Raw genomic sequence first — 229,155 nt, 5'->3', positions numbered from 1 at the left:
GTATTGAGATCGTACGCGGCGCCACCGGATTGATGACCGGCGCGGGCAGCCCGTCAGCGTCGATCAACATGGTACGCAAACACGCCGACAGCAAAACCTTTACCGGTGCGGTCAGCGCCAGCTACGGTAGCTGGAACAAACAGCGTTATGTTGCGGATCTCTCAGCACCGCTAAACCAGGATGGCAGCCTGCGCGGACGCGTGGTAACCGGTTACAGCGATGAAGACAGCTGGCTTGATCGCTACCACAAAACCAAAAAATTCCTCTACGGCGTGATTGATGCCGACATCACTGAGCACACCACGCTGTCGCTGGGCTACAACTACGAAGATGCCAACACCGGCAATCCAACGTGGGGCGGCTTGCCGATGTTCTACAGCAACAACGCCACCACGCATTACGATCGCAGCCTCAACTCCGCCGCCAACTGGGCGCGCTACAACACTAATTCGCGCAAAATATTCGCCGACATCGATCATAACTTCGATAACGGCTGGAACATCCACGTCAACGGCACGCACGCCGAGAACACCTTCAACGATAAACTGCTGTATGTGATGGGCAGCGCCGATCAGGACAGCGGCGAAGGCACCACCGGCTATGGCAGCATGGATCGCGGTAAACGTCAGATGGATTCGTTCGACGGCTACGCCAGCGGTCCGTTTGAGCTGTTAGGTCGTCAGCATCAGTTAATGGCGGGCGTGAGCTACAGCCGCCAGCACAACGCCACTTACAGCCAGGATGGCGTTACCGATCTGGAAAACTACAACATCGCCTCAAACGATATGGGCATTTTCAATAACAGCTGGAACGGCAACATTGCCGAGCCGCAGTGGCAAGGTTGGTATCAGAATGCCGACGATATCATTCGCCAGAAATCGGCTTATACCGCCGCGCGCTTCTCGCTGGCCGATCCGCTGTCGCTGATTATTGGGGCGCGTTACACGCAGTGGAGCACCAACGGCAGCAGCGGTGATATGACGAACAATAACACCACGCCGTACGCTGGTTTGGTGTACGACATCAACGATACCTGGTCGGCGTACGGCAGCTATACCTCGATCTTCCTGCCGCAAACCGATCGTGACATCAACGGTAAATACCTGTCGCCGGTAACCGGCAAAAGCTATGAAACCGGTCTGAAGTCCGCCTGGTATGATGGTCGATTAACGGCGACGGTGGCGGTATTCCGTATTGAGCAGGACAACGTGGGTCAGGCGATTAATGGCGTCTACCTGAGCGGCAACGAACAGGCTTATGCGCCCGCCAAAGGTGCGGTCAGTAAAGGTGCGGAGTTTGAGCTGAATGGCGCGCTAACGGATAATCTGCAGCTGACGTTCGGTGCCACACGCTACGTGGCGCGGGATAAAGAGGGACGTTTCAACAGCTATCAGCCGCAGACTTCCTTTAAGCTGTTTACCCGTTATCAGCTGCCGATGTTGCCGGATCTCACGGTTGGCGGCGGCATCAACTGGCAGAACCGCGTGTTTGAAGATACCACCAATGCCAGCGGCGATAGCGTGCGTGTTTATCAGGGCAGTATTCCGCTGGCTTCGCTGTTTGCGCGCTATCAGGTGAGTAAGCAGGTGGCGGTGCAGGCGAACGTCGATAACCTGTTTGATCGCGAATATTACAGCTACATGAACAGCTACGTTTATGGCGCACCGCGCAGTGTTTCGATGAGCGTTTCGTATCAATTTTAAATAAAGGCTAAAGGTGCGCATTTATGCGCGCCTCTCATCAAACCTTGTTTTTATAATTGAAACTAATCTGCGAATTCTGTTCTTTCGGCAAGCGGCGCGCCTCTAAATAAACCGATTTCCAGTACGGATTATTTAGCGAAGAGCGCATCACGCCCTGACTCACCGACGCGTGCAGGAATTGATGATCGGTGTCATAAAAGCCGACGTGCAGCTCACGTTTAATGCGGAAGAACACTAAATCACCGGGTTGCAAATGCGCCTGATCCACCGGTTTGCCCATGGCAATTAACTCTTTGGTGGTGACGCGATCCATCGGAATATTGAAACGATCTTTCAGCGTGCGCCAGACAAATCCCGAGCAATCGACGCCGGTTAATTGTGTGCCGCCCCACTGATATTTGGTCCCTTCCCACGAATGCATTTGATCGTGCAGCGCGGCAATCACCGGGATTAAATCGGGCTGTTTGCCGTTGTCTGCCGAGGTATCAACGCTTTCCTCAGCAGGCGCATGCGAAGACTTCGAAGAACAACCTGCCAGAGTGAAAACAAACAGGCAGGCGATAACTTTGCTGGCGGCAGAATTGATCATGTGTTGGTGATTTCGCTGAGGGAGACAGTGGTCAGAGATTTATACCGTAAAAAAGTTGCAGAAATAAATAGGCGCGCAGTGAAATCTTTTATTTGTCGGTTGATTTTACCTAAGTTTACGCAACGGTAACATCTTGTATTTGAGTTAAAAATCTATTTTCCACGCTGGGCTTTTTCTGTGCAGGAGAATATTTGCGCTCCTGCACAGAACGACATCAATTTCGGCTTACAGCTGTAAGTTTAATACTTGCCGGAGAAATTGGCGCTAATACGCTGCGCCAGATAATCCTTCGCGGAAATAGGCGGGTATTTTTTCTCCGGTCCTTCAATAATCACATCTTCATTCGCCTGGCAGAAAAACGCCAGGCTGTAGCGTGCCGGCACCGATTCACCAAGCAGCGGATTGCTTACGCGATGGAAGTTCGACGGTAACTTGTCATCACTCCAGCGCATCAACATATCGCCGATATTACAGGTAATTAAGCCTTCCAGCGGCGGGATCGGCGTCCAGATTTGCTCTTCCATCTCTTTGCCCGGACACACCTGCAAACCACCCTGCCCATCACGCTGGAACAGCAAGGTCAGACAATCGAAATCGGTGTGTGCCCCGGCGCGCCACGGACCATCTGGCTCGCCGCTGATGGCAAAGTAGTGCAGCATCCGCAGCGTGCTTTGGTAGGTTTCGCGCGAAGGCTCATGCGCTTTGGCGAAGAAATCGTCGGGGAATCCCAACTTCAGGGCAAAACAGGAGAGCAAGCGCATCCCCACTTCCCAGCACTGACGCTCGAACTTCAGTACATCATGCTGAAAACCCGACAAGGTGGCCTCATCCGGCCACAAGCCTGCCATGCGCGGACGCGTCACCTGGTACGACTCTTTTTGGTCCGGTTTACCGGTAGATGGACGGATTTGCGCGCGGTATTCCCAGCCGGCATTGCGGCTGAGTGGATGACGCGCTTTGTCACTTTGCGGCAGCGAGAAAAAGCGCTCTGCGTTAGCAAAAGCCGCATTGATGTCGTCGAGTGGAATACCGTGGCCGGAAACCTGGAAAAACCCAATCTCGGTGGCGGCTTGCCACAGCTGATCGGCTATTTCGGCTTTACGTTGGTCGAAATCGGAGAGATCGATGATACGCACATCACGTGCAGCTTCTACGCCGCGCGCGCCCATACGCGATTCTTTCGCCAGTTCATGCATGTCATAAGTGGTCTTTTCCATTGGTGCACCTCGTTATTGAGCGATAACGGATGACCCGCCCGCAGCGTGGCAGTCATCCCCGCGCCTGCTGAATACCACAGGCGATCGAGCAATGACCCACCGGGTGAAACCACGGTTGACAGCTTCTACTCAGTTTCAGCCAAGCAAAGGCTGTGCCAGCACGCTGCGCCGCTTAAAATCAATACGTTAGGGAATCTGCCACATCCGGTCTGCACAATGGCGGTGCAAAACGCGCTGACTTGCCTCATCAATGAGCGGTCAATGAAGCAAAAGCCCGGCACCATCAATATCGACTATATTACTTTCAGTGGGTTGCACGAATGGCATGCGCTTTGCTAAATCCCCACTGAGTATAAGCGGTCAGCGTGACAACAGATGCACGCAGGACATTGCTCTACAGCATTAGCTGTACCTCGTCAGGGGACGATGCGCATACGCATCGTGAGCACGCCATGCGCCGCTACGCCCCTGATGACGACAACAAACTCAACGTTTATTGGGGGTTATATGACAATGTCGCGTTTCCGTTTCTCCTTATTCGCTGCTCTGCTGAGCAGCTCTGCACTGTCGCACGCCGCCGACAAACTGATATTGCAAACCACCTGGGTCGCGCAGGCTGAACAAGGCGGTTATTACCAGGCGCTCGCCACCGGCATCTATAAAAAATATGGGCTGGATGTTGAGGTGCGCTCCGGCGGGCCACAGCTGAATAACATGACGCTGCTGCTGGCGAATCGTGCTGATGTCATCGTCAGCTACGATCTGCAAGTGCTGCAGGGCATTGAGCGCAACTTTCCACTCAAAGCCATCGCCGCGCCGTTTCAGTTTGACCCGCAAGGCATTGTCACCCACGGCGATGTGAAGTCGCTGGATCAGCTGAAAGGTAAAACCGTGCTGGTTTCTGCCAGCGGACAAGCCAGCTGGTGGCCGTGGCTGAAAGGCAAATATCAGCTGCAGGATGGGCAGGCGCGCCCTTACACCTTCAACATGCAACCGTTTCTCGCCGACAAAAACACTGCGCAGCAGGCCTACGCCACCTCCGAAGTGCAGCAAATTAAAGAGGTGCAACCGGACAGCAAATTCTATCTGTTTGCCGATTATGGCTATCCGGCATACGGCGGCATTCTGGTGACGCGCGACGATTTGCTGCAAAAAGAGCCGGATGTCCTGAAGCGTTTTGTGGCGGCATCGATGGAAGGCTGGAAATCCTACCTTGCCAATCCGGCTGCCGGTAATGCGCTGATCAAAAAGGAGAACCCGCAGATGACTGACGCGGTTCTCGCCTTTGGCGTATCACAGATGAAAGCCCTGCACCTGATTGACGGCGGCGATGCCGCGCAGCAAGGTCTAGGCGTGATGACGGATAAGCGCTGGCAGGCAACGCGTGACTTTATGGTCAACGCCGGTTTACTCAAAGCGTCCACCGACTGGCAGAGCGCGTTTAGCACGCAGTTTGTCGCGGCGAAAGCGGAGTGAGGTGCTCATGAGCCAATTGCTAATTCAACACTGCGCCGCGATCCTGACCGGCGATAAACAGCAACCGCGCAGCAGCGCGCGCGATATTCGACTGCGCGATGGCCTGATTGTGGAGATGGGTGAACTCGATGCTGTCGCCGATGAAACCGTGATCGACGCCCGCGATTGCGTGGTTTATCCCGGCTGGGTTAATACGCATCATCATCTGTTTCAATCGCTGCTGAAAGGCGAACCCCAAGGTCTGAATCTAAGTCTGGGCGGCTGGCTGGCGGCGACGCCGTATCGCTTTCGTGGTGCCTTCGACGAACAGACATTTCGCATCGCCGCGCGGGTGGGTCTGGTCGAGCTGGTGCGTTCCGGCTGCACCACCATCGCTGACCATCACTATCTTTACTGGCCTGATATGCCGTTTGATGGCGCAGAAATCCTGTTCGATGAAGCCGACAAGCTAGGCGTGCGCTTCGTGCTGTGTCGCGGCGGTGCGACGCAAAGCCGTGGCTTAGAGAGCGACTTGCCCACCGCACTGCGCCCGGAAAGCTTTGACAGCATGATGACCGATGTTGATCGTCTGGTGGCGCGCTATCACCAACCGCAGGATAGCGCGATGCGCCGCATCGTGATGGCACCGACCACCACGCTGCACTCCACCACGCCGCAGGAGCTGCGCGAGAGCGCGCGCCTGGCGCGTCAGCTCGATATTCGCCTGCACAGCCATCTGTCGGAAACCGTTGATTATCTTGATGCCGCACGCGCGAAGTTCGGTATGACGCCGCTGCAGTTTTGCGCCGAACACGACTGGATTGGCGATGACGTGTGGTTTGCGCATCTGGTGAAACTGCTGCCGGAAGAGATCGCCATGCTGGGCGCGGCGGGCAGCGGTATCGCGCACTGCCCGCAAAGTAACGCGCGCCTCGGCAGCGGCATTGCCGATTTGGTGGCAATGGAACACGCAGGCGTGAAGATCTCGATTGGCGTTGATGGCGCGGCCTCAAATGAAGCGGCGGATATGCAAAGCGAAGCCCACGCCGCCTGGCAGCTCCAGCGCGCACGCAAAGGCATGCTGGCGCAGCCGCGTTATGCCGGTGGAACCTTTGAAGGCGGTGGCGACGCCGCCCGCATTGAAGATGTGGTGCGCTGGGGCACATCCGGTGGCGCGCAGGTTTTGGGCTTAAACACCGGCCGCCTTGCACCTGGCATGGCCGCCGATATGGCCATCTATCGGCTCGACGATCCGCGCTATTTTGGTTTGCACGATCCCGCCATTGGCCCGGTGGCCAGCGGCGGACGCGCCAGTTTAAAGGCGCTGATTTGTGCCGGAAAACTGCTGGTGCAGGATGATGTGATTGCCGGAGTGGATTTGGCGGAACTGGGCCGCGACGCTGCACAAGCGGTAAAAACCTTGCAACAACGCGCGGCGGTTTAACCGCGTTACGCCGCTGCGTCTTTCTTGCGCAGCGGTGATTCTGGCAGAAACAGCGACAGCACAAAGGCCAGCAGCATCACACCCGCCGCCATTTGAAAGGCTGAATGCACCGCATCGCCAAACACCTGCAAATAGGCTTGCTGCACATCATGCGGCAAACGGTGCACCGCATCAGGATCGAGCGTACGCGGCAATGCTTTGCCCTGCTCCACCAGCGTGGTCAAACCCGATTTCAGCACCTGGCTAAACACCGCGCCAAACAGCGCCACGCCAATCGAACCGCCAACCGAGCGGAACAACGTGACCGACGAGGTAGCGACACCGATGCGATCGGGCGTTACGGTGTTCTGTACCGCCAGCACCAGCACCTGCATCACCATGCCCATTCCCATCCCCAACACGCAGGCAAACAGGTAGATATGCCACAGCGGCGCATCAATGGTCAGCGTGGTCAGCAGCGCCATGCCGATAGTCGCCAGCAAGGTACCGCCAATCGGGAACAGGCGATATTTGCCGGTACGGCTAATAATGCGTCCGCTGACGATGGAAGTGATCAGCAATCCGCCCATCAGCGGCAGCAGCTGTAAACCGGCTTCGGTCGGCGTCGAGCCCTTCACCACCTGCAGATAGAGCGGTAAAAACGTCACGCTGCCAAACAGCGACATGCCAACGATAAACGCCATCAAACTGGCGAGCGAGAAGCTGCGATTGCGGAACAGTGACAGCGGAATAATCGGTTCCCAGGCGCGGCGCTCCTCATAAATAAAACCGAGCACACCAATTACACCAAACGCCAGAATGCACCACAGCAGCGGATCGGACCATTCACGTAACGTGCCGCCTTCGCTGGTAAACAGCGTGATACCCACCAGCGCCAGGCTGAGAAACACCGCGCCAGGATAGTCAATCTCATGCGGCTTGCGTTTGTTGTCGGTCTTAAACACCGCGTTGATGATCACCAGCGCAAACAAACCTAGCGGCAAATTGATGTAGAAAATCCAGCGCCATGAAGCGTGCTGTACGATAAAACCGCCCAGTAGCGGCCCAATCACCGTTGCCAGACCGAAAACGCCGCCAAACAGGCCCTGATATTTACCGCGCTCTTGCGGGGGAATCACATCGGCGACCGCCGCCATGCTCACCACCATCAAACCACCGCCGCCTAAGCCTTGCAGCGCACGAGTGAAAATCAGCTGCTCCATATTTTGCGCCAGACCGCACAGCGCCGAGCCGATCAGGAATAGAATCACCGAGATCTGCAGCACCGATTTGCGACCAAACAGGTCGCCGAATTTGCCGTATAGCGGCACCACAATCGTCGAAGCCAGCATATAAGCGGTGACGATCCACGACAGGCGATCGAGCCCACCCAGTTCGCCGACGATAGTCGGCAACGCGGTGGAGACGATGGTTTGATCCAGCGCCGCCAGCAGCATCACCAGTAATAAAGCGCTCATCAGTAAGCGAACAGAAGGAGGATTCTCCTGCCCGCTGCCCGACTGCGGCGCGAGTGTTTGGGGTTTCATAACAGACACCAATTGAAATTAATTAAATACACAATTAATATTGCCCGCAGTCTGGCATGAATTAAGTGAGCGAGTAAAGATGACCGCACGAAAAGTCCCTGCTGACGATATGGTCAACGCAGTCAAACCCCGCCGTCCCGGCCGTCCGCGCGGCGGCGCGATCAACGTGCAGCAGCGCGAATATCTGCTCGACATCACCTTAGCGCTGTATGCCGAAAACGGCATCGGCGAAACCTCGCTCAACGCGATTGCGCGCAAAGCGGGCGTGAGTCCAGCGATGCTGAATTACTATTTTCAGTCGCGCGAATCGCTGCTGGATATTGTGGTTGAGGAGCGTTTTTTGCCGTTACGCCAGCGCCTGGTGGCGCACTTTATAGATGACCCGCGCGATCCCGTCACCACGTTCAGCGCCTTTATCCGTGAAGTCGCGGACATCGTCACCACACACAACTGGTTCGCGCCGCTGTGGATGCAGGAAGTGATGCAAGGTGAAGGCGGTTTAGGTCAGCACATTAAAAAGCGCTTTGGTCACGGTGAACGTGATGAAGTGAAAAAACTGATTGAAGGCTGGCAGCAGCAAGGATTACTCAACCCCCATCTGGAGCCACAACTGCTGATCACTTCGATTCTCAGCCTGGTGCTGGTGCCCTTTACCCGCTTTGCCAGCGATCCCGCTTACTCGCGTGAAATCATTGTCCAGCACACTTTGAGTCTGTTTTGTCAGGGGATCCAACCTACAGTGTAGAGTCGCCATTCATGGCGACCTGGAGTTAAGCAAATTTATTTCCTTAAAGGGATAAATTATGAGAATGGTGCCTGGAAAAGAAAACCCGATTCGCCTGTCGATTCACGCAGTAGCTGTTCCCAATCACTCGGTGGATGTCCGGCATCCAACATCCTCTTAAATGTTTTGTACGCATCAGTCTTACTTTCGTAAGCGCGTAATATGCCAAAATCATTCACCCAGCCAAGAATGATGGTTTTACTCTGTTCGCTACAGCGGAAAAACAATCGAAACTGCTGCAAAAATTTCGCGCGAAACCAATATCGATTTTCATCCCCTAAAGTTCCCCCTTGTCGAAACTGAGGATTCAGCGGATCTCGCGCAATAACTTCTGTAACGACCTTATAAATTGCTGCCGGCAATTTCGTCTGTTTCTTTTTATGGTATTCATGCGGTTTTTCAACTCTAAGCTGCAACACTTCCTGCGCTAAAGACGTTACCTGAGCACTAAAACAAGCGTGGAAATAAAATTTCCATCCGTTGATTTCCATGTAATCCACACCCTTTCTCCCGCAGTTTAGTCATCCGTGAGCGGAGCATCTAAATCAACATCAATTCCAGCGACCAAATTTTCCAGACCTGACCACAATTCGACAGGAACTGAGTGAATATGCTGGGGATTACTCACCATATCTCGTTCGAGAAAAGTCAGAAAATGCAGTACAGCGGGATCATCCTGCTCATCATTTTGCTTAGAAATGATGACTTTACCGCCCGATAACAGGGAATATTCGATAATTTCACCCGGTTTAAGCTGTAGAGCATCGCGAATTGCCGCTGGAATAGTTGTTTGACTCCGTTCTGTCAGCCTCGACTCTGCACGGAGTGATACATCCACTAGATCAAATTTAAACACTTCTTCCTCCTCAGCCGCTCACAAAGCAACATCGCTTATAAAGCCGCCTATCCGCCAAGATGACCCACAGTAATGCATTTGCATTGTGCAATGCAAATGCATTACTGCACCTTTTTAAATTATTATTCCCAGCACCGAAACTTTCCTCCCTGCCCCAGCGAACTGAAATAGTGAGACATACAAATCGGAACTCCCATACATCGCAGGAGCAGAAAATGAAACGCATCAAATCCCTCGTTTGTACCCTGACCATGACAGCAGCGCTGGGTCTTTCCGCCTTTAACGCCGGTGCCGCATTGCCGGTGGGCGCGAAAGCGCCGAACTTCGAACTGCAGGGCGCCTTGGCCGGTAAGCCGTTGACCTTCTCTCTGCAGAAAGCGTTACAGAAAGGCCCGGTCGTGCTCTATTTCTTCCCGGCGGCGTTTAGCGCGGGCTGTACCATTGAAGCGCACGATTTTGCTGAAGCCACAGACAGCTTCAGCAAAATGGGTGCCACGGTAATTGGCGTGACCGCGGGCAATACCGATCAGGTCAGCGATTTCTCTAAACTCGAGTGCCGCGATAAATTCACCGTCGCCGCCGATCCGGGTGCAAAAGTGGCGGCGCAGTATCAAACCACCATGCAGATGAAAGGCAAAACCCTGTCTGATCGCACCTCTTACGTGATCGCGCCCGATGGCGATATTCTGCTGAGTTACACTGACAGAAACCCGGACACACATATCGAGAAAGCGCTTGCCGCCGTTAAGCAGTACGACGCTTCTCACCCGCAAACTCATTAAGTAAAGAGGCCAGCGATGTTAACCGCCATGCTGGCCGCCTTCATCGGCGGCATCATTCTGAACTTAATGCCCTGCGTGTTTCCGGTGATCTCGCTGAAAGCGCTCGGCCTGTTGCGCCATACCGATAACGCCGCCAGCGCGCGTCGCGAAGGCTTGGGCTTTTTACTCGGCGTTGTGGTGACCATGATGGCGCTGGCGGGCATCCTGCTGGCGGCACGCGCCGGTGGTGCGGCGGTCGGCTGGGGTTTCCAGCTGCAATCGCCGTTGGTGATCGCCTTGCTGTCGCTGGTGATCCTCGCCGCCGCGCTCAATTTGCTCGGCGTGTTTGAAGTGGGCTTATCCGTGCAGCGCGTCGGCTCGGTTGATGTTGGTCGCGGTGCCTTTACGCGTTCGGCGTTGACCGGTGCGCTGGCAATCGTCGTCGCCACGCCGTGCGCCGCACCCTTTATGGCGAGCGCCATTGGTTATGCGTTGGTGCAGCCGCCTGCCGTCGCCTTAGTGATCTTCTTTGCGCTGGCCATCGGCTTCGCCGCACCGTTCACGCTAGTTTCACTGTTCCCGGCGCTGGCGAAATTTCTGCCGCGTCCCGGTGCATGGATGGATGTATTGAAACGCGGTCTGGCGTTCCCGATGTTTGGCGCGTATGCCTGGCTGGTGTGGGTGCTGGCGCAGCAAGCGGGAAGCGCGGCGCTGGCCACCTTGCTGGCCGCTTCCGTGGTGGTAGCCTTCGCCGGCTGGTTGTACGGCATGGCGCAACATCGCCACTTTGCCGGTAAAAGTCACAAGGTGCTGTTTGCCGTTACGGCGCTGCTGATTATCGCGGTGATCGCCCCGCTGCCAACGCTGATCAAACCCGGTGCAGGCCTGGCGGGCGATCAGTTGACGGCGGAAGTGACCAAAGCCAAATGGACGCCGCAGGCGGTTGAAGCGCAGCGCGGTCACGGGAAAGCGATCTTTGTCGATTTCACCGCATCCTGGTGCATCACCTGTCAGGTGAACGAGAAAACCTCGCTCTCAACCCAGGCGGTGAAAGAGGCCATCGCCAAAACCGGCACGCTGTACATGGTGGCAGATTCCACTAAATTTAACCCGGACGTGGATGACACCATGAGTGAGTTTGGTCAGGGCGGATTACCGATGTATCTGGTCTATCCTGCCGACGGCGGACCGCCCAAAGTGCTGCCGCAGGTGCTGACACCGAGTATTGTGGTGAACGCACTCAACCAGGCGAGCAAGAAGGCGTAAGAACAACAAGGCGGATTATGCAAACAAGCGATAGCGCGCGTGAAGGTTGGCCCACGCTAATGGAACAGGCGCAGGCGGGCGATCAGCTCGCCTATACCCGACTGCTGAAAGCGCTGGTGCCGGTGATTCGTTCGCAAACACGCAAACAGATCGCCGATGATGCACTGGTAGAAGATGTGATTCAGGATGTGCTGCTAACGGTGCATCGGGTGCGTCACACCTATGATCCTGCCTACCCTTTTTTACCCTGGCTGATGGCGATTATCTCGGCGCGCGCGATTGATGCGCTGCGGCGACGTGGCCGCCATCAGCAGTGGGAAGTTAACAACGCTATCGTGCCGGAAGCCGCCAGTGCGCCAGACGCACCGCAGCAGGACTCGCAGGAAGAGCTGGCCGGATATCTGCGCCAGCTCCCTTCGCGTCAGCGCGAAATTGTCGAACATGTGCATCTGCGCGAAATGAGCCTGACGGAAGCGGCCGCGCATAACAATCTGAGTGTGGCCGCGGTGAAATCGCTGCTGCATCGCGCGCTGACCAATCTGCGCCGCTTTGGAGCCAATCATGACCGATCATGACCTGTTAATTGAAAAACTCGGGCGCGAGATGCGACCGGTTAAACCGCCGCGCTCCACTAGCTGGCGCGTTATCACCTGGCTACTGCTGGCATTGCCATGCGGCATTGCCGCCAGCTTCCTGGTGCAGCGCAGTGTCACAGACTGGGCGCAGCCGGGCGCACTGCAGGCCATCCTGCAGCTGGTGCTGGCCTTTGTACTCGGCACGCTGGCAATCCGCAGCGCCTTCAACATGAGCATCGCCGGACGCCGCAGTATCAGCTGGAAAGCGCTGCTGCCGATTGGCCTGCTGTGGCTCGGCATGAGCATCAGCCAGATTCCCGGTGAAGTGCCAATCGAACATGACAATGACAGCGCGCGCTGCTTTACCTTTCTGCTGGTGGTCAGCACACCGATGATGGTGCTGATGATCGCCAGCCTACGCCGCACCCGCGCATTGCATCCGGTGCGCAGCCTGGCAATGGCCGGTTTGGGCGTCTCCTGCATGGCGGTCACGCTGCTGGCATTTTGCCATCCGGTGCATCTGCATCCGCTGGATTTTGTCATGCATCTGGCGGCGATAGCGACCATTGTGGCGATGACGGTGCTGGTGGGGAAACGTTGGGTGACATTGAAGTGAGTCGAGTGAAAGAGTGCAATGGTTAAGTTAATTCGTTGGTGTGATATTTCCGCGAAAAAGATTAAAAAGCGGCTCACTCACATTGTAAATACGCTATTTCTAAACTATAGAATAATAGCAATATAATTACATTCTCATCAATTACCTCATCCAAGGATACGTATGAAAAAGTTAATTTTCGTATTATTAGCAAGCTCGGTATCTTTCAGCTCACTCGCCGCAGACCTGATGAGCAAAGTTGAGTTTGAAAAGGTAAAAGATCAATATGTAGAGGTAGGGAACATTTCCACCTCAGGTGAAACGGATCCCGCCAGCGCCAGAGAGGAACTGTCTAAATTGGCTGAAGAAAAAGGCGGCGATATCTTTGTCGTAACCTCCGCGAATACCAATAACAAAATACATGGTACCGCCATCGTTTATAAGAAAAAGTAAGTTTCCATTTTGCCTCAGTATAAGCTTAAAAACCTGGCTTATGCTGGGGCATTATTTTCAATAAATTAAATTGCCGATCAGGTTGCCTGACAATAAAGCGGATATTGAGTCGCTATATTTTAATGATGCAAAAGCGGCTCCTAGGAGCCGCCCTTTTCAATCAAAATTTACTGCGGAATCACTTTCTCCGCTTTCAGTCGATCAAATAACTGTGTAAATGAATCCAGCGTTGAACGATAACCTGTGAAGCCCGCTTTGCGGCTCTTGCTCATGTCGGTAAACGCTTCCATTGGGCGTCCCAAATCCGCGTCGGTATGCCACCATGATGCCAGTTTAGTGATGTCCGCTTCACGCAATTGATAACGTGCCGCCACCTCGCGCCACGTTTCAGCCGCATCCTGCATGCGTCCTTCCAGTGGCATCATCTGCGCCGGATACTCCGCCGCTTCCACGCCAAAGTAAGCCGCCAGACGTGGCCACAACCAGTTCCAGCGGAACACATCGCCGTTCACCGCGTTGAAATCCTGATTGGCCGCTTCTGCCGCAGTTGCGGCCCACAGCAGCTGTTCTGCCAGCAAACCCGCGTCGGTCACGTCGGACACACCGTTCCACTGCTCTGGCGAACCCGGGAAGATAAACGGCAAACCTTGCTCGCGGCACAGCGTGGCATACACCGCCAGCGTCTGGCCCATATTCATCGCGTTACCCAGCGCAAAGCCCACAATCGAGTGCGGACGATGTACGCTCCAGCGATAGCCATATTTGTCCGCACCGGCAAACACCTCGTCTTCCTGCGCGTAATAGAAGTTATCGACCGGCTGGCGTCCCTGCTCTTCGCGGAATGGCGTCACCGGCACAGCGCCTTTACCGTAGGCTTCGAACGGGCCGAGGTAATGCTTCAGGCCGGTCACCAGCGCCACATGCGATCCCTTCAGACGCTCGCCCAGCGCTTCAATAACGTTACGCACCATGCCGCCATTGACGCGGATATTCTCTTTCTCATTTTCCTGGCGCGACCAGACGCTAAAGAACAGCGCATCCGGCTGCTCTTCTGCCAGTGCAGCACGCACCGCATCAGCATCCGTCAGATCAGCGGTCAGGCTGCGGCAACCTTCCGGCACTGCGCCACGTCCGCGCGATAAACCGCTGACCTGCCAACCTTCGCGCTGCAATTTTTCCGCCAGCGCACGTCCAATCACACCGCTGATGCCTACAATCAATGCCTGCTTTTGCATTTCAATTCTCCTCAGTTTCAGTAATGATGAGTTTAATAGAGAATTTAATTCCCATCTCTGGCATTAATTCACAGCATTCACAACCTGAGTTCACGAATCCATGCACGATCAGCGCCTGAAAGATATCGTTCCGTTTGTTGCCAGCGTCGAGAGCGGCAGCTTTGCCGCCGCCGCTGAGCGCCTGCATCTCACCGGTTCAGCGGTAAGCAAAAGCGTGACGCGGCTGGAAACCCGCCTTGGTTCGCGGCTGCTGGAGCGCACCACCCGCAGCCTGAAACTCACCGACGCCGGTAACGCCTACTACCAAACCTGTTTGCGCATTATGGAGGAGCTGGCAGAGGCCGAAGCGGTGCTAGCGGCGCAGCGCACCATTCCTTCCGGGCGCTTGCGTTTAGCGGTGCCGAACACCTATGGACGCCTCGGTGTGATGCCGCTGCTGATACCGTTTTGCCGCCAGCATCCGGATGTGGAGCTTAATCTGACTTTTTCGGATCGCTTTATCGATCTGTTTGATGAAGGGATTGATGTTGCAGTGCGCATTGGTGGATCGCCGGATCTACCCGCCTCGCTTGGCTGTCGTCAGATGGGCCGCGAACGCATGGTGTTTTGCGCATCACCCGATTATCTGGCGCGCGTTGGGCGGCCCTCCAGTGAAGCCGAATTGTTGCAGCATCAGGCGATCATGTATGAACGCGTCGATGGCAGCACCAAACCGTGGCTGTTTACTACGGAAGATGGCTATCCGCACTGGCGCAACCTGCCGCACCGCATGGCGCTGGGTGATGTGGATGCGCAGATGCAGGCGCTGTGTGCCGGATTAGGCGTAGCGCAGATGCCATCGTGGCTGGTGCGTGAACCGCTGGCGCGCGGCGAGCTGGAGATCATTCTGCCCGAGCAGCAGCCGGACGGCCTGGCCTTGACGCTGATTTGGCCGCGCCGCAAGCAGCTGCTACCTAAAGTGGATGCGCTACTGGCGGCGTTAGAAGAATTACAGATCAGATAGAAACATAAGGTCAAAAGCGCGCGATGAATCGCGCCGCTACCAACCTGTACATACCGTAGCGGCGCAATTTATTGCGCTTTTCTTAATATCAACGGTGATTCAACCGGCGCGACAACCTGTCGCCAAAAAACTGCAGGACCGTCACCAGCGCCACCAGCACCACAATCACCGTCAGCATCACCTGCATATCAAAGCGTTGATAACCATAACGATACGCCAAATCGCCCAAGCCGCCCGCACCAATCGCGCCGGCCATCGCCGAGGCGTTAATCATCGTCACCAGCGTAATGGTAAAGCCGCTCACAATGCCGGGCCACGCTTCGGGCAATAAGACATGCCAGATAATATGCCAGCGATGAAAACCCATCGCCTGCGCCGCTTCGGTCAGCCCTTTATCCACTTCGCGCAGGCTCACTTCGGCGATACGCGCAAAGAACGGCGTCGCCGCCAGCGTCAGCGGCACCACCGCCGCCCACACGCCGTAGGTGGTGCCGACGATCCAGCGGGTAAAGGGAATCAGCGCCACCATCAGAATCAAAAACGGGATCGAGCGGAACAGGTTCACCACCCAGCCCAGCACGCGATTCAGCAGCGGGCTGGGAAACAGATCGCCGCGTCCGGTTACCACCAGAATCACCGCCATCGGCAAACCCAGCGCCAGCGCCAGCAGCGACGACACGCCCACCATCAGCAGCGTATCCAGCAGCCCAACCCATAAACGATCAATAGCCAGTGACATAACCCGGTATCTCCAGTTGATCCGCAATCGGGGTTAAACGCGTCCGCGCGGCGTCAGCGTCATGCTGCGCATCAAGCAGCAGCAACATTTGCCCGGTGGGTTTGCTGTCCACCCACTCCACCGCGCTATACATTAACGTCAGTTCCCCGCCAACCCGTGCGCTTAGCGCCGCCAAATCCGGCTGTGCGCCCTGTCCGGTGTAGCGCAACCGCACCAGCAGACGCGAATCGCCACGCTCGCGCGTCGGCGTCAGCAGCGGTTGAATCACTTCCGGCAGCGCGCTGAACTGCGGATTGAGCAGCTGTCGCGTGGTCTCTTGCTGCGGATTGCTATACACCTGCCACACCGGCCCACGCTCAATGATTTCGCCCTGATCGATTACCGCCACCTGATGACAGAGATCGTGCACCACGTCCATTTCATGGGTAATCAGCACAATGGTGATGTGACGCTGTTGATTGATCTTCTTCAGCAGCGCCAGAATCGAGCGCGTGGTTTCCGGATCGAGTCCCGAGGTGGCTTCATCACACAGCAGCAATTCGGGATCGTGCACCAGCGCGCGCGCAATGCCAACACGCTGCTTCTGCCCGCCGGACAATTGCGCTGGCCACGCGTGCTGGCGCTGCTCAAGGCCCACCAGCGCCAGCAGTTCATCCACTTTGCGCCGCCGCTCCGCCGCAGGCACGCCCGCCACTTTCATCGGCAGCTCGATGTTTTCGCGCACCGTTTTCGCCGACAGCAAATTGAAGTGCTGGAAAATCATGCCGGTACCGCGTCGCCAATCCACCAGCTGACGATCGCTCAGCGTGCTTAGGTCAATCCCGTCAATCACCACCTGACCGCGAGTAGGCTTTTCCAGCCGATTAAGGCAGCGGATCAGCGTCGATTTACCGGCCCCGCTACGGCCAATGATGCCGAAAATCTCGCCGCGCTTAACCTGCAGATCGACCTCTTTCAGCGCATCCTGAGTTTGGCCGGGATAGCGTTTACTCAAGCCACGAATCTGCACGTGGATTTTCCCTGCCGTCTCGGCCGTCGGTGACAGCAACGCATCGCGCTCGCCGGGTAGCGTCACGCTCACCATGCTTACTGGCTCCAGCCCGGCTGATACAGCTTGCCGTAAAAGTCATCCAGCTTGGCGCGCACCACCGGCGAATGCTGGTAGATATCAACGAACTTCGCCAGGCGCGGATCGTTCTGATGACCGTCGCGGATCACGAACTGAATTACGTATTCCGGATGTTCCAGGCCATCGAACAGCAGCGCGTTGTTCGGATCGATGGTCTTCGACAGGCGCAGATAGTGCGGATAACCCTGCGCTAAATCGACTTCATCCAGCGAACGCGACAGCTGCACCGCTTCCACTTCGATAATCTTCAGATGCTTAGGATTACTGACAATGTCATCCACGGTAGATTTGAGGCCCGCGCCCGGTTTTAAGCTAATCAGCCTGGCTTTTTGCAGCAGCAGCAGGCCGCGCGCGCCGTTGATCGGATCGTTGGCAATCGCCACCGTGCCGCCATCGGGGATCTGGTCAATCGCGGTATGTTTTTTCGAATAGAGGCCGATGTTGTTAATGATCGCCGGCGCGTACGGCACCAGATGGAATCCGCCCTGCTGATTGGCGTTTTCCAGGAACGGTTTGTGCTGGAACAGGTTTACATCGATATCGCCGTTTTCCACGCTGACGTTCGGCGCGGTCCAGTCGGTGAACTCCACCAGCTCAACGTTCAAACCCTGTTTTTTCGCCTCAGCCACCGCGGTTTCCAGCGGCGGCGCAAAGGCTGCTGTAGTACCGACTTTCAGCGGCCCGCTGTAGTTTTCGGCGGCGACGGCGCTAAACGCCAGCAGTGCGACGCTGGCAGCCAGCGCAAAATGACGTGCAATGTTCATATCAGATCCCTGAGGTTAAATTAACGAAGGTTAACGCCGTCGCGCCAGCGCGCCGCCGGATGGCGATCGGGCAAGCGGTCCTGCTGTTGAAAAATTTTCTGCCGCAATGAACCGGGCTGATACGCGGTCTTGAAGCGGCCGCGCTGCTGTAATTCCGGCACCACCAGATCGATAAAATCGCGGTAGCTCTGCGGATTAAGGATGCGCGTCAGGTTAAAGCCATCGATATCGCCTTCATCGATCCACTTAATCAGCGCATCCGCGACCTGGCTCGGATTGCCAACGATCAACGGATAGCGGCTGCCCATCGCGTGCTGCTCCAGCAAACGACGCCGCGTCCAGCCGCTGAAGGCTTTGCTCACCGATTCTATGGCGCGCGTGTCGCCGGTCTGAATCGGCTCATCGAGTTCGAATGCCGCCAGATCGAGGCCAATCGAACTGGAGAAGTGCGCGATGCCGGCTTCCGGGCTGGCGTAGGCGAGGTAGCTTTGATGCTTCTCCTGCGCTTCACGTTCGGTAGGCGCGACAATCACGCTAACGCCCATAAAGATGCGCAGATCGTCAGGATGGCGTACGGCCTGCACCGCCGCCTGGCGCAAGCGCGTCGATTGCTCGCGCATCGCTGCCGGTGATGCGGCATTCACAAAGCTGCACTCGGCGTGACGTCCGGCGAACTGCACGCCGCGCGCCGAGGAACCGGCCTGAAACAGCAGCGGCGTGCGCTGCGGCGACGGGCTGCTCAGGTGATAACCCTGCACCTGATAGAACTCGCCCTGATGATTGATTTGGCGGATTTTATTGGCATCGGCGTAGCGACGATTGGCTTTATCCTGCACCAGCGCATCATCCTGCCAGCTGCCTTCCCACAGCTTGTAGGTGACATCGAGAAACTCATCGGCCTGATCGTAGCGGCGATCGTGCGCCAGCAGCTGTTGCTGGCCCATGGCACGCGCGGCGCTATCGAGATAACCGGTGACGATGTTCCAGCCGAGGCGCCCTTTGGTCAGATGATCGAGCGTAGAAAGGCGGCGCGCGAACGGATATGGCGCTTCATAACTCAGGTTGGCGGTGACGCCAAAACCCAGATGCTGCGTTACGCTGGCCATGCCGGAAATCAGCATCAGCGGATCGTTCACCGGCAGCTGAATCGACTCTTTGGCGGTCAGGCCAATGCCTTGCTGATAGACGTCATACACGCCGAGAATATCGGCGATAAACAGCCCATCAAACAGCCCGCGCTCCAGCAAGCGCGCCAGATCCAGCCAGTAATCCAGTGAGTTGAAATCCACCGAACGATCCTGTGGATGCGTCCACATACCGTGATGAATGTGCCCAACGCAGTTCATATTGAAGGCGTTGAGCAGAATCTGTTTTTGACTCATATCGTCCCCCGACGCGGCGGCCAACACGCCATTCAGCAGGTAGTTGCCGATGGCCGGATATTTCCAGCGCACCGGATCGTGCAAGGTGTGGGTGCGAGCATTACGCCAGTGACGGTCGAAGTTGTGCTCACGCAGGCTGGAACGCGATCCGCCGAGTTCAAACAGCAGATTGCTGGCCTCCAGCGACACCTCCGTGGTCCAGGCGCGGGCTTTGGCGACGTCTACCGACGCCAGCGCCACGTTTTCGGCGCTGGGATCGCGCTGCGCCACGTCAACCGCATCACCCGCAATCGCCAGCAAAGCATCGCCGGCGCCTAAACGTGCGGCCAGACGACCGGTGCGATCAAGCGTCAGCGGATCGTCGCTCGCACGGTCGACGCCGCTGTCCTGCCACGGCCGCGCGCGCTGACGCAGGAAATCGAGCATGTCGTCAAACGCCGCCCGCGCGATGCCCTGATCGATAGCCGCATGCATAATCTGCGCAAAGGGCCCAACGGTGCTCGGACGCTCAAAAGCCGTCTGGAACGGCACCACATCTTCCGGCGCAATGGCTACGTCGCGGAACTGCACGCTGCCGCTGCCGGTGGTGCGCTGACCGAAGCCGCTCCAGTCATCAATCACGTTGACGCCATGCTGATGACGCGGCACAAACACCAGCTGCTCTTTGCCATCATCGGCAATCGCCAGCGTCGGAATGCGATCGGCATACAGCGCGCCGGTGCAGTAAAACTTATTGCCGTTGAGGCGCAATCCTTCCGCCTGCTGCGAAACTGCCGTAGAACGCTGATGCGCGGCGGGCGAAGTGAATTCCGCCAGCGCGTTGCCGTGATGCACGCCTGCCACCACTTCAGCATAGAGCCGCTGTTTCTGCGCCTCGCTGCCGTTGATGCGCAGCACTTCCAGCGCGTAAAAATGGTTCTGCGGCACCTGACCAATCGAACCGTCGGCGGCGCTCAAAAGCACGAAAATCTCTGCCAGTTCGGCGGTAGAAATCTCAATGCCGCCAAAGTCACGCGGTACGGTGATGGCACCGAGCCCGGATTGAAACAGCTGCTGTAATTCGGTGTGCGGCAGTTCACGTTCGCGGTCGCGCTGGGCAGAACCGGCACGAAAACATTCCGCCAGCTCCTGCGCGACCTGCAACGCCTGCTGGGCATTCTCAATGCGCGTCGCGCGCTGTTTAGGCGATACCTGCGTCATGGTTGCTCCTTAAATCCACGCATGACGCGCAGGCAGCGCATCATTGAGGTAATAGTTGCCGATGGCATGAGTTTTCCAGCGCACCGGATCGTGCAACGTGTGGGTACGCGCATTGCGCCAGTGACGATCGAGACCGTGGCGCAGCAAGGTGCCGCGACTGCCGCCCCATTCCAGCAGCTTCTCACTGGCACGCAGCGCCACTTCGGTGGTCAGCACTTTGGCTTCCGCTACCGCAATCGATGCGCGTGCGCAGTTTTCAGCCGTCAGCGCTTGTTGATCGATGCTATCGAGTATCCGGGCAGCACGAGCCAGCAGCGCGTTGGCGGCGCTCAGTTCAGTGCTGATGCGGCCCACGTCGGCGAGGATGTAGGGATCGTCAGCATTGCGGCTGACATTGGCATCCACCCAAGGTCGCGAGCTGCTGCGCACAAACTCCAGCGCCTCATCCAGCGCGCCTTGCGCAATGCCCGCATCAATCGCCGCCTGAATCAGCTGAGAAACTGCGCCGCGCAGCGTCGGTTTTTCAGCGGGAGGCAACGACATCAATAACTCGGGATCAACCACAACCTGATGCAACTTCACCGTGCCGCTGGCGGTAGTGCGCTGGCCAATACCGGACCAGTCATCCACAATTTCCACGCCCGGCGTCGGCAGCGGAATAAAGGCCATTTTCGGCTGCTGATCGTGCATCGCGGTGGTGACCAGAATGTCGGCGAACAGCGCGCCGGTAGAGTAGAACTTCTCGCCGGTGAGCTGCACGCCGTGTGACGTTGTCACTAGTTGCGCCTGTACGTCTTGCGTATGTTTGGTGTTTTTCTCCGGGGGGGTCCGCCGTTGCCCAGACGTTTGCCCTGCACCACCGCGCTCAGCAGCCGCTGCTGTTGCGCGGCAGAACCTTCGCCAAGGATGAACTGGATCAGACCAAAGTGGTTTTGCGGGATTTGCCCCAGCGACGGATCGCTGGCGGAGATCAGACGAAACACTTCGGCCATGGTCTGGTAAGACAAACCCGCACCACCCAATTCGCGCGGCACGCTGATGCTGCCAAGTCCCAACGCGCTGAACTGGTTGAGCAGCGCGATGGGGTAAATGCGCTGCTGGTCGCGCTCGACTGCGCCGCCTTTCGCCTGCCCGGCCAAATGGCGTGCGGCGGCGATGGCTTCTTCATCGCTGTTTAATACCGCTGCGCGGTTAATAATCTCGTCACTGTTTTGCGTCATAGCTGATTTCACTTTTACTGCACAGCGAAGTGTAAGCCTGCACTGAAAAACTCAGCAGGCCGTGGAATGAATAACGGATTGAAAGCGATGATAATCAGCGGGGTTAAAGCAAGTAAATAGCGCGGTTATGCTATATCCGGCAATGCGTTGCCATTATTAAGCTATGGATTTATTTAAGCACAACAACAGGCTAGCGGCGGCGCTGCGGGCAATTAGCGAGTATAGAAAAGCGGCGAGTAATTCTTAAGATCAAATAACGCTAAGAAAAGTTTAATTCCGCAAATAATGTAGCGGCGCGATTTATCGCGCGTTGATGTTTAACTTTCAAAAACGCGCGATAAATCGCGCCGCTACGGATGGTGCGGAATTTAAAAGCGGCGCGAAATATTAATTATTTAATTGCGCATCAAACTGCGCGGCAGTGAAACTGCGGGTGGATTCGCTTTTCACACTATGCGGAATCTGCACGCTATCGATCAACTTCGCCAGCTGATAGCTTTTCACCGTCTCATTTTGCGTTAGCTGCTGCGCATAATTCGCGGTCAAATCCCCTTTCTTATTCTGCGTCACCGAGGTCTGGCTGCGCTCTTCATCATCGATCAAATGATACTTATAGTTTTGCGACGACTTCTGTTCGGTCAGCTTCGCCGCTGAGACAGAATCCAGCGCGGTGTGGAAGCTGGCCTTGAGTTTAAACAGCGTTTTCTGGGTCAAATCCTGGGTATCACCATGCGTTTGCGTAGCGGTTTTTTGCGCCACATTCAGGGAGAAGGTGTCTTGCTCTTCCGGCTTATACGGATTACCGGAAACCGGCGTCTGCTGGTAGCTCGCCGAGAAGTCCGCCAGTCCGCTGATTGCGCCGTTCTTCGCCGCATTGGCATCAATCGACTTCACACGCTGCGTATTGATGCTTTCAGCCGCTTTGCCTTCGGTGGTATTGAGCGCGCGGAAGCTATCTTTAAACAGCGTCAGCATATCGCTATCGCCGTGACCGCGCGAAGCGGCCTGATCAAATTTGCTGCTCCACTGATCCAGCGCCGCTGCCTGCTGTGCCGCGCTGCCCGCCTGCGTCAGTTTCGAAACATCGGTATCGAGTTTGATGCTGACATCGCCGTTGTGGAAGCCGAGCCAGCGCGCCTGATCGTCGGCATGCAAATTCAGCGACTGCGTGACGTTATTGCCATTACGCAGATCGGTCTTCAAATCGACGCTTTTCAACACTGAAGTGTCGAACTTCATCAGATCGCTGATATCGAGTTTGGTAGTGCTGCCATCCAGGCCATCCAGCGCCTTCTGCAAACCGGCGGATAGCTGACCCATCGCCGCCGCTTCAACGTTGCTGAGCTGGCCGCCGCTGGTTTTCAGCTCCACCACCATGCCGCCCTGTTGACGCGTCATCTGCAAACTCACCTGCACACCAGATTGGGTAGTGATGGTCAGCGCCAGCGCACTTTGGCTGCTGCTCCGCGCACCGTTTACCGCTTCCGTCGCTGGCACGCTTAAGGTTACATCGCCGCGATGGCTGGCCAGATTACTCAATAAGGTGCTGCCGAGACCGTTCATGCCGACGCCGCTGGCATGCGCGGCACCGTTGAGCTGCGCCTGCAAGCTGCTGGTGACATTGACGGAACTCTTGACCTGCGCGGGCTCGATTTTGTAGATCGCGGCGATGGCATCACTCGCCTCGCTGAAGGTGACTTTGGTCGACGCTTCCGCCGTCAGGGCGTTTTGCGCGGATTTGTTGTTCACCGCCGGCGTCACCACCGCATTCGATGCGATTAAATTTCTCAGTACGCTGCTGCCAATCCCATTTAGCATGAAAATAATCCTCGTTGTGTACTATTCCTGAGAGTTATCGGCGAAATGTTCAGCGGCTTTAATGGTTTTTGCCCTCACCCTAACCCTCTCCCATAAACGGGAGAGGGAACCAATTGTGCACCGTCTGCTCTCTCTCCCGCCTGCAGAAGAGGGCTGGGGTGAGGGAAATGTATTGGCAGTTCTGACATAACATCTGTCCGCCTAAACACAGCCGTACTTTGCGCAGTGACTTAGGTTATTCATCAACACATCTCTCACTCACGAGGTAAGGTCACGATGAATAACCTGCATTACAAAAGCTTGCTGGAAATTGGCCGCTTGATTCAGTCGGGCGAAATCTCTTCGGTAGACGTCACGCAAACCCTGCTGACGCGCATTGATACGCTCGATCGCGACTTACACAGCTACTTCTACGTGATGCGCGACAGTGCACTGCAACAGGCGGCTGAAGCCGATGCTGAAATAGCCCAAGGCAAAATGCGCGGTCCACTGCACGGCGTGCCAATCGCACTGAAAGATCTGATCTGGACCAAAGACGCGCCCACCAGCCACGGCATGATCATCCACAAAGATCGTTACCCTTCAGAAGACTCCACCGTGGTGGAGCGCTTCCGCGCGGCGGGTGCGGTGATTCTCGGCAAGCTGACGCAAACCGAAAGCGCCTTCGCCGATCACCATCCCGACATTACCCGGCCCAATAATCCGTGGGGCAGCGCGCTGTGGACCGGCGTCTCCTCCAGCGGATCCGGCGTCGCCACCGCCGCAGGGTTATGCTTCGGCTCAATTGGCACCGATACCGGCGGATCGATTCGTTTTCCCTCCAACGCCAACGGCCTGACCGGCATTAAACCGACGTGGGGCCGCGTCACGCGTCACGGTGCCTGTGAACTGGCGGCATCACTGGATCATATCGGCCCGATGGCACGTAACGTCGCCGATGCCGCCGCCATGTTGCAGGCGATTGCCGGTCGCGATGATAAAGATTCCACCTCCAGCAGCGAGCCGGTGCCCGATTATCTGGCGCTGATGACGCGCGGCATCAGCAAGATGCGTATCGGTGTTGATAAAAGCTGGGCGCTGGAGAAAGTCGACGAGGAGACGCGTGCTGCGCTGCAATCGGCGATCGCCACCTTGAGTTCGCTCGGCGCGACGCTGGTAGATGTCACCTTGCCCGATACCGAAAAAGCCGCCGCCGAGTGGAGCGCACTTTGCGCCGTGGAAACCGCGCTGGCGCATGAAGAGACCTATCCGGCGCAGAAAGATCACTACGGTCCGGGCCTCGCTGGTCTGCTGGATCTCGGTCTTAGCATCACCGCGCTGGAGTATCAACGTTTGCTACTTAGCCGTGCGGCGCTGCGCGGCGATATCTCCGCGCTCTTTACCCAGGTTGATCTGATTCTGGCACCGGCTACCGCGTATGCCGGATTAACCTGGGACACCATGACCCGTTTTGGTACCGATCAGGCACTGTTTAACGGCGTGCTGCGCTATACCAGTGCATTCGATGCCAGCGGTCATCCCACCATCACCCTGCCGTGCGGCAAAACCGCAGGCGGCGCGCCGATTGGCTTCCAATTGGTGGCAGCACATTTCGCCGAAACCACCATGATTCAGGGCGCGTGGGCCTTCCAGCAGGTCACCGACTGGCATAATCAGCATCCTGCGTTATAAATCTGCGTTGTTTGCCGCCCCGATAGCTTCGGGGCGGTCATTTCACCCGCTCATGGCCTGAAACTTGCTTCAACTTCCTGACTTCCGCCCTTTTTCGCCATGTTTAGGGGATGCTGATATGAAAGAGCTTTTCACCACCGACGATCTCGATAACCGTCATCGCTTCGATGCCTGGCGTGATGCGGTGTGCTCGCGTCTGATCAACGCCCAAGCGCGACAGATGCATTCAGGCACTTTTTCCGGCAGCTTTGCCTATTCGACGCTCGGTCACATGGATATTGCCAATCACGTATCGCATACCGCGCTGATGTGGCAACGCACAGCAGAATGCATCCGCCGCCATCCTAATCACGATTTCTATCTGGGCTACGTCTGCGCCGGCAGCGGCACGCTGCGGCAGAATGGCCATCAATCACGCGTCAGCGCCGGCGATGTGGTGATTTACGATGCTGCCACGCCGTTTGATTTTGCGATGGAAAAGGTGGCGATCAATATCGTGCATCTGCCACGTCACATCATGGAGAAGGAAGCGCCTGCCACCGCCAAACTGGCAGGCAAAACGCTGGATCTCACGCGCCCCGGCATGGCATCGCTCAAGCTGCTGCTGCAGGAAGCGTTCGTGTTTAATCCCGACCGCGAGAACCCGTTTCTGGCAGAGCAGTTTGCCAACACGCTGCTGAATATGATTTCGGTGAGCGTCAATTTGCAGCACAGCGAAGAGGCGCTGAAGCCGGATCTTTACTCACGCGTAGTGAGTTTTCTGCGTCACAACCTGCAGGAGCCAGAGTTGTCGGTGGCGCAGATCGCCAATGCGCATCACGTCTCGCCGCGCACCATCAGCCGGGTGTTTGCCGCGCACGGCACCACGCCGATGAACTTTCTCTGGCAGGAGCGTTTACAGGCGTGTCATCGCATTCTCGCCGAAGGCAAAGCGCGCAATATCACCCAGGTGGCGTTGGATCACGGCTTTAGCGATATGTCGCACTTCAGCCTGGCGTTCCGCAAAACCTTTGGTTATACGCCCAGCAGCCTGTTACGGCAGCCGGACGCGCCGCTACTTTTGTAGCGTGGTGATCACGCGCTCGGCGGTGTATTCCATGCTGCTGCGCGTGTTCATCGCTTCACTGCGCATCAAGCGGTACGCCCCCGATTCATCCAGCCCGAAGGTTTGCATCAGCACGCTTTTGGCCTGCGCCAGTCGCTCACTACGCGCTTGACGCGCCTGCTGTACCGCACGCAACCGCTGCTGGTGACGCACGGTCTTTAGCGTGCCAATCATTTGCACAATCAAGGCAAACGGATTGAGTTCACGCGCAGCGATGGCATTCGGCTGGAGTTGCAGCAGTAGCGGAAACAGCCGCGCGTTGTAGCTATCCGCCAGCGCGATGATGGGAATATCCCTTTCGCGCGCGCTGATAAACAGCGAGGTTAACAGTGGCTGCTGATGCATATCGATCGCCACCAGCAGCAGCTGCGTATCCGTGGAGAGTGACGCGGCAGGCGGCCAGCTGTGCTGCGCGTGACAGCCCAGCTGCGTCAGCGAGACGCAAAACGCGCGCACGCTCTGTGAATCAGGATGGAAAATATGCAGCCGGACACCAGAAAGCGTTGCCAGTAATGATTGTTCAGTCATGGTTCACCCTATGCGCATCCCGAATGAGGAAAGCTCACAGTAAGCGAGCGGATGGGTTAACGCTGTGCTGATGCTGCCGGGTGCTGTGTCAGGGCGGACAAGGATGAGGAACGGTTTTGTAGGGTGCGCATTCATGCGCACCTTTTAAATGATGCTCAAACATGAAACCCCAAAAACGGCTCCGCCACGCTGGCGCTCGACTGGGTTTTCGGATCGATCCTCTGCACAATCTGCCCCTTTTCGATCACATGAATCTGGTCAGAGAGCGCGTATAGAAACTCGATATCCTGCTCCACCAGAATGATCGAAATATCCATCTCATGCCGCAGCCGTCGTAATGTCTCGATAATCTCCTCGCAGATATTCGGTTGAATCCCTTCCGTTGGCTCATCCAGCAGCACCAGCTGCGGCTGGCCGCACAGGCAGCGCGCCAGCGCCAATAGCTGCTGCTCGCCGCCTGATAGCGCACCGCCGGGCTGCGCCAGCAGGCGTTTCAGGCGCGGAAAATACGCCAGCATCTGCTCGATAATCTCTCCGGCGCGGGAAAAATGTTTCACGCAGCCCATGCGCAGATTTTCCTCAACCGTCAGCTGCGGGAAAATCTGTCGGCCTTGCGGCACAAAACCGATGCCCGCCACCGCCCGCTGGTGCGCCTGATAACGGGTAATATCGATGCCGTTCAACGCGATCTGGCCTTGCCAGGCCGGCAGTTCGCCCATAATGGTGCGCAGCAGCGTGGTTTTGCCCATGCCGTTGCGGCCCAGCACGCCGGTAAACGACTTCGCGCCGACAAACAGCTCGGATAAGTTCAGCACCGGAATCTTGTTGTAACCCGAGACCATCTCTTTAATTTCAAGCATGTTTTATCTCCAGATTGCCGAGATACGCCTCTTTCACCCGCGGATTTTGCGTCACCTCGCGGAAGCTGCCTTCCGCCAGCACCGCGCCCTGGTTAAACACCGTCACCTGCTGCGCAATCATGCTGATGAACTCCATGTCATGTTCCACCACCACCACCGTGCTCTGCTGATTAATCGCCTTGATCAGCTGCGCGGTTTTGCGCACTTCCTGATGCGTCATACCCGCCGCCGGTTCATCCAGCAGCACCAGCTGCGGTTTGGAGATCAGGATCATCCCCAGCTCCACCCACTGCCGCTGACCATGCGCCAGTTCCGAGAGCACCGCATGTTGCAGATCGACCAGACCGATATCCTCCAGCACCTGTTCTATCGCCGCCGACAGCGCCGCTTTCGCCAGCTTATTCGCCGCCGCCTGCCACAGATTTTCCCGCACGCTTAAGCCTTCGAACACGCTCGGCACCTGAGTTTTAATGCCAATCCCCAACCGCGCGATTTCCCATGGCCGTTTGCCGGAGATCACCTGTTCGCGATAGCGACACTCGCCGCGCGTCGGCGTGACCTGGCCGCTCAGCATCTTGAAGAAAGTGCTTTTGCCTGCGCCATTCGGGCCGATCAGGCAGCGCAACTCACCTTCACGTAGGGTGAAATCCACCTCTTTCACCGCATGCACGCCGCCAAAACTGACGCCCATTTTGCGGGTTTCCAGTAACACATTGGCCGTCATGGTTTCACCTCACTGACCTGCGCGCGGCTGGCAGGCGCGGCGGGACGCTTGCGCCGCCACAGACGCTGCAACGTTGGCAGAATGCCGCCCGGAATCAGCAACACAAACACCGCCAGAATCACGCCGAGCACTAAGTTGACATCCACGGTTTGCTGCGCGCCCAGCCGCGTCACCATCCACTGCAACAACACGCAGCTGATCACCGGACCCAGCAGCGTGCCGCGGCCACCGACAATCACCCAGATGATGATCTGCGCCGACTGGCTGATGCTAAACACGCCGGGACTGACAAAGGCGCCCCAGTTGACGTACAAACAGCCAGCCAGTCCGGCAATGGCCGCGCCGATGGCGAAGGTTGCCAATTTATGCGCCGGCACGTTGTAGCCGAGCAATCCGGCGCGCTGCTCGTTCTCACGGATCGCCACCACGGTTTTGCCAAAACGGCTCAGCAGCACGAACTTCAGCAAGGCGTAGCACAGCGCCAGACATCCGGCGGTGACCATAAAGATCGCCTCGGGCGATAAAATCGCATCCGGCTTGAACGGCAGGTTAAGCGTCGGCACCGAAGGAATGCCGTTAAAGCCGCCCAGCAACGCCTCGCCGATGTGGTATTCGCTGCCGGAGGTGGAATTGACCCAGTTAAACAGCACCAGACTCACCGCCAGCGTGATGGCGCCGAGATAGACATCGCTGACGCCGCCATAAAAAATCACATAGCCGAGCAACAGCGAGAACAACGTTGGCAGCAGCACCGCCATCACCACCGCCCAGGTCGAATCGCCCCAGTTGATAGCGCAAATCGCATAGGTGTAGGCCCCTAAACCGAAAAATGCCGCCTGACCAAAGCACAGGATGCCGCCGTAACCCCAGATGAACGCCAGGCTGAGCGACAACAAACCCATCACCAGAAACACCGTCAGCGACAGCAAGGTGTAGAGCTCAATCGCGCCTGACAGCCACAGCGCCACCAGCACCATCGCCAGTGAGGTGATGACAATCTGGATCTTTTCCGAGAACAGTTTCATTACAGCGATCTCCTGAAGAAGCGTCCGGTGATGCCCTGCGGCAGCAAGCGCAGCAGCACAATGGCGCTCAGCAATAGCGCTACGGCACCGAACACCGGCGTGGAGAAGTACGTCACCAGTTGCGAAATGGTGCCGAATAACGTCGAGGCGGAGAGCGTTCCGGCGATGATGGCGCTGCCACCGCCAATCACCGTGATAAAGGCTTTGGCGATAAAGCTGACGCCAATGGTCGGGATCACGCCGGTAATCGGCGCTAACAGCGCGCCGCCTAAACCCGACAGCGCTGCGCCCAGGCCAAACGTCAGGCTGTAGATTTTGCCCGGATTGCTGCCGAGCGCCGCCGCCATACGCGCATTCTGCATGGTGGCACGCGCGCACAAACCTAAAGTGGTGAAGCGCAACAGCAACCACAGCGCGCCGAGCAAGCCGATCGCAAACACAATCATGAACAGCGAATAACCGCTGGTGCTGTAGCTGCCGATGCTGACGCTGGGCAGCGGTGAACTGATGCCCAGCGTAGTATTGCCGAATAGCATGGTGGCGGCACCAATCAGTGCCAGACTCAGCCCCCATGTCGCCAGCATGGTGTCGATCATCCGCCCGTACAGATGACGGATAATTACGCGCTCGATTACCGCGCCAAACACCCCCACAGTGAGCGGCGCAATCACCAGCATCGAGATCCAGATCGGCACGCCCCACTGATTGGTGGCGAGAATGGCGCTGTAGCCGCCCAGCATCATGAATTCGCCGTGCGCCATATTGACGATTTTCATCATGCCGAACACCACCGCCAGCCCGACGCTCATGATCATCAGCACGGCGATGGCATTGAGCACTTCAATGGCGTAGATAATGAACAGATCCATAGCGGCTCCTGTCACAGCTCAATTTGATACTGTTTGGTATCGCGCGGGTTTTTCTTCAGATCGCACACCATCGCGGTATCCACCGGCGCTTGATCGGTGAAGGTTTGCAGAATTTTCATCTGATGGTTTTCCACTTCGGCGATATGCACATCCAGCGAACAGTGATGCGTCGCCGGATCGACGCTCAGCTTGCCGCTCGGCGAGGTCAGCGTGACGCCGGACTCCAGCGCCTCGATCACCTTCATGCGATCGATATCGCCCGCTTTGCGCACCCCTTCCGCCCAGATCAACATGCCCTGATAAGCGCCCATCGCCAGGTCGCTGATGTAGGGCGTATTGGCGCCGTAGCGCGCATGGAATCGCTCAACGAAAGCTTTGTTTTCCGGCGAAGGGATTTCCTGCATATAGTTGGCGGCAACCAGAATGCCGTTGCTCTCTTCCGGCGACAGAATGATATGTTCATTGCCGCCGCCAAACACCGTGGAGGCAATCGGGATCTTGCCGCTCATACCAGCCGCATGCCACTGGCGATAGAAGGAGATGTGCGCGCCACCGACCAGCGCTGACCACACCATGTCGGGTTTGGCGCTCTGGATTTTAGAGATCGCCGCACCAAAATCGGTAACATCCAGCGGGAAGAATTCAACCGTTACCACTTCACCGCCATTATCGTGCACCGACTTTTTCACCCACGCCGAGACGATTTGGCCGTAGTTATAATCCGCCGCCAGCACGTAGACTTTTTTGCCCCACTTCTTCACCGCGTAAGGCACCAGCTTTTCCACGGTTTGTGCCGGCGTAGAACCGGATGAGAAGTAATTGCGATCGCACACGCCGCCTTCATATTGCGCCGGATAAAAATAGAGTGAACGGAAACGATCCAATACCGGACGAATAACCTCACGCGAGGCCGAGGTAATACCGCCATGCACCACCGCCACTTTATCTTTCAGCGCCGCCTGCTGCGCATATTGCGCATAAAGCTGCATATTGGATTGCGCATCGTAATTAATCACCTGCAACGGTCGACCTAATAAACCACCCGCCGCGTTGATCTCTTCTGCCGCCAGATTAATGGCGTTCGACATCGGCTTACCGTAAATATCGAGCCCGCCGGATAAGTCGAGAATACTGGCGATTTTGATGGCGTCTTTGCTGTCGGCGGCGAAAGAGAATTGAGGCGCAACGCCTGCAGCCAAGCCTAATGCCGAAACGGCTGAACCTTGGATAAATGAACGACGACTAATAGCCATAGCAACCTCTTGAAAAGAGAAGGATCAAACAGGAGTGTTTCCGGGAGGCCGGAGAGAATAAAAGCGATCTACAGACGGCGCTGTCTGCATTGACAAGAGGGTTGCCACATCGTTGGGGCGTTATTTTGTATGAAGCAAGAAGTGGGCCAAATTAATTAGGCTCTGCACATTCACATAGCGGCGCGATTCATTGCGCGATAAATCGCGCCGCTACGACAACGTGCGCACTGTTAAATGGCAATTAGCACCAATTAGGTGCGAGGTCGCCATTCATGGCGACCTCAATAAAACTCAGTTAAAAAACTTAATATCCGTCGGCGTGGCAATCTTCGCCACTTCACCCGCGGCTTTCAGCACACCGCTCTGTTCATCGAAATGGAACAGGGTGATGTTATTGGTAAACACGTTCGCCACATAAAGGTATTTGCCGCTGGCATCAAAGGCGAAAGCGCGCGGTTCAATGCCATCCGCTTTATAGCGCACCGGCGATCCCAGTGAACCATCCTGCTCAATGCGGAACACCACTAAGCTGTTATCCGATCCGCGATTAGCGGCAATCACAAACTTGCCGTTCGCGCTGAGGATAATGCCGCCGCCGCTGCGGTACTCGGCGCTGCTGTTTTCCGTATTCAGTTTGACGCTGGATTGCTGCTGCAGACGATCGTTCTGCACCGCAAACACCACCACTTCACCGGCCATTTCGGTAATGACATAGGCGTGTTTACCATCTGGTGAAAACACCATGTGGCGCGGGCCAGAACCGGCCGGGAAGGCGACATCGCGCGAGGTATCCGCTTGCAGCGGCTGAGCATTGCCGGCGTGATAGGCATAAGCGTGCAGTTTATCGCCGCCGAGATCTGCAGCGTAAAGGTATTTGCCATCATGAGTGAAGGTGGTGGAGTGCGCATGCCCGCTATCCTGACGATCTTTCACTGCCCCGCTGCCGCTGGCGAACGGGAAATTCTGTACCTGCTCGCCGAGCGAACCGTCGTGATGAATCGGGAATACCGCCACGCTGGCACCGCCTTTAGCCACCGAGTAGTTGGCGACAAACAGGAATTTCCCGTCCGGGCTAATGGTGGCATGCGTCGGCTGCTGGCCGTGGCTATCCACCGCGTTAATCACGCGCACCTTGCCGCCGTGATCAATCGCCAGCGCAGTGACGGCACCGGCGTTTTCTTCGTTAGTGGTGTAGGCAAAACGTCCATCGTGCGATTTCACAATCCACGATGGGCTTTTCATTTTGATGAAATCGAGCGGCGTCAGCGTGCCGTCGCTATTGACCTTCAAACGGTATAAGCCTTCGCTGGGATGACCTGGATTTTGCACTAACGGCGCATCCGGGATGCTGGTCCATGTGCCCACTAAAGCCGTTTGGTTGTGATGTTCCGCTGCAGTTGCCATTGCACTTCCCGCTAATGTGAAAACAGCTAGCGATAATGCCACGCTTAGACGTGACGCCATACCGCCAGACACCGTTTTATTGTGATTTTTCATTGTGGTACCCACCATAATCGGAATGTTCTTTATAAAAATCGTTCGCAGAGTTGGATTTTTTATTGTGATTGCGGCCAATGCTGCAGGCCGCATAACGACTATAGTGGGATTGCTTTGATTCGCGGCGAACAGGCGTGATCGTGTTCACATTATCGGGGATTTATCCGCCGGCAGAGCACGATTACCTCCAAACGTGGCAGCCGGAATAGCACAAATGCGTAATTCTTATTATTACTGCGTTTTCCTGCATGCTTTAATACAGCCCTATTAACATGCCAGGGATGCTGACGTTGCTATGCTGCAGTTTTCAAATGGTTTTCTGCTGAGTTTGTCGTTATGCCTTGATATTGGTCTCGCCAATATCGCCATGATCACGCTGGCGATGCAGCGCGGCTATTTTCACGGTTTCTGGTTGGGGATTGGCACCTGCATTGGTGACTTAATCTATGCGGTGCTGGCGCTGGCGGGCATGGCGATTGTGTTGCAGTTCACCGCCGTGCGCTGGGTATTGTGGATTGGCGGCGGTGTGATGCTGCTGTGGTTTGCCGGGAAAATGCTGTATGCGGCGTTGCAAAAGCAGGCTGCACTGCCGGAAACCGAACAACAGCCCTATCGATCGCTGCTGCGCGAGTTCAGTCGTGGCGTGATGCTGGCGATGTCATCGCCGACCGCGATTTTGTGGTTTGCCAGCGTCGGCGGTGCGTTGATTTCCCGCATGGGACACGGCAGCGCGGCGGCAACCTCATCGTTTCTTGGCGGCTTCTTTATTGCGGGCGTAGTGTGGACCTGCGTGCTGTGCCTGGTGGGGAGCATGGGCGGCAAGCTGCTGGGGCAGCGTTTATTGAAGTATTCCTATCTTGCTTCGGCGTTAATTTTTGTTTATTTCGCCATCTATGTGATTTGGTCGGGTTACCGGGAATTTATTCTGGTTTGATAGAAGGTCGCCATTCAATGGCGACCGCAACCAACATCACAACCCGGCAATCCGCTTCAAATCCGCTTCCGCACCTGGCGCAACCGCCAATACCTGTGCGCCTTTCAACAATCGTTCACCTTCGGTGTTGAACGGGTGATACCAGCCGCCCGCTTCTTTCACCAGGCAATAACCGGCCAGGCAATCCCACGCATGCATATAGGGTTCGTAATAACCGACCACGCGCCCAGCCGCGACCCACGCCAGCATCAATGCGCCGGACCCAATGCGGATAAAATTCCCACCCGCCGCCAGCAGCGATGCGAGGATTTTTCCTACTTCATCCGGGCTGACGTGGCTGTTGGCACCAAAACCGGTGACGTGGTTTTGCAGCGTGCGCGACGCATCCACCTGCAAGCGCTTGCCGTTGAGCGTGGCACCCTGACCAAGAGCGGCAACGTAACACTCCTGATAAGTGGGCGCGAAAATCACGCCAATCACCGGCACGCCGTCATGCAGCACCGCCACGGACACGCACCAGTTCGGCATGCCGTTAAGGAACGGGCTGGTGCCGTCGATCGGATCGACCACCCACGTATAACCCGATGAACCTTCCTGCAATCCGTACTCTTCGCCGAGGAAACCGTCGTCGGCAAACTGCGCGCGAATTTGCTGGTCGATCATCTGCTCCACTTCGCGGTCAGCGCGCGACACCACATCCTGCAAATCGTATTTGGTCTCCACCACCAAGGTTTCACGCTGATGGAAATACTCCAGCGCCTTCGCGCCGCCGGCGCGTGCCACCTTCTCCGCCAGAATCAGGCGCGATAACAGCGGGTCATTGTCTAATTCACTCATCATCCATCCTTACATTAACCGGCAATCAGGGCCAAACCCTGAGGTTTAAAATCAATCGCGACGTTTGAGGCCAGCGGCAACTGCTGCTCCATCTCGGCATCGACAATAAACAGTGAACCCAATTCGGTGGCGACTTCATATTCGATATGGTCGCCGAGCCACGTGCTGTGCGTCACTTCGCCGCGCAGTGCACCTGCGCCTTCTCCGCGCAGAGTGATGAATTGCGGTCGCACCGACAGCTGTGCTGCGCCGGTTTTCAGGCCGTTGCCGCGCACGCGATAGCGCTGGCTGCCGAGTCGCACCAGCGCTTCGCTGCCATCAAGCTGCTCCACTTCGCATGGCAGAATGTTAGCTTCGCCCATAAAGTCGGCGATAAACACCGAGTTCGGCGCGTGATAAAGACTTTCCGGCGCGCCCTGCTGTGCAATATCCCCCTCTTTCATGACAATAATCTTATCGGAGACCGCCAGCGCCTCTTCCTGATCGTGCGTGACGTACACCGCGGTGAAGCCGAGTCGCTGTTGCAGATCGCGGATATCGGTGCGCACCCGGCGACGCAAACGCTCATCGAGATTCGAGAGCGGTTCATCCAGCAGCAGCACCTGCGGCTCCAGCACCAGAGCGCGCGCCACGGCAATGCGCTGTTGCTGCCCGCCGGAGAGCTCAGATGGCAATCGCTGGCCCTGATGTTCGAGGCCCACCAGCTTCAACCCTTCGCGCGCGCGGTCCTGCGCTTCACGCTTATTCATGCCCGACGACTGCAAGCCATACATGATGTTGTCGAGCGCGCTCATGTGCGGGAACAGTGCGTAAGACTGAAACACCATCGCCACGTCGCGCTCGTTGGCGGGCAAGTTGGTGACATCTTTGCCGCCAATCAAAATGCGCCCGGCGCTGGGATGCTCGAGCCCGGCCAGCAGGCGCAGCGTGGTGGTTTTGCCGCAGCCGGATGGACCCAGCAGCGTTACCAGCGTGCCGGGCTCCACCGTCAGCGAGAGATCGGGAATGGCATCAAATCCGGCAAAGCGTTTCGAGACGTGTTCAAACACCACAGATCCAGCGGTTACGCGTGTCATACGGCTCTCTCCTGCGTTAATGAGGTTGTTGCGGGCGGCACCGCAATATCGACCGGACGGGCCACGCGGCGCAGACGCCGTTCGCCCACCAGCCACTGGAACATGCCGATGATCAGCAGCATCACCACAATCAAGACGGTTGAGTAAGCAATCGCCACACCGTATTCGCCGTTTTCCACCAGCCCGACGATGTAAGAGGTTGCCATGTTGTATTGCGCGCTCACGAGGAAGATCACCGCACTGATTGAGGTAATGGCACGCACGAAGGCGTAGACCAGCGCGGCGCTGATGGCGGGTTTAAGCAGCGGCAGTACCACTTTGCGCAGCGTGCGGAAGCTGTTGGCCCCGAGCGTTAATGACGCTTCATCCAGACTTTTATCCAGCTGGCTCATCGCCGCGATGCCGCCGCGCACGCCGACCGGCATGTTGCGGAACACAAAGCAGGCTACAAGGATCATCGCGGTACCGGTGATCTCCAGCGGCGGCAGGTTATAGGCCATCACATAACTCACGCCGATCACCGTGCCGGGAATGGCGAAGCTCAGCATCAGCAGGAACTCGAAGGTCTGACGACCGGCAAACTTCTGTCGCACAATTAGCCATGCGGTGAGCAGGCCGACAATCGCCGTCAGCGGCGCGGCAATTAGCGCGATCTCCAGCGTGGTCCAGAACGAGTTCCACGCCACGCCGCTCCACAGCAGATGCCCGTCGCTGAAGCTGACGCCGAAGGCACGCACGTAATGCTCGATGGTCAGCGCATCATTCAATCCCCACGACTGCACAAAGCCGCCGACCACAATCATGCCGTAGATCACCAGCGTGAACAGGCCCCAGGGAATCACCATGCCGTACACGCCAAAGCGCAGCACGCGCGGCAGCTGCACATGTTTGCCGCCGTCGCCTTTGCCGGTGACGGTGGCGAAGTTTTTACCGCCAAGCCACCAGCGCTGCAGCACAAAGGCCGTCAGCGTGAAGCACAGCAGAATCATCGCCAGCACCGCCGCACGACTTGGATCGTTCTGCGCGCCAACTACCGAGAAGAAGATCTCCGTGGAGAGCACGCCGTGACTGCCGCCAAGCACCATCGGATTACCGAAATCGGCCATGCTTTCAATAAAGCTAATCAGGAAAGCGTTGGCTAAACCCGGCGCCATCAGCGGCAGCGAAACGCGCGTAAAGGTGCGCCAGCGATTGGCACGCAGCGTCTGTGATGCCTCTTCCAGCGACGGACTAACACCTTCCACCACGCCAATCAGCACCAAAAATGCGATCGGCGTAAATGACAGCACCTGCGCGATCCAGATGCCGGTTAAGCCATACAGCCAGCGGCCCGGTTCGATGCCAAACAGCGCCGCCAGATGTTCGGTTACCACGCCGGAGCGACCAAACAGCAGGATCAGCGCCAGACCAATGACAAACGGCGGCGTGATGATCGGCAGAATGGTCAGCATGCGCAGCGCTTTCTTACACGGCAGCGGCGTGCGCGTGGCGGCTAAGGCAAACGCCAAACCGAGCAGCGTTGATCCGGCGGCAGTCATCAGCGCCAGCCACAACGTGCGCCATGCGGTGCCGCAGGTGCCGCCCGACAAACAGGACAAGCTCCAGATCGACGGATCCTGAATGTTGCTGATCAAGCCATCCGGTTTGAAGCTGCCGTCTACGTCCTGCACCGACACCACAAACATGCTCAGCACCGGATAGAGCACAAAGATGCTCACCAGCGCGGTGAGCAGCACCAGCGACGCCATCACAAAGGCGTCGCCTTTCATCACGCCGCGTTCAGCCAGCGCGAAGGAGAACAGCAGCAGGAAAGTGGTCAGCAACAGCAGCGCACCTGCGCCCATCGCCGGCTGGCCCGATGCGAGCGTGCCGAAGCGGTTTTCCAGCCACAGCCAGCTCCAGCCGCTGTAGCCAATTGCGTGACCTTCGATGATGAGGAACAGCACGCCAAGTGCGCTGAACAGCAGCAGCAAACGGCTGCGCGCCGCGCCCGGCAGGAGGCCGCAGCCAGCGCACAGCACAAACAGCGCGATGGCGATGATGAGCCACGGATGTTCGCCCACTTGCCACAACGCAGGCGCGTTGGCGCTATCGCTCCACAGGCTGGTTAACCAGCCGCGGCTGAAGAAACCGGCTTCCAGGCTGAACCACGGCAGCAGCAGTAACGCCACTGCGCCGATGAGCAGCGCGCCTGTCAGACGACGATTATTTGCATTCATCCAATCCCCCAAAACGTCATTGCGTGCACGTATGCGTAGCGGCGCGATTTCTCGCGCGTTTTTGCTTTTCAACATTCGAACCGCATGCACCGACGAACAACGCGCAATAAATTGCGCCGCTACGGTGTGCGCAAATTCTTACTGCGCGCTGGCACCGATCTCTTTATCCCAACGTCCCAGTAACGCTTTACGTTTGGCCGAATCGCCGTAGGTCTTGAAGTCGTAATCGATCAATTTGATGTTCTCAAAGCGCGGCGCGTACTCTGAAATCTCCGCGTTGCGGTTCGACGGCAGCTGGAAGGATTTGGCCTCTTTCATATGCGATTGCGCTTCGGCGCTCAGCGCCCAGTCGTACCAGACTTTGGCGTTAGCGAGATTGCGCGCTCCTTTAACAATCGACATTGAGCCAATCTCATAGCCGGTGCCTTCGCAGGGCGCCACGGTCTTAATTGGGAAACCGTCGACTTCCATCGCCACCGCATCATGCATAAACACAATGCCCACGGTGGTTTCGCCACGCGCCGCCGATTTCACCGGCGCCGAGCCGGATTTGGTGTACTGCGAAATATTGGCGTTGAGTTTTTTCAGGTAATCAAAGGCCTGATCTTCACCCATGATCTGCACCAGCGTCGCCAGCGTGTTGTACGCCGTGCCCGACGAGTTCGGGTTGGCGATCTGAATTTCTCCTTTGAAGCTTGGGTCCAGCAAATCGGCCCAGCATTTCGGCTCTTTCAGCTTTTTCGACGCCAGTAATTTGGTGTTGTAACCCCAACCGAGCGCGCCGGCGTAGATGCCCACCGTGCGGTAATGGGAGTTTTCCGCCTGCTTCTGCGCCCAATCCTGCTGCTGATCGAGCAGCGGCGATTTGTACGGCTGCGTCAGCCCCTCTTCCGCCGCCTGCATATGCGGATCGCCGGTGCCCGCCCACCAGATATCAGTGCGCGGATTGCGTGCTTCGCTGCGCAGGCGTGCATAAGCTTCGCCCGCCGAGAGGCGCACCATGCTGACTTTGATATCCGGATGTGCCTTGCTGAAGATGTTGGTCATGTGCTCGCACACCACCACATCGGCGGAGCAGACCATGTTCAGATTGCCCGCCGCCGAAGCGGCAAAAGGTATGGCAGTGCAACAGAGGGATAGCGCGATGGCCATTGAGGTGACTCGCATAGTGTTCTCCTGGATTGTAGGGTTGGTGCTTCATTGGCACCTTTTCTTGCACGTGTGTGCAAAGTAGTAATGAACAAGAAATGTCCTGTCAAACACCACGCTGCGCAATTGTTAGGCGATGTCACAAAAATGCAACAAATGAGATCTTAAGCAGTTTGCACAGCTTTGCAATCTGAGGCAGACTCAGTTGCAGCCAGATTGTGAAGAGGTGTTGAACATGCAGCATGAGAAAGCGGTGGTGAGCGCGCAGGATGTCGCTGAACGCGCGGGTGTATCGCGCTCAGCGGTGTCGCGCGCGTTTACGCCGGGCGCCAGCGTGTCACCGGCAACGCGAGAACGGGTGATGAAGGCGGCGGAAGAGTTGGGGTATCACGTCAATCATCTGGCGCGCGGTCTGGTGCGCAATCGCAGCAGCATTGTCTGCCTGATCGTCTCGGAAATCGCCACGCCCTATCGCGCCAGTCTGGTACGCTGGCTGACGCAGTTTTTGCAGGAAGCAGGCAAAGTGGCGATGCTGATCAACACCGACCGCTCGGATAACAGCGTTTCGGCGGCGCTGCAGCAGGCGATTAATTTCCGCGCCGATGCCTCAATCATTCTCTCCGGCATGCCGGATCGCACCATCACGCGCCAGTGTTACAAGCACGGCCAGCGCATCATTTTGATCAACCGCGATGAAGCGTTGCCTGGCTCGCTGAGCATCAATCTCGATGCCGAAAGCGCCGCGCAAACGGCGGTGATGGCGTTTCAGCGCGCCGGTTGTCAGCATCTGGCATTTGCCAATTCGCTGGCGGGCACGCCGAGCCTGAAAAAGCGCGAAGACACCTTTGTGCTGGCGGCCGAACGGGCGGGATTAACCGTGACCATCGAACGTTTTGGTACCACCTCTTACGAGAGTGGGCAGATTCTGGCGCACCGCTTGCTAACGCGTCATCAGCGACCGGACGGCGTGTTTTGCGTCACCGATTTGGTGGCCTGCGGCTTTATGGATGAAGCGCGCCACCGCTTTGCGCTGCGCGTGCCGGAAGATCTCTGTATGATCGGTTACGACAACATCGCGCAGGCCGGCTGGTCCTCCTACAATCTCACCACGTTTTCCCAGCCGGTTGAGCAGTTCGCGCAGGACGCGGTGAAATGGTTAATACAAACCGAGCAGGAGGAAACCGGCTTCACGCCGCAAGTTGAACAGCAGCACGACAGCCTGCTGTATCAGGCCGATGTAGTGTGGCGTGGTTCGGTGCGCGGCGGCTGACAAACCTTTTTTACCACGCCGCGTAACCAATGATGCGCCGCGTCATTTTCCAGTCGCGGATGCCACAGTTGTGACACTGTCATTTCTGGCGTGGCGAACGGCAGTTCAAACATCGCTAAGTGGGTGCTGTTTTTGATCAACGGATGATGCAGAAACAGCGAACGCGGCACCAAAGCGATGTGATCCGATTCCTGCGCCAGCGCCACCGCGCTGGAGAATGCCGCTACCACCGCCGCCACCTTGCGGGTTAACCCAGCCTGCTGCAGCGCATCGTGAATCGGCCCGCCAAGCTCACCGCGCCGTGACGCCACGATATGACCAAAGGCGGCAAACTGGGTGATATCCCGCTGCTGCGTGAGCGGATGCCCGGCGCGCACCACGCCAACGAAGCTATCGCGGAACAGCGCCTGCAGGCGAATCTCCGGGCCCATATTGCCCAGCACGCCAATCTCCAGATCGATGTTGCCTTCGCGCAAATCGCGCGCGCTTTTCTCCGGCTTGGGCACAAAACTGAGCCACGCGTGCGGCGCTTGTTGCGCCACGGCAGCGATGAGCGCGCTGCCAAACGCTTCGACGAACCCTTCATTGGTGCGCAGGGTGAAGCAGCGATCTAGCTGATGCAGATCCAGCGACTGCGCCGTTGGGCTTAACATCGCACGCGCCTCGCGTACCGTGTGATGCGTGCGCTCGCGGATCGCTTCGGCATAAGGTGTCAGTACCATGTTGCGTCCGGCGCGCACTAATAGCGCATCGCCGGTGGTGGCGCGTAAACGTCCCAGCGTGCGGCTCATCGCCGATTCGCTCAAGCCCAAGCGACGCGCAGCGCCAATCACGCTGCCTTCAATCAGCAGCGCATCCAAGGCAATTAACAGATTCAGGTCGGCATCATTCATGCGGTTTATCCTCGCCGATTCAGCGCAGTGAGACAAGGCGTTTGGTGCAGGTTAATACTGCGAGTGCTGCGCATTCCGCCTGCCCTCGCCCGGCGCTACACTCTTCTTATCGCAAACACCGAGGAGAACAACATGAAGATATTACTGATTGGCGCATCGCGTGGCCTGGGTTTGGCACTGGTGGAAACCATGCTGCAGCGCGGTTATCAGGTGGTCGCCACCGGACGTGAAAACTCGACAGGGAATTTACAACAACTGGCCGATCGCTTCCCCGCACAGTTGACGGTGGAAAGCGTGGATATCAATGAACCGGAACAGGTCGCAGCGCTGCATACGCGGCTGGCGGATTGGCAGTTCGATATGCTGTTCGTCAACGCGGGGGTGAAAAATGATGACCGAGAAACCATCGCCGATGTCACAACCAGTGAGTTCACCCGCGTGATGGTGACTAACGCGCTAAGCCCGTTGCGGGTGATTGAAACCTTTAAAGATCGTGTTACGCCCAGCGGCACTCTTGCGGTGATGTCATCTGGCCAGGGCAGTTTGACCAACAACACCAACGGTAATTACGAGGTGTATCGCGGCAGCAAAGCGGCGCTAAATATGTTTATGCGCAGCTTCGCCGCACGTAGCGGCGGCGAGCGCACGTTATTGTTGATGGCACCCGGCTGGGTGCGCACCGATATGGGCGGCCCTGAAGCGCGTTTGACCATTGAGGAGAGCATTCCGAACTTGCTGAACACCATGGAAAGCTACGCTGGGCGACGCGGAATTCATTATCTGGATTATTTAGGGCGTGTGGTGCCTTGGTAAACGTGCAGGTCGCCATTTATGGCGACCTCATCATTATCGATACCGGCAACGGCCGCAATCGCGATAACAAGCCATTATTTCACCAGCTGAACACGCCGTATGCCGCAAACCTCGCGCAGGCGGGCGTTGATCCGGCGGAAGTGACGCTGGTGCTGATGACGCACATTCATACCGATCACGTTGGCTGGAATACGCATCAGCGTGATGGCGAATGGCTGCCGATGTTCCCGAATGCGCGCTATATCTGCTCGGCGCGGGAACTGGCGCACTGTCAACAGAATCCGGCGGCGCAGGAGCTCTATCGCGACAGTATTCTGCCGCTGATCGGGAGCGGCCAGCTTGAGACTATCAACGTGCAGGATTCACCTTTGTTTGCTGGCGTGCTGCGCTATCTCTCCACGCCCGGTCACAGCGTTGATCATGCATCGATTGTGCTGGAAAGCGCCGGTGAATCGGCGATCTTTGCCGGCGACGTGATGCATAATGCCATTCAGTTTCAGTATCCGTACTGGAACTCACTGTTTTGCGAGGATAAAGCGCTGGCGGTCACTTCACGGCAACGGGTGGTGGACTGGTGCGCACAACATCAGGCAATCTGGTTCAGCACCCACTTTAATGGCAGCGCGTGCGGACGCGTCACGCGCGACGGACAATGGATTCCGCTGGAGAATTAACCTAATGCAATACGCTGATTATCTCACCGCTTCGATTAACGATTTACATCAGGCGCTGACCCAGCGCACGGTGAGCGCGCGCCAGTTAGCTACCTTCGCGCTGCAGCGCATTGGCGAGGTGGATCAACCGCGCTACAACGCCATCACCTGGCTGTTTGCCGAACAAGCCCTAGCGGCAGCGGACGCCAGCGATGCGCGTCGTCAGCGCGGCGAGGTGGCGGGACCGCTGGAAGGGATTCCGGTGCTGATTAAAGACAATATCGAAGTGAAGGGCTGGCCAACCAGCGCCGGTTCGGTGCTGCTGCGTGAGGTTATCGCCAGCGACGATGCGCCGCTGGTTACCCGACTGAAAAAGGCAGGTGCGATTCTGATCGGCAAAACCGCCATGCACGAGCTGGCGGCGGGCATTACCGGCGCGTCGTCGTTAAGCGGATTTACCCACAATGCGTGGGTTGAAGGCCGCTCGCCGGGCGGATCGAGCAGCGGTTCCGCCGTGGCGGTCGCAGCCGGTTACGTGCCGCTGGCGATCGGCAGCGATACCGCCGGATCGGTGCGCATTCCGGCAGCGTTTAACCATCTTTTTGGCCTGCGCATGACGCGCGGTGCAATCAGCACCGACGGCATTGTGCCGCTGTCGCCAACTCAGGATATTCCCGGCCCGCTGGCGCGGTCGGCGGCGGATTTACGTTTAGCATCTGAAATTCTCAGCGGACAACAGTTTGCGGAGAGCGATGAGCCGCTGCGCATCGGCATCTGGCTGGAAGGGTTTGCAGCCGATGAAGACGAGATTAATCAGGCGGTTCGCGCGGCGCTGGCGGATTTCGCGCCGCGTGAGGTGAGTTATCCGCAGCTGGAGACGTTGGCCGCCGACGCCAATATCATCGGCTACGAATTTGCCGCTGCGCTGGCGGCGTATCTGGCGGATAAATCGCAGGCGCAGGTCCGCACGCTGGCGGAAGTGGTGGCGTCCGGGCGCTATCATCCTCAGTTGGAAACGGTGTTTACCACGCGGGCCCAGCATCCGGGCGTTGAGAGTGAAGGTTACCGGCGGGTGCAGCAGCGTCAGCGCGATCTGTATTTGCAGCTGGCTGAATTTTTCGCCGCGCAGCAGATCAATCTGTTGGCTTATCCGGTGGTGCGCCGTGCGCCGGTTAAGCACGGTGAGATGCAGGATGGCAGCAACGCGCTGATTTCAGCGGTGACCGGCGCACCGGCGATCAGCATTCCAGCGGGATTCAGCGCCGCAGGTTTGCCGATTGGGCTGGAGCTGCTGGCGCTGCGTGGGCGGGAAGATTTGTTGCTGAGCGCGGCGGATAAGTTTGTTTAATAGCGCCCTCACCCTGGCCCTCTCCCGCCCGCGGGAGAGGGTTAGTGTGAGGGAAAACGTGCTTTACCCGTGCAACGCCAATCCCTTAATCGCCTTATCCACCGCCTTCTTCGGGCCGCGCAGCGCAATGCCGACCAGATTCAAATGATCAGCATCCTCCGCCATAAACACTTCGCGGTTCGCCGCGTCGTGGCCGGTAGAAAACATCGCTTCCACGTAAGGAATAATGGTTAACTCGCGCTCCAGTCCCTGACGGTGCGCACGCTGCAAACCGGCTAAATCCCCGGCAAACACCAGCATCGGCTGGCCCGCCATGTTGCCGTACTGTCGCGCTTTGGCATCAATATAAGGTTCGCCCATCATCTCGGGGGCGGCGGACGCCACGCCGGTAGCGAGGAACGCCACCACATTCAGGCGCTGCCAGGTGGCTAAATCATCACGTACGATCAGGGCGATTTTGGTATCAAACATCTGCAACAACTCTCCAATGACAACGAAAACCTCATCATCTAAGAGCAGGCGGGGAAGCGTATAGAACGTTTGTGCACTGACGTTGATAAGCGGCGGGCGTCATGCGATAGGCGCGCTGGAACCAACGGCCCAAATGACTTTGATCGGCAAATCCTACCTGCGCCGCCACCTGCACCGGCTCAATGCCCTGCGCCAGCAACGTGCGCGCGCTGCGCAAACGCAAACGTACCAGATAGGCATGCGGCGATTGGCCGAACGCCTGTTTGAACTGGCGCGTCAGGCGAAATCGATCAATGCCGGAAAGGCGCGACAGCTCATCCAGACCAATATCCTGCGCCATAAAATCGTGCAGATAGTCGCGCAGCAGCTGCATCTGACGCATCGCTTCGCTGTGCTGCAGGCTGGGTTTGGTATCCAGATGGCGTGACAGCAGGGTGAGCAAATGATCGAGGCTTTGATCGCGCGCCAACCGCCCTTCGCCCTGATGTACGGCAAACCAGGCTTGCTGAATGGCGCTGGCTAACAGCGCATCGTCAGTCAACGTGTGGCGGAAAGCGCCTTCGATATTCGATACATCGCCCAAGCCGCGACGCTGCATCATCTCCGCCACCCAGCTCTGCGGCAGATAGAGCATCACGTAAGTGAAACCCTCGGCGTCCGGCGCATGGCCATCGTGGACCGCACCCGGTTCAATCATAATCGCCCGGCCCGGCGTGCTGGTGTGCAGCGAACGGTGGCAGTTGAAGCGCTGTAAACCTTGCTGCGTCACGCCCACCAGCAGTTCGTCGTGATCGTGCGGATCGTAAGCGTGTCCGCGAAAGTGCGCGTTGACGCTTTCAATTCCGGTCTCATCATCACGACGAAAATCAACCCAATCATTATTGGCTGGCATAGGCAATCTCTGGCAAAGACATCAGGCATAGCCTAGCAGCCGAAACCACAGATAATCCAGCGGTAACAGCAACACCGCGCTAAGCAGAAAAATCAGTGCGCACAGCTGTAAACCGGCCTTCGCCGGAACGTTGCCGAGTCCCATCGCCACCACCACCGGCGATGCCTGATACGGCAGCAGCGGCGTAGCGTAGGCAAACACCTGCAACATGATCACGGTGAGCAGCGGAAAGCCAGACGCGTTCGCCAGTTCTTGCGCCATCGGCGTCACCATCGCCGGTACGCCGTTGGCGGTGAGCACGAAATTCAGTAGCGACACCAGCGCATTGAGCACCGCGAAATTGCTGAAAGATGGGTGTTCGTGCAGCGGCAACACGTTAAGCAACGCATTGGCGATCATCCGTCCCAGGCCTGAATCCACCACCAATGTGGCGACGCCAAGGAATCCGGCAATGTAAATGCAGGTGCGGAAATTTACCCCGCTGGCAAAGTCCTCGCTGGAGATAAAACCTACGCGCGGCAATAAACAGATACAGGCTGCCGCCAATCCCACCCACGCAGCCGGTAAGCCGTGCACGCTGTCGGTCATCCACAGCAGCAAAGTGATCGCCAGCAGACCAATCAAGCGCCACTCGCTGCGGCTAAGCGCGGTTAAGCTGTCGCGCTGGTGGACCGCTTTGGGCTGCGCGCGAAACAGAAACAGCAGGCAACCTATCAACAACAAGCCCTTAACGACGCCCACCACCGGCATATGCAGCAACCACCACGGCAACCATTGCAGATGCAGCTGATACGCGCTCTCCGCCGCACCGCTCAGCACCAGATTCGGCACGTTGGCGGGCAAAATACTGGCGGAGAGCTGGAAGGTGCCAAATCCCACTGCCAGCGCCAGGCCAATACTGCCGCGGCTGCCCGCTTTGATTCCTGCGCGTTCGCCCATCGCCAGCACCACCGGCATCAGCAGCGCGATGCGTCCCATATTTGAGGGCATAACAAACGCCAGCAGATAAGTCAGCAGCACGGTTCCCGCAATCATACGCGGCCAGCTTTGGCTAAGCGGCACCACCAGCCAGTTCGCCCAGCGCTGCGCCAGACCAACTTTGCGGATCGCCGCGCCCAGCACAAACCCGCTGAGTACCAGCCAAAACGCCGACGAGGCAAAACCGCTGAATATGCTGCTGGCAGGAGCCAACTTTAGCAACATCGCCGCCGTGAAAAACAGCAGCGCGGTGACGTATTCCGGCAAACGCGCGCTGGCCCATAGCAAAATGGTGGTGCCCACCACCAGCGCGGTGAGCCAGAAGTTGAGATCTGCGGTCATTGATGAACTCCCTTTCTTTTCCAGGTCGCCATAAAGGGCGATGCTACGAATGGGTATATTATCCCGCCAGCTGCGTGAGCCAGTGGATTAGCGCAGTGCTGCCCGGCTGGCTGAGCGAGCGCTGCGGCCAGGCAAGGAAATAGGGTTTGCTGAGCGGCAAGCTAAGCGGATCGACAACCACCAGCTCGCCGCGCGCCAGCTCGTTGGCAATCAAACGCCGCTGACCGAGCAGCAAGCCCGCGCCTGCCACGGCGGCATCAATCGCCAGCGAGGTAAGATTGAAACTGAACGACGGCTGCGGTGGCGCATCGTCAATGCCTTTAGCCTGAACCAGCTGCGCCAGTCAGGTAAGAAACGCCCTTCGTTGCCCCAGTCGAGGTGAATCAGCGGCGCATGCTGCAACACCTCCATACCGGCAAAACGATGCAGTAGCGCCAGGCTCGCCACCGGCAACACCTCATCGAGAAACAGCAGCTGCTTATCCAGCTGGGGATAGCGATCTTCGCCGAAACAGATGACGAAATCGGCCGGCGTGGCATTGAAATCCACCTGCGTATGGGTGCCGTGCAGCGATAAATCGATTTCCGGACAGTGCGCGCGCCACTGCGCAATATTCGGCAGCAGCCATTTTGAGGCCAGCGCCGGCAGCGAATAGAGCGTTAATCGTGGTGCCGACGCCGCATGGCGCAGGTTTTGCTGGCCGAGGTGCAGAATGTCGAACGCCTCAGTGACATAACGCAGATACTCTTTGCCCATCTCCGTCAGCATCACGCCGCTTTGTGTACGCACAAACAGCGTGCTGCCCAACTGCTCTTCCAGCTGGCGAATTTGCTGGCTCACGGCGGCGGGCGTTAACGCCAGCTGCGCAGCCGCTTTCGCCAGGCTGCCCAGTTCCGCCGCCACTTTGAAGGATTGAATGACGCTGATTTTGGGCAAACGCGGTGATGGCGCGGGCATTAAGGTTTCCTTAGCAAGGTGTTAAATTTTTATCGTTACGTATTAACATATCAGCGAGTTACAGTCTTTACACACCTGTAACACATGAGAAGTAAAACTATGTCTGCCTTGATTCGTTTCGATCTGCATCCGCTGGCCGATGCCGACTGGCGTCGCACCTGCCGTGAGCAACTTAATCAGCACGGCGCTTTAGTTTTGCGTCAGTTCCTACAGCCCGCTGCGCTGCAGGCCATCATTGCCGAAGGCGATGCGCAGCGCCATCTGGCGTATCACACCGCCAGCAAACACAACGTTTATCTGATGAAAAAAGATGAGGCTTTCAGCGCCGATCATCCGCGTAATCGCGATGTCATTAGCACCAAAGGCTGCATCACCGATGATGTGATTGCCGCCGATTCGCCGCTGCGCCAGCTCTACAACGATGAACTGTTCAAAAGCTTCCTGTGCGATGTGCTGGGTGAAGAGGCGCTCTATCCGTATGCCGATCCGCTTTCGTCGATCAATCTGCACTACGCGCCCGACGGCCAGGAACTTGGCTGGCACTTTGATAACTCGTCGTTCGCCATCACGCTGCTGGTGCAGAAACCGCGCGCCGGCGCCGTGTTCCAGTATGTGAAAGATCTGCGCGATGCCGATGCCGGTGAGATGAATTTCGACGGTGTGGCGGCGGTGCTGGATCAGCGCCAGCCGGTGGAAGCGCTGGCGATTGATGCCGGGGATTTGGTGCTGTTCCGTGGGCGCAATTCGCTGCATCGCGTTACGCCAACCGAAGGCGATATCACCCGCATGCTGGCGGTGCTGGCGTATAACACCGAGCCAGGCATTGCCCTGTCGGAAACCGCCCGCATGACGTTTTACGGACGCTTATAAATCGATCAACGCCCGCCAGCCACGCACAAAAATCTGCTGGGTGCGAAAAGCCACCAGCGCGCGCCAGTCAGCGTCGGCGGGCCAGAATCCTTCCACCAGCTCCTGCTTAATCGCCCGCCCGCTTTCACTGGCTGGATCGCCTTGCAGATGCAGCCAGTGATCGTCGCGCACGCGGCGATGCATCTCCTCGCCAGGATAGGTGCCGCACTCCACCACCAGCGGCAAAATCTGCGTCTTCGGTAGCGACGTCAGCAGAAATTGCGACACATAGCCGGTAGCCGTCGCGGTCACGCCGGTTTCGCTGTCGCGCCCTGTTCCGGTGAATAGCAGCGTTAACCATTCTCCATAAATCTCCTTGCCCCAGTCATGTGCGGCAAAACGCTGCTCGGCAATCGACAGCAGCATCGGATGTCCCCATGCGCCCGCGCCGGTGTGCAGATCGAAGCTGATGATGGTTTTGGCCTGCGACAAGTGATCGGCGATGATGGTTTGCAGCGTGCGATACGACCAGCCTGGCTGCTGGCCGCCGTAAAAGAATCCGTCCGCCGCGCCATATTGCCCCGCTTCCACCACGCGTTTTATTGCCGGCCAACCGACGCTGTTGAGCGCGTCAGCTAACAGCTTATCGGCGCGGGCGCGATCGCCGTGGTAAATGCCATGCCACGCGGCGTAATCGGGATTGGCGGGTGTGGGCTGTGAAAAATCGATAAAGTGGCGATTGAGGTCGATGTTGTCTTCATTGACGCGGCGTAAATGCGCCGCGCCCCACGGATTGAGCAAATGCAGCATCACGATAGCGGTATCCGCGGGCAGCGCCGTGAGGTTGAAGGTATCCAGCCAGGCGATCTGGCAATCGGAGCCGTAATAGCCTTCTACGCCGTGCGTGCCGGAGATCACCAGCATCAGCCGTGATGCGTTGGCATCGCCGATTACCGCTACGTCAGTGAAAAGTTCCTCGCCCTGCGGGCCGGGTAACGGATGCGCGTAGGACGTTAATGCGCCGTTTTGCCGTTTGACGGCGGCGAGAAAGCGGGCGCGTTGAGTTGGGTAGTGCGGTAAGTTCGTCATGATTTTTGAGTGAGTGTGGGTGCGGTTGGTGGGCAAGGTCGTCATCAATGGCGACCTTGCGTGCAGATGAATTTTACGGATAGACCTTGAATTTGAAGTACTTCTTCGCCAGTTGATCGTAAGTGCCGTTGCTGTGCAGTTCGGCCAGCGCGCTGTTGATCAACTTCAGATTGGCCGCATCGTCTTTACGCAATCCAATGCCCACGCCATTGCCCAATACCTCTTTATCCACCAGCGTGGCGCTGATGACGTAGTCTTTGCCGGCTGGCGTGTTAAGAAAACCTTGTTCTGCCGAAACCGCATTGGCCAGGCTGGCGTCGAGCCGTCCCGCCACCAAGTCAGGATAGATCTCCATCTGATTAGGGTAAGAAACCACACTCACGCCCTTGGTTGCCCACTGCGCTTTGGCGTAGGTTTCCTGAATGGTGCCCTGCGCGACGCCGATTCTTTTGCCGCGCAGCGCGTTAATGTCTCCCGTTAGCGGCGCTTTCGCGGGTGTGAGCAATGCGCTCGGCGTGACGTAAAGCATGTCGCTGAAGGCGACCTGCTCGCGGCGTTTCTCCGTCATCGACATCGCCGAAAGAATCGCATCAAACTTTCTCGCCTGCAGCGCCGGAATGCTGCCATCAAAACCAATCTGCACCCATTGGCACGTCACTTTGGCCTGGGCGCAGATCGCGTTGCCGAGGTCGATATCAAAGCCCTGCAAAGAACCGTCGCTGGCTTTGGATTCAAACGGCGGGAACGTCGGATCAACGCCGAAGCGCAAGGTTTGCTGGGCAAATGAAGCGTGGCTGAACGCGCTCAGTGAAAGCAGTAAGGCAAAGGACAAACTTTTCTTCATTGTATCTCCGGCAGGTAGCTAAATTCACAACGTCATACAGAGTTAATAACATGGTGGACATGATCTCACTACAGAAATTACGGATTTAATGCAGAGGGAATACTTATTAAACAGAAGGGGTTAAGAAATTTTATCTTCGGCAGTAAGAGAATCTTAATGCCGAAGATGAACGTTATGCGGAAACAAACTTAGTTTGGATACACTTTATAACTTTGGTCACTGAAATAGTGTCACGCGCAAGCGTATTCATTCCATGTATCGCGGTAAATAATATTTCCTTCCGTGTACTTCCAGGTGATCGCCTCATAACGCAACTCTAATGTTTCAACATGAGTGTTGCTCTGACCATTTGGGGCAAGGTAAGGCGAAACCGTGGTGATTTTAACGTTATCCAAAATGATATTGAAATATTCGGACTCAATGCCTGATTCAAGAATCCGATACATCTTGATCGTAGCTTTTTTAAGTGTGCGCCCTTCACATACAGCGCGATAAAGAATTGGTGTTATCTTGTCGAACTCTTTTACTATCACGATAGGTTGATGGACTCGCGTTGCGGTCAATTTTCCCCTATTTGGATCTACTGGGATGGTTATGCCGTGTGAAAATGATTTTAATTCGATAGAACCTAACCTCAGTGGGATTAAACAACTTCCAACAATAGGCGAGCAATTTTCATCTTCTAGCCATAAATGTGCGGGCGTCGACATACAATATCCTTATCTGTTAACAGTTTTTTAAACTTCATCATTTTATGTAACGAGCCACGATGACCAGCGCGAATATAAAGAAAACCGCAATAGGCCAAACTGGACTTCCTGGAAAAAAATGAGCCTGAAGTAATGCAAAGACAATGGTCAATATTGCCGGTCCGTATATCCATACTAACGATCTAACTAATGAACACATTGAGTCTTTTATAAATTTAATCATAGCTACCTAATCAACCGGGTAATGATATCTGCAATATTTTCTTCAGTTGCCCACTGAGCATCCAGGGCACTCGCGCGTTGCATTACGGGTTCAATTAGGAAATACATCATTTCCAGATTCTGTAAATAGAGCGCTGAATAATAGACGGGATATTGAGTTTGAAGGCGGTGCGCACTATCTGCTGCCCTCTGAACAATACCATACAAAGCTGCTGCTCCCACTACACCACCGGCTATTCGCCCTGTCAGCGCGCTGATCTCCATACTCAGGTTTAATCCCATGCGAACGGCACTGGCTGCCGCCATAGCAAAACCTGCGTTAGTCAGTGAACTTGCAGCAATATGAACATTAACCGTCATAAGCTTTTTCTTTATGTATTCTAATTGCTGTGCAGTTTTATATTTTAGCAGTTCTTCAAAATATACTTTAAGCATCTCAAAGCCAATATCTCCATGCCTGAGAAGTCGGTAAACCCCATCCCGAAAACGGATATCTTCATTTTTTTGCCGCAGGCATATATCGTTATATTCATCAGTGAAACAGGACGTGTAAAACAACGCTCGGGTAGCACCAGCACCGATTGATTTGACCTGTTCCGCCACCTGTTTTCCGACGGCATCAACGGCATTGTCAAGTTTCATTGCGAGAATTTTATTTGCTTGAAGATAACTGATGACTTCACTGTTGTTAAACATAACTTTTGCATCCTATATCCTTATAGTAACTGTGGTCTACGATACTGATTATCAAATTTTAGATCCACCTATTACGTTAGGTCATTTCTATATAACAAGTGCGCATGTCATTCTTTTGTCATAACTCGCTCACGCTGATGTCAGAGCCGATAGCATATCCTGATGGCCTACCTTCAAATCAGGAGTATTAAGATGAAATCGAACAAACTCACCCTTGCAGCGGGCATGCTGCTGGCTATCGCAGGCGGATGCGATTGACGTGCGCCTTTTGTCGCAGCGAATGCCTGAACAGGCGATAGCGGAACTGCAGCCGCTGGTGGCGGCTTTCAATTAGATGCTGGGGCGCCTTGAACGGGGTTATCAACAGTTGAGCCAGGTTTATGTTGATAAGGCGCACGATCTGCGCACGCCGATCCGCAACTGCTGCAACGCGCGCTGGCGAATCTGATGGCAAACGCCTTGTGCTAGGGCGAACGAGATTCCACCGTGCGCATTTTCAATCGGGGCAGCGCTTTGATGGTGGAGAATCAGGGCCCGGCAATGAGCGCGGAACAGCAGGCTCACATCTTTGATCGCTTCTGGCGCGCCGATGCGTCACATCATCAGGGCAGCAGCGGCTTGGGATTGTCGATTGTGCGCAGCATTATGCATTTACATCAGGGAAGTTGTGAGATGCATAGCGAGCAGGGTGTGAACCGTTTTACGTTGCGGTTTCCGTATTGATCTTGCGCGATAAATCGCGCCGCTACAGAAACGTGCGTCCATCCGTAGCGGCGCAATTTATTGCGCGAAATATTTAAATAAAGGTAAAAATCTCGTCACGCGGCAAACGTGATTTCGGCAGCGCGGCGTTGAAATCCGCATCGCTGCGATAGCCCAGCGACACCAGCACCACGCTGGTAAAGCCTTTTTCACGCAGGCCCAGCGCCTGATCCAGCGCACGCTGGTCAAAACCTTCCATCGGTGTGGCATCAATGCCCAACATCGCTGCGCCCAGCAACAATCCACCCAGCGCCAGATAAACCTGCTTTTCCATCCACTGCGGCACATCGCGTGATTCATAGCGATGCATATCGACATAGCTGCGACGCACCACGTCATTGTTCGCTTTGCTTTCCGGCCTGGCGTAACGGCCATCAGCATCTTCCTGATCGAGCACGTTCTGCAAATGCGCTTCATCCAGATCGGTGCGCATGCACAGCGCGATAACGTGCGAGGCATTGCGCACTTTCGGGCTGTTATAGGCAAAGGCGCCATCAGTGGATGCGGCGATTTGCTCGCGACCCGCTTCGGTAGACGCCACCACAAAATGCCAAGGCTGGGAGTTCACGGATGACGGGCTGTTGCGCAGCACGTTCAGCAGGGTTTCGATTTCATCCTGCGGCAGGCTTTTACCTTGTTCAAAGGCTTTTACAGTGTGACGACGAGCGACTGCATCATTGAGTGTCATGGCCTATTCCTTTTTCTTTGTAGCGCGATAAATCGCGCCGCTACAGAAGCTTGCGGATATCCGTAGCGGCGCAATTTATTGCGCGTGGTTTGCATGATTTATTGCGTTAATTTGGTTAAAACCCGCTCAATACGATCTTACCGCGTGCACGACCGCTTTCGATCAGCGCATGCGCCTTGCGCAAATTGGCGGCATTAATAATGCCGTGATGTTCGCCGGCGGTGGTTTGCAGCGTTTGGTCATCAATCAGGTGGCTCACGCGCTGCAGAATCTCATGTTGGCGCTGCATATCGGCGGTATGGAACAGCGAGCGCGTAAACATCAATTCCCAGTGCAGTGAAATCGCTTTGCGCTTCAGCGGCACCGCATCCAGTGTCTCGGGATCGTCGATCAACGCCAGCTTGCCCTGCGGCGCGAGCGCATCAATCAGCTGATCGTAATAGCTGTCGGTATGCGTCAGCGAGGCGACATAGCGCACCTCTTTATGTCCAATCGCCGCCAGCTGTTCGCCCAGCGGTTGAGAATGATCAATCACATGGTGCGCACCGAGTGAACGCACCCAATCCGCCGTTTCCGGGCGGGAAGCGGTGCCGATCACCGTCAATTTGGTTAGCTTGCTGGCGAGTTGCGTCAATATGGAACCGACGCCGCCACCTGCGCCAATAATCAGCAGCGCGGCGTTGTCATCGGCTTGTACCTCAAGACGATCAAACAGCAGTTCCCACGCAGTCAGCGAGGTCAGCGGCAGCGCGGCGGCATCGGCGTCATTCAGTGAACGCGGTTTGTGCCCGGCGAGGCGTTCATCCACCAGGCCATATTCGGCATAGCTGCCGGCGCGCGTGATATCACCAGCATAAAACACCTCGTCGCCCGGCTGGAACAGCGTGACGTCTGCGCCCACTGCTTCCACCACGCCTACCGCATCCCAACCGAGAATGCGCGGCTGATCGGTTGGCGCACCGGCGCGCACTTTGGTGTCCACCGGATTCACCGCAATGGCGTGAATTTTTACCAGCAGATCGCGCGCGCCCGGCGTTGGCTTATCAACCTCAAGCTCATACAGCGCATTTTCATCGGAAATCGGTAAACCGTTTTGGCTATAAACAATGGCTTTCATCAGGCAGATCCTTATTCATCAGCAGGTTTGGTGAAGTAAATTCAGCATAGCGGTCCGCAGCGCAATGAAAAATGCCAGTTGCAGGTGAACACTTTCACTCTTAGAGTGAAAATCCCTGCTGACTACCATGATGAATAAGAAGATGATCCGACTGGAAGATGTCACTCTGTTTGTGCGTTCAGCCGCACTCGGCAGCTTTTCACGCGCGGCGCGCGAGGTGAATTTACTGCCCGGACAGGTCAGCGCGGCAATTCAGCGGCTGGAGCGGGAATTGGATCGCCGCTTGTTCGCCCGTTCTACCCGCAGCCTGCGCTTAACCGCCGAAGGGGAAAAGTATCTGCCCTTTGCGCAGGAGATGCTGGCGCTGATGCATGCCGGTGCCGAAAGCTTGCAGAGCGATGAAGATGCGCTGAGCGGCGAGCTAAAAATCGCGCTGCCGTCGGATATTGGTCGCAATATTTTGCTGCCGTTGATCACTGACTTTTGCCGCGCGCATCCGGCGCTGGCGGTGCGGCTCTCCTTTTCCGACCAGATCAGCGATGTGTTTCGCGATCCGGTGGATATCGCCATTCGCTACGGCAAGCTGGAAGACAGCAGCTACGTGGCGTTGCCGCTGGCGGAGGATAATCGCCGCGTGATGGTGGCGTCGCCGGATTATCTTGATCGTCACGGTCGCCCGCAACAGCTGGAGGATATCGGCCAGCACCATCATGGCCTGCTGTTTATGATGGGCGGCCACGTGTACGACAAATGGACCTTCCCGCAGGATGGCATGCGCCGCCAGATCACGGTGAAAAGCCGCATGCTGTGTGATGACGCCGAAGTGGCGCGCCGCTGGGCCATCGCCGGTATGGGCATCGCTTATAAATCGTGGATTGATGTGTGTGACGATGTGCTGGCCGGCAGGCTGGAGCGCGTACTGCCGGAGATGCCGGGCGAAAGCACGCCGCTGCACCTTATCTGCCCGCATCGCAAACAGTTCTCTCCAGCGATCCGCGCGTTGCATGAGGTATTGCGCACGCCGCTGCGTGCGTTAACCGCGAAGCTCACCCAGCATGAGTAGCGTCGCGATTTATCGTGCAGCTTAGTCATTGAACTTTGCGCGCTGCGTTGTAATTACTGTCACACAGGGGCCCGCATTTAGGTCGTTATGCTCGTCAGTTAAGACGTGAAAATCCTTAGTTACCGAGAGCTCACATTGTAGCGGCGCAATGCATTGCGCGATAAATCGCGCCGCTACGGAAGAAGCGGTGATTTGATACGGCGCTTAACTGAGCGGCATTACGCCATGAATGGCGACCTCATCACATCAACTTACCCTGGAATATCGGCACGGATTCGAACAGATAGCCATCAAAGTCAGGCGCGTCGGCATCCGATAACTCCAACAACGTGTTCTTGACGTTTTCCAGGTGCTGCCACATTGCCTGCCAGGAACCCATCACATCCCGGCGTCGCAGCGCGGCCAGAATGGTTTGATGATCGCCCAGCCACTTCAGGCGATAGGCGCGGGTTTCATACTGCGGTCGCAGTTGCTGCCAGAGCGGGCTGGCTTCGTGATGACGCCAGACGCTGGTCACCGTATCGAGCAACATCTGATTTTGCGTCGCGCCTGCCAGTAGCAGATGAAATAACTTGTCGTTATCCTGGCTGCTGTCGTTGAGTGCAATGGCGCGCTGCTCCTGCTCCAGCGTGCGGCGCAGGTTTTCAATATCGGCTTTGGTGGCCATTTTGGCGGCGAAGGCCGCGATGTTGCTCTCCAGCAGCTGACGCGCCTGCAACATCTCGAACGGGCCGACATCGCTGCGGAAAAAGGCCTCTTCCGCATCCTCGCTTTCCGAAGGAATACGCATCACGTAAACGCCAGAACTTTGACGAATATCCACCGTGCCTTCCAGCTCCAGCATTAGCAACGCTTCACGCACAATGGTGCGGCTCACGCCCCAGGTTTCGGCCAACTGCCGCTCTGGCGGCAGTCGTGATCCAACCGGATAATGACCATCAAGGATTTGCTGACGCAGATGCTGACCAATTTCCTGATACTGCTTTTTCTCTTGTGGCGCTTCGGCTTTTTCCACGCTCTCACCCTTTTGCATCATGGTGCATTCGGCCCGGCCGCGTCCTGTGCGAGCCGGAGCCTGACTGCTATCTGGGCGCTAGTGTACCAAAGCCAGTGCCTGATCGAGTACCTTTGCACCATTCAACGTGCCGTAAGCCACGGTATCGATCACCGCAATCGGCAGCTGATAGCTGTCGGTCAGCTTTTTATTCTCCTCCAGCTTAAAGCGCACCTGCGGTCCCAACAGCACCACCACCACGTCCTGACCGTAGTTTTGTAACTCTTCACGCAGGTTCTGTTCCGGAATGGCGTAGATCTGGTACTCAAGACCGCGTGCTACCGCCTCTTTCTCAATGCGGGTGACTAACATCGAAGTCGACATGCCTGCCGCGCAGGCCAGAATAATGCGTTTCATTGGTGGTCCTTATTTGGCTTCATCGTCAATGTTGAGGGTCAATTGCTGGGTATCGCGCAATTGACGGAACCAGTGCGCGGATTTCTTCATCCGCCGCTGCCGCTGGTTGTCGAGGTCGATCTCGATCAGTCCGTAGCGGTTTTTGAAGGCGTTCATTGGTGAAACGTTGTCGGTGAACGCCCACAGCATGTAGCCCTGACAGTTGCTGCCCGCCTCACGCGCACGCACCGCCTGGTAGAGATGTTCAGCAATAAAGTTGATGCGGTAGTCGTCCTGAATTTCGCCCTGCGCATCCTTAAACTGCGCTTCGTTCTCAATGCCCATGCCGCTCTCAGCCACAAACCACGGCAGATTGCCGTATTCCTCTTTCATGCGCTGCGCCATGTCGAAAACAATGCGTGGCTGAATCTCCCAACCGCGCGAGCTGTTCATGCGGCGGCCCGGCAGCTCAAAATGCTCGTAGTAAAAAGAGGGATGGAATGGCGTCTCTGGGTGCCAGGCGCGTGAAGGCGCTTTAACACGATGCGGATAGTAAAGATTCAGCCCCACTTCATCGACGGTGTTGGCGGCGATGATGGCCAGCTCTTCCTCGGTGACATCCCACTGCACCTCATGTTTATCCAGCAGTTGCAGCAGTTCCGCTGGATAGACGCCTTTGATCGCCGGATCGAGAAACACCCGGTTGTAAAACAGATCGTAGATTTTTGCGGCTTTAACATCGTGCGCCGCCGAAGAGCGCGGATAGGTCACTTCCGGATTGAGAATGGTGCCCACCGTGCCGGCATAACCCTGCTGGCGGAACAGCTTGACCACCTTCGCCGTGGCGAGATTTTTATGGTGATTCCACTGCATCCACTTATGGGTGTTCTGTTCATACGGCCAGCGCAGCGCATCAAGATAGACGCGCGTCTGCACCACAATCGGCTCATTGAAAACAAACCAGCGCGTCACTTTTCCGGCGTAGCGGGCAAACACCTTCTCGGCATAGCGAGTAAAAAGCTCAACCACATGTTTTGATTGCCAGCCGCCGTACTCCTCCAGCAACTGCAGCGGCAGTTCGTAATGTTCGAGACACAACATCAGTTCAATGCCCTGTCGCTGCATCTCATCAATCAACTGGTCGTAGTAGGCCGCGTACTCCTCATCAACCACAGCGTTTTCATAATCGGTGAGAAAACGCGACCAGTTGATCGAGGTGCGATAGTGCGTCAGCCCCGCCGCTTTCATCAGCGCCACGTCTTCGCGGAAGCGGTTGATAAAATCCGTTGCTACCGCCGGTCCATAGCCGTTATGCCAGACGTGGCGATCCTGCTGATACCAGGCATCCAGATACGAATCCTGCCCGGCTTTTTTGCCGCTCCAGCCTTCGGTTTGCCAGGCCGATGCCGCCGCGCCGAGAATAAAGCCCTGCGGTAGCGCAATGGTGTGCTTACTCATAGATTCTCCTTAATTTTGTGCCAGTTCGGCCTGCAGATTTTTTGCTTCCGCCGCTTCGGCGCGACGCGCGGCCACCTTGACAAAAGGCAGATAAATCAACACCGAAACTACGATGCAGATGATCTGCGTCACCACCGCGCCCATCGAACCGGCGGTAGAAAGCCACGCATTGATGATCGGCGGCGTAGTCCAGGGAACCATCACCACCGCTTTACCGGCAAAGCCCATCACCGTGGCGAAATAGCCAATCGAACCGGTGACCAGCGGCGTAATGATGAAGGGAATGGCGAGAATGGGATTGAGCATGATCGGCATACCAAAAATCACCGGCTCATTGATGTTGAATAAGCCAGGTCCAAACGACAGTTTGGCGATTTCACGCATCTCTTTGCGTTTGGTGGCAATCATCACGGCGGTTAACAGCCCGATAGTCAGGCCGGAACCGCCGATGCTCATGTACACGTCCCAGAATGGCATGGTGATGATGTTTGGCGCTTCCTTGCCCTGCTCGAAGGCGTTCATGTTGACCAGAATCGCCCCCAGCAGCAGCGGCTCACGAATCGGTTTCACCATCTGGTTGCCATGAATACCAATCACCCAGAACAGCTGGGCAACAAACATCAGCAGCAGAATGCCCCACAAGCTCTGCACCACCGATTCCAGCGGCTGCTGCACCACTTTGTACACTGCGTCGTACAGGTACATGCCGGTGATCTGATGGAAGATAAAGCCAAAGGTGGCGACCAGCGTGACGGTGATGATCGACGGAATCAGCGCAGAAAATGACGCGGCAACGTTCGGCGGCACGGTATCCGGCATTTTGATCTTCAGCCGTTCAACCTGCTCCAGCCGGCAGTAAATCTCCACCGACAGAATGGCGATAAACATGCCGAGGAACAGACTTTTGGTATCGGAGAACTGTTTCGCCAGCACATCGGTTACCACCTGCATCTGGCCATCCACCAGCATTTGCAGCGTGGTGGGCGTCACCGAGATGAAGCAGATGATCGCCAGCAGGCCGGGAAACAGCGTTTTAATGCCGTTGATGCGGCCCAGTTCGATACCAATCAGAAACACCGCGCCGATATTCAGAAAGCTCAGCGTGGCGTAGTTAATGCTGCTGGTGATCGGTTTCAGATCGGCGAGAAACGACAGCGCAGAGAAACTGGCGAGGCCATTTTTCGGATCCAGCACCATGTTGGAAATCAGCACCGAAAACGCGCCGACGATGATCACCGGCATCAGCGTAATAAACGAGGCTTTGATCGCCATAATGTAGCGGTAGCTGTTGAATCGCGTGGCAAAGCTACCCAGTGAATCGATAAGACGTTCCTGTAGAGACATTGGTCAACCCTCAGCGGTTTTAGGTGTTATGCATCAGCTTGATGGTTCGTGGCATACCAAAATGGCGATAATCGCCGTTAATTTCTGTGATCATGCTCGCGGAACTCATTTTTGGTATTCCGGTAGCATCGTTACTACCAATTTGGCATACCAATAAGTGAGGCGGATATGGATTTTGAACAAACGATGATGGAGTTGCTGATTAATGCCGGTGAGGCGCGATCGCAAGCCATGATGGCGATCCAGCAGGCGCGTAAAGCTGACTGGCAAGGGGCGGACGAGGCTTTAGCGGCATCCGACGAGGCCGCGAAAGCCGCGCATAAAATCCAGACCGCGTTGATTGGCGCCGATGAAGGCAGCGGCAAAGTACCGGTCACGCTGATTTTGGTGCATGCGCAGGATCATCTGATGACGGCGATGCTGTGCCGCGATTTGGCAGGCGAGTTGGTGCTGTTGCGGAAGGAGTTGCACGGGAAGTAAGCGTGCAGCAAGGTAAATTTAACCGACATCAAATGCTATACGGCTATTATCCGTACGCGTTGACTTATCAAAGCGATCAGGTTTACATTATCCGTATACGGTTATTAGCCGAACCAAGCTAACTGAAATGAAAGACTTCACTCACATTGCAACGCTGCATAAGTTTAAGGACTGACGTCAACAGGAGGCGTTTTTACTCAACGAGGCTCTCGCTATGCCAAAAGTATCCGCACTTTCCACCGATACGCGCGCCGTTAAAGATGCGCGCGTAGAGTTAAAAACCAGTTCGAATCTCAAAGAAGTCTTAAAGGAAGCAGCAACCGCTGCAGGGTTAGATTTGAGTGCCTTTATCTTAAATGCGGCGCTTGAGCGTGCAGAAACCGTTTTGGATAATCAGCGACGTCGTCAGCTTTCAGAAGAGAGTTGGCAGCAAGTGAATCAGCTCATGTCTGAACCTGCAGCTCCGACGCTGGCGTTACAAGCGTTGATGCGAAGGAAAAGAGCAGATGGAAAATTCACGGAATAACAGCGCTGACGTTATGGTGTGCGCTTATCAGGCTGATATCACCTATCCCGATAATAAGCACTTCGATTGCGGCAACGCAATTATCAACTCCTTCGTGCGCAACCCGCTTAAAAAAAGCGTAAAAGAGGGAAACTGTGCAGCGAAGGCGCTGATTGACGCTAATACCGGCGAACTGCTGGGAATCTGTACCTTCAGCGCCTACTCCCTGTTGAGACAAAAGCTCACAGGCGTGGTGTCCGGTTCAATGCCAGCCGAAGTCGGCGTGGTGCGCCTGGTTATGCTGGGAGTCGCCGTCAAAGAACAAAACAAGGGTTATGGACAGGATTTGTTAGGCGAATTCTTCGAACACGTCAAAATAATCCATGACGCATTACCTGTAAAAGGCGTTTATCTTGACGCTGAACCCCAAGCCGTGAATTTTTACACCCGCCTGGGATTTGTGGCATTGCATGAGCCGCCCAATGTATTTGGCGCAATCCCGATGTTTCTGGCGATTCAGCACATACTCGCGGCGTAATCCATCATGATTAACCGAGGAACCTATGGCGCTGTCACATGAAATGATTCTGATCTACACCACCTATTTCGTCGCTACCGCCAGTCCCGGCCCGAGCAATATGGCGATTATGGGCACGGCGATGAAACAGGGACGCGGCGCGGCACTGGCATTAGCGAGCGGCGTGATTGGCGGTTCAATGATGTGGGCGCTTCTGGCGGCTTGCGGGGTTCTCACCGTGCTGGCCACCTTTGCGCAACTGCTGATTGTGCTGAAGATTGGCGGCGGACTGTATCTGCTGTGGCTGGCGTTCAAGGCGGGGAAATCGGCGCTGCGTCGGCCAGATGCCAGTGAATTCGCACCGGTCAGCGAAAAAGCGCGCTTCGGCAGAATGTTTCGTCAGGGCATTTTGATGCACGTCGGCAATCCTAAAGCGATTTTGACGTGGGTGGCGATCATGTCGGTGGCGTTAAAACCGGGTGCGGCGGCATCAACCTTGCCGATGATTATTGCAGGCTGCGCGGCAATTTGTGTGCTGGTGTTTGGCGGTTACGCGCTGCTGTTTTCCACCGCGGTGATGGCGGCTTTCTATCGCCGCATCCGTCGTGGGCTGGATGCGCTGCTGGCTTGCTGCTTCACAGTTGCGGGATTGAAGCTGGTGTTTAGCCGGAGTTGATGTTGGGAGGTCGCCATCAATGGCGACCTGAAAAAACCATACTGGTGCGCATTTATGCGCACCCATACATCAGGAATTATTCGGCGGCGTGGCGTCGGTTTCGCTGAACGCGGGCTTCTGGCGCGTTACAGAATAGACCACGTTTTTCGGGCTGTTCGGATCGGTGGTGACATCCACGGATGCGATGGTCACTTTGCCAAAACCAAACAGCGTCTGCACGTAACCACCAATCTGGTGTTTACCTGGCGCAACACGAATTTCTCGTTTTTCACCCTTCTTCAGCAGCCCCGCATCCTGACCATCTACCGTCACATAGACAGAAGAACCGTCATCGGTACGCGTCACCAGGTGCGAAACGTTAATCACCGTTGGGCCGGTCTCGAATGGAGAAGGCGAATCATTATTGTCGATTGGCGCGCCGGTTGCAGGCTGAGCGGCGGACGCGTCCGCAGTCGCAGTGCTGTCATGAGATGTACCAGTAACGGCGGCAAGGCGGGCGCAGCCGGTGAGCATGATTGTTGCCATCAAAGTGGCTAAAGTGAAGCGCGATAACATCGTGACGAAAAACCCCTGCTAAATGAGAAGCGCGTATTTTAACGTGACTTGCAGAGTGATGACAGTCACACAAATACAGTATTTTCCGAAAACCGCTTAATAAATACCTGGCTGAAAAGCGCGTCGCACGGAATGCGAAACGAAACGGCGGCCACGCAGGCCGCCGGAGGGAATTACCAGCTGTAGCTGACGGAAGCCACAATGGTGCGACCGCTGCCGTAGAAGCAGGCGCTTTCATTACTGCATGACGCCACGTAGTGCTTATCCGCGAGATTATTGACGTTGAGCTGCAGCGTGGTGCCACGCAGCGATTTCGCCGCTTCGCCCAGCTCATACTTCGCCATCGCATCATACAACGTGTAGTGCGGTACTTTGTCGACGCCAATTTCATCCGCTGGCGCGGTGCCGGTATAACGTACGCCGCTGCCCAGCGTTAAGCCGCTCAGCACGCCATCAAGGAAGGTATAGCTGCCCCACGCCGACGCCGCATGACGCGGAATGCTCGACGGTGAATGGCCGATGCGCTGCGTGATGCTGCTCTCTTTGGTCACCGCATCAGTGTAGGTATAGGCCGCTAACAGTTTGATCTCTGGCGTGATCTGCGCATGCGCTTCGGTTTCGATGCCTTTCGAACGCACTTTACCAATCTGCTCGTTATAACCGGTCACGCTGTTATAAGCGGTGATGTTTTTCTGCGTGATATCAAACGCTGACACGGTAAACACCGCATCCCAACCTACCGGCTGATACTTCACGCCCACTTCGGTCTGTTCGCCGGTGGTCGGTTTAAAAGGATCGGTGCCTGGCGCGCCGCTGTTGAGGTTTGGCTCGAACGAGGTGCTGTAGCTGACGTACGGTGAAATGCCGTTATCGAATGCATAAAGCAGACCCGCGCGGCCAGTGAACTTGTTGTCATTCTGCTGGGTTTGGCTGTCGTCGGTGCGATCCTGCGTGCGCACTTCGCTCCAGTCGTGACGTCCGGAGAGCAGCAGGTTCCACTGATTCCACTCCAGCTGATCCTGCAGATAAACACCCACCTGATCGAGCTTCTTGCGCGTGCTGGTAGTGAGTGTCAAATCGCTCTCGTTGATGCTGATGCGCGTCGGATTCGCCCAGTCGAGGATGTACTGATCGCCGCTGTCGCGCCACAGTTTGTTATCGACGTCGCTCCACTTGTAATCGAGCCCGCCGAGCACGGTGTGCGCGATGTTGCCGGTTTCAAAGGTGGCTTTCAGCTGGTTATCAAGACCCAACTCTTTCGACTTGATCTTGTCATGCTGTGGACGACGATTGATGGAGTGATCGTTATCGGCATCAAAGGTATACACCAGATATTTGTACGATTCGTCCATGTTGCTGTAGCGCAGATTCTGCGTGAAGCTGATGTTATCGCTTAAATTGTGCTCGAAGATATAGCCGATCGAAGTCTGTTCGCGCTTGGCTTCGTTGAAGCTCGGATCGCTGACGTTGAAATCGTAAGGGATAAACCCAGCGCTGCTCTCTTTCAACGTACCGCTGGCCGGCAGGAAGTTACGGTATCCCGCTTTCGGCTCGTTCTGATACATCGTCAGCAGCGTAAAGCTGGTGTCCGCGTTTGGCAGCCAGGTTATCGCTGGCGCAATCGCCATGCGCTGCTGTTTATTGTCCTTAACGAACTCATGTTTGGTGCTGGCAATACCGTTCAGGCGGTAAAACAGCGTGTTGTCATCATTCAGCTTGCCGCCAAAATCAAACGCCGCTTCACCCAAATGCTGATTGCCGGTGCTGAGCTGTACTTTGTGAATGCTCTGCGCGGTCGGGCGCTTGCTGGTCATGGCCACGATACCGCCCGGATTCACCTGGCCGTACAGCACAGAAGCTGGGCCGTGGATCATCTCTACGCGCTCCAGCAACCAGGGATCGATCTGCCCCGCTGCGCCCGCCTGGCCGGATAAACCGTAGCTCAGGCCATCAAGGAATTTTGGCGCGTAGCGGAAACCGCGCGCGATGATCTCATCATTACGGTTGGAGTTACCGCGATAGTTGGTCAACACGCCGCTGCTGTAGCTCAGCGCATCCGCAACGGAGGCCGCAGCCTGATCGTCCATCTGCTCGCGGGTAATCACCGAAATGGATTGTGGGGTTTTGCGCAGCGGCGTCGCGGTTTTGGTGCCTGCCGCGCTCTCTTTCGCCACGTAGCCCTGCAGCGGCGAAGTCACGCTTTCACGCGTGTCGGCGTTGACGGTAAGGGTCTCTTCGGCGGCCACGCTGAAGGCGGCCGGAGCCACTAACAGAATTGAGGCCAGAGAAAGGTACAGAGGATTGAATCTGAACTGCCGTGCCACAGCAGGTATTGCTGAATTTTTAGCGTTAACGGACATAGTTGCCATCTCTATTTCAAACTGCCTTGTAAATGAAATAATCCGTTCAGTCGCCCTCGCCTAACGACAATGGCCGTAACGGATTGAAATATTAATCTCTTGCGTTATTGACGGTCCTAATTTCCCTGCGTGACGTCCTTCACAAAATAATCCACTGAAATTACGAAGGTTTATCAGGAACGAAAAATCATATTGCAAATGTAAATCGTTATCAATAGCATTTGCATTAGCTTTGGTTAAATAAAGACAGTGAACAAAATGTGGAGATGGGTTGCAGGATGTTTCAAACAAGCGCAGAAAATACAACGCAGACGTGGTTGCCCGCCGGGACAGTTGCGCAATGGTTGCAGCAGGCCGAAGTAGGAAGCGAAAGCTGGTGGCAGCGGCTTTACGCGGTCGGTACGCCGCTGGTGGAGCGAGACGAAAGCGGCCAAACGACCATGCACTTCTTCTGGCGCGATCCCGAAGGACATTCCGCACGTTCTTCCACTAAACGGGTTTATGTCGATATTAATGGCGTCACCGATCACCACAGCGAAGCGCCAGAAAGTCTGGTGCGCGTCGGCGACAGCAACGTCTGGCATTGGTCGACTGCCATTGAATCTGACTGGCGCGGCAGTTATAGCCTGATCCCCGCCACCGCGCAGCAGTTACCGCCGCTGTTTTGTGGCGATGATGCCGACTGCCGCGCGCTGCAGCGTAAGTGGTGGATCTCGCTGATACCGCTGGCGATCCCCTACAAATTCAATCCCACGCCGCCGTTTCTCAGCAGCCGCCGTTTTGCGCTGAGCAACGCGCACATGCCGGATGCGCCGGATCAATCGGCCTGGCGCGCGCTGGATGCCGGCATGGCGGAAACCTGGCCGGATACGCTGCAAACCCTGCAGTGGCACAGCGCGTTGCTCAACGTCACGCGCAATGTCTGGCTTTATAACACCGGAACAGCCGCTCATCCCGAACAGCGTCCGCTGGCAATCCTGCTCGATGGACAAAACTGGGTGTACGGTCAACCGATTTTCAGCGCGCTGGATCAGGTCACCGCCGATGGCGCCCTGCCGCCCGCCTGCTGGCTATTTATCGATGTTATCGACAGCCAGCACCGCGAAGCCGAATTGCCGTGCAATGAAACCTTCTGGCAGGCGGTGCAGCAGGAACTGTTGCCGCTGGCACGCCAGCACGCGGCCTTTAGTAGCGACGCTGACCGCACGCTGGTGGCCGGGCAAAGCTATGGCGGACTCGCCGCGCTCTATGCCGGATTGCACTGGCCGCAGCGTTTTGGCCGCATTCTTACGCAATCCGGCTCCTTCTGGTGGCCGCATCTGCAATACATCCGCGACTACGCCAATCGCGAGCAGCACGCACCCGGCTTGCTACTCGAGCGGCTGCAACAGGGCGATTTACCGCCGGGCAAGCTGAAGATTTTCCAGGAAGTGGGCGATCGCGAGGCGGACATGGTGTACGTCAACCAGCAGATCGTCCCGGCGCTGCAAGCCGCAGGCCATGAATTACATTTTCGCCGCTTCGCCGGAGGGCACGATGCGTTGTGCTGGCGTGGCGGTTTGATCGACGGCTGCCGCTGGCTGCTGGCCGATTTTCTCTCCCCTACATCAACCTCTGAAGGTAACCACCATGTCTGAACAACAGAATCCGTTTGATAACGACGCGCTCGATTTTTTTGTGCTGCTTAACGCGCGCCAGCAATACAGCCTGTGGCCCGCTTTTGCCCCGGTTCCGGCAGGTTGGCACAACGTGGCGGGACCGCTGACGCGCAGCGCCGCCATTGAGTTTATCGAAGCAAACTGGCACGACATGCGGCCAGCGACGCAACAGACGTCGTCTACCGCGCATTAAATTTTTTTAACTTTCTCTTTTTTAAATTGTTTTTCTCGACAGGAATTGTCCTTTGGCATCGCTAAACAACTATTCTCCAGCCTATCCACTCGTCGCGGCGCAGCCCGGCATCTGGATCGCTGACAGCATTGCGCAGCAGCGCAATCAATTTACCGTGGCGCACTACAGCGTGCTGCACGGCGACATCAATCGCGCGGCGCTGGACAGCGCCATTCAGCAGGCAATGGCGGAAGCCGATACCGTGCAGGCGCGCTTCGGCCTGGATGAGCAGGGCAATCCGGCGCAGTGGTTTGGTGCACAAGCGCCGGTCGCGCCGGAATGGCACGATTTCAGCCAGCGCGGCGATGCCAGCAGCCAGGCGCACAAACTGATGCAGGCAGATCTCGCTGCCGATCTGCCCGCCGACGGCGACAAACCGCTCTATCGTCACGCGCTGATGCGCATCGGCGACGGCAGCTGGCTGTGGTATCAGCGCTATCACCATTTGCTGGTGGATGGCTTCAGCTTTGAAGCGACGACTCAACGCGTCGCAGCGATCTACGCCGCCCTTTGCGCCGGCGAAGCGCCCGCGCCCTCGCCGTTTACCCCGTTCACCACGGTGATTGAAGAGATTCAGCAGTGGCAGGATTCGCCGGCTTTTGCCCGCTCCGCCAGCCACTGGCAAAATTACGCAGCGGATTTGCCGGAAACCCTGACGCTTGCCAGTGAAAACGTCAGCGATCCCGGCGATCGCCCGATCAGCTGTCAGGTAACGCTGCCGCAACTGACCACGCTGCGTCAGCAGCATCCACTCGCCGACAGCAGCGAAGGCGATATCGTCAGCGCGCTGTTGGTGGCCTATCTGGCACGCTTCAGCAACAGCCAACGTTTGTCGATTGGCTTCCCGTTTATGCGCCGCATGGGTTCGGCGGCAATTTCTACCCTCGGCCCGGTGGTCAACGTGTTGCCGCTGATTTTCAGCGTCAGCGATGAGATGACCTTGCCGATGCTGGTGCAGCAGGTGCAAGGCGAAATCCGCAAAGCGCGCCGTCATCAGCGTTATGAAGCTGAACAGCTGCGCCGCGATCTAGGTCTGGTCGGCAGCAGCCAGGCGCTGTATGGCCCGGTGATTAACGTCAAGGTTTACCACGACGATCTGCAGTTCGATGGCCATGCAGCTCCAACGCACACGCTGGCGATGGGCCCGGTCGACGATCTCGAGTTTGAAGTCGGCTTCCGCGCTGGCGCATTGCAGCTGACGCTGGTGGCAAACCCGCGCCGCTACGAGGCAAAAACGCTACAACGTCACGCCGAGCGCATCAGCCACGTGCTCACGCAATTTGCGGCGGATGCCAACACGCAAATCGGCGCGCTGTCACTGCTGGCGCCCCAGGAACTGATCGATCTGCAACGCTGGTCGACCGGGCCAACCATCGTGCCGCCCGTCAATACCCACACCATCGTCGATATCCTGCTGCAAGCCGCTGAGCAATACGGCGAGCAAACTGCGGTGGTGTGCGGCGCGCGCAGCCTGAGCTATCGCCAGTTAGCCGATCGCGCGATGCAACTGGCGCATCTGCTGATTGCGCGCGGTTTACAAGCAGACGACGTGGTGGCGATTGGCATTCCGCGCTCGGTGGATTCGCTGGTAGCGATGTTCGGCGTGCTGGCGAGCGGCGCGGCCTATATGCCGCTCGATCTCGACTATCCGCGCGAACGCCTGGCGCTGATGTGCGATGACGCGCTGCCGAAGCTGCTGCTGACGCACTCCAGTACGCTGGCGCACATGCCGGAGCTGCCAAATCTGCTGATTGATCAGATTGCGTTGAGCACCCTTTCCACCGCACGACCCGATACCCAACTGTGCGGCGACGATCTGGCCTACATGATCTACACCTCAGGATCGACCGGCCGCCCGAAAGGCGTGATGAGCACTCATCAAGGTTTGCTCAATCTGTTCCTGTCGCACCGCGAGCATCTGTTTGGCCCGGCGATTGCGCGCTTCAGCGCCAGCAGCCCGCGCCGCATGCGCGCTGGTCACACCGCTTCCTTCTCGTTCGATTCCTCATGGGAACCGCTGTTCTGTATGCTGATGGGCTGCGAGCTGAATATCTTCGACGAAGAGCTGCGCCGCGATGCCTGGGGCCTGATTCAGCAGATGAACGCGGTGCCGGTCGATTTACTGGATATCACGCCGTCATTCTTCTCGCAGATGATCGACAGCGGCCTGCTGGAAGCCGATAACCATCGTCCCACTTTCGTGATGATTGGCGGTGAAGCGGCCACGCCAACGCTGTGGAAGCTGATGCAGCAACAGCAGCAGATGGAGATCCACAACTATTACGGCCCATCGGAATACACCATCGATACGCTCGGTGCCAGCGTCATGGCGTCACCGCAGCCGGTGATTGGTCGTCCGGTGGGCAACAGCGAAGTCTATTTGCTGGATAACCAGTTGCGTCAGGTGCCGATTAGTTCTGCTGGCGAGCTGTATATCGCCGGAACCGGCATCGCGCGCGGTTATCTGCGCCGTCCCGATCTCACCTGCGGACGCTTTGTCGCTAACCCCTTCCGCGACGGCGATGTGATGTATCGCAGCGGCGACCTGATGCGCTGGCGTCAGGATGGACAGCTGGCGTTTATTGGCCGTACCGATCACCAGATTAAAGTGCGCGGTTTCCGCGTCGAACTTGGTGAAGTGGAAAATGCGCTGGTGGCGCTGCCGGAAGTCAGCACCGCCGTGGTGATCGCCGAAGTAATGGGCGCCACGCATCGCCTGATTGGTTACTGCTCAGTGCAGGATGATGCGCTGCGCGCCGATGCCGATCTCAACGCCCGTTTGCTGGCGCAGCTCGCCACGCAGCTGCCGGATTACATGGTGCCTGCGGTGCTGATGGTGATGGACGAATTGCCGCTCAACGTTAACGGCAAGATTGATCGTCAGGCGTTGCCGAAGCCGCAACAGGCGCAGCAAAGTCAAAGTCGCGCCGCCAGCACGCCGCAGGAGCAGCTGATTTGCCACGCGATTGGCAGCCTGCTGGGGCTGGAGAGCGTTGGCGCGGAAGATGATTTCTTCGCGCTCGGCGGCGACAGCATCTCAGCGATGGGGCTCAGCACCGCCGCCCGTCGCGCTGGCTATCTGTTGCGTCCACGCGAAATCTTTGCCGAACGTACCGCTGCACGCATGGCGCGGGGTTTGCAGCCGCTGGCACAACACCACACCGGCGCGCGCGTCGCGCAACAGGGCGCGATTGGCGGCTTGCCGATTCTGCACTGGTTCAACGCCCAGGCGGGCATCAATGCGCGCTTTGCTCACGGCGTGCTGCTGTCGGTGCCGCCGCAGTTGCAGCTCGTTCAGTTGGAACAACTGATCGATCAGCTGGCGGAGGCGCATCCGGCGCTCAACGCCTTTACGCGCGGCGATCAGCTGATTGTCGGCGAAGCGCTGACGACGCGCCCTGCCCGCGTGCGTGCGCTGGAGGTGCAGGACCGCGACCGCGCAGCGGAACGGGCGTTTAGCGAAGATGCTGAGGCGCTCGACCCGACTAAAGGCGCGCTGCTGCACGCCACGCTGCTGCAGCAAGATGGCGCCAGCTGTGGGCTGGTGTTAACGCTGCATCATCTGATTGTCGATGGCGTCTCGTGGCGCGTATTGCTGGAAGAACTGCAACAGGCCGGTGACGCGCTGCTCAATGACACGCCGCTGGTGATCCCCGCCGAGGAAACCTCACTGCACGACTGGTCTGCCGCGCTGCTGGCGAACCTTGCGGCGCGCGCCAGCGAGTTACCGTTCTGGCAACAGATGCTGGCGGAACCGCTGCCGCTTGTCGGTCAACGGGCGATTCAGTCCGGCGATCGCCAACAGCATCAACGCACGCTGCTGGATGCATCAACCACGCACGCGCTGCTCAACACGTTGCCGCAGCACTATCGCGCCACCAGCGAAGAGCTGCTGCTGACCTTGTTGACCCTCGCTCTGCGCCAGCTCAACGGCAGCGCACAGCAGCGCGTCACGCTGGAATCGCATGGCCGTGCTGAACTGCATGCGCAGCAGGATCTGGCGCGCACCGTCGGCTGGCTGACGTCCGAATTCCCGCTGCTGCTGCCGTTGCCAGAAAATCCACATGCGCCGCTCAATGAGTGCGTACGCGCGGTGAAAGCGGTACTGCGTGCGGTGCCGGATCGCGGTATTGGCTACGGGCAGCTGCGCTGGCTCGATGCACATCGCGGCGTGACGCTGGAAAAACTGGCGGCACAACACGCGCCGCAGGTGCTGTTTAACTACCTCGGGCGCTTCACACAACGCAGCGGTGACTGGACGCCACAGCGCACCGCGCAACAGTTCCGTGACACTTTCGCGGTATTGCAGGATGACGCGCTGCCGCTGCAGCACGCGTTGGAACTCAACGTCTTCGTTGAGGAGCAGCCACATGCGGCGCAGCTGGCGCTGAACTGGAGCTGGGCGGACGGCGTGCTCAACGCCGAAGCGATTGCCGATTTACATCAGGCAATGGCGGCTGCCGCGCAGGCGCTGATCGCGCTGGCTCAACAGCAACCGCAGCACGCCGCCCACACGCTGGTGGCCGCCGAGGTGGCGCTGGAAGGCGTCGATGACGCGCTGCTGCAACAGCTGCATGCGCGTCACGGTGCGTTTAGCCATGCGCTGCCGCTGTTGCCGCTGCAGAAAGGTTTGCTGTTCCACGCGCAAACCACCGCGCAGCAAGGCAGCTATAACTCGTTAACCCGCCTGACGCTGAGCGGCGATATCAGCCCCGCAGCGGTACAAACCGCGCTCGACGCGGTGTTACAGCGTCATCCACAGCTGGCAGCGCGCTTCGACGCCGAACTCAGCCTGCAACCGCTGCAGCTGATACCGGAAGGGGAATTGCATTGGCCGCTGACGCTGCTTCAGTTGGGCGAGGAAGAGGACATTCAGGCGTTGGAACATCAGGCGCTGGCGCAGGATCTGTTTAGCCAGCCGATCATGCTGCACGCCTCGCTGATCGCCCATCGCGATGGCGCACGCTGGACGCTGCTGCTCAACGCGCATCACTTGGTGGTAGATGGTTGGTCAACGCCGGTGATCCTCAACGATCTGCTTAGCGCGCTGCGCCAGCAAACCTTGCCCGCGCACAGCAGCAGCTACGCCGACATCGTGCGCCAGCTCAGCCAGCGCGACAGCCATGAAGCGCGTCAGCAGTGGCAAGCTTGCCTGAAAGACGTGCGTCCGACGCTGCTTTATCCGCAGGCCGCCGACAGCGCGGTTAAGGAAAAGCGCATTACGCTGGATGCCACGCTGGAGCGGGAACTCTATGCGCTGTGCCGGGCGCGCGGTTTAACCCTGAACACTGTGATGCAGGGATTGTGGGGCTTGCTGCTGTCGGTCGCCAGCGGCCAGCAAGACGTGGTGTTTGGTGCGCCGGTTTCTGGCCGTTTTGGTCAGATTGACGGCATCGATCGGCACGTTGGCCTGTTCAGCAACACGCTGCCGGTGCGCGTACGCTTCGATCATCAACGTTCGTTACTGGCGCAGCTCGCCGATCATCAGGCGCAGCAAATCCAGCTGATTGAGCAGGATTGCCTCGGCCTCGCCGAGATTCAGCAATGTGTCGGCGCCGGTACGCTGTTCGATACCTTGCTGGTGGTGGAGAACTATCCGGACAACCAAACGCTGCTGGATGCCAACGCCACCGTGCGCTGCGAAGCGATCCATAATCGCGGTTACACGCACTATCCGCTGACGCTGTTGGTGCTGCCGGGCGAACAGCTGACGCTGCTGATGGAGTATCGCGACTGCGTTAGCGAGCCGGAACGTCTGGCCGAGCGGCTGTTATTGCTGCTGCAACAGCTGGTCAGCACGCCGGATCTGCCGCTGACGCAGTGGAAATTGCAAACGCTGGCCGAGCAATCGCTGCTCGCCTGGGTGAATAACACCGGCGTGCAGCTGGAGAATGAAACCCTGCAGCAGGCGATTGCCCAGCAGGCGGCGCGCACGCCGGACGCGCTGGCGCTAATGGATGTCGACCACCGTCTGAGCTACGGCGACATGCAGCGTCAGGCCGCGCTGCTGGCGGATCGCCTGATTGAAGCGGGCGTGATGCCGGGCGATATCGTCGCCGTGGCGCTGCCGCGCTCGGTGCGTCTCAGCATCGCGCTCACTGCCATCCTGCAGGCGGGCGCGGCGTATTTGCCGCTGGATATCGGTTATCCCGATGAACGTCTGGCTTACATGGTGGAAGACGCGCGGCCGTGGGTGCTGATCACCGAATCCGCACTCGAAACCCGCTTCGCCACGTTTGGCACGCTGATGATGTTTGATGGCTTAGCCGGTGAACACATTCAGCCGCGTCACCCTTTGCCGCAGGCGGATGCCAATCGCCCGGCTTACGTGCTTTATACCTCGGGCTCGACCGGAAAACCGAAAGGCGTGGTGGTGAACCAACGCGCCATCGTCAACCGCCTGCGCTGGATGCAGGCCAGCTACCCGCTACGCGCCGACGACGTGGTATTGCAGAAGACGCCGTGCAGCTTTGATGTATCGGTGTGGGAGTTTTTCTGGCCGCTGATGACCGGTGCGCAGCTGATGATGGCACCGCCGGAAGCGCATCGCGATCCGCAGGCGCTGTGGCAGCTGATCGAGGATTATCGCGTGACCACCCTGCACTTCGTGCCCTCGATGTTAGCGGCCTTTGTCGGCCATCTCGCCGCGCAAACCGATCAAGCTTGCCCAACGCTGCGCCGCGTATTCTGCAGCGGTGAAGCGCTGGCGTGCGACCTGGCGCGCAGCTATCAGGAAGCGATCGCGGCGCCGCTGCACAATCTGTATGGCCCAACCGAAGCCGCCGTCGATGTCACCTGGCAACCGGCCAGCGGCAGCGCGCTGGATGGCCTCAACGGACCGGGCGTGCCGATTGGCCGTCCGGTGTGGAACACGCAGCTGCACATTCTCGATAGCCTGCTGCGACCGGTGCCGGTTGGCGTGCCGGGCGATCTCTATCTCAGCGGCGTGCAGTTGGCCGATGGCTATTTGCATCGCGCTGATCTCACGTCACAGCGCTTTGTCGCCGCGCCGTTTGCCGAAGGCGAGCGCATGTATCGCACCGGCGATATCGCCAGCTGGCGCGCCGACGGCGCGGTGGAGTATCTCGGCCGCAGCGACGATCAGCTAAAAATGCGTGGACAGCGTATCGAGCCGGGCGAAATCGAACAGGCGTTAGTGGCGCTGCCGGGCGTGGCGCAGGCGGTGGTCGCAGCGCGTGCGCTGACGCAGCACGCCACGCCGGGCGTCGATAACCGTCAGCTGCTCGGCTGGCTGGTGGCCGAAACGGGCGTGGTGCTGGATATCGACGCGGTGAAGCAGCAGCTGGGCGAACGTCTGCCGGCGCATATGCAGCCGGTCAGCTATCTGCTGCTCGACCATCTGCCGCTCAGCGCCAACGGCAAGCTGGATCGTAAAGCGCTGCCGATGCCGCAGCTCAGCGCGCGCAGCGGCCGCCTGCCGCACAGCGCCAACGAGCGTTTGCTGGCGGATCTGTTCCAGCAGCTGCTTGGTTGCGACAGCGTGTTTGCCGATGACGACTTCTTCGCGCTCGGTGGTCATTCGCTGCTGGCGATGCGTCTGGCGGCGGAACTGCGCCGTCGTGAGGTGCCGCCGCTCAGCGTCGGACAGATCATCGCCGCGCGCAGCGTGGAGAAGCTGGCGGCGCTGCTCGACGGCGGTGCCAACAGTGAAAGCGGTGGCAACGGCGAACTGCTGCCTTTGCGCGCTGGTCACGGCCCGACGCTGTTCTGCATCCATCCGGCATCCGGCTTCGCCTGGCAGTACAGCGCCCTGCTGCACTATCTCGACGGCGACTTCCCGATTGTCGGCCTGCAATCGCCGCGGCCAAACGGCGTGATTGCTGCCTGTCACAGCGTGGAGGCGATGTGCGAACGTCATCTGCAGGCGATTCGCCAGCAGCAGCCGAGCGGTCCGTATTTCCTGCTCGGCTATTCACTCGGCGGCACGCTGGCGCAAGGCATTGCCGCACGTTTGCAGGCGCAGGGTGAAACGGTGTCATTTCTTGGCCTGCTGGATACCTATCCGGCAGAAGGTCAGGACTGGCGCACGCCGGATGCCGATGAAGCGGAACAGGAAGTGGCGCGTGAGCAGGCCGAGTTTATGGCTGCGACCGAAGATGAGCGCGATCCGCTACTGCGTGAAGAGAAGGCGGCGATGTTTAGCACCATCGTCGCGAACTACAAAGACGCCGTCGCACGCCTGGCTGAAGCGCGTACGCCGCGTTATTCCGGCCACGCCACGCTGTTTATGGCCGAGAAAACGCTGCCGCCGGAGATGGATGTGCGCGCCAGTTGGGCACCGTTCGTTGATGAATTGACGATCTTCCCGCTGGATTGCGAACACGCCGATATTCTTTCAGCAGATTCGTTGCAGGTGCTGGGACCGTTGATAAACCGTTTATTAGCTCGGCGTTAATTAAGGCACATACCGTAGCGACGCGATTCATCGTGTTCTGTCAAAAAACGCGCAATAAATTGCGCCGCTACGGGTGATGCAAATGTGATTCACCGTTGGAGATTTATGGCTAAGCCCTCGATATTCTTAGATTTCAGTTTACTCAAAAACAACGCCTCCTTCCGCGCGATATTCTGCGCGCGCATGCTCTCGGTATTCGCCCTTGGCATGCTGGCGGTTGGCGTGCCGGTGCAAATTCAGGCGATGACCGGCTCCACGTTGCAGGTTGGCGTGGCGGTAATGCTCGATGGCATCGGCATGTTTATCGGTCTGCTGCTCGGCGGCGTGCTGGCCGATCGCTACGATCGCCGCAAATTAATCCTGTTCGCGCGCGGCACTTGTGGCATCGGTTTTGTGCTGCTCAGCCTCAACGCCTTCAGCCCAGCACCTTCGTTGCTGGCGCTCTACTTCCTCGCCTTCTGGGATGGCTTCTTTGGCGCGCTCGGCATGACCGCGCTAATGGCTGTGATTCCGCTGATCGTCGGACGTGAACATCTGGCGGAAGCCGGTGCGCTCAGCATGCTAACGGTGCGCCTCGGCGCGATTTTGTCGCCCGCGCTCGGCGGCATGATCATCGTTGCGGCGGGTGTCGGTTGGGCGTTTGCGGTCGCCGCGATTGGTACGCTAGCAACGCTGATTCCGCTGGTGCGTTTACCGTCGATGAAGCCCGAACAACAGGAGCCGGAGCATCCGCTGCGCGCGCTGGCGAGCGGCATTCAGTTTGTCTGCCAGCATAAAGTGGTCGGCGCGGTGGTGCTGGTTGGCTTGCTGCTCAGCATGGTTGGCGCGGTGCGTATTCTGTTCCCGGCGCTGGCGATCACCTATCACGCCGATGCATCCGCATTAGGATTGATGTACTCGGCGGTGCCGCTGGGTGCGATGATCGGTGCCTTTACCAGCGGCTGGGTGCGGCAGTTAACGCGCCCGGGATGGGTGCTGATGGGTTGTGCGCTACTGGCATTTGCCTGTATCGCCTCACTCGGTCTTTACAGTCATCTGATGCCCGCGCTGCTGGCGCTGGTGTGTTACGGCTACAGCAACGCCATCGCCTCGCTATTGCAGTTTATGCTGACGCAGCACCACACGCCGGATGCGCTGCTGGGACGCGTCAACAGCCTCGGCACCGCGCAGGATGTGACCGGCGATTCGGTCGGTGCATTGGGTTTAGGCGCGCTGGCACGTGTGCTGGCACCGTTGAGCTGCGTGCTGTGGTTTGGCGGATTGGCGGCGGGATTGCTGGTGCTGTTGTCGCTGGCGGCGCGCGGCCTGCGCTCGGCGCGCCTCAGTGAACAACCGGACGCGCCGCAGCCCGCCACCGCAGAGGCTTAACGGGTAAACTGCCGCTCGATGCTGCTGAGCATATTGCTGGCGCTGTAGTAATCGAGACGAAAAGTATCGTTACCTACGGCAAAGATGTCGTGCTGCTGTACCGCCGGCAGATGGGCGAGGAATGGATTCTTCGCCACCTGCGGCACGGTTTTCTCATCAGCGGCGAACAGCAATAGCGTGTTGCCGGTGATGCCATCGGCCATGTTTTCGCCATTCAGCTGAATAATGTCATTGCGCTTACCCATGCTGGTGCTGCCCTGAAAACTGGCAGGCGGCGCGGCCAGCGTAAAGCCCAAATCCTGTAATAGCGCGCCCTGCGCCGATGCTGGCGTCCACAAGTTCATTCCGCGTCCATCTTCGTAATAGACCAGCGCAGAGGTCGGCTGCGGCGGCAGCGTAATCTTGTGACGCACTGCTTCGACTCGTTGGTCGAATGCTGCGATCACCTCATTGGCATCAGCTTCATGGCCGGTAATCTCGCCCAGCTGCAGGGTCAATGCCTGCCAGCTCTTATCGCCATAGTCGATCACTAACACCGGCGCGATGGTTTGCAGCTGATCGTAGAGGCTCAGCGCCGAATCGCCGCCGGTGGCGGCAATCACGATCAAATCCGGCGCTTCGGCGGCAATCGCTTCGGCATTCGGCTGTGAAATATAGAGCGGTTTAACCTGACGCGCTTTGGCCACCGCGCTCCATTGCGTAAAAAAGCCCTGCGCATCCGATACGCTGCTATTGCGACTGGTGGCACCGGAGCCAATCAGCGGCGCGTTAATTGCCAGCAAAGTGCCACTCAGCGTAACGCTGGTAGAAACAATGCGCTGCGGCGGCTGTTGCAGTGTGAAGGGGCCTTTCGGTGTAGCGATAGTGCGCGGCCAGGTTACGTTGGCGTGAACATGGGTGCAGATGAAAAACAGGCTAAGCAGCAGAGAAAGAGCGGGGAAACGCATCAGGTTGTCCATCACTTGATAGTTGAGAATAAATATCATTATCAAAAATAAGTGCGGGTGCAAGGGAAATTGTGCGTGGTTTCCCCTCACCCTAACCCTCTCCCGCAAGCGTGAGAGGGAATAATTAGGTGGGCGCGGCCGGCTCCTTCTCCCGCGCGCGTGAGAAGGCTGGGGTGAGGGGCAAACCTCACCAACTTACAACGAATATCGCCCCATCGGCGCCACAGCCTTAATCACGCCATTAGCTTGCATATATTCACCAAACGCCTGATAGCGCGCCTGATCAAACGCCGCACTGTGCGCGGCGAAATATGGCAGCGTGGCCTGCCACGCCTCGTGATTGAGCGGCGTATTCAGCTCGGGATATTTTTCGATAAACGCCTGCCACGCTTCCTGCGGGTGAGCGCGTAGCCACGCCACGCCGGCATCCATAGCACGTAAAAACGCCGGAATGCGTTTGTCCTGCGCGGCAGTTTTCTGGTTTGCAAGGATGATCAACTCATCATAAGCAGGCACGCCGTAATCTTCCGGCTTGAACACCGTTGGCTGCGCGCCTTTGTCTTTCAGATCCAGCAGCTCATAGTTGCGAAAGATGGTCATCGCGCCATCAATCTTGTGCGTTAGCAACGCGGAGGTGCCATCCATATTCAGGTTGATAAGCTTCACCGAGTCGGCATCAACGCCCTGCGCTTTTAGCATATTGCGGATCGCCACGTCTTCGGTGCCCGGCACCGCGTAGCCGATGGTTTTGCCAGCGAAATCCTTCAGCGAGTGAATATCGTCTGACACCGTGGTCAGCGTATTCAGCGGCTGATTAATCAACGTGCCGACGCGAATCACCGGCACCTCTTTATCCACCAGCGTGTAGAGCTGCGGCTGGTAGCTGACGGCGAGATCGACTTTGCCCGCCGCCAGCAGCAGCGGCACGGACGCCGAATCGGCGGGCGCGATCATCTCGACATCCAGCCCCTCTTTCTTAAACGCGCCGCTGTGCTGGGCAGCAAAAATCGCCGCGTGATTGGGGTTGATAAACCAGTCAAGCAGCAGGCGAACTTTCTCCGCCGCCTGCACGTTAGCGGTCGCCAGCAGCAGCAACGCGGTCAATGCCATTCGTAGGGTTTTCACGGTATTTCCTTATGTAGATTGCCAGAGGATTTTCTTGCGCATCAACGCCACGCTGCCCGAAAGCAGCAGCGCCAGAATCAGTAACAGCAGCAGCGCCGCGAAGCTGGTGGCGGTTTCCAGTCGCGCGTTGGATTGCATCATCAGATAGCCGAGCCCTTCGCTGGCGCCGACCCATTCGCCAATCACCACGCCAATCGGGGCCAACACCACCGCCATCTGCAGGCCGGAGAAAAACTGCGGTAACGCGGCGGGCCAGCGCACGCGCCAGAAGATGCAGAAACGCGATGAAGTGGAGGTTTGCGCCAGCTCCAGCCAGCCGACCGGCGTACGGCACAGCCCATCAAACAGTGACAAGCACAGCGGGAAGAACAGGATCAAAGCCGCTACCACCACTTTTGAGGCGATGCCAAAGCCGAGCCACAGCACCAGCAGCGGCGCGAGGGCAAACACCGGGATTGCCTGGCTGGCGGTGACCAGCGGAAACAGCACGCGACGCAGCAGCGAACTGGCGGCCATCAGCACCGCCAGCGTCACGCCCGCGCCGACGCCCAACAGCAGCGCCAGCACAATTTCCGCCAGCGTATAGAGCGCGTGATGCCACAGCAGTTGACGATGCAGCCACAGCGCCTCCAGCACCGCCTGTGGCGCGGGCAGCAGGAAACTCGGCACGCCGCTGTGACGCGCCAGCAGCCAGCCGCACAGCAGCACCACGATCAGGTAGATCGCGCTAAACACTGTTTTCATGGGTATTCAGTCGGGAGAAGAGTTGCGCCTGCGCCTGCAGGACGTCGGGATGATCAAACGGACGCGGCGCGTCACCGCCAGCAACCGGCCAGCTTTCGATAGCCAGCGGCTGGCCTTGCAGCAGCAGAATGTCATCGGCCATGCGGCACGCTTCCAGCGGATCGTGCGTCACCAGCAGCACAGTTTTGCCCCGCAGTAATCGGGCGGTCAGCGTTTGCAAACTGAGTTTGGTCATCACATCCAGCGTGGCGAAGGGTTCATCCATCAGCACCACGTCGCGCTGCGCATAAAGCGTGCGTGCCAGCGCCACGCGTTGCCGCATGCCGCCGGAGAGTTGATGCGGGGGTGCATGCGTAACGTCGCTGAGTTTTACCTGCTCGAGCAGCGCCAGCGCACGCGGGCGATCCGGCTTGTCGCCGCTGAGCCGCGCCGACAGCATCACGTTGTCGAGCACCGTCAGCCACGGATACAGCAGATCCTGCTGGCCCATCCACGCCACGTTGCCGCTCAAGCCCTGCACCGCGCCCTGCTGCGGCTGGAGTAAACCGGCCACCAACCGCAGCAACGTACTTTTGCCGATGCCGCTGCGTCCCAGCATTACCGTGGTTTTGCCACCGCGCAGGTGCAGATTCAGCCGCTGACATAGCGGTTTATCGCCCCAGCTAAAGCTCACATCGTTGAAGAGAATGTCGTGATTCATGGGCGATTGGCCGCCAGAATCGCCAGCTGATGAAATCCGCGCTGCGCCAGGGCGCTGGCGGCTTGCGCGGCACGGATGCCGCTGGCGCACACCAGCACGATGCGCTGCTGGGCGGGCGGCTGCCACGCGGCGATCGCCTGCGGCAAGATGCGCTCAACGCCATCCGCCACGCTGACCGGCGCTTCTTCACAGCTGCGCAGTTCGACAATACAGTCATCGGCGGCCAGCATTTGCAGGTCGATAAACGGCACCGCATATTCCGGCTCTTCAGCATCATCAAAGCGGAACTGGCGGAAGTGCCAGTTCACAAAATCGCAGTTCACCAGACAACCGAGCGGTGAAGGCTGTAATTCCAGCAGTACGCTGAGCGCCATCTGCGCCTGCATCGCGCCGAGCGTTGCCACCGCCGGGCCCATCACGCCTGCGGTGTTGCAGTTCGCGGCCGATGACGGCAAGCGCGGGAACAGCGCGCGATAGCTCGGCGCGCCGCCACAGAATCCGCCGACGTAACCTTGCCGCCCCAGCACCGAGGCGCTGATCAGCGGCATGCCCGCCTGCATGCAAGCATCGGAAAGTTGGTAGGTGACGGCAAAGTTATCGGCGGCGTCGATCACCAGATCGCATCCCGCCAGCGCCTGCTGCAGATTGCTGGCGCTCAGCGACTGCTGCAGCGCCTCGATTTGCACCTGCGGATTGCGCTGCTGCAAGGCGTGCTGCGCGCGCAGCACTTTGGGCTGGTCGATATCCTGCTGCGTAAACAGCGTTTGCCGATGCAGGTTATGCAGCGCCACCACATCGTCGTCATACAGCCGAATATGGCCGACGCCCGCGCCCACCAGCTGCGGCAGGAGCGTGGCGCCTAGTCCGCCCGCGCCCGCCACCAGCACGCGCGCGTTAAGTAGCTTTTGCTGCCCGGCTTCGCCGATTTCCGCCAGCATCATCTGGCGTTGATAACGTTGCATAGTTGCCGTCCTTAACTCAGATTTGCCAGGCCGAAGATCGGCGTGGACGCGGCTGCCATATCGCGCTTCTCCATCAGTCCGGCAGCGCGCGCGGCTTGTCCGGCTTCAATCGCCAGCCGGAAAGCGTTGGCCATGCCGATTGGATCGCCGGCTTTGGCGACGGCGGTGTTGAGCAAAATGCCATCGAAGCCCATTTCCATCGCCTGCGCCGCCTGCGACGGCGCGCCAATGCCCGCATCAATGATCAGCGGGATGTCGCTGAACCACGCACGCATGGCGCGCAGGCCGTCGATGTTACGCAAACCCTGGCCGGAACCAATCGGCGCGCCCCACGGCATCAACAGTTCGCAGCCCGCCGCCAGCAGCTTTTCGCCGACGATCAGATCTTCGGTGGTGTACGGAAATACCTGAAAACCCTCTGCGCTGAGGATGCGCGCGGCTTCCACCAGTGCGAAAGGATCGGGTTGCAGCGTGTCGGCATGACCAATCACTTCCAGTTTGATCCACGCGGTGTTGAACAGTTCGCGCGCCATGTGCGCGGTGGTGACGGCCTCTTTTACCGTGTGACAACCGGCGGTATTCGGTAACACGCGGATATTGAGGCTGGTCAGCAGTTCGCGGAATGCCGCGCCTGCCGCGCCTTCGCGCCGCAAACTGACGGTGATGATGTCGGTGCCAGCGGTGGCAATCGCCTGCTGCAAAATAGCGGGTGAAGGATAGCCAGCGGTGCCGAGCAGGAAGCGTGATTGCGGTTCAAAATCGTAAAACATCGCTTAACCTCCCTGCATCGGTGACAGCACTTCAAGCTGGCAACCTTCATCCAGCCGCTGCGTGTCGTACTGACTTTTTGGCACAAACGCACCGTTATAGGCGGTGGCGACGCAGGCCACATCAATTTGCTGCTCGATCAGCAATTCGCTCAGGCTTGTTGCCTGCGTGTTGATGAGGCGGCCGTTAAGCTGAATATTCATAGTTGAGCTCCCCAGAAATGCGTTGCATCAGCTGCTCTGCCAGCATTGGCGCCAGTAGAAAACCGTGGCGATACATGCCGTTGAGATAAAAGGTGTGATTGTGATAGTGGATTTCCGGCAGATTCGCCGGATAAGCCGGACGCAGCCCGCTGCCGCTCTCAATCACGCGCGCTTCGGCTAATGCGGGATGGATGGCATAGGCGGCGCTGAGTAACTCCATCATGGCGCGCGCGCTGATGGCGCTGGCATCGTCGCTCTCAATCATGGTGGCGCCGAGCATAAAATGGCCGCCGCGACGCGGCACCAGATAGCAGGGAAAACGCGGATGCAGCAGACGAATCGGGCGGGAAAACTGCACTTCATCGCTGTGCAAAATCAGCATCTCGCCGCGCACCGCGCGCAGGCGCGGCAGTTGCGGCGCAGCGTGGATGCCGCGACAATCGATAATTTGGCCGCTCGGCGCGTGATTGCTGAATGACACGCCGCGCGCGATCAGCGCGTCACGCATCTCCTGCAACGCCAGACGCGGATCGAGATGCGCTTCACCGGCGAAAAACAGACCGCGCGTAAAGCGCCCTTCCAGCGCCGGTTCAATGTTGGCGGGATCGACCCATTGATGCTGCTCGGTCATGCGGGCGAAACGGTTGAGTTCCTGGCTATCGCGCGGCGGCGCAACCACCAACGTGCCCTGATGCTCGACGCTGCTGACGCGCTGTTGCCACCACGCGGCGGCGTGTTGCCCAAGAGTGATAACATCGCGCGGCGCGCTCTCGGCTTCACACCAGGGCGCCAGCATGCCGCCAGCAAACCACGATGCCGGGCGGCGCGCGTCATCGCCCATCACCTCAACGTCTTCACCGCGTTCCGCTAGTAAAGTGGCTACGCATAGGCCCGCCACGCCGCAGCCAAGCACGCTCCAGCGGCTCACAGCGCCGGTTCCAGGATGTTCAAACAGGGGGAATTCACATCGGCCTCTCAGTGTTAGCTGAGACCCGCAGATACAGGAGAAGGGAAATGGCGCATACATCGAGCTGGTTTGAGCGCCAGACAGCCCAATGATAAAGACTGTCAGTCTTCCTACGCCAGTATCAACTGGGTCAGGTTCAAAGGGTCGCTAAACCGCGCAGTGCGCTATTAGCCTCTCAGTCTCTTTGGCGAGACTCCCCCGACGCGTCTATTTGTATTGCAGGCGATGGTCGCCGTCAAGCGCGGAATAACCGGATGCTTTACGTGGCATTTAGCATCACGGCATTTATCGCTACTTAGGCTTTGTGGATCACAAACGTAACATATGGTATACAAACACATTATTTTATGCGCAAGAAAACATTACAGGTGATGTCGGAATAACCATGAACAATATTAAAATTGCATTTATTAAAGCCGGCTGGCACAAAGAAATTGTCCATAATGCCTTGGTGGGTTTTGAAAAAGAATTAGCCGATCAATCCGTAGAAGCGGAATTAAAAGTGCTGGAAGTGCCTGGCGCATTTGAAATGCCGCTGCTGGCTAAGCGTTTGGCCGAAACCGGCAAATACGATGCGATTGTCTGCGCTGCGCTGGTGGTTGACGGCGGTATCTATCGCCATGATTTCGTTGCCGCTGCGGTGGTTGATGGCTTGATGAATGTGCAGCTGACCACCAACGTACCGGTATTTTCCGTTTCTTTAACGCCACATAATTTCCAGCCGGTTGATGTGATTGAAAACTTCTATACCGAGCATTTCATTAAGAAAGGCAAAGAAGCGGCGCGCGCAGTGTTAGCGATCCATAATTTGTCGATTGATTGATGCATTAAAAAGGGAGCACCTCTTCAGGCGCTCCCTTTTTATTTATGATGACCTTCAACGGCTCATTTTCAGAATAGTGCCAGTCATCTCGTAAAATAGTCTAACGAACAAAGTACTTGCTATTCGTCATTAACGCTGTGGATGATTCACTTCCAGCGGACGCAGATCAAACACCAGCACTTCCGCATCATCACCGTTAGCAAACTGCAGCGCGCTTTCGTTGCGAACGCGTGCACCGTCGCCCTCTTTGAACTTCACGCCGTTCACTTCGATGCTGCCGCGAGCCACGTGAATATAGGCGTAACGATCGGCATCCAACGCGAAGGTTTGCTGCTCGACACCGTCGAACAGTCCGGCATAAACGCGAATATCCTGACGCACGCTGAGTGAACCGTTATCCCCTGCCGGCGAAATAATCAGGCGCAGCTGACCGCGTTTGTCACGTTCCGCCACTGAAATCTGCTGATAACCGGGAGGCGAATTACGTTCGCCAGGCACAATCCAGATCTGCAGGAAGTGCACGTTGTCCGTTTTCGAGTGGTTAAACTCGCTGTGCGTGACGCCGCTGCCGGCGCTCATTAGCTGCACATCACCCGGCACAATCACCGAACCGGTGCCCATGGAATCTTTATGCTCCAGCGCGCCTTCCAGCACGTAGGAGATGATCTCCATGTTGTTGTGCGGATGCGCACCAAAACCGCGACCCGGTGCAACGCGGTCATCATTGATCACCAGCAAATCTGAGAAGCCGGTTTGTTTTGGATCCCAGTAACTGGCAAAAGAGAACGTATGATGCGAGTTCAACCAACCGTGGTCACCCACTCCGCGTTGTTCTGACAGGCGTTGTTCAATCATGGTCTGCTCCTCAAATTTGCTGTTGGGAGGCGATTGCCCTTCCCGTTGCAAACAAGTATACGTAAACTGATTTGCCTAACAATGCGTCAAAATGACAATGACTGTCACCGAAAAGTGGACAATATGCAGATTGAAGATCTCCGTATTTATGTAGCCGTCATCAAAGCTGGCAACTTCACCGCTGCCGCCGAACAGCTGATGCTGTCGAAGCAGTATGTCAGCCGCCGCATCGCCGCGCTGGAGGAGTCGCTTGGCGCGCGGCTGCTGAATCGCAACACGCGGAAGTTATCGGTAACCGATAACGGCCAGCTGTTTGCGCAGCACGCGCAGCGCATTCTCGATGATGTGCAGGAAGCCGAGCTGGCGGTATCGGGGCGTCGTCAGGTGCTGCAGGGCAGCTTCCGCCTGAGCGTGCCGATGTCGTTTGGTATCAGCCATTTGTCGCCGTTTATTGCCGAGTTTCTCAGCCAGCATCCGGGGTTGCAGTTTCAGGTTGAACTGGCGGATCGGCATGTCGATATGGTGGGTGAAGGATTTGATATGGCGATTCGCATCGGTACGCTGCCAGATTCGAGTTTGATCGCCAGGCGACTGGGCGAGTTCCGCCGCGTGATCTGCGGCAGCCCGTCCTACCTGCAGGGCGCAGGCGCACCGCGAACGCCGGAGGAGCTGAGCGAGCATTTGTGTCTGCGCTACGGGCGCGAAAGCCAGACCGGCTGGGAACTGTTTAACGGCGACCAGCGCAAAGTGATTAGCGTGCATGGGCCGATGGTGAGTAATAACGGGGAAATGCTGCGCGACGCAGCAGTGGCCGGATTGGGTCTGATTATGCTGCCAGAGTTTATTGTGGCGCCAGCGCTGGCGAGCGGTGAGCTGGTGAAGGTGCTGGAAGAGTGGCAGCCGACCTCGCTCCATCTCAATGCGCTCTATCCGCAGCACCGTCAGCGCAGTGAGATCAATCGGGTGTTTATGACATTTTTGCAGCAGAAGTTGGCGTAAAAATTAAGTCCCCGTTGCGGCGCGATCTAATGCGCATATCAAGGGCGGCAATGTGCCCATCCCGGCAATACGTAATATATCGCGCCGCTACGGTAGGTAGGGTGTTAATGACTTTCGTGTGCAAAGGTAATCGATTTACGGCGCGCATCGCGCATCGCCACCGCATGGATCAGCAGACCCAACACCGCCAGAATCGCGCCTACCCAACCGGTGGATTGCCATCCCAGACCAGCTGAAATGGTCACGCCGCCCAGCCATGCACCGAGCGCGTTAGCGAGGTTAAACGCCGAATGGTTCATTGCCGCCGCCATGGTTTGCGCATCACCGGCAACATCCATCAAACGGATCTGCAACACCGCCGCCAGCGCTACCATGGTGCCCACCAGCATGACGTTGATGGCACCTGCCAGCGCATAATGCGCGGCAAACACGAAGGCGCTGAGCACCAAAAATGACCAGATCAGCAAAATGCGGATGGTCTTTTCAATGCCGCGATCGGCCAGACGACCGCCAGCGATGTTACCGATGATCATGCCTAAACCAAACAACGCCAGCACCGCCGGGATCCAGCTCACCGGCATCTGCGCCAGTTCGGTCATGGTCGGCTTCACGTAGCTAAACACCGAAAACAAACCGCCGCTGCCCACCGCGCCAATCGCCAGCGTCAGCAGTACCTGTTTGCGCGTCAGCGCCGACAATTCGCGCAGCGGGCTGGCATTTTTGTCGCCCGCTACGTTTGGCACCCACAGCCAGATCAGCAGCAAGGTCACCAGCGCCAGACCGCCGACAATGGCAAAGGCATCGCGCCAACCAAACCATTGGCCGATAGCGGTGACGGCGGGCACGCCGAGTAAGTTGGCGATGGTCAGGCCGAACAGCACCATCGAGACCGCTTGCGCGCGTTTGCGCCGTTCAACCAAACCGGCTGCGACCAGCGCCGCCACGCCGAAGAAGGTGCCATGTGGGAAACCGGCGAGGAAACGCGCCAGCAGCATCGAGTAGTATCCCGGCGCTATGGCGCTCAGCAGGTTGCCGGCGGCAAACAGGCCCATTAGCGTCATCAGGAAATTACGACGTGAAGCGCGCGCGCCCAGCACCGCCAGCAGCGGCGCACCAATCACCACGCCCAGCGCATAGATGCTGATGAGATGCCCGGCCGAGGGGATCGATACGTTGAGACCTTTGGCTGCATCGGGCAGCAGTCCCATGATGACGAATTCGCCGGTACCAATGGCAAAGCCGCCGGTGCCGAGCGCGAACAAAGCTTTTAGCACGCTCTGACGCGGCAGCGATGCCTCATCCGGCAGCTGAGTAAGTTGGGGTTGTACTGATGACATGAGTTTTCCGAACCGCAAGTGAAGAACTCAGTCAGGATCGTGATTGCCTGAAACAATCATCGTCAGGACTGAGCAGAGTGAGCGGCTTATGATAGCGCAAAATCCCGCTTCCGTAGCGGCGCAATTCATTGCGCGATAAATCGCGCCGCTAAGGAGTATGCGTATTCTGCAGCGCCAACAGCGCTGCGCCCATCATGCCGCCGTGATGCGCGAACTCACCTGGCACCACCAGACGATGTGCGGTGCGGCGTAATACGTAACCCTGCACCACCTCATTTAACGCCGCGATCAGCGGAGCCACCGATGCCAATCCGCCTCCCACCGCCACGCGCGACGCGCCGGTGATATTGATGGTGTATGCCAGCGGCTGACCGACAATTTGCAGCCATGCCTGAACGGTTTGCTGCGCCAGCGCATCCTGCTGCTGCCAGCATTCGATAATCTCAACGCTGCTCGCCGTGCGGTCATGTAACGTCTGATGCAGATTTTCCAGCCCGCGCGCACCGCCGTAGCTGTCGAGACAGCCCTTTTGCCCGCATGGACACGCCTTACGCGGCAGTCGCCGCGTGACGCCACCAATCTCCACTTCGGTTAACGTGATCGGCCCATGTCCCCATTCGCCGGTCAATCCGTTTTGCCCGGTAATGATGCGGCCATCTGCCACCAATCCGCCGCCAACGCCCGAACCCAGAATCGCGCCAAACACCACTTTGTGACCTTTTCCCGCGCCCGCCAGCGCTTCCGCCAGCGTGAAGCAGTCGGCATCGTTATGCACAATCACCCGGCGTTGCAGCAGCGCGCCCAGCTCGTTCGCCAAACTGTGCTGGTGAAACGCGGGGATATTGCTGGCAAATATCTCGCCAGTTTCGGGTGCCACAATGCCCGCGGTGGAGATCGCGACCGCACTGCTGGCGGTAAACTGCAGGTGATGCTGGGCTATCATGCGACGTACCAGCGCGGTGAAATCGTCCCAGCTGGTAGCCGGAATTTTATGCTGATCGAGCAGGATTAATTGATCCTGCGCATTCATCACGCCTAGCTTGATAAAAGAGCCGCCCAGATCGAGGCAAATCACCGCAGATTGTCTTCTCATAAACGTTTATCCATCACATCACGCAAACCGTCGCCCAGCACATTGAAGCCCAGCACGGTAATCAAAATCGCCAATCCAGGGAAGAGTGACACATAAATATTCAGGCCGAGGAAGTTGCGCCCATCGCTCATCATGGTGCCCCACTCCGGCATCGGCGGCTGCACGCCTAAACCGAGGAAGGACAAACTGGCGGCGGACAGCACCACCGCGCCCGCCGTCAGCGTGGATTGCACAATCAGCGGTCCAATTGAGTTGCGCAGAATGTAGTGCGTAATGATGCGCGGATAGCGCACCCCGAGCATATGCGCCGCTTCGATGTACTCCATGTTCTTCAGGCCCAGCGTCAGGTTGCGGCTCAGACGCGCATACACCGGAATCGAAAACAGCGAAATGGCGATCAGCATATTGGTCAGTCCTTCGCCGAGCACGCTAACGATCAAAATCGCCAGCACGATGCCGGGAAAGGCGAAGATGATATCCATTACCCACATGATCAGCGCATCCATCTTGCGTCCCGCTAAGCCGGAAATGATGCCGAGCGGAATACCGATCACCATGGAGATCGCGACGCTGAGGCTCACTTCAAACAGCGTGATACGCGCGCCGTAAATCACGCGCGAAAAAATATCGCGGCCATAATCGTCGGTGCCAAACCAGTGCGCGGCCGACGGCGCTTGCAAGGTGTTGAGCAGATCCTGCTCCACCGGATCCCAATGGGTAATCAGCGGGGCCAGCGCGGCGGCGAGCACCACCAGCAGCACTAACGCACCGCCGATGGCAATGGACGGATTTGCCAGTAAAGTGCTGATCAGGTGTCGGCTGCGCGAACGCGGCGGCAGCACGGAAGTATCAATGCTGTTCATCAGTCGAACCTTATTTTTGGATTGAGCAAGCCAATCAGGATTTCGCCCACCAGATTCATCAGTACCACGCCAGTCACGGCCACCAGCGTCACGCCCTGAATCACCGGATAATCGCGGTAGCGCACCGAATCCACCAGCAAGCGGCCAATGCCCGGCCAATTGAACACCGATTCAGTGACCACCGCGCCGCCAATCAGGCTGCCGAAGTTGAGCGCCACAATGGTGACAATCGGGATCAGTGCATTTCGCAGCGCATGCTTCCAGTTAATGCTGGCGGAGGATAATCCCTTGGCTTTGGCGGTACGGATGTAATCCTGACTCAGCACATCCAGCATGCTGGAACGCGTCATGCGGGCGATCATCGCCATCGGTAGGATTGCCAGCGTAACCGTGGGCATGATGTAGTTTTTCCACGAATCGGCGCCCAGCAGCGGTAACCAGCCCAACTCGACCGCGAAGTAATTCATCGCCAGTAGCGCCAGCCAGAAGTTGGCAATCGACGCACCGGCAATGGTCAACACCATCACGATTTGATCCGGAATCCGCTGGCGATAAATGGCGCCAGTCATGCCCGCCGGAACACCTATCGCAATCGCCAGCAGATACGCCAGCGCCGCCAGCGATAAGGTGTACGGCAAACGCTCGCTGATCTCCGTCATCACCGGACGCTGCGACTGCAACGACAAGCCAAGGTTGCCGTGCAGCGCTTCCGCCGCGAACTTGACATATTGCAGCGGCAGCGGCTGATCGAGCCCCAGCCGCACGCGCATACTGTCCACCGCTTCCTGCGGCGCTTCCGGTCCCGCCATTAGCCGCGCCGGATCGCCCGGCAGCGCGCGGATGGCGATAAACACGATAATCGACACGCCGAAAATGATTAACGGCAGCGAAAGCACCTTTTTTGCGACGTACGCTTTCATATCACATCAGCCATGAGGTTATTGCTTCACTGCGTCGCGCACGACGATTTGTCCGCCCGGTTGCATAACCACGCCGCTGATATTTTTACGTGCGGCATAGAGATCGTCCTGATAGAACAGCAGCACCTGCGGCGCTAATCCGCTGATCTGTTTTTGCGCCTGGAAGTAGAGATCTTTGCGTTTGGCATCGTCGAGTGTGGATGCGGCGGTATCGATCAGATCATCGGTTTGCTTGTCGCTGAAGAAGCCCAGATTGGCCCCGCCCGGCGCAAAGCTGCTGGTGTGATACAGCGGACGCAGCTGCAGATCTGAGCCATATAAACCGGAAGACCAGGACGCGAGCACCGCATCGGTGCCCTGCGCGGCTTTCTCTTTGCCATCAGCAAATGCCGCTTTGGTCCACACGCCGCTCTCCATCTGGCGCACGTTAAGTTTCACGCCGATTTTGCTCCACATGCCCTGCAGCACTTGTGCGGTACGCGCATCCGGCGCCTGCACCGCAATCGACATCGGGAAACCGTCGGCGTAGCCCGCCGCTTTCAGCAAATCTTTGGCTTTTTGCAGATCGTACGGATAGTCATGCAAGCTTTTGTCATAGTTGGGATCGACCGGTGCCAACGCGGAGTTTGCCGGTTGCGCATAACCAAACATGATGGCTTTCACCAGCGCCTGCTGGTCGGTGGCGAAATTCAGCGCCTGACGCACGCGCACATCGCTCAGCGCTTTGCTTTGGGTATTGAGATCGACCCAGAACACCGCCGCGCCCGGCGACTGTTTAAGATTTACGTTGGCGTTGTTTTTTAACATGCCGGCAAACTGCGGCGGCACCGGGTTAATAATATCAACCTGACCCGATTGCAGCGCCATATTCATCACCGAAGGCTCGCTGCTCCACGTCCATTTAATTTCATCCGGCCCGGAAGATTTTCCCCAATAGTCGGGATTCTTTTGTTCAAGTACATATTCACCGGATTTGTACTGCACCAGTTTATAAGGCCCGGTGCCGTCGGCTTTATTGTTAATACTGCCCGCCTTGTCCGCTTTTGGGCTCACCATTAATCCTGGGCCGGAGGCTAAAACAGTTAAAAAAGCCGGATTGATTTTTTTCAGCTGAAACGTGACGGTAAGATCGTCTTTTTTCTTCACGTCCTGAATAAAGGTGCGAATTTTCCCACTACCCGCTAAACCGCGCTGCGTATTCAAATGACGCTGGAAGTTTTCCACTACCGCATCGGCATTAAAGGGCGTGCCGTCGTGGAATTTCACATTGGGTCGCAGGGTAAAGGTCCAGTTAAGTCCGCTGTCATCGGATGTCCAGGATAATGCCAATGCCGGAATGATTTTGCCGTCATCACCGAGACGCGTCAGGCCTTCGTACATTGGGTCCAGCACCGTGCCGGTAAAGGTCGCGGTTTGGTTGCCAGGATCCATGCTGCGCGGTGGTTCGTTCTGCATGATCACCAGCTGGCTGGCAAAAACGGAGGCGCTCGCCATCGACGCCAGTAAACAGCCGGCCAGCGTCAGTACCTTGAAATGCTTATTTTTGCTTTCCATGAAGGCCCTCAATGAATCATTGAAATGATCGGTGAATGAACGCTCGTCATTTTCACCACGCACATTCGGTAGCGGCGCAATTTATTGCGCAATGAATTGCGCCGCTACGGAATGTACGCGAATCGATAATGTCATCCATCGTATTTGACAAGCTTGCCGCTATATAAGCCACACTCACCAAACAAAAGCCAATAGGTTGGTTCATATAATTTACTTATAATCAGATCTACATTCAGAAATTTAACTAAATAGCGTTGTATTTGTTTTCTGTCCTTATTATTGTCAGCGCATAGTGCTAACGCTGTGAGAACTTCAATGCTCAATGCCCACCAGCAACAAATTCTGCGCTTACTTATTGCGTCGCATGGCATGAGCCGCACCGTGCTTGCGGAAAAAATGAAATTAAGCAAAGCCGCAATTAGCACGCTGGTGAAAGAGATGCTGCAGGCCGGATTGCTGGAAGAGAGTATTCCGGAATCCAGCGGCCAGGGTCGCCCATCGGTGTTATTAAAAATGCGTGCCGACAGCGCCTATTTTCTCGGTGCCTCGCTGCTGGACGAACGCGTGGTATTAGTGCTGATTGATATGCACGGCCGCACGCTGGCCGCCACCCAGATGCCGTTGAATCTCGATCCACCGCAGCTGGCAAAAACCATTGCAGCGGCGATCCCGAACCTGATTGCGCAGAAATCAATTACGCAGGATCAGCTGATTGGCCTGGGCGTGACGCTTTCCGGCTTTGTCGATGAACATCAGGCGATTTGCGTGCAGTCGGCGCTGCTGGGCTGGAAGAACGTGCCGCTGGCGGAACTGCTAAAACAGCAAACCGGGCTGGAAGTGTCGTTAGAAAACGATGCCAAAGCGCTGGCGGTGAGCGAGAAGATTTTCGGCGTGGCAAAAAAGACGCGCAACTTCACCCTGATCTCGCACGGTGACGGCATTGGGTCGGCGCATTTCTTTCAGGGCCAACTGCATCGGGGCGCGCACGGCGCTGCCGGTGAAATCGCCCACTGCACCATCGAGCCCGGCGGACGTCCCTGCCGCTGCGGCAAACGCGGCTGCCTCGATACGCTGGCCTCGTTAACCGCCATCCGCGAAAGCGTGCGTGATAAAGCGCTAGAGTGTGAATCGATTACCGAACTGGAAGCGCTGGCGGTGAAAGGTAACAGCGCGGCGATTGCCATTTTGCATCAGGCCGGTCATGCGCTGGGCTTATCCATCGCCAATATTATCCAGATGAACGATCCCGAGTTGATTGTGATTGCGCATCAGCCCAATGCGTTTGATGGATTGCTTAAAACCGTGGTGATGCAGGCCATCGACAGCCATGTGCTGCCGTCGATTATCGGCAAAACCCCGATCGCCAGCATGGTGATCAACGAAGAGAGCTGGGCCAGAGCCGCAGCCAGTGTGGCGGCGTATCGTTTTATCATTCATTTACCCGACTAGCGGAGGCTGCTATGCGCATTGCTTTTGGTGGCATTCATACTGAGTGCAGTACTTATAATCCGGTGCTGAATTATGCCGACGACTTCCGCATCGTGCGCGGGGATGAACTGACCACCAATCCTTATTTCGCCTTTTTGCAGGATTATGATGCCGAGTTTCTGCCGACCTTCCACGCGCGCGCCATCGCCGGTGGTCCGGTGGCGCGCGTCACCTACGACGATTTTAAGCAGGATTTTCTGACGCGCCTCGCGGCACATTTGCCGGTGGATGGCGTTTATCTCGCGATGCACGGTGCGGTTTATGTTGAAGGCATGGAAGATGCCGAAGGCGACTGGATCAGCGCCACGCGCGAGTTAGTCGGCGCGGAGTGCCCGATCACCGTCAGCTACGATCTGCACGGCAACGTTACGCAACGCATCATTGATGCCATCGATATGTTCTCGACCTATCGCACTGCGCCGCACATCGATGTCGAAGAGACCATGCGCCGCTCGGTATCGATGCTGGTGAAAAGCCTGCAAACCGGCGTCAAACCCGGCGTGGTGTGGGCGCCGATTCCGGTGGTGTTACCCGGTGAACGCACCAGCACCGAAGATGAACCCGCCAAAAGTTTGTATGCCCGTTTGCCCGCGATAAACCAGCTGGAGCACGTCTGGGATGCGTCGCTGATGGTCGGTTACGTCTGGGCCGATGAACCGCGCGCCACCGCCGCCGCGATCATGACCGGCACCGATGCCGATGTGCTGGCGGAACAGGCGGCTAAACTGGCGCTGGCTTACTGGCAGGCGCGCGATGAATTTAGTTTTGGCTGCGTCACCGGCAGCATTGAAGAGTGCGTCAGCATGGCCATCGCCAGCGAAACCGCGCCGGTGATTCTGGCTGATTCTGGGGATAATCCCACCGGCGGCGGCGTCGGCGATCGCGCGGATGTGTTGGCGGAACTGATTCGCCAGGATGCGCAGCAGGTGATCGTGGCTGGTATCACCGATAAACCGGCCACTGACGCGGCCTTTGCTGCTGGCGTTGGCGCAAGCTTAACGCTGACCGTTGGCGCATCACTCGATCCGGCCGGCGGCAAAGTGCAGGCCGAATTTGTGGTGAAACATCTCAGCGATGATGCGCGTTCGCTGGCGAAACAGGCGCTGCTGCAAACCGACGGCATCACGCTGGTGGTCGCCGACCGTCGCCGTCCCTATCACAACTTGGCGGATTTCGCCCTGCTCGGCCTCAATCCTGCAGCGGCTAAAATCGTGGTAGTGAAGTCCGGTTATTTGTCGCCGGAGCTGGCCCCGCTGGCCAATCCCAACCTGATGGCGCTGTCGGAAGGCGTAGTCGATCAATATGTGGAACGCTTAACTCGCCAGCGCAAATTGCAGCCCGCCTATCCGTTCGATACCGATTTCACTTATCTGCCGGTTAGCCACTTATCGGCACGCTTTATGGCAGCGAAATGAACGCGCCCGCTTCAGCAGTCGAACCGGTGCTGCGCATCGAAAATCTGACCGTCGCCTTTCGCGTTGAGGATCACTGGCGCGAGGTGGTAAAGAACCTGTCGCTCACCGTTAATGCCGGTGAAACGCTGGCGATTGTCGGTGAATCCGGTTCGGGGAAAAGCGTCACCTCGATGGCGATCATGCGCTTACTCAACATGCGCCACGCGCGGGTCAGCGGCAAAGTGCTGCTGAACGGCGTCGATCTGCTGACGCTGAGTGAATCCACCATGCGTGACATTCGCGGCAATGCGGTGGCGATGATTTTTCAGGAGCCGATGACCAGCCTGAATCCGTCGTTCACCATCGGCAATCAAATTGCTGAGGCGCTGATCAATCACCGCAAAATCAGTAAACGCGTCGCGCGTGAAGAGACCATTCGGCTGCTGGAGAAAGTGCGTATTCCCAACGCGGCGAAACGCTTCAATGATTATCCGCACCACTTTTCCGGCGGCATGCGCCAGCGCGTGATGATTGCGATGGCGCTGGCGCTGCGGCCAAAACTGCTGATTGCCGATGAACCGACCACCGCGCTGGACGTCACCATTCAGGGGCAGATTCTTGACCTGATCAAGACGTTGCAGGAAGAGGAAGGCACGGCGGTGCTGTTTATCACCCACGATATGGGCGTGGTGGCAGAAGTGTCGGATCGCACGCTGGTGATGTATCAAGGCGATGTGATGGAAACCGGCACCACCCCCGCGATTTTTTCCGCGCCCGCTGCCGATTACACCCGCACGCTGATTGCGACCGTGCCGCAGCTTGGTGCAATGCGCGGCATTGCTGGGCCGCGTAAGTTTTCCTTTGACCCGCGCGACGCATCTGAGACCAACCCTGTATCGACATCGCAGCAGCCGCTGCTGTCGGTGAAAAATCTCAGCACCCGCTTCAGCATCCACGAAGGCGTATTCAGCCGCAAAACCGGCGCGGTACATGCGGTGGAGAACATCTCGTTTGATCTAATGCCGGGCGAAACCTTGTCGCTGGTTGGTGAATCGGGCTGTGGAAAATCCACCACCGGACGTTCACTGACGCGCCTCGTCACACCCGACGCGGGTGAAGTGGCCTTTGATGGTTACGACGTACTGAATCTTTCTGTTCATGAGCTGCGCACTTTGCGCCGCGCCATGCAGATGATTTTTCAGGATCCATTTGCCAGCCTCAATCCGCGCATGTCGGTGCTGGAAGCGCTTACCGAGCCTTTTCTGCAACATCGTTTAGGCAGCAAAACCGAGGCGCGCACGAAAGCCGCCTCGCTGATGGAGCGCGTCGGGTTATCCGCTGACATGATGAAACGCTATCCGCACGAATTTTCCGGCGGCCAGCGCCAGCGTATCTGCATTGCTCGCGCATTGATGCTTGATCCAAAAATGATCATCGCCGATGAATCGGTGTCGGCGCTGGATGTCACGGTGAAAGCGCAAATCATCAATCTGCTGCTCGACCTGCAACAGAGCCTCGGCTTGTCGTATCTGTTTATTTCCCACGATATGGCGGTGGTTGAGCGCATCAGTCATCGCGTGGCGGTGATGCTGCTGGGTGAAATCGTCGAGATCGGCCCGCGCGCGGCAATATTTGAAAATCCGCAGCATGATTACACGCGCAAATTACTGTCGTCGGTGCCGGTGCCCGATCCGGCGCGACGTCATGTGAAGCGCCAGATTGACATCAGCGAGCTGAAAAGCCCGGTGCGTGCATTGGGATTTGTGCCCGAAGCGCGACGTTATCGTGAGGTGAGTGAGGGGCATTGGGTAATGGAATGACTGCTTTTTACAAAGCGTACACGCTGTAGCGGCGCGATTTATTACGCATGAAGTTTATGCACCAATGCGCGATATATCGCGCCGCTACGATTTGTGCGGCTCTAAACTATCATCCCCAAATCCAACATCTTCCCGCCGCTAAAACTCCAGTCTTCGGGCTGGGTTTGCTGGATGATGATCATTAAATCATTGGGATCGAGATTGAGCCGCTGTTGCAGCCGTTCACTCAACACCCGATAGGTTCTCCGCTTCTGTTCCGCGCTGCGCGGTTTGCCTGCCACGATGTTCAGCAAAACATAGCGATCGCTACGACCACCGCTGAGATAATGGCGATCGTAGATAAAGCGCGGCGCCGCCAGCGATTCAATCACCTGAATGCGTTGCTGCCCGCGGCGGGAAATATGGGCATCGCACTGTGTCAGCACAATGCAGCAGATGGTGCGCAGCAGATGCTGGCGCAGCTTACGCGGCGTGCGGTGGCAGGCTATATTCATCACAGTGAGGTTGGAACGGCTTAGATGCGTTGTGCTAGCGGGTAAAACATCCATTGCTGGCCAGTTTCTTTCCTGCTCGTTAAAGTTAAATACAACCTTCTGCCGCTATTTTTCAGGCAGAAGGTTTTTCACACATTATTCTTTCATGCATAACAAGCAAAATACCGCTCGGCTGTTGGGATAATGCGTGTGGAAATATTGCCAGGCATGGTCAGGAGAATAAAATGATCCCATGAACACACGATTATCATAGGCAGGAGCCAGGCGGCAACTATCGCGGTGTAGATTGCAGCACCCTTCTGTATCTGCCTGACTAAAGACATAAAAATCCGTGATGCTTAAGTTCATCCGCTACTCCTCATGGGCAGAGATAAATACTAATTAATAAAAATCTTTAAAATCGCCCGTTGCGGATACTATTTGTACACTTTTTAGTAATCAGCCCAAAGTGAGCCATAAAATAATTATAGTCTGCGTGGAGTCGGCTGTCTTTAATTAAAAATAAACTTATTTAAGCCGAACGTAATAAAAGAGTAATTTAATAACTATTATTTAACCCTTTTTGTCGCTGCGCTTAATAGGGCCAGTATTTACTGTTAACGGCGGTCATCACTTATAAATTCGCGCTAAGATTTATCTTAAAAAAATGAAATTCATTTCTTGTCAATTAAACTTAAGTAAACTTAAATTAAGCCACCGGAGATAATATCATGCTCAGTTATACTATCCGTATCGAATTGAAAGAACCCACCGCTGGCGCGCAAATTGAATTGCTCTATGCGATGCTTGAGAATGGTTTCGCGCGTAGCTTGGTGTGCGAGAAAGGCTACACTTATGTGTTACCCACCAATGAATACGTTTATGTAGGCAGCGAGAATATAAGGAGTTTAACCGACCGGGTGGTCACTTTGGTGAGCGAGTTCAGTGAGGATCCTTCGGTGATGATTACTCAATCCGCCGCAAGGTGCTGGTCAGGTTTACGCGGCGTAAACCTCGCTTAATAGCGAAGATAAACGCCCTCTGCCCACTACGAAGGCGTTTATCCTTTAATTTAAATAAACTTAAAATATAATTAATTAGCCCGGATAAATACCGCGATCTTTACGTGCCAGTAAAATACGTTCGCAGGCAACGATATAAGCGGCAGTGCGCAGCGAGCAGCGCTTTTCGGCGGCCTTGTCCCAAACGTGAACCATGGCTTCGGTCATGATGCGGTCCATACGCTGGTTAATCTCATCTTCGCTCCAGAAGAAACTCGCCATATCCTGCACCCATTCGAAGTAACTCACCGTTACCCCGCCAGCGTTACAGATTACGTCTGGCACCACCTGCACGCCGCGACTCGCGAGCATATCATCTGCATCCGGATAAGTTGGGCCGTTTGCCCCTTCCAGTACCAGTTTGGCACTAATAACTTCTGCGCGCTCGCGGGTAATTTGTCCTTCCAGCGCCGCCGGGATCAGAATATCCATGGCGGTGGTCCAGAACTGCTCTCTGTCGATCTCTCGCGCGCCAGGGAAGCCAGCAATCTGTTTATGTTCGATCTGCCATGCAGTCAACGCGGCTAAGTCAATACCGCCTTCGTTGAGTAAGGTTGCGGTGTGATCCTGAATCACCACCACACGCGCACCGGCTTCGGCGAACAGACGCGCGGCTTCGCTACCGACATTACCAAAGCCCTGCAGCGCCACGCGTGCGCCTTCAATGGTGATATTGGAGCGTTGTGCCACTTCCCGACCGGTAATAAATACGCCACGCCCCGTCGCTTTCTCACGCCCTAACGAGCCGCCAAGATGGATCGGTTTACCGGTGACCACACCGGTAATGGTGGTGCCGTGATTCATGGAGTAGGTATCCATCATCCACGCCATCACTTTGCCATTGGTGCCGACATCGGGTGCGGGAATATCTTTCTGCGGGCCAATAATCAGGCCGATTTCACTGGTGTAGCGGCGGGTTAATCGCTCCAGTTCACCTTCAGACAGCGAGTGCGGATCGACACGGATGCCGCCTTTGGCGCCGCCATAAGGCAGGTTAACCGCCGCACACTTGATGGTCATCCAGGCGGATAGCGCCATCACTTCATTCAAATCGACAGCAGGATGGTAACGCACGCCCCCTTTGCCCGGCCCGCGTGAGAGATTGTGCTGTACGCGATAGCCTTCGAAGTGGCGAATCGAGCCGTCATCCATCTGCACCGGGATGTCGACAATCAGTGCTCTTTTGGGGTGACGCAGGGTTTCTATCCAGCGAGACAATTCACCAAGATGAGGCGCAACACGGTCAATTTGGCTCAGGTAGGTAGTCCAGGGAGATGTACTGCTTTCAGAAGCGTAAGATAACTTTTCCATGAGAAGCCTGTAGGTTCAGAGTTATTTATATTGAAAAGACGTGGAAAGGTAATGCATTGCACTAGACGGAAAGTAATTTAACACCTTTTCAGACAAGCGGGTCAGGCCAAATAAGAGGGGTTTAACTTTTTCGACACAAAAATGCCTGAATAAATGAATAACTAAGCATTAAAAAAGAGCCACATACGGCGCATATCCATGCATTAATTATGCACTTAATTGCATAAATTTTGATTTTATCCCTATTTTTCAGTTCTTTGATGGTCATCAAAAAGTGAATAAACTGTTATTTTTCCGCATTGACTTTGTTAACACTCGCCACCACGATGAGTAAAACCCAGCTGGAAACCTCCATCATGAATTAGCGTTTTATTAATTTCGTTTTTCTTTCATCTATTTAAACGTGCCTCTTTAAGGTTCAACCCATATTTGCCATTGATGCTTGCGGGCAGGCATCGTCATGCGTCTTTTCGCCAGACTGAAGGAATCATTGTGTCTAACAAACCTACACAAGGGCAGATTCAGCCTGCTCGGGCTCACGACGCCCCGCAAAAACTGCAGCGAGGGCTGAGCGAACGCCATATTCAGATGATCGCGCTGGGCGGATCGATCGGTACCGGGCTGTTTATGGGCGCGGGACGCAATATTGCGGTAGCCGGAACCTCGATATTAATCATCTACCTATTGGTGGGTTTTTTTAGCTATATGGTGATGCGGGCAATGGGGGAAGTGCTGCTTAGTCGGCTCGACTATCGCTCGTTTGCCGATTTTGTCAGTGATTATCTCGGCCCCAAAGCCAGCTTCTTTCTCGGTTGGTCGTACTGGCTAAGTTGGGTGGTAACCTGCATCGCCGATGTGGTGGTATGCGGCGCGTATATGCAGTATTGGTTCCCGGAAATGTCGGCGTGGATACCCGCGTTATTTACCCTCGGTATTTTGTGTCTGTTTAACATGTTGTCGGTGAAGGCTTTTGGTGAAGCTGAATTCTGGTTTGCGCTGATCAAAGTGATCACCATCATCGCGCTGATCATCACCGGCGGATGGATGGTATTTACCGGCTGGACCTCGCCGGATGGCGTTAAAGCCTCGGTGCACAACCTCACCGATCCTGCGGTGTTCATGCCGCATGGCATCACCGGTTTTCTGGCTGGTTTTCAGATCGCGATTTTCTCTTACACCGGCATTGAGCTGCTCGGCACCATGACGGCAGAAACGCGCGATCCCGAGAAAATTTTGCCGCGCGCGATCAACTCTCTGCCGCTGCGGATTGTGATTTTCTACTTGCTCTCGATGATGGTGATCATCGCGGTGACGTCCTGGCAAGGGGTATCGCCGGATACCAGCCCGTTCGTGACGCTGTTTGCCAAAGCCGGCTTGCCTGCGGCGGCAGCGATCATTAATTTCGTCGCACTCACCTCGGCGATGTCTTCCGCCAATAGCGGCGTCTACTCCAGCACCCGCATGTTATACGGCTTATCGATCGAGAAGCATGCGCACTGGCAGTTTCGTATTCTTTCACGCACCACGCGTATCCCGCTGCGCAGCCTGCTGTTCTCCTGCTTCTGCATGCTGAGCGGCACCTTGCTGCTGTTCCTGGTGCCGAATGTGACAACACTGTTCACCATCGTTTCGACGCTGGCCGCCATTCTGGTGATCTATTGCTGGGGTATGATTCTGGTCTCTTATCTGGTGTACCGCCGGCAGCGTCCGGATCTGCATCAAAAATCCAAATTTAAGATGCCCGGCGGCAGGATGATGGCGTGGGCGACGCTGATGTTCTTCCTGTTTTCGGTAGTGATCATGATATTTGATTCCGACACGCTCGCCGCGCTAGCCGCTTCGCCGGTGTGGTTCATTGCGCTGTGGCTTTGCTGGAAGATGAAGGAGAAGCGGAAAACGGCAGTGAAGGTAGCGGCATGATTAGGCCGCTACTTCATCAACACGTTAAACTGTGGATTGAACTCGTCGAAAATCGGCAGCGCGGCGGCACCCAGCGCGGCGGTATCGCTGCCGGTCATACCGATCTTTACGCGTGTTCCGGTGAGGTAGCGACCGCGCACTGACTGATAGAGCGGCGGCAGTCGACGCATGATTTTATCCAGCAGCACCGCAGGCATCATGCCGCCGATTATCACGCTTTCGGCATCGAAGATGCATTCCAGCAGGTTAATCGCCTGACGCAGCGGCGTTAACACGCTATCGATCCATTTATCGAACAGCGCCGGATCGACTTCCAGCAAATCTTCCGGCAAAGCGGTCATCGGATCGAGCCCGCAAAACTCGTACGCCGCCTGCAGTGAAACATAGCGTTCTAAACAGCCGTGGTTGCCGCAGTAACATTCGCGTCCGCCCGGCTCCACCACCACATGCCCGACTTCGCCGGCGTTATGCGCATGGCCGCTATAGACGTGCCCATCCATGATGATGCCAGCGCCCAAACCGGTGCCGATGTAGAGATAGACAAACGAATTGAGCTGACGCGCGACGCCATGAAAGCGCTCACCAATTGCTGCCACCGTGGCATCGTTTTCCAACGTCACCGGCACGCCGCTCATCGCGGCGAGTTTGGCTTCGATATTCACCTGTTCCCAGCCGTGCAGCGTGGTCGGCCCCATTGACGAGATGCCCTCAACACCAAACGGACCGGGCATCACCACGCCAATGCCCAGCACTTTCTGCCAGCGATCGCCCAGCTGCGTTTTAATTTCGCTGAGCACGTCGGCGATGCGCGCTAATGTGGCATCCGGCTGGGGCTTTTGTACCAGAATCAGGCGGCGAAAATGAATTTCGCCGGTGAGATCCACCAGCACAATCAGCAGCGTTTGGTGATCAAGATGGATGCCGATCGAAAAGGCGCTGGCGGGATTAAGCGTCACCGGAATTGCCGGTTGCCCGCGTCCTTGTTTGCGCGGCGCTCGGCTGGTGAGCAGTTCGGCCTGCTCCAGCTCCGCCACAATATTCGACACGGTTTGCGGCGTCAGGGCGGTGAGACGAGCCAGCTCGGCGCGGGTCAATTCGCCGTGCAGGCGAATGGCTTCAATGATCACGCGGCGATTGTGCGCCCGTGCGTGTTCCAGATTGGTTCCCGACGTTTTCACCTTGCTCCCTTCCCTTTCGTCACCTGCGCTGCGAATAGCCGCATCAATATCTCTGATCGCACACACATTTTACAACCCTTTCGGGCAGGTGAATGGTTGAGGCAGGGATGTCGATAATTTTAACTCTTGGTGACCATCCCAACGGTTATTTGATAAAAAGCCAACCTGCCACGGCTACCAGGCCGGTTAACAACGATGCGAAAACCGCGCCTGTTACGAATGAATGAGTTGTCGTCTGAAATAAATGATGAACGGGCATGGCTCTGCATTTGTATTTGGTTAGCCCCAGCAGTGGATGTTGCTAGTAGAGCTTTTTCCCGTTTTATAGCCCACTTCATAATTTAAACATATTCATCCGGGGGGCTTGCAGGAGACAGAGTTGAAGCAAAACGCTTCTGCCGCCCCTAAGTCTTGACCGCTCCACCCTTGCAGTTCAGGGCCGTCACGCTAAATTAATGTTTTATCAGCATGTCAGTATGTTTCTATGGATAAAATCGTCGATATCTTCCTTCGCCTGCTCTACTAAGCCTTTAGATGGCAGGGTTAAAATCTGCTCACTATAACCAAACAGCATTGCATCCAACTGGCGCGCTACGCGGTGCACATCAACAATTCGGAACGACTGCTCGTCCATGCCTGTCTGTATAATGTTTGCCAGCACCTCATGCCACTCATCCAGAAAGGTTTGCATCAGACTCGCGTAAGCTTCGTCATGAGTAGAGAGTAACCATAAGGAACCATATAATTTACGGGTCGGGTCGGGGGCATCGGTAATCATCCCGTTAATAAATTCCTGCAATTTTTGCCTGGCGGATAAAGGCTGAATGATGAAACGAAATTCCTTAATTTCTGCATTGATAAAACTTGTTACTGCCGCGAGACTCAGCGACTGCCAGTCTTTAAAATAATGGTAAATATGGCTTCGTGATAGGCCCAGATACTCTGTTACATCTCGCGTTTTAACCTTATCAATACCCTTCTCTGTAAATAACTCAATAACCGCATTAAGAATTTTCTCTTTCATTAGCTCAGATTTAGCGTTCATCTCTTACCTCAGTTGACTTTGAGCGGTTGCTCAAATAACATATACCATTATTGAGCACTTGCTCTATTTTAACAGAAGTACCACTCATGAACACTGAAAATATAAAGGCTATCTCCCCGACCACAAGCGCCTCCGGCACGCTGAAATCACTGGCTAACCGCTACCGCAAAAAGCTTTTCTTTACTTTTTTATTGGTCGTTGCCGAAAACTTCACTTATCTGTTGTATCCGATTCTGGCTGGCGTCTCCATTAACGCCATCATGTCCGGGCAGACGATAAATGCGATGCTCTATGGCGTATTGATCTTATTTATCTGGTGTCTGGGTGCAGCGCGCAGAAGCGTTGATACCCGCACTTTTGCCAGGATTTATGCGGCCCTGGCGGTATCCGTGATTAAGACTCAACGTAAAAATAACTTTAATCATTCAACCGTTGCAGCACGGGTTGTGTTGTCGAGAGAGTTTGTTGATTTTTTTGAACTGCACTTTCCTATGCTCATCACTTCGCTGTTTTCGATGATGGGTGCCGCAGTAATGTTGCTGATTATCGAATTCTGGGCGGGTATTGCCTGTTTGGTCATCCTGGCTTTACTGGCCTGTTTCCTGCCTGGTTTTGCCCGTAAAAATGAAGTGCTCTATAACAAACTCAATAATCGGCTGGAAAAAGAGGTTGATTTTGTTAGCAGGGCGACATCGTTATCTTTACAGCGACATTACTCCACGCTCGCCAGATTACGCATACGCCTCTCCGATCGCGAAGCAATGGGATATCTGTCAATCGGCGTGCTTGTCGCCATGCTATTTAGTCTGACCATTATCTGGATGACGCAGACAACGGGGATCAGTGCCGGGCACATTTATTCGGTCATGACCTATATGTGGATGTTCGCTACCAGCCTGGATAATGGCCCTCAACTGCTGGAGAAATACTCCCAGCTGAGTGATATCGGCCGCCGCGTCCATACGGAACAAATCTGATCCTAACGCACACTGCAAATTTTACTGCTTATTCCCGGATATTCCGATGCCGCAATTTTTTATTGAAAGGCCTGTTTTTGCATGGGTTATCGCCCTGTTTATTGTACTGGCAGGCATAATTGCCATTCCGCAGTTGCCCGTGGCGCAGTACCCCGCTGTGGCTCCTCCGAGCGTCAGCATTACGGTGACCTATCCCGGCGCCACGCCAGAAACGATGAATGAGTCGGTCATCTCGTTGATCGAGAGAGAAATCTCCAGCGTTGACGACATCCTCTACTTCGAGTCTTCAAGTGATACGTCAGGCACTGCCAGCATTACAGTGACCTTTAACCCCGGAACGGACATCAAGCTCGCTCAGGTTGATGTGCAGAACAAAATCAAGGTGGTTGAATCCCGGCTGCCTCAGACCGTACGTCAGAACGGTCTGAACGTGGAGGCGGCCAACGCGGGATTTCTGATGATCGTCGGGTTGCGCTCGCCCTCGGGTCGATTCAGCGAACAGGACCTAAGCGACTATTTTGCGCGTAACGTTTCTGAGGAACTACGTCGCGTGCCAGGCGTTGGCAAAGTACAGCTGTTCGGCGCTGAGAAAGCAATGCGCGTATGGCTGGACCCGGTCAAACTATTTAACTATAAGCTCTCGGTCAGCGACGTTACCACCGCGCTGAGCCAGCAGAACGCCCAGGTCTCGCCGGGCAGAATCGGCGATGAACCGGCGCAGCCCGGACAAGCGGTGACCTACCCGCTTAACGTACGCGGGCAGCTCAGTTCTGAGGAAGAGTTCCGCAACATTACGCTTAAGGCGCTAAGTAACGGTTCGCGCGTCCGGCTGGCTGACGTGGCGCGCGTGGAACAGGGTCTGCAGAGCTACGCGTACGCGATTCGTGAAAACGGCCATCCGGCTACTGCCGCAGCGATCCAGCTGATGCCGGGTGCCAATGCCGTCAGCACGGCAGAGGGCGTGCGTTCTCGGCTAAATGAACTCTCAACGGTGCTGCCGCAGGGCATGGCGTTCTCGGTGCCGTTTGATACCGCGCCGTTTGTGAAGCTGTCGATTGAGAAAGTCATCCACACTTTTATTGAAGCCATGGTGCTGGTATTCCTGGTGATGCTGCTATTTCTGCAGAATCTGCGCTATACCTTTATTCCGGCAATTGTCGCGCCGGTGGCGCTGCTCGGCACTTTTACTGTAATGCTGATGAGCGGGTTTTCCATTAATGTGCTGACCATGTTTGGCATGGTGCTGGCTATCGGCATCATTGTTGACGATGCGATTGTGGTAGTGGAGAGCGTTGAGCGCCTGATGGCTGAAAAAGGCCTGTCGCCAAAAGAAGCAACACGTAAGTCAATGCGCGAGATTACGCCAGCGATTATCGGTATTACGCTGGTGCTTACCGCCCGTATTTATTCCCATGGGATTCGCCACCGGCTCGGTTGGCGTCATCTATCGGCAGTTCACACTTTCGATGGCTGTTTCCATTTTGGTCTCGGCTTTTCTTGCGCTGACGATGACCCCTGCACTGTGTGCTTCCCTGCTGAAGCCGATTGCGCAGCACGGCGTAGAAAAGAAAGGCTTTGCAGGCGTGTTTAACCGCCGCTTCAGTGCCCTAACGACAAGCTATGAGCGGGCATTGCACGTCACGCTGCGCCGTGGTGGCCGCGTCATGCTGATTTATGCCATGCTGAGTGCGGTGATTTTTGCTGCCTATCTGGCGCTGCCTTCATCCTTTATCCCTGAAGACGATCAGGGCTACTTTATGACGTCGATCCAGTTGCCGTCAGATGCCACACAAGAGAGAACCCGTCATGTGGTTGATCGGCTTGAAAAAGCGATCATGGAAAGGCCCGGCATTGCCAGTAATATCTCCATTTTTGGCTTTGGTTTTTCCGGATCCGGTCCGAACACCGCGATGGCCTTTACCACCCTGAAAGAATGGGGCGAACGGCAAGGCGCGACCGCTGATGGTGAAGCAAAATTTGTCCAGACGAAGATGAATGACGATCCCGCCGCCACGGTAATGAGCCTGATGCCGCCCGCGATTTCTGATATGGGGACTTCATCGGGTTTTGACCTCTACCTCGAAGATCGTGCCGGCCGCGGTTTTACAGCATTGTTGCAGACAGCCTCAGAGCTAACGGAGAAAGCCAATAACAGTGGCGTGGTCAGTGATGTCTACATTGAGGGTTTACCTGCGGGTGTAAGTGCCACTCTTGAGGTAGATAGAGAAAAAGCGCAGGCAATGGGCGTCAGCTTTGACGACATTAATCAGATGCTGTCAGTCGCGATTGGCTCAAACTACGTCAATGACTACGTAGATAACGGGCGAGTACAACAGGTTATTGTGCAGGCGGACTCCCGTTACCGTATGCAGCTGGCAGATTTACTCAAGCTTTACGTTAGGAATGCCTCGGGTGAGATGGTGCCGCTGTCGGCCTTTATCTCGACGGACTGGACCCAGTCGCCGCAGCAGCTCAGTCGTTATCAGGGCTATCCGGCGATTAAAATCACTGGCAGCGCCGCTGCTGGTTACTCCAGCGGGGCAGCGATGGCTGAAATGGACCGACTTGCCGCTTCTCTTCCAGCAGGCTATTACACTGAGTGGACTGGCACCTCGCTGCAGGAACGTAGCTCAGCGGCTCAAATGCCGCTGTTGATCGCCTTATCCGTTCTTATTGTTTTCCTGGTGCTTGCCGCGCTGTATGAGAGCTGGACAGTACCGCTTTCAGTAATACTTGTCGTTCCGCTGGGTATGGCTGGCGCTCTACTGGCGGTATTTCTCGCAGGTATGTCTAACGATGTTTTTTTCAAAGTCGGTATGATCACACTAATCGGACTTTCAACCAAAAACGCCATCCTCATTGTAGAGTTTGCGCGACAACTTTATGCGCAGGGTGAGCCGCTGCTTGAGGCAACGAAGCAAGCAGCCCGACTACGCCTGCGGCCAATTATCATGACGTCACTGGCTTTTACTCTTGGTGTGGTTCCCCTGATGATGGCAAACGGTGCCAGTAAGAGCACCCAGAATGCGATTGGCACAGGCGTGTTCGGCGGGATGCTTAGCGGTACGCTGCTGGCCATCTTCTTTGTGCCCGTATTTTTTGTGATTATCACATCGGCTGTGCAAAAGCTTAGCGGCTTGCTGAAAAGGGTAAATAAAGGCTGAATGCTAAGCCCAGGCAATCCTGAGTTGATTGCATTGCCATCCATCGACAATGTTAATAAACCCTGCTTTAAACGCGAAGACCCACTTTTCGCTCATAGGGGACGCTGTCATGCACAGCGTCCACTATGGCAGGAGCGGACATTGTTGGCATCGTGTTTATTGTTAACTGAGCAGTTCATATTGCGGTAATACCCGGCCATCGTCACTGACGAGGTATTTAGCGCCATCTCAGCGACCCATCCTTAACAGGAAGAGCCACAGAGTAAGCTTGCCTGAGGCTGTTTTCACACGGAGTCGAACGAAAAGAAATCAAACAATGCGGGGCCCAGATTAAAGAAGAGCCCCAATGTAAATGAAAATATTAAACCTGGAACGCTTCAACCATGCCTCGCAACGCATGTGCCTGAGCAGAAAGCTCTTGCGACGCAGAGGAGGACTCTTCAACCAATGCAGCATTGTTCTGCGTTACGCCATCCATTTGGCTGACGGCAATGCTGACCTGTGAAATTCCCTGCATTTGTTCAGAAGAAGCCAGAGATATCTCGTCCATCGCATCCGCAAGCTCACCTACCATGCTGACTATTTTCATGATGCTCTGCCCGGTTCCTGTCGCCACGTTCACACCACTTTCCACCTGCCCTACGGCCTGCTCAATGAGTTGTTTGATATCCCGTGCAGCAGTCGCACTTCGTTGTGCTAACGTTCTGACTTCACCGGCAACCACGGCAAATCCCCTTCCTTCTTCACCGGCGCGAGCAGCTTCAACGGCGGCATTGAGTGCAAGAATATTGGTCTGGAAGGCAATGCTTTCAATGACGGAAGTAATATCCCTCACTTTTGTCGCGCTGAGAGAAATCTCGTTCATCGTATCCGACATTTTCTGCACATCCGCCTCACCAGCTCGCGCCAGCTCTGCTGTCCCACGTGCAACTTGTGCCGTCTGCTGTGCACCTGCAGTATTACTTTTCACCGTTGCCGTGAGTTGCTCCATACTCGCGGCCGTTTCCTGAAGCGCAGCGGCCTGCTGTTCAGTACGGGATGAAAGTTCAGTGTTGCCTTTTGATATCTCATCCGCGGCTAAAGCAACGGATCCAGCCGAGTCTTTAATTTGTGATACCAGTCCACGTAGACTCTCCTGCATACGATCTAACGATGCCAGTAGGCTGTGCTTATCGTTACGGCGCAAGGTTATTGAGGTTGTCAGATTCCCCGCGGCGATGGCTGCCGCAAGTGCCTGTGCCTGGGCGGGCTCGCCGCCTAGCTGACGCATCAGTACACGTACGATTAAATAACCGGTCACCACAGAAATAATCACCGAGAGCGCCGCCATTATTAATAAAATAAACGCTGTACGTGTCGTGGATGCACTATTCTCAGCCATCGTATCCTTGCTGAGTGTCATTTCGATGTTTGTTAGCGCATCCAGCGATCCCATTAATGCCTGTTGCGCCGGTCGCGCCGTTTTCATGAGGTAAACCGTTGCTTCTTGCTGACGGTTATCGAGTCCCATCTGCCCTGCGATCATTAACGTCTCCATCGCGGCGCTCTCAGAGGCAACGACTTTTTCAAGAGCCTCCTTCCCGTGAGAGGAAACATTGAACCTCATGCTATCTACCAGCTCACGGCGCTTCTCAATATAATTTTTCTGCTGCGAGATTAATCTTTGCCATTCAGGCTGCATTTCTACGGGATCGCTCAGTAAAGCCAGGTTGCGCACGGCAATGGCCATATCTCGAGCAATTCCCCGCATATCCTGAACCAGCGTAAAGCGCTTCATCTTGTTATTGACCGTATCTTCCATCCCATCCCGCGCCTGCCATAATGCGTTCAGAGCAATCCCCGTGCACAATACGAAAAGAATAATGAGCAGACTGAAACCCGCAGCCAGACGTGTAGATATTTTCATTTATAATTCTCTTAAAGTTCAAGATGCTTTGCCGAAGAAGAGGAATTATAGACAGTGAAATTAACCCTGCCTGCGCGACAAATTAATAAGGGCTTCACTCAAATTCATCACGCACGGAAAATATAAGAACTGCTTGAGTTATCACGGATTACTTAAGTTAAATTTGGCATTTTTAAATGCTTTGGATTAATTTAACCCCGTAAATAACTCAATTTAAATTAACCTTTATTTTAGGGAAAATATTTTATATTTTTTTAGTTACATTATTTTAAAAACGAAGCGTGTTTTAAAAACACGCTTACTTCGAGAAAATTTAACTTATGTTACGCTCTTACCATTACTCAGATTGGATTGAAAAGGAAACGACAGCTTCCTGTAATACCAGAAAACGCCATAATCATACTGAAAGTCTGTCCTATTTTGTCCTCACCGTGGTAACGGCGACCGGCATGCCCTCCTCTGGCCAACTTCATCACATACTTGAAGATCATGCTAAATGGAAAAGAAGTTGAGCGCCGGAGAGAGCATGTGAAACGGGCTGGCTTAATCTCACATTGGCAGCGTATCAGGTTGGAAAAATTGATATGACCCATCACGTCGTGCTTTAGCCTGATACATCGCTGTATCGGCATTTTCAAATAACGTATTTACCGTTTTTGTCCCAAATCGTGCCAGGCTGATGCCAATCGATGCGCCGATCTTTACTTCTACGCCATTGATAGCAAAAGGACCCTTCAGGCCGTCTATGAGGCGCAGTGCAATAGCGGCTGCAGCATCATGACTACTGCACTTTGCTGCCACGACAAACTCGTCTCCTCCCTGACGTGCTAACGAGTCGCCCTGGCGCATGCAACTTTGTAGCCGTTCGCTTACCTGCTGCAGCAACATATCCCCTATTGCGTGCCCCATCGAATCGTTAACTGCTTTGAATCCATTCAGATCGATAAACAGGACAGTCGTATACGCAGGATCTTCTACGTGCGTAAGCATGGATTGCACTTTGTCGTTGATCCAGGCTCGGTTTGGCAGTCCGGTTAAGGTGTCGCGGGTCGCGAGCAGCTCAAGCATCAACATCTTTTCTTTATCACGGGTGATGTCACGCGAAACCAGCACTGCTCCGATATTTTTACCTGTAGAGGGATCGCTTACGCCGCAGGCCTTAGTGCCAAGTGTAATGTAGTGACCGTTACGATGCCTTTTACGCACCTCGACGACGTCTGGTAACTCAGCACCGTTGAAGATATTTGCCAGAACTGCCGCAGCAGGCTTTTGATCGTCGATATGCAGGAAGTCCACCACCAGCTGGCCCACTATTTCATCGGCTGACCAGCCTATCATTTCGCTATACGAAGGAGAGATCGAAACGTACCGACCATCCGCATCACAGTGGGCGATCAGATCAGTACTGTTTTCAATCAACAAACGATATTCTGTCGCCGTGCGCAGCGCGTCCTGAAGGGCTTTGCGCTGTCCGGTAACATCTAAAACGAAGCCGCTAAACTGTGTATGAGAATCACCTGGTTGGCATGCCGGCAGACCTGAAACAATCACATGGCGCATCGTTCCATCCAGACACTTGATCGGCACCTCTATATTAAATGGCGTCTTAAACTCTAATGCCGCTGTCAGCTGCATCGCGATTTTTGCATCTTCCTCTACCAGCGCAAGGCTAAGCCACTCACAAAGCGTTATGCCTTTAAGTAGGGGCAATAAGCCTTCAGGGCTTTCCTGGCTGGCAATGCAAATGCCCCGTGCATCCGTCGACCAAACGGCAGAAAGTGTGGGTTTGATCGCGATATTCATGCTGGTGATTCCGTTGTTTGCCGATGATGCTGAACACATTTATTTCTGCTGCTAAAACCCATCAGGTGCTGAAAAAGTGCCTGATTATGATAACGTCATGCTTTCCATCGCAGCACTGCCAGAGCCTGTTATGAGGCATCTTAGGGCCGCAAAAGCTGATCTCTATTTATCGGCTGATGAGTTCAGGATCTTTAGTGACCCGCATTAAACATTGCCGATCTCGACACGGCGTTTCGCTTCGTGCTTTTTATCGAGCAGGTATTATCCAGCGACATCTGATGCTCATGCCATACGCGTGGGCGCGACTGAAAATGCATAGGCAATATTCACCGCTCCGTCTTCAGTCGGGCAATTATAGGTGAGTATTGAGTCATCATACTTTGCTTTCTTCTCAACGCTCTCAGAGCTGTAAACACATGACCTGCTTCGTGGTTAAAGTGGATCGTGCAGTGTGCATGTCGGCTTCTCGCCAACAGCGGACATAACAGCATGCCGCTATTAAGTCACTTGAAGGGGCAAAATTTGATTCTGGCCTCGATTTTTACCTATCAAAAAATTAGGTTGCCTATCGATGCACCGCCATCAACATATAAGGTTTGTCCTGTTATAAAGGCCGCATCCTCCGACATCAGAAAGGCAATTGTTGCAGCGATCTCAACCGGTTGCCCAAACCGTTTCATAGGTACACCCGCAAGATAGCGCGCCTCACCCTCACTTCCTGGCGGATTGTTTGCCCTGAAAAGTTCGGTTTCAGTAGGACCGGGCGCCACGGCGTTCACGGTAATTCCGGTCTGAGCGAGTTCCAGAGCCCAGTTACGGGTGAAACTAATCAAGGCCGCTTTAGCTGCGGCATACGCGGTCCGCTCAACGCTGCCCAGCACGGTAAGACTGGAAATATTGACGATCCTTCCCCAGCCCCGATCCTTCATTCCAGCCAGAATAGCCTGAGTTCCCTGTATCGCCGGGAAGAGATTGACGCGCATCACATCGTCAAACTGGGTTAAATCGATTTCACCAAGGCGCTGTGGCTTTACCAGCCCGACGTTGTTTACTATCCCGTCAAAGACGAATTGCTGACTCAAGGATTCAAAGGTCTGGCGGGTTTGCTCAACGTCTGCCAGATCTGCGTTGATTAAGGTACCGGGAAAGTGTGGGTTAGCGCCTCGCGCCAGTCCAACCACCTGATGCCCCGCACCGGCAAGCCGATGGGACAGTGCCAGCCCGATGCCCTTACTGGCACCGGTAATCAGAAATGTTTTCTTCATCATTTACTCCAGTTATTGATCTCAGGGACAGAGCGCCGGAACAGGGTTAAAAACCATCTCTCAGATATTCTAAAGTGCAGCGCCTCAAACTGAGGCGAGCGCGTTAACGCGTTCAATCGCGCGCTTGACGGCAGGGCGTGCCGCCATCTGTTCAAACCATAGTGTAACATTCGGTGCGTTTTCAAGGCTTACGCCAGCAAACTCGCGACGCCACAACCAGCCAAAGTGCGCGATATCGGCAATCGAAAATGCCTCTCCAGCGACAAACTCATGATCGGCAAGGATGCTATCCAGCACTTTTACTGTACGGTCGGCTTCTGATGAAAAACGTTGCATTGCCAGCGGTTGCGGCCCAGCTGCCTGACGTAGAAAGAATCCGGCCTGACCAAAAGCAGGCCCCAGTCCAGAAGCATGAAAAAATAACTGCTCAAATACGCGCGCTCTTTCCAGGCCAGCGGCAGGCAAAAGTATTCCGTTCTTTTCGGCAAGATAAACCAGATTAGCGGCGGATTCGGTCAGCACCCGCTTCCCGAAACCGGCATCCGTATCGACAAGCACCGGGACTTTGCCGTGAGGATTAAGGGTGATGAATTCAGCCGATTTCTGCTCTCCTTTACGCACATTCACAGCGTGTAAAATATAATCAAGACCGAGTTCTTCCAGCGCAATCGGCACTTTGATGCTGTTAGGCGTAGCAAATGCATAGATATCTATCATGATCCTTTCCTGGTTAAAATTACCGCCGGGCCATTCCCGAGGTGCTGTGCAAGATATTGGCTGGCACGTCACGGGAATAGTAGTTATCCTGCCGGGATAACAACTATTCTTCAGGGGAATGAGATGGATCGCTTTCAGGCTATGGCCACGTTTATTCGCGTAGTGGATACAGGGTCTTTTTCAGCTGCGGCCAGACAGCTCAACATCGGTCAACCTGCCGTATCGAAAATTGTGGCTCAGCTAGAAGCCCGCTTACACACCAGTTTGTTGACCCGTTCAACCCATGGCCTGACACCAACCGAGGCAGGCCAGCGATTTTACGAGCGGGCGCGTCTCGCCTTGCAGGAAGCAGACGAGGCTGAACTGGCCGCCAGAGGCGCGGGAAAAGGGCTGTCCGGAAAATTACGCATTTCAGCAGCCACCACGTTTGCGAGGCTGCATGTCATTCCTCAGCTTCCACGTTTTCTTGAGGAACACCCCGAATTGGATGTGGACGTCATTCTTGATGACCGGGTGATTGACCTGATTGCCGAAGGTGTTGACGTGTCGTTAAGGATGGGAAACCTGCCCGACTCTACTGCCGTAGCCCGTAAACTGGCGACAAGTCCACGATCCGTTATCGCCACGCCAGACTATCTTGCCAGCAAAGGGGAGCCCAGCACGCCAGCCGAACTGGCAGAACATGATGCCGTTCTTTATAACCCTCAGCCAAGCCTGTGGTCATTTACCCGCGAGGACGCGGTTATTCCCATTTCTTTGAGAGGGCGCATTCGAGTCAGTGCCGCCGAAGGTCAGCGCGCTGCCGTGCTCAGTCATATGGGATTGTGCATTGCTTCTGACTGGATGTTTGCAGGGGAACTTAAAAGCGGCGCGGTCAGAAAAGTGCTAACGGCATGGCAGCTGCCATCCATCGATTTGTGGGCCGTGTTCCCTAATGGCCGTCTGGCAAGCGCCAAAGCACGACAGTTCGCCGGCTTTGTTGAAACCATCATGGCGGAAAAATAGCTACAGCTATTCCTTATGGGAATAGCTGTTATCTAATCATGAGGCGATCCCTTTTTAATGGGAATGGAATAGTGTTGTTTCACGGCCAGCCACTCCGGGCTGGAAACAACAAGGATCGCCTCCATGACAACGTTTGACTCTTATCGTAATGCCTTTGCCAATGCCCGCCTGACGCGCAAACCCAATGGCGTACTGGAAGTCCAGTTCCACACAGCCGGTGAAAAGCTGGTTTTTGATGGCCACACCCACGAACAGTTTGTTTCCCTTTTTCACGCCATCGGCGAAGACCGTGAAAACCGCGCTGTGATCCTAACCGGCTCAGGTGATGCCTTTATGGACGCCATCAGCCCGGAAGGGTTCGATTTCTTCAGTCCGCTCGGTTTCGACAAAATCCTGCGTGAAGGCAAAAAGGTGCTCAGCAACATTCTGGATATCGAAGTCCCGATGATCACCGCGTTAAATGGCCCGGTGCTGCTTCACAGCGAATATGCCTTGCTGACCGATATCGTACTGGCAACTCCAGAGACGGTTTTCCAGGATAAACCCCATTTCGAATTCGGTATTGTTCCCGGCGATGGCGTTCACATTTTGTGGCCAGAAGTCATCGGCTCAATCCGCGGTCGTTACTTCCTGCTTACCCGTCAGGTGCTTGATGCGCAGACGGCGAAAGAGTGGGGGGTAGTGAACGAAATTGTTCCCGCAGATAACCTCCTTGCTCGTGCACATGAAATTGCTGATGGTATTGCCGCCCTTCCGCCGCTGACCTCGCGTTATACCCGTATTGCACTGACTCAACGCCTGAAACGACTGTTAGAAGAAGGCATTGGTTATGGTCTGGCCCTTGAGGGAATAAGCGCGGCCCAGGTTGTACACACCATGGCTCAGCAACAGGCCTGATGGCTAGCCACCACCGATAAAGTAAACCACTGAACTTGATAATGACCATAACGAGGAACTCCCTGTGAACAGGAGCTCTTCCTCATTGCGAGGGGAATATTATGAAGACGTTACTGTTACCTGTTTCTGCTGGAAAATTACAGCTGAGTCACCGCGTGGTGATGGCGCCCACCACGCGCATGCGAACCGTAAAGGGCGGTATCCCGGGCGAATTAATGATTGAATACTATCGCCAGCGTGCAAGTCAGGGAGGACTACTTATCGCTGAAGCAACAGCTGTGTCTCCCTTTGCTAACGCTTATGAAGATGCTCCGGGTATTTTTACTGATGAACAACAGTCGGGCTGGCAACGATTAGTCGAGGCGGTACATGCTCGTGGCAGTCAAATCGTACTTCAGCTTTGGCATCCGGGCCGCCAGTCGCTGCCTGAATTGTCAGCAGGCCGCCAACCCATCGCCCCTTCTGCGCTGATCGCCAGAGATACCTATGGCGTGGTTAAAAATCCCCAGGGCGCGTATGAGGGCAAACTTTTTCCTGAGCCCCGTGCATTAGAAACGAGTGAGATAAAAGGTCTTATGGATGAGCTGCGACAGGCCGCCCTTCGAGCCAAAGCCGCTGGATTTGATGGTGTCGAGTTGCATGCAGCCAATGGCTATTTACCTGAACAGTTTCTGCTGGATGGCAGCAATCAGCGCACTGATAACTACGGTGGCAGCCTTGAAAACCGTGCGCGTTTTTTGCTGGAGTCAGTGGAAACACTCAATGCTGTGTGGGGGCCGGGACGCGTTGCCTTACGTATTTCTCCGAGCGGTATCTATGGCGATATGCATGACAGTAATCCCACGGCGACTTTCCGCTATCTGGTCGAGCAATTGAACCCGTTAGAGCTGGCCTATTTGCACATTATTGAACCCCGTATCGTCGGTCCAGATGACAGGGAGTCAGGACATTATTCCGAACCGGTCGCAAGCCGAGATTTGCGTGCTTTTTATCAGGGAACCATTATTGCGGCAGGCGGTTTCAAGCCGGATGATGCAGAAAGTATGCTGCAACAGGGTGACGCTGATCTAATCGCCTTTGGTCGCCTTTTCACTTCAAACCCCGACTTGCCAGAGCGTATTCGCCATGCATTCCCATTGACCGCATTTAACCGCGACACCTTCTTTGGCGGGGACGCGCGAGGTTATACCGATTTTCCTGCTTATTCCCCTTTACCGCTGTAAAGGGTGGTTTGATTGCATCGACCACATGTGCTTTAGAACCATAGAAAATTTAGTCATTATTGATGATCCGGTACGCCAAACTAATACCGGATCATTTGTAATTTAAAATCGACATCAACTTTTTAAAGCTGAGACGTCCGCTTTTCGCTCATAACGGACGTTGTGCAGGCCCATGTCCGCTATGAGCGAAAAGCAGACTTCAGTGCTTTGGACAAACCCATAATGCAACTAAGGATCATTTATGTTAAAAAAATGTTTCTTGGTAGTTATGTCTGAAACCTAATGGAACAGAAATGAGAACGCAGAAGCGATGCATGGGATATGTGGCCATAGTCGTTGATGACTATGATCGGGCAATTGAGTATTACACGGAAACGCTGGGGTTTACTCTCGTTGAAGATACACCTCAGCAGGGTAAACGTTGGGTCGTAATCACACCTAACCCGGAAAGCGATTGCAATCTTCTACTGGCACGCGCTTCAAATGAGAGGCAGGAAGATTTTATAGGCAATCAATGTGGTGGAAGGGTATTCCTTTTTCTGCAAACTGATGACTTTTGGCGCGACTACAACTCCATGAAATTAAAAGGCGTTACATTCTCCCAAGAGCCTCGCGAAGAGGAGTACGGAACAGTAGTTGTATTTGAGGACCTGTACGGCAACCGCTGGGATCTTTACCAGAACAAGCAAAATTAAAACTCCCTAACGGTTGAGTCATTACGACGTTTCCGCCCCCAAAATAATGTCCGCTTTTCGCTCATAGCGGACCTTGTCTAAGACGCACTTCTGCTTCGTGCCTGAAGCGGACTTTAAGCACCTTAGCCGCCCTGAGGGCGGCTCTCAGTCTCAACTCATTTCTCAGAGTGAAAGGCCCAGTCAGCTGCTGTCGCGAGCGACACAAACGGGCCAGCTAGTGTGACGTTGTGGTGGCTGATGATTTCATTTGCGGAAAGGTAATTGTTATCCATTGTCGTGTGCGCATCTGAAATCAGCACGGTCCTGAATCCCTGTTCCGGTGCTGCGCGGCAGGTAGTGTCCACACAGAATTCTGTTTTCATCCCGGCGATAACCAGTTCCTTAACACCTCGCTGGCTAAGCTGACGCTGCAGGTTCGTATCCCGGAAACAGTTGGGGTGCTTTTTGATAAACACGACATCGTGCTCGGCGTTCACATTCATTTCGGGTATCAGTTGTGTCAACGGACTTTGCTCAGAGAAGTGAGAATCATCAGGTCCGGTGTGGCGGGCAAAAAATACGGGCACCTTAGCCTACCTCGCTTTTTCAATCAGCAAGCAGATGTTAGACAGAACCGAGTCGGCAAAATACGGTGAGGCGGGGCCACGGAAAAGTCCCTGCTGCATATCGATAACTAAAAGCGCATTTTCAGATGAAATCATGATGTATCTCCATTCAGTGAGTCATGAACGGAGAAATTTTCTTCCCCGTCCGGTTTGGCGGGGAGTCAGAGTCTGTTTTGTCAGGAGCCAGTCACAGATACGCCCACGCCGCCGAAAGTTCCGGTGGTGGTAACGGTTGTAACTGGATGAACTGACTTAATCATTTTCTGACTTTCTCTTATGGGTTGGGTATCAGGAACAGGAAACACAACGAATCCAAAAAAATTGCTCTTTTCTTTTAGCACTGAGATTTACCGGATTCAACAAATATGTTTCCTCAATATTGCCGAGCTTTGTTGGCACCCCCTGCCCCGCAAAGGAAAGCAATTTGGCTTCCGCTTCTCGCTAATATGGGACATTGGCCTGACGTCATTACACTTTTGGCAAAAGCAGATATTATCTGAGTTATGCAGTTTCACCTGGCTTAGCTCGTCTATTTATCTCATTGCATCTTATAACAGGTTAATGCTGTTTATCAGATAGCAACGGCTTCATGAAACTGCGTTCGTGGCTAAGGATGAACTTTTTGTGGTTAGTTTCATCGAAAAGTTTGACACATTCAGCCTTACTTAAAGTGGCTACTCTGTATTCTTCATACTGCACAGGGGGCAGTAGCGGCCAGGATCAAAATGGCTCACCTGCGAAATGGCGACTATCTATTCCAGTCTCGCGTTGGCTCATAACGCCACATCTCAACCCGGCAATATAACCGTATTTTTCACGGATGGATTGAGAAGCTCGGTCTCGACGATTCGCTTTACAGCACGCATTCTATGCGCAGGACTAAACCTTATCTAATCTACAAAAAACAAAAAATCTGAGGGTAATCCAGCTTCTGTTGGGCCATAAAAAACTCGAAAGCACAGTTCGTTACCTGGGCATTAAAGTCGATGATGCCCTGGAGATATCTGAATCGATTGAAGTCTAACTAGCGAGGGTTGCAACAGCAGCCCTGTGCCAGAAGCGGACGTTGGTGATTTATTTATATGCACTGCTGAAAACAAGTCCCCTTAGCCCAACACATTCAATCCTCACTGGCTTCATGATTAACAAGACGCGCACGGCAGACATCCAGAATTTCATCAGCCAGAGCGGAATTATCTGGGCAGGCACGAGACAACACCAGTGCACCCACAAGATGGGCGATGGTATCTATCAGGTCAGCGCGCGTGCCATTTTCAATTCCTAAAACGGCGAGTTGGCGTTCAATTCCAGCGGCAAATGTCGCCTTAATTGATTCAGACTGACGGGATGTATCGGTGCCCAGTGCTGACATCACGCACCCTTTTCCCATATCATCGCGATGTTGTCGGGAGAGGTAGTATGCAATAAATTTTTCCCGGTCCACACCTGCCGTGCTTTCTGCAGTACGCGTAAATCCGCAGCTCATCGCTTCCGCCATCAAGTCTGCCTTTGAACCAAAGTGCTTGTAAAACCCGCCATGGGTTAAGCCTGCCGCTGACATCAGTTCCGCCACGCCCACGCCATCGTAACCGCGTTCGCGAAAGAGTTCTGAGGCCGTTTCAACAATGCGTGTCCGGTTTTCCCGAACCTGCTCTTTCGACACTTTCATGCTTTCCTGCCCCCTCTTAAAAATTGAGTTTAAGTATACATTGATGATGACCGTAATCAAACGGGTTGACTTTATAGATTATGATCATCATCATTACATTGACACCTCAACCCACCATTAACGGGCGAATAAGCATGACGAATCAGACATTATTTCAACCCTATGAACTTGGCTCACTAACACTGGCCAACCACATCGTGATGGCACCGCTGACACGTAACCGGGCCGGAGCGGGGCTGGTACCGGGCGAACTGGCGGCGACCTACTACGCCCAGCGTGCCACAGCAGGATTGCTGATCACTGAAGCCACGCAGATCTCCGCACAGGCGCAGGGCTATCAGGATACGCCGGGGATCTACACGCAGGCTCAGATCGATGGCTGGCGTAAAGTGACTGACGCGGTGCATGCCAAAGGTGGGCGCATATTTGTACAGTTATGGCACGTAGGACGAATTTCGCATGTCGATTTACAGCCGGGTGGCGCTGCACCGGTCGCGCCGTCAGCCATTCGCGCCGAGACAAAAACCTTTGTGAACAATGGCTTTGCTGATGTTTCTGAGCCACGTGCGCTGGAGTTGCAGGAAATACCGGGGATTATCGACGATTTCAGAACGGCATCGGCCAATGCCATTGCCGCCGGCTTTGACGGCGTAGAGATTCACGGCGCGAATGGTTATCTACTGGAACAGTTCCTCAAAGATGGCGCAAATCAGCGTACTGATGAATACGGCGGCTCTGTTGAGAATCGTGCGCGCCTGTTGCTGGAAGTCACGGCGGCTGTAAAAGATGAGATTGGTGCTGACCGCACCGGCGTACGTATTTCACCGGTTTCTCCTGCTAATGCGATTTCGTGCAGTGATCCGCAGCAGCAATATGATTACGTCGCTGACCAACTCAGCGCATTAGGCATCGTGTACCTCCATGTAGTTGAAGGTGCGACGGGCGGCCCGCGTGATGTATCCCCGTTCAATTACGACTCCCTGCGCCAGCGTTTTAAAAACACCTACATTGGCAACAATGGCTATGACCTGGAACTGGCGTCCGCTCAGCTTGCGCAGGGTAAAGCCGATCTGTTCGCGTTTGGTCGCCCGTTCATCTCCAACCCCGATCTGGTCGAAAGGCTGAAGACGGGCGCACCTCTGGCCTCAATCAATCCTGAAACACTTTATGGCGGTGGCGCAGCGGGATATACCGATTACCCGTCGCTGACTGAGACCAGTAAGTAAAGCACCGGTGTGACGGTTCTTCATACATCGCACATGGCGAATTATGTTTACACTTTGATAAAGAAGATCAAATTATGACTAAAGCTTCAGTTCTCATTACAGGCGCATCCACGGGTATTGGTGCGGTTTACGCTGAACGGTTCGCCCGCCGGGGCCACGACCTGGTTTTGGTTGCGCGCGACAAAACGAAGTTAGAAATACTGGCCGATCGTCTGCGACAGGAAAATGGCATTTCTGTCGATGTTTTGCCTGCTGACCTTACGCAAACGAGCGATTTAGCTGTGGTCGAAGCTCGCCTGCGTGAAGACGCGCAGATTGGCATTCTTATCAATAACGCGGGTGTTGCACAGTCCGGCAGTTTTGCAGAGCAGACACCTGATTCAATAGAAAGCCTTATCGCGCTTAATGTTACTGCGCTGACGAGACTTGCCAGTGCCGTGGCACCACGCTTTGTGCAAGCGGGCGAGGGATCGATCGTCAACATCAGTTCCATCGTCGGCCTCGCCCCAGAATTTGCCATGACGGTTTACGGCGCCACCAAAGCCTTCGTGCTTTTCCTGTCTCAGGGAATGAATGTCGAGCTGTCATCTAAAGGCATTTATATCCAGGCGGTGCTCCCTGCCGGCACTTACACGGAAATCTGGGACCGTGCGGGTATCGACATCACTAACTCGGCAAAATTCATGGAAGTGGGCGAATTAGTGGATGCCGCACTGGTAGGTTTTGACCGCCGTGAACGGGTCACCATTCCGCCTTTACATAATGCTGCCCGCTGGGACACCCTGGATGCTTCGCGTCAGGCTCTGCTTTCGGACATCAAACAAGATGAATCCGCAGAACGATATAAATCACTGTAATCAATGAGGTGTCCTGTGCAGAACGGTCTTCCGGCTGTTCTGCACAGCGGTAAATCCGACATAAATCCATTACAGCCTGTCGTCTCATCAGCGATGAGAAACCTGAAACATCTCATGAAGGTCTTATTCAGCATGGCAAAAAAACGTGTTGCACTGGTTACCGGCGCGTCCTCGGGTATCGGCGAAGCGTCTGGTCACAAACTTTTAGCCGCAGGATTTACGGTATATGGTACGAGCCGGCGTGGCGCTCAGGCGGGAAAGCATCCATTTCCTTTACTGGCGCTGGATGTGACGGACGACGCTTCTGTCGAGGCCGCCATTGAGGAGTTGCTGCGTCTGGAGGGGCGAATCGATGTTCTGGTTAATAATGCGGGCTTTGGGGTTGCTCCAGCGGCGGCGGAAGAGAGTTCTGTCGAACAGGCCAAACACATTTTCGACACCAACTTTTTGGGCATCGTCAGGTTGAGCCGCGCAGTGATCCCTCATATGCGCCGTCAGGGCAGCGGGCGCATCATCAATATCGGTTCGATACTCGGCATCGTTCCGTTGCCGTATGTGGCACTTTATGCTGCCAGTAAGCATGCGGTCGAAGGGTATACCGGAGCACTGGATCATGAACTGCGCACACAGGGCATCAGAGTGTCTGTCATCGAACCTGCCTACATGAAAACACAGTTTGAAGCCAATAATATCGAGGCGGATGCAAAGCTTCAGGAGTATGACCAGATCCGGGCTAAGCTGACGAAAGTGGTGAGCAAAGCAATGGCTGAGGCGGAAAGTCCGGAGGTGGTGGCTGACGTGGTGGTTAAAGCTGCTCAGACTTTACGCCCAAAGGTGCGCTACACGGCGGGAAGGCTGGCAGGTCAATTGAATTTTATTCTCAGATTCGCTCCTGCGTCATTCCTGGATAATGTGGTGCGCAAAAGTCTTCAGCTTGATGCGAAAAAAATAAATGAAGAATAAGACGATAAAAGCACTTACGTTTAAACGCTATGGTAAATCCCCTGAGCTGGGATTCGATAATATCGATTGCCCTTCCCCCAATGATAATGAAATTCTGGTAAAAGTTTTCGCTGTGGGTCTGAACCCGATTGATAACATGATCCCAACCGGAATATTCAAACCGGTTTTGCATTTTAAACTCCCCGCCACTTTGGGAAGCGACTTAGCCGGGGTTGTCATCGCCGTGGGGAGTCGAGTGATGCGGTTCAAGCCTGGTGACGAAATTTTCGCCAGCACTTTCGACACGGGAATAGGTTCTCTTGCGGAGTTTGCAGTGGTGCCAGAGAGCGCTGCAGCCATAAAACCCACGAACCTGGATTTCGTGCAGGCGGCTTCGCTCCCGATGGTGAGCCTCACATGCTGGCAGGCGCTGACAGAGCGAGCCGGGTTGCAGCCTGGTCAGAAGGTCTTCATCCCGGCAGGTTCCGGGGGGATTGGCAGTTTTGCCATCCAACTGGCGAAGCACCTTGGCGCACAGGTGGCCACGACAACCAGCACAGACAACGCCGGGTGGGTGAGTCATCTTGGCGCAGACGAAGTGATTGATTATAAAAAGCAGGAATTTGAAAACGAGCTGAGCGGCTACGATGTGGTTCTCGGCACTATCAGAGGCGATTCAATTGAAAAATCCACCCAAATTCTCAAGCCGGGTGGAAAGATTGTTTCTCTCATCGGTCCATTAGATGCTGCGTTCGCCCGGTCGCGGAGACTAAACGTCCTGCTGCGTTTAGTTTTCGGGCTGATGAGCCGCAAGATCATACGTCTTACAAAAAATCGAGGCCTCACTTATTCATTTCTTTTTGTCCGTCCTGATGGCGATCAGCTCGCCCAAATCGGCAAACTCATTGAGGCAGAACAAATCAGGCCGGTGATCGACAAGGTATTCCCTTTTATAGAAGCAAAGGAAGCTCTTGCCTATTTGGATCAGGGGCACGCGAAGGGCAAAGTAGTCGTTAAGATGCAGGAGTCATAACTAATGAAATTTGAATCTGTTTAAAGAATATCGAAAGAAAAACTCCACTAATTTGACGATATATCAAGGGCATGTTGTCAGCTAAATTGATGGCCGTGAATGTCCGCTATTCGCTCATAGCGAGCCTGACGCGCGCGTCCGTTTCCTGCCATTAGCGGATGCGACGGCTCTGAATGAGAAATTAATAGTTGAAGGTATAAGATCTCTGGCTGACGGTGATTTTAAAAATGAGCGAAAAGATCATCGGCTCAGTATCTTGTACACGAATGTCAAATCGGTTGAAACAAATACTGATTTCTAAACCGGCTTTAGCTGACTTATTGCTTTTGAATGAAATCACACTAACTGAACTCTGCATCAGAAGACCATGCCACGCATGACAGGTACGGCTTTGATATGTGGCCTGCCCGACCTCTGTCGCCAGAACACTCACGGCAGAACATCGGGCAATTGCGCGCTATCCCTGCCCGTTACGTAGCATAAAGTCAGACGCAGAGCCGTCCTCAGGGTTCACAAAAATGATATCATCAGGTTCCCGACGGGGACTGTCGATGGACAGGAAAACGACAGGCTCTTCAATGAGCGTTGGCAGCGCATGAATCACGTTACGCTCAAAAAATAACAGGTGACCCGGAGCAAACTCGGCCTCGGTGCTTTCATCTTCCATCCAGAACGTCCCTCTGCCAGATACAACATATAAATACTCATCACACTGTTGATGGAAATGCGGGGGAACACCTTTGTAGGCTCGGAAGACCCTACAACTGGCTTGAGGCCTGTCCGTCAGATATTCATCCGCCAGCATGCTTTCAGAGGTCTCAGGGAGTTTCTTAGCTATTTCAGCAGGAATGAATCGCTCGGATTTCTTTTGGCTTTTAGTTTCCATATTTAATCCCTTTTAAAGTTAACGAAATTTCAGATGCGTACTTTATGAGATAAATAAAGCAGATATTTTATGAACCCAACCATCTGATTAATACCTCACTACTCAAGCGCACCTGCCCCTTAAAACTATAGGCATACATTTTCATTCTTAATATACTGAGTTTTTTCTCATGCACTCATGAATTAAAAGCCCATTGGATAATTAGTGCTTAATATAAATAACTGGTGTGACAAAATACTTACATCGTGATAACAATTTGCGCGCTTTATTTAGTTTAATTATTCATACAGGCAAGGTCATAATCGTGAATCAACCTTCAAACCTCAAGAACCGTCCAGGATGGGTCGGTAAACTGCTTGCAGCAATACTGTTGCTGTTGGGAATCTACATGCTTGCCGGCGGTGTCTGGCTTATCTCGCTGGGAGGTAACTGGTATTACGCCATTGCAGGCGTCCTCAGCATTCTGTCTGGGGTGGCCCTTTTCAGGGGGAAAGCTATTGCGGTTCTCTGGTTCAGCCTGCTGTTCTTCGGCACGCTGTTCTGGACGATATCTGAATCCGGTACGGATTACTGGCGCTGGGTGCCTCGTTTCGCACTGATACTGCTGCTGGCGATCGCGTTCTCCTTCCACCTGTCAACGCTGCTTCCACGCCTGCAGCGTAAGCACAGCGGGGCTGTGACGGGAGTACTGGTTCTCACCTTTATTGGCGCGGGCGGTCTGGCATTTCTTCCTCATAACACGACCGAAGCCAATGGTTTTCCGGCACCTGACGGTAAAAACTTTTCCGCTGACACCGGTACCGGAACCACTTCACAGGAGGTCAAAAATGACTGGCCTGCCTATGGTGGAAATTTGTCTGCAGCACGTTATTCTTCAACGTCACAGATTACGCCTGCAAACGTCAGTAAATTGAAGGTTGCCTGGCAGACTCATGCGGGAGATTTGCCACCAGGCGCTCGCTGGGGAACGGAGAACACACCAATCAAAGTGGGTGATTTCCTTTATGTCTGTACAGCTGCAAACAACATAGTCGCCTTAGACCCTACTACGGGAAAACAAAAATGGCGCTTTGACCCTAAAATTAACCGGGATGCGCTGCCTTACACTCCTGCATGCCGCTCTCTGGCCTATTTTGACGGTACTCAGAAACCCTCTCAACAACCTTCGCAGCCCGCTCCTGCCACCGCCAGCGTGTATCAGCACTGCGATCGCAGGATCATTCTGGGCACGCTGGATGCCCGTGTATTCGAGGTGGATGCGCAGGACGGAACCCGTTGCACTGATTTCGGCAATAACGGCGAGGTATCGATCCTAAAGGATATGGGTGAAACCTACACCGGCTACGTTTCGATTACCTCCGGAGCGGTAGTGATCAGGGATACGATTGTTGTTGGCCATCAGGTCATTGACGGCCAGCGTGTCTTTGGCCCGCCAGGCGTTACTAAAGCCTACGACGTTCGAACCGGCAAGCTAAAGTGGGCATGGGATGCTGCTAATCCTGAGGACGCCACGCCTAAGCACGGCAATGACGCTTACAAGCGCGGAAGTCCTAACGTTTGGACCTCGTTTACCGGTGATGAAAAACTGGGGCTGGTGTATCTTCCTGTCGCTAACCCTTCCGGTGACTACTGGAGCGCGCCGCGTACCCCTGCTGAGCTGAAGTACGGCGATTCGCTGGTAGCACTTGATATCAACACCGGGCTCCCGCGCTGGAACTTCCAGACGACCCATCATGACATCTGGGATTTCGATCTGGGCTCACCACCTACCCTCGTTGACTATCCTCAGGCCGATGGCAGTAAAATTCCCGCCATCATTCTGCCGACCAAAAACGCTGAGCTTTACGTCCTTAATCGTGAAAACGGCAAGCCGCTGTTTGATGTGATTGAAAAGCCAGCGCCACAGGGAGGAACCGACCCGGATAAGCGTTCGCCGACCCAGCCATATTCCACTTTCAATAGCATGCGCAAACCGGATCTGACGCCTGCCAGCACCTGGGGGCTAACGCCATTGGACCAGCTGTACTGCCGGATTAAATTCCAGCAGGCTGACTACAGAGGCGCCTATACACCGGGCTCAATCGGAAGACCGTTTATTTCCTATCCGGGCTACAACGGCGGAAGTGACTGGGGTGGCGTTTCGGTTGACCCTGTGAATGGTCTTGTCATTGCCAACTATAACAACACCGTTAACTATACCGAGTTTGTGGCAAGGAGCGTTGCGGATAAGCTTCACGTCCATCCTTCGGATAAAATTGGCTATAACCTTGACACCCATGCCAGTCCGCTGACACCACAGAGCGGCGCGCCGTTTGCGCTGAACATCAATCCGGGCTGGCAGAACGGCTTTACCGGCATGCTCTGCAACGAGCCCGCGTACGGTGGCATTCGTGCAATTGATTTGCGTACCGGGCACACCGTCTGGGATCGCCCGCTGGGGACGGCCAGGAAAAACGGTCCATTTGGCATTCCAACCGGTATGCCGATCAACATCGGAACGCCTAACAATGGGGGTTCTGCCGTAACCAAAGGCGGGCTGGTCTTCATTGCAGCAGCGACGGATGACCTTATCCGTGCCATTGATATTAGAACCGGTAAAACGGTCTGGTCAGCGCCGCTGCCGGCAGGTGGCCAGGCAAACCCAATGGTTTATGAACAGAACGGTAAAGAGTATGTGGTGATCGAAGCAACCGGACATCATTTCATGAGAACAGGTAAAGGCGATTACGTCATCGCCTACGCGTTACCGGACACAATCTGATAGCCATCACGGCACCTGCGGGTGCCGTTTTTGCGGCTGCTACACTCAGCGATAGTTAAATTTAAGGAGAGTGTATGAAGGATGAACACGCTAAAAAAAACCGCAGCAGGTTTACCTGCAGCATGAACTCCTGCTACAGAGCGACAAAGCATGGAGTGGGCAGCCTTATTAGCACTATCCTTCGGGCAGGCCACAGCTTTCCGTCATGCGTATGCCCCTCCCACCCCACACGGAATTACCCCGGCATACCCACCCATGCCGATGCAGCCTAAGTGCTGTCAGGCAAGTTAACCATTCAGTAAAAAGAGACGGGGTAATGCTATACCCTTTATGCGAGTGAGACGCTTAACGAGACTACAGACAGCACGCAGCGGGGATTTACCCTCGATGACGCGGTAGGAATGGTTAAATTTTATGCAGGCGTGGAGGTGCAGGCTCTATCAGAGTCATTACAAGGACAGATGTCTGAGTTTAAGTTTTTTGCCGCCACTTTTTCGATTAAGGGTGTAAAACCCGACTCAATGCCCTATGCCCTTACACAGCACACGCGCACAGCCCATTGCCAGCTCTTCCAAAGTCATTTCATCCCGGGCAACTCTGGCAGCCTGATCGATCATCCCGACGAAGCATCGCGCGACCGTCAGCGCATCGACGTCCTTGCTGAATACCCCCAGCTCCTGCTCCTGTGCAATATTGTCCGCGATCCATATGGCGAGCGAGGCTTTAGTTTCCGTGCAGCCCGGCGGCTGGAACAGACCAATTTCTGTCAGATCCGGATCTTCTGCGAGAAAACTCAGGAAACTGATAAAGCTGAACTGGAGACTTTTGACCAAGGCTTCTCCGCCGATGGGCTTTTGGATCAGCAAATCTTTCGTGATGATCCTGAGTCTGCGGCGAAACTCATGAACGAGCTCCTCATATGCGGCTTCTTTGCTGTCAAAATAGATGTAAAACGTGGGTTGGCTCAGCCCGCTGGCTTTGACGATATTGCTCACTTTAGTGCTGTGAAATCCCAGTCTGGCGAATTCGCGGCAGGCATGCTCCAGCAGGCGCTGGCGGGTTACTTCGCCTCTGGTAGGCTGCGGACTGTTCTGAGGCTGGGTAACGCGATGTGACAAAGCAGGGCTCCGATAAATAAACTGGATCAGCAACGCATCTAGTGTAATCACTCTCTAACAGCTAAGTAAAATAAAGGATTATGTGTGGACACCAAGATTACTCACAAGTAACATTACTCAATAGTAATGTTACTTGTGAGTAATCTAAAATCTACAAGGAGGTTGCTTGATGAAATTACATATTTACGAGCATTGTCCATTCTACGTGCGGGCCCGCATGATTTTTGGGATAAAGAAAATTCCTTTTGAACTGCGCGCAATGCCTGAAGCTGAAACGCCCACCAGCATGGTTGGTAAAAAGATTGCTCCCATCCTTGAGAAGGACGACGGCACCTTCATGGCTGAAAGTATGGATATCGTTCACTACGTTGATGGGCAGTATGGCGGGAGATTCCTGAAAGGCAAAGGGAATGCCAGCTCGGTGAACTCGAGACTCTCCTGGAGTACCGGGAAGAGATCAATGAATCGGACTTCAGGCTTTATCCATTATTGCGCTCTCTCACGATTGTCAATGACATCCGATTCGGTGCAAAGACGCGCATCTATCTTGATTTCATGTCTGCCCTGAGCGGCGTGAATAACCTGTTTGATCAGGCTCAATAAACCAATTGTTACTATTCAGGAGGCACTATGACTGTACCGGTCGTCGCATTATTTACCGTTAAGGAAGGCTTTGAAGATAAGGTTCATGAAATGTTTTGCAGCGTCATTGCGAGAACTCTGAGTGAAGAAGGCTGCATTACTTATCAACTTAACCAGGACGCAAAGAATCCCCGTCGTTTTGTCTGGACCGAAGAATGGTCTTCTCTTGACCTACTGCAAAAGCATCTGAATGCTGACCATATCGTTAAACTCTTCAGCGAACTCCCGCCGTATATTGAGCATTCAGAAGTCGTGGCACTGAAAAAAATAGCGGGCGGAAACGCCTGAAACCATCTAACCGGCAGGTAATGGTCTGATTTCATTACCTGCGGGGAGAACAGGTAACTTTTGCTCAGAATGCTGTTCTGTCCCCGCCCGGCACGCCTCTTATGTTGTCATCCCCTGATGCAGGCGTTAGGATATTCGGTAACCCACCCGCCCTCTGTAATCATCTTATGTGATAAACATGACCGGAATCCCCGAAGAAAGTCAGTCCCTGATCAAACGGATACTCGCGACTGCTGCAATTGATAAAAATGGCATATACAGACTGCCTTCTGAACGGGTCCTGGCGGAAAAAATGGGGGTTCAGCGATCCATTATCCGAAATGCCCTTTCCTCTTTGGAATTTTTTGGTTTTATTGAGCGTAATCAGGGAAGCGGAACGTTTCTCAGAATGCCTCGCCTGTCATTTGCCAACCTCTATTTTGATATTGCCTCACAGTTAGGCTACATCTCGCTCGATACCATCGAAGACGCCCGGGAAATGTTCGAGAAAATGCTGGCCGAGGAAGCGGCCACGCATGCATCTGATCAAGAAATTGCCGAGCTCGAACGCCTGAGCGATCTGATGGTGACGGTTGAAGGTTTTGATGAAAAGGTTGAGGCAGACTATCAGTTTCACCTAATACTGGCTGGCATGTCCCACAATCCTGTCATCATGCTTTTTTATCAGAGCATCGCTTCTTTCATTGCCGATTTGCTGAGAAAACGACGCAGTATCATGAAAGGTCTGAACGAATCGGAAACCCGCATTAACAGCAATCACAAAGATATTGTTAAGGCCATTGCGGCCCGCGATCCCGATGCCGCCAAGGCAGCCATGGAGGCACATTTCGCCCACTGGGAGCGGGAAAATATGCTGATGAATCTGCTTATGCAGTGATCATGCAACCGGCTGCATGCCGCCGGTTACATTGGCTGTTTGTCACTCCAGTTCAGCACCTGCAGGCAGAGGTTCACGAATGGTAAAGACCACCACAAGACACAGCGCCGCGGCGATACCTAGCGTGATGAATACCGCATTCCAGCTATAGTTATCCAGTAACACTCCGACGATCAAAGGCATACACACCGCTCCCAGCTGCCCGCCCATGTTAATAATGGCGTAAGCGACCGGATAGGTTTCCCTGGACGCCCGGGCCATGGCATACACTGAGTAAGCTGAGTACCCCAGCGCTATCAGAAAGCCAAGGCAGAACAGCAGCAGGCCCAGCAGGTAGGGGTTCTGTGGCGCTACAGTCATCAAGCCTGTCATCACAATCGTGCAGACTGCACTGAACATCATTAGCGGCTTGCGGCGCTTGGCCAGCAGATTATCCGAAATCCAACCGCCGCAAAGATTCCCTATCACGTTTCCGGCGAACGGCGTGGCAGCAAGCGCCGCGGAAGCCACGATGGACAGCTTGTGTTCCTGCAGAAGATATTTTGGCAGCCAGGACATAATCACGCCGTCAACAATCCCCACCATGCACATGTAACCGATTGCTGCACCGTAAATATCCCATGACCGGAAAATTGACCGGGATGAGTCGAGTGGGGTGAGCTTTGTCGTTCTGATCATGCGGTCAATGAAGCCATATCGGAACGCCCGGCTTTTGAAACGTCGCTTGCTCCCTTCTTCATCACGGCTGACTTCCGCGATGTAATCCGCCTCCTGTTGATTCACAAAGCGGCTTTCTGCCGGGGTATTCCTGACCAGGACATACCACACCAAAGCCAGAATGACTCCCGGTATTGAAAAGAACAGAAAGATATGGCGCCAGTCATAATTAATCAGAATCCAGGCACAGATGGGAGGAACCAGCAACGGGCCGAATTTTGAACCGGCCAGAAAAATGCCCGTGGCCGTCCCCTTCTCTTTCGTTGGAAACCAGTTGTTGATGGTGGCTGTTGAGCTGATCACGACGGGAGCTTCGCTGACGCCCACCAGCGCGCGCAGAATTTTAAGGTGCCAGACAGAATCAACTTTGCCCATCATAAACGTGAAGAGGGATGTCAACAGCATACCGGCGGCATAGGAAAACCGGATCCCTTTACGTTTAACAAAAAAGCCCGCCGGGATCTGGCACAGTCCGTAGCCGGCAAAAAACAGGCTGATGATGAGACCTATCTCTGAGTTGGTCAGGTCATATTCTTTCTGGATAAAAGGAATAGCGAAGCCGATGTTTGCCCGGTCTGCCTGTGCAACCATAAAGAGTATAAAAATGAGTGCTATCACAAACCATCTGTACTGACTCTTCCTTTTTAATTTATCAATCATGATAAGCCCTTTATCTTTCGGATATTTTCAATGGCAAGGCTTTAAAACAGAGTTGCACACACCCCTACACACGCAGAGGCGTGTGGATGACATGCTTTATTGTTTAATCCAGGATGCAATGTTGGAGGCAAGTGAACGTGCGGATATCTCATAGCGGTCATGAAGTGTTGGCAGCGCGCCAGCATCCAGGAATCTATCCGGCAGCCCGACCTGCCTGAATGGCCGGAATATTCCGTTTCGCATCAGCGCGGAGGCTACGGCTTCGCCCAGTCCGCCAATCACCGTGTGGTTTTCTGCAGTTATCACCAGACAGTTACGTTTTTCCGCCTCACGGCAAATGGTTGCTTCATCCAGGGGTTTGATGGTTGGCGAGTGCAGTATCGCGACGCTGATACCCTCTTTTTCCAGCAGGTCACGGGCCTGAATGGCGCGCATGGTCATCAGGCCAGTCGAAATAATCAGCGCCTGGTGGCCGTCTGCCAGCAGCTTCGCTTTTCCGACCTCAAACCTGTAGTCAGGGAACCGATCCAGAATGACCGGCACTTTTCCTCGCAGCAGGCGCATATAGACAGGACCTTCATGTTCATATATGGCCGGAATAGCCTGCTGAATATCAATGGCATCGGATGGATCGATGATGGTCATGTTCGGCATGCCGCGAAAAATAGCAATGTCCTCTGTTGCCTGATGGCTGGGGCCATATCCCGTTGTGAGCCCCGGCAATGCACAGATGATTTTGACGTTAAGCTTTTCCTCTGCGATAGCCATACAGATGAAATCATAGGCTCGTCGTGCGGCGAACACGGCATAGGTGGTGACAAAAGGCGTAGCCCCCTCGCGGGCCAGCCCTGCAGCGGCGCTCATCAGCAGCTGCTCAGCCATACCCATCTGATAAAATCGTTCCGGGAACTCGCGCGAGAAAATGTGCAAATCGGTATAGGCCGCCAGGTCTGCCGACATGCCGACGATATCATTGTGTTTTTTTGCGAGCTCGACCAGGGCATGGCCAAAGGGAGCCGGAATGGTTGCCTGCCCCTCTTCAGCAATTGAAGCAATCATGGCAGATGTGGTCAGTTTTTTAGTGGTCATAGTGGCCTCATTGAGTCGGAAGTGATTTTCAGATATGGCGTTTCAGGACATCAAGTGCCTGCTGCCACTCGGCATCAGCTACGCGAATGAAGTGATTTTTGTCTCTCTCTTCCAGGAAAGGCACTCCCTTGCCCATCAGCGTATCGAGAATGATCACGCGTGGCTGATCGCCCGCGTGATGCCGGGCCGCATCGAATGCACTGACAAGTGCCTGCAAATCGTGCCCGTTCACGCGCTGAGCAAACCAGCCAAACGCCTCAAACTTTTTATCGACCGGCTCGGTGGCCAGAACTTCCTGACTGTCTCCGTCCGCCTGTTGGCGGTTAACATCTACCAGCGCGATCAGGTTGTTGAGCTTCCAGTGGCTGGCGGAAAGCGCGGCCTCCCACGTCGACCCTTCATTCAGCTCACCGTCCGACAGCAGGTTATACACCGCCGCATTGTTCCCTTTTCTCTTAAGGCCCAGCGCCATGCCAACAGCAATACCCAAACCATGCCCTAGCGAGCCGCCGGTAATTTCCATCCCCGGGGTATAGGCCGCCATGCCGGACATCGGCAGAATGCTGTTGTCGCTACCGTAATTCTCGATCTCATGCTCAGGAATGATTTTTGCCTCGATGAGAGCGGCGTACAGGCCAATTGCGTAATGACCGATTGAAAGCAGAAAGCGGTCACGACCTTCCCATTCAGGATCTTCCGCCCGGAAGGACATGGCATGGAAATAGGCCACCGTGAGCGCATCGGCAATGCCCAGTGCCTGCCCTATGTAGCCCTGTCCCTGCACGGCGCCCATACGCAGGGCATGCCGCCGAATCGAATAAGCATGTTCAGAAAGGCCGTGAAGGTTGTGATTCAGTTCTGTCATCAGAAGTTCCCTTGAGTGGTATTGTCTTAATGGTTTACCACTTAACAATAAACCCCATTCATATGTCCATTTACGCTTGCTGTGTAAATACAGAACTGTGAGAGCGATCTCGACAAATGGTTAACCACTTAGTGAGGATTGACTGTGACCGCCTTTTTGAAGCTGATAAAATAGGGTCAGTCTGGTGTTACAAGGTTTGAAAAATGAGAAATTATGCGGAGATCCCTTCACTGAAGTGTCTCCAGGTTTTTGAGCATATTGCTCGGGCGGGAAACGTGGTTCGTGCGGCTGAAGCGTTGGGTATTTCCGCGTCAGCCGCGAGCCATCAGCTAGCCACGCTGGAAAAGAGCCTGGAGTGCCAGCTGTTCGAACGTCACGCTGCCGGCGTGAAACTGACCGCCAGGGGAGAAGCTTACCTGGAGATCATTGGCGTGCATCTACAGGGGCTGATTCAGGCAACCGCGGAGATGAAGGCCGCAGGCCGCGTGAAGAAAATCCATATTCACAGCTCACCCACCTTCGGCTACCTGTGGCTTTTACCGCGCATTCAGTCATTTCAGCAGCAGTACCCCGGCACCGAAGTTACGCTGGCATGCTCGTATGAGGACGTGGATTTCGGACGCGGCGAAGTGGATATCGCTATCCGACATGGTCTTCCGTCATGGGAAGGTTTCGATATCAGGTCCGTGAGAAATGAACGCATTCTGCCCATGGCATCACCGGAGTACCTTGCGCACGCACCCGTTAGTGCGCCAGAGGATTTGATCTCACGCAGGCTTATCTATTCGGAAAATACATTACTACGCTGGCCTGAGTGGTTCCGGGCACATAACATCGCCCAGCCCGCCCAGCCCTGGCTTTTCAGGTTTGATCGCTCATATATGAGCCTGGAAGCCGCCGCGATGGGGCACGGTGTGGTGCTTGAAAGCGAGCTTCTGGCAGAGAAATTCCTGCGTCAGGGCACGTTGGTCAGGATCCTTCCTGAGCAGTTCAGCCATACCATCAGCGCACATCATCTCGTCATGCCGCTGGGCTACCGGAGCAGGCCAAAGCTGCAGAATTTTCTGGGTTGGTTTGAAGAGAATTTAGCCTCTGCCGGGACTATAAATTCACCTGTACTTACCGGCTCGTCCGGCAGTCAGACAACATCCGTATCTCCATCATAATCCGGGTGCATAAGATGCTCTTTAGCCCTATAGCTTTAGGCTGAAGACTTCCTTTTCACTTGATGAAAGAGAGGAAATATCCAGAGGGCTGATAGCAAAAGTCAGCATCATGAACTGACGCTTCTTACTCATAGCGGGTATACGTTCCCTGCATCGAGGCTCTGGCTTCATGATAAAGACATAACAGGCGCTTCAACGCATCTGGCTTTTGCTGCCAGTGAACGGGCCATAGTCGACGAATTCTGGCGTGCCGCTCTACAGGTAGGCGGTAGAGACAATGGCGAACCGGGAATTCGCCATCATTACAACTCTCACTATTACGCCGCTTATATCTTAGACCCTGACGGTAATAACATCGAAGTCGTCTGTCAGAAAGGATGAGTAAGATGGCCGGACGACACTTTGCGAAATTGAACCCCATCTGAATTACGGCCTGTTAGTTTCGCCTGGCTGCTACCCGCGAAGTGAAATATCGTGTGGTGAGTTATTGCTTTGTTACGGCAGCAAAATTTACTGCCGCATCAAACGTGGTGATTCAGCGGGCTTTCTGCACCATCAGCGTCGTACCTTAGACTTGCAACGTCTTTCAAAGGAGAGCGGCCAAAGAAACGGGCGTACTCGCGATTAAACTGAGGCACGCTGCGATAACCCACCTCCATGGCAACAGACGTGACGCTCTGCTGGCGCGCCAGTAATTTGGTTCTGGCATGGAGAAGACGGACGCGCTTCTGATACTGGACCGGACTCATGTTTGTCACGGACTTAAAATGACGATGAAAAGCCGATACGCTCATGGCTTCCTGTGCGGCCAGTGATTCAACCACAAATTCATCAGCAAAATTATGTCTTATCCAGCGAATCGCATTACCTATCCGCGCCAGCATGGTTCCCGGTGAAGCGATATCCCTCAGCATCCAGCCATGTGGGCCTTTCAAAACATAATATAGGATTTCACGTTCATATACCGGTGCGAGAGCCGGGATATCCTCAGGGCTCTTCATCAGGCGAAGCATTCTTACCCAGGCATTCAGCAGCTCGGGCGTGACGGCAGCAACGGAAAAAGCACTCGACTGTGGATCAGCCTTCACGGGAGGTAAATCAGCCAACAACGTCGCTATCCGCTCAGGTTTCAGGGTCAGACTAACCGCGAGATAAGGAGCACCGGTGGCCTCGGGAAGGACTTCGCCTACGGCTGGCAAATCTACTGACATGACAAAGTAAGAAGCAGGGTTGTAGTGGAATATCCGGTCACCTACCGTCATGGATTTACTTCCCCGCAGTATGAGATTAACCATCGGCTCATAGACCGCAGCCAGAGCATGCGCGGGAACGTCCCCCTGCACCATTGCCACACGCGGTATACCGGTTTCGGTTCGCCAGTTTCGGGCATGAGCGGCCAGAAGGCGCAGCTCGTCAAGCAGGGGTTCCAGTGCCAAGGTTAGCCTCCTCAGTATGATGATTAAAGCGAGCATAAAGCAGAAAAAGGCAAGAATCGAGCAGGAACGCAGAGGCTGAGCTGTCCCGGAGGTTTTATCCTTTTCCTATCGCAGACAGAAAGGATGAAACCTTGAAAATTGTACTGATTACCGGCGGCAGTGGCGGAATTGGCGCCAGCGTGGCGCAGCAGTGCGCGGCTAAAGGGATGGGGGTGATTGTGACTTATAACAGCCATCCTGAATCTGCCCTGAGGGTTGTGAAGGAGATTGAAGCGTCAGGCGGCCATGCCGTTGCGCTGCATCTGGATGTGGCTCGCACCGAAACCTTCGGCACTTTCCGCGATGCCTTACTTGAGATAGTCAGTATCACCTGGGAACGTGAGCACATTGACGTGCTGGTAAACAACGCCGGGTTTGGGCTCTTCAACCCGATTGAAACGGTGACGGAGAGTGAGTTCGACACTCTTTTTGCCGTGCACCTGAAGGACCCTTTTTTCCTGACCCAAAAGCTGCTGCCTCTGATTTGCGATGGAGGACACATCATCAACGTTACCAGCGCCACCACTCGCGTGGCCACGACAGGTGTTGCGCCCTACGCGGCCTTTAAAGGCGGCCTTGAAGTACTGACCCGTTATATGGCCAAAGAGTTCGGGTCGCGGCGCATCCGGGCAAACGCAGTCTCTCCGGGTGCAATCCGTACGTCGCTGGGCGGAGGACTGAACGAAGAATTTGAGAAACTGCTCGCCTCACAGACCGCGCTGGAACGCGTGGGGGAGCCGGATGATGTCGGCCGGGTAATCGCAGGCCTGGTCTCTGATGACAGCGTCTGGATCAACGCACAATCCATCGAGGTCGCCGGCGGCTACCAAATCTGAATCCTTCCGGAGGTTTTATGCTCGATCATCTGTTTTTAACGGTCAGCGATACAGACCGTTCTGTCCGTTTTTATACGGAAGCGCTTGCTCCTCTCGGCATCACGGTTCGTCATGATTATGACGGAAAAGAGGGGCCGCCAGGCCATCCGGATTTGAAAGGGTTCGGTGCTCAGGGCCGGATCTTTTTCTGGCTACGCGAAGGAACTGTTGCGCCAGCTGCTGTACATGTCGGGTTTGTCGCGCGAAATCAAACAATGGTGAATGAAGCCTATGCTTCAGCCATGCGTGCCGGCGCGTCTGACAATGGCGCACCTGGCGCCCGGCTTCACTACGATCCCCGCTACTACGCCGCCGGCGTTTTCGACCCCGATGGCTACAGCCTTGAATTTGTCTTTAAAGAATGGCAGCACCCTCAATCATGAAAACACTACTGATTTATGGCGCCACCGGATACACGGGACACATGACCGCCGCCCAGGCTAAAAGTGCCAGCCTGAATATTATCCTTGCCGGGCAGAAACAGGCAGCGGCTGGGAGTATTTGCCGGTGAACTTGACGTCAGTATGCGGGTTTTCGGCCTTGAGGACGCTGGTGGAATCGCGCACGCGCAGTTGCGGAAGTTACCGGGGCTGACGGGAAGAGCCACCGACTTATGGCGCTGAGTATAAAACCGCCAAGTTTTTATGCTGCATATGGCAGTAAGGTTGGACTGTATGAACGGAGCCTGAAGCGTTATTTTTCTCTCTTCACTCATTGCAGACCTCATTTCTAAACATGTCCCCTTTGTGCCAGAAATGGGCGCTGGAAGTCTTGCATTACATTAATAATTTCTGAGCAGGTCAGGTATATCCTGAACAATATTGAAACCATAAGTATCTAATCATAAATAGAAAGCAAATCAGCAGGATTGAGTAGGAAGCCTTTTTTTATTCATTTGAAACAATAAATTAGCATTCCTGGTTAGTCACCTCAGCCACGCAAACCATCACCTCCATAAATAATTATGTGGTACTATTTATACCTGACCAAAACAGGATAGCGTGATGAATTTCAAGATACATGACAAACTCATACATGAAGTTGAATCTCCTAAAGGACTTCTTTATAGGATGGTGATCACTTATACTTGCTTTATGGCAACCTTGATTATTGTTCTCTCTTTTGCTATTGGTGACACTTCAAAAATCAACTTTTATTTCTTCATTAATTCTTGCACTGTAGCAGTGATGGCATGGTTTATCAGGAAATCTTTTAATATCCATTCTACTGAGGTGAACTTGCTTGTTTTTAGAGTGAGTTTGTTTCTGCTTTTGAACTCATCCCTGGCTTCAATGGCAGGCGGACTTGGTTTAATAGAAAGAGATACAGCATCATTAATTGCTTCAATTATTTATATTCCAGCCATATTAATGATTATTTTTTTATTTGAAAAATTTATATCCTACGTGAACCATAATTATAAATCAGCGGTTAATCTTTCACTTACAGACGAATTAACAGGGTTGCCTAACAGAAGACATTTGAATGTTATATTGAGAGGATTGGAGAACCGGTCAGGAACTATCTGCATTGCTGATATTGACCACTTTAAAAAAATTAATGACACATATGGTCATGAGGCTGGAGACAGGGTGTTGAGAGATACCGGGCTGAGGCTAAGTAATCTTGTAAGCGAGAATGTTTTTATTGCAAGATCGGGTGGTGAAGAATTTGCCATCGTTATCTTTGATAATATCAATGCAGAAGATATCATCAGAAAAATTAAAACTTCGGTTTCAGATGCATGCAACGGAAGTTTCGGTATCACGCTAAGTATTGGTGTGGCAACCAAGCTTAAACATGACTCATCTTCTTCTGCTATCAATGCAGCTGATGATGCCCTGTACAGAGCTAAGAGAGCAGGCAGAGATTGTATTATCTACGACCAGTCGTTTAAAAATAATTAATTTTCCATAAAAGGGAGGAAGAAAGTTTAGGAGAATTTCCGCCCTCTTTTGTTTGATTAACTGAAAGCTAACGGTTTTTATGGAAAAGTCGGATGTCCGCTTCTCGCTCATAGCGGACCTGACATACCGGTCCGCTTAATGCCAGAAACCGACACAACTATTATTTTAGTGCCCACGCCTAAAACTATCTTTTGGCTACAATCCGCATTTCTACAAGGGCATTTTCAGGAATGAACTCTGACACGCCTATAGCTGACCAAGCTGGATAAGGCGCCTTTACATACTCATCTTTTACTCTGGAAAAAACGTCGATATGTTTTTTTAGGTCAATGTGAAAAGTGGTCATCTCAAGTATGTGTTCATAGTTTAAACCAGCGGCATTTAAATAAACGCCAAGCTTATAAAAGGCATCATGAAATTGTTCTTCAGGATGCTTACTTATAGGTTTATCCCTACGTGCTGCGGTAACACCGGAAAGATATACTGTGCCATCTGCTTCGATAACGGGGGAAAAGTGCCAATCATCGAAATAGTGTTGAAATTCTTCAGGGACGATAGATTTTTTCATAATTTCATCACAAGTTGATGAGTTAATAAATGTCAGCACTTTCAACATTAAATGCCCTCAGCGCTCAGGATGTTTAACCCATCCACCCATTGCTCATTGAGCATAGAAGATATTGCCATGCGCGCATGTCCTTATTGTGCCAGTAGCGGACGACTTTGATGTCACGATTTATTCATTAATACCGAATAAACCCCTGATACGATAAAACAAATAATCTGCCTGAAGTACGTGCAAAAAGAAGAATTATCGTTGTGCATATTAACTGCAGAAACTGAACAGCCTGTCAGGAAACTAAAAATAAAAAAGTTCTCAGCTTGCTGCCTAATTATATGGCGCTTACCGTCAGCTGAGAACTGTCGCGTTACCTTTGAGATAAGCCATCCGCAGTCATGGAGCGATCAAAGGAGCGCCGAATTAGCCTGATACTTAACCCTGCCCCTATAGCCAGACAGATAGCCATCGTCAGAAGCGCGACGATAAAAGCATGGGTAATGATTGCGACGCTGTTACCGTTCCCCAGCATGCTGTAAAAAATGCCGCCGATAACCGCGACACTTAGCGCTGTGCTAATTTGTAATGTCGAGCTGGTTACGCCAGCAATCATACCTGAAAACTGTGGCGCGACCCGGCCTGTCACCATCCGCACCAGAGTTGGCATCGCCAGCCCCTGCCCCAGCCCAGTCAGGAAAAGCAGCATGGCGAGCGGCAGCATCGCGGGAGAGTGACCGGGCATCGTCGTAGCGATCAATCCTGCCATACCTGCCAAACCTGCGGTTTCACATCCCATTCCGATGGCGCTAAGGTAATTCCCGGCATACTGCCTCAGGTACGGAGTCAGTAACGGACCAATGAGAAAGCCGACACCAAAGGGTAGAAAAAGCGTGCCTGAAACCAAGGCATTTAAATGTAAGGCACTCTGCAGATAGACAGAAAACAGAAGAAAGAACGCGCCGATTGAATAAAACAATAAAACAATCATAAGTCCCTGTCCCAGCCCTGGCGCACGTAATACGCTCGGGTTGAGCAGTGGCGATCCCCCTTTGCGACTGAGGTGGTGCTCATATCGCCATAACAGTGAGGCCAGCAGCGGGAAAGCAAAAAATAACAGCCACGTCCACCAGGGCCACCCCGCCTCACGCCCTTCTATTAGCGGCACAATCAGTGTACTCAGCGTTAATGTGGCCAGCAGTGTGCCAACGGGGTCAAGTCGCTGAGCTGCTCGCGGCCGTTTTTCTTGCAGCAGTGGCAGGCCAAAGAGAATCACCAGCAGCGTCACAGGCAGATTAACGAGAAAAATTGTCCGCCATCCAAGGTGGAAGAGATCGGCTGATATCAGAATGCCGCCCAGAACCTGTCCAATAACGGAGGCCAGACCAAACACGGCTCCATATATACTGAGCGCTAAGGGTCGCTCCGCTTCGGGGAAAATGGCCTGCACGGCGGCGAGCGCCTGAGGAGCCATAATGGCGGCCGTGGCGCCCTGTAATATGCGTCCAGCAATCAGTATCCAGGATGACCAGGCAAAACCACACAGCAATGATGCCGCGGTAAAACCTATCAGCCCAAGAAAGAACATTTTTCCCCGACCATAAATATCGCCCAAGCGACCTCCGGTGATTAATGTCACGGCATACACAGCGGCGTACGATGAAATGACCAGCTGTTCCGCTGAGGAAGATGTGCTCAATTCATTATGAATAGCAGGCAGTGCCACATTAACGATAAAAAAATCGAGCGGCGGCAAAAATGCACCTACCAATAAAATGACAAACATAGCCCAACGGCGTGGCTCGGCTTGCAGGATGCTATGTGCCGACATAGATCACTCCTTATGGAACGGTACGGTCCCTGTTAGGGATGTGTGGTCATCGCAGAATGCGCAGTTGACCAATCAGTGCAGGTGAGGCCGCCTCCGGGAAGCGCAACACCGCTCCGTTCAGCGCATGCCGCCGGAAGCCAAAATAATCTCCCCAGTGATCCATCTGGCCTCATCGGAGGCGAGAAATGAGACGATTGGGGCGATGTCCTCTACCTGACCTATACGGCCAAGCGGCGTTTGCTCTTCATTCCAGGTTTGGAAGTCCGAGCCTATTGCGCCTGCGCTATGGCTCCCTTCCGTTTCGATCAGGCCCGGGTTGACCGCATTCACGCGAATTCCCCGCGGACCGAGCTCAAGTGAAAGCACTCCGGTAATGGCATCAATCGCCCCCTTAGCACCGCTGTAGATGGCACTTTCAGCAATAAAGACACGGGTGACGAATGAACTGATATTGATGATGCTGCTGCCGTGGCCCAGGTGCGGTGCGGCCGCGGCGCTTACTAACAAGGGTCCAAGCACATTGATATCAAATTGCCTGCGGTACAGCGCTTCAGTGCTCTCTTCAATTTTGGCGAACTGGTAAACACCGGCGTTGTTCACCACGATGTCGAGCCGCCCGAAAAGAGCAATGCTGGTATTTATTAGTGCCTCGACCTCTTTCTGACTGGTGACATCCGCTGCGACTGCCACAGCCTCACCCTTGGTGGCTTTGATATCGACAACAACCTTTTCAGCAGCGTCTCTATCTGAGGCGTAATTGACGATAACCCTTGCACCATCAGCTGCCAGCTGACGGGCTATACCTGCTCCGATACCTTTTGAACCTCCGGTAACCAGAGCAACTTTGTCTTTTAATTTATGCATAATCTCAGCTTCCTGTTCGTGTCGCCTGAGGCGACGAATTTAAAGAAGCCATGGTGATGCCTACAAAGTTGTTTGAGAACTGACACTTTTGTATATTGGATGTTCATTTTTGAACGGCGGAATCGAAGCATGGATTGGGGGGATGTTCAGGTATTGCTTGCGGTCATGCGTAACGGCTCTTTCGGGAAAGCAGCCCTGAGTCTGGGCGTAAGTCATCCTACAGTAGGACGCCGTATCAAGGCGCTTGAGGATGAAGCGCAGCAGGCGCTGTTTCGCCGGACAACGGAGGGATTGGTGCTGACAGATGCCGGAGACGGGATCATGAAGCTGGCAGAAGCGATGGAAAATTCCGCGCTTGCCATGGAACGCCGTCTGGCAGGCAATCACGATCGCCTTGAAGGAATACTGAGAATATCATCAGCAGAATGGTTTACTAACTATGTGCTGGCCCCCGTGCTGAGTGAATTGACATGTCGTCATCCGGCGATTGTGCCGGAAATTATTGCAGGTTACCGCCTGCTCGATCTGTCGCGCCGTGATGCCGACATCGCGTTTCGCATCGTACCTTTTACCGATCCGAATATTGTTCAGCGCCGTTTGATGCGTGTGCCCTACGCACTTTATGGCACGCCACAGAATGCACAGGCACTGCTCACAGCCCCCTCTTCGGTGGGGCTGATCCTGATGAATACTGGGCAGTCACACTTTCCTGACGTCTCATGGCTTCTTGATCATTTCCCGCAGTCAAAACCTGCCTTTAAAAGCACAAGCCGTGCGGTTCAGGCGCAGATGTGTCTGCGGGGGATGGGCGTAGCCGTGCTGCCACGGCCTTTGGGTGATGCCACCACCGGGCTGCAGCGTATTGAAATGCCTGACATTCCGCCTTCAAGAGACATCTGGGTCGGCTACCATCAGGATCTTCGTCATATGGATCGCTTGCGCGCATTGCTGGATATCGCAGATAGTATGCTGGCTTCACAACAGGAATAGCCTGACGTGGCGGGGCATCCTGGTGAAACCAGCGTGCAAAAGCGCTTCAGGTATGTTTGTGCGTTTCCTCACGAACACTCATCTGAGCAAAGACATGGGCTAACTTACGACGAATTGATAATAATCAAAATGTCGACCAGATGGATTATCCTACATGCCGGGTTATCAAGTTCGCCCTAAGCCGCCCATTAAATACTAACAGTCGCACCATTTTTCTGAACACTCAGCAGGCAGCTTTGTCTTTACGCCCATTCTTAATGGTCAGCGTGATGGCTGAAATCAGGAAATAGAGAACACCAAAAGCGGCGTAGGGTGCAACCGTGGTGACATCCAGAGCAGCATTACTACTCGCCTGTTTAAACATAAACACACCCGCCAACGCAGATTGCGCTCCACTCAAGACCATAGCCCATTGTCCATTTGAATTTTTCCAGCGACGGATGGAAGCAGAAAGCTGCAGTACACCAGAAAAAATCGCCCATATTCCAAAGACTTTAATGGTTGTATTCATGCTGACAGAAAGAGCCCAGATAATAGCTGCTGCGACCACCAGACTAACAATAAAGTTGAATTTTTGGGGTGGGTTTAGTGCTAAGCCCCCTGACTGTCTTGCATCAAGATAATTGGCGAATGCGTCCCATGTAGGATACAAAACAAGCAGAATGCCACCAACTGTGGGATTATGTTTGCCAATGAATAGCGCAAGTGCAATCCAGATAATTGAACCCGCAGCACGGATGTAATAATAAGATTGAAGCCATTGATTTTGAATGTAGGTAGATGTAGCGAAATTGGATTTCATGATGATTCTCCGAAATAGGTTGGACTTCACAGAATATTCCAGACGAATGATGGCCGAATTAGAGTCGGCAATTATTCAGTCGCAGGATTAAGAAAATGTGTAAAACTTATAACAACCAACTTTTAAGGAAAAACAGAGCGTATAAAAATGGTTGTTCGATAAAAAAGACGACACTGTGTCAAAAAATTAATCTTAATTTTTTATACAGTCTTGGATTAACGATATAGGTTTAGGTCGCAAGCATTCTGGCGGTAACCTGTTCTGTCTAACCTACGCAGTCTGCGTATACGCAAGGGCTGCTTTATGTAACCTGACACAGAGATCTGGACTAAATCAGGAAAAACTCCGATAAAAAAGTAGGTTAAAGGCGCCATCACAGCAACCGGGATCGTTTGCTGACATTCATATTTGAAATCGGTATTTAGTGAATAATTGCAGGAATCCCTGCGTACTTCAGGATGTTTTTTGTTCATTATCACACACGAACCAGAAACGGATTCAGGAACATATTCCGTCTTAATGACGTCAGCTATCTCCCTGCAAAAACCGCCAGTTACGCTACGTTGTCTAAGGTGTTCACAATACTGTTTTCCTGAAAAAGAAACTGACCTGAATGGCTGTAATAACATCTTCCTGCTAGCGAGTAGTTGAGCAACCAGCGAGTCGATGTCTGCCAGGTGAGGTGGCATACTGATCGATTGCTTTAATACGGCTGGCTCATTCAATCCAGAATTCCCGGAAAGTTTGAGCTGAGTCTGTAAAAAGGGCTGAAAACCTGACGCAGTGGTAACAGAAGATCGGGAATTCATTCTTTCGATGTTTAATGCTGCCAGGCCCGGCATTGAATGCAAAGCACGGATAGTGTTCATTAATAATTTCTCCATCAAAGTAAAGTCACATTGAAATAGCCTCAATTAAAGTCCTCGCTGGCTATATCACTTCCTCCAAATCATGCTTACGTCGGTACGAACAAACACTGCGCCATAAACCTACTAGAAGGTAGGTTGAATTACTACAATGCCACGTGCAGTTATTCTTTCTATCACCCGGATATTTCATTCAACGTCACGAAATAGTCACGAATTCCAGTCAAATATCTAACCGACATAAAGGCTGCTCATCAACTATTTCAGCCCGAGTAGCCGAACACGTGAAGAGTTCGGCTAGTAACGTTTTATTGTCTGAGTTACTTCAGCTGGTTTTCGTTAATCTTTTAATCACTGGCTCGACAATTTGCTGAAATACATCAGCGTTATTAAAGGCACGCGAAGATATAATTGCACCATGCACCGTAGCCATTAGCGATTTGGCCTCTGTGGCTGCACTTTCCCGCAGAATAAAAACGCCATTTTTTTCACCTCTGCTCAGTACATCAGTGAGCCAGTTAGTGAGATCGTTGAAATGCCCACTGACTTCCTTAGCCACTTCTTTAGGTAAAATCGTTAATTCAACAGCCAGCATCACGCAAATGCAGAAAGGAGAATTGTTCTCACGTATGCAGGTCGCCCAGAAATTCACGTAGCTGTTAATTTCACCTAATGCATCACCGGAGAAATGCTGGCTGGTTGCCGCCATTCCTGCTTGTGCCTGCTGTCGATAATCACTCACGACTGCCTGAACCAGATCCGCTTTGCCAGGGAAATGGTGGTGAATACTCGACTTACGAATCTGCACCCGCTCGGCTAAATCAGCATAACTGAAGCTGTTATAACCGCCCGCTGTCAGCAGAATTCTGGTGTGGTGCATAATCTCTTCGGCTTTCTGTGAACGTTCTGTACTCATGCTTGCTCCAGCAGCAACGGTAAAATAACTGCAAATCGATAAACGGCCACGAACCTACTCAGCGTCAGTCGGATTGTCAAGCGCACCGCGCGTCAAGCGTTTGCGTTTATAGGCACCCGCCATACTGCTAAATACGCCGTCGCGCAGAATCAAAGCGTGGTACAAAGCTGCGGCAAGATGCAACATAACAGTGATGAAAAGCGCCATTGCTACCAGGCTGTGAAGCGGACGTAAAATGGCATAAGCGTTGTTGCTGATCGGAACAATGGGCGGCAGCACAACATGACCCAGTGTGACGGGATACCCCGCCGCTGACAGCATCGCCCAACCGATCAGGGGCTGAGCCAGCATCATGGCATACAGTGCCCAATGAGACAGATGCGCTAAGAATTTCTGCCAGGCAGGCAGCGTGGCTGGAAGTGCTGGCTTAGCAGTGCTGAATCGCAGCCAAAGCCGCACAATGACCAGCATTAAAATCATCAAACCCAGCGGCTTATGAATCGCAACCAGCAGGCCGTGCAATGATGAAACCGTGGATACCATTGCGACACCAATAAATAACATGGCCATAATAGCCGCAGCCATCACCCAGTGAAGTACGCGCAGTGCCGGGTGAAAAGTGTTGTTATGTTTCATCAGTGGGCTCCGGCCTGTTCATGAGTGCGTGCATTATAGGATTTAGCGTAAGCGGATGAGCGGGCATTAAGAAGCGGGTCATCCGAAGCCGTAATACCATCAGGTAAAATCAGCGGGTCATAGTTAATGTCGTTACAAACGCCCTGCTGTTGTGCCGTTGTCTTATTAATTGTCAGCGTTCCGGCATTAATCACCTGACGATCGGCAGGCCAGCCAATCGATGCGTCATTGCCTTTATCACCAGAGCCCGCCACTGTAACCATCAGATCCCATTTCTGCGGCCCGTTCGCTAGCCGCTGCTGTAAATCACGCTGCAAGAAATTGGCGTCGTTTTTCTCATTTTCATCCATCGCCTGATAGTCAGCGTGCGGCACCATACTCCAGCGCACCAGGTGGGAATGGCCCTCTTTATCAATGAAATTAAAGGCGTTCAAACTGTTAAATTGATCGCGGACCCAGCTGGAAGAGGGAACATATTGCTTTGCCCAGGCAAAGAAAGGTTTGATCTCTGGATGCTGACGTACAAAAGCCTGCATTCTGGCTGGATCAGGTTTACCGGTTTTTGCATCCGGCAGCGTGGCGGTCTGCAGGTCATAGAAGCCCTGCACGCTTTGTACCGGAAAAAAAGGCATTGCATTCATGCCTGTGCGCCACTGTTCACCATTTTTCTGATAGAAAGCCAGCGCCATACTGCGTATCGGTACTGCATAATCAGGCGCATTGGGATTTCCGCCTGCGATAGCTAAACGGCCCACCACAGGCGTAACGCCTGAGGCAAACAGTGCCGCACGTGACAGGGCGCTGGCGTTACCGTTGGCAGAAAAATCCCCCAGAATACAAACGCCCTTTGCATGATTACGGCGATAACCCGGGTGATTGCCATTAGATTTTTCTAAGGCAGTAATCAGCTTATCCGATGTCAGCCTGCCAGTATTCAGCCACCCGCCCGCCCACACGAACAAGGCGATCAGCAGTAATGGGATCACAATTATTATCGCCAAGCGCACTATTTTATGACCGACAGAAAGAAAAGGTTTATTCATGAAAACACTCAACATTGCAGAATTTAGTTCACTGTTCATCCGGGCGTAATCATTAAGATTTTGCTTTTAATAACTGGATGACATTCAGAAGTCATGTAAGACGCTCGATAAATCTACTAGTAGGTAGGCTGCACTGTCAAATAATTATTCCTCCTTTTATAAGTTGCTGTCCCCTCCATGTCATACCGGCTTGTTGACATTCTGGAGTGGCCCCGTTCCCGCAAACAATTGCTGTCCTCACGATGAGGGCTCTGCTCCTCGCTCATAGCAGACCTCAAGACATTGCAAACTGGCGCCTCTTTTGCCACGGTTGTGGCAATCATAAGGCAGGCAAGCCTGCCTTATTTTCACTTTAATGGGATTCAACAGCCTGCGGAGGGACAACGTCGCGTGTACGCAGCGTGATACGTACCGGAGCAGATTTATACGATGGCGTACCGCTCTCCCTGTCGATGTAGTCCAGTGGGATCAGGACGTTAGCCTCCGGATAATAGGCTCCAATCGATCCTTGTGAGATGGCATAGCGAATTACCGTCATGGATTCCAGACGCATACGGTAGCCCGGCACTGCTGACTCCAGATCCACAACATCCCCGTGCTCAAGCCCCAAACGTTCCAGATCAAAGTCACACATAAACAGGACGTCACGGCGGCCAAATACTCCGCGGTAGCGATCATCCATGGCGTAAATCGTCGTGTTGTATTGATCGTGACTGCGAAGCGTAATCAGACGTAGCACATCGTCACCCGGCACCGTCAAGTCTTCATGCGTGCCTTGATAAAGCGAAAACATCGCTTTACCGCTCGGGGTCGGCCAGATGCGATCCCGCGGCGGCAGTGGCATCTGAAAACCACCGGGTTGGCGAATGCGGGCATTGTAATCATCGAATCCGGGTATGGTTTTTTCGATCAGGTCGCGGATGAGATCGTAATCGGCTATCAACTCATTCCAGTTAACCCGCGTTCTCGGCAGAGCCGCGATGGCCATCCCGGCAACAATGGCCGGTTCAGAACGCAGCAGCGGCGACGCTGGCTTCAACTTTCCGGAAGAGGCGTGCACCATCGACATGGAATCTTCAACAGTGATCGACTGGCGATTGCCAGACTGCTCATCCAGTTCGGTACGGCCGAGGCACGGCAGCAGTAGTGTCTCTTTCCCGGTCAGAAGATGAGTACGGTTCAACTTGGTCGCGATGTGAACACTGAGTTCAAGTTCACGCATCGCCGGAAAGGTCACGTCTGAATCGGGCAGCGCCACGGCAAAATTTCCTCCGAGGCAAATGAGCGCCTTCGCCTGCTTGTCGACTATCGCTTTCATCGCCTGCACCGCATCATGACCATGATGCGACGGTGGTGTAAATCCAAACACGTTTTCCAGCTTATTGAGAAAATCGGACGACGGTTTCTCAGTGATCCCCACGGTACGGTTACCCTGCACGTTGGAGTGTCCTCGTAACGGACAAACGCCTGCGCCGGGTTTACCGATATTGCCTCGCATTAGCAGCAGATTGACCAACAGGCGCACATTATCCGTACCGCGGTTGTGCTGTGTAATACCCATACCATACGTCAGGATAGTGGCATTCGATTTGACGTAAGCTTCAGCGACGCGCCTGAGATCTGCCTGCTTCAGGCCAGAGTCTTGCTCGATTAATGCCCAGGATGTGGCTTCGATGTCCGCCGCGAAGCGCTCAAACCCTTCTGTATGCTCGCGGATAAAGGCATGATCCAGTGCCGTACCGGTTTCAGCCTCAATCGCCAGCACCGCTTTGGCGATACCCTTAAGCGCAGCCGAATCGCCACCGGCACGGACCAAATAATACGTTGACGCGATATCGGTTGAGCTGTTGGTCGCCATCTCCATGACATTCTGCGGGTCGGCAAAACGCTCAAGCGCGCGTTCGCGCAGCGGATTAAACACGATAATCGGTACGTCACGGCGCGCCAGCTCGTGCAGCGTTCCCATCATGCGAGGATGATTGGTCCCTGGGTTATGACCCATTGAGAGAATAAGCTCTGCGCTATCGAAATCGTCCAGAGATACGGTGCCCTTACCGATCCCAATCGACTGAGGCAAACCTACGCTGGTTGCCTCGTGGCACATATTTGAACAATCAGGAAAATTGTTAGTGCCATACTCCCGGGCAAAAAGCTGAAACAAATAGGCCGCCTCGTTTGATGCGCGACCGGAGGTATAGAACTCAACCTCATCTGGCGGCAGTGCAGCTAACTTATTGGCAATACGCGTAAAAGCCTCTTCCCAGCTCACTTCGATGAAGGTGTCGCTTGCTGCATCATAGCGCAGCGGCGTGGTTAACCTGCCGTATCCCTCCAGCTCATAATCGGAACGCTGTAGCAGCGACGTGATAGTGTTTTCGGCAAGAAATGCCGGCGTAACGCGCTTGGTGGTCGCTTCCCATGTGACCGCCTTAGCGCCATTTTCACAGAACTGGAAGGTTGAGCCATGATCCTTATCCGGCCAGGCACATCCGGGGCAATCAAACCCATCGGGCTGATTAGTGCGCATCAGCGTAGGCGGCGCTTTTAAGGTATCCATTTGGTTTTTAACGGCTATTGCGGTTGCCTTAAGTGCTCCCCAACCGCCCGCCGGGCCATCATAGGGGTGTACGCCTGGTACTGTGCGATGATTTTTTTTGCTCATACAAATTCGGCTCACGTGAATGTAATTTATGATGCTGCAGCCCCTGCGGAGGTTGCTTAACGTAACAGCGATATGTGCAGGTGTTATTTGAGCCTGAATATCCCTTCATCCACTGGTGTTATGGATAGTTTCAAGGTAGCAAAAAAAAACAGATCTCCCACGCTGGTTATCAATTGGTTACTTTTTTAATTCATTCCTCTGACTGGCTAGCCAAGAGCAACGACCGGAGTTTCGATCTATCTACTCAGTGGAAGTGTATTGCCGCTTAGGGAAGGCGTACCTGAATGATTATTCTGGAACGTAAAGAGTGTCCCGTTGGGAAAGCAGCTATTTGTACTTTCTATAACGAAATAATTATCTAATGACGATACATTTATTTCATCGTGCAAACGTTTTACTTTTTCCAGCTAACTGTCACAATAAAAAAGCTACATAAATAGCGCGCTATTATAACGCACGCGATATACATAAATGATAAAAATTCTTATTTATAGTGACAACACCGGGGAAAACCTTATGCACACACGCTTTTGTTGGGCAGGTTTACGACGCGCCGCAAGTTATCGCGGGCATGTATAAGCAGCACTTCGCTACCACAAGGTCCGCTCGCCACCCTCACGGGGGTGGTTTACGGTTGACCGGCACTAACGTTTTGGGCGAGAAGTGGGGGTTGTCTCAAGCCACGCGCGCACGCTCTCCAGATCTGGCCCGACTTCGCGCAGGGCCTGACTCAGTCGGTCTTGTGTGGTGCTTAACTTCAGAGTCCAGAACGTGATTTGCCACTGCTCGCGTATCTCTACCTGACTGAGGTCTGCGGGAATACGCCGCTGAATGTATTCACGGTTTTTCATTATTTTTATCCTTTTTGTTTTATGTAGGAACGCCCGGCGTGACGCTTGCCAGCGCAATACATTCCCTATATTGAACAATCATCCTGGATAAAATAGAGGAATATTCCTGCTGTTGAGGTGGGGATAAAAAAGGAGAGTAATCCTGGCGAGGCCAGCGATTTATTCTGACGTGTGTTAACAATATCTATTTCATTAAACTAAAAAATAATTATTTTCATTTCTTCTTATTAAGCCTCTGATAAATGAGAAAATTAAAACACTGCATCCTGGTCAAGTTAACGTGATGTTTAGAGGCGGGAGAGCGATATACCCAAATTCACTCCATCCCGTATTTAAGGAGTTTTCTTTGAGAAATCAACTTTTAGAGCGGCCCGTGGCCGTACAGCATAATATCCGTGATCTCAGGCTTGCCGCTGGCCTTTCACAACAGAGTGCCGCTGAGCGTTTCGATCTTAGCCTGCGTGTTTGGCAGTCGAAAGAGTCTGCGAAGAATCCAGGGCAGCTCAGCCAAGGCGAATATGAATTGTTATTGTTGCTGGCTGGTCAACATCCTTACTTTGCACTGGTGTCGCAACAAAAAAAGTAAGCTGCCTTGTCCGTGTCATTCGATAAAGATCAAGCACTGCATCAATGTCACAGAGTTAGCCGTATCACTGGCTAATCAAACTGAGTAGATGCATCACCGTCCTGGAGGGGGTGTTGCGCCGCCAGGCAAAGGCGATATCGGTAAACAGGGAGTTATTCTCTATTTCGCAAAACGTAACATGCGGGTTGTTCACACAGCACATGGACTCTGGTACCAACGCGATGCCACAACCTGCTCCGACCATGCCGAGAGACGAGGTGATTTGGGGAGCCTGAATAAATCGTGTTGTGGTGAACCCCGCGCGCAGACAGGTGCTGACGATGAGCTCATACAGGCTGGGAGCGACTTCGCGCGGAAACATAATCAATGTTTCGTTCACCAGCTGTGCTAATGCAATGGTGCCTTGGGAGCTATATGCATGGCCCGCAGGTAACGCAATCATCATTCTTTCGGTAGCGATGACTTTCAAATTGAACGCTTTGCTGCTTTCACACGGCAAACGAATAAACGCCGCATCAAGCAACCCATCCCGCAGATCCTGCATCAGCAAAGCCATATTCTCTTCCCTGGCAATGAGTTCCATTGCCGGATAACGCGTTCTAAAACGCTGAAGAAGGTCAAACACGGGTGCCCCGAAAGCGACAGAACTGGCAAACCCGAGCGACATCTGTCCGCTTATACCCCGCGCCATACCACGGGCTTTCTCAAGCGCATGGTCGGCCAGCTGCACAATCTCAGTGGCGTCATTTAGGAATGCCCTTCCCGCCTCGGTGAGTTCAACGCCGCGCGTCAGGCGTTTCAGTAATGGTGTCCCAATCTCATGTTCCAGCCGCTGTATTTGCTGGCTCAGCGGTGGCTGAGAAATGCCGAGCATTTCTGCAGCACGAGTGAAATGTAGCGTCTCGGCGACAGCAACAAAATAACGCAGATGGCGAAGTTCCATATCAAAAACGTCTCAAAGTTAACAGGTTTCGCTATTGGATTCGGTAAGCCAAAAAGCCCACCATGATATTAACACGGCTTAACTATTGGTTTGCGAGGTGGCAAATGTGTAATTTTGTATCTGCCTGTTCATGTGAGGAACAGCTGAAAGAAACCGTCTTTAAACTCCATGATGATTCACCAGAAAAGGTTATCTATCAGACTTCACTGATGAGCGCGCTTCTGAGCGGTGTTTATGACGGATCCACCACGGTGTCCGATCTGTTAAAGAAAGGCGATTTTGGCCTGGGTACGTTCAACCAACTGGATGGAGAACTCATTGCCTTCGACAGCAAGGTCTATCAGTTACGCTCCGATGGCAGCGCCAATCCTGCCCAGCCCGAGCAACAAACGCCGTTTGCTGTGATGACTTTTTTCAAACCTGAAAATCGCTACCGCTTTACCGAAACCGCCACGCGAGAAGAGGTTCATCAGGTTATCGACAGCAAAATCACTTCAGATAACCAATTCTGTGCCATGCGTATCAGTGGTCGCTTTCATGCCGTACGCACTCGAACCGTTCCCTGCCAATGTCGCCCTTATCGCTCGATGCCGGAAGTGCTGGGCGAACAGCCAACCTTCGCATTTAAAGAGACGCAGGGTGAACTGATTGGCTTCCGTACGCCGCAGTACATGCAGGGAATCAACGTGGCGGGTTATCACGAGCACTTTATTACGGATGACCGGCAAGGCGGTGGGCACATCCTTGATTATGTGCTGAAGGAGGGAACGCTGACCTTTGGCTCCATTAACAAGCTTGTCATTGATCTTCCCCGGGATACCGAATTTCTTCAGGCAGAGCTCACGCCGCACAATCTTGATGAAGCCATTCGCGCCGTCGAAAGCTAACAATAGGGGGCAATATGAAAACGTTAAAAACCCACACTCACTGGAACAGCGGCGCGGATCTCGTGGTCGCGCAGCTTGAAGCACAAGGCGTAAACCACGTGTTTGGCATCCCCGGAGCCAAAATCGACAAAGTGTTTGATTCATTAGTGGATTCTCCCATTCAACTCATCCCTGTCAGGCATGAGGCAAATGCTGCCTTTATGGCCGCAGCGGTAGGCCGACTTACGGGACATGCCGGGGTTGCACTTGTGACCTCCGGACCAGGGTGCTCGAATCTGGTTACCGGCATGGCAACCGCCACCAGCGAAGGCGATCCGGTGGTGGCTATTGGCGGAGCGGTGAAACGATCGGATAGCGCCAAACAGGTTCACCAGAGCCTGGATACCGTGTCGATGTTTCGTCCGGTAACGAAATATGCTGTAGAGGTCACCGCCCCCTCCGCGCTGACCGAATGTGTCTCTAACGCATTTCGTTATGCAGAAAACGGACGCGGTGGAGGTGCCTTTATCAGCCTGCCGCAGGATATTGTTGATCAGCCGGTTTCCGGCAGCCCTTTGCAAAATAGTGGACACGTTAAGTTGGGCGCGGCCCCCGATGCCCTAATTGAGGCTGTCAGCCAGGAAATCAGCCGGGCAAAAAAATCCGGTCATCCTGCTGGGCCTAATGGCCAGCCAACCAGAAAATAGCGCCGCAATCCATGAACTGCTGTCAAAAAGCCAGATCCCCGTGACCAGTACTTACCAGGCTGCAGGCGCAGTCAGACAGGAGCACTTCTCAAGGTTTGCCGGACGGGTTGGATTATTTAACAACCAGGCAGGAGACCGGTTATTACAGCAGGCGGACCTGATCATCACTATCGGTTATAGCCCGGTTGAGTATGAGCCGGCAATGTGGAACAGCGGCAAAGCCATCCTGGTACATATTGATGTGCTACCGGCTGATACGGATAACCGCTACCAGCCCGACGCAGAACTGGTAGGCGACATTGCGCAGACCGTATGCAAGATTGCCGCCCGTATCCTCTCACCATTAACGCTAAGCCACGCTGCGGCCGCTGTACTGGAAGACCGCCAGCAGCAACGGCAATTACTGGCGATGCAAGGTGCCAGCTTAAATCAATTTGCGCTGCATCCCCTGCGCATCGTGCATGCGATGCAAGACATCATTAACTCTGACATCAGCCTTACCGTTGATATGGGAAGCTTTCATATCTGGATAGCGCGCTATCTGTATAGCTTCCGTGCGCGCCAAATCATGATCTCTAATGGTCAACAGACCATGGGTGTCGCCCTACCCTGGGCTATTGGTGCCTGGCTGGTTGATCCTTCACGCAAGGTGGTATCGGTGTCCGGGGACGGCGGATTTTTGCAATCAAGCATGGAACTGGAAACTGCCGTCAGGCTGAAGGCTAATATCCTGCACATCATTTGGGTTGATAACGCCTACAACATGGTCGCCATGCAGGAAGAGAAAAAGTATCAGCGAATTTCAGGCGTCAGTTTCGGTCCGGTGGATTTTAAAGCCTATGCCGAAGCCTTTGGCGCAGCCGGCTTCTCCGTTAACAGTGCGGCAGAACTTGAGCCAACATTGCGCAAAGCAATGGATGTCAGCGGCCCCGCTGTGGTCGCAATTCCGGTCGACTACAGCGATAACCCGCTACTGATGAGTCAGTTACACCTGAGTCAAATTCTCTAATTGAAAGGATATGATTATGAAAAACAGAGTCGCATTTGTAACCGGCGCCGGACAGGGCATTGGCGCAGCCATTGCCTTACGCCTGGCAAAAGACGGCTTTTCCGTAGCCATCGCGGATTTCAATCTTGAAACGGCGCAGCATGTCGCTGATGAGATTGTCACATCAGGAGGAAAGGCCATCGCGCTGCAGGTTGATGTCACCCAACGCGATAACGTTTTTCACGCCGTTGAAGAAGCGCGCCATGCGCTGGGTGATTTCAACGTCATTGTGAACAACGCCGGCATTGCGCCATCAACACCGATTACCGATATCACCGAGGAGATTGTTGATAAGGTTTATAACGTCAACGTTAAGGGTGTGATTTGGGGAATGCAGGCGGCGATTAGCGCTTTTTCCGCGGAAAATCACGGTGGCAAAATCATTAATGCCTGCTCTCAGGCAGGACATGTTGGCAACCCGGAGCTGGCTGTTTATAGCTCCAGCAAATTTGCCGTTCGCGGGCTGACGCAGACAGCGGCTAAAGATCTTGCGTCTAAAGGCATTACGGTCAATGCCTTCTGTCCGGGTATTGTTAAAACCCCCATGTGGGAATCGATCGACAGGCAAATTTCACAAGCGGCGGGTAAACCGGTTGGCTTTGGGACGCAGGAATTTGCAAAACGTATTACTTTGGGCCGGCTATCTGAACCGGAAGATGTGGCCGCATGCGTCGCATTTCTGGCGGGACCGGATTCCGACTACATGACCGGGCAATCGCTACTGATCGACGGCGGAATGGTATTCAACTGATTCGCGGATCGTGCTTACCCATACTGCCGTGTGGGTAAGCTATTAATCATGCACTTTTGCCCGCATATATCGGGTTTCGCCCACAGTGGACATATATTCGCCAAAGGCACTTCTGTGCCAAAAGCGGAAGTTAAAGCACTAATGAGTATTTGATATTGAATGCCTAAATCATGCAGGATACTTACACATTAACTATGAAAATAATTGTGCCGCGCTGACAGTAACGCCTAAAACGTAAATATTATGGAGCGCTGCTTCGTCTTGGGCATCGGTGAACCCTACCCACTGTACAAACGTGTATTTTGATAATGTTTTCTCGTGCCAGGATAAAAATGTCACCTTCTCTGCTTAAGAACATACGTCTTCAGAAAGTAAAGGCGGCCACAACAACTTTGGCCACCTTTATTCAACACCAGCACTCAATGAAAATATGGTGTAATAACAGAGACTATTAGGCCAATAGCAAAAACCATAAACACACTACCACCAGTCTTATTTAGATATGAAAAGGCTTTACCAGTGGCCAGTTTTTTCTTCACTGAACTAGCCGAAGCACCATATATGAAGTGGATAATAACCACCAACACACAAAAAATCATAGAAAGAATACAGAACTGGCTGATAAAAGGCTTTTCAGCGTTTATAAACTGAGGGAATAGCGCCATGAAAAACACGATGGGTTTTGGATTAAGCAAAGAAACAAAAAAACCCTGACGAAACCTTGATGATTTTGATGGAAGAATTAAAATACTCTCACTTCCAGATTCACTCATTTTTTTTGGAGTAGAACGAAACAGCTTAACGCCCAGATAGGCAAGATAAGCAGCACCTACAATTTTGACCACAATCAACGCAAACTGAGAAGTTGTTATAATTATTCCCAAGCTGCTAGCTGCAATAATAGAAATCACACCCATACCTGCTGCCACACCAATAATTCCAGCTAAGGCACTACGTAAACTGTAATTAAGTGTATTCGTTAACGTGAGCAATACACCCGGTCCCGGGCTCGCTATGGTTAAGCTGGCAATTAAGATGTAAAGGTAAATCTGAGACATAAACTTGCCCTGCATAAATGGGGGGCATCCCCCCCCGCGGTTAATCGATTAGATTGAAAGATCTCTGTATTCCTGCCCGGCAAATAGAGCGCTGTCAACAAGGCGATCGCCCTCATTCTTAGCTACTTCCAAGTGGAATTTTGTTGGACCTGCATACTTAAAGTAATTTCTTGGGATTTCCAAATCGCTGGCTCGTTTGGCATCATATGTGCTTTCAGAGCAGAAGAAACGCATAACAAACGCTGCACGGATATCTACCTCTCCTTCGCCAAGCATTATGCTTCGATGGATAACGTATTTGTCAAAAATAAGCGCATCTCCTACTTCAAATTCATCCTCTACTCCAAAGTGATTAAGAATAGCCATCTGTGCGTTATCGTTAAGAGGACCATCACGCCACTGAACGAAATCGTCTGTAGTAGGATTCTCATTCGCGTCAATTTTTTGCTGCAGCATACTGAACACGGAGGGATCTATATGACTGTAAAGATAGTCACCGTTTACGCGATTTTTTGGTACGTAAGCCATACCCCCACGTTGCCCTTTTGGATTAATATTAACTAAAGGAGCCCAGATCGTGCATCCAAAATCTTCAGCATGATGGTAGCCAAAACTCTGTGTACCGATATGCCATGGAAAGCCTTTATTTTTGAGCTTTTCAAGCTCAAAAGATAATGCTTGTGCATAAAACATATTCCTTCCAGTCAGGTCTTTCATTGCCTTCTTAAATGCTGGATCTTTCAACAGACCAATCACTACCTCATCGCCATCGTACATGTCAAAAGCTAATCGACTGAACCCGGTCTGATACTTATCAGTAGGTTTATCAATGTACTGACTAATAGTTGACTTGATATAACTAACAAACTCTGGAGAATAAAAACCTTTTAACAAAAGGAAACCTTTCTCTTGAAAATCAGAAATTTGATCTTTCGTTAAGCTGAACTTTTTATTAATCACTTCACTACTCCATTTTTAAAGCCCATTAGGGCAAGAACAACCATTAGGTTGAGATAAAACTTTTCCCTTTGATGATTAATTTGTAATATTCAGCAGCGCATCATAATAATCAGCTCGCGCATCTAAATAAATTGAAGCTCCGAGCATAACAGCTTTCTTATTTTTTATTTTTTATTTTGTTACCTAATAATGGAATGAGTTCTTCTTGAATCCACCCATCTGAATAATCAATATTATTTTTTATTTTTTCATAAATCATCAGAATTTTTTTTATTTTTTATTCCAAGCCGTAGTGCTCCTTGCATTACCTTTTCAATCAAAAGCGGCATTGTTAATTTTTGCGCAGCGATGATGCCGACTAATTGATAAAAATACTCTTCATAATCGGCCTCAATGAAAAGCACGTCTTGAGGACAATCACAACCAATGCCAATATCGTCACTGCTGTTTAGGTAGGATTTAACATCTCGCATTTCTAGCAAGGTAATCAATGCGTTGTGGTACATCTCTCCAGAATTGAGCCAGAGTTTTTTCAACGCGTAGTATTTTTCATGATTTCCATATATGTGCAATCCAGAATGTAAATTGAATTCATCAATACAAATCGATGCTTCAAGTAGTCTATCAAAAATCTGTAAATTTATGGATTTTTTGACTTTCAAAAACAACATATGATTAGAGGCTTTATGCCTTAGGCATAAGCTAATAAGAGTATGAGGGAAGTTATTTAAATTATTATCGCCATTCACATTCTTAATGCGCTTTAATTTTAACCAGCTTTCACCAGAGGTGGATTTGGATCTAGCCCCACCCTCACAAACATGTAATAAAAGTGAAGGGTTTAGTGCCAAGAAAGAGATAATTGATATCCATTTTTGTCGTAGACTCATTCCATAAATGCTCAATTTGCAACCAGATATTTACATTGCATTTACTTTAACTGCATTGAATTTACATGTCACTAAACTTATAAGTGCATGATATTTGTATAAATAACATCGAATTTGACTTACAACGCTTAAAAAACACACTGTTTTCGGGGCTTTTGAATTCCGCTAACATATAAATCTCTACCCGAGGCAATCAATTCAGTTAAATTAACCAAATTGGTTATAAATCAATCTAAATTAAATCCAATCATAAAATATATATATCTTTTTCCGATCATAGCTCTGTGACTAATTTACGACAATATTCCACTATGTCATTATTAATACGAAAATAGAAACGCAGTGAAACCAATCAGTATGAAAGAAGAGTTAGTTATGAAAAGAATAGAATTATTAACAATGTTTATCTTTATTTTTTAAACCACCATCAAAATACTTATGATGGATTGAATTTAAGTCTGTACAGACCATCTGGATAAAATAGAACCAAATCAATTAATCATCTAAATCCATCTAACCAGACAGCTGTGATCCTGCCGTCAGGCTAAAGTCACATCCATTAACGGTTAGTCGAGGTTTACCAGAATTGCTGATTTGTTCACTTTAGTTGCGAGGCTGAATCGATAGCACAGACAGGAGTTCTGCACATCAATATGTGCGGAAACTTATTCACAAAAGTAAAGAACTTTTTATCAACATTGCAAAGTGAACAATCAGATCTTAACCCCCTAGCCCTGCCCTAAACCTGAAGTAACATCCGCTGCTCGCTCAAAGAGGACATTGGGCTTGGCATCGTCCACTCTTTTCCCTAAGCGGGCTTTGCAAACAATACTGTTTTAATTAAAGGATTACAGGTCATAATACGTGGGCCTCATTAACTGCGTTCCATCAATTCAAGCGTCTGACCATCAGGACTTTGTAAATATATTACTCTGGTACCCTGCATGGGTCCTGACGACACCGTTTGCGGTTTACCCGGCGTCTTCCAACCGTAGTCCGATACTTTGCCTAAGAGCGTATCAAGATCCTCAACCATAAAAGCAAGGTGAGCGTAGCCTGGGATATAGGGCGCTGAAGGTTTTTCTGGCTGCTCAATGTTATTGTATTGGAGTAATTCAATTTGAATATCAGCCAGTTCGAGCAAAGCCATTCGTACATCAGCTCCCCTTGCACCTGTTACCTCATCGATTATAGGCCCGGACATTTTTCCTTCACGTATTAATTTACCGCCAAGAATCTGAGTCCAGAATAATAATGAGTCTTCAATATTTTTAACTGAAAAACCAACGTGATTGACACTTAAGATCATGTGATTACCTACTGAGTTTTGAAAGTCCATCAGCCAACTATATAAAAAGAATGCTTTATTTCTACACCATAAATGCGCGAACGTTTTACAAGTCTGCATCCTTTATCGATAAATTGCGAATATCCTCTTTCGTCTAAAGCTGTCTCTAATTTCCAATCGCGCAAAGGGGCTGCAGCGATTCAGTGAAGCACTATTATGTTAGAAGAGAGCATACGGTAGGATCACTTGAGGATAAGCAGAATGCTTCTGGAAAAGCTCAGGTTGCTTTAAGTTCGGAGGAAGGAACGTGGACTCTGGTTTTTCACCAGGGAACGCCAGCAGCACATGGTGCTTAGGTTCAAGATGCGGTGTTATGTTTGATGTGACAGAACTACCTAAGCCGTCATCATTTTGACGTCCGCTTTTGGCTGTATTATCAGCCGAAAATCTCATCCTAACCAGCTACTGATAACGGCATTTCGCCGTTAAGAGATGCGCTTTCATGCAGCAAGCCCCAACGCAACTGCACCTAAACAATGCATTCGGCAAAAAGCTGATCGGCACTTTTCGCAACTGTCCTCCTTTTTAAAACCACATGAATATCTATGATCGGCCACACATTTTACAATCTGTTTACCTGACAGCGGCGAAAATCTGTGCAAAGTAATGTCCAGCGGCAAACGAGATTTATGCCCTGGCACGTCAATTGCTTTAGCTAACCAATGTCAGCCGCAGCAACCTGACAACCTGTGCGCGTTATTAAATCCATCAAATTGATTTAATAAAACACCCTCTTTTTGTATCAAGGCGGAAAACACCATGAAAATCCGATTCAACCCAGTCATAAAAGGTTGTTTTGCAGCAGTTCTGTTAGCCAGCGTAGGCAGCGCGGCAGCGGCAACCACGTTGAATGCATTGTTTATGACGCAGGCGGCGTATAGCGAAAATGATATCCGCGCCATGACGCAGGCGTTTCAGAAAACGCACCCAGACGTGCAGGTTAATCTTGAGTTTGTGCCGTACGAAGCGCTGCATGACAAAATTGTTGCGGCGCGTGGCGCGGGCGGTAACGGCTACGATGTGGTGCTGTTCGATGCCATCTGGCCGGCAGAATTCACTAAGTTCGATCTGTTGCAGGACGTCAGCAGCCGGATCAGCGCCGATGAAAAAGGACAGATTTTCCCCGGCGCAATGAACACCGTTGAGTTCAAAGGCAAAACCCTCGGCATGCCGTGGATCCTCGATACCAAATATCTCTATTACAACAAAGCGATGCTGGAAAAAGCCGGTATCACCACGCCGCCGCAAACCTGGCAGCAGGTGATGGATGATGCGCGCATCATCAAGCAGAAAAACATCGTGAAATATCCGCTGGTGTGGAGCTGGTCGCAGGCGGAAGCGCTGGTGTGCGATTACACCACGCTGGTATCAGGTTTCGGTGGCAAGTTCTATAACAACGACAAACTCGATTTCTCCTCCCCGGCCTCGTTGCAAGCGGTGAAGCTGATGAAAAGCTCGCTGGATGAAGGCTTGAGCAATCCGGCTTCACGCGAATATCTGGAAGAGGATGTGCGTAAAGCCTTCTCCAATGGCGATGCGGCTTTCGCGCTCAACTGGACCTACATGTACAACATGGCCAACGATCCTAAACAAAGTAAGGTCGCCGGCCAGGTGGGCATCGTTCCCGCGCCAGGCGATGCGCCCGGCAAATTCGGTGCGGTAAACGGTTCGATGGGCCTTGGCATCACTAAAGGCAGCACGCATGCGGATCAGGCATGGCAATACATCCGCTACATGACTTCACAGCCGGTACAGAACCAATACGCCACGCTGAGTCTGCCGATCTGGAAAAGCTCGTATCAGGATCCGGCGGTGCTGAAAAACCAGGAAAGCCTGATCGCGGCGGCGGATAAATCGCTTAACGTGATGCTGTCGCGTCCGGAAACGGCTGACTATTCGCGTCTCTCCAACACGCTGCAGCAGCAGTTGCAGCAGGTGCTGGTGGGCAGCGCAACGCCAGATGCCGCGCTGCAAGCGGTAGATAAGAGTGCGGCGCGTCTGCGCTAAGGGGCAACAATGCTGAGTTTGCGTCAACGCGAACAATGGCAGGCATGGGTGCTGCTGGCACCCATGTTGTTGGTGATGATGTTGCTCACCGCATGGCCGCTGTTACGCACCATCTGGCTGAGTTTCACCGATGCCGCCCTGATCGGCAGCGGTGAAGCGCCGGGCTGGATTGGCTTTGAAAATTATCTGTTCGCCATCACCGATGCGGATTTCCGCAGTTCGCTATGGCGCACGCTCTATTTCACCGTGGTGTCGGTGGCAATTGAAGGCGTGATCGGCGTGCTGGTAGCGCTGTTGCTGAACCAGAAATTCGCCGGTCGCAACGTGCTGCGCGTGCTGGTGATTTTGCCGTGGGCGCTGCCGACCATCGTTAACGCCATGATGTGGCGTCTGAATTTCAACCCGGATTACGGCAGCATCAACGCCCTGCTGACGCAGTTAGGGATCATTGATGGCTATCGCAGCTGGCTGGGTTCGCCGGATTCGGCGCTCAACGCGGTGATGTTCGCCGATATCTGGAAAAACTATCCGCTGGTGACCTTACTGGTGCTGGCGGCGCTGCAATCGATCCCCGACGATCTGTTTGAAGCCGCACGATTGGATGGCGCATCGGCGTGGCGGCGTTTTCGTGCTATCACCTTCCCGGCGATTGTTGGCCCGCTCAGCGTGGCGCTGGTGCTGCGCACCATCGACGCTTTCAAAATCTTCGACATCATCTACGTAATGACGCGCGGCGGTCCGGTCGATAGCACCAAAACCCTGAGTTTTTACGTGTATCAGGAGTCGTTTAGCTACCTGCGGGCCGGCAGCGGCGCGGCCTACGCGATGTTGATGACCTTACTGTGCGCGGTGCTGATCACGCTTTACATGTTGTTACTGTGGCGCCAGCGCTGCAAAGGAAGCGCTTATGAAGGTTAAATTGCGCCATGTCGGTAAATACGCCGCCGCGCTGCTGGTGGCGTTCTCGGTGTTAGCGCCGATGGGCTGGCTGTTTTTGATGAGCGTCAGCGCCGCCAGCGATCTCACCCGCGTACCGCTGGAGTGGCTGCCGCGCCAGTGGGATTTCACCCGCTATGGCAAGCTGCTGTCGCTGGAGCCTGGCCAGCCGGGCGTGCTGTTTCTGCATGCACTCGGCAACAGCCTTTTAGTCGCCACCGGCGCGACAATCATCTGCTTACTGCTGGCCATTCCAGCGGCGTTCAGCTTCTCGCGCTACCGCGGGCGCGACGGCTGGCTATTCGCCTCACTTGCCATCTATATGGTGCCGCCGGTGGCATTCGTGTTGCCGCTCTACTTCCTGTTGCAGCAGTTCGATCTGCTCAACACGCGGCCCGGATTGATCATTGTTTACTGCTCGCTGATTCTGCCGTTCCTTACCTGGATGCTGAAAAACCAGTTCGATACGCTGCCGCAGGATATTGAGCAGGCGGCGCGGCTCGACGGCCTGCGCGTCTGGCAAGTGCTGTTACGCATTACGCTGCCGCTGGCGAAGCCGGTGTTGGGGGCCGCCGCACTGTTTGGCTGGCTGCTGGCGTGGGACGAATTTTTCTATGCGCTGCTGTTTACCAGCAATATCGCCGCACAAACCTTACCGGTCACCATTGCCGGATTTACCGCCGGACGCGCCACCGATGATGGCTTAATCGCTGCCGTTGGCATTCTGGCGTCGGTGCCACCGCTGTTTATTGCCATCTGGCTGCAGAAGACGCTGGTTAGCGGCCTTGCCAGTGGCGGGAGCAAAGGATGATGGAGCAGAAACTCACCGCCACGCTGTATGTGGTGGGTAACATTAATGTCGATTTGATCATGGGCACGCTGGATAACTGGCCGCAGCGCGGTACTGAAGTGATGCTGAATCACAGCGAACTGCGTCCTGGCGGCTCGGCGGGCAACTGCGCGCTGGCGCTAGAAGCGATGCAGGTGCGCCATCGCGCGGTCGCCAATCAGGGCAATGATGGCCTGAGCGCCTGGCTGGCGAGTCATTTTCCGCACAGCGCTGCGCACTGGACGCGCTACAGCTGCGAAACCTCGCTTACCGTTGGCGTGACGCATTCGGATCACGAACGCTCTTTCCTGAGTAATCTCGGCCATATCGTGCAACTCACCGCGCAGGATGTGCTGGATCAACTGCCGGCTACCGCGTCTGACGGCGATATCGTGCTGCTGTGCGGCACCTTTTTGTGTCTGCATCTGTATGACGATTATCCGGCGCTGCTCGCCGAGTTACAGCAGCGCGGCTTTGTCACCGCCGTCGATACCGGCTGGCCGCCGCAGGGCTGGACAAACGAAGTGCGTCAGCAGATCACGCATTGGCTGCCGCTGTGCGACTGGCTGCTGCTCAATGAAGTGGAAACGCTGGGATTGGCGGCGTCAGACGACTTGCCCGCCAGCGCGCAAATGCTGGCGCAACAGCTGAGCGGACGCGGCGGCTGCGTGGTGAAATGTGGCCCGCAGGGCGCGCGCTGCTGGCAGGTAGATCATTCAGTGAGTCAGCCTGCGCGTCCGGTCACGGTGGTGGATACCATCGGCGCGGGCGACAGTTTCAACGCCGGATTTCTCACCGCCCTGCTGCATCAGCAAGATCTCATCACGGCTTTGCAATGGGGGATTTCGGTGGCGTCACTGGCTATCAGCACCTTGCCGCGTCGTTACCCCGACTGGCATCAACTGCAACTTTCCCAGGAGTTTTAAATTATGGCCAGTGTTGAACTCGTAAAAGTGGCCAAACGCTACGCAAAACAGTCGGTGCTGCATCCGCTCGATCTCACCATTCCTGACGGCAGTTTTACCGTGCTGGTTGGCCCATCCGGCTGCGGAAAATCGACGCTGTTGCGCTTGCTGGCCGGGTTGGAGAGCTTGTCGGATGGCGCGATCCTGATGGACAAAGTGCAAATCAACGACCGCGATCCAGCCGATCGCGATATCGCCATGGTGTTTCAGAGCTATGCGCTCTATCCGCACTTAACCGTGGCGGAGAATCTGGCGTTCCACATGCAGGTGAAGAGGGTGAAGCGCGAGGAGCAGCACACTAAAATTGCGCGCATCGCCGGAATTCTTGGCATCGATAAGCTGCTGCAACGCTATCCGCGTGCACTGTCAGGCGGACAGCGTCAACGCGTGGCGATGGGCCGCGCGATGGTGCGAAATCCCAAAGTGTTCCTGTTCGATGAGCCGCTGTCGAACCTCGATGCGCAGCTGCGTATGGAGCTACGCGCCGAGATCAAATCGCTGCATCAGCGTTTCAAAACCACCATGGTTTATGTGACGCACGATCAGGTTGAGGCGATGACGCTGGCCGATCAAATTGTGGTGATGAAGGATGGCCGCATCGTGCAGCAAGGCGCGCCGCTGGCGATTTACGACCGTCCGGCGGATACCTTTGTCGCACGCTTTATCGGCTCACCGCCGATGAACCTGTTACCGGCACAGCTGATCGCCCGCGATGGCGTGCCCGGCGTGCAGTGCCAGGATCTGTGGCAGCCGTTGCCCGCGCGTTGGCAAGCGGCGGCGCGCGAACGTGCTGGCGCAGCCGTGACGCTAGGCGTGCGCCCGCACGATCTGCTGGAAGCCAGCAGCAACGCCGCAGCATTGGTGAAAGTGGTGGAGATCACCGGCGAATCCACATTGTTGCATCTCGAATGGCACGGTCAGCCGTTGCATATGCAGATCGCAGGCCGTCATGCGGCTGTCAGCGGCGAGAGCATTATGCTGGGCTTTAACCCCGAGAAAATTCATCTGTTTGATGCCGAGACGGGATTAAGGTTGGTTGAGTCGCTTTAAGTCGGTGCTCAGGCCAGAAAAGGCCCTTAAGATTGTCATTGCTGTTTAGGGGGCGCATGAGCATCCTATTCGCCCAATCGTTAGTTTCCGTATTGGAGTGCGTACATTGCGCTGAATAGGATGTTCTCGTGAGCTGTCAGAAAGATTTTTTTTAATCACTGAAACCGGTAACATAGGCTCCCTATGACCATTCTTGCCGCATCGTTTCCTCTTTTAAATTTTTCAATGTGGCCTTTTCATATGTACGGGTATTGTTATGCGGTTTCTGAAAACGATTAATAGAAATAAAAACAATCTGTTTAGGAAAATAAAAAAAGCAGCGCTATTGTGTCTTATCCGGACTATACGCACCCGAGATGCTTTTGAACCTGTTAAAGCGCGTAAGATATTGATTCTTCGCCTCGACGACAAAATTGGTGACATGGTCGTAACTACGGGAACGGCATTCAAACTAGCAGAGAAAGGCTACAGAGTTTCAGTGCTTACCGGCCCGGTATGCGGACAACTGCTAAAAAATTGCGACTATCTTGATCAGGTTATTCAATATAAAAATCGGATGTCACTTGACCTGTTACACGCTCAGAAATTTGATGTTGTCATCGATTTTGACGATGTCCAGGATTATGAACGTCTGAAGTTGGCATGGCTGATGAGACGTAGCCACCATGTTGGCTTTAATAAAAATCTTCCGGGTATTTATAATGCATCCATCCGTTATCTTGATGCCGAGAAGCATATCACTGAACGCCATAAGCGGGTGCTGGCACTGTTCAATATCCACGAAACCTCATTTCATTATCAACTCGGGCGCTGTGTTAAAGAACAAAACAGAGTCAAGAATGCCCTTCGAATTACAGATAGCGATATTGTCGTTTCTGTGAATCCTTTCTCTGGCGCCACGGATAAAGATTTCTCCGAAGAACAGGTCATCTCTCTCATCTACTTTATTCACTCGATTAATCCGGAGATAAAAGTTGTGGTAATCGGGCAGAGCAACAAAGTACGTTCATTCAGTGCGCATGGTGCTTTAATTGTGTCAGAAAGTACCATAAATACCGCAGTTGAAATTGTCCGCATCTCTGACGCGGTAGTGAGTACGGATACTTCCATCGTCCACATTGCTAACGCGCTAAATCGTCCACTAGTGGCACTTTATAATAAGAGGAAGCTCAAGGATACCGGCTTGATCGGCTATAAAACCTGGGCACCAAATTATCCTCAGGGTAATCAGATAGTGGTTGAAAATGATTACATTAGTCATTGTTCAATCAACACAATTTTTCCGGCAGTTGAGACTGCAATCCGGGCAGCAAGTATGCTTAAGCTCCCGTAAACACTTTCATCATCTCTAATGAAAAAAAGCCACCCAACATTGGGTGGCGAAATATAGTTAATCACATGCATAACAACGATATTGGCGAACACTCATTCCTTAAGCATTTCACGACTACTATTTTACCCTACTGGCTAATTTATTCTGTCTTCAGCGTTTAAAGATAATGTAAAACCCCTCTCAACCTTTAACGAATTAAATACATCTACCAGGTTTTACCAATATTAAACTGGAACTGCTCCGACTTATCGCCCTCATATTTTTTAATCGGCAACGCATACGAAAACACCAGCGGACCCAGCGGTGACTGCCATTGCAAGGCCACGCCACTCGACACGCGAATCTGGCTGGGATCGCCATAATCGGGAATCCCCGCCGCTTTAGTGGCTGCGGTATTCTGCCAGCCGGTATCCCACACGGTGCCGGCATCAACAAACAATGAAGTGCGCAGCGCATCGGCATAGCGCTCGCTGATAAACGGCGTAGGGACAATCAGCTCCGCACTCACCACCGCCATCGCATTTCCGCCCACCGCATCATCCGATTTCTCCACCGGGCAAGCACCGTAACTGCTTTCGCTGCCGCTGCAGCGGTAATAGGCAGCTTTTGGCCCGATGGTGTTGGAAGAGAATCCGCGTACCGAACTCGAACCGCCGGCATAGAAATTATCGTAGAACGGCACTTCTTTGCCACCTAAACCGTCAGCGTAACCGGCTTTACTACGGCCCATCAGCACCCAGCGATGATCGCTGCTCAGCGGCAAGTAGCCATTGGCGGTCAGCGTGCTTTTGTAATAGCTGTTGGTGGAACCTGGAATGGTCACTTTGGTGTTGAAACCGGCGCTCATGCCCGAGGTGGGGAAGAAGCCGCGATCCAGCGAGTTGTAGCTCCAGCCAATGTTCCAGAAGAAATCGTTGGCGGTAAATTTGTCCGCCACGGTGGCATCGTCATCGTCGTCATTGCTGGTGATGACTTTTGGATGAATGCCCTGCGAACCCAGATAGCGCCACATTGCTACCTGCGGTGCCATATTGCTTACGCGGTTATAGACGTAATCCAGACCACTGTTCACGCTGCTGTTTTCGCCGATTGGGAAGCTTAACGTGCTACTCGCGCCGAAGCTTTTCAGCGTGTATTCGGAAAGATCGTTATCTTCCGCGCTGTAATCGTTGTAGAACAGTTTGCCGCCAAGACTCACGCCATCCACGGTGAAATAGGGATCGGTAGCGGCGATTTCGACATAGGTTTGATAGCTGTTTTTCGTGCCGCTGAAACTCACGGTATTACCGGTGCCCATCCAGTTATCCTGGCTGACGCCAAGCTGATAACTGATGCCGCTGTCGGTGCCGTAACCCACCCCAACGTTGAAGGTGCCGGTATTGCGCTCCTTCACTTTGTACACCACGTCCACCTGATCCGGGCTGCCCGGCACGCGCTGCGTATCAACATCTACGCTTTCGAAATAACCGGTACGATTAAGGCGCGCCTTGCCCTGCTCCACCTGATTGCTCGCCAGCCATGCGCCTTCCATCTGGCGCATTTCACGACGCAGCACCGCATCTTTAGAGGTGTCATTGCCCGAGAAACGCACCTGTCGCACTGAGAAGCGCCGCCCGGCATCGACATTCACGTGTAGCTGCACGGTTTTATCGCTGTCGTCTATTTCCGATTGCGTATTCACCTGCGGGAACGCATAGCCGTAACGACCGAGCAGGCTTTTAATCGCCTCTTCGTTTTGGCTGATTTTTGCCCCGCTGTATAAGCTGCCCGCCGGCATGTGCGCCAGTTTTTCAATTTCGGCGGAATAGCCGGCCATATTTCCGCTCAGCGTTACGCCGCTAACATGATAAACATCGCCTTCATGAACATTTATGGTGACGTAAATATGCTTTTTATCCGGCGTTAAACTGACTTGTGTGGAATCGAGGTTAAAGCGTGCGTAACCGCGATCGAGATAATAACTGCGTAGCGTCTCTAAATCGCCTGAGAGTTTCTGTTTCTGGTATTTCTGATCGGCGATCAAATTCCACCACGGCACATCGTCGCGCAGCTGGAAATGCGAAATCAGTTCATCAGCGGAAAAAGCGTGGTTCCCGACAATGTTGATCTGCTGAATTTTCGCCGACACGCCTTCGGTGAAAATAAACTTCAGATCGACACGGTTGCGCGGCAGCGGCGTAACGACCGCTTTGACGCTGGCAGTATATTTCCCGGCGCTGTAGTAGAAATCTTCCAGCCCTTTTTCCATATCCGATAGCGTGGTGCGGTCCAGCGCTTCACCTACGCGCACGCCCGAGGCATCAAGGTTCTGCTTGAGCTGATCTTCTTTAATCGCTTTGTTACCAGAGAATGAGATGCTGGCAATCGCCGGGCGCTCTTTGACTTTGATCAGCAGCGCATCTCCGTCACGCAGCACCTGCACATCGTCAAAATTGCCGGTGGCGAACAGCGCGCGGATGCTGTTGCGAATATCATCATCATTGACGCGATCGCCAACACGCAGCGGCATATGCAGCAACGCCGCGCCGGGTGCGACGCGCTGAAGCCCAGCAAAGTGAATATCCTTTAGGGTGAAATCATCTGCACCAAAGGCAGTGGTGGTTACCATTAAAAGTAACCCGGTTAACATCTTCTTCATCTGTTGTGAGCCTGCCGTTTTTCCTGTGCCTGATTCAAGCGCCTTGCTTCCGCACCACATAAAAACGGGCTGAACACGCGGTTCAGCCCGTTAACTGCGGCGATATGTTCCGGAAAAAAGACCGCTGAGCCAAAGGTAAATTCAGCGCGACTCGCGGATTTTCGTTTGTTTTACAATAAGCTGCATCGCTCCTGCCAAAATCTCCGCATAAGAATTACCCTTCTGCCGTTACCGGCTGAAACGTACGGCGATTGAGGCTGGTGAAGATCACCAGTAATGCCATCATTACAAGCTCAACGCCGAGCGTACCGGTGATCGCCGCCAGATGATTGCCGTGCGTATAAATCTGCGTGAATACACCGCCCAGCAGCATCGGGCCTAAACCTAACGCCGATTGCTGCACCGTCGACAGCACCGCGCTGCCCGCGCCCGCCTGGTGATGCGGCACGCCGCTCATGCCAATGCGGTAGAAGGTGCTGACGATAAACGACTGACCAAAGCCAATCAGCACCGTGGCGGGAATCAGGGTGAAAATACCGACCTGCGGCCAGGCGAGTTGCAGCGTGGCGATCAGGGCCAGCAACCCAACCATTTGAATGCCGCAGCCCATCAGTAAGGCGCCGCGCTTACCTAAACGCTCGACGATGCGCGTGGATTGCATCGCCCCGATAAAATAGGCCACACCAAGCGCGATAAACGCGTTCCCGGACTGAAACGCCGTCAGCCCTAAACCGGCCTGCAGCGTCAGCGCGACGGAAAACATAAAGCCGCTCCAGCAGGAGAAGAACAGCACCGCTAACGTCAGGCCAAAACGCACGCTCGGCAGACGCAGCAGTGAAGGCGGCAGCAGCGGCGCGCCGTTGGCCGCTTCCAGACGCAGCGAACTCTGGCGCAGACGATGAAGAAACAGCGGGAACAGCACCAGCAGCAGGATGCACGGCCACGACCAATGCAGCAGTGGACCGAGCGCCAGTGCCAGCATCAGGCAACCAATCGCGCCCGCCAGCAGCAAGGTTCCGCTAACATCCACCGGTACGCGCTGCGTGTTCTGCGTCTCCGGCACAAAGCGGCGCGCGGTGATTAGCACAAACAGGCAAATTGGCAGGTTAATCAGGAACACGCTGCGCCAGCCGTAGCCGCCGATATCCGCTTTGATGAGAAATCCGCCCAACACCTGACCGATGATAAAGGCCAGCCCGCCAATACCGCCATACAAACCGATGGCGCGCGCATGCGCTCTGCCCTTCAGCGTGATGTGCAGCGTGGCGAGGATTTGCGGCACGATAAAGGCCGCGCCCACGCCTTGCAGCGCGCGGGCAAACATCAACAGGCCAACGCTGTTGGCGATGCCGCATAATAAAGATGCAATACCGAAGATCCCTACTCCGGCAAGGAACACGCGACGGCGACCGTAGTTATCGCCGAGCCGTCCGCCCATCGCCAGGCAGATGGCAAAGGCGATGCCGTAGACCGCGACGATCAGCGCCAGCTCAATCGCCGTGGCCTGCAGCGTGTGGGCCATCGCGTCTAACGCTACGTTAACGATAGAAAAATCAATAATGGGCAGCAGTTGCCCGGCAAGCAGGACCATCAATCCTGTGCGTTGAAGTTGCGATGTCTGCATCGGTTTTACCTTGTTTTTGCTGTCAGTACGGCATAGCATCACCTAACCGTTAAACGGGTACCAGTTCTTAATTATCATGGTATAAATACTACCCGTCTTGTCGAAGGATCTGCTTATGAGCCTGGCATCCGCGCCTGTTACCACCGAACAAAACAACCGCAAATTACTCGGCACCTTTCTGCGCACGCGCCGGGAAAACCTCGATCCTAATCGACTCGGTTTGCCACGTATGCGCCATCGCCGCACGCCGGGTTTACGCCGTGAAGAAGTCGCGCAGTTAGCGGATGTTGGCGTGACCTGGTATACATGGCTGGAACAGGGACGCGATATCAAAGCCTCGCCGAAAACCCTGACGGCGATCGCTAGCGCGTTGCAGTGCAACGATGTGGAAACGCAGCACCTGTTTTCGCTCGCCGGGCACGCATTGCCCTCGGTGCGCGTGGTGGCCGCCTGCTGCAAAATTGCCGCGCACAATCAGCAGATGCTCGATGCGATCCAGTTACCGGCGATTATTGAGACGCCGCGCTTTGATATTATCGGTTACAACGCCGCGTGGTGTGCCTTGATGGGCGTGGATTTAGCCGAAATCGCGCCAGAAGATCGCAACTGCATCTGGCTGGCCTTCAATCACCCAACCTGGCGCAAAGCGCTTAATGACTGGGATGAAGTGATGCCGCAGATGGTGGCGATGTTTCGCGGGCAGATGGGCGAGCACCTTGGCGATCCGCACTGGGAAAGCTTTCTTGCTCGCTTGCTGAACAGTTCAGATGAGTTTGCTCACACCTGGCAGCGCTATGAATTGGGCCAGGTGGAGAATCGCATAAAACGTTTTTACCGCGACGAAGTGGGTGAAATGACGCTGCGGCAAAATAACTGGTGGTCGGCATCACGCAACGGCGATCGCCTGCTGGTATATGTGCCGGACGATGAAATCAGCGCCGCAGCACTCCAGCAGTTGATCAATCCGTGATGCGTTATGCCTTGCCCGTCATTGCCGGAAGCGGTGTTTGCGGGCGGGCGCCCTTCTGGCTGTTTAACAGAATCTGACCCAGCAAGCTGTCTTTGTTCACCACGCCATATTTCAGGTTGGTGTCGAGATATTTACGATCAAATCCCGTCAGTTTGGTCAGCGGCGGCAAGACGGCCGGCAGACGATCGACCATCAGCATGCGGCTCAGCTTCACCGGACGCCACTCCACAAGGCTTTGATATAGCAACGCGCTGGCTTCGCATTTACGCAGATAGAAGTTGTACTGATTGTTCTCACGCAGCGCCTGCTGCTGCGCGATATACACCACCAAATAATCCGGTGGCGTGATGCCCTGAACAATGGTTTCGTAATTGGGCAGCGCGAGCAAACGACGGAAAAACTCGTCGGCGCCCACTTCAACAATCGGGCGGAAAAAGTGCAGCCAGCGCGCAATAAAGGCATTATTTTTCGGCGCGGCCAGGAACCAGGATTCAATCACCGGATAGGCTTTATCCAGCGTCGAACTGTCGCGATAAAAGGCGATCAAGTCATAACCATCGTCAACATTCACCGCCAACAATTCGTCCATCGTGCGGTTGAGAATGATGGTGGCATCCATCCAGATTCCGCCATAGCGATGCAGCAGTTCCAGCCGGATTACGTCACTTTTATGTGAAGGGCGCATATCCTGATGCACGAAGTGCAGATCGGGCAGATAATGCTGAATATTCAGGTTATTGATGACGGTTACCTGATAGCCGGGGTTTTCGCGCACGATTTTATCGACAAAAATCTGCACCTCTTCCGGTAGCGTTTCACTTTCCCAGTACATCCAAATCTGACGCGGAATGGCAGCGGGCGCGGTCTGGCGTGCAACTAAATTGATATCCTGCTCTGCGGCAGGATTGTAATCGGGCAGCCTTCTGCGTTTGGTCAGCTTTTTTTCCGCCAGTAAACCTAGTGAAACCAAATGGGTTTTAAATTTATTCTTTTTCATCGTTTCTCCAGCAGCACAGCCGCCAGTTAACTACTTATTGCTGTTAAAAAAGGCACACATCAGCCCTGCACCTAATGCTGCAGAAAGCCGACAAAAGCCCGGAAAATTGGCTCAAAATTATCAAACAGCATTCAGCGCGACAATTTAATAAACCGCTAAAACCTCACTTTAAGAGAATACGTAGAGCGCTGGGTGTGCGGGATCTGGCTTTGTGAAACGTTACGCAAAGCAGAACATCTTAGGTGAACGGTTAAAAATAATACTGGATATATAAACAGTGTTAAGTATACTTATTCTACAGCCACAAGGCTGAGTAAGTCTGCAAGAGGTGATAATGATGATGATCTCAACGGAAAGTCTGTCTGCTTTGAATGCATCAATGATGATGAGCAGCCGCGAAATTGCCCATGTCACGGGCATCACGCACGGCGAAGTGAAGCGCCTGGTGAAAAGCCTGGAAACCGCACAGCGTCTTTCCCAGCCTTTGACGGTGAATCTCTATGAGCATCAGGGTGAAGTGCGTCAGGAGTTTCATCTTAACAAACGCGATTCATTACTTGCCGTTGCCCGGCTTTCGCCTGGCTTCACTGCGGAATTACTCGATCTCTGGCAGCAGCGTGAACAGTTTACTCATCTGCCTGATTTCACCAATCCGGCGGAAGCGGCCCGCGCCTGGGCGGAGCAATTTGAGCAGCGCCGTGCGGCTGAGCAGCAACTTGCGTTGTCGGCCCCTAAGGCTGAATTTTTTGATCGCTTTGTCGAGATCGAAGATTCGCTTGGCTTTCGTCAGCTGTGCAAGATGTTGAAGGTAAAGGAAACTGAATTTCGTGAGTTTTTGTTAGAACGCAACATTATGTATCGCGAAAAAGGCACGCTGGCACCGCAGCAGCACCATATACAGGCGGGATATTTCACCCTGCGCTCCGGACGTGGCGAGAATCAGCATGCTTTCTCCCAAGCGCGTTTCACCGCCAAAGGCGTGAAATGGGTGGCCAGTTTATGGGCGGGACATCTGTCGGCTCAGCCGAAAGGTGTGGCTGCATAAAGTGTGCGCAGGTGTCCTAGCGGCGTAATTTATTGCGCGATAAATCGCGCCGCCAGGGAATGTGCGATCACTGAATGCTTAGCGTTATATTTACCTGTTGAATTACAGTTTCATCAGCATCTCATGCCACGCCATGCCACCGTGGTCTGACTCAGACGGTTTGACGTACTGATAGCCCCATTTTTTATACAGCTCAAGGTGCTGGGTTTTGCACATCAGATGAATGGTTCGCTTATTCATTCTCTTCATCAGCTCGATAAACTGGCGCATCAGCAGCGACGCATAACCTTTGCCCTGATAAGCGGGATCAAGCACCACCGACATAATCACGGCGTTGGGTGCTGCCGGATCGTGGCCGATTAACTCTTTGAACGCTTCATCCGACATCACCACATCCCACGCACAACCGGCGTTGATAAAACCAATCACCTTGTCGTTGGTTTCCAGACATAAAAATCCCTGTGGATACTGCGCAATGCGGGTAGCAATTTTTTCACGCGTGGCGGCTTCATCCCCTTCGTAAGCCTCAATTTCAATCGCGTAACAGCGATCCACATCTGCCAGCCTGGCTTCTCTAAATACTAACGTTGACACGATTAAACCTCTTAGATTCCTCTCTGAACGACGGTCATTCTAACAGGCCGAATGTGTCTTTGCGCATAAGTACCCCCGTCAAACCATTAAAGTCGCCATCTAAAGTGATCAAAAATTAACGCCAACATTTATCCTGGTTCTAAATAAAATCTATTAAATTTTTATAAATCTCAGCGTCTTTTTTACGACATTTTTACGGGTTGGTCGGCTAGATTAATTTCATCGACAGCCCTGAAGGATTCGGAGAGGTAGCGCGAGATGAAAAGTATCGAACTCACTAATAGCGGTTCATCCGCATAACGTCAGCGGTCAACACGCACCGGTCCATTAACGCCTGTGAGCGTAAATCATGAGCGGCATGCTGCAATTTTTACTGCGCCAACCTTTTTTAAATTCTCTGCCAACGAGTCATGGGCAGATTAAGCAACGGGTCAAAACTATGTCAGGCTTGATTTTGGTATCACACAATCAAAATAATCACTCAACGCTTTCTAACATTTATGAAAGCATATTGACGCGTCGCGGTGGCATGTGGGTGAAATGGAGTGGCGAGTTTGAATCATTTACCACTGAACCTCATCGTGAGCTGAATTTTACTAGCGGCAAAGCATTCGACACGCTGACATTTCGCTTAACCAAAGCAGAATATGAGGAAGGTTATCATCAATATATTCATCAGGGATTGTGGCCGGTATTTCATCAGCGCCCCGACATGGCGCGTTTTTCCACCAGCAGCCAAATCGGTTATATGAAACTGAATGAAACCTATACGCGTGCCATCAGTGAATATGCCATGCCCGATGATGATATTTGGTTGCAGGATTATCACCTGATTCCCAGCATTAAAATGCTGCGCGATGCCGGCCTGATAAATCGTATCGGCTTCTTTTTCCATCAGCCTTTCCCAGCAGGACAATCTTTTGAATCGGTGCCGAACTGGCGCTATCTGGCCGATGCATTATTGTGCGCCGACTTAATTGGCTTTCAGACCACCCAAGACATGAACAATTTCACCGCTTGGGTTGAATCCCGCTTCCGTTGCGAGCGTCTAACGCCTTACACGCTGCGTATCCACGGCCGTCAGATTCGCGTAGGCGTATTCCCGGTAGGCATTGATACCGGGGAAACCAGCGCGCTAGCTGAAAGCAACAGCTGCCAGTATATGGAGCAGCAATGTCGCGCAACATTACCGGAGAATCTGATCCTCAGCGGCGGCCATTTTGACGACAGCACCGGCACGCCCTACCGCATCAGCGCCATAGAAGTTTTACTGCGTCAACACGAGGAGTATCACCATAAATTTTCCATGGTGCAGCTGGCTTCAGCGGCGTCAGGTTACAGCCATCGCATCAAGGCGTTGTCGCGCGATTTGGAAACCCGCTGCGGCGAAATGAACGGCGTGCATGGCGAGCTGAACTGGTATCCGGTGCGTTATTTGAGCAACCATTATTCACATGAAGAACTGTGCGGATTTTACCGTGCAGCGCGTGTGGCGCTGGTCACACCGCTGATAGCCGGAATGAGTTTAATGGCGAAAACCTATGTGGCGGTGCAAGATCATGCTAATCCCGGCGTGCTGATTCTGTCGCAGTTTGCCGGCGCCGCCGAACAGATGCAGGGCGCACTGTTGGTCAATCCTTACGATCCCGATGCCATCGCCGATGCCATTCATACCGCGCTTATCATGCCGCTTTCGGTGCGTCGCGAACGTCACGCCAGCCTGCTAAAAAACCTGCATCTGCATGATTGCTACAAATGGGCCGATAGCTTCATTAACGCGCTACAGCCGCGAGAACAGGAATGCGATTTAACCCTGAAATCGGGGGCGATAATTTCGAATGGTTTCAGTGGCCGACTGCGTTATTAATCAAAAAGGAATGAGGCCGCCTGCGGGCGGCAATCATCCCCCGTTATTGCGCCGCCGGGGAATTACGCTTGATGGGCGCAAACGCTTCCACGCTTTTCCCCAGCAGACGCTGCGGACGGAAATCGCTCAGCAGCTCACTTGCCGCATCGCCGATCAGCTCTTCAGCCACCAGCTTGCCAATCAATGGCGAAAGGGTGATACCGCTGTGTGTCACCGCCACATACACGCGCTGATGCGCGGTGACATAACCCAGCGCCGGTAAACCATCGGCAGGTCTTGCACGTTGCCCCACCACAATCTGTTCAATCTGCAACTCGCCCGCATCCGCAAACAGCGCGTGATAACGCGCGCGGAATTGCGCGGCGATATCGCTGGTGATTAAGGGTGGCGCAGCAGAATCGGCCAGATGATCCAACTCTAAGGCTTGCAGCAGCAAACGTCCGCCGCCGTCCGGGCGTACGTTAAGTTGCGGAGAGATGAGATTGGCATTGAGCGATAACGGCTGCGGCGCGGTGCGCACCAGGAAACTACAAGCCACCGCGTTCGGTTTGCTGGTATCCAGCAACGCCAGATTGAGTCCCAGTGAATTTAGCAGCTGATTGGCCCAGCGTCCGGTGGCTAACACAATACGATCGCCCTGCCACTGCTCGCCATTTTCCAGCTGCAGCGTAACCCGATCGGCACTTTCACTGATGCTATTGATGCGCTGATGCTGGTACAGCACCGCACCGCGCGCTTTGGCTTCTGACCATAAGCGCGCCAGATAGAGCGCCGGATGCAGCACCGATTCTGTCGGGAAATGCCACACACTGCCGCTGATGGCCTGCGCCCGCAGCTCAGGAATATCGCGCAGCACATCTGCTGGCGACACTTCACGTGCCGCATAACCCGCCGATTGCAACGACGTGGCACGCTGCATCAAACGTTGCTGCGCATCGCCCTCGGCGGCCCACTCCCATGTACCGCCAGTTTCCAGCCAGCGCAATCCGTTCGGCTGCGCTTGCTGCAGTTTGAGGTGCTCTTCCATCGAGAGCGCATTAAGCAGGTGATAACTGCGCGGCTGTTTGCCATTGGAGTTCACCCAGGCAAACGTCGTGCTGCTGGTGCCCGCACCAATGTGCTGCTGTTCGAAAACGGTGACTTCAACGCCCTGCAACGCTAAGGCGCGCGCCACCGCTAATCCGATAACGCCGCCGCCAATAATTGCAATTTTCTGTGCTGTCATAATGGGCTCCTGAATTAAGTGCCGATATCATAACAGCCTGGCTGAACGAAAATTGCTATCGCTAAATAGGGATTATTACGCAGGATATAAGAATTTCGTCTTAATCCGGATGCTTAAATTATACCGATGTCAGAATCTTCCCATCGGCAAAATAGGCCCGTAAATTCTCCAGCACATTATTGGTCATTTGCGCACGCGTTTCGTGAGTTGCGCTGGCAATATGCGGCGTTAACAGCACATTATTTAGTTCACGCAGCGCGGGATTAATTTTTGGCTCATCCGGATACACATCCAGCGCAGCCCCTTTAATGATTCCCTGCTGCAGTGCAGCGATCAGATCGGGTTCATTGATTACTGTGCCACGCGCAATGTTGATCACCACGCCCTCTTGGCCGAGCGCCGCCAGCACCTTCGCGTTGACCAGTTGCACATTCTCTTTGCTGCCCGGCAGTGCCAGCACCAGAAAATCGCTAAAGGCGGCGAGCTGTTCGATCGTATCGCAGCGCTTATAGCTGACGTCTTTCGCCGAACGCGCGGTATACGCCACTTCCATACCAAAGGCTTCGGCACGGCGCGCGATGGCTAAGCCAATCGCGCCTAACCCGGCGATGCCAATTCTTTTTCCGCTGGCGCGGCTGGAGAGTTCGACGCCGTTATTTTCCCATGCCCCGGATTTCGCAAACTGATGGTAAGCGACCAAATTACGCGAGAACGCCAGCGTCATTGTCATTGCCAAATCGGCAACATCGTCAGTCAGAATGTCGCGGGTGATGCTGACCTGAATATCGTTTTCGGCAGTGTATTTCAGGTCAATACGATCGGTGCCGACACCGAATACAGCAATGACTTTACACTCCGGCAGTTGCTCCAGCAGTGCCGTTTCCACCCCGACATCGCCGCGCGTAACGATGGCATTGATCGCTTTGCCATGCTGCTGGATAAATAGCATTGCGTCATGCTGCTCATATAAACGATGGCAATGGAAATGTTGCGTGAGCTTTTCATCTAACTGCGGCATTAGCGGCTGAATAATCAGCACGGCAGGTTTGGTATTCGTCATTTTATGTTCCATTAGCGGTATTTATTGACCACCAGCCTAACGGAGTTATTTATGTTACGGCGTTGCTGTTACTTTTTTCGCTGATAAGATCACGCATAATATTATTACGATGTTTACCTGGTGCGTATGAAGGCGCACGCTACAAAGTCAAGGCCCTCGCTGGCAAACTTACCTTACGCAGTCTACGGTTAATCAAAAAGCATAATAATTTCATCAACCATGGATAGCCATTATGACCACCCATGTCGATAGCACAGCGCATCAGACAAGCGAACTGCTTCAGCTGCAGCAAATTTTACAGGCGCATCTCGAACATTTACTGCCTGCAGGACAGCAAAGCGATCGCGTGCGTGCCGCGATGCGTGCCGGTACGCTGGCGCAGGGCAAGCGCATCCGTCCTTTATTACTGATGCTGGCAGCGCGCGATATGGGTTGCGAGCTGACGCAAAATGGCATTCTCGATCTCGCCTGTGCCGTGGAAATGGTGCACGCGGCATCGCTGATTTTGGATGACATCCCGTCAATGGATAACGCGCAGATGCGCCGTGGTCGCCCAACCGTGCATCGCGAGTTTGGTGAAACCGTGGCGATTCTCGCCGCCGTCGCGCTGCTGAGCCGCGCATTTGAAGTGATTGCCATCGCACCCGGTTTGCCTGCCATGCATAAATCTGAAGCGATTGCCGAACTCTCCGCCGCCGTGGGCCTGCAGGGATTAGTGCAAGGGCAGTTTCAGGATCTGCACGACGGCACGCAGAGCCGCAGTCCGGAAGCGATCGCCTTGACCAATGAACTGAAAACCAGCGTGCTGTTTCGCGCCACGCTGCAAATGGCGGCGATTGCCGCTGACGCTTCACCGCAGGTGCGGCAACGTCTTAGCTTCTTTGCTCAGGATCTGGGCCAAGCGTTTCAGCTACTCGACGACCTCGCCGACGGCTGCAAACACACCGGCAAAGATGTGCATCAGGATCAGGGTAAATCCACGCTGGTACAGATGCTCGGGGCTGACGGCGCAGAACGTCGTCTGCGCGATCATCTGCGCAGTGCCGATGCACACCTTGCCTGCGCCTGCCATCGCGGCATCGCCACTCGCCAATACATGCACGCGCTGTTTAATCAACAGCTAGCGATGTTCAACTGAGCGCGGCTAAGCCGTTGGGCCACTTTGCGGTGATCGCACCGCCGCTTTACAGCCACTTTCACGCGTTGCAGGCGTTAGCACAAACGCTGCTGGCGCGTGGTCATCGCATCACCTTCATCCAGCAAGCCGACGCCCGCACCTTGCTCAGCGACGAACGCATTGATTTCGTTGCAGTAGGACAGCAAACGCATCCGGCCGGTTCGCTGGCGCCCGTGCTGCATCGGCTGGCTTCGCCGGGCGGCCTGTCGCTGTTTCGCGTAATCAACGATCTCGCCTCCTGCACCGATATGCTGTGCCGCGAACTGCCAGCGGTACTGAAATCGTTGAACATTGATGGTGTGATCGCTGATGAAATGGAAGCAGCAGGCGGATTGGTCGCAGAAGCGCTGCATCTGCCGTTTGTTTCGGTGGCCTGCGCCCTACCGGTCAACCGTGAAGCCGGCATTCCGCTGGCGGTGATGCCCTTCCGTTATGCTCAGGATGAAAAAGCGCTGAAACGTTTTCAGGCCAGCAGCGATATCTATGATCGCATCATGCGTCGCCACGGCGACGTCATCCTCAAACACGCGCGGGCGTTCAATTTGACGGAGCGGCGCGGATTGCATCAGTGCCTTTCGCCGCTGGCACAAATCAGCCAGATGGTGCCCGCCTTTGATTTTCCGCGTCAGCAACTGCCGGCCTGCTATCACGCCGTCGGACAACTGCGCGCGCCGCTTGCGGCAGCGCCGCTCAATGCGCCCTGGCCGGCGCTGCGCCAGCCGGTGGTTTACGCCTCGCTGGGTACGCTGCAAGGCCATCGCTTCCGCCTGTTTTTGCATCTGGCACAGGCGTGCCGCCGCCAGCAACTTTCGCTGGTGATCGCTCATTGTGGGGGATTGAACGCCGATCAGGTGCACAAGTTGCAACTGGCTGGTGCAGCGTGGGTGACGGATTTTGTCGATCAACGTGCCGCCCTGCAACACGCGCAGCTTTTTATTACTCATGCCGGATTAAACAGCGCGCTGGAAGCGCTGGAATGCGGTACGCCGATGCTGGCGCTGCCCATTGCCTTTGATCAACCCGGCGTGGCCGCGCGCATTGAGTGGCATGGCGTTGGACGGCGCGCATCGCGCTTTAACCGCGTTCATCAACTGGAGCAGCATCTGCGACAATTACTTACCGACGATCGCTACGCGTTACGGATGTCAGCGATACAGGCACAGTTGCAGCGCGCAGGCGGTTGCCAGCGTGCGGCCGACATCGTCGAACAAGCGCTGTGCCAGCAACAAGTTGTGCTGGCGGAGGCTACCTGATGCGTGCGCACTACGATGTGATTCTGGTCGGTGCCGGACTGGCAAACGGTTTGATTGCGCTGCGTCTGCGCCAACTGCAGCCGCAGCTCAAATGCCTGTTGCTGGAGAGCGACGCACATCCGGCAGGCAATCATACCTGGTCATTTCATCAGAGCGATCTTAGCGCCGATCAGCTGCGCTGGCTGCAGCCGCTGATCACGGCGCGTTGGCCTGGCTATCAGGTGCGTTTTCCCGCGTTGCGCCGCAACCTGGACGGGGATTATTGTTCCATCGCGTCAGGCGATTTTGCCCGGCATCTACTCGCGGCGATGGGTGAGGATCTGTGGACAAATGCTGCCGTTAAACAGGTAAAACCCACACAGGTGACGCTGGCGGATGGGCGTGAACTTGATGCGCAGGTGGTGATTGATGGCCGCGGCCTGCAGCCAACGCCGCATCTGCAGCTGGGTTATCAGGTGTTTCTTGGACAAGAGTGGCAGCTGGCGCAGCCGCACGGCCTGCAGCAGCCGATCCTGATGGATGCCACCGTCGATCAGCAAGCGGGCTATCGTTTTGTTTACACGCTGCCGCTCAGCGCCGATCGGTTACTGATTGAAGATACGCATTACGTTAATCAACCTACGCTGGCGGAGAACTCCGCTCGTCAGCACATCGCTGACTATGCCAAACAGCAAGGTTGGCGGCCTGGCACGCTGCTGCGTGAAGAGCATGGCATATTACCGATTACCCTGAGCGGCGATATTGATCGATTCTGGCAACAGCAGCGCGGCCAGCCATGCAGCGGCCTGCGCGCCGGACTGTTTCACGCGACAACCGGTTATTCTTTACCGTCCGCCGTGGCGCTGGCGGAGTTGATAGCCACGCTGTTGCCCACCGATGCCCGCACGCTCAGTCAACACATCGAACGCTTTGCCCGTCAGCAGTGGCGCGAGCAGCGATTTTTCCGCCTGCTGAACCGCATGCTGTTTTTGGCCGGTAAGCCGCAGCAGCGCTGGCGTGTAATGCAACGTTTTTACCGGCTCAATGCCGGGTTAATTAGCCGCTTTTACGCCGGACAACTTCGTCTGCATGATAAAGCGCGGATTCTGTGCGGCAAGCCGCCGGTGCCCATCGGTGAAGCGCTGCACGCGCTGTTGAATTCTGTCGAACCAGGGAAGAAAAAATGAAACGCACTTATGTGATTGGCGCAGGCTTTGGCGGCCTGGCGCTGGCGATTCGCCTGCAAGCGGCGGGCATACCAACCACCTTACTCGAGCAGCGCGACAAGCCGGGCGGACGCGCCTATGTGTTTGAAGATAGCGGCTTTACCTTTGATGCCGGACCTACGGTGATCACCGATCCCAGCGCCATCGAAGAGTTGTTCACGCTGGCGGGAAAATCGCTAAGCGATTACGTCGAGCTGATGCCGGTCACGCCCTTCTATCGCCTGTGTTGGGAAGATGGCAAACAGCTCGACTACGACAACAATCAGCCGCTGCTGGAGCAGCAGATCGCTACCTTCAATCCACAGGATGTCGCCGGTTATCGTCAGTTCCTCGCCTATTCGCGCGAGGTATTCAAAGAGGGTTATCTGAAACTCGGCACGGTGCCGTTTCTGCAGGTGCGTGACATGCTGCGTGTTGCACCGCAGCTTGGACGTTTGCAGGCGTGGCGCAGCGTCTACAGCATGGTGGCGAAATTTATTCAGGACGACCACCTGCGGCAGGCGTTTTCCTTCCACTCATTGCTGGTGGGCGGTAATCCTTTTGCAACGTCATCAATCTATACCTTAATTCATGCGCTGGAACGTGAATGGGGCGTATGGTTTCCGCGCGGCGGCACCGGCGCGCTGGTGAAGGGCATGGCGCGACTGTTTGAGGATCTGGGTGGCGAGCTGTTACTGAATGCCGAAGTGAGCAAGCTGGAAACCAATGAAAATCGTATTAGCGGCGTCCAGTTAAAGGATGGACGACGCTTCGATGCCGCAGCCGTAGCCTCCAATGCCGACGTGGTGCATACCTACGACAAACTGCTGCGCCATCATCCTCTAGCAATGAAACGTGCGACATCGCTGAAGCGTAAGCGCATGAGCAACTCGCTGTTTGTGCTCTATTTTGGCCTCAATCAGCCGCATGAACAGCTCGCGCATCACACCGTCTGTTTTGGTCCGCGCTATCGCGAATTGATTGATGAGATTTTTAATAGCAGCCAACTGGCAGAGGATTTTTCACTCTACCTGCACGCGCCCTGCAGCAGCGATCCGTCGCTGGCACCACCCGGCTGCGGCAGCTTTTATGTGTTAGCGCCGGTGCCGCATCTCGGCACCGCTGACATCGACTGGCAACAGGAAGGACCGCGCTTGCGCGATCGAATTTTTGCTTATCTGGAGCAGCACTACATGCCGGGATTACGTCAGCAATTAGTAACACACAGAATGTTTACGCCGTTTGATTTTCGCGACACGCTGCATGCCCATCACGGCTCGGCGTTTTCGCTGGAGCCAATTTTGACGCAAAGCGCCTGGTTCCGACCGCATAACCGCGATGCCGATATCAGCAATCTCTATCTGGTGGGTGCGGGTACGCATCCAGGCGCGGGCGTGCCCGGCGTAATTGGTTCCGCCAAGGCCACCGCTCAGCTGATGCTGGAGGATCGCACTGAATGAATCGACAGCCTTTACTCGAGCAAGTGACACAAACCATGGCGGTAGGCTCGAAGAGTTTCGCCACCGCCGCCAGGCTGTTTGATGCACCGACACGCCGCAGCACGCTGATGCTGTATGCATGGTGTCGTCATTGTGACGATGTGATTGATGGGCAAACGCTGGGCGAAGGCGGCACGCAGCATGCGGTCGAAGATGCACAGGCACGCATGCAGCATCTGCAGATTGAAACCCGCCGCGCCTACAGCGGCGCGCACATGGATGAACCGGCGTTTAGGGCGTTTCAGGAAGTGGCGCTTATTCATCAACTGCCGCAACAGCTGGCGTTTGATCATCTGGAAGGCTTCGCCATGGATGCGCGCGACGAACACTATACGAGTTTCGACGACACGCTGCGTTACTGCTATCACGTCGCGGGCGTAGTCGGTTTGATGATGGCGCGCGTAATGGGCGTGCGCGACGAAGCGGTGCTCGATCACGCCTGCGATTTAGGGCTGGCGTTCCAGCTTACTAACATTGCGCGCGATATCGTCGAAGATGCCGAAAATGGTCGCTGCTATCTGCCGCAAGCCTGGCTCGATCAGGCGGGATTACGCGCCGATACGCTGACAGCACCGCAACATCGTGCGGCGCTGGCCACGCTGGCTGCGCGTTTAGTGACGGAAGCGGAACCCTATTATCACTCGGCGCGGTTCGGCTTGCCGGGTTTGCCGCTGCGCTCGGCGTGGGCCATCGCGACGGCACGCGGTGTTTATCGCGAAATCGGGGTGAAAGTTCAGCACGCCGGTGTTCACGCCTGGGATTCACGACAGCGCACCAGCCGCGGCGAAAAACTGGCGCTGCTGGTGAAAGGGGCCGGCCTGGCGATCACTTCGCGTGTGGCTCGTCCGGCGCCACGTCCGGCTGGTCTGTGGCAGCGTCCTCGTTGATTTTTCTCCCGTGGCGCTGACGCAGCGTGGCTTGCAGCTTATTGAGCGGTGGCGCGTAGAGGAAACCAAACGACACGCAGCCTTCACGCCCGCGCACTGCATGATGCATGCGGTGCGCCATGTATAAGCGCTTGAGATAGCCTTTGCGCGGGATATAGCGAAACGGCCAGCGTTGATGCACCAGGCCATCGTGCACCATGAAGTAGAGCGCGCCGTAGGTCGTCATCCCGGCACCAATCCACTGCAGCGGCCACATGCCTTGCACGCCGACATAGATCAGCACGATCGCCAGCACCGCAAACACCACCGCATACAGATCGTTAAGTTCAAACTTGCCGCTGTGCGGTTCGTGGTGCGACAAATGCCAGCCCCAACCCCAACCGTGCATGATGTATTTATGCGACAGCGCCGCGACGATTTCCATCACCACCACGGTTGCCAGCAAGATAAGCACGTTCCATAACCAGATCATTGTTCGTCCATTTGTGGAAAAGGGAAATACTAAAGGTGGACGCGGATGAGCGATGGCGCAAGGTTTACCATGTTTAGAAATTTTAAAAGTCCACAACACGTTAGAAAGCTGCATTGCAGAAAGCTCAGATTTCACCCATACTCACCACACTGATTTATACACGTGTTAACTACACGGGGGATTTATGCCTTCTACAGCCGTAAGACAAAAAAAAACTGTCAGCGTGACACTTGAACCTGCATTACTCGAGCAGGCTAGAGAAGCAGGGCTCAATTTATCCGCCATCCTATCTAAAGCTTTACATTATGAAATTCGCACAACCGAAGCGGAAAGATGGAAGCGTGAAAACAGTGAAGGTTTGCAGGAACTCAATCGCATAACCGAAGAACACGGTTTATTGTCGGATGAATACAGGACGTTTTAGACATGCAATATTTTATTTATCGCAATACCAATAGGAACAGCGAGTACCCTTATCTGGTAGACGTTCAAAGTGAGATTATCGGCGAACTGGCGTCACGAATCGTTATCCCGCTCTACCCTCTAAACCAGTTTAAAAAAAAGCAAGTTGAACGACTTAATCCGGTAATCAAGGTTGAAGGCGAGGAATTTCTGGTCATGACTCACGAAATGGCCAGTGTGCGCGTGTCGCTTCTAGGCGATCAGGTGATGGATGCACGTGTGTATCGCCAGCGGATTAAAGACTCGGTTGATTTTGTCTTTGATGGGTTTTGATACTTTACATCCTAAAAGCCCCTCGTTAGTATTGCCCTCCTTTCAGCAGTTAATCGCCGCTGCGTAAGCGTTAACGTCAACCAACGCACCATAAGCAGACTCGCTCTGCCTCATTGCTATGGTGCGAAAATATGACCCATACCGTTTTATCTGCGAATCCTGCTCTGCGTCGTTCTGGTTTTTTCCTGTTCTTACTGCTGCTGACAGCGGCCAACTTGCGCACGCCTATTACCGCGGTTGGCCCGGTGCTGGAAAACATCCGTCTGACGTTTGGCTTGAGCGCCAGTGCGGCGGGCGTGATCAACTTCTTGCCGCTGTTGATGTTCGCTACCTTAGCGCCACCCGCAGCATGGTTCGGCAACCGTTTTGGTCTTGAGCGCAGTTTATGGGGCGCATTGCTGCTCATCACGCTGGGATCGATTCTGCGTATCAGCGGCAGTGAAAATGCGTTGTGGGTGGTAACGATCATCCTGAGCTCGGGGATTGCGGCGGCCAACGTGCTGCTGCCGCCGCTGATTAAGCGTGATTTCACTGAACACACCGCGCGATATGTTGGCTTGTACGCGATGACCATGGCGATCACCGCCAGCATTGCATCGGGCGTGGTGGTGCCGCTGGCTGAGCTGAGTCGCGCGGGTTGGCGACTCTCATTAGCGGTGTGGTTGATTCCGGCGATTATCGCGCTGTTAGCCTGGCTGCCGTACCTGAAAAAACCAGCGTCTCAGACAAAAAACAGCGCCAACGGCACATCAACGCGCTCACCGTGGCGCGCAGCCTTAGGCTGGCAGGTTTCGCTGTTTATGGCCTGCCAGTCGCTGGTGTTTTACACCTTGATCGGCTGGTTTACGCCTTTTGCGCAAGACAGCGGCATTAGCCAGCTGGAAGCGGGTGGCATGCTGTTTGTCTATCAGATTGTGGCCATCGTTTCGAACCTGGCTTGCATGAGCGCACTGAAAAAAATGCACGATCAGCGGACGATTGGTTTTCTCGCATCGCTATCGATTTTTATCGCCGTCGCGGGACTGTTAATGGCACCGCAATACGCGCTGCTGTGGCTGATTCTGGCGGGACTGGGCGCCGGTGCATCAATGGTGATTTGCCTGTCGCTGTTTAATCTGCGCACCCATGATCATTTGCAGGCGTCGAAATTGTCGGGCATGGCACAGTGCGTCGGTTACGGATTAGCGGCGCTGGGCCCGCTCTGTTTTGGCCTGCTGCATGATATCAGCGGCAACTGGCAGTGGCCGCTGATGCTGCTGTTGGTGATTGCGGGGTTGCAGATGATTGTGGCTACGCTGGCTGGGCGTGCGCGGGTTATTTAACCTGGAAATCATCCAGCGTGGTGCGGGTCAGATGATCTTGCTGAGTGGCGCTTAGCAGTGAATCAAGCAGACCCGGGAAACGGGCATCGAGATCGTCGCGCCGCAACGACAGCAGGTTTTCACGTCCAGAGGGTTTCTGCCAGATAATGCCGCCTTCGCGCAGCACGCGCCAGTGATGGGTCAACGTGGATTTGGAGACGCCTTTCAGCAGCGATCCGCAAGTATGTTCGCCGCCGTCCGCCAGAATGCTGATTACCGTCATGCGCATCGGGTTGCCCAACGCCGCCAGCACATTCTCCAGCCTGATTTCGTCGCGCTGTGGATGGTTTTCCAGCATGGCGTGCCTCTTAATAGTGGGTGAACCACGAATTATCAGGCAGGCAAGGCTCGATGTACAGAACACGGCGAGCGGTTGCCCGCCGTGAATTTGACATTACTGGCTAAGGGTTTGCTTAAGTGCCGCAATCGAGGAGGTTACGCCCGCTTCCACCGACATGGTGAGATCTTCCATTTCCAGCGATACCCAGTCGTTGTAGCCCATCATGCGTACCACCGAGAAGAACTCTTTCCACCACTGCAGATCCTGGCCGCAACCAACGGCAACATAGTTCCAGGCGCGATTGGCGACATCTTCCACCGGTTTGGTTTCCAACAGACCGTTGATATCCACCAGCCCGCGCTCCAGACGCACATCTTTGCCGTGACAGTGATGAATCGCCGGGCCGAGCGCGCGCGCTGCCGCAATAGGGTCCGCGCCCATCCACAGCAGATGGCTGGGATCGAGGTTGAGTCCCACCATCTCACCCACCGCGTCGCGCAGACGGAACAAGGTTTCCGGATTCCACACCAGCATCGAACTGAAATTCTCCAACGCGAATTTCTCCACGCCGCTCTCTTTAGCGCGCTGTACCAGCCCTTGCCAGTAAGGGATCGCCACTTCATTCCACTGATAATCGAGGCAGTTTTTCAGCGTCGGCGGCCAACTTACGGTGTAAGTGATCCAGTTTGGAATGGTGTCGTGCGGGCTGGCGGGGGGCAAGCCGCTCATCATGACGATTTTCTTCACCCCCAGTTCTCCGGCCAGCGCCAGCGCGTTTTCCGTATCGCGCTTATGTTTGTTGCCTAATTCGCCTGGATCGAGCGGATTACCCGACACATTCAGCGCCGCAATCGACATGCCGCGGCTCTCCAGCGCCTGCAACAACTGTTGACGCTGCGTGGCGCTGCCAAGCAACGCTTCGGTACGCAGATGCGGCGCTGGTGACCAGCCGCCGGTCGTCATCTCAACGCCGTAAACACCTAGCTCCAGCAACTTATCCAGCATCTGTTCAAACGGCAGATGACCCAGGCTATCGGTACAAAACGAAAGTTTCATGGCAATCCTTATTCGTAGTTAACCCAGCTCGCGCCGTTGTCCGCAGAACGCACGCAGTTTTCAATCCAGCGCACACCTTCAATTCCGGCGTTAATATCGGGATAGATCAGGTTATCAAGCGTGGTTTGGTCGCCCTGTTGGGTGGCGTGGATGGCGATAGCAAATTTCAGATAGATATTGGCCCAGGATTCCGCCAGGCCTTCAGTGTGCAGCGCGCCCAGGCGTTCATCGGCCAGGGCGCTTTCATGCAGGTACGGCATGCCGTGATGCATAATCTGATTCGGCTGGCCCTGCACTTCATATTTCAGCTCGCCTGGGTTGTAGTCGCTCCACTCCAGACTGGCGCGCGAACCAATCACGCGAATACTTTGGCTGTCCATCGAACCGGCATTAATTGATGAGGCCCACATGCGCCCTACCGCGCCGTTGTCGTAATGCATCAGCACCATGGCGTTATCTTCCAACGGCGCGCGCGAGGGAATGAAGCTTTGGCGATCGCACAGCAGCGATTTCACTTTCAGTTCTGGCAACACCAGCTGGGAGATGTAGAAGGTGTGCGTCGAGATATCGCCGAGCACAAAAGACGGACCGGCAATCTTAGGATCGACGCGCCATTTTTGCGCTTCGCTAAATTTGTCGGCGCTGTCATTAGCGCTGAAGCCGTGGGTGTATTGCAGCTCCACCATGCGCACATCACCAATTTCGCCGTTGGCGATCATCGCCCGCATCTGCATCAGCAGCGGATGGCCGGAGAAACCGTAGGTCACGCCAACGATCAGCCCTTTTTCCGCCGCTAATGCTTTAACTTCCAGCGCTTCAGCGGTAGTGAAGAACAGCGGCTTTTCACAAATGACGTGAATACCGGCATTCAATGCCGCTTTGGTGATCTCAAAATGAGTGCCGTTTGGCGTGGCGATGGACACCACTTCAACGCCATCTTCACGCTTCGCCTCTTCGGCCAGCAGCTGCTGATAAGTGGCGTAGCAGCGATCCGCATCGAGCCCTAAGTTGACACCGAAATCGCGACCACGCTCGGCATCGATATCAAAGGCGCTGGCCACCATCTGATACGCCGTGTTATCACGCAGCGCACCGCAACGGTGTTTATAACCCACCTGGCTGAGACGGCCGCCACCGATCATGGCCCAGCGCAGTGGGCGTGGAATACTCTTTTCACCGATGAGCATAACAACTCCTGTTTATTTTGCACTCGGGTGCAAAATGGTTTGAGGTAAGAGGTCAGAGATTAAATTTTAGCTGTTTTACTATTTGCTACCGGGTGCAAATTAAGCGACACACGTTAGATAAAAATGAGATTTGCTTGGTAGTGGTGAGCAAAATGTCAGCTAAGACGACTTTTTAGTCAATCTGGCAAAGTGCAAATCAGCGAAATCGATCACAAAAAGTTAATGAAATGCACCCGATTGCAAAAAACGTTGCAATCGGGTGCAAAGATCAAACATAATCGCAACATCCTAAAAATAGGGTTATTTGTCGCGCTTTACGCCAATTGCGTGCGCTTAGGTGTTTATTTTCCGTTGGGTTTCACGTTCAATGCTGGGGGTCTCCGCTTTTTCCCCTATGCAGGTGCTATGAGTAAACCAACCGCAAAATCTCACAAAGCCACCGCCAGCGATGTGGCAAGACTGGCTGGCGTCTCGAAATGGACGGTATCGCGTGCCTTTACGCCCGGCGCGTCAATTTCCGAGAAAGCGCGCGAACGCGTAATCGCGATTGCCACCGAGCTGGGTTATCGCCCTAACCTGCTGGCCCGCAGCCTGTCGCAGAAGAAGACACAGATTATTGGCGTGGTGATCGACGAGCTGAAAAATCCGCACTCGATGCTGATGCTCGACACCGTCACCCGCCAGCTACAGCAGCGCGGCTACATGGCGCTGCTGCTGAATATTGGTAGCGGTGAAAACTACCGCGCGGTGCTGTCGCTGGCCGATCAGCTGCAGGTCGATGGCATGCTGTTTCTCGGCACGGTGCTGAGTGATGAGCTGGTCGCCGTGGCGCGTGAAATGCACCACATTCCGCTGGTGCAGGTGTGCCGTAACAATGACGAGCCGGATATTGAAGTGGTCAATATCGACGGCTTGCAGGCGGGCAAACAGCTGGGCGAACTGCTGCTGGCGCAAGGTTATACGCGCATCGGGTACATGATGGGCCCGGCCACCAGCAGCCATCACACGCTGCGTTTGGAAGGTCTGCAACTTGCGCTGAACCAAGCTGGCCTGGCGCTGGAAGTGCTGCTCACCGCCGGTGAATACGCCCGCGAACGCAGCTACGCGGCGCTGACTGAGTATCTCAATGCGCACGCGCCCGATCAGCGGGTTGAAGCGCTGTTTTGCGAAAACGATGTGCTGGCGCTCGGCGCGCTGGCGGCCTTGCGCGAAGGTGCAGGCAACAAATTCATGGCGGTGGTGGGTTTCGATGACATCGATGAAGCCAGCTTGCCCAGCTGGCAGCTCACCACCTTCAGCCAGCGTATTGATTTGATCATCACTGAAGCCCTGAACCGGCTGATTGATGAACGTGCCACTCCGGGTGGCGTTTGGTCTCAGGGAGAATTGCGTATTCGACGCTCTCACCTGAAGCCGTGAGGTAACAAGGAGGAGAGATGAAGTTGTCGTTGCATGGCGTGTCTGTTTGGTACAGCAATGCCGTCACTCAGTTACGCATCGCCCATGAGACTGGCTTTAGCGGGCTGGAGATCCTGCCAGAACATCTGTATCGCTATCTGGATAACGGTGGCAGCTATGCTGCCTACCGCGATCTGATGGCGAAATACAGCGTCGATATTACCTGCATCAATGCGCTGAAACGTATTGGCCGCCATGAGCCGGAAGCGCGAGCTGAGCTGCTGCGCGAAGCGGAAAAAATCTGCCAGGCCGCGGTGGAACTGCGTTGTCCGGTGGTGCAAATCATGGCGCTGACCGAACTCGATCATCTTTCCGCCGCCGAGCGTGATGCCATCCTGCTGGAGAATATCTCCGCCATCGCCGATATCGGCGCACCACACGGCATTAAATTCCAGATTGAAGTCGTCGCCTTCACCGCGTTCAATTCGCTGCAACACGCGCTGGATCTGATTAAACAGAGCGGCAAAGACAATCTTGGCGTGGTGGTGGATTTCTGGCACCTGCATGCCGGCGGCGGCACCACGCCTGCTGAAGTGGCGCGCATGGATAAAGATCTGATTTACGGCGTGCATTTCTGCGATGGCCGCGCGGCCAAGCCGGGTGAAGCCTGGGATGAGTGGGTACAGCGCGACTACGCACCAGGCCAGGGCGATGTGGATATTGCCGCCTGGGTGGCGGCGGTAAAAGCTACCGGCTACGACGGCGTTTGGTCACCGGAACTATTAAGCCCGCAAAACTGGGAAGACGATCTGTGGGATATTTCGCGTCACTGCTATGAAGATATGAATAAATTTATTCATTAACATAAAGGGAGCCCGATAAACGGGTTTCCCGTAAATACGATCACCATAAATGGCGACCGTATATTTACCCTACCTCTGAAAAGAACAATAACGAACGCAGATTCGTCGCTAGCGCCTGCGCGCTATTTGCGCACGGTCATTGCGTCTGAAATATCTGAACGTCGTGCTCTGTCAATATTCATCTGTTGAAGTTTAAGGGATAAAAAGTATGAACCGAAGAGAAGCGCTCTTTTCGCTCAGTGGAATTGTGGCATCCCTCGCTGTCGCGCCGCAGCTACGGGCGAAAGAGCTGCACAATGTCCCGCTGGAAACCCAACTCAGCACCGATCACCTGCCGCAACCGGCATGGCAAGATGGTTATCAGGTGCTCACCAATCCGCTGGATCGCCAGAATCTGGCAGCCATCTTTGACCGCCTAATCCCCGCCGATGACCTTGGCCCGTCCGCCAGTGAAGCGGGCGCGATTGAGTTCCTCGATAACCAGTTAGCCGGTGATTATGGCTCTGGCGCGGCGCTCTATTTGCAGGCGCCGCTGCATCCGGAAAATGAAGCGGCATTGATGGGCAGCCCGCAATTTCTTACCCCGCCAAAAGCGCGCTACTTAACCGGTTTAGCCGCGCTGGAAAAGTGGGCGCAGCAACAGCATCAGGCTTCATTACATACCTTATCAGCTGAACAGATCGATACATTCCTGACAGCAATGGAAGACGGCAAGATCGATTTAGGAAAAGACGTGAATAGCCAGGCGCTGTTTGAATTAATGCTGCAAAACGCGCGTGAAAGCTATTTAGCGGATCCGATTTATGGCGGAAATAAAAATATGGTGGGTTGGAAGATGATCGGTTTTCCCGGCGCACGCTATGACTATCGCCCTTATATCGAACGCCGCAACGAAAATCTGGCGCTTATTCCCGTCAGCCTCATTCCTAACGATTAAATAGCCGGAGCTTAGTCAATGTCATTAGTAAGAAATAAAGCTGACGTGGTCATCGTCGGCTTAGGTTGGGCCGGTTCGGTGATGGCGGAAGAGCTAACCCGCGCGGGACTTAACGTGGTCGCCATTGAACGCGGTGCCTGGCGCGATACCTCGACCGATTTCCCGGTCGCCATTGATGCCGATGAACTGCGTTTCCACACGCGCCGCAAAATCCTGCAGCCGATGAGCGTGGAAACCACCACCTTCCGCAACCGCAGCGATCAGCTGGCAGCGCCGGTACGTAACTGGTCGGCGTTTCAATTTGGCTGGAACGTCGGCGGTGCAGGCACGCACTGGGCCGGCATGTCATGGCGCTTTACGCCGTGGGATTTTGAAGTGGCGAAGCAAACCCGCGAACGTTACGGCGCGAAAAAGATGCAGGGTTTGCAGCTGCAGGATTGGGGCGTGACCTACGACGAAATGGCGCCGTTCTACGATCGCTTCGAGCGTATTGCGGGCACTTCCGGTATCGCGGGCAATCTCAACGGCCAGCCACAAAAAGGCGGCAATATCTTTGAAGGCCCACGTTCGCGCGACTATCCAACCCCGCCGCTGAAAGATACGCACTGGATGAGCAAGTATCGCAAAACTACCGAAAGCATGGGGTATCACCCGTTCACGGTGCCTGCCGGCAACCTGTCGCAAGCTTATGTCAATCCGCTCGGCGTCAGCATGGGTCCGTGCACCTATTGCGGCTTCTGCGACTTCCACGGCTGCGGCAACTTCTCCAAGTCATCGCCGCAAGCGTGCATTTTGCCGGTGTTGATGCGCCGTCCAAACTTCACGCTGCTGACCGAAACGGAAGTGTTGCACGCCGTAAAGCATGACGACGGTAAAACGGTGAAAGGTGTGAAATTTATCACCCAAGATGGTGTGGAGGGCTTCCAGCCGGCTGATATCGTCTGCATCACCGCTTATCAGATGGATAACGTGCGTCTGATGCTGCTCTCCGGCGTGGGTGAACAATACGATCCGCTGACCGGTCGCGGCACCATTGGCCGTAACTACAACTATCAAACCTGCTCCAGCGTCACCGGCTTCTTCGATAACGAATTTATGAACCCGTTCATCGGCGGCGGCGCATTGGCGGTGCAGATTGATGACTTCAACGGCGATAACTTCGACCACAGCGATCTCGATTTCATCGGCGGCGCGGGCATCATGGGCTTCTCCACCAACGGTCGTCCAATTCAGAACATGAACGGCCTGCGTCCCGGCACCAAACGCTGGGGCAGCGAGTGGAAAGCGGGCTACAAGCGCGATTACCAAACCGCCGGTACCATCTTCTGTCAGGGCACCTCGATGCCGATGCGCGAAGCCTATCTCGATCTCGATCCCAACTACAAAGATCGTCACGGCCAGCCGCTGATCCGCACCACGTTCGACTGGAACCAGAACGATGTGCGCATGGCGAAATTCGTTACCGATCGCGCCATCGACATCATGAAAGAGACCGGCGGCCAGCATATCGTGGTGGATAACCAGGCGGAGAAGAGCTGGAATCCGTACCAGCAGCACAGCTCGCACACCATTGGTGGCGCGGTGATGGGCAGCGATCCCAGCACCTCCGCACTCAATCCCTATCTGCAAAGCTGGGATGCGCACAACCTGTTTGTGGTCGGCGCATCCGCCTTCCCGAACAACGGTGGTTATAACCCGACCATCACCATTGGTGCGCTGGCGGTGCGTGCTGCACAAGCGATCCACCAGAAGTACATCCATAATCCGGCACCGCTGGTGGGGGCGTAATCATGGCGAAAGCAAAGAAAATTACCTACACGCTCGCCGCATTGGCGGTGATTGCGGGCATCGCGGCGTCGGGCCGTTTGTGGGTGGTGTTAGACAGCGCGCGCTCAAACGTTGCCGACGACAACGTGCAGTTGGCCGATTTCCACAGCAATGACGATGCCGCTATTAAACGCGGTGAATACGTGATGCGCCTCGCCGACTGTGCCGCCTGTCACAATGCGGACTTCTCCGGCGGCTACACAATCGATACGCCTTTTGGCGCGCTGCAAACCTCGAACATTTCGCCGGATCGTGAAACCGGCATCGGCAACATGACCGAGCGCGATTTCTTTAACGCGGTGCGTCAGGGACGCGGCGAACACGGCTTCCTCTATCCGGCGATGCCGTACACCGCTTATACACAGATGAGCGATGATGATATGCACGATCTTTGGGCCTATTTTTCGGCACAAAAACCGGTGCACAACGCCATCGATGAAAATGCGGGCATGAATTTCCCCTACAACATTCGCCTGGCAATGGCTGGCTGGAACCTGTTGTTCTTCGATAACAGCGCGTTCAAGCAGCAAACCGCGCAGAATGATGAGTGGAATCGCGGCAAGTATATTGTTGATGGTCCGGCGCACTGCAGCGTCTGTCACACCGCGCGCAACGCGCTGGGCGGCGAAATCAGTAGCCAATATCTGCAAGGTGGCAATCTGGGAAGCTGGTACGCGCCGGATATTACGCCGAATCCTCATGCTGGCATTGGCAAATGGAGCGACGCGCAGATCGCTGACTACCTGAAAACCGGTTCGAACGGTGCAAGCGTGGCGGCGGGTCCAATGGCCGAAGCGGTCGAGCACTCGACGCAATATTTTAACGATCGTGATTTGCACGCTATCGCCACTTATCTGCGCAGCTTACCGGCTTCTTCCACGCCGCAAGCCGCCGGATTCGTGATGGATAAAACGCGTCACGATCGGGCCGCACTGCGCTATGAAGTGGATTGCTCGGCGTGTCACGGGTTGTCGGGTGAAGGTATCACCGGCATGGTGCCCGCTTTTGCCGGCAATGGCGCGATGCAGAACGATCCCACCAACATGATCCACGCATTGCTGGACGGTGCCCGCGCGCCGCACACCGCAGACCGACCAACGTCCGCGGGCATGCCGGCATTCTCCTGGAAGCTTAACGATCAGGAGATGGCAGATGTACTGAACTACGTGAGGAATTCGTGGGGTAATCAGGCTACCGAGGTGAAAGCCAGCCAGGTCGCCGATCTGCGCAAAGCCACCGGCGCAGGCGCTAAGCTGAAAGTACTGGTGATGAAATAGCGTTTCTTCACCGAGCTTCTGGTTACCTTTCAGCGTCGTTGCTGGTCGCTAACCAGCAACACTTTCAGGATACAAGGGTTGCCATTTATGGCGTAATGTTCGTCAGTTAAGACATGAAAAACCCTCATTACCGAGAGCACACACTGTAGCGGCGCAATTTATTGCGCGATAAATCGCGCCGCTACGGAAGGTGCGGTAATGTGATATGGCGCTTAACAGCCAGGCATTACGCCATTTATGGCGATCTTTTTTATAAATCCATCAGCGCAGCAGCTGAGTAATCCCCCACAGCGCTAACGCATGATCGTCTGCAGACGGTAAACCGCTGATGGTGACTGCACCAATGATCGCGCCCTGAGCAGTGAGCAGCGGGAAAGAACCACCGTGATCGGTGTAATCTTCCTGGCGGATATTGCGCTGCTGCGCCATACGCTCGCCCTTCTGTTCATTCATAAGCCCCACATACATCGAAGAGTGGCCGGTCAACAGCACGGTATTACGCTTACGACGCATCCATTCCAGATTTTCTGGGGCGGATCCTGGCAACGCCGCCAGAAACAGCACCTGACCAAACGCATAGACTTCGATAGCCACAGGCGCATTGTCTTCACGCGCGCGCTGCTGGATGCTTTGGCCGATTTGCCACGCTAAATCGAAATCAAACTGCGGTAAACGATGCTCGGCTTCCTGCTGCTGCAAGGTTTCTAAGGACGGCAGCGATGACATGATAGAATCCTCTCAATTTGAAATAAATTTTCCATATTTTATATCATGGAATGAATTTTTCGCATGTGATGAGGTTCTCACTTCAGATTGTGCTAACTGGAATCGCACCGTAATGCACCGCGAGCCACACCGTTGGGCCCTTGCTGTCGGTCCAGTTGACGCGATGGCGGCAGCCAGCTGGGATCTCGACAAAATCACAGACCTGCAAGTGACGCCCCTGCGTTTCCCCTTCCAGCTGCAATCCTGCCGATCCTTGTAACACCAGCACCCATTCCCCTTGCGTCTGGCAGTACCAGAAATCGGGCGGACTGGCTTGTCCGGTAGAAACGATGCGTTCAATATGCAGATTGGGCTGCGTCAGCAGCGCTTCAAACGTCTCTGCGTTGCCGTTCTGTGCGGCGGCGGGGAAATCGCGAAACAGGTTAGTTATCATCGCGCGGGCTCGACATTTAATGAAATCAGCCCGCACTGTAACGCAGGCTTCACCCAGAAGGCTCACAGAATTTTGCGCCGCCGATTGACGCGCTGCGCGCAAATCACCATCATCCTGGCCAATATTGGTTACACGGAGTGTGAAGGTGTCGGAACTCAGTAATGCATTGCTAGAAGAGATTGTCAGCGAAGTTCGTCCGCTCACCCAGCAGGGAAAGGTGGCGGATTACATTCCGGCGCTGGCCGGCGTGGATGCCGATCAGCTCGGCATCGCCATTTGCACGCCCGACGGACGCTGTTTTCAGGCGGGCGATGCCGCGACGCGCTTCTCCATCCAGTCGATCTCCAAAGTGCTGTCGCTCAGCGTGGCGCTTACCTTGTATGAAGAGGGCGAAATCTGGCAGCGCGTCGGTAAAGAGCCGTCCGGCCAGGCATTTAACTCGCTGGTGCAGCTGGAGCTGGAACAGGGCAAACCGCGTAATCCGTTTATCAATGCCGGTGCGCTGGTGATGTGCGATCTGCTGGAAAGCCGCCTGACAGCACCACGCCAGCGCATGCTGGAAATTGTGCGTCGTCTGGCGCAGCAAAATGACATTCATTACGACCGCGTCGTCGCGCGCTCCGAATACGAACATTCAGCGCGCAACGCTGCTATCGCCTGGCTGATGAAATCCTTCGGCAACTTCCATAACGATGTCAGCAAAGTGATGGAAACCTATTTTCACTACTGCTCGCTGGCAATGAGTTGCCAGGAACTGGCGCGCACCTTTCTCTATCTCGCCAATCATGGCCGCACGCAGGATGATGAATCAGCGGTGATCTCACCGCGCCAGGCACGTCAGGTCAACGCGCTGATGATGACCAGCGGCATGTACGATGGTGCCGGGGAATTCGCCTGGCGCGTGGGCATGCCAGCGAAGTCTGGCGTCGGCGGCGGTATTGTCGCGGTGATCCCCGGTGACATGAGTATCGCCGTCTGGTCGCCAGCGCTGGATCATTCGGGCAACTCTTTAGCGGGCACCGCGCTGCTGGAGAAACTTACCGAGCGATTGGGAAGATCGATTTTTTAGACAATGTGGTTAGTGCGATCCGAAGAATGCGCGCAATTGGTTTGCCAGATAAGGCACTCCGGCTTCGCCAGTTGCTGCCATGACCGTCAATTCGACTAATTCAGGCCGGTCATGTACGCGTATTCCATTACGCTTTAAAAACAACATGGTTACGTTAAGCGAGGTTCTCTTATTCGCATCGGCAAAAATATGCCCGCGTGAGATTGCCACCCAATAGGTTGCTGCAAGCTCAAAAATATCCTGAATCCCTTCGTAATATTCACGATTAATAACGCGGGCAACAATAGCTTCTGCTCTTCCGGGATCGGACATTCCTGCAACACCGGCATAACGCTTTAAAAGGTAATCGTGAAGTGCGATAACCTCCTCGGCAGAAACGTGAATCATCTATCTGTTAACGCTTTATTAGATGCATCAAACTCACCCATTAACTCTGCGAATTCAGCATCCAGTACGGCTTTTCGATACGCCTCGAAACTGGCTTTGCTGATGACAACCGCTGAGTCACCGCTGCGTCGAGTAATTTCAACGGCCTCGCCTGCAATCGCCTGGTCCAAAACCTGAGATAAATTCTCTCTGGCGCTGGTATAAGTAAACTTGTTCATAATACCTCCAACATGTACAGGTGAATGGTACATCTCTTGACCTTTGTCATCAATGGTATTTCCTGACGCGATGTTATGTTTCCGCTCTGTTTTTATCAGGTTGCATTAACGTTAACAGCCGCATCTCTTTAAGTGACTATTTTCAAAAGGTGCGAATTTTTTCTTAAATAGCCTCTATTTTTTTAACCCATCAACGTCAATCGCGTTACACTTCCGCCTCATTTACGGAATCATCCACTAGCAACCATGACGTTTACACATCACTTCCGCCAGCGTTTGACTGCCTGCGTCGCCATTGTGGCGGTGCTGCTGCTGTTCGTCGCGCCGATTGTGTCGAAAACGTTGATGGAGCGTCAAAGCCAGCTGCTGGCGATGCCGCAGCACAGCATGATGGATAGCTCAATGAGCCATCATGAAATGATGATGGCGGATATGCCGATGCCCGGCATGAGCCATCACATGATGGACGACGGCGAGTTTGCCTGCGGCTATTGTGATCTGCTGGTGCATGTCCCGCTCCTGATGTGGGTGTTTATTCCGTTTATCTGGCTGATCATGGTGATCTCGCGCGCCCCGCCGCTGCCCCACGTGGTTGCGCCGATTGTGCGTCGCGTTAGCAGCATTCATCGTCCGCGCGCCCCGCCTGCACCGCTTTCCTGCTGACCTCTTTTATTGCAGCGCACGCTCAGCCTGAGCGATGTGCTAAGACAATTTCTTTTTGGAAGGAAGACGGCTTTGTCTGCTGCTCACTCTGCAGCACCGCGCGGCGCGGTGCTTAATTTGCTACGTCGCTTACATTTTTATATTGGTCTGTTTGTCGCCCCGTTCATCTTTGTTGCGGCGCTCAGCGGCACGCTTTATGTGTTGACGCCCCAGCTGGAAAACCTGATTTATGCCGATGCGCTAACCGCTGAACCTCAAGGCAACGCGCAGCCGCTGTCGGCACAAATCAGCGCGGCCCGTGCCTATGCGGGCGAAAACCAGCACATCTACGCGGTGCGTCCTGCGCCGGGTGCAACGGATACCACGCGCGTGCAGTTCAGCGACGCCACGCTCAGTGCATCACTGTCGCGCGCGGTGTTTATCGATCCCTATAGCCTGAAAGTGAAAGGCGATATGCCGGTTTACGGCACCAGCGGTGTGTTGCCGCTGCGCACCACCATCGACTTACTGCACAGCAGCCTGCTGCTTGGCGATTTCGGTCGTAACTACAGCGAACTGGCGGCGTCCTGGCTGTGGGTGGCCGCTCTCGGCGGCGTGGTGCTGTGGCTGGGAACGCGTCCGAAACGTAAGCTGAAGCAACCGCGAAGCGGTTTCGCCTTCAGCCGCCACTGGCACATTACGCTCGGTCTGACGCTGGCGATCGGTTTGGTGTTCTTCTCGGTGACCGGCCTGACGTGGTCGCAGTGGGCGGGCGGTAATATCGATCGCATGCGTACCGAACTGAACTGGCTGACGCCACAGGTGAATACTTCGCTCAACAGCGATGCGCCTGCTGCACCGGCCAATCCGCACGCCGATCACATGCCGGATAGGGATATGCCGGGCATGAGTATGCCGATGTCGTCGATGACCAAACCAACGGCAGCGCCCGCCAAACCGGCGCGCAATAACGCCGCTGATGCCGACTGGGATCGCGTGCTGAATGCGGCGCGTCAGGATGGACTGAGCGCGGCGAAGCTCGAACTGCGTCAGCCGAAAAGCGCAGATAACGCGTGGGCGGTGACGGAGATCGATCGCAGCTGGCCTACGCGAGTTGATGCGGTGTCGGTGAATCCGCAGGATTTTAGCGTGGTGGATCACGTCTACTTTGCCCGTTTCCCGCTGGTGGCGAAGCTGACGCGCTGGGGCGTTGATGCGCATATGGGCGTGCTGTTTGGTTTACCCAATCAGCTGCTGCTGGCGTTCTTTGGCCTGGGTTTATGCAGCATGATCGTGTTCGGTTATCGCATGTGGTGGATTCGTCGGCCAAAAGATGTCGAAGCGAATCCGGCACAGACCCTAACCGAAACCTGGATGGCGTTACCGCATTACGCTAAAGGTGCCTGGTTAATGGTGGCGCTGGCGCTGGGTTATGCGCTGCCGGTGATGGGCGCGAGTTTGCTGGCGTTCCTGTTGCTGGACATTCTGCGCTGGCGCAAACAGCAACGCGCACCGCTCGATGAAGCCGCGCTGTTGGCTTCACAGCAATCTCCGCTGGGCATTATTCGCGCGCGATTTGCCGTGAAGCGTAAAGAGATGCGCTACTTCCTGCGCGGTTTGTTTATCCTGGCGCTGATTGTCGGCACGGTGATGAGCAATGCGATTATCGGCGGCGTTATCGATCAATATGGCATTCCGTTCAGCCATTGGTCGCTGACCATGTACATCACGCAGGGCTTTATGATTGCGTTGTACACCACGGTATTTACCGCGCTGACGTCGATTCCGCTGTGGTATTTCTTCCTCGGCGAAAAGGATGATCGGGGATAAGTGCGTGGAGTTTAACGGTGCGCAGGAATGCGCACCGTACGGCCTGAGATCGCCATTTATGGCGATCTGGTCATTGAGATTTAAAAATCGGCTTTCAACACTACGCGGTAATTGGCTTTGCCCGCGCGTACGTGATCCAGCGCTTCATTGATTTTAGACATCGGGAACTCTTCCACCTGCGGTGCGATATCCGCACGCGACGCCAGTTTCATCAGTGAACGCAGCTGGCCTGGCGAACCGGTAGAGGAACCGGTCACCGCGCGATCGCCCATAATCAGGCTGAACGCCGGCACTTCAAAAGGCTTCATCACTGCGCCGACGGTGTGGAATTTACCGTGCGGAGCCAGCGCCTGGAAGTACGGTGCCCAGTCAAGATCCACCGCCACCGTGCTGATGATCAAATCAAACTGACCGGCCAGCGCATTCAGCGCCTGCGGGTCGCGGCTATTTACCACGCGGTCCGCACCCATCGCTTTGATTGATTCGGTTTTGCTGGCGTTGGAGCTGAATGCCGTCACTTCCGCACCCATTGCACGCAGCAATTTAATCGCCATGTGGCCCAGGCCGCCGATGCCGATCACGCCGACGCGGCTGGTGGCGGTGACATGATGCATCAACAGCGGTTTGAACACGGTGATGCCGCCACACAGCAGCGGACCCGCCGAGGTGTAATCCATCGCTTCTGGCAGCGGGATCACCCATTGCCAGTCGGCGCGCAGATGGCTGGCAAAACCGCCTTTGTTCATGATGGTTGGCACCGAACCGTTCTCACAGTTAACGTGCTCGCCATTGATACAGGCATTACAGTGCTGGCAGCTTTTCGCCGTCCAGCCGATGCCCACGCGCTGGCCCACTTTCAAGCCTTTATTCTGCGCCGCATCGCCTAACGCGCTGATGCGACCAATCACTTCGTGGCCGGCAATCACCGGGAACGAGGAGATGCCCCACTCGTTATCAATCATCGACAAATCTGAGTGACAAACACCGCAGTAATCGACCTCAACCTGCACCTCTTCAGCAGCCAGTTCACCGGCTTCATACTCATGAGGCACCAGCGCTTCACCCGCGTTCAAGGCGGCATAACTTTTGATTTTCATTACTGTCCTCTGTATCCACGTTTTTGACAGGGCAAGTCTAGCAGAGCGTGTTTCCCGCTCTTGACCATTAATCCGTCACTTAGCCGCTTTAACGCGATTAAACCGCCGAAAAGCATCAAGGGTTAAAGCGGATCGTGATTAAGCGGCGTGCGGTACGCGACGCGCGCCTCTTCAATCAGTTGGCTGGCGGTCACCGTGGGCGGCAAGCGCGTCAGCACTTTGCTCGCTTGCCAGTAACACAACACCATAAGTTCATCGGATTCGCTTTCCGCCATCTCCAGCAGCCGCTCGCGCAAAGTGGGAACGTCCAGCGTTTGGTGTTCATCCATTAACTCGGCAATGGTTTCATTAAGAACCTGATGAATGATTTTCCAGGAGAGATTGGCAAACACATTGAACCTCGATGCTCTTAACGTTTGGCTCCAGGCAAATGAATCAAAAATGCTACAAGTAAGAAGATTGAAACAGGATTAACTATAGCCGCTTATTTTCTGTGCAAGACGGTTGCAGGCTGAGTTTCTTGTAGCTCGCGGATCTATAAAACGATTTTCCTTTCGCCACATTTGCAGCGATCGAATGGCTTTGTAACAAAAAAGCACAAGCCCACGCTGGCTGTTCGCGCCGCGCTTTGCCAAAGTAAGACAACTTTATCGCTGCAACAGGGAATGACCATGAGCCAATCCACCGCATTACACGCCGATCCGCTGGTTTGGGGCCACGGCCCGAAAGTGTTTGAGGTATTTCTGGAACCCACCTGCCCGTTCTCCGTGCGCGCATTCAACAAGCTGGACGCGTTGCTGCAACGGGTGGGCGAAGAGAAGATGACATTAAAAATTCGTTTGCAATCACAGCCGTGGCATATGTATTCCGGCGTGATTGTGCGCTACATCCTTGCCGCCTCAACCTTGCCGGAGGGCAAAGCAGCCGCCAAAAAGGTGCTGCAGGCGGTGGCGGATCATCGTGAAGAGTTCGAGTTTACCGATCACAGCCACGGCCCGAATATGGATGCCACGCCGAATCAGATTCTCGATCGTCTGGAGCAATACAGCGGCGTTAACGCGCGCGAACCTTTTCTGCGTGCCGAGCTGCAGAATGAGATCAAATGGCACAGCAAATACTCGCGGCAAAACGGTATCCACGTTTCACCAACCTTCATCACCAACGGTTTGGTGCAGCTGGATATCGGCAGCGGCGACGAGATTGAATCCTGGGCTGAACGCATCCTCGCTTAACGCCTTTGGCCCGTTGCGGCGGGCCTTTAGTATGATTTCGCAATAGATTTTCGCTAGCACTACTTGCCTCAACGCCGACAATCGCTATCTGTCTAATTATGCTGTCACAGGCACGCGGTCGGGCACGGTTGCTTGTCGAACTGCTGCTGTTAACTTGCCGATGCCGCTAATCTGTTTTGCACTGTCGCGCCGTAACTAATCAGGTCGCCATCAATGACGACCTGGTGCGTATTACTGAATGACTTTCAACGCATCCACCGCGCAGGCTTCATCCAAATGGCCGCCCGGTGCGCCGCCGATGCCGATTGCGCCAATCACCTGGTCGCCGCTTTTCACCGGCACACCGCCCGCCAGCAGCAGGAAGCCTGGAATATCACGCATGTTCTGCGCACCAGCATTATTCTGTGCGGCTTCCATCACTTTACCGCTTGGGTTTTTGGTGCTCAGCGCGGTATAGGCTTTCATCTGGCTGGCTTCAACGGTGTGCGGACCGGCGTTATCCATGCGCTGCACCGCTTTCACCAAACCAGCACGATCCACCACGGTCACCGTGACGTTGTAGTTTTTCGCCGCACACGATTGAATCGCGGCGCTCGCCAGCTTCTGTGCGTCAGCAAGGGACAGGTTGGATTCGGTTAATGCAGCGTGGCTGCCGAAGGATACCAGGGCCGCCGCAGCGGCAATCAGAGAAAGGCGGATGTTCATGTGTCACTCCTGTTTAATAGTGAGTGACACTGTAAAGCGCGGCGGGCAAAAGAAATATTCGGGCGATTACCCGTTCGGCCAGGTAGTTATACCTGGTTCAACTGCTGCCAGGCGTGAATCAACTGTGCGAGATTATTGAGTTCCAGCTTGGCAAACACCGCCGCGCGATGCGCTTCCACGGTGCGCGGTGATAGCGATAAATCACGCGCGATCGCTTTGCTGGTTTGTCCGGCAATCATCAACTGCATCACTTCACTTTCGCGCGCCGATAACAGCGCAAACCGCGCCTGCAAACCCTGCTGCGACTGCCAGCGATCGGCACGCTGCTCACTTTCGCTGAATGCCAGATGAATGGTCTCCAACAGCGGTTCTATCTCCAGCGGCTTGGTGTAAAACTCAAATGCGCCCTGACGAAATGCGCGACGACAGGCATCAATGGTGCCGTGACCGGTCATGATGATCACCGGCAGCAGCGGATGGCGATCGCCCTGCTCCGCCAGCCAACTCAGACCGCTAATGCCCGGCATGCGCACATCCAACAGCAAACAGCCGCGCAGCGGTTGCTGCGCCTGCGTAGCCGCTTCAAAAGCGGCCAAATCGGCAAAATCGGCCACGTCGTAATCCAGCGTCTTAAGCAGAAAACCGAGCGATTCACGCACGGATAAATCATCATCCACTAACCAAACCTTTGCGACCATTCCGTTACTCCGCCAGTTGGAAAATTAAGGTAATCTCCGCGCCGCCTGCAGCGCGATTTGCCAGCCGCAGCTGGCCGTTCATGCGTAACATCAAGCTCTCGACCAGCGTCATGCCTAATCCCATGCTATTGGCGCGCGAGCTGTAAAACGGCATGCAAGCCTGCGCTAATCCTTCCGCCGAGAAGCCGGGACCGTTATCGCTAATGATGATTTTGATGCCGTCAGGAATAGGTTCAGATGCCATGTTCACCCATGCATCGGGACGTCCTTGCTGCATGTGAATAGCGTTCTGCAACAGGTTATGAAACACCTGTTCCAGCCATTGGGGATCGCTCAATACTTTTGCCTGACCGTGCTGCCACTGCTGACGCAGCGTGACATCGCCGTCATCCAGTTCCTGTTGCAGCAGCACCGTCACGCGCCGCCAGATGGCTTCCGGATTCACGGCGGTCATCGCCACCGGACGTTCGCTCACGATGTCGCGAAAGCGCTGCAGCAACGCAGCGAGGCGCTCGGTTTGCAGGTTCATCGCGTTGAGCGCCTGCGGCAGATTCTCGTACTTGCCCTGTTTCAACAGCAGCTCACTGCTGTGCAGCCAGGTGTTGATGGCTGTCAGCGGCTGATTAATTTCATGAATGATGCCAGCGGTAAACTCGCCCAATGCTTCACGTCGCGTACGCTGGAAATAGTCCGCGCGCAGGCGCATCTCCACGTGCTGACGCCAGTGACGCAGCAGCCACCAGCCTAAACCGCCAATTACCAGCCATGCCAGCAGCGCCAGCATAAATGGCAGCGCATGCAGCGCACGCCAGTCGGGATTGGCGCTGCCTTTCAGCAAGAATGGCTGATAGTGATTGATGAACGGCCGCTGCCATTGCCAGCGCGCGGTGTCCGAATAGTTCACCGTTTGCATGGCGGGCGGTGCGTGGATATGAAAAGCCAGCGCCAGCGCCACATCCGAGGTTTGCAGGGCAAAATGCAAATCGATCAGCATGCGAATCTGGCGGTAAGGATTGTAGAGCCAATAGCGACCACCGCTCACTTCTTCAAAACGCGGCGCGGTTAACGGACGATTTACGGTGTGTTCCAACAGGACAAGCTGAGGGAATTTGCTCTGCAAAGAGCCGAGTTCCTCATCGCCATTCAGCAGCGGCAACAGCGTTTCATTCTGCGTTTGATAGGCGGCGAGACGGTTAAACTGCTGGTTAAATCGCGCCTCGCCGACACGCTGCTGCTGCAAAATTTGATCGGTAAATAACGCTATCAAGGTAATCAGCGTTAACAGCAGCCAGACCAGCCAATACCTTTTCATCCATGGTCGGTAAGTGTGCGGCATAGAGTTCCGTGGTTATGCAGTAAAGAAGTACTCCAGCAAAGGAGGCCTGACTAAAGTCAAACGTTTTAACCCGCGCCGTAGAGGGATTCAACGACTTTTCCCGGTCGTCGCGTGTTTTCAGAAGTGTGCCTGGCGCGTGGTTGCTGCTATCCGGACCACCCGTTGCTAGAGCAATAGCTTCAATTAGGAAGAAATTTAGGTAAAACATGAGGCGCAGAAGAAATGCACCAGCTCACTCTCGTTGCTGGTGCGAAGGGAAATGAAACTGCTGTTAGCTATTGCGCTGTAAGTGGCTACTCACAAATGCGCGACAGCGCGCGGAGAGGGGATCGCTGAACACCTGCTGCGGCGAACCGGCTTCCTCAATCTTGCCCTGATGCAGGAACACCGCTTTGTTCGAGACATCGCGTGCAAAGCCCATTTCGTGTGTGACGATGATCATGGTGCGCCCCTCTTCCGCCAGGCTACGAATCACGCGCAACACTTCGCCTACCAGCTCAGGATCAAGCGCGGAGGTCGGCTCATCAAACAGAATGGCTTTCGGCTGCTGCGCCAGCGCACGGGCAATCGCCACGCGCTGTTGCTGACCACCCGAAAGCTGCGATGGCCACGCGTTACGCTTCTCGTACAATCCCACTTTTTGCAGCAGCGCTTCGGCCTCTTCAATCGCCTCTTTACTGCTGCGCTTCTGCACATGAATTGGCGCTTCGATGATGTTCTGCAGCACGGTTTTGTGTGGCCACAGGTTGAAACCCTGGAAGACAAAACCGAGCTGCATACGCATCAGCTTGATACGGCGCTGCTGCTCGCGGCTTAGCTTCTCATCGGGATTATCGATAGTGACCACTTCGTCACCCACCGCGATTTCCCCGCCCTGCGGCACTTCCAAAAACGGAATGCAGCGCAATAAGGTACTTTTGCCCGATCCGCTGGCACCAATCAGCGAAATCACGTCGCCATCCTGGGCCGTCAGGCTGATATCGTGCAGCACTTCGTGCCCGCTATAACTTTTTCTGAGATGACTCAGGGCGATAGTGGGTTTACTCATGGACGTGCTCCAACGTGATAAGGGGACAAACGGCGCTCCAGCAGCGCCACCGCTTTACTCACCAGCACGGTCAGTAGCAGATAGATAATCGCCGCGCTAATAAACACCTCCAGCGCGCGGAAGGTCTCAGAGACGATTGAATCAGCGATGCCGGTCATCTCCATCAAACTGATGGTGCTGACCAGCGAGGTCGATTTGATCATCGAGATAATTTCATTGCTGTAAGCCGGTAATGCCTGACGCACCGCCAGCGGCAGCGAAATACGGCGCAGCGTGGTGAAGCGCGACATACCGCTCACTTTGGCAGCTTCCAGCGACTGCACGCTCACTGCGTTTAACCCGCCGCGCAGAATCTCCGAGGTGTAAGCCGCATCGTTAAGAATTAATGCAATCAAACCGCACCAGTAAGGATCGCGCAGCAGCGGCCACAGCACGCTTTCGCGCACCGCCGGCAAGCTACCAAGGCCGTAATAGATCATGAAGATCTGAATCAGCAGCGGCGTGCCGCGAAACACCCAGACATAAAAGCGCGTAACGTAGCTTCCGAAGCGATTCTGCCGCAGCAGATTGAGCAGCAGCGCCAATACGCCGCCGCCCAACAGTGACAGCAGCGCCAGATTCAGCGTCAGCGGCAGGCCGCGCAGCAGTGCAGCTAAGGTGTGCTGCAGGAAAGTGACATCCATCGTGGCTCCTTACAACCGCGCGCGTTGTTGCCCGCGCATGGCCACTTTTTCCACATAGCGGAAAACAAAATCGGAACAGGTGGTGATGATCAGGTAGATCACCGCACCAACGCTGTAGAAGAAGAACGGCATTTGCGTCGAGTTGGAGGCGGTGGAGATCTGGTTCATGGTTTCCACCAAACCAGTGACCGAAACCAGCGCCGACTCCTTGATCACCGATTGCCACTGATTGCCCATGCCCGGCAGCGCGGTTTTCAGCGCCTGCGGCACGATCATGCGGCGGAACAGCATCAATCGGCCCATGCCCGTAACCGTTGCGGCTTCCAGCGTCCCTTTCGGGATTGCGTAGAACGCACCGCGAAACACACTACTTTGATATGCGCCGGAGATCAGGCCGATGGCAATCGCGCCGGCGACAAAGCCGTTCACGTCGAACGGACCTTGCAAGCCGAGACTTTCCCCGACAAACGACACCACCTGACGTCCACCAAAATAGAACAGGTAGATCACCAGCAGCTCCGGCACACCACGAAACAGCGTGATGTAGCCGTTGGCGAGCCGCTGCTGCCAGCGGCCGCCACCAATCTGCATCCAGCACAGCAGGCTGCCAAGGATTGCGCCCAGCAGCCATGCACACAATGAAACGGTGACGGTTACCGTGGCGGCGTTAAGCAACACGCCGCCCCAACCTTCGTCACCGAAACTTAAGATTTGCCAATCAATAGCCATAAGCGCCTGGAATTACTCTTTAGGTGCGACGTTTTCGCCGAACCATTTTTCAGACAGCTGCTTCAGCGTGCCATCTTTGATCATGGAATTTAACGCCGAATCCAGCGCCGCTTTCAGCTCCGGATTGTTTTTCTGAATCGCGATAGCGGAACCCTGGCCCAACACGCCGCCCGAGAAACCGTAACCAGTGCTGTTCACCGTATCCGCATGCTTTTTCACATAGGCATTCAGGTTAGTGCGTGATGCCATTACCGCATCAACGCGGCCATTCAGCAGATCGGCGAAGGTTTCCGGGCCGGCCTGATACGTGCGAATCGTCGCCACATCCGCCAGATATTTGTTGAGGAAGTCCGCCTGAATGGTGGCAACCTGTACCGCGATGGTTTTGCCTTTGAATTTGGCTTTCAGTGCATCAATAGATTTGGTCATCGCGGCTTCGTCATCCGCCAGCACCACTTCGCCATTGCCTGGCAAAGTATCAACCGCGCTACCCTTCAGGGTGACGAAACCTGAAACACTGACGGTGTACTGGCGGGAGAAATCTACCACTTCTTCACGCTTCGGCGTGACGGTCACGGCATCGATTACCGCGTCATATTTGCCGTCGACTAAACCCGGAATCATACCGGACCATTTCTGTGCCACGATTTCGTATTTGAAACCGGCTCGTTTAGCGATTTCAGCCACCATATCCGGCTCATAACCAATGATTTTGCCGTTCGGCGTAGATTGGTTAAATGGCGGATAAGCGGCCTCAGTGGCGAATTTCAGCGTGCCAAAATCTTTTGCCTGCACCAGAGCAGAAGAGGCAAGCAGCAGCATGCCCACAGAAGCGGTAAACAGTCCTTTACGCATCATCATAAAACCTCGAAGTTCGTTATTTTGAGAGTAAATCAATGGCTAAACGGGCTAATGCCTGCGTGCCGGCATGGATACTGCGCTCGTCGGGTTGGTAATCCGAATTATGCAGATGGTCGTCGCGTCCCGGTGCGCCGGATCCAATGTGGATCTGGCAACCTGGCGCGCGCTCAGTAAACAGCGAGAAATCTTCGGCACCAAAGCTGGCGCTCGGTTTGGCGATGATCGCTTTACCAAACTGATGCGACAAAATCGGTTCCAGCACATCAATCAACGCATCGTCGTTCATCAACGGCGGTACACCGCGCTGATAATTGACCTCAACGCGCACATTCAGCGACAGTGCGACGCCCGCGCAGATACGTTTGAACGCCTCTTCAATGTGCGCACGCGCCGCCGGTGATTTGGCGCGCACTGTGCCCTGAATCAGGCAGCTATCGGAAATAATATTGTGAGTGGTGCCGCCATGAATATGGCCGATGGTCAGCACCGCTGAATTGGCGGGATCGAGTTCGCGCGAAATAATGGTTTGCAGCTGGCTTACCAGATTGACTGCAGCAATGATCGGATCGGTTCCCATGTGCGGACGGGCCGCGTGCGTTGATTTACCGTGCACTACCACATCAAACTCATCGCTGGAAGCGGTGCTGGCGCCGCGCGTTAAGCCGATTTCACCGGCGGCCAGTTCCGGTTTGTTATGCAGCGTGATGGCCAGATCGACGCCATCTGCCGCGCCATCAGCGATCATCGCTTCGGCCCCGCTATCGGGCGTCTCTTCTGCTGGCTGGAAAATCAAACGTAACGTGCCATGCAGCTGCGCGCGATAGTGCGGCACTAACGCCGCCACGCCGAGCATCGTCGCGGTGTGAATATCGTGACCGCAGGCGTGCATTTTGCCGGGATATTGGCTGCTGAAAGGTAAGCCGGTTTGTTCGTGGATTGGCAACGCATCCATATCCGCGCGTAACAGCACGGTTTTACCGGGATGCGCGCCGACAATGTCAACCATCACGCCACTTCTGCCAACGCCGGTTTGCGGCGTCAGACCCAGGCGCAGCAGTTCCTGCTCAACGATGTGGGCGGTGCGAACGGTGTCGAAACCCAGCTCCGGATGCGCGTGTATATCACGGCGGATGGCGATGAGATGCGCCTGCATGCTTTCACTTTTGGCGCTGATGTCCCTGGCTAAAACATCTTTATGATCGGTCATAAGCAAAGATCTTTTTCAGGCGTAAACCTGGCCTTTATGGCATTTTTATTAAAATAGACTCCGTATTTATTCACAGCCCCCGGCAGAATGCAACGCGCAATCCGTTGCTTTACTTGCTGAATTTTCGCGATATTTTGCTAATTCACTGCCTTGACAGGATAAAACCCCATGTCTGCATCATTAAGCAGTTATAACATTCATGATCCTGCGTGGATCATCAGTTTTACTGATTTCGTTATTGAACAAATATCAGCCGCTAACCTGCGCTAAAAGCCAATCGCGCACCGCCATCACCGGCGCCTGCTGGCGCGGACGACGCGGCCACACCAGATACCAACCGGCATCCAGGGTCATTTGCTGCGTAAACGCGGGCACCAACCGTCCGCTGGTGAGATCGTTCTGCACGAAATGCGGGCTGGTGAGCGCAATGCCCTGCCCGCTGATCGCCGCTTCCAGCGCCAGCGCGGTTTGATTGAAACGCAGGTGATGCTGATGATGCAGCGATAAATTCGGGAAGGTAAACGCGAGAAATGCTGGCCACAGATGGTGACCATCGTGCAACAAGGCGTAGCGCTGAAAGTTGTCGCTTGCAGCCGGATCGCCAAGCTTGGCTAACAGCGCAGGACTCACCACCGCTAATACCGTTTGGTTAAACAGCAAAGTGGCATCAAGACCTGCGCCAAACGGTGGCCTGCCATAACGCACCGCTAAATCGACGCCTTCATGATGAAACTGCACCAGCCGCTCAGAAGCCAACACGCGCAGATCGATATCCGGCCATGCGGTGGTAAAGCCCGGTAAACGCGGCAGCATCCAGCGGCTGGCAAAGGTAGGTGTAACGCTCAGCGTTAAGCGATTCGGTTCTGGTCGCAGCGTGCGCGTGGCTTCATCGATCAATTCAAATGCCTGACGAATGCTGACCGCATAGCCCGCACCCGCGCCGGTCAGCGCCAGCGTGCGCGGCAATCGATCAAACAATTTCAGTCCAAGGCTGGCTTCCAGACCACGAATTTGCTGCGCCACCGCGCCCTGTGTGACGCCTAACTCTTCCGCCGCCAGACGAAAGTTAAGATGGCGCGTCACCGCTTCAAACACTTTCAACGCATTAAGCGGCGGAAGTTCGCTGAATCCCTGACTCATCCTGTAGTTTTCCTATCGTCAATTGGCAAACAGACTGACTCTCTGCTGCCAAAATTACCTTTTATACTGGTTTTAATCGATTTTTAATTAACAGGAAGATCAATGATGACAGTAGAAAAAGTTGCAATAATCGTCGCCGGTGGCAGCGGCATGGGAGCAGCAGCAGCTGAGAAACTGGCAAGCGATGGCTATAAAGTGGCAATCCTCTCCTCCTCCGGCAAAGGTGAAGCGCTGGCGGAGCGTCTGGGCGGTTTGGGCGTGACCGGTTCTAATCAGTCGGTAGCGGATCTGCAGAAGCTGGTGGATCAAACGCTGGCGCGCTGGGGCCGAATAGATGTGCTGGTGAACAGCGCCGGTCATGGTCCGCGCGCGCCGATTTTGGCGTTAACCGACGAGCAGTGGCAGCTTGGCATGGAAACCTATTTTTTAAATGTGGTACGCGCCACGCGTCTGGTCACGCCAATTATGCAGAAACAAGGCGGCGGCAGCATTATCAACATCTCCTCCGCGTGGACGTTTGAGCCAACCGATATGTTCCCGACCTCGGCGGTGTTCCGCGCCGGCCTGGCATCCTTCACCAAAATCTTTGCTGATGCCTACGCGGCCGATAACATCCGCATCAACAATGTGCTGCCTGGCTGGATCGACAGCTTGCCGAAAACCGGTGAACGTCAGGATAGCGTGCCATTACAGCGTTACGGCACGTCTGAAGAAGTGGCGGCGACCATCGCCTTCCTGGCTTCGCCTGGCGCAGCCTATATTACCGCTCAGAATATTCGTGTTGATGGTGGCGTGACGCGCAACGTTTAGCGAGTAAATGCGTAGTGTTCAGCCGCTCAGGGATCAGCGCCCTGTGCGGCTTTTCTTTTATTTATGGTTTACATTCCAGACCAAAAACAAGACTGGTCTCGTCGATTTCATTACCAGATAAAAGACAGAATAGTCTGATTCGCTGACAGGGATTTCTTACTTCAGCCAACAAACTTTCTTCTTAAATTCTGATTTGAGGTCGCTATGCAATCGATTTTACGTTCACGTTTCTCTTCTTTTCTGACAGTCGAACGCCGTGTAGTTTGGCAAATGATGTTTACCGGCTGCGCGGTATTCTGGATTTTGATGGTCGTCGCCATCATGAGCATTCGCTAAGCTAATGCGCCTGTAATCGGCCGGACAGCTGCTCCGGCGGTAACAACTCAAACGCCCGCTTCATCTCCCGCGCCTCTTCTGCCGGACTACGACCAAACAGCCTCTTGAACTCACGATTAAACTGCGAATCACTTTCATAGCCGACTCGCGCTGCGGCACCTGCGGCGGTAAGATTGTCGCGGATCATCATCAGACGCGCCTGATGCAATCGCAGCGATTTTAGATATTGAATCGGCGAGGTTTGCGTCACCGTTTTAAAATGCAGATGGAAGCGCGGCACGCTCATCCCGGCTTCATTCGCCAGATGCGGTACATCCAGCGGCTGACGCCAGTCGGCATGGATGCGCTGCAAAGCCCGCGCGATACGACCAAAATGGCCTTGATAAGTTAACGCTGCACGCACCGCACCACCCTGCTCGCCCATTAATACGCGAAAACAGATCTCTTCGACCCGCGCGGGCCCCAACACTTTGGCTTCAAGCGGATCGCTCAACGCTTCCAGTAAACGCAGTGTGCTCTCCGCCAGGATTTTATTGATTGGTGTGGAGATGATGCCCGCCGGCGCAGCGGTTACCGCCGATTCACTGCTGGCCAGCTGCGCCACCAGCCGCGCCACCATGGCAACATCCAGACGAATCGCGATGCCCAGCAGCGGCTCTTCTGATGTGGCTTCCGTCTCGGCAGAAAACGGCAGCGGCACTGACAACACCAGATAGTGCTGCGCATCATAGCGATACATCTTGTCGGCGAGGAAAGCTCGCTTCGATCCCTGGCAAATAATAATGATGCTCGGCTCATACAGTACCGGCGTACGCGCCCACTGCCGATCGGCACGCATAAAGCGCACGCTATCAAGCAGTGATTCGGTATAGCCTTCCTGACGCGCCAGCTGGCTGAGTAAAGCGCAGGTGCGCTGTTGCACGGATTGCGACATAAATAATTTCCACTGAGATATTCAGGCAAAGCATAGCCATCAAGCTGCTGTTTGCACAATGCACGCGAGAGGATCAGGCAAAGATGCGCCACAATCCGGTCTGTTGCGCATTGCGTGATTTATCAACAATAGCCTCGTCAATTCAACGAGGAATGCATCATGAACACAGCGAAGAAAGTGATTATTTTGACAGGTGCCAGCAGCGGCATAGGCGAAGGTATTGCACGTCATCTGGCGCAGCAAGGTCATCAACTGGTGCTTGGCGCGCGCCGCACCGATCGTCTGCAAGCGTTAAGTGAAGCGCTGCGCTTTGGCGGCGCGAACGTGGATTATCTCGCTACCGACGTCACCCAACGCGCTGATATCCAGCAGCTGGCCGATTTTGCGCGGGAAAAATATGGCCGTATTGATGTGATGATCAACAATGCCGGCGTCATGCCGCTGTCACCCATGAGTTCAATGAAAGTCGATGAATGGGACTTGATGCTCGACGTCAATGTTCGCGGCGTGCTGTATGGCATTGCGGCGGTGCTGCCGACCATGCAGGCGCAGCAGTTTGGTCACATTATTAATATCGCCTCGGTTGGCGCGCTAACCGTTTCGCCGACCGCCGCCGTTTACTGCGCCACTAAATTCGCCGTACGCGCGATTTCCGATGGCCTGCGTCAGGAGTCGCAACATCTGCGGGTTACGGTGATCAATCCCGGCGTAGTCGAATCTGAACTGGCGGATAGCATCACCGATAGCACCGCGCGTGAAGCGATGAAAAGCTATCGCCAGATCGCGCTTCAGCCAGCAGCGATTGCCAAAGCGGTGAGTTGGGCCATCGATCAACCTGGCGAAGTGGATACCAGTGAAATCACCGTGCGCCCTACTGCCAGCGCACATTAAGCAGTAACAACCGTGGCGATTTCAGGCTGAAATCGCCAGCTTTCACTCCTCGCGCTTGAGCCGCGCAGCGGCACTTTCTGTCGCCGCACGCCGGCGAGCAATAAAATCCTGCATCTGGCTTTTTGCCTCGGCCAAACGTTGCGGCGAGGCACTGCGCGGTGAACCTGAATGGAATGGCGGCGCCGGATCGTACTCCATCTGCAGCTGGATATTTTCTGCGATTTCACGTCCAAGCAGCTCTTCCGCTACGGTTAACGCAAAATCAATGCCCGAGGTGACGCCCGCGCCAGTGATGCGGTTGCGATCGCGCACCACGCGTTCGGCTACCGGCGTGGCACCGAGCAAGCTCAGCTGATCAAGCGAACCCCAATGCGACGTCGCGCGATATCCCTGCAACAATCCCGCAGCACCTAACACCAGCGAACCGGTACACACCGAAGTTACCCACTTGGCGTTCTCCGCCATACGACGGACAAAATCCAGCGTTTCGTCATCGTCCATCAGCGCAATTTGTCCGGGACCGCCAGGAATGCAGATCAAATCGAGTTGTGGGCAATCGTTAAAAGTTACGGTGGGTACGATCGCCAGCCCGCGATCCGACATCACCGGCTGGCGATCTTTCCGAATCAGATAATTGTTAGCGTTGGGCATGCGGGCAAACACTTCCCACGGACCGGTGAGATCGAGCTGCGTGAGGTTGGGGAACAGCAGCAGACCAATATTAAAGGACATCTTTCGCTCCAGATCGCAGGAAGTTGTAAAAAATGCAGGCATGTAGCGGTTAAAGCCAACCGGCCTTTTTCAGCCGCCACCACATCACGCAGCAGATAACAACAGTAATGCCCACCACGGCGGGATAGCCAAAGTGCGTGTGCAACTCCGGCATATCGGGGAAGTTCATGCCGTACATACTGAAAATGATGGTGGGTACAATCAGGATCGCCCCCCAACCGGCGAGCTTTTTGTTTACTTCGCTTTGCTGCACCGACACCAGCGCCAGATTCACCTGCATCGCGCTGGTGAGCATTTCGCGCATGTCTTCCGCATCGATCATCACGTGATGCGCGTGGTCCTGTACGTCACGCAGATAGGCGCGCAGATTTTTCGGGATGATATCTTCGTGGAAGCGCACCAGCTGCTGGCAGATTTCCGTCACCGGCAGCGCCGCATTGCGTAGCGCCAGCAGTTCACGGCGCAGATGATAGACGTTTTGCAACGCGTCGCTGTCAAAACGCGTAGTAAACATGCCCTGTTCCAGCCCGCCAATGCGATCGTTAAGTGATTCGGTGATTTTGCTGTAGTTATCGACGATGAAATCGAGGATGCAATAGAGCGCATAACCCGGACCTTCACACAGTAATGCGTGGTTCTTTTCGGCTTTGGTGCGGATGTCGGCATAACCTTCCGATGAACCGTGACGCACGGTGATCAGGAAGTTTTTGCCAAGGAAGAAGTGGGTTTCGCCGAAGGTGATGCGCTGCAAATCGTCCATGTGCGCGGTTTTTACCACAATAAATACCGAATCGCCGTACTGCTCAATCTTTGGTCGCTGATGCGCTACCAGCGCATCTTCAATTGCCAGTTCGTGCAGGCTGAACTCCTGCTGCAGCGTCTGCATAAAGGCCGGTTCGGGTTGGTACAAACCCATCCAGACGAAGGATTTCTCTTCTTTTAATACTTCACTAATATCAGCGATGTCGACATGCTCTTCACGCTTACCGTGGCGATACGCCACGCAGTTAATGACCATATGCGCGTCGTCCTTGTTGTTTTCACTCTTTTTCATTTTAGCCTTAAAGCTCGCGTACCATTTCTACGCAGGGAAGATCGGCTTGTGCCAGCGCCGAGGGATAAAGCGTCTCACGCACTACACGAAAACCGTGGCGCAGATAAAAGCCGCTCGCGTTGGGCGTGGCGGCGAGCGTCAGTTTATCAAAACCCCGCTGATGCGCTTCATCGATGATTGCCTGCATGATGGCGCTGGCATAACCTTTGCCGTTGCAGGCGGGCAGCGTGAAGATCGCTTCAACGCTGCCGTTGTGCAAGTCGAGAAATCCGGTCGCGGCCACGCCATATTCAGCATCCTCAACCACATAAAACGGATGGCTTCTGACCGCCTCGAAATAGCCGGACGGTAACGCATCGGGTGTCCATGCGCTGATAACATCAGCGGGATAAACGGCCCGGCAACCGTGGCGAATGGCAAGGTTGCGGATGCGCCACAACGTGGCCGTTTCATCACAGCGGGCTAAACGCGGTTTCATACGTTTTCCTCTATGCTAGTAATCCGTGGAGTATCACAGTAACAAAACTCATCAGGAAGATAACGCCGATCTCGGCTACAAAAGGTTACGACAATGCAACTCACTTCATCACGTTTGTTTCTTCGTCCGGTTGAACCCACCGATGTTCAGCGCCTGTTTGCCATCTATGGCGATCCTAAAACCAACATGTTCAATCCGGCGGGTCCGTTTCCCGATTTAGCCTTTGCAGAAGAAGTGTTAAATCGCTGGCTGGCGCACTGGCAATCCTTTCCCTTTGGTAACTGGGCAATTTGCCTGCGGGAACAGCCGGATGAGGTTATCGGATTTGGTGGTTTATCGGTGCGCGAGTTTGCTGGCAAGCCGGTAAATAATCTTGGCTATCGTCTGGCGAAAGAGGCGTGGGGAAATGGTTTCGCCACCGAGTTTGCACGAAGGGTTATCGCTTATGGCTTCGATGAATGCCAGCTTCCGGTTATTGATGCGGCGGTGCGTCAGGATCATATTGCATCACAGCAGGTACTGGAAAAGGCGGGACTGCGCTGTTACGGCCAGGTTCACGATGTTCCGGGCGCGCCCGCCAGTTTGGTATATGAATTACGCGCGCAAACCTGGCGCGATCAGGGCACGCCGAAGTAACGTAGCAACGCGGTCATTAGCGCGGCACCGATAATCACCAGGATTAGCGGTGTGCGGCGCCAGGCCAGAAACACCGCAAACAGCACGCCGGCGATGCGCGCCACGCCGGCAAAATGCGTGCCTTCAAACAGCGCGGTGGTAACGGCCACCGCCAGCAGCAAAACGGTGGCAGCATCGGATAGCATATTGCGTGCGCGATCCGACATCTGCATGCGGCTGCCCAGGCGATAACCGGCGAAACGAATCGCATAAGTGCCTACCGCCAGCAGCGCGATGCCGCCAATGATCAGATTATTTTGCATTTTTACACTCCCGCCAGCTCAGTAATCCCAGCAGTGAAAACAGCACCGGCATGCCCGCTGGCACAAACGGTGTCGCCAGCACAGACAGCGTGGTGCCGAGCGTAGCGGGGATCAGCGTACGACGCTGACGCAGCGCCGGGAATATCAGGGCAATCAGGATCGCTGGGAACACCGCATCCAGAGCAATGGCCGATACGTCGGGAATAAAGCGCCCGATCACCGCACCGCCAATGACCGACAGCGGCCAGATGGTGAAAATACCTAAACCGCAAATCCAGTACGCGGCACGACGTTGCGCCAGTTTTGGCTGGGAAATACCAAACACCACGCTTTCATCATTCATGATGTGGCATCCCAACAAACTGCGGCTGCCTTTACCAACCAGGTCTTTCACCGCAATGCCAAACGGCAGATGACGCGCGTTGACCAGCAAACCCGCCGCCGCCGCCGTTAACGGACTGCCGCCGCCAGCCACGATGCCGATAAACAGGAATTCCGACGCGCCCGCCAGCACCAGCGTTGATAGCGCAATCGGCACCCACAGCGGAAACCCTTCCGCTGCCGCCAGCGAACCGTAAGAGAGCCCGACAATGCCGTCGGCAAGACAAACCAGGAAAATGGCTTTTATTACTCCGCGATCAAGCGGTACTGCACCCAGACGCATCACAATTTGATCTCATATCGAACAGGAAAGCCGTTATAATGAACGCGCCAGAATCGTTTTACAAGACGAACAAATCGTTCGATATAAAGAACAGGAGAGGGTTTGACCACGCCAATTGATATTATTGCTGTCGGATTACTGCGCGAACGTCAGCGCGCGGGGCTTTCACTGACAGAAGTGGCGCGTCGCGCCGGCATCGCCAAATCTACGCTGTCGCAGCTCGAAGCGGGCAATGGCAATCCCAGCCTTGAAACGTTGTGGGCGCTGTGTGTGGCGCTGAACATTCCTTTCGCGCGTTTGATGGAGCCGGAAGTGAAGCGATTGCAGGTAATTCGCCGTGGCGAAGGCATGTTCGTCTCGGCGGAGATGGCGGATTATCAGGCGGCATTGCTGGCAAGCTGCCCGCCCGGCGGACGCCGCGATCTCTATCTGGTCACCAGCCAACCGGGCGCGCCGCGCGATTCAAAACCGCATCCGCCGGGCTCGGTGGAGCATGTGATTATCGCGCGTGGCCGGGCGCTGGTTGGGCCGCGCGATGCGCCGGTCGAACTGCATCCCGGCGACTACATTTGCTATCCCGCTGACGAACCGCATGTGTTCGAAGCCTTAGAGGCGGATACCATGGCGGTGCAGTTGTCGGAGCAGAATTGAGTGTCGGTGGGTCAGGTCGCCATAAATGGCGCCACTATGGAATTGCAGAGTGACCATCAGAATTTCCTATTATTAAATCCGATGATTCGCGTGCGGCGCGGTGGCATGCTGTGGTTTTCGCCGCTAAGAATCAGGAACATATGGACATTATTCCCGCCCGACCTCATCACGCCGCTGCCATTCAGAAAATCTACGCCTGGCATGTGCTACACGGCACCGCGACCTTTGAAACTGAACCACCTTCGGCGAGCGAAATGCTGAAACGCGTGCAGGATGTGCAGCAGCGCGGCGGTTTTTGGCTGGTGGCGCAGGAGGATGATCAGGTGCTGGGTTACTGCTATCTGGCGCCGTATCGCCCGCGTTATGCCTATCGCTTCACGCTGGAGGATTCGATTTACCTCGATCAGCAGCAAACCGGCAGAGGCATTGGTCGCGCACTGTTGCAAAAAGCCATTGCGCTGGCAGAAGCGGCGGGATTTCGCCAGATTATCGCGATTGTTGGCGATAGCGCGAATGCCGGATCGCTGGGATTACACCGGGCGCTCGGTTTTGAGCACACCGGTGTAATGAAATCAGTGGGATTCAAACATGGCCGCTGGCTGGATACCGTAGTGATGCAGCGTTCACTCGGTCACGGCGACAGCCAGCCGCCAGAACGTTAAGCGACTGCCTCCATCGCGATCATACGATGCGTGCCCTTTTCCAGCAGATCGCGATCGTGGCTCACCAGTAACACCGCGCACTGCTGCTCGCGCGCCAGCGAGGTGATGAGCTGGATGGTTTGCTGCTGCACCAGCGGATCCAGACGCGATGTAGGTTCATCGGCAAACAGAAATACCGGATCCAGCAGCATCACGCGTAACAGCGAGAAGCGCTGCAGCTCGCCGCCCGACAGTGAATCGGGACGACGCGTCAGCAGTTCCGGCGTCAGCGCCAATTGCTCCATCAGCGCATCCCGCCGCGTGGAGGCGATGCGATGACGGCGCAACACATCGTCCAGGCTTTGCGCCAGCGTGCGGGTCGGTGGGAACAGCGCAGACGGATCCTGATAAATCTTCTGGTATTTCAGCCCATCGACCGCCGCATGCCGCGTCACCTTGCCTTGCTGCGGGGTTAGCAGGCCGAGCAGCACATCGCCAAAGCTACTTTTACCGCTGCCGCTGGCACCGTGTAATCCAACGATTTCCCCGGCGTGCAGCCTGAAGTCTTGCGGCACGCCGAGCGATTTACCGCCGCGCTGCAAGCGGATGCCCTCAGCGCTCACCACCGGTTTACTGCCCATAACGGTTTGTTGCCGTGCAGGCCAGGCGGTGGGATCGGCGGCGAGTAATTCACGCGTATAGCGCTGCTGCGGTTCATGTAACACCTGTTCCGCCCTGCCCTGCTCAATCACCTTGCCTTTATGCATCACGATCACCTCACCGCCCAACTGGCGCGCCAGCGCGATGTCGTGGGTGATGGTGAGCAGTGTGCCGCCGTCGGCCACTTCCCGGCGCAGCAAAGCGGCTACTTCATCACGACGCGCCACATCCAGCCCTTTGGTTGGTTCATCGGCAATCAGTATCTCCGCGCCACCTGCCCGTGCGGCGGCAAAGGCGGCGCGCTGCGCCATCCCGCCTGAGAGTTGCCACGGAAAACGCGGCGCCGCGTCCTGTAAACTAAGCTGCTTTAAATCGCGCTGGGCCGACAGTGCGCTGGTGGATTTCGCGTTTCCGCGTACATAACGATAGCCTTCCGCAACCTGCTGCAGCACTGACATTGTGGGATCCAGCGACAGCCACGGCTCCTGCGGCAGCGACGCTAATGTGCGGCCCCATAATTCACGCAACAATCCGGCATCCTGCGGCAGGGTAAAACGCTGTTCGTTGATGATTAGCGTACCGCTGGACTGTAAATCGTCAGGCAAAATGCCCATGACCGCTTGTGCCAGCAGGCTTTTACCTGAACCGGTTTCACCCAGCAAGGTCAGCGGTTGTCCGGGCTGCAAGGTGAAATCAACCGGTTCCACCAGCGTGGCGCTGGCGGTTGTGACGCTGATGCCGATAACCTGTAATCCTTTCATTTACGCTCCTCTTTCATTAACAGATTCAGGCTGATCAACAGCAGAAACAGCGCGATTACCGGCTGCATTAGCAGCCACGGTGCTTCCCAGGCAAACGGCAGCAGTTCGGTCATCATCAAACCCAGTTCTGGCGTCGGCGGACGTACGCCGACGCTGATAAAGCCAAGCGCAGAGACCGCCATGATGGCGCTGCTGAACGAGAACAGAGTCAACGTGGTTAATACCGGCGCTAACGCTGGCCACAGGTGTCGGCGGAAACGGTAGAACGCCGAAAAACCGAGCAACTTTGAGGCCTGCATGCCGGGTGCCTGCACAATCGGGCGCAGGGTTGCGCGCGTGACGCGGAAGAACTCCACCCACAGCACCAGCGAAATCCCCAGCCACAACATGCCGGGAGAATCCGGCGCAATCGCCGCTAACAGCAGCACCAGCAGCAATCCCGGCAGCGCCAGACACATATCGCCGAGCATGCTGAGCAGACGATCCAGCCAGCCGCCATACAGTGCGCTGAATACGCCAGCCAGCACGCCCGCAAGCAGTGCGCTCATCACACAGAGCGCCGCGAGACCCAGCGAAAGGCGCAACGCGGCACTGAGGCGCGGCAGCATGTCGCGACCAAGATGATCAAACCCGAGAAGATTGGCGCCGCTCGGCGCGTGCAGCATTTGCAGCAGATCCTGTTCCAGCGGGTCGCCGTGATGAATCAGGGGCAGCAGGAAGGCGAAACCAAGCAGCAAGCACAACAGCAGCAGGCCGATAAGACGCGAAAATGAAATTTTCATGCGCGCGCTCCTCTGGGATCAAGCAGATGACAACCCGCATCCACCAGCATATTCAGCAGCACGAACAGCAGTCCGAGCGTCATGGCGCTGGCCTGAATCACCGGCACATCGCGGGCGAAGATGGCATGCACCAGCGCGTGACCAATGCCAGGCCAGGCAAACAGCGTTTCTACCACCACCACGCCTTCCACCAGCCAGACAAACTGCATGCCGAACCAGGTCAATACCGGCGATGAGAGGTTGCGCAATCCATGACGACGCAATAACGTTGCGGGCGCTAATCCTTTCTGCGCGCCCCAGCGGTAATAGCCCGAGTTGACAACCTGATACGTGGCTTCACGCACCACGCGCACGCCCACCGCGGTTAACGACAATGCCAGCGTCAACGATGGCAATAGAAAATGACGCAGCTCGCCATGCCCGGCGCTGGGCAGCCAATCGAGCTGCAGCGCCAGTAGGACAATCAGCAGCATGCCCAGCGCAAAATGCGGTACCGATTTCAGCAGTGCGCTCAGCCAGAATAATGCGCGGTCGAGCTTGCCATTGGCATGGCATCCCGCCCATATACCCAGCGGCAAGGTGAACAGTATCGTCAGGAAAAGCGATGAACCTGCCAGCGCCAGCGTTTGACTCAGCTGCCAGCGCAGTTCATCCATCACCGGTTCGCCGGAGACCAGCGAACGACCAAAGTTGAACTGCAGCAGATCGAATAGCCAGTGCAGCAACGCGCTGCCCTGCTGCAGCGAGTCACTTAGCTCCTGCTGCACCCGCGCCACCGCGCTGGCATCCACACGATCGTAGCCATAACGACCGCTGGCAATACGCCATGCCATATCGCCGGGCAAGGACTGCACCAAAAACCAGGTGAGTAGTCCCACCGCCAACACCACAAAAGCTGCCTGCGCTACGCGCCAGCCAAGTAGTTTGAACATCATTGCTCCCACTCCATCTGACGCAGACCAAAGTGGCGTTCAAACGGATCGAGCGTGACGTTTTTCAGCTTGCTGTTAATCGCGGCCGATTGCTGATACCAGGCAATCGGGATCACTGGCAGATCCTGCTGTAACGAGGCAGTGATCAGGTTACGTGCCTGCGCACGTTCTGCCGTGTCAGTGGATTGCGTTAAGGTGTGCAACGCCGCGCTAAAACCGGCCGGATGCCAGTTCATCGCGCCCCAGTCGCCGCCCTTTTCCGCATAATCCTGCAGTAACGTGCCGGTGGGATCAGGCGTGAGTGCAAAGTTGCGGGAAAACAGCGCCAGTTGTAGACGATTGCTGTGATGCTGCGCCGGAATTTCGCTGGCGTTGGTGGAGTTGATCTTCACTTCAATGCCGACTTTGCGCAGCTGCTGCTGGATAACCATCGCCATCAGCGGCAGTTCGGGACGATCGGGGAAGGTCAGCAGCGTCACACTAAAGCGCTGGCCGTTACGTGCTAACACGCCATCTGCACCCATTTTCCACCCCGCCGCCTGCAGTTGCTGTGCCGCCTGCTGCGGATTGAATTGCAACGGTTGCAATGCGTTGTTGTGCCATTCACCCATATTCGGCGGGAATAACTGACTGGCCGCGCCTGGATAACGCAATACCGCCATCGCCAGCGCGTTACGGTCAATCGCCATGCTGATCGCTGCACGCACCGGCTGTTCGGCTAACAGCGGATCGCCCGCATTCAGTTTTAGCATCAGTGTGCGCGGCACCGGAATGGCGGGCAGCTGCAGCGCTGGCTTGCGTGCTAAACGCTGACGGCTGGCAGCATCCAGGTTGAATACGTAATCCGCGTCGCCGCTTTCCGCCAGCAAGGCGCGGGTTTCGGCGCGTCCGGAAGAGAGATAGCTGGCGGCCGCAATCGCTGGCTTTTTGCCCCAGTAATCTTCAAAACGTTTTACTGCCAGCGATTGCGGTGGCTGGAATGACGTCAGCATAAACGGGCCGCTGCCGATGATGCGGGTGATGTTGCCCTGCACATCCCAGCTAGCCAACGCCAGAATCTGGGAACGGCTCTCTGCTAAAACCGAAAGCAGCGGCGTAAATGGTTCGCTCAAGGTGATGGTGACGCGTTGCCCTTCCCCGCTGATAGCGGTGATCGGCGTTTTATCCAGCAGCCCCGCCTTGCTGCGCGCGGTGTTGAGTGATTTCACCACCGCGGCCGCATCCAATGGCGATCCATCATGGAAGCGCACGTTGGGACGCAAATTCAATTGCCATTGCAAACCATCTGCCGACACCTGCCAGCTTTGCGCCAGCGCCGGAATGGGCTCGGCGCGTTCGTTCACTTCCACCAGCGTTTCCACCACATCCATTCGCAACAATATGTCGCCGGAGAGCGCGGGATCGGCGCCTTTGATTTCAAACGGTGCCGCAATGCGCACCGTTTTATCCTGATGTTCAGCCGCCATTGAGGCGTAAGAAGCCAGGCCTAACGCCGAAGCAATAAGCAAATTTTTCATTGATTTCATTAAGATTTCCGACTTAATCCGCTACATATTATGTGAGTTAATTACGTTATAACATAACAATACACATTTCAACACAGATTGCTGGCAAAGACGGGTGATTGACGCTGCGCGCAGTGCTTTCGCTGCGCTATGCTGAAAACTAACGTTTACTTTATGGAGCAGCAGAGATGCCAGAAATCGTTGTGTATGCGGCAGAAGGTCGCACGATTGAGCAGAAAAAGAAGTTGTTAAAAGCCGTCACCGCGGCGGTGGCTGATTCGTTTGAGATCGATGCTAATTCAGTAACGGTTTCCATCATCGAAACGCCAAAACATCATAAGTCGAAAGGCGGCGTGCCGTTTGATGAGCGTTGAGTCGGGTGTATGCCTAAAAGCCCCAATGGGGCTTTTATTGTTTTTAAAGTGATTATTCGTGATATTCATACTCATCGAGTGCTTCGCGAACGTCGAAATATCAGTATCATAGACGTTCTGCCGCTTACCAGGATAAGTGAATCCGCCCACTATGACCGACCAAACTCCACTATTTTCGCGGCTTACTTCTACCCTTGCTGATGACAGCCGCACGCCGCTGTACAGACGCTTTGCCACTGCGATCAAAGATGCGGTGCGTGATGGCGTGTTAGTGCATGAAGAGATCCTGCCGAGTGAGCGTGACTTCAGCCAGTCGCTGAACATTTCGCGCATTACCGTGCGTAAAGCCATGGATGCGCTGGAAAAAGAGGGCGTGGTATTGCGCTCTCGAGGCTACGGTACGCAGATCTGCAGCCAGTTCGAGTACTCGCTTAAAGAGCCGAAAGGCTTGTCCCAGCAAGCAGTGCTGCGTGGTAAAAAGCCCGATACCGTGTGGATTAATAAAAGCAAAATCCAATGCGACACAGCAATCGCTGAGAAATTGGGGCTGGACAAAGGCAGCGAAGTGTATTTGCTGAAACGCATTCGTTATGTCGATCAGCAACCGGTGTCGGTGGAAGAATCCTGGGTACCGGCGCGCTATATCACTAATGCGGATGAGATTGGCATTTCGCTGTACGACTATTTCCACCAGCAACAAATTCTGCCGGTAAAATCGCAAAGCAGAGTGAGTGCTCGCATGCCTGATGAGGCGCTGCAGCAGCAGATCGCCCTACCCGACAACGTACCTGTTTTGGTGATCAAGCAGCTGGCGTTAGATGCGCAGGGCAATCCGCTGGAGTACAGCATTAGCTACTGTCGTAGCGATATGTATGTGTTTATTGCGGAGTAAGGCGCTGTTGCCAGTACGCTGTTAACGTGGCGCGATCGGGCGCGCAATCGCCGCCGCGTTGTGACACCACAAAAGACGCCACCGCGTTGCCGAGCGCAACGCTTTCTGCCAGCGACCAACCCGAAGCTAATCCCGCCAGTAATCCACCCGCGTGGCTGTCGCCTGCGCCGATGGTATCGACCACTTTTGTCGGCAGCGCCGGCATCCAGCCCTGTGTTTCCGCGTTAACGAAACCGGCGCCTTCGTTATCAAGTCGCACCACCATCGCGCCGCCGAATCGCTGCTGCCAGCACGTCATTAACTGATGCGCATCAATGGGTTCTGTTTGATTCAAACGTTCATGCCACAGCAGTTCGGCTTCCTGTCTGTTCACTGTAATCAGTGGATGGCACGCCATAACGCGTTCGAACTGCGCATCACCGATATCCGCCAGACGCGGACCGAAATCCACCAGCAGCTGATACGGCTGGCTTTGCTGCTCCAGCCAGGCGATCAGCACATCACCGCTTTTGCTGGTGAGCTGATAGCCGGAAAGGTAGATCCAGCGATTGGCCGGCTGCGGCAACGTGTTCAGCAGCGCTGCATCCCACTGATTTTCCACGCCGCTGACTGACAGAAAGGTGCGCTCACCGTCGGGCTCCACTAACGCTAAACACCAGCCGTTATCGCCTTTAGCCGTTTCCAGCACGCTGTGAATGCCATATTCCGTCAGCTTCTGCCGCACAATGCTGGCCCAAGTGCCGTTGCCGAGCGGCAGCGCATTGATGGACGGGATGCCAAGCCGGTGCAGCGCAATCGCCACATTCAGCGCACAGCCGCCCACGTTGACGCCCTGCTGGTGGAGCTCAATATCGCTGCCACGATGGGGCAACGAGTAAGCATCAGCAATCACATCAACCACCGCCGCACCAATCACACACACCGGCAGGCGGCCTTCTAGTCTCTTCAGATCATCAGGCGTTAGCATAAGCGGCCTCGCGCTGCTGGCGGAAACGCGTGAAGGCAGCGCTGTAACGAGTGAAATCCAGCGCGTTAGCGGCATCCAGCTCGGCTTTCAAGGCAACGTCGATGCTGTCGATGCCGTGCAGCGCGCCGCAAATGGCCACCGCCATCGCGCCGATGGTATCGGTATCGCCGCCGAGGTTAGCGCAAAGGATCGCGCAGCGATTAGGATCGGTCTCGGCCAATTCCACCATCGCAATCGCCGCCGGTACCGATTCAATGGTGCCGGTGCCGGTGCCCACCAAATCGTAAATCTGCTGCATGGTGGATTCCACGCCCCTGCCCTGCGCGACCACGCTTAACGCCAGTTCGAGGCGTGCCGCCATCGACGCGCTAAAGGTGGTGACACGCTTTTCCTGCGCCGCGCGTGCGATCGCAGGCAGTTCATCGCGGATTGTTGCCCAGTCGGCACCGTCAATGGCGCGTGAAACAGCCCACGCAATCACCGTCGCGCCGGAAATCGCGACATCCGATTTGTGCGTAGGACTCGACGCCAGTGCGACGGCATCGATGAATGCCGGTAAATCGCGTGCTGGCAGCAGACAGCCGAGCGGTGACACACGCATCGCTGCGCCGTTAGTCATGCCGTTATTTTCCAGCTGCGACACCGGCGTGCCGGCTTTCATGGCGTTGAGCGCGATTTTTGAGGTCGGTCCAAGCACATTCTTGTTAAAGGCATCAAACGACTCGGCCCACTGCAAAATATTCGCACCAATGGTTTGGGCGTTGATCTCGCCGTCGTGAGTGACGATTGCATCAGCCAATGCCAGCGCCATCGAAGTGTCGTCGGTAAAGGCCGCCCGGCCAAAGTAGCAGGCGGCGTTGTTTTCAGCCGGACCGGGCAGGAAGCGATCGATCCAGCCAAAGTGCTGCTTCACGCGTGAGCGCGGCCACAATTCCGATGGCATGCCCATCGCATCGCCCAGCGCCTGGCCGTAAAACGTGCCTAAAATCCGTTTTTCTTGCGTTGTCATCGTCATGGTGAAATCCCTTATTTATGGCTGTCAGCGGTTGCTGAATTTTCGAAAGCGGTAAGTTCATCGCTACGTTTTTTTCCGTCGCGGAACAGGACGATAAAGGCGATGGTGATCATTACGATCATCACGCTGCCAAACATCCACATGCCGGCCCAGTTGAAAGTCTGCCCGTTGCGGGGTTGATCGTAGGCGAACATTTCCTGCATCAGATAGCCGCCAAGGCGATAACCGAGCAGGCTGCCGATTCCCTGACAAGCCAGCGTGATCAGCCCTTGCGCAGCATTACGCATCGCCACTGGCGCTTTCTTATCAACATAGATGTAAGCGGTGATGAAGTAGAAATCGTAGCTGACGCCGTGCAGCAGAATGCCCATGAACAGCAAGCCGTAAGTCAGCATGTTTTGATCGCCACCGAACACGAAGAACACGTAGCGCAGTGCGGCGGTGGTTAATCCC

At 54.5% G+C, this 229,155-nt stretch carries 213 protein-coding genes, 9 pseudogenes and 1 riboswitch (2 of these 223 running past the window's edge); of the genes and pseudogenes, 97 read left to right on the top strand and 125 right to left on the bottom strand.

Annotation, left to right across the window (positions count from 1 at the left end; all coding sequences use genetic code 11):
• Positions 1-1,703: the 3' portion of a ferric-rhodotorulic acid/ferric-coprogen receptor FhuE gene (gene fhuE / locus Q3H59_RS22730; protein ID WP_309837439.1), read on the top strand. It extends 451 nt beyond the left edge of the window; 1,703 of the gene's 2,154 nt are visible here — the last part of the coding sequence; the start codon falls outside the window, past its left edge; it ends in the stop codon at positions 1,701-1,703.
• 37 nt (positions 1,704-1,740) lie between these two features.
• Here fhuE and Q3H59_RS22725 read toward each other — a convergent pair whose 3' ends face one another.
• Both Q3H59_RS22725 and Q3H59_RS22720 read right to left on the bottom strand, forming a co-directional pair.
• On the bottom strand, positions 1,741-2,292 hold the full coding sequence (locus Q3H59_RS22725; RefSeq protein WP_101761687.1) for a C40 family peptidase: 552 nt from the start codon (positions 2,290-2,292) through the stop codon (positions 1,741-1,743).
• 239 nt (positions 2,293-2,531) lie between these two features.
• On the bottom strand, positions 2,532-3,509 hold the full coding sequence (locus tag Q3H59_RS22720; RefSeq protein WP_309837437.1) for a 2OG-Fe(II) oxygenase family protein: 978 nt from the start codon (positions 3,507-3,509) through the stop codon (positions 2,532-2,534).
• 45 nt (positions 3,510-3,554) lie between these two features.
• Here Q3H59_RS22720 and Q3H59_RS22715 point away from each other — a divergent pair, with 45 nt between their 5' ends.
• The 3 genes from Q3H59_RS22715 to Q3H59_RS22705 all read left to right on the top strand — a co-directional run bounded on the left by Q3H59_RS22715 (position 3,555) and on the right by Q3H59_RS22705 (position 6,408).
• Positions 3,555-3,848, top strand: coding sequence for a hypothetical protein (locus Q3H59_RS22715; protein ID WP_309837436.1), 294 nt, complete (start codon positions 3,555-3,557; stop codon positions 3,846-3,848).
• 168 nt (positions 3,849-4,016) lie between these two features.
• Complete coding sequence (locus Q3H59_RS22710) at positions 4,017-4,985, top strand: ABC transporter substrate-binding protein (RefSeq protein WP_309837434.1); 969 nt, start codon at positions 4,017-4,019, stop codon at positions 4,983-4,985.
• Between the two features lie 7 nt (positions 4,986-4,992).
• The gene (locus tag Q3H59_RS22705; RefSeq protein WP_309837433.1) at positions 4,993-6,408 is read left to right on the top strand and encodes an amidohydrolase family protein; all 1,416 of its coding nucleotides are present in this window, start codon (positions 4,993-4,995) and stop codon (positions 6,406-6,408) included.
• A gap of 5 nt (positions 6,409-6,413) precedes the next feature.
• On the opposite strand, the gene Q3H59_RS22700 is transcribed toward Q3H59_RS22705, so the two are convergent.
• Positions 6,414-7,934, bottom strand: a complete 1,521-nt coding sequence (locus tag Q3H59_RS22700) for an MDR family MFS transporter (RefSeq protein WP_271460497.1) — start codon at positions 7,932-7,934, stop codon at positions 6,414-6,416.
• 79 nt (positions 7,935-8,013) lie between these two features.
• On the opposite strand from Q3H59_RS22700, the gene Q3H59_RS22695 reads away from it, so the two are divergent.
• A complete protein-coding gene (locus Q3H59_RS22695) occupies positions 8,014-8,679 on the top strand; it encodes a TetR/AcrR family transcriptional regulator (RefSeq protein ID WP_309837427.1) in 666 nt (221 codons plus the stop codon).
• A 56-nt stretch (positions 8,680-8,735) separates the two neighbouring features.
• Here the strand turns inward: Q3H59_RS22695 and Q3H59_RS22690 are convergent, their stop codons facing one another.
• Together Q3H59_RS22690 and Q3H59_RS22685 are read right to left on the bottom strand one after the other, a co-directional pair.
• A complete protein-coding gene (locus Q3H59_RS22690; RefSeq protein WP_309837425.1) occupies positions 8,736-9,218 on the bottom strand; it encodes a type II toxin-antitoxin system YhaV family toxin in 483 nt (160 codons plus the stop codon).
• A 17-nt stretch (positions 9,219-9,235) separates the two neighbouring features.
• On the bottom strand, positions 9,236-9,574 hold the full coding sequence (locus tag Q3H59_RS22685; protein ID WP_309837423.1) for a type II toxin-antitoxin system PrlF family antitoxin: 339 nt from the start codon (positions 9,572-9,574) through the stop codon (positions 9,236-9,238).
• 215 nt (positions 9,575-9,789) lie between these two features.
• Between Q3H59_RS22685 and Q3H59_RS22680 the strand changes: the two genes are divergently transcribed.
• The 5 genes from Q3H59_RS22680 (at position 9,790) to yahO (ending at position 13,224) form a co-directional block, all read left to right on the top strand.
• Positions 9,790-10,356, top strand: a complete 567-nt coding sequence (locus tag Q3H59_RS22680; protein ID WP_101761694.1) for a peroxiredoxin — start codon at positions 9,790-9,792, stop codon at positions 10,354-10,356.
• Positions 10,357-10,371: 15 nt separating this feature from the next.
• Positions 10,372-11,601 (top strand): protein-disulfide reductase DsbD, encoded by a 1,230-nt coding sequence (locus tag Q3H59_RS22675; RefSeq protein ID WP_192413167.1) that lies wholly within the window; start codon positions 10,372-10,374, stop codon positions 11,599-11,601.
• 17 nt (positions 11,602-11,618) lie between these two features.
• Positions 11,619-12,176 carry a sigma-70 family RNA polymerase sigma factor gene (locus Q3H59_RS22670; protein ID WP_309837421.1) on the top strand — a complete coding sequence of 186 codons (558 nt, stop codon included), beginning with the start codon at positions 11,619-11,621 and terminating at the stop codon, positions 12,174-12,176.
• Positions 12,163-12,792 (top strand): NrsF family protein, encoded by a 630-nt coding sequence (locus Q3H59_RS22665; protein ID WP_277975064.1) that lies wholly within the window; start codon positions 12,163-12,165, stop codon positions 12,790-12,792. Before Q3H59_RS22670 ends, Q3H59_RS22665 begins: the two co-directional genes overlap by 14 nt.
• A 162-nt stretch (positions 12,793-12,954) precedes the next feature.
• A complete protein-coding gene (gene yahO, locus Q3H59_RS22660) occupies positions 12,955-13,224 on the top strand; it encodes a DUF1471 family periplasmic protein YahO (RefSeq protein WP_101761698.1) in 270 nt (89 codons plus the stop codon).
• A gap of 167 nt (positions 13,225-13,391) precedes the next feature.
• Here the strand turns inward: yahO and Q3H59_RS22655 are convergent, their stop codons facing one another.
• Positions 13,392-14,459 carry an SDR family oxidoreductase gene (locus Q3H59_RS22655; RefSeq protein WP_309837414.1) on the bottom strand — a complete coding sequence of 356 codons (1,068 nt, stop codon included), beginning with the start codon at positions 14,457-14,459 and terminating at the stop codon, positions 13,392-13,394.
• Positions 14,460-14,559: 100 nt separating this feature from the next.
• On the opposite strand from Q3H59_RS22655, the gene Q3H59_RS22650 reads away from it, so the two are divergent.
• Positions 14,560-15,462: a LysR family transcriptional regulator gene (locus Q3H59_RS22650; RefSeq protein WP_309837412.1), complete on the top strand. Its 903-nt coding sequence runs from the start codon at positions 14,560-14,562 to the stop codon at positions 15,460-15,462.
• An 88-nt stretch (positions 15,463-15,550) separates the two neighbouring features.
• Here Q3H59_RS22650 and Q3H59_RS22645 read toward each other — a convergent pair whose 3' ends face one another.
• The 7 genes and pseudogenes from Q3H59_RS22645 to Q3H59_RS22615 all read right to left on the bottom strand — a co-directional run bounded on the left by Q3H59_RS22645 (position 15,551) and on the right by Q3H59_RS22615 (position 23,714).
• Entirely contained in the window at positions 15,551-16,201 is a 651-nt protein-coding gene (locus tag Q3H59_RS22645; RefSeq protein WP_309837411.1) for a methionine ABC transporter permease, read from the bottom strand.
• Positions 16,185-17,285 carry an ATP-binding cassette domain-containing protein gene (locus Q3H59_RS22640; RefSeq protein ID WP_309837409.1) on the bottom strand — a complete coding sequence of 367 codons (1,101 nt, stop codon included), beginning with the start codon at positions 17,283-17,285 and terminating at the stop codon, positions 16,185-16,187. The genes Q3H59_RS22645 and Q3H59_RS22640 overlap by 17 nt, the downstream gene beginning before the upstream one ends.
• Before the next feature lie 2 nt (positions 17,286-17,287).
• Positions 17,288-18,094 (bottom strand): MetQ/NlpA family ABC transporter substrate-binding protein, encoded by an 807-nt coding sequence (locus Q3H59_RS22635; RefSeq protein WP_110866772.1) that lies wholly within the window; start codon positions 18,092-18,094, stop codon positions 17,288-17,290.
• A gap of 20 nt (positions 18,095-18,114) precedes the next feature.
• Entirely contained in the window at positions 18,115-19,476 is a 1,362-nt protein-coding gene (locus tag Q3H59_RS22630; protein WP_309837406.1) for an LLM class flavin-dependent oxidoreductase, read from the bottom strand.
• A pseudogene (locus Q3H59_RS22625) lies at positions 19,473-20,676 on the bottom strand (SfnB family sulfur acquisition oxidoreductase). Before Q3H59_RS22625 ends, Q3H59_RS22630 begins: the two are co-directional and overlap by 4 nt.
• Before the next feature lie 9 nt (positions 20,677-20,685).
• Positions 20,686-21,896, bottom strand: a pseudogene (locus Q3H59_RS22620) (SfnB family sulfur acquisition oxidoreductase).
• A gap of 387 nt (positions 21,897-22,283) precedes the next feature.
• Positions 22,284-23,714, bottom strand: coding sequence for a hypothetical protein (locus tag Q3H59_RS22615; RefSeq protein ID WP_309837404.1), 1,431 nt, complete (start codon positions 23,712-23,714; stop codon positions 22,284-22,286).
• Positions 23,715-23,990: 276 nt separating this feature from the next.
• Here Q3H59_RS22615 and Q3H59_RS22610 point away from each other — a divergent pair, with 276 nt between their 5' ends.
• Both Q3H59_RS22610 and Q3H59_RS22605 read left to right on the top strand, forming a co-directional pair.
• Entirely contained in the window at positions 23,991-25,385 is a 1,395-nt protein-coding gene (locus Q3H59_RS22610) for an amidase (RefSeq protein ID WP_309837402.1), read from the top strand.
• 118 nt (positions 25,386-25,503) lie between these two features.
• The gene (locus Q3H59_RS22605; protein WP_192413196.1) at positions 25,504-26,451 is read left to right on the top strand and encodes a helix-turn-helix domain-containing protein; all 948 of its coding nucleotides are present in this window, start codon (positions 25,504-25,506) and stop codon (positions 26,449-26,451) included.
• Here Q3H59_RS22605 and Q3H59_RS22600 read toward each other — a convergent pair.
• The 7 genes from Q3H59_RS22600 to Q3H59_RS22570 form a co-directional block, all read right to left on the bottom strand.
• Positions 26,440-27,018, bottom strand: coding sequence for an ANTAR domain-containing protein (locus Q3H59_RS22600; protein WP_309837400.1), 579 nt, complete (start codon positions 27,016-27,018; stop codon positions 26,440-26,442). The genes Q3H59_RS22605 and Q3H59_RS22600 overlap by 12 nt on opposite strands.
• Positions 27,019-27,173: 155 nt before the next feature.
• Positions 27,174-27,878, bottom strand: coding sequence for an ABC transporter ATP-binding protein (locus Q3H59_RS22595; protein ID WP_309837398.1), 705 nt, complete (start codon positions 27,876-27,878; stop codon positions 27,174-27,176).
• Positions 27,871-28,602 carry an ATP-binding cassette domain-containing protein gene (locus Q3H59_RS22590; protein ID WP_309837397.1) on the bottom strand — a complete coding sequence of 244 codons (732 nt, stop codon included), beginning with the start codon at positions 28,600-28,602 and terminating at the stop codon, positions 27,871-27,873. Before Q3H59_RS22590 ends, Q3H59_RS22595 begins: the two co-directional genes overlap by 8 nt.
• The gene (locus Q3H59_RS22585; protein ID WP_309837395.1) at positions 28,599-29,627 is read right to left on the bottom strand and encodes a branched-chain amino acid ABC transporter permease; all 1,029 of its coding nucleotides are present in this window, start codon (positions 29,625-29,627) and stop codon (positions 28,599-28,601) included. The genes Q3H59_RS22590 and Q3H59_RS22585 overlap by 4 nt, the downstream gene beginning before the upstream one ends.
• Complete coding sequence (locus Q3H59_RS22580) at positions 29,627-30,496, bottom strand: ABC transporter permease subunit (protein ID WP_309837393.1); 870 nt, start codon at positions 30,494-30,496, stop codon at positions 29,627-29,629. Before Q3H59_RS22580 ends, Q3H59_RS22585 begins: the two co-directional genes overlap by 1 nt.
• Before the next feature lie 11 nt (positions 30,497-30,507).
• Complete coding sequence (locus tag Q3H59_RS22575; RefSeq protein WP_110866760.1) at positions 30,508-31,749, bottom strand: ABC transporter substrate-binding protein; 1,242 nt, start codon at positions 31,747-31,749, stop codon at positions 30,508-30,510.
• A gap of 291 nt (positions 31,750-32,040) precedes the next feature.
• A complete protein-coding gene (locus Q3H59_RS22570; RefSeq protein ID WP_309837390.1) occupies positions 32,041-33,153 on the bottom strand; it encodes a lactonase family protein in 1,113 nt (370 codons plus the stop codon).
• A gap of 388 nt (positions 33,154-33,541) precedes the next feature.
• Between Q3H59_RS22570 and Q3H59_RS22565 the strand changes: the two genes are divergently transcribed.
• Positions 33,542-34,180, top strand: a complete 639-nt coding sequence (locus Q3H59_RS22565; RefSeq protein ID WP_101761716.1) for a LysE family translocator — start codon at positions 33,542-33,544, stop codon at positions 34,178-34,180.
• A 36-nt stretch (positions 34,181-34,216) separates the two neighbouring features.
• Here Q3H59_RS22565 and Q3H59_RS22560 read toward each other — a convergent pair whose 3' ends face one another.
• From Q3H59_RS22560 to Q3H59_RS22545, 4 genes are all read right to left on the bottom strand, one after another.
• Positions 34,217-35,017 carry an inositol monophosphatase family protein gene (locus Q3H59_RS22560; protein WP_192413486.1) on the bottom strand — a complete coding sequence of 267 codons (801 nt, stop codon included), beginning with the start codon at positions 35,015-35,017 and terminating at the stop codon, positions 34,217-34,219.
• Positions 35,018-35,031: 14 nt separating this feature from the next.
• Complete coding sequence (locus Q3H59_RS22555; RefSeq protein WP_061719127.1) at positions 35,032-36,093, bottom strand: ABC transporter ATP-binding protein; 1,062 nt, start codon at positions 36,091-36,093, stop codon at positions 35,032-35,034.
• The gene (locus tag Q3H59_RS22550) at positions 36,090-38,312 is read right to left on the bottom strand and encodes an iron ABC transporter permease (RefSeq protein ID WP_309837384.1); all 2,223 of its coding nucleotides are present in this window, start codon (positions 38,310-38,312) and stop codon (positions 36,090-36,092) included. Before Q3H59_RS22550 ends, Q3H59_RS22555 begins: the two co-directional genes overlap by 4 nt.
• Before the next feature lie 138 nt (positions 38,313-38,450).
• Positions 38,451-39,479 (bottom strand): ABC transporter substrate-binding protein, encoded by a 1,029-nt coding sequence (locus Q3H59_RS22545; protein ID WP_101761718.1) that lies wholly within the window; start codon positions 39,477-39,479, stop codon positions 38,451-38,453.
• A gap of 217 nt (positions 39,480-39,696) precedes the next feature.
• Between Q3H59_RS22545 and Q3H59_RS22540 the strand changes: the two genes are divergently transcribed.
• Positions 39,697-40,731: a LacI family DNA-binding transcriptional regulator gene (locus tag Q3H59_RS22540; RefSeq protein WP_309837382.1), complete on the top strand. Its 1,035-nt coding sequence runs from the start codon at positions 39,697-39,699 to the stop codon at positions 40,729-40,731.
• On the opposite strand, the gene Q3H59_RS22535 is transcribed toward Q3H59_RS22540, so the two are convergent.
• Positions 40,689-41,624: a LysR family transcriptional regulator gene (locus tag Q3H59_RS22535; protein ID WP_309837380.1), complete on the bottom strand. Its 936-nt coding sequence runs from the start codon at positions 41,622-41,624 to the stop codon at positions 40,689-40,691. The two genes, Q3H59_RS22540 and Q3H59_RS22535, sit on opposite strands and share 43 nt — an antisense overlap.
• 132 nt (positions 41,625-41,756) lie before the next feature.
• On the opposite strand from Q3H59_RS22535, the gene Q3H59_RS22530 reads away from it, so the two are divergent.
• Genes Q3H59_RS22530 through Q3H59_RS22520 form a run of 3 tightly spaced genes read left to right on the top strand, consistent with a single transcriptional unit; the run spans position 41,757 to position 44,438 of the window.
• A complete protein-coding gene (locus Q3H59_RS22530; protein WP_309837378.1) occupies positions 41,757-42,437 on the top strand; it encodes an SDR family NAD(P)-dependent oxidoreductase in 681 nt (226 codons plus the stop codon).
• A 2-nt stretch (positions 42,438-42,439) separates the two neighbouring features.
• On the top strand, positions 42,440-43,111 hold the full coding sequence (locus tag Q3H59_RS22525; RefSeq protein WP_309837891.1) for an MBL fold metallo-hydrolase: 672 nt from the start codon (positions 42,440-42,442) through the stop codon (positions 43,109-43,111).
• A gap of 4 nt (positions 43,112-43,115) precedes the next feature.
• Positions 43,116-44,438 carry an amidase gene (locus tag Q3H59_RS22520; RefSeq protein WP_309837376.1) on the top strand — a complete coding sequence of 441 codons (1,323 nt, stop codon included), beginning with the start codon at positions 43,116-43,118 and terminating at the stop codon, positions 44,436-44,438.
• A gap of 63 nt (positions 44,439-44,501) precedes the next feature.
• Here the strand turns inward: Q3H59_RS22520 and Q3H59_RS22515 are convergent, their stop codons facing one another.
• From Q3H59_RS22515 to Q3H59_RS22500, 4 genes and pseudogenes are all read right to left on the bottom strand, one after another.
• A complete protein-coding gene (locus tag Q3H59_RS22515) occupies positions 44,502-44,909 on the bottom strand; it encodes a DUF2000 family protein (RefSeq protein WP_110866750.1) in 408 nt (135 codons plus the stop codon).
• A gap of 34 nt (positions 44,910-44,943) precedes the next feature.
• Complete coding sequence (locus tag Q3H59_RS22510) at positions 44,944-45,801, bottom strand: AraC family transcriptional regulator (protein WP_309837375.1); 858 nt, start codon at positions 45,799-45,801, stop codon at positions 44,944-44,946.
• 21 nt (positions 45,802-45,822) lie between these two features.
• Positions 45,823-47,121 (bottom strand): SLC13 family permease, encoded by a 1,299-nt coding sequence (locus Q3H59_RS22505; RefSeq protein WP_309837374.1) that lies wholly within the window; start codon positions 47,119-47,121, stop codon positions 45,823-45,825.
• A gap of 58 nt (positions 47,122-47,179) precedes the next feature.
• Positions 47,180-48,078: pseudogene (locus Q3H59_RS22500) on the bottom strand (LysR substrate-binding domain-containing protein).
• A gap of 99 nt (positions 48,079-48,177) precedes the next feature.
• On the opposite strand from Q3H59_RS22500, the gene Q3H59_RS22495 reads away from it, so the two are divergent.
• Positions 48,178-48,948, top strand: a complete 771-nt coding sequence (locus tag Q3H59_RS22495) for a 2OG-Fe(II) oxygenase (protein ID WP_110866747.1) — start codon at positions 48,178-48,180, stop codon at positions 48,946-48,948.
• Here the strand turns inward: Q3H59_RS22495 and Q3H59_RS22490 are convergent.
• The 4 genes from Q3H59_RS22490 to Q3H59_RS22475 form a co-directional block, all read right to left on the bottom strand.
• Positions 48,943-50,016, bottom strand: a complete 1,074-nt coding sequence (locus Q3H59_RS22490) for a DUF2817 domain-containing protein (protein ID WP_309837889.1) — start codon at positions 50,014-50,016, stop codon at positions 48,943-48,945. The two genes, Q3H59_RS22495 and Q3H59_RS22490, sit on opposite strands and share 6 nt — an antisense overlap.
• 73 nt (positions 50,017-50,089) lie before the next feature.
• Positions 50,090-50,860, bottom strand: a complete 771-nt coding sequence (locus Q3H59_RS22485) for a transporter substrate-binding domain-containing protein (RefSeq protein WP_192413220.1) — start codon at positions 50,858-50,860, stop codon at positions 50,090-50,092.
• A gap of 230 nt (positions 50,861-51,090) precedes the next feature.
• Positions 51,091-51,570 carry a type VI secretion system tube protein TssD gene (locus tag Q3H59_RS22480; RefSeq protein ID WP_309837373.1) on the bottom strand — a complete coding sequence of 160 codons (480 nt, stop codon included), beginning with the start codon at positions 51,568-51,570 and terminating at the stop codon, positions 51,091-51,093.
• Positions 51,571-51,795: 225 nt separating this feature from the next.
• Positions 51,796-52,488: a hypothetical protein gene (locus tag Q3H59_RS22475; RefSeq protein ID WP_309837372.1), complete on the bottom strand. Its 693-nt coding sequence runs from the start codon at positions 52,486-52,488 to the stop codon at positions 51,796-51,798.
• 516 nt (positions 52,489-53,004) lie between these two features.
• On the opposite strand from Q3H59_RS22475, the gene Q3H59_RS22470 reads away from it, so the two are divergent.
• A complete protein-coding gene (locus tag Q3H59_RS22470) occupies positions 53,005-53,211 on the top strand; it encodes a HAMP domain-containing sensor histidine kinase (RefSeq protein WP_280173217.1) in 207 nt (68 codons plus the stop codon).
• 73 nt (positions 53,212-53,284) lie between these two features.
• On the opposite strand, the gene nfsB is transcribed toward Q3H59_RS22470, so the two are convergent.
• Complete coding sequence (nfsB, locus tag Q3H59_RS22465) at positions 53,285-53,938, bottom strand: oxygen-insensitive NAD(P)H nitroreductase (RefSeq protein WP_277975084.1); 654 nt, start codon at positions 53,936-53,938, stop codon at positions 53,285-53,287.
• Positions 53,939-54,053: 115 nt separating this feature from the next.
• Positions 54,054-55,055: a zinc-binding alcohol dehydrogenase family protein gene (locus Q3H59_RS22460; RefSeq protein WP_309837371.1), complete on the bottom strand. Its 1,002-nt coding sequence runs from the start codon at positions 55,053-55,055 to the stop codon at positions 54,054-54,056.
• Between the two features lie 142 nt (positions 55,056-55,197).
• Here Q3H59_RS22460 and Q3H59_RS22455 point away from each other — a divergent pair, with 142 nt between their 5' ends.
• Positions 55,198-56,118, top strand: a complete 921-nt coding sequence (locus tag Q3H59_RS22455) for a LysR family transcriptional regulator (RefSeq protein WP_192413490.1) — start codon at positions 55,198-55,200, stop codon at positions 56,116-56,118.
• A 241-nt stretch (positions 56,119-56,359) separates the two neighbouring features.
• Here Q3H59_RS22455 and Q3H59_RS22450 read toward each other — a convergent pair whose 3' ends face one another.
• From Q3H59_RS22450 to Q3H59_RS22435, 4 genes are all read right to left on the bottom strand, one after another.
• On the bottom strand, positions 56,360-57,133 hold the full coding sequence (locus Q3H59_RS22450; protein ID WP_036650080.1) for an FCD domain-containing protein: 774 nt from the start codon (positions 57,131-57,133) through the stop codon (positions 56,360-56,362).
• A 78-nt stretch (positions 57,134-57,211) separates the two neighbouring features.
• Positions 57,212-57,529, bottom strand: coding sequence for a PTS sugar transporter subunit IIB (locus Q3H59_RS22445; protein ID WP_008110135.1), 318 nt, complete (start codon positions 57,527-57,529; stop codon positions 57,212-57,214).
• 9 nt (positions 57,530-57,538) lie between these two features.
• A complete protein-coding gene (locus tag Q3H59_RS22440; RefSeq protein WP_309837370.1) occupies positions 57,539-58,966 on the bottom strand; it encodes a glycoside hydrolase family 1 protein in 1,428 nt (475 codons plus the stop codon).
• Between the two features lie 9 nt (positions 58,967-58,975).
• A complete protein-coding gene (locus Q3H59_RS22435; RefSeq protein ID WP_110866738.1) occupies positions 58,976-60,310 on the bottom strand; it encodes a PTS sugar transporter subunit IIC in 1,335 nt (444 codons plus the stop codon).
• Between the two features lie 168 nt (positions 60,311-60,478).
• Here Q3H59_RS22435 and Q3H59_RS22430 point away from each other — a divergent pair, with 168 nt between their 5' ends.
• The 4 genes from Q3H59_RS22430 (at position 60,479) to Q3H59_RS22415 (ending at position 62,488) form a co-directional block, all read left to right on the top strand.
• Positions 60,479-60,790: a PTS lactose/cellobiose transporter subunit IIA gene (locus Q3H59_RS22430; RefSeq protein WP_192234604.1), complete on the top strand. Its 312-nt coding sequence runs from the start codon at positions 60,479-60,481 to the stop codon at positions 60,788-60,790.
• Positions 60,791-61,004: 214 nt separating this feature from the next.
• Entirely contained in the window at positions 61,005-61,316 is a 312-nt protein-coding gene (locus tag Q3H59_RS22425; RefSeq protein WP_110866736.1) for a DUF1778 domain-containing protein, read from the top strand.
• Positions 61,297-61,833, top strand: coding sequence for a GNAT family N-acetyltransferase (locus Q3H59_RS22420; RefSeq protein WP_309837366.1), 537 nt, complete (start codon positions 61,297-61,299; stop codon positions 61,831-61,833). The genes Q3H59_RS22425 and Q3H59_RS22420 overlap by 20 nt, the downstream gene beginning before the upstream one ends.
• Before the next feature lie 25 nt (positions 61,834-61,858).
• Positions 61,859-62,488, top strand: a complete 630-nt coding sequence (locus Q3H59_RS22415; protein WP_309837363.1) for a LysE family translocator — start codon at positions 61,859-61,861, stop codon at positions 62,486-62,488.
• Positions 62,489-62,557: 69 nt separating this feature from the next.
• Here the strand turns inward: Q3H59_RS22415 and Q3H59_RS22410 are convergent, their stop codons facing one another.
• Both Q3H59_RS22410 and Q3H59_RS22405 read right to left on the bottom strand, forming a co-directional pair.
• Positions 62,558-63,043, bottom strand: coding sequence for a hypothetical protein (locus tag Q3H59_RS22410; RefSeq protein ID WP_101761737.1), 486 nt, complete (start codon positions 63,041-63,043; stop codon positions 62,558-62,560).
• Between the two features lie 173 nt (positions 63,044-63,216).
• Entirely contained in the window at positions 63,217-65,403 is a 2,187-nt protein-coding gene (locus tag Q3H59_RS22405; RefSeq protein ID WP_309837360.1) for a TonB-dependent siderophore receptor, read from the bottom strand.
• Positions 65,404-65,681: 278 nt separating this feature from the next.
• Here Q3H59_RS22405 and fes point away from each other — a divergent pair, with 278 nt between their 5' ends.
• The 4 genes from fes to entS all read left to right on the top strand — a co-directional run bounded on the left by fes (position 65,682) and on the right by entS (position 77,077).
• Positions 65,682-67,040 (top strand): enterochelin esterase, encoded by a 1,359-nt coding sequence (gene fes, locus Q3H59_RS22400; protein ID WP_309837358.1) that lies wholly within the window; start codon positions 65,682-65,684, stop codon positions 67,038-67,040.
• The gene (locus Q3H59_RS22395; RefSeq protein WP_110866731.1) at positions 67,033-67,254 is read left to right on the top strand and encodes an MbtH family protein; all 222 of its coding nucleotides are present in this window, start codon (positions 67,033-67,035) and stop codon (positions 67,252-67,254) included. Before fes ends, Q3H59_RS22395 begins: the two co-directional genes overlap by 8 nt.
• A 52-nt stretch (positions 67,255-67,306) precedes the next feature.
• Positions 67,307-75,709: a non-ribosomal peptide synthetase gene (locus Q3H59_RS22390; RefSeq protein ID WP_309837355.1), complete on the top strand. Its 8,403-nt coding sequence runs from the start codon at positions 67,307-67,309 to the stop codon at positions 75,707-75,709.
• A gap of 105 nt (positions 75,710-75,814) precedes the next feature.
• Complete coding sequence (gene entS, locus Q3H59_RS22385; protein ID WP_309837353.1) at positions 75,815-77,077, top strand: enterobactin transporter EntS; 1,263 nt, start codon at positions 75,815-75,817, stop codon at positions 77,075-77,077.
• On the opposite strand, the gene fepB is transcribed toward entS, so the two are convergent.
• The 8 genes from fepB to Q3H59_RS22345 all read right to left on the bottom strand — a co-directional run bounded on the left by fepB (position 77,074) and on the right by Q3H59_RS22345 (position 83,454).
• Positions 77,074-78,024: a Fe2+-enterobactin ABC transporter substrate-binding protein gene (fepB, locus tag Q3H59_RS22380; protein WP_309837351.1), complete on the bottom strand. Its 951-nt coding sequence runs from the start codon at positions 78,022-78,024 to the stop codon at positions 77,074-77,076. The genes entS and fepB overlap by 4 nt on opposite strands.
• A 195-nt stretch (positions 78,025-78,219) precedes the next feature.
• Positions 78,220-79,149, bottom strand: coding sequence for an ABC transporter substrate-binding protein (locus Q3H59_RS22375; protein ID WP_309837349.1), 930 nt, complete (start codon positions 79,147-79,149; stop codon positions 78,220-78,222).
• A gap of 9 nt (positions 79,150-79,158) precedes the next feature.
• Complete coding sequence (locus Q3H59_RS22370; protein ID WP_309837347.1) at positions 79,159-79,893, bottom strand: ABC transporter permease; 735 nt, start codon at positions 79,891-79,893, stop codon at positions 79,159-79,161.
• Complete coding sequence (locus tag Q3H59_RS22365) at positions 79,877-80,593, bottom strand: ABC transporter ATP-binding protein (RefSeq protein WP_309837345.1); 717 nt, start codon at positions 80,591-80,593, stop codon at positions 79,877-79,879. The genes Q3H59_RS22370 and Q3H59_RS22365 overlap by 17 nt, the downstream gene beginning before the upstream one ends.
• Positions 80,590-81,555 (bottom strand): HesA/MoeB/ThiF family protein, encoded by a 966-nt coding sequence (locus Q3H59_RS22360; protein WP_309837343.1) that lies wholly within the window; start codon positions 81,553-81,555, stop codon positions 80,590-80,592. Before Q3H59_RS22360 ends, Q3H59_RS22365 begins: the two co-directional genes overlap by 4 nt.
• A gap of 11 nt (positions 81,556-81,566) precedes the next feature.
• Positions 81,567-82,325, bottom strand: coding sequence for a thiazole synthase (locus tag Q3H59_RS22355; protein ID WP_309837341.1), 759 nt, complete (start codon positions 82,323-82,325; stop codon positions 81,567-81,569).
• Between the two features lie 3 nt (positions 82,326-82,328).
• Positions 82,329-82,526, bottom strand: a complete 198-nt coding sequence (thiS, locus tag Q3H59_RS22350; RefSeq protein WP_101761748.1) for a sulfur carrier protein ThiS — start codon at positions 82,524-82,526, stop codon at positions 82,329-82,331.
• Positions 82,510-83,454 (bottom strand): FAD-dependent oxidoreductase, encoded by a 945-nt coding sequence (locus Q3H59_RS22345; RefSeq protein ID WP_309837338.1) that lies wholly within the window; start codon positions 83,452-83,454, stop codon positions 82,510-82,512. The genes thiS and Q3H59_RS22345 overlap by 17 nt, the downstream gene beginning before the upstream one ends.
• Before the next feature lie 129 nt (positions 83,455-83,583).
• Positions 83,584-83,703: riboswitch (TPP riboswitch) on the bottom strand.
• A gap of 175 nt (positions 83,704-83,878) precedes the next feature.
• Between Q3H59_RS22345 and Q3H59_RS22340 the strand changes: the two genes are divergently transcribed.
• Positions 83,879-84,316 carry a 6,7-dimethyl-8-ribityllumazine synthase gene (locus tag Q3H59_RS22340; RefSeq protein ID WP_101761750.1) on the top strand — a complete coding sequence of 146 codons (438 nt, stop codon included), beginning with the start codon at positions 83,879-83,881 and terminating at the stop codon, positions 84,314-84,316.
• A 129-nt stretch (positions 84,317-84,445) separates the two neighbouring features.
• Here Q3H59_RS22340 and Q3H59_RS22335 read toward each other — a convergent pair whose 3' ends face one another.
• Positions 84,446-85,171 (bottom strand): pirin family protein, encoded by a 726-nt coding sequence (locus Q3H59_RS22335; RefSeq protein ID WP_101761049.1) that lies wholly within the window; start codon positions 85,169-85,171, stop codon positions 84,446-84,448.
• 123 nt (positions 85,172-85,294) lie between these two features.
• Here Q3H59_RS22335 and Q3H59_RS22330 point away from each other — a divergent pair, with 123 nt between their 5' ends.
• Positions 85,295-86,170, top strand: coding sequence for a LysR family transcriptional regulator (locus Q3H59_RS22330; RefSeq protein WP_192234573.1), 876 nt, complete (start codon positions 85,295-85,297; stop codon positions 86,168-86,170).
• A 104-nt stretch (positions 86,171-86,274) separates the two neighbouring features.
• Here Q3H59_RS22330 and Q3H59_RS22325 read toward each other — a convergent pair whose 3' ends face one another.
• The 5 genes from Q3H59_RS22325 to Q3H59_RS22305 form a co-directional block, all read right to left on the bottom strand.
• Entirely contained in the window at positions 86,275-87,507 is a 1,233-nt protein-coding gene (locus Q3H59_RS22325) for an MFS transporter (RefSeq protein WP_101761051.1), read from the bottom strand.
• A 148-nt stretch (positions 87,508-87,655) separates the two neighbouring features.
• Positions 87,656-88,600, bottom strand: coding sequence for an ROK family protein (locus tag Q3H59_RS22320; protein WP_309837335.1), 945 nt, complete (start codon positions 88,598-88,600; stop codon positions 87,656-87,658).
• Complete coding sequence (locus Q3H59_RS22315; RefSeq protein ID WP_137387230.1) at positions 88,597-89,463, bottom strand: ABC transporter permease; 867 nt, start codon at positions 89,461-89,463, stop codon at positions 88,597-88,599. The genes Q3H59_RS22320 and Q3H59_RS22315 overlap by 4 nt, the downstream gene beginning before the upstream one ends.
• Complete coding sequence (locus tag Q3H59_RS22310) at positions 89,463-90,383, bottom strand: ABC transporter permease (protein WP_008108101.1); 921 nt, start codon at positions 90,381-90,383, stop codon at positions 89,463-89,465. The genes Q3H59_RS22315 and Q3H59_RS22310 overlap by 1 nt, the downstream gene beginning before the upstream one ends.
• A gap of 18 nt (positions 90,384-90,401) precedes the next feature.
• Positions 90,402-91,937 (bottom strand): ABC transporter substrate-binding protein, encoded by a 1,536-nt coding sequence (locus Q3H59_RS22305; RefSeq protein ID WP_280173231.1) that lies wholly within the window; start codon positions 91,935-91,937, stop codon positions 90,402-90,404.
• 315 nt (positions 91,938-92,252) lie between these two features.
• Between Q3H59_RS22305 and Q3H59_RS22300 the strand changes: the two genes are divergently transcribed.
• The 3 genes from Q3H59_RS22300 to Q3H59_RS22290 are packed head-to-tail and all read left to right on the top strand — an operon-like array spanning position 92,253 to position 96,639.
• Entirely contained in the window at positions 92,253-93,386 is a 1,134-nt protein-coding gene (locus tag Q3H59_RS22300; RefSeq protein ID WP_309837332.1) for an ROK family transcriptional regulator, read from the top strand.
• Positions 93,387-93,397: 11 nt separating this feature from the next.
• Positions 93,398-94,840, top strand: a complete 1,443-nt coding sequence (locus Q3H59_RS22295) for a M81 family metallopeptidase (RefSeq protein ID WP_309837330.1) — start codon at positions 93,398-93,400, stop codon at positions 94,838-94,840.
• Complete coding sequence (locus tag Q3H59_RS22290) at positions 94,837-96,639, top strand: ABC transporter ATP-binding protein (RefSeq protein WP_309837328.1); 1,803 nt, start codon at positions 94,837-94,839, stop codon at positions 96,637-96,639. The genes Q3H59_RS22295 and Q3H59_RS22290 overlap by 4 nt, the downstream gene beginning before the upstream one ends.
• A 101-nt stretch (positions 96,640-96,740) precedes the next feature.
• On the opposite strand, the gene Q3H59_RS22285 is transcribed toward Q3H59_RS22290, so the two are convergent.
• Both Q3H59_RS22285 and Q3H59_RS22280 read right to left on the bottom strand, forming a co-directional pair.
• Positions 96,741-97,187 carry a tautomerase family protein gene (locus tag Q3H59_RS22285; RefSeq protein WP_309837326.1) on the bottom strand — a complete coding sequence of 149 codons (447 nt, stop codon included), beginning with the start codon at positions 97,185-97,187 and terminating at the stop codon, positions 96,741-96,743.
• Between the two features lie 81 nt (positions 97,188-97,268).
• On the bottom strand, positions 97,269-97,481 hold the full coding sequence (locus tag Q3H59_RS22280; protein WP_101761059.1) for a hypothetical protein: 213 nt from the start codon (positions 97,479-97,481) through the stop codon (positions 97,269-97,271).
• Between the two features lie 362 nt (positions 97,482-97,843).
• Here Q3H59_RS22280 and Q3H59_RS22275 point away from each other — a divergent pair, with 362 nt between their 5' ends.
• Positions 97,844-98,134: a hypothetical protein gene (locus Q3H59_RS22275; RefSeq protein WP_101761060.1), complete on the top strand. Its 291-nt coding sequence runs from the start codon at positions 97,844-97,846 to the stop codon at positions 98,132-98,134.
• Between the two features lie 75 nt (positions 98,135-98,209).
• Here the strand turns inward: Q3H59_RS22275 and Q3H59_RS22270 are convergent, their stop codons facing one another.
• The gene (locus Q3H59_RS22270; RefSeq protein ID WP_110866711.1) at positions 98,210-99,484 is read right to left on the bottom strand and encodes a Glu/Leu/Phe/Val dehydrogenase; all 1,275 of its coding nucleotides are present in this window, start codon (positions 99,482-99,484) and stop codon (positions 98,210-98,212) included.
• A gap of 492 nt (positions 99,485-99,976) precedes the next feature.
• Here Q3H59_RS22270 and Q3H59_RS22265 point away from each other — a divergent pair, with 492 nt between their 5' ends.
• Complete coding sequence (locus Q3H59_RS22265; protein ID WP_277975105.1) at positions 99,977-101,404, top strand: amino acid permease; 1,428 nt, start codon at positions 99,977-99,979, stop codon at positions 101,402-101,404.
• An 8-nt stretch (positions 101,405-101,412) separates the two neighbouring features.
• On the opposite strand, the gene Q3H59_RS22260 is transcribed toward Q3H59_RS22265, so the two are convergent.
• Positions 101,413-102,582, bottom strand: a complete 1,170-nt coding sequence (locus Q3H59_RS22260; RefSeq protein WP_277975106.1) for an ROK family transcriptional regulator — start codon at positions 102,580-102,582, stop codon at positions 101,413-101,415.
• A gap of 463 nt (positions 102,583-103,045) precedes the next feature.
• Complete coding sequence (locus tag Q3H59_RS22255) at positions 103,046-103,627, bottom strand: TetR/AcrR family transcriptional regulator (RefSeq protein ID WP_101761064.1); 582 nt, start codon at positions 103,625-103,627, stop codon at positions 103,046-103,048.
• Between the two features lie 86 nt (positions 103,628-103,713).
• On the opposite strand from Q3H59_RS22255, the gene Q3H59_RS22250 reads away from it, so the two are divergent.
• Positions 103,714-104,604 (top strand): ABC transporter six-transmembrane domain-containing protein, encoded by an 891-nt coding sequence (locus Q3H59_RS22250; protein WP_277975107.1) that lies wholly within the window; start codon positions 103,714-103,716, stop codon positions 104,602-104,604.
• Between the two features lie 46 nt (positions 104,605-104,650).
• Positions 104,651-107,768, top strand: a pseudogene (locus Q3H59_RS22245) (multidrug efflux RND transporter permease subunit).
• Between the two features lie 361 nt (positions 107,769-108,129).
• On the opposite strand, the gene Q3H59_RS22240 reads toward Q3H59_RS22245, so the two are convergent.
• The 4 genes from Q3H59_RS22240 to Q3H59_RS22225 all read right to left on the bottom strand — a co-directional run bounded on the left by Q3H59_RS22240 (position 108,130) and on the right by Q3H59_RS22225 (position 113,459).
• A complete protein-coding gene (locus tag Q3H59_RS22240) occupies positions 108,130-109,674 on the bottom strand; it encodes a methyl-accepting chemotaxis protein (protein ID WP_280173235.1) in 1,545 nt (514 codons plus the stop codon).
• Between the two features lie 549 nt (positions 109,675-110,223).
• Positions 110,224-111,477, bottom strand: a complete 1,254-nt coding sequence (locus Q3H59_RS22235) for a sensor domain-containing diguanylate cyclase (protein ID WP_280173236.1) — start codon at positions 111,475-111,477, stop codon at positions 110,224-110,226.
• A gap of 548 nt (positions 111,478-112,025) precedes the next feature.
• Positions 112,026-112,745 (bottom strand): SDR family oxidoreductase, encoded by a 720-nt coding sequence (locus tag Q3H59_RS22230; protein ID WP_280173237.1) that lies wholly within the window; start codon positions 112,743-112,745, stop codon positions 112,026-112,028.
• 81 nt (positions 112,746-112,826) lie between these two features.
• Positions 112,827-113,459: a glutathione S-transferase family protein gene (locus tag Q3H59_RS22225; protein WP_280173238.1), complete on the bottom strand. Its 633-nt coding sequence runs from the start codon at positions 113,457-113,459 to the stop codon at positions 112,827-112,829.
• Between the two features lie 123 nt (positions 113,460-113,582).
• Here Q3H59_RS22225 and Q3H59_RS22220 point away from each other — a divergent pair, with 123 nt between their 5' ends.
• The 4 genes from Q3H59_RS22220 to Q3H59_RS22205 all read left to right on the top strand — a co-directional run bounded on the left by Q3H59_RS22220 (position 113,583) and on the right by Q3H59_RS22205 (position 117,279).
• On the top strand, positions 113,583-114,464 hold the full coding sequence (locus Q3H59_RS22220; protein ID WP_309837317.1) for a LysR family transcriptional regulator: 882 nt from the start codon (positions 113,583-113,585) through the stop codon (positions 114,462-114,464).
• A gap of 123 nt (positions 114,465-114,587) precedes the next feature.
• Positions 114,588-115,361, top strand: coding sequence for an enoyl-CoA hydratase/isomerase family protein (locus Q3H59_RS22215; protein ID WP_110866701.1), 774 nt, complete (start codon positions 114,588-114,590; stop codon positions 115,359-115,361).
• A gap of 101 nt (positions 115,362-115,462) precedes the next feature.
• Entirely contained in the window at positions 115,463-116,584 is a 1,122-nt protein-coding gene (locus Q3H59_RS22210) for an alkene reductase (protein ID WP_280173240.1), read from the top strand.
• A 293-nt stretch (positions 116,585-116,877) separates the two neighbouring features.
• Positions 116,878-117,279: a VOC family protein gene (locus Q3H59_RS22205; protein WP_280173241.1), complete on the top strand. Its 402-nt coding sequence runs from the start codon at positions 116,878-116,880 to the stop codon at positions 117,277-117,279.
• A gap of 155 nt (positions 117,280-117,434) precedes the next feature.
• Here the strand turns inward: Q3H59_RS22205 and Q3H59_RS22200 are convergent.
• Positions 117,435-117,980: pseudogene (locus tag Q3H59_RS22200) on the bottom strand (cysteine hydrolase family protein).
• Positions 117,981-118,588: 608 nt separating this feature from the next.
• On the opposite strand from Q3H59_RS22200, the pseudogene Q3H59_RS22195 reads away from it, so the two are divergent.
• A pseudogene (locus Q3H59_RS22195) lies at positions 118,589-118,908 on the top strand (tyrosine-type recombinase/integrase); the annotation flags it as partial.
• A 96-nt stretch (positions 118,909-119,004) separates the two neighbouring features.
• On the opposite strand, the gene Q3H59_RS22190 reads toward Q3H59_RS22195, so the two are convergent.
• Entirely contained in the window at positions 119,005-119,553 is a 549-nt protein-coding gene (locus Q3H59_RS22190; protein WP_309837313.1) for a TetR/AcrR family transcriptional regulator, read from the bottom strand.
• A gap of 134 nt (positions 119,554-119,687) precedes the next feature.
• Between Q3H59_RS22190 and Q3H59_RS22185 the strand changes: the two genes are divergently transcribed.
• From Q3H59_RS22185 to Q3H59_RS22170, 4 genes are all read left to right on the top strand, one after another.
• Positions 119,688-120,779, top strand: coding sequence for an alkene reductase (locus Q3H59_RS22185; RefSeq protein ID WP_309837311.1), 1,092 nt, complete (start codon positions 119,688-119,690; stop codon positions 120,777-120,779).
• Between the two features lie 74 nt (positions 120,780-120,853).
• Entirely contained in the window at positions 120,854-121,636 is a 783-nt protein-coding gene (locus Q3H59_RS22180; RefSeq protein ID WP_309837310.1) for an SDR family oxidoreductase, read from the top strand.
• Between the two features lie 132 nt (positions 121,637-121,768).
• Positions 121,769-122,599 carry an oxidoreductase gene (locus tag Q3H59_RS22175; RefSeq protein ID WP_309837886.1) on the top strand — a complete coding sequence of 277 codons (831 nt, stop codon included), beginning with the start codon at positions 121,769-121,771 and terminating at the stop codon, positions 122,597-122,599.
• Positions 122,589-123,611, top strand: a complete 1,023-nt coding sequence (locus Q3H59_RS22170; protein ID WP_192413341.1) for an NADP-dependent oxidoreductase — start codon at positions 122,589-122,591, stop codon at positions 123,609-123,611. Before Q3H59_RS22175 ends, Q3H59_RS22170 begins: the two co-directional genes overlap by 11 nt.
• 457 nt (positions 123,612-124,068) lie before the next feature.
• Here Q3H59_RS22170 and Q3H59_RS22165 read toward each other — a convergent pair whose 3' ends face one another.
• Positions 124,069-124,497: a cupin domain-containing protein gene (locus Q3H59_RS22165; RefSeq protein WP_309837307.1), complete on the bottom strand. Its 429-nt coding sequence runs from the start codon at positions 124,495-124,497 to the stop codon at positions 124,069-124,071.
• Between the two features lie 304 nt (positions 124,498-124,801).
• On the opposite strand from Q3H59_RS22165, the gene Q3H59_RS22160 reads away from it, so the two are divergent.
• Entirely contained in the window at positions 124,802-127,258 is a 2,457-nt protein-coding gene (locus Q3H59_RS22160; protein ID WP_309837305.1) for a membrane-bound PQQ-dependent dehydrogenase, glucose/quinate/shikimate family, read from the top strand.
• 518 nt (positions 127,259-127,776) lie between these two features.
• On the opposite strand, the gene Q3H59_RS22155 is transcribed toward Q3H59_RS22160, so the two are convergent.
• The gene (locus Q3H59_RS22155) at positions 127,777-128,376 is read right to left on the bottom strand and encodes a TetR/AcrR family transcriptional regulator (RefSeq protein WP_309837303.1); all 600 of its coding nucleotides are present in this window, start codon (positions 128,374-128,376) and stop codon (positions 127,777-127,779) included.
• Between the two features lie 169 nt (positions 128,377-128,545).
• On the opposite strand from Q3H59_RS22155, the pseudogene Q3H59_RS22150 reads away from it, so the two are divergent.
• From Q3H59_RS22150 to Q3H59_RS22135, 4 genes and pseudogenes are all read left to right on the top strand, one after another.
• A pseudogene (locus Q3H59_RS22150) lies at positions 128,546-128,788 on the top strand (glutathione S-transferase N-terminal domain-containing protein); the annotation flags it as partial.
• Complete coding sequence (locus Q3H59_RS22145) at positions 128,767-128,979, top strand: hypothetical protein (protein ID WP_309837885.1); 213 nt, start codon at positions 128,767-128,769, stop codon at positions 128,977-128,979. The pseudogene Q3H59_RS22150 and the gene Q3H59_RS22145, both read left to right, overlap by 22 nt.
• Positions 128,980-129,006: 27 nt before the next feature.
• Positions 129,007-129,306 carry a putative quinol monooxygenase gene (locus Q3H59_RS22140; protein ID WP_192413349.1) on the top strand — a complete coding sequence of 100 codons (300 nt, stop codon included), beginning with the start codon at positions 129,007-129,009 and terminating at the stop codon, positions 129,304-129,306.
• A 178-nt stretch (positions 129,307-129,484) separates the two neighbouring features.
• Complete coding sequence (locus Q3H59_RS22135) at positions 129,485-130,183, top strand: FCD domain-containing protein (protein ID WP_309837299.1); 699 nt, start codon at positions 129,485-129,487, stop codon at positions 130,181-130,183.
• A gap of 42 nt (positions 130,184-130,225) precedes the next feature.
• Here Q3H59_RS22135 and Q3H59_RS22130 read toward each other — a convergent pair whose 3' ends face one another.
• The 3 genes from Q3H59_RS22130 to Q3H59_RS22120 form a co-directional block, all read right to left on the bottom strand.
• Positions 130,226-131,560 carry an MFS transporter gene (locus Q3H59_RS22130; RefSeq protein WP_309837297.1) on the bottom strand — a complete coding sequence of 445 codons (1,335 nt, stop codon included), beginning with the start codon at positions 131,558-131,560 and terminating at the stop codon, positions 130,226-130,228.
• Positions 131,561-131,656: 96 nt separating this feature from the next.
• Positions 131,657-132,649 carry a transketolase family protein gene (locus Q3H59_RS22125; protein WP_309837295.1) on the bottom strand — a complete coding sequence of 331 codons (993 nt, stop codon included), beginning with the start codon at positions 132,647-132,649 and terminating at the stop codon, positions 131,657-131,659.
• A 28-nt stretch (positions 132,650-132,677) separates the two neighbouring features.
• On the bottom strand, positions 132,678-133,514 hold the full coding sequence (locus Q3H59_RS22120) for a transketolase (protein ID WP_192235548.1): 837 nt from the start codon (positions 133,512-133,514) through the stop codon (positions 132,678-132,680).
• 203 nt (positions 133,515-133,717) lie between these two features.
• Between Q3H59_RS22120 and Q3H59_RS22115 the strand changes: the two genes are divergently transcribed.
• Entirely contained in the window at positions 133,718-134,680 is a 963-nt protein-coding gene (locus tag Q3H59_RS22115) for a LysR substrate-binding domain-containing protein (protein WP_309837293.1), read from the top strand.
• 78 nt (positions 134,681-134,758) lie between these two features.
• Positions 134,759-135,061, top strand: coding sequence for a VOC family protein (locus Q3H59_RS22110; protein ID WP_192413504.1), 303 nt, complete (start codon positions 134,759-134,761; stop codon positions 135,059-135,061).
• 140 nt (positions 135,062-135,201) lie between these two features.
• Here Q3H59_RS22110 and Q3H59_RS22105 read toward each other — a convergent pair whose 3' ends face one another.
• On the bottom strand, positions 135,202-136,152 hold the full coding sequence (locus Q3H59_RS22105; RefSeq protein ID WP_309837291.1) for an AraC family transcriptional regulator: 951 nt from the start codon (positions 136,150-136,152) through the stop codon (positions 135,202-135,204).
• Positions 136,153-136,247: 95 nt separating this feature from the next.
• Here Q3H59_RS22105 and Q3H59_RS22100 point away from each other — a divergent pair, with 95 nt between their 5' ends.
• The 4 genes and pseudogenes from Q3H59_RS22100 to Q3H59_RS22090 all read left to right on the top strand — a co-directional run bounded on the left by Q3H59_RS22100 (position 136,248) and on the right by Q3H59_RS22090 (position 138,937).
• Positions 136,248-136,991 carry an SDR family NAD(P)-dependent oxidoreductase gene (locus tag Q3H59_RS22100; protein ID WP_280173253.1) on the top strand — a complete coding sequence of 248 codons (744 nt, stop codon included), beginning with the start codon at positions 136,248-136,250 and terminating at the stop codon, positions 136,989-136,991.
• Between the two features lie 17 nt (positions 136,992-137,008).
• On the top strand, positions 137,009-137,413 hold the full coding sequence (locus tag Q3H59_RS22095; protein ID WP_280173254.1) for a VOC family protein: 405 nt from the start codon (positions 137,009-137,011) through the stop codon (positions 137,411-137,413).
• A gap of 233 nt (positions 137,414-137,646) precedes the next feature.
• Positions 137,647-137,727 (top strand): annotated as a pseudogene (locus Q3H59_RS24780) (TetR/AcrR family transcriptional regulator); the annotation flags it as partial.
• A gap of 307 nt (positions 137,728-138,034) precedes the next feature.
• Positions 138,035-138,937, top strand: coding sequence for a GGDEF domain-containing protein (locus Q3H59_RS22090; RefSeq protein WP_309837288.1), 903 nt, complete (start codon positions 138,035-138,037; stop codon positions 138,935-138,937).
• 184 nt (positions 138,938-139,121) lie between these two features.
• Here Q3H59_RS22090 and Q3H59_RS22085 read toward each other — a convergent pair whose 3' ends face one another.
• From Q3H59_RS22085 to Q3H59_RS22075, 3 genes are all read right to left on the bottom strand, one after another.
• The gene (locus Q3H59_RS22085; RefSeq protein WP_101761070.1) at positions 139,122-139,505 is read right to left on the bottom strand and encodes a Rid family hydrolase; all 384 of its coding nucleotides are present in this window, start codon (positions 139,503-139,505) and stop codon (positions 139,122-139,124) included.
• A 361-nt stretch (positions 139,506-139,866) separates the two neighbouring features.
• Positions 139,867-141,324: an MFS transporter gene (locus tag Q3H59_RS22080; RefSeq protein WP_277975111.1), complete on the bottom strand. Its 1,458-nt coding sequence runs from the start codon at positions 141,322-141,324 to the stop codon at positions 139,867-139,869.
• 117 nt (positions 141,325-141,441) lie between these two features.
• Entirely contained in the window at positions 141,442-142,188 is a 747-nt protein-coding gene (locus tag Q3H59_RS22075) for a glucose 1-dehydrogenase (protein ID WP_309837286.1), read from the bottom strand.
• Positions 142,189-142,317: 129 nt separating this feature from the next.
• Between Q3H59_RS22075 and Q3H59_RS22070 the strand changes: the two genes are divergently transcribed.
• Positions 142,318-143,178 (top strand): LysR family transcriptional regulator, encoded by an 861-nt coding sequence (locus tag Q3H59_RS22070; protein WP_192413376.1) that lies wholly within the window; start codon positions 142,318-142,320, stop codon positions 143,176-143,178.
• Between the two features lie 223 nt (positions 143,179-143,401).
• Here Q3H59_RS22070 and Q3H59_RS22065 read toward each other — a convergent pair whose 3' ends face one another.
• From Q3H59_RS22065 to Q3H59_RS22035, 7 genes are all read right to left on the bottom strand, one after another.
• Entirely contained in the window at positions 143,402-143,980 is a 579-nt protein-coding gene (locus tag Q3H59_RS22065) for a DUF308 domain-containing protein (protein WP_192413378.1), read from the bottom strand.
• 215 nt (positions 143,981-144,195) lie between these two features.
• Positions 144,196-144,849 carry a hypothetical protein gene (locus Q3H59_RS22060; protein WP_192413380.1) on the bottom strand — a complete coding sequence of 218 codons (654 nt, stop codon included), beginning with the start codon at positions 144,847-144,849 and terminating at the stop codon, positions 144,196-144,198.
• 322 nt (positions 144,850-145,171) lie between these two features.
• The gene (locus tag Q3H59_RS22055) at positions 145,172-145,762 is read right to left on the bottom strand and encodes a TetR/AcrR family transcriptional regulator (protein WP_101761074.1); all 591 of its coding nucleotides are present in this window, start codon (positions 145,760-145,762) and stop codon (positions 145,172-145,174) included.
• A 54-nt stretch (positions 145,763-145,816) separates the two neighbouring features.
• A complete protein-coding gene (locus Q3H59_RS22050) occupies positions 145,817-146,398 on the bottom strand; it encodes a cytochrome b (RefSeq protein ID WP_277975113.1) in 582 nt (193 codons plus the stop codon).
• On the bottom strand, positions 146,398-147,441 hold the full coding sequence (locus tag Q3H59_RS22045) for a catalase family peroxidase (RefSeq protein WP_101761076.1): 1,044 nt from the start codon (positions 147,439-147,441) through the stop codon (positions 146,398-146,400). Before Q3H59_RS22045 ends, Q3H59_RS22050 begins: the two co-directional genes overlap by 1 nt.
• 352 nt (positions 147,442-147,793) lie before the next feature.
• Positions 147,794-150,103 carry an FdhF/YdeP family oxidoreductase gene (locus Q3H59_RS22040; protein ID WP_192413384.1) on the bottom strand — a complete coding sequence of 770 codons (2,310 nt, stop codon included), beginning with the start codon at positions 150,101-150,103 and terminating at the stop codon, positions 147,794-147,796.
• 644 nt (positions 150,104-150,747) lie between these two features.
• Positions 150,748-150,954, bottom strand: a complete 207-nt coding sequence (locus Q3H59_RS22035) for a DUF3606 domain-containing protein (protein ID WP_192413387.1) — start codon at positions 150,952-150,954, stop codon at positions 150,748-150,750.
• A 346-nt stretch (positions 150,955-151,300) separates the two neighbouring features.
• On the opposite strand from Q3H59_RS22035, the gene Q3H59_RS22030 reads away from it, so the two are divergent.
• Entirely contained in the window at positions 151,301-151,540 is a 240-nt protein-coding gene (locus tag Q3H59_RS22030; RefSeq protein WP_110868383.1) for a transcriptional regulator, read from the top strand.
• A 64-nt stretch (positions 151,541-151,604) separates the two neighbouring features.
• Here the strand turns inward: Q3H59_RS22030 and Q3H59_RS22025 are convergent, their stop codons facing one another.
• Positions 151,605-152,483, bottom strand: a complete 879-nt coding sequence (locus tag Q3H59_RS22025) for a LysR family transcriptional regulator (RefSeq protein ID WP_192413389.1) — start codon at positions 152,481-152,483, stop codon at positions 151,605-151,607.
• A gap of 104 nt (positions 152,484-152,587) precedes the next feature.
• On the opposite strand from Q3H59_RS22025, the gene budA reads away from it, so the two are divergent.
• From budA to Q3H59_RS22010, 3 genes and pseudogenes are all read left to right on the top strand, one after another.
• Complete coding sequence (gene budA / locus Q3H59_RS22020; protein WP_192413391.1) at positions 152,588-153,370, top strand: acetolactate decarboxylase; 783 nt, start codon at positions 152,588-152,590, stop codon at positions 153,368-153,370.
• A gap of 14 nt (positions 153,371-153,384) precedes the next feature.
• A pseudogene (gene alsS, locus Q3H59_RS22015) lies at positions 153,385-155,065 on the top strand (acetolactate synthase AlsS).
• 16 nt (positions 155,066-155,081) lie between these two features.
• The gene (locus tag Q3H59_RS22010; RefSeq protein WP_192235625.1) at positions 155,082-155,855 is read left to right on the top strand and encodes a (S)-acetoin forming diacetyl reductase; all 774 of its coding nucleotides are present in this window, start codon (positions 155,082-155,084) and stop codon (positions 155,853-155,855) included.
• 419 nt (positions 155,856-156,274) lie between these two features.
• Here Q3H59_RS22010 and Q3H59_RS22005 read toward each other — a convergent pair whose 3' ends face one another.
• The 4 genes from Q3H59_RS22005 to Q3H59_RS21990 all read right to left on the bottom strand — a co-directional run bounded on the left by Q3H59_RS22005 (position 156,275) and on the right by Q3H59_RS21990 (position 160,072).
• Positions 156,275-156,913 (bottom strand): LysE family translocator, encoded by a 639-nt coding sequence (locus tag Q3H59_RS22005; RefSeq protein ID WP_210080058.1) that lies wholly within the window; start codon positions 156,911-156,913, stop codon positions 156,275-156,277.
• 48 nt (positions 156,914-156,961) lie between these two features.
• Positions 156,962-157,873: a phytanoyl-CoA dioxygenase family protein gene (locus Q3H59_RS22000; RefSeq protein ID WP_192413394.1), complete on the bottom strand. Its 912-nt coding sequence runs from the start codon at positions 157,871-157,873 to the stop codon at positions 156,962-156,964.
• A 248-nt stretch (positions 157,874-158,121) separates the two neighbouring features.
• Positions 158,122-158,763: a hypothetical protein gene (locus Q3H59_RS21995; RefSeq protein WP_309837277.1), complete on the bottom strand. Its 642-nt coding sequence runs from the start codon at positions 158,761-158,763 to the stop codon at positions 158,122-158,124.
• Positions 158,764-159,637: 874 nt separating this feature from the next.
• On the bottom strand, positions 159,638-160,072 hold the full coding sequence (locus Q3H59_RS21990) for a VOC family protein (RefSeq protein ID WP_192413396.1): 435 nt from the start codon (positions 160,070-160,072) through the stop codon (positions 159,638-159,640).
• A gap of 798 nt (positions 160,073-160,870) precedes the next feature.
• Between Q3H59_RS21990 and Q3H59_RS21985 the strand changes: the two genes are divergently transcribed.
• The 6 genes from Q3H59_RS21985 to Q3H59_RS21960 all read left to right on the top strand — a co-directional run bounded on the left by Q3H59_RS21985 (position 160,871) and on the right by Q3H59_RS21960 (position 167,231).
• Positions 160,871-162,118, top strand: a complete 1,248-nt coding sequence (locus tag Q3H59_RS21985; protein WP_101761101.1) for an extracellular solute-binding protein — start codon at positions 160,871-160,873, stop codon at positions 162,116-162,118.
• A 9-nt stretch (positions 162,119-162,127) separates the two neighbouring features.
• Positions 162,128-163,036: a sugar ABC transporter permease gene (locus Q3H59_RS21980; protein ID WP_309837274.1), complete on the top strand. Its 909-nt coding sequence runs from the start codon at positions 162,128-162,130 to the stop codon at positions 163,034-163,036.
• Complete coding sequence (locus Q3H59_RS21975) at positions 163,026-163,865, top strand: carbohydrate ABC transporter permease (protein ID WP_064739810.1); 840 nt, start codon at positions 163,026-163,028, stop codon at positions 163,863-163,865. The genes Q3H59_RS21980 and Q3H59_RS21975 overlap by 11 nt, the downstream gene beginning before the upstream one ends.
• The gene (locus Q3H59_RS21970) at positions 163,865-164,809 is read left to right on the top strand and encodes a carbohydrate kinase family protein (protein WP_309837882.1); all 945 of its coding nucleotides are present in this window, start codon (positions 163,865-163,867) and stop codon (positions 164,807-164,809) included. Before Q3H59_RS21975 ends, Q3H59_RS21970 begins: the two co-directional genes overlap by 1 nt.
• Before the next feature lie 3 nt (positions 164,810-164,812).
• The gene (locus Q3H59_RS21965; RefSeq protein WP_309837269.1) at positions 164,813-165,898 is read left to right on the top strand and encodes a sn-glycerol-3-phosphate ABC transporter ATP-binding protein UgpC; all 1,086 of its coding nucleotides are present in this window, start codon (positions 164,813-164,815) and stop codon (positions 165,896-165,898) included.
• A gap of 256 nt (positions 165,899-166,154) precedes the next feature.
• A complete protein-coding gene (locus Q3H59_RS21960; protein WP_309837266.1) occupies positions 166,155-167,231 on the top strand; it encodes a glycosyltransferase family 9 protein in 1,077 nt (358 codons plus the stop codon).
• A gap of 205 nt (positions 167,232-167,436) precedes the next feature.
• Here Q3H59_RS21960 and bamA read toward each other — a convergent pair whose 3' ends face one another.
• Positions 167,437-169,869: an outer membrane protein assembly factor BamA gene (bamA, locus tag Q3H59_RS21955; RefSeq protein ID WP_309837264.1), complete on the bottom strand. Its 2,433-nt coding sequence runs from the start codon at positions 169,867-169,869 to the stop codon at positions 167,437-167,439.
• Between the two features lie 214 nt (positions 169,870-170,083).
• A complete protein-coding gene (locus Q3H59_RS21950; protein ID WP_309837262.1) occupies positions 170,084-171,493 on the bottom strand; it encodes an MFS transporter in 1,410 nt (469 codons plus the stop codon).
• A 115-nt stretch (positions 171,494-171,608) separates the two neighbouring features.
• On the opposite strand from Q3H59_RS21950, the gene Q3H59_RS21945 reads away from it, so the two are divergent.
• The gene (locus Q3H59_RS21945) at positions 171,609-172,463 is read left to right on the top strand and encodes a helix-turn-helix transcriptional regulator (RefSeq protein ID WP_309837260.1); all 855 of its coding nucleotides are present in this window, start codon (positions 171,609-171,611) and stop codon (positions 172,461-172,463) included.
• 4 nt (positions 172,464-172,467) lie between these two features.
• On the opposite strand, the gene Q3H59_RS21940 is transcribed toward Q3H59_RS21945, so the two are convergent.
• Positions 172,468-173,460 carry a capsular polysaccharide synthesis protein gene (locus tag Q3H59_RS21940; protein ID WP_309837257.1) on the bottom strand — a complete coding sequence of 331 codons (993 nt, stop codon included), beginning with the start codon at positions 173,458-173,460 and terminating at the stop codon, positions 172,468-172,470.
• Positions 173,461-173,797: 337 nt separating this feature from the next.
• On the opposite strand from Q3H59_RS21940, the gene Q3H59_RS21935 reads away from it, so the two are divergent.
• Positions 173,798-174,505, top strand: a complete 708-nt coding sequence (locus Q3H59_RS21935) for a phage antirepressor KilAC domain-containing protein (RefSeq protein ID WP_192235489.1) — start codon at positions 173,798-173,800, stop codon at positions 174,503-174,505.
• Positions 174,506-174,607: 102 nt separating this feature from the next.
• Here Q3H59_RS21935 and Q3H59_RS21930 read toward each other — a convergent pair whose 3' ends face one another.
• A complete protein-coding gene (locus tag Q3H59_RS21930) occupies positions 174,608-175,099 on the bottom strand; it encodes a GNAT family N-acetyltransferase (protein ID WP_192413413.1) in 492 nt (163 codons plus the stop codon).
• A 439-nt stretch (positions 175,100-175,538) separates the two neighbouring features.
• Between Q3H59_RS21930 and Q3H59_RS21925 the strand changes: the two genes are divergently transcribed.
• Positions 175,539-176,966 carry a trehalose-6-phosphate synthase gene (locus Q3H59_RS21925; protein ID WP_309837254.1) on the top strand — a complete coding sequence of 476 codons (1,428 nt, stop codon included), beginning with the start codon at positions 175,539-175,541 and terminating at the stop codon, positions 176,964-176,966.
• A 43-nt stretch (positions 176,967-177,009) separates the two neighbouring features.
• Here the strand turns inward: Q3H59_RS21925 and Q3H59_RS21920 are convergent, their stop codons facing one another.
• Both Q3H59_RS21920 and Q3H59_RS21915 read right to left on the bottom strand, forming a co-directional pair.
• The gene (locus Q3H59_RS21920) at positions 177,010-178,191 is read right to left on the bottom strand and encodes an FAD-binding oxidoreductase (protein ID WP_309837252.1); all 1,182 of its coding nucleotides are present in this window, start codon (positions 178,189-178,191) and stop codon (positions 177,010-177,012) included.
• Between the two features lie 118 nt (positions 178,192-178,309).
• Positions 178,310-179,251 (bottom strand): 2-hydroxyacid dehydrogenase, encoded by a 942-nt coding sequence (locus tag Q3H59_RS21915; RefSeq protein WP_309837250.1) that lies wholly within the window; start codon positions 179,249-179,251, stop codon positions 178,310-178,312.
• A 232-nt stretch (positions 179,252-179,483) separates the two neighbouring features.
• On the opposite strand from Q3H59_RS21915, the gene Q3H59_RS21910 reads away from it, so the two are divergent.
• The 5 genes from Q3H59_RS21910 to crtB are packed head-to-tail and all read left to right on the top strand — an operon-like array spanning position 179,484 to position 185,251.
• Positions 179,484-180,389, top strand: coding sequence for a polyprenyl synthetase family protein (locus Q3H59_RS21910; RefSeq protein ID WP_192413419.1), 906 nt, complete (start codon positions 179,484-179,486; stop codon positions 180,387-180,389).
• Between the two features lie 14 nt (positions 180,390-180,403).
• Positions 180,404-181,681, top strand: a complete 1,278-nt coding sequence (locus Q3H59_RS21905) for a glycosyltransferase (protein WP_192413420.1) — start codon at positions 180,404-180,406, stop codon at positions 181,679-181,681.
• Positions 181,681-182,847 carry a lycopene beta-cyclase CrtY gene (crtY, locus tag Q3H59_RS21900; RefSeq protein ID WP_309837248.1) on the top strand — a complete coding sequence of 389 codons (1,167 nt, stop codon included), beginning with the start codon at positions 181,681-181,683 and terminating at the stop codon, positions 182,845-182,847. The genes Q3H59_RS21905 and crtY overlap by 1 nt, the downstream gene beginning before the upstream one ends.
• Entirely contained in the window at positions 182,844-184,325 is a 1,482-nt protein-coding gene (locus tag Q3H59_RS21895) for a phytoene desaturase (protein WP_309837246.1), read from the top strand. The genes crtY and Q3H59_RS21895 overlap by 4 nt, the downstream gene beginning before the upstream one ends.
• Complete coding sequence (crtB, locus tag Q3H59_RS21890) at positions 184,322-185,251, top strand: 15-cis-phytoene synthase CrtB (RefSeq protein WP_309837245.1); 930 nt, start codon at positions 184,322-184,324, stop codon at positions 185,249-185,251. Before Q3H59_RS21895 ends, crtB begins: the two co-directional genes overlap by 4 nt.
• On the opposite strand, the gene Q3H59_RS21885 is transcribed toward crtB, so the two are convergent.
• Entirely contained in the window at positions 185,190-185,723 is a 534-nt protein-coding gene (locus Q3H59_RS21885) for a sterol desaturase family protein (protein ID WP_101761117.1), read from the bottom strand. The two genes, crtB and Q3H59_RS21885, sit on opposite strands and share 62 nt — an antisense overlap.
• Positions 185,724-185,907: 184 nt before the next feature.
• On the opposite strand from Q3H59_RS21885, the gene Q3H59_RS21880 reads away from it, so the two are divergent.
• The 3 genes from Q3H59_RS21880 (at position 185,908) to Q3H59_RS21870 (ending at position 187,780) form a co-directional block, all read left to right on the top strand.
• Positions 185,908-186,147, top strand: a complete 240-nt coding sequence (locus Q3H59_RS21880; protein WP_137387190.1) for a type II toxin-antitoxin system CcdA family antitoxin — start codon at positions 185,908-185,910, stop codon at positions 186,145-186,147.
• Positions 186,148-186,149: 2 nt separating this feature from the next.
• Positions 186,150-186,458, top strand: coding sequence for a CcdB family protein (locus Q3H59_RS21875; RefSeq protein WP_137387189.1), 309 nt, complete (start codon positions 186,150-186,152; stop codon positions 186,456-186,458).
• 131 nt (positions 186,459-186,589) lie between these two features.
• On the top strand, positions 186,590-187,780 hold the full coding sequence (locus tag Q3H59_RS21870) for an MFS transporter (protein WP_309837242.1): 1,191 nt from the start codon (positions 186,590-186,592) through the stop codon (positions 187,778-187,780).
• Here Q3H59_RS21870 and Q3H59_RS21865 read toward each other — a convergent pair.
• The 3 genes from Q3H59_RS21865 to Q3H59_RS21855 all read right to left on the bottom strand — a co-directional run bounded on the left by Q3H59_RS21865 (position 187,773) and on the right by Q3H59_RS21855 (position 190,342).
• Complete coding sequence (locus Q3H59_RS21865; protein ID WP_309837240.1) at positions 187,773-188,117, bottom strand: helix-turn-helix transcriptional regulator; 345 nt, start codon at positions 188,115-188,117, stop codon at positions 187,773-187,775. The two genes, Q3H59_RS21870 and Q3H59_RS21865, sit on opposite strands and share 8 nt — an antisense overlap.
• Before the next feature lie 96 nt (positions 188,118-188,213).
• On the bottom strand, positions 188,214-189,155 hold the full coding sequence (locus Q3H59_RS21860; protein WP_192413442.1) for a sugar phosphate isomerase/epimerase: 942 nt from the start codon (positions 189,153-189,155) through the stop codon (positions 188,214-188,216).
• Positions 189,156-189,163: 8 nt separating this feature from the next.
• Positions 189,164-190,342: a Gfo/Idh/MocA family protein gene (locus tag Q3H59_RS21855; protein ID WP_277975136.1), complete on the bottom strand. Its 1,179-nt coding sequence runs from the start codon at positions 190,340-190,342 to the stop codon at positions 189,164-189,166.
• A gap of 405 nt (positions 190,343-190,747) precedes the next feature.
• Between Q3H59_RS21855 and Q3H59_RS21850 the strand changes: the two genes are divergently transcribed.
• From Q3H59_RS21850 to Q3H59_RS21830, 5 genes are all read left to right on the top strand, one after another.
• Positions 190,748-191,761, top strand: a complete 1,014-nt coding sequence (locus tag Q3H59_RS21850; protein ID WP_110867234.1) for a LacI family DNA-binding transcriptional regulator — start codon at positions 190,748-190,750, stop codon at positions 191,759-191,761.
• 17 nt (positions 191,762-191,778) lie between these two features.
• A complete protein-coding gene (locus Q3H59_RS21845) occupies positions 191,779-192,603 on the top strand; it encodes a sugar phosphate isomerase/epimerase family protein (RefSeq protein ID WP_309837236.1) in 825 nt (274 codons plus the stop codon).
• 208 nt (positions 192,604-192,811) lie between these two features.
• On the top strand, positions 192,812-193,540 hold the full coding sequence (locus tag Q3H59_RS21840; protein ID WP_137387185.1) for a gluconate 2-dehydrogenase subunit 3 family protein: 729 nt from the start codon (positions 192,812-192,814) through the stop codon (positions 193,538-193,540).
• Between the two features lie 18 nt (positions 193,541-193,558).
• Positions 193,559-195,328 (top strand): GMC family oxidoreductase, encoded by a 1,770-nt coding sequence (locus tag Q3H59_RS21835; protein ID WP_101761127.1) that lies wholly within the window; start codon positions 193,559-193,561, stop codon positions 195,326-195,328.
• Positions 195,329-195,330: 2 nt separating this feature from the next.
• Positions 195,331-196,644, top strand: coding sequence for a cytochrome c (locus Q3H59_RS21830; RefSeq protein WP_309837232.1), 1,314 nt, complete (start codon positions 195,331-195,333; stop codon positions 196,642-196,644).
• Positions 196,645-196,905: 261 nt separating this feature from the next.
• Here the strand turns inward: Q3H59_RS21830 and Q3H59_RS21825 are convergent, their stop codons facing one another.
• Both Q3H59_RS21825 and Q3H59_RS21820 read right to left on the bottom strand, forming a co-directional pair.
• Positions 196,906-197,370 carry a heme-degrading domain-containing protein gene (locus tag Q3H59_RS21825; RefSeq protein WP_210080080.1) on the bottom strand — a complete coding sequence of 155 codons (465 nt, stop codon included), beginning with the start codon at positions 197,368-197,370 and terminating at the stop codon, positions 196,906-196,908.
• A gap of 82 nt (positions 197,371-197,452) precedes the next feature.
• On the bottom strand, positions 197,453-197,803 hold the full coding sequence (locus Q3H59_RS21820) for a cupin domain-containing protein (protein ID WP_309837231.1): 351 nt from the start codon (positions 197,801-197,803) through the stop codon (positions 197,453-197,455).
• Between the two features lie 145 nt (positions 197,804-197,948).
• On the opposite strand from Q3H59_RS21820, the gene glsB reads away from it, so the two are divergent.
• Complete coding sequence (gene glsB / locus Q3H59_RS21815; RefSeq protein ID WP_280173284.1) at positions 197,949-198,872, top strand: glutaminase B; 924 nt, start codon at positions 197,949-197,951, stop codon at positions 198,870-198,872.
• Positions 198,873-198,881: 9 nt separating this feature from the next.
• Here glsB and Q3H59_RS21810 read toward each other — a convergent pair whose 3' ends face one another.
• Together Q3H59_RS21810 and Q3H59_RS21805 are read right to left on the bottom strand one after the other, a co-directional pair.
• Positions 198,882-199,259, bottom strand: a complete 378-nt coding sequence (locus tag Q3H59_RS21810) for a type II toxin-antitoxin system death-on-curing family toxin (protein ID WP_271460590.1) — start codon at positions 199,257-199,259, stop codon at positions 198,882-198,884.
• Positions 199,256-199,477: a type II toxin-antitoxin system Phd/YefM family antitoxin gene (locus tag Q3H59_RS21805; RefSeq protein ID WP_110867236.1), complete on the bottom strand. Its 222-nt coding sequence runs from the start codon at positions 199,475-199,477 to the stop codon at positions 199,256-199,258. The genes Q3H59_RS21810 and Q3H59_RS21805 overlap by 4 nt, the downstream gene beginning before the upstream one ends.
• A gap of 246 nt (positions 199,478-199,723) precedes the next feature.
• Between Q3H59_RS21805 and Q3H59_RS21800 the strand changes: the two genes are divergently transcribed.
• Positions 199,724-200,140: a DUF2946 domain-containing protein gene (locus Q3H59_RS21800; protein ID WP_137387179.1), complete on the top strand. Its 417-nt coding sequence runs from the start codon at positions 199,724-199,726 to the stop codon at positions 200,138-200,140.
• Between the two features lie 72 nt (positions 200,141-200,212).
• Positions 200,213-201,949 (top strand): DUF2534 family protein, encoded by a 1,737-nt coding sequence (locus Q3H59_RS21795; RefSeq protein ID WP_309837225.1) that lies wholly within the window; start codon positions 200,213-200,215, stop codon positions 201,947-201,949.
• 80 nt (positions 201,950-202,029) lie between these two features.
• On the opposite strand, the gene Q3H59_RS21790 is transcribed toward Q3H59_RS21795, so the two are convergent.
• Both Q3H59_RS21790 and Q3H59_RS21785 read right to left on the bottom strand, forming a co-directional pair.
• Positions 202,030-203,046, bottom strand: a complete 1,017-nt coding sequence (locus Q3H59_RS21790) for an NAD(P)-dependent alcohol dehydrogenase (RefSeq protein WP_008108001.1) — start codon at positions 203,044-203,046, stop codon at positions 202,030-202,032.
• A 122-nt stretch (positions 203,047-203,168) separates the two neighbouring features.
• Positions 203,169-203,438, bottom strand: coding sequence for a hypothetical protein (locus Q3H59_RS21785; RefSeq protein WP_101761136.1), 270 nt, complete (start codon positions 203,436-203,438; stop codon positions 203,169-203,171).
• A gap of 279 nt (positions 203,439-203,717) precedes the next feature.
• Between Q3H59_RS21785 and Q3H59_RS21780 the strand changes: the two genes are divergently transcribed.
• Complete coding sequence (locus Q3H59_RS21780) at positions 203,718-204,278, top strand: thioredoxin (RefSeq protein ID WP_217547695.1); 561 nt, start codon at positions 203,718-203,720, stop codon at positions 204,276-204,278.
• A gap of 231 nt (positions 204,279-204,509) precedes the next feature.
• Here Q3H59_RS21780 and Q3H59_RS21775 read toward each other — a convergent pair whose 3' ends face one another.
• From Q3H59_RS21775 to Q3H59_RS21735, 9 genes are all read right to left on the bottom strand, one after another.
• Positions 204,510-204,983 carry a heme-binding protein gene (locus Q3H59_RS21775; protein WP_192414724.1) on the bottom strand — a complete coding sequence of 158 codons (474 nt, stop codon included), beginning with the start codon at positions 204,981-204,983 and terminating at the stop codon, positions 204,510-204,512.
• A gap of 86 nt (positions 204,984-205,069) precedes the next feature.
• Positions 205,070-205,681: a response regulator transcription factor gene (locus Q3H59_RS21770; protein ID WP_192414722.1), complete on the bottom strand. Its 612-nt coding sequence runs from the start codon at positions 205,679-205,681 to the stop codon at positions 205,070-205,072.
• Between the two features lie 4 nt (positions 205,682-205,685).
• Entirely contained in the window at positions 205,686-206,993 is a 1,308-nt protein-coding gene (locus tag Q3H59_RS21765) for an ATP-binding protein (protein ID WP_309837219.1), read from the bottom strand.
• A gap of 295 nt (positions 206,994-207,288) precedes the next feature.
• Positions 207,289-208,065: an ABC transporter ATP-binding protein gene (locus Q3H59_RS21760; RefSeq protein ID WP_064741357.1), complete on the bottom strand. Its 777-nt coding sequence runs from the start codon at positions 208,063-208,065 to the stop codon at positions 207,289-207,291.
• A complete protein-coding gene (locus Q3H59_RS21755) occupies positions 208,062-208,748 on the bottom strand; it encodes an ABC transporter permease subunit (RefSeq protein ID WP_309837217.1) in 687 nt (228 codons plus the stop codon). Before Q3H59_RS21755 ends, Q3H59_RS21760 begins: the two co-directional genes overlap by 4 nt.
• Positions 208,749-208,757: 9 nt before the next feature.
• The gene (locus Q3H59_RS21750; RefSeq protein ID WP_309837215.1) at positions 208,758-209,477 is read right to left on the bottom strand and encodes an ABC transporter permease subunit; all 720 of its coding nucleotides are present in this window, start codon (positions 209,475-209,477) and stop codon (positions 208,758-208,760) included.
• A 12-nt stretch (positions 209,478-209,489) separates the two neighbouring features.
• Positions 209,490-210,338, bottom strand: coding sequence for a transporter substrate-binding domain-containing protein (locus Q3H59_RS21745; protein ID WP_309837213.1), 849 nt, complete (start codon positions 210,336-210,338; stop codon positions 209,490-209,492).
• 16 nt (positions 210,339-210,354) lie between these two features.
• Positions 210,355-211,545, bottom strand: a complete 1,191-nt coding sequence (locus tag Q3H59_RS21740) for a M20 family metallopeptidase (protein WP_309837211.1) — start codon at positions 211,543-211,545, stop codon at positions 210,355-210,357.
• A 249-nt stretch (positions 211,546-211,794) separates the two neighbouring features.
• Positions 211,795-212,685 carry a LysR substrate-binding domain-containing protein gene (locus Q3H59_RS21735; protein ID WP_309837209.1) on the bottom strand — a complete coding sequence of 297 codons (891 nt, stop codon included), beginning with the start codon at positions 212,683-212,685 and terminating at the stop codon, positions 211,795-211,797.
• A 105-nt stretch (positions 212,686-212,790) separates the two neighbouring features.
• On the opposite strand from Q3H59_RS21735, the gene Q3H59_RS21730 reads away from it, so the two are divergent.
• Both Q3H59_RS21730 and Q3H59_RS21725 read left to right on the top strand, forming a co-directional pair.
• Positions 212,791-213,495 (top strand): SDR family oxidoreductase, encoded by a 705-nt coding sequence (locus Q3H59_RS21730; protein ID WP_309837880.1) that lies wholly within the window; start codon positions 212,791-212,793, stop codon positions 213,493-213,495.
• Between the two features lie 204 nt (positions 213,496-213,699).
• Positions 213,700-213,831, top strand: a complete 132-nt coding sequence (locus tag Q3H59_RS21725; protein ID WP_255421535.1) for a hypothetical protein — start codon at positions 213,700-213,702, stop codon at positions 213,829-213,831.
• 1 nt (position 213,832) lies between these two features.
• On the opposite strand, the gene Q3H59_RS21720 is transcribed toward Q3H59_RS21725, so the two are convergent.
• A complete protein-coding gene (locus Q3H59_RS21720; RefSeq protein WP_192414717.1) occupies positions 213,833-214,765 on the bottom strand; it encodes an AraC family transcriptional regulator in 933 nt (310 codons plus the stop codon).
• Between the two features lie 159 nt (positions 214,766-214,924).
• Here Q3H59_RS21720 and Q3H59_RS21715 point away from each other — a divergent pair, with 159 nt between their 5' ends.
• A complete protein-coding gene (locus Q3H59_RS21715) occupies positions 214,925-215,656 on the top strand; it encodes an SDR family oxidoreductase (RefSeq protein ID WP_309837204.1) in 732 nt (243 codons plus the stop codon).
• A 42-nt stretch (positions 215,657-215,698) separates the two neighbouring features.
• On the opposite strand, the gene Q3H59_RS21710 is transcribed toward Q3H59_RS21715, so the two are convergent.
• Genes Q3H59_RS21710 through Q3H59_RS21700 form a run of 3 tightly spaced genes read right to left on the bottom strand, consistent with a single transcriptional unit; the run spans position 215,699 to position 217,920 of the window.
• Positions 215,699-216,388: a DJ-1/PfpI family protein gene (locus tag Q3H59_RS21710; RefSeq protein ID WP_309837202.1), complete on the bottom strand. Its 690-nt coding sequence runs from the start codon at positions 216,386-216,388 to the stop codon at positions 215,699-215,701.
• Between the two features lie 49 nt (positions 216,389-216,437).
• The gene (gene corA / locus Q3H59_RS21705) at positions 216,438-217,406 is read right to left on the bottom strand and encodes a magnesium/cobalt transporter CorA (RefSeq protein ID WP_101761767.1); all 969 of its coding nucleotides are present in this window, start codon (positions 217,404-217,406) and stop codon (positions 216,438-216,440) included.
• Between the two features lie 43 nt (positions 217,407-217,449).
• Positions 217,450-217,920 (bottom strand): GNAT family N-acetyltransferase, encoded by a 471-nt coding sequence (locus Q3H59_RS21700; RefSeq protein ID WP_309837200.1) that lies wholly within the window; start codon positions 217,918-217,920, stop codon positions 217,450-217,452.
• Between the two features lie 93 nt (positions 217,921-218,013).
• On the opposite strand from Q3H59_RS21700, the gene Q3H59_RS21695 reads away from it, so the two are divergent.
• On the top strand, positions 218,014-218,556 hold the full coding sequence (locus Q3H59_RS21695; RefSeq protein ID WP_309837198.1) for a GNAT family N-acetyltransferase: 543 nt from the start codon (positions 218,014-218,016) through the stop codon (positions 218,554-218,556).
• Here Q3H59_RS21695 and Q3H59_RS21690 read toward each other — a convergent pair.
• Both Q3H59_RS21690 and Q3H59_RS21685 read right to left on the bottom strand, forming a co-directional pair.
• Positions 218,538-218,858 (bottom strand): AzlD domain-containing protein, encoded by a 321-nt coding sequence (locus Q3H59_RS21690; RefSeq protein WP_008109204.1) that lies wholly within the window; start codon positions 218,856-218,858, stop codon positions 218,538-218,540. The genes Q3H59_RS21695 and Q3H59_RS21690 overlap by 19 nt on opposite strands.
• Entirely contained in the window at positions 218,848-219,522 is a 675-nt protein-coding gene (locus Q3H59_RS21685) for an AzlC family ABC transporter permease (RefSeq protein ID WP_309837877.1), read from the bottom strand. Before Q3H59_RS21685 ends, Q3H59_RS21690 begins: the two co-directional genes overlap by 11 nt.
• 102 nt (positions 219,523-219,624) lie before the next feature.
• Here Q3H59_RS21685 and Q3H59_RS21680 point away from each other — a divergent pair, with 102 nt between their 5' ends.
• Both Q3H59_RS21680 and Q3H59_RS21675 read left to right on the top strand, forming a co-directional pair.
• Complete coding sequence (locus tag Q3H59_RS21680) at positions 219,625-220,173, top strand: XRE family transcriptional regulator (protein ID WP_309837195.1); 549 nt, start codon at positions 219,625-219,627, stop codon at positions 220,171-220,173.
• 140 nt (positions 220,174-220,313) lie between these two features.
• The gene (locus tag Q3H59_RS21675; protein WP_309837193.1) at positions 220,314-220,835 is read left to right on the top strand and encodes an N-acetyltransferase family protein; all 522 of its coding nucleotides are present in this window, start codon (positions 220,314-220,316) and stop codon (positions 220,833-220,835) included.
• On the opposite strand, the gene Q3H59_RS21670 is transcribed toward Q3H59_RS21675, so the two are convergent.
• From Q3H59_RS21670 to Q3H59_RS21655, 4 genes are read right to left on the bottom strand one after another with little or no spacing between them, the layout of a single operon-like run.
• Positions 220,832-222,235: an ATP-binding cassette domain-containing protein gene (locus tag Q3H59_RS21670; RefSeq protein ID WP_309837191.1), complete on the bottom strand. Its 1,404-nt coding sequence runs from the start codon at positions 222,233-222,235 to the stop codon at positions 220,832-220,834. The genes Q3H59_RS21675 and Q3H59_RS21670 overlap by 4 nt on opposite strands.
• On the bottom strand, positions 222,232-223,017 hold the full coding sequence (locus Q3H59_RS21665) for an ABC transporter permease (RefSeq protein WP_309837189.1): 786 nt from the start codon (positions 223,015-223,017) through the stop codon (positions 222,232-222,234). Before Q3H59_RS21665 ends, Q3H59_RS21670 begins: the two co-directional genes overlap by 4 nt.
• Positions 223,014-223,949, bottom strand: a complete 936-nt coding sequence (locus Q3H59_RS21660) for an ABC transporter permease (protein ID WP_309837876.1) — start codon at positions 223,947-223,949, stop codon at positions 223,014-223,016. Before Q3H59_RS21660 ends, Q3H59_RS21665 begins: the two co-directional genes overlap by 4 nt.
• Positions 223,949-225,475, bottom strand: coding sequence for an ABC transporter substrate-binding protein (locus tag Q3H59_RS21655; protein ID WP_405042328.1), 1,527 nt, complete (start codon positions 225,473-225,475; stop codon positions 223,949-223,951). Before Q3H59_RS21655 ends, Q3H59_RS21660 begins: the two co-directional genes overlap by 1 nt.
• A gap of 167 nt (positions 225,476-225,642) precedes the next feature.
• On the opposite strand from Q3H59_RS21655, the gene Q3H59_RS21650 reads away from it, so the two are divergent.
• Complete coding sequence (locus Q3H59_RS21650; RefSeq protein WP_110867041.1) at positions 225,643-225,828, top strand: tautomerase family protein; 186 nt, start codon at positions 225,643-225,645, stop codon at positions 225,826-225,828.
• 151 nt (positions 225,829-225,979) lie between these two features.
• On the top strand, positions 225,980-226,720 hold the full coding sequence (locus Q3H59_RS21645; protein WP_309837184.1) for a GntR family transcriptional regulator: 741 nt from the start codon (positions 225,980-225,982) through the stop codon (positions 226,718-226,720).
• On the opposite strand, the gene Q3H59_RS21640 is transcribed toward Q3H59_RS21645, so the two are convergent.
• The 3 genes in view from Q3H59_RS21640 to Q3H59_RS21630 are tightly spaced (at most 11 nt apart) and all read right to left on the bottom strand, a layout consistent with a single transcriptional unit that may run on beyond the window.
• A complete protein-coding gene (locus Q3H59_RS21640; RefSeq protein WP_309837182.1) occupies positions 226,707-227,687 on the bottom strand; it encodes a PfkB family carbohydrate kinase in 981 nt (326 codons plus the stop codon). The two genes, Q3H59_RS21645 and Q3H59_RS21640, sit on opposite strands and share 14 nt — an antisense overlap.
• Positions 227,674-228,702 carry an ADP-ribosylglycohydrolase family protein gene (locus Q3H59_RS21635; RefSeq protein ID WP_309837180.1) on the bottom strand — a complete coding sequence of 343 codons (1,029 nt, stop codon included), beginning with the start codon at positions 228,700-228,702 and terminating at the stop codon, positions 227,674-227,676. Before Q3H59_RS21635 ends, Q3H59_RS21640 begins: the two co-directional genes overlap by 14 nt.
• 11 nt (positions 228,703-228,713) lie before the next feature.
• Positions 228,714-229,155, bottom strand: partial view of a nucleoside permease gene (locus Q3H59_RS21630; RefSeq protein ID WP_309837178.1) — the end only. 833 nt of this gene lie beyond the right edge of the window; the window shows 442 of its 1,275 coding nt (coding positions 834-1,275); its start codon lies off the right edge, out of view; it ends in the stop codon at positions 228,714-228,716.

The organism is Pantoea sp. SORGH_AS_0659 (genome assembly GCF_031453915.1).
GTDB lineage: Bacteria > Pseudomonadota > Gammaproteobacteria > Enterobacterales > Enterobacteriaceae > Pantoea > Pantoea leporis.
This window is presented reverse-complemented; position numbering and strand designations above follow the sequence as displayed.

What these genes read in the sequence shown, in the direction of transcription:
- Q3H59_RS22725 (WP_101761687.1), bottom strand. Translation starts at nt 2,292, where the DNA reads ATGATCAATTCTGCCGCCAGCAAAGTTATCGCCTGCCTGTTTGTTTTC.
- Q3H59_RS22720 (WP_309837437.1), bottom strand. Translation starts at nt 3,509, where the DNA reads ATGGAAAAGACCACTTATGACATGCATGAACTGGCGAAAGAATCGCGT.
- Q3H59_RS22710 (WP_309837434.1), top strand. Translation starts at nt 4,017, where the DNA reads ATGACAATGTCGCGTTTCCGTTTCTCCTTATTCGCTGCTCTGCTGAGC.
- Q3H59_RS22705 (WP_309837433.1), top strand. Translation starts at nt 4,993, where the DNA reads ATGAGCCAATTGCTAATTCAACACTGCGCCGCGATCCTGACCGGCGAT.
- Q3H59_RS22700 (WP_271460497.1), bottom strand. Translation starts at nt 7,934, where the DNA reads ATGAAACCCCAAACACTCGCGCCGCAGTCGGGCAGCGGGCAGGAGAAT.
- Q3H59_RS22695 (WP_309837427.1), top strand. Translation starts at nt 8,014, where the DNA reads ATGACCGCACGAAAAGTCCCTGCTGACGATATGGTCAACGCAGTCAAA.
- Q3H59_RS22680 (WP_101761694.1), top strand. Translation starts at nt 9,790, where the DNA reads ATGAAACGCATCAAATCCCTCGTTTGTACCCTGACCATGACAGCAGCG.
- Q3H59_RS22675 (WP_192413167.1), top strand. Translation starts at nt 10,372, where the DNA reads ATGTTAACCGCCATGCTGGCCGCCTTCATCGGCGGCATCATTCTGAAC.
- Q3H59_RS22670 (WP_309837421.1), top strand. Translation starts at nt 11,619, where the DNA reads ATGCAAACAAGCGATAGCGCGCGTGAAGGTTGGCCCACGCTAATGGAA.
- Q3H59_RS22665 (WP_277975064.1), top strand. Translation starts at nt 12,163, where the DNA reads ATGACCGATCATGACCTGTTAATTGAAAAACTCGGGCGCGAGATGCGA.
- yahO (WP_101761698.1), top strand. Translation starts at nt 12,955, where the DNA reads ATGAAAAAGTTAATTTTCGTATTATTAGCAAGCTCGGTATCTTTCAGC.
- Q3H59_RS22655 (WP_309837414.1), bottom strand. Translation starts at nt 14,459, where the DNA reads ATGCAAAAGCAGGCATTGATTGTAGGCATCAGCGGTGTGATTGGACGT.
- Q3H59_RS22650 (WP_309837412.1), top strand. Translation starts at nt 14,560, where the DNA reads ATGCACGATCAGCGCCTGAAAGATATCGTTCCGTTTGTTGCCAGCGTC.
- Q3H59_RS22645 (WP_309837411.1), bottom strand. Translation starts at nt 16,201, where the DNA reads ATGTCACTGGCTATTGATCGTTTATGGGTTGGGCTGCTGGATACGCTG.
- Q3H59_RS22640 (WP_309837409.1), bottom strand. Translation starts at nt 17,285, where the DNA reads ATGGTGAGCGTGACGCTACCCGGCGAGCGCGATGCGTTGCTGTCACCG.
- Q3H59_RS22635 (WP_110866772.1), bottom strand. Translation starts at nt 18,094, where the DNA reads ATGAACATTGCACGTCATTTTGCGCTGGCTGCCAGCGTCGCACTGCTG.
- Q3H59_RS22630 (WP_309837406.1), bottom strand. Translation starts at nt 19,476, where the DNA reads ATGAGTCAAAAACAGATTCTGCTCAACGCCTTCAATATGAACTGCGTT.
- Q3H59_RS22615 (WP_309837404.1), bottom strand. Translation starts at nt 23,714, where the DNA reads ATGCTAAATGGGATTGGCAGCAGCGTACTGAGAAATTTAATCGCATCG.
- Q3H59_RS22610 (WP_309837402.1), top strand. Translation starts at nt 23,991, where the DNA reads ATGAATAACCTGCATTACAAAAGCTTGCTGGAAATTGGCCGCTTGATT.
- Q3H59_RS22605 (WP_192413196.1), top strand. Translation starts at nt 25,504, where the DNA reads ATGAAAGAGCTTTTCACCACCGACGATCTCGATAACCGTCATCGCTTC.
- Q3H59_RS22600 (WP_309837400.1), bottom strand. Translation starts at nt 27,018, where the DNA reads ATGACTGAACAATCATTACTGGCAACGCTTTCTGGTGTCCGGCTGCAT.
- Q3H59_RS22595 (WP_309837398.1), bottom strand. Translation starts at nt 27,878, where the DNA reads ATGCTTGAAATTAAAGAGATGGTCTCGGGTTACAACAAGATTCCGGTG.
- Q3H59_RS22590 (WP_309837397.1), bottom strand. Translation starts at nt 28,602, where the DNA reads ATGACGGCCAATGTGTTACTGGAAACCCGCAAAATGGGCGTCAGTTTT.
- Q3H59_RS22585 (WP_309837395.1), bottom strand. Translation starts at nt 29,627, where the DNA reads ATGAAACTGTTCTCGGAAAAGATCCAGATTGTCATCACCTCACTGGCG.
- Q3H59_RS22580 (WP_309837393.1), bottom strand. Translation starts at nt 30,496, where the DNA reads ATGGATCTGTTCATTATCTACGCCATTGAAGTGCTCAATGCCATCGCC.
- Q3H59_RS22575 (WP_110866760.1), bottom strand. Translation starts at nt 31,749, where the DNA reads ATGGCTATTAGTCGTCGTTCATTTATCCAAGGTTCAGCCGTTTCGGCA.
- Q3H59_RS22570 (WP_309837390.1), bottom strand. Translation starts at nt 33,153, where the DNA reads ATGGCAACTGCAGCGGAACATCACAACCAAACGGCTTTAGTGGGCACA.
- Q3H59_RS22565 (WP_101761716.1), top strand. Translation starts at nt 33,542, where the DNA reads ATGCTGCAGTTTTCAAATGGTTTTCTGCTGAGTTTGTCGTTATGCCTT.
- Q3H59_RS22560 (WP_192413486.1), bottom strand. Translation starts at nt 35,017, where the DNA reads ATGAGTGAATTAGACAATGACCCGCTGTTATCGCGCCTGATTCTGGCG.
- Q3H59_RS22555 (WP_061719127.1), bottom strand. Translation starts at nt 36,093, where the DNA reads ATGACACGCGTAACCGCTGGATCTGTGGTGTTTGAACACGTCTCGAAA.
- Q3H59_RS22550 (WP_309837384.1), bottom strand. Translation starts at nt 38,312, where the DNA reads ATGAATGCAAATAATCGTCGTCTGACAGGCGCGCTGCTCATCGGCGCA.
- Q3H59_RS22545 (WP_101761718.1), bottom strand. Translation starts at nt 39,479, where the DNA reads ATGCGAGTCACCTCAATGGCCATCGCGCTATCCCTCTGTTGCACTGCC.
- Q3H59_RS22540 (WP_309837382.1), top strand. Translation starts at nt 39,697, where the DNA reads ATGCAGCATGAGAAAGCGGTGGTGAGCGCGCAGGATGTCGCTGAACGC.
- Q3H59_RS22535 (WP_309837380.1), bottom strand. Translation starts at nt 41,624, where the DNA reads ATGAATGATGCCGACCTGAATCTGTTAATTGCCTTGGATGCGCTGCTG.
- Q3H59_RS22530 (WP_309837378.1), top strand. Translation starts at nt 41,757, where the DNA reads ATGAAGATATTACTGATTGGCGCATCGCGTGGCCTGGGTTTGGCACTG.
- Q3H59_RS22520 (WP_309837376.1), top strand. Translation starts at nt 43,116, where the DNA reads ATGCAATACGCTGATTATCTCACCGCTTCGATTAACGATTTACATCAG.
- Q3H59_RS22515 (WP_110866750.1), bottom strand. Translation starts at nt 44,909, where the DNA reads ATGTTTGATACCAAAATCGCCCTGATCGTACGTGATGATTTAGCCACC.
- Q3H59_RS22510 (WP_309837375.1), bottom strand. Translation starts at nt 45,801, where the DNA reads ATGCCAGCCAATAATGATTGGGTTGATTTTCGTCGTGATGATGAGACC.
- Q3H59_RS22505 (WP_309837374.1), bottom strand. Translation starts at nt 47,121, where the DNA reads ATGACCGCAGATCTCAACTTCTGGCTCACCGCGCTGGTGGTGGGCACC.
- Q3H59_RS22495 (WP_110866747.1), top strand. Translation starts at nt 48,178, where the DNA reads ATGTCTGCCTTGATTCGTTTCGATCTGCATCCGCTGGCCGATGCCGAC.
- Q3H59_RS22490 (WP_309837889.1), bottom strand. Translation starts at nt 50,016, where the DNA reads ATGACGAACTTACCGCACTACCCAACTCAACGCGCCCGCTTTCTCGCC.
- Q3H59_RS22485 (WP_192413220.1), bottom strand. Translation starts at nt 50,860, where the DNA reads ATGAAGAAAAGTTTGTCCTTTGCCTTACTGCTTTCACTGAGCGCGTTC.
- Q3H59_RS22480 (WP_309837373.1), bottom strand. Translation starts at nt 51,570, where the DNA reads ATGTCGACGCCCGCACATTTATGGCTAGAAGATGAAAATTGCTCGCCT.
- Q3H59_RS22475 (WP_309837372.1), bottom strand. Translation starts at nt 52,488, where the DNA reads ATGTTTAACAACAGTGAAGTCATCAGTTATCTTCAAGCAAATAAAATT.
- Q3H59_RS22470 (WP_280173217.1), top strand. Translation starts at nt 53,005, where the DNA reads ATGGTGGAGAATCAGGGCCCGGCAATGAGCGCGGAACAGCAGGCTCAC.
- nfsB (WP_277975084.1), bottom strand. Translation starts at nt 53,938, where the DNA reads ATGACACTCAATGATGCAGTCGCTCGTCGTCACACTGTAAAAGCCTTT.
- Q3H59_RS22460 (WP_309837371.1), bottom strand. Translation starts at nt 55,055, where the DNA reads ATGAAAGCCATTGTTTATAGCCAAAACGGTTTACCGATTTCCGATGAA.
- Q3H59_RS22455 (WP_192413490.1), top strand. Translation starts at nt 55,198, where the DNA reads ATGATCCGACTGGAAGATGTCACTCTGTTTGTGCGTTCAGCCGCACTC.
- Q3H59_RS22445 (WP_008110135.1), bottom strand. Translation starts at nt 57,529, where the DNA reads ATGAAACGCATTATTCTGGCCTGCGCGGCAGGCATGTCGACTTCGATG.
- Q3H59_RS22440 (WP_309837370.1), bottom strand. Translation starts at nt 58,966, where the DNA reads ATGAGTAAGCACACCATTGCGCTACCGCAGGGCTTTATTCTCGGCGCG.
- Q3H59_RS22435 (WP_110866738.1), bottom strand. Translation starts at nt 60,310, where the DNA reads ATGTCTCTACAGGAACGTCTTATCGATTCACTGGGTAGCTTTGCCACG.
- Q3H59_RS22430 (WP_192234604.1), top strand. Translation starts at nt 60,479, where the DNA reads ATGGATTTTGAACAAACGATGATGGAGTTGCTGATTAATGCCGGTGAG.
- Q3H59_RS22425 (WP_110866736.1), top strand. Translation starts at nt 61,005, where the DNA reads ATGCCAAAAGTATCCGCACTTTCCACCGATACGCGCGCCGTTAAAGAT.
- Q3H59_RS22420 (WP_309837366.1), top strand. Translation starts at nt 61,297, where the DNA reads ATGGAAAATTCACGGAATAACAGCGCTGACGTTATGGTGTGCGCTTAT.
- Q3H59_RS22415 (WP_309837363.1), top strand. Translation starts at nt 61,859, where the DNA reads ATGGCGCTGTCACATGAAATGATTCTGATCTACACCACCTATTTCGTC.
- Q3H59_RS22410 (WP_101761737.1), bottom strand. Translation starts at nt 63,043, where the DNA reads ATGTTATCGCGCTTCACTTTAGCCACTTTGATGGCAACAATCATGCTC.
- Q3H59_RS22405 (WP_309837360.1), bottom strand. Translation starts at nt 65,403, where the DNA reads ATGTCCGTTAACGCTAAAAATTCAGCAATACCTGCTGTGGCACGGCAG.
- fes (WP_309837358.1), top strand. Translation starts at nt 65,682, where the DNA reads ATGTTTCAAACAAGCGCAGAAAATACAACGCAGACGTGGTTGCCCGCC.
- Q3H59_RS22395 (WP_110866731.1), top strand. Translation starts at nt 67,033, where the DNA reads ATGTCTGAACAACAGAATCCGTTTGATAACGACGCGCTCGATTTTTTT.
- entS (WP_309837353.1), top strand. Translation starts at nt 75,815, where the DNA reads ATGGCTAAGCCCTCGATATTCTTAGATTTCAGTTTACTCAAAAACAAC.
- fepB (WP_309837351.1), bottom strand. Translation starts at nt 78,024, where the DNA reads ATGCGTTTCCCCGCTCTTTCTCTGCTGCTTAGCCTGTTTTTCATCTGC.
- Q3H59_RS22370 (WP_309837347.1), bottom strand. Translation starts at nt 79,893, where the DNA reads ATGAAAACAGTGTTTAGCGCGATCTACCTGATCGTGGTGCTGCTGTGC.
- Q3H59_RS22365 (WP_309837345.1), bottom strand. Translation starts at nt 80,593, where the DNA reads ATGAATCACGACATTCTCTTCAACGATGTGAGCTTTAGCTGGGGCGAT.
- Q3H59_RS22360 (WP_309837343.1), bottom strand. Translation starts at nt 81,555, where the DNA reads ATGCAACGTTATCAACGCCAGATGATGCTGGCGGAAATCGGCGAAGCC.
- Q3H59_RS22355 (WP_309837341.1), bottom strand. Translation starts at nt 82,325, where the DNA reads ATGTTTTACGATTTTGAACCGCAATCACGCTTCCTGCTCGGCACCGCT.
- thiS (WP_101761748.1), bottom strand. Translation starts at nt 82,526, where the DNA reads ATGAATATTCAGCTTAACGGCCGCCTCATCAACACGCAGGCAACAAGC.
- Q3H59_RS22340 (WP_101761750.1), top strand. Translation starts at nt 83,879, where the DNA reads ATGAACAATATTAAAATTGCATTTATTAAAGCCGGCTGGCACAAAGAA.
- Q3H59_RS22335 (WP_101761049.1), bottom strand. Translation starts at nt 85,171, where the DNA reads ATGATTGAACAACGCCTGTCAGAACAACGCGGAGTGGGTGACCACGGT.
- Q3H59_RS22330 (WP_192234573.1), top strand. Translation starts at nt 85,295, where the DNA reads ATGCAGATTGAAGATCTCCGTATTTATGTAGCCGTCATCAAAGCTGGC.
- Q3H59_RS22325 (WP_101761051.1), bottom strand. Translation starts at nt 87,507, where the DNA reads ATGTCATCAGTACAACCCCAACTTACTCAGCTGCCGGATGAGGCATCG.
- Q3H59_RS22320 (WP_309837335.1), bottom strand. Translation starts at nt 88,600, where the DNA reads ATGAGAAGACAATCTGCGGTGATTTGCCTCGATCTGGGCGGCTCTTTT.
- Q3H59_RS22315 (WP_137387230.1), bottom strand. Translation starts at nt 89,463, where the DNA reads ATGAACAGCATTGATACTTCCGTGCTGCCGCCGCGTTCGCGCAGCCGA.
- Q3H59_RS22310 (WP_008108101.1), bottom strand. Translation starts at nt 90,383, where the DNA reads ATGAAAGCGTACGTCGCAAAAAAGGTGCTTTCGCTGCCGTTAATCATT.
- Q3H59_RS22305 (WP_280173231.1), bottom strand. Translation starts at nt 91,937, where the DNA reads ATGGAAAGCAAAAATAAGCATTTCAAGGTACTGACGCTGGCCGGCTGT.
- Q3H59_RS22300 (WP_309837332.1), top strand. Translation starts at nt 92,253, where the DNA reads ATGCTCAATGCCCACCAGCAACAAATTCTGCGCTTACTTATTGCGTCG.
- Q3H59_RS22295 (WP_309837330.1), top strand. Translation starts at nt 93,398, where the DNA reads ATGCGCATTGCTTTTGGTGGCATTCATACTGAGTGCAGTACTTATAAT.
- Q3H59_RS22290 (WP_309837328.1), top strand. Translation starts at nt 94,837, where the DNA reads ATGAACGCGCCCGCTTCAGCAGTCGAACCGGTGCTGCGCATCGAAAAT.
- Q3H59_RS22285 (WP_309837326.1), bottom strand. Translation starts at nt 97,187, where the DNA reads ATGGATGTTTTACCCGCTAGCACAACGCATCTAAGCCGTTCCAACCTC.
- Q3H59_RS22280 (WP_101761059.1), bottom strand. Translation starts at nt 97,481, where the DNA reads ATGAACTTAAGCATCACGGATTTTTATGTCTTTAGTCAGGCAGATACA.
- Q3H59_RS22275 (WP_101761060.1), top strand. Translation starts at nt 97,844, where the DNA reads ATGCTCAGTTATACTATCCGTATCGAATTGAAAGAACCCACCGCTGGC.
- Q3H59_RS22270 (WP_110866711.1), bottom strand. Translation starts at nt 99,484, where the DNA reads ATGGAAAAGTTATCTTACGCTTCTGAAAGCAGTACATCTCCCTGGACT.
- Q3H59_RS22255 (WP_101761064.1), bottom strand. Translation starts at nt 103,627, where the DNA reads ATGAACGCTAAATCTGAGCTAATGAAAGAGAAAATTCTTAATGCGGTT.
- Q3H59_RS22250 (WP_277975107.1), top strand. Translation starts at nt 103,714, where the DNA reads ATGAACACTGAAAATATAAAGGCTATCTCCCCGACCACAAGCGCCTCC.
- Q3H59_RS22240 (WP_280173235.1), bottom strand. Translation starts at nt 109,674, where the DNA reads ATGAAAATATCTACACGTCTGGCTGCGGGTTTCAGTCTGCTCATTATT.
- Q3H59_RS22235 (WP_280173236.1), bottom strand. Translation starts at nt 111,477, where the DNA reads ATGAATATCGCGATCAAACCCACACTTTCTGCCGTTTGGTCGACGGAT.
- Q3H59_RS22230 (WP_280173237.1), bottom strand. Translation starts at nt 112,745, where the DNA reads ATGATGAAGAAAACATTTCTGATTACCGGTGCCAGTAAGGGCATCGGG.
- Q3H59_RS22225 (WP_280173238.1), bottom strand. Translation starts at nt 113,459, where the DNA reads ATGATAGATATCTATGCATTTGCTACGCCTAACAGCATCAAAGTGCCG.
- Q3H59_RS22220 (WP_309837317.1), top strand. Translation starts at nt 113,583, where the DNA reads ATGGATCGCTTTCAGGCTATGGCCACGTTTATTCGCGTAGTGGATACA.
- Q3H59_RS22215 (WP_110866701.1), top strand. Translation starts at nt 114,588, where the DNA reads ATGACAACGTTTGACTCTTATCGTAATGCCTTTGCCAATGCCCGCCTG.
- Q3H59_RS22210 (WP_280173240.1), top strand. Translation starts at nt 115,463, where the DNA reads ATGAAGACGTTACTGTTACCTGTTTCTGCTGGAAAATTACAGCTGAGT.
- Q3H59_RS22205 (WP_280173241.1), top strand. Translation starts at nt 116,878, where the DNA reads ATGAGAACGCAGAAGCGATGCATGGGATATGTGGCCATAGTCGTTGAT.
- Q3H59_RS22190 (WP_309837313.1), bottom strand. Translation starts at nt 119,553, where the DNA reads ATGAAAGTGTCGAAAGAGCAGGTTCGGGAAAACCGGACACGCATTGTT.
- Q3H59_RS22185 (WP_309837311.1), top strand. Translation starts at nt 119,688, where the DNA reads ATGACGAATCAGACATTATTTCAACCCTATGAACTTGGCTCACTAACA.
- Q3H59_RS22180 (WP_309837310.1), top strand. Translation starts at nt 120,854, where the DNA reads ATGACTAAAGCTTCAGTTCTCATTACAGGCGCATCCACGGGTATTGGT.
- Q3H59_RS22175 (WP_309837886.1), top strand. Translation starts at nt 121,769, where the DNA reads ATGGCAAAAAAACGTGTTGCACTGGTTACCGGCGCGTCCTCGGGTATC.
- Q3H59_RS22170 (WP_192413341.1), top strand. Translation starts at nt 122,589, where the DNA reads ATGAAGAATAAGACGATAAAAGCACTTACGTTTAAACGCTATGGTAAA.
- Q3H59_RS22165 (WP_309837307.1), bottom strand. Translation starts at nt 124,497, where the DNA reads ATGGAAACTAAAAGCCAAAAGAAATCCGAGCGATTCATTCCTGCTGAA.
- Q3H59_RS22140 (WP_192413349.1), top strand. Translation starts at nt 129,007, where the DNA reads ATGACTGTACCGGTCGTCGCATTATTTACCGTTAAGGAAGGCTTTGAA.
- Q3H59_RS22135 (WP_309837299.1), top strand. Translation starts at nt 129,485, where the DNA reads ATGACCGGAATCCCCGAAGAAAGTCAGTCCCTGATCAAACGGATACTC.
- Q3H59_RS22130 (WP_309837297.1), bottom strand. Translation starts at nt 131,560, where the DNA reads ATGATTGATAAATTAAAAAGGAAGAGTCAGTACAGATGGTTTGTGATA.
- Q3H59_RS22125 (WP_309837295.1), bottom strand. Translation starts at nt 132,649, where the DNA reads ATGACCACTAAAAAACTGACCACATCTGCCATGATTGCTTCAATTGCT.
- Q3H59_RS22120 (WP_192235548.1), bottom strand. Translation starts at nt 133,514, where the DNA reads ATGACAGAACTGAATCACAACCTTCACGGCCTTTCTGAACATGCTTAT.
- Q3H59_RS22115 (WP_309837293.1), top strand. Translation starts at nt 133,718, where the DNA reads ATGAGAAATTATGCGGAGATCCCTTCACTGAAGTGTCTCCAGGTTTTT.
- Q3H59_RS22105 (WP_309837291.1), bottom strand. Translation starts at nt 136,152, where the DNA reads ATGCTCGCTTTAATCATCATACTGAGGAGGCTAACCTTGGCACTGGAA.
- Q3H59_RS22095 (WP_280173254.1), top strand. Translation starts at nt 137,009, where the DNA reads ATGCTCGATCATCTGTTTTTAACGGTCAGCGATACAGACCGTTCTGTC.
- Q3H59_RS22090 (WP_309837288.1), top strand. Translation starts at nt 138,035, where the DNA reads ATGAATTTCAAGATACATGACAAACTCATACATGAAGTTGAATCTCCT.
- Q3H59_RS22085 (WP_101761070.1), bottom strand. Translation starts at nt 139,505, where the DNA reads ATGAAAAAATCTATCGTCCCTGAAGAATTTCAACACTATTTCGATGAT.
- Q3H59_RS22080 (WP_277975111.1), bottom strand. Translation starts at nt 141,324, where the DNA reads ATGTCGGCACATAGCATCCTGCAAGCCGAGCCACGCCGTTGGGCTATG.
- Q3H59_RS22075 (WP_309837286.1), bottom strand. Translation starts at nt 142,188, where the DNA reads ATGCATAAATTAAAAGACAAAGTTGCTCTGGTTACCGGAGGTTCAAAA.
- Q3H59_RS22070 (WP_192413376.1), top strand. Translation starts at nt 142,318, where the DNA reads ATGGATTGGGGGGATGTTCAGGTATTGCTTGCGGTCATGCGTAACGGC.
- Q3H59_RS22065 (WP_192413378.1), bottom strand. Translation starts at nt 143,980, where the DNA reads ATGAAATCCAATTTCGCTACATCTACCTACATTCAAAATCAATGGCTT.
- Q3H59_RS22060 (WP_192413380.1), bottom strand. Translation starts at nt 144,849, where the DNA reads ATGAACACTATCCGTGCTTTGCATTCAATGCCGGGCCTGGCAGCATTA.
- Q3H59_RS22055 (WP_101761074.1), bottom strand. Translation starts at nt 145,762, where the DNA reads ATGAGTACAGAACGTTCACAGAAAGCCGAAGAGATTATGCACCACACC.
- Q3H59_RS22050 (WP_277975113.1), bottom strand. Translation starts at nt 146,398, where the DNA reads ATGAAACATAACAACACTTTTCACCCGGCACTGCGCGTACTTCACTGG.
- Q3H59_RS22045 (WP_101761076.1), bottom strand. Translation starts at nt 147,441, where the DNA reads ATGAATAAACCTTTTCTTTCTGTCGGTCATAAAATAGTGCGCTTGGCG.
- Q3H59_RS22040 (WP_192413384.1), bottom strand. Translation starts at nt 150,103, where the DNA reads ATGAGCAAAAAAAATCATCGCACAGTACCAGGCGTACACCCCTATGAT.
- Q3H59_RS22035 (WP_192413387.1), bottom strand. Translation starts at nt 150,954, where the DNA reads ATGAAAAACCGTGAATACATTCAGCGGCGTATTCCCGCAGACCTCAGT.
- Q3H59_RS22025 (WP_192413389.1), bottom strand. Translation starts at nt 152,483, where the DNA reads ATGGAACTTCGCCATCTGCGTTATTTTGTTGCTGTCGCCGAGACGCTA.
- budA (WP_192413391.1), top strand. Translation starts at nt 152,588, where the DNA reads ATGTGTAATTTTGTATCTGCCTGTTCATGTGAGGAACAGCTGAAAGAA.
- Q3H59_RS22010 (WP_192235625.1), top strand. Translation starts at nt 155,082, where the DNA reads ATGAAAAACAGAGTCGCATTTGTAACCGGCGCCGGACAGGGCATTGGC.
- Q3H59_RS22005 (WP_210080058.1), bottom strand. Translation starts at nt 156,913, where the DNA reads ATGTCTCAGATTTACCTTTACATCTTAATTGCCAGCTTAACCATAGCG.
- Q3H59_RS21995 (WP_309837277.1), bottom strand. Translation starts at nt 158,763, where the DNA reads ATGAGTCTACGACAAAAATGGATATCAATTATCTCTTTCTTGGCACTA.
- Q3H59_RS21990 (WP_192413396.1), bottom strand. Translation starts at nt 160,072, where the DNA reads ATGATCTTAAGTGTCAATCACGTTGGTTTTTCAGTTAAAAATATTGAA.
- Q3H59_RS21985 (WP_101761101.1), top strand. Translation starts at nt 160,871, where the DNA reads ATGAAAATCCGATTCAACCCAGTCATAAAAGGTTGTTTTGCAGCAGTT.
- Q3H59_RS21980 (WP_309837274.1), top strand. Translation starts at nt 162,128, where the DNA reads ATGCTGAGTTTGCGTCAACGCGAACAATGGCAGGCATGGGTGCTGCTG.
- Q3H59_RS21975 (WP_064739810.1), top strand. Translation starts at nt 163,026, where the DNA reads ATGAAGGTTAAATTGCGCCATGTCGGTAAATACGCCGCCGCGCTGCTG.
- Q3H59_RS21970 (WP_309837882.1), top strand. Translation starts at nt 163,865, where the DNA reads ATGGAGCAGAAACTCACCGCCACGCTGTATGTGGTGGGTAACATTAAT.
- Q3H59_RS21965 (WP_309837269.1), top strand. Translation starts at nt 164,813, where the DNA reads ATGGCCAGTGTTGAACTCGTAAAAGTGGCCAAACGCTACGCAAAACAG.
- Q3H59_RS21960 (WP_309837266.1), top strand. Translation starts at nt 166,155, where the DNA reads ATGCGGTTTCTGAAAACGATTAATAGAAATAAAAACAATCTGTTTAGG.
- bamA (WP_309837264.1), bottom strand. Translation starts at nt 169,869, where the DNA reads ATGAAGAAGATGTTAACCGGGTTACTTTTAATGGTAACCACCACTGCC.
- Q3H59_RS21950 (WP_309837262.1), bottom strand. Translation starts at nt 171,493, where the DNA reads ATGCAGACATCGCAACTTCAACGCACAGGATTGATGGTCCTGCTTGCC.
- Q3H59_RS21945 (WP_309837260.1), top strand. Translation starts at nt 171,609, where the DNA reads ATGAGCCTGGCATCCGCGCCTGTTACCACCGAACAAAACAACCGCAAA.
- Q3H59_RS21940 (WP_309837257.1), bottom strand. Translation starts at nt 173,460, where the DNA reads ATGAAAAAGAATAAATTTAAAACCCATTTGGTTTCACTAGGTTTACTG.
- Q3H59_RS21935 (WP_192235489.1), top strand. Translation starts at nt 173,798, where the DNA reads ATGATGATCTCAACGGAAAGTCTGTCTGCTTTGAATGCATCAATGATG.
- Q3H59_RS21925 (WP_309837254.1), top strand. Translation starts at nt 175,539, where the DNA reads ATGTCAGGCTTGATTTTGGTATCACACAATCAAAATAATCACTCAACG.
- Q3H59_RS21920 (WP_309837252.1), bottom strand. Translation starts at nt 178,191, where the DNA reads ATGACAGCACAGAAAATTGCAATTATTGGCGGCGGCGTTATCGGATTA.
- Q3H59_RS21915 (WP_309837250.1), bottom strand. Translation starts at nt 179,251, where the DNA reads ATGACGAATACCAAACCTGCCGTGCTGATTATTCAGCCGCTAATGCCG.
- Q3H59_RS21910 (WP_192413419.1), top strand. Translation starts at nt 179,484, where the DNA reads ATGACCACCCATGTCGATAGCACAGCGCATCAGACAAGCGAACTGCTT.
- crtY (WP_309837248.1), top strand. Translation starts at nt 181,681, where the DNA reads ATGCGTGCGCACTACGATGTGATTCTGGTCGGTGCCGGACTGGCAAAC.
- Q3H59_RS21895 (WP_309837246.1), top strand. Translation starts at nt 182,844, where the DNA reads ATGAAACGCACTTATGTGATTGGCGCAGGCTTTGGCGGCCTGGCGCTG.
- crtB (WP_309837245.1), top strand. Translation starts at nt 184,322, where the DNA reads ATGAATCGACAGCCTTTACTCGAGCAAGTGACACAAACCATGGCGGTA.
- Q3H59_RS21885 (WP_101761117.1), bottom strand. Translation starts at nt 185,723, where the DNA reads ATGATCTGGTTATGGAACGTGCTTATCTTGCTGGCAACCGTGGTGGTG.
- Q3H59_RS21880 (WP_137387190.1), top strand. Translation starts at nt 185,908, where the DNA reads ATGCCTTCTACAGCCGTAAGACAAAAAAAAACTGTCAGCGTGACACTT.
- Q3H59_RS21875 (WP_137387189.1), top strand. Translation starts at nt 186,150, where the DNA reads ATGCAATATTTTATTTATCGCAATACCAATAGGAACAGCGAGTACCCT.
- Q3H59_RS21870 (WP_309837242.1), top strand. Translation starts at nt 186,590, where the DNA reads ATGACCCATACCGTTTTATCTGCGAATCCTGCTCTGCGTCGTTCTGGT.
- Q3H59_RS21865 (WP_309837240.1), bottom strand. Translation starts at nt 188,117, where the DNA reads ATGCTGGAAAACCATCCACAGCGCGACGAAATCAGGCTGGAGAATGTG.
- Q3H59_RS21860 (WP_192413442.1), bottom strand. Translation starts at nt 189,155, where the DNA reads ATGAAACTTTCGTTTTGTACCGATAGCCTGGGTCATCTGCCGTTTGAA.
- Q3H59_RS21855 (WP_277975136.1), bottom strand. Translation starts at nt 190,342, where the DNA reads ATGCTCATCGGTGAAAAGAGTATTCCACGCCCACTGCGCTGGGCCATG.
- Q3H59_RS21850 (WP_110867234.1), top strand. Translation starts at nt 190,748, where the DNA reads ATGAGTAAACCAACCGCAAAATCTCACAAAGCCACCGCCAGCGATGTG.
- Q3H59_RS21845 (WP_309837236.1), top strand. Translation starts at nt 191,779, where the DNA reads ATGAAGTTGTCGTTGCATGGCGTGTCTGTTTGGTACAGCAATGCCGTC.
- Q3H59_RS21840 (WP_137387185.1), top strand. Translation starts at nt 192,812, where the DNA reads ATGAACCGAAGAGAAGCGCTCTTTTCGCTCAGTGGAATTGTGGCATCC.
- Q3H59_RS21835 (WP_101761127.1), top strand. Translation starts at nt 193,559, where the DNA reads ATGTCATTAGTAAGAAATAAAGCTGACGTGGTCATCGTCGGCTTAGGT.
- Q3H59_RS21830 (WP_309837232.1), top strand. Translation starts at nt 195,331, where the DNA reads ATGGCGAAAGCAAAGAAAATTACCTACACGCTCGCCGCATTGGCGGTG.
- Q3H59_RS21825 (WP_210080080.1), bottom strand. Translation starts at nt 197,370, where the DNA reads ATGTCATCGCTGCCGTCCTTAGAAACCTTGCAGCAGCAGGAAGCCGAG.
- Q3H59_RS21820 (WP_309837231.1), bottom strand. Translation starts at nt 197,803, where the DNA reads ATGATAACTAACCTGTTTCGCGATTTCCCCGCCGCCGCACAGAACGGC.
- Q3H59_RS21810 (WP_271460590.1), bottom strand. Translation starts at nt 199,259, where the DNA reads ATGATTCACGTTTCTGCCGAGGAGGTTATCGCACTTCACGATTACCTT.
- Q3H59_RS21805 (WP_110867236.1), bottom strand. Translation starts at nt 199,477, where the DNA reads ATGAACAAGTTTACTTATACCAGCGCCAGAGAGAATTTATCTCAGGTT.
- Q3H59_RS21800 (WP_137387179.1), top strand. Translation starts at nt 199,724, where the DNA reads ATGACGTTTACACATCACTTCCGCCAGCGTTTGACTGCCTGCGTCGCC.
- Q3H59_RS21790 (WP_008108001.1), bottom strand. Translation starts at nt 203,046, where the DNA reads ATGAAAATCAAAAGTTATGCCGCCTTGAACGCGGGTGAAGCGCTGGTG.
- Q3H59_RS21780 (WP_217547695.1), top strand. Translation starts at nt 203,718, where the DNA reads ATGAGCCAATCCACCGCATTACACGCCGATCCGCTGGTTTGGGGCCAC.
- Q3H59_RS21775 (WP_192414724.1), bottom strand. Translation starts at nt 204,983, where the DNA reads ATGAACATCCGCCTTTCTCTGATTGCCGCTGCGGCGGCCCTGGTATCC.
- Q3H59_RS21770 (WP_192414722.1), bottom strand. Translation starts at nt 205,681, where the DNA reads ATGGTCGCAAAGGTTTGGTTAGTGGATGATGATTTATCCGTGCGTGAA.
- Q3H59_RS21765 (WP_309837219.1), bottom strand. Translation starts at nt 206,993, where the DNA reads ATGAAAAGGTATTGGCTGGTCTGGCTGCTGTTAACGCTGATTACCTTG.
- Q3H59_RS21760 (WP_064741357.1), bottom strand. Translation starts at nt 208,065, where the DNA reads ATGAGTAAACCCACTATCGCCCTGAGTCATCTCAGAAAAAGTTATAGC.
- Q3H59_RS21755 (WP_309837217.1), bottom strand. Translation starts at nt 208,748, where the DNA reads ATGGATGTCACTTTCCTGCAGCACACCTTAGCTGCACTGCTGCGCGGC.
- Q3H59_RS21750 (WP_309837215.1), bottom strand. Translation starts at nt 209,477, where the DNA reads ATGGCTATTGATTGGCAAATCTTAAGTTTCGGTGACGAAGGTTGGGGC.
- Q3H59_RS21745 (WP_309837213.1), bottom strand. Translation starts at nt 210,338, where the DNA reads ATGATGATGCGTAAAGGACTGTTTACCGCTTCTGTGGGCATGCTGCTG.
- Q3H59_RS21740 (WP_309837211.1), bottom strand. Translation starts at nt 211,545, where the DNA reads ATGACCGATCATAAAGATGTTTTAGCCAGGGACATCAGCGCCAAAAGT.
- Q3H59_RS21735 (WP_309837209.1), bottom strand. Translation starts at nt 212,685, where the DNA reads ATGAGTCAGGGATTCAGCGAACTTCCGCCGCTTAATGCGTTGAAAGTG.
- Q3H59_RS21730 (WP_309837880.1), top strand. Translation starts at nt 212,791, where the DNA reads ATGACAGTAGAAAAAGTTGCAATAATCGTCGCCGGTGGCAGCGGCATG.
- Q3H59_RS21725 (WP_255421535.1), top strand. Translation starts at nt 213,700, where the DNA reads ATGCAATCGATTTTACGTTCACGTTTCTCTTCTTTTCTGACAGTCGAA.
- Q3H59_RS21720 (WP_192414717.1), bottom strand. Translation starts at nt 214,765, where the DNA reads ATGTCGCAATCCGTGCAACAGCGCACCTGCGCTTTACTCAGCCAGCTG.
- Q3H59_RS21715 (WP_309837204.1), top strand. Translation starts at nt 214,925, where the DNA reads ATGAACACAGCGAAGAAAGTGATTATTTTGACAGGTGCCAGCAGCGGC.
- Q3H59_RS21710 (WP_309837202.1), bottom strand. Translation starts at nt 216,388, where the DNA reads ATGTCCTTTAATATTGGTCTGCTGCTGTTCCCCAACCTCACGCAGCTC.
- corA (WP_101761767.1), bottom strand. Translation starts at nt 217,406, where the DNA reads ATGGTCATTAACTGCGTGGCGTATCGCCACGGTAAGCGTGAAGAGCAT.
- Q3H59_RS21700 (WP_309837200.1), bottom strand. Translation starts at nt 217,920, where the DNA reads ATGAAACCGCGTTTAGCCCGCTGTGATGAAACGGCCACGTTGTGGCGC.
- Q3H59_RS21695 (WP_309837198.1), top strand. Translation starts at nt 218,014, where the DNA reads ATGCAACTCACTTCATCACGTTTGTTTCTTCGTCCGGTTGAACCCACC.
- Q3H59_RS21690 (WP_008109204.1), bottom strand. Translation starts at nt 218,858, where the DNA reads ATGCAAAATAATCTGATCATTGGCGGCATCGCGCTGCTGGCGGTAGGC.
- Q3H59_RS21685 (WP_309837877.1), bottom strand. Translation starts at nt 219,522, where the DNA reads ATGCGTCTGGGTGCAGTACCGCTTGATCGCGGAGTAATAAAAGCCATT.
- Q3H59_RS21675 (WP_309837193.1), top strand. Translation starts at nt 220,314, where the DNA reads ATGGACATTATTCCCGCCCGACCTCATCACGCCGCTGCCATTCAGAAA.
- Q3H59_RS21670 (WP_309837191.1), bottom strand. Translation starts at nt 222,235, where the DNA reads ATGAAAGGATTACAGGTTATCGGCATCAGCGTCACAACCGCCAGCGCC.
- Q3H59_RS21665 (WP_309837189.1), bottom strand. Translation starts at nt 223,017, where the DNA reads ATGAAAATTTCATTTTCGCGTCTTATCGGCCTGCTGCTGTTGTGCTTG.
- Q3H59_RS21660 (WP_309837876.1), bottom strand. Translation starts at nt 223,949, where the DNA reads ATGTTCAAACTACTTGGCTGGCGCGTAGCGCAGGCAGCTTTTGTGGTG.
- Q3H59_RS21655 (WP_405042328.1), bottom strand. Translation starts at nt 225,475, where the DNA reads ATGAAATCAATGAAAAATTTGCTTATTGCTTCGGCGTTAGGCCTGGCT.
- Q3H59_RS21650 (WP_110867041.1), top strand. Translation starts at nt 225,643, where the DNA reads ATGCCAGAAATCGTTGTGTATGCGGCAGAAGGTCGCACGATTGAGCAG.
- Q3H59_RS21645 (WP_309837184.1), top strand. Translation starts at nt 225,980, where the DNA reads ATGACCGACCAAACTCCACTATTTTCGCGGCTTACTTCTACCCTTGCT.
- Q3H59_RS21640 (WP_309837182.1), bottom strand. Translation starts at nt 227,687, where the DNA reads ATGCTAACGCCTGATGATCTGAAGAGACTAGAAGGCCGCCTGCCGGTG.
- Q3H59_RS21635 (WP_309837180.1), bottom strand. Translation starts at nt 228,702, where the DNA reads ATGACGATGACAACGCAAGAAAAACGGATTTTAGGCACGTTTTACGGC.